The organism is Aquirufa originis (assembly GCF_042714495.1).
GTDB classification, from domain to species: domain Bacteria; phylum Bacteroidota; class Bacteroidia; order Cytophagales; family Spirosomataceae; genus Aquirufa; species Aquirufa originis.
The window spans coordinates 1-230,686 of the sequence record NZ_JBBKXY010000001.1 but is presented as its reverse complement, the minus strand read 5'-3'; the positions used below and the strand labels follow the sequence as shown (position 1 = coordinate 230,686).

Here is a 230,686-nt window from a genome sequence, read left to right as displayed (position 1 = left end):
GTGACAATAACACCCGTCAAGACTTTCTTCGTCCCAAAAGGCACCACCACCCGCAATCCAGGCTGAACAAATTCAGCCCATTCCCGAGGTACCCGGTACGTAAAATACCGAGGAATGGGAAGCGGAAGCAAAGCATCCACAAAAACCGTTCTCTCTTCCCCTATTTCCATCGCAAAGTCTGAATCAGGTGAATCGCATCTTGTTTTAGATACCGAATAACGGGAGCCAATGAATCATTTTTCGTCGCCGTGTTTAAATAGACTGCACCGCGTAAAAAATGCGTCGTACTATCCGTGGCAAAAAACTGAAAAGGAGTAGCCACTTCACCCTCTAACTCGATGACGGTAGCTTTACGCCCATCACGAGTGGTCAAAATCGCATCCTCTATGCGGTTCGCCTTCATCTGGTGTTTAGAGGCCAAAACATAGGAATCTCGGATCATCTTATCCAATCGTTTCCGATCACCTTCCACCGATTTATAAGTTAACTGGATAAATGCATCCCAACGTGGATAATAGATATACATCCAATGGGGTTCGGACAAAGCAAACGTATCTTTTTTCACTACAGCTTGTTTAGATAACTCAAAGCTGAACGGATGGCCTTTTTCTAAAGCTTGGTACTGATGCGGCGGAATATCCATCGCAGGAAATCCTCTAGGGCGCGGCATAGCCGTATTCTCTTCCTCTGAGGCTGATCCACAGGAAAACAAGGTCAAGATAAAACCTAGGAGAAAAAGACGCATATTCGCTTATTTTAAACCGTAATACGCTAAGATAGGATTTTGTATGGATTCAAACACTTTTTCCCGTAAAACAGGTAAATCTTCCATCGTCAACCCCTTCGTATCAAAGGGTGGATGCATCTCCACATGCAAGGTACCCGGACGCATCATTAGGGTATTCTCGTCCATGATTTGATGGTTATTATGAAAGCTCATCGGGATGATAGGCACCTGCTGCTGAATGGCCATAATAAAGGCACCATCCTTCAAGGGATTCGCCATATAGGGGAATTGCTTCGAGATAATTCCTCCTTCCGGAAAGATGATAATACTTCTGCCAGACTGAAGTGCGCGAATCGAACGACTTAATGAACTCGCACGACTATTTTTATCACCTCTATCCACCAGGATATTCAATCGAGCATAGAGGTAGCCAAAAAGCGGAATCTTCTTCATTGCATTCTTACCCACAAAGGAGAAATAATGGCGAATAATCACTACCACCACCGCAATGTCGACATACGAAAAGTGATTCGCACAAAACACATAGGTCTGCTTCGGATCTGGCTTAAAGTGATGCGTCACTTTGATGCGGATTCCAGCAAAAAGAAAAAAGAGTTGCCCCCACAGCCCGACAAGCCGATGAGCAACTCTTTTCCAAGATCGTCTTTGCAAAAAGACAAAGATCAATGGGTATAATAACAAAAAGATCAGTACAAAAACGAATCCCGCCCAGAAAGTGTATAGCCCTTTTAAAACAGATGAAAGCAAAGAACTTTTGTTTTTCATAATCTAAACGAGCGCCCTAAATCTAGGATTTACTCAACTACACCTAATTGAACTGTATTTGTTTTCTTGTCTTGATTCGCTGGAACAGATAATGTCGTCACGAAGATATCTCCTTTCGACAACAAGTTATCTTGCTTCAATTTATCTACCATCGCAGCTACTGTTTTCTCTGCGTTGCCTGTACCTGGATCGTAGAAGAACACGCGTGCTCCCCACAATAGGCCCATCGTAGACATCAATTCTTTATTCGATGTAAACACGAATAAATCTGCCTTAGGACGGTGAGCTGATAAACGGAACGCTGTATAACCTGAATTCGTGATACATAAGATCGCTTTTGCTTTCGAGTCACGCGCTAAACGACACGCACCTGCGATTAAACGATCCTGCAAAGCTACATTTTCAGAGGTAGACGCACTTAACGAGTGATTCTTAAAGTAGATCGCCGCTTCGTTACCTTGTACGATTTCGATTTCATTTTGTTGTTGTTCCACCACTTCGTGAATGTGTGCCATTGTTTCCACTGCTTTCACTGGATAAGCACCTGAAGCAGATTCACCACTTAACATCGTCGCCGAAGCACCTTGCAATACCGCGTTCGCCACGTCAGACGTTTCTGCACGCGTAGGAACTGGATTAGTGATCATCGATTCTAGCATCTGAGTCGCTACGATAACAGGCTTACCTGCCGCCGTACACTTCTCTACCATTACTTTCTGTAAGTAAGGTACTACTGCACCATCCATCTCTACACCTAGATCGCCACGAGCCACCATAATAGCGTCTGTTGCTGCGATAATCTCATCTAAATTATCAATCGCTTCTGGCTTTTCAATCTTCGCTATAACGCGAGTATTCTTTCCATAGGCTTTAATTTTTTCTTTAATATCCCAAATATCGCTCGCCTTACGAACGAAAGATAAGGCTACCCAATCCACTCCGTGATCAAGGCCAAAATACAAATCAGCCTCATCCTTCGGTGTCAAACAAGGTAAAGAAACCTTCGTACCTGGAAGGTTAATCCCTTTTTTAGACTTCAAAATACCACCATAGATTACCTCAGTCACTACCTCTTTCTTCACTTTATCTACTGTAAGTACCTTCACCTCTAAGTTACCATCATCCATCAAGATACGCTCACCTGGATTCACATCTAAATACATCGATGTGTAGGTCGTACCTACTTTTTCTGATGTACCTAACAAGTTTTCATCCATCGCAAAGATCAATTGTTGTCCTGCTACTAAAGGCACACCATTGTTCTCCACTAATTGCGTACGAATTTTAGGACCTTGCAAATCCTGAAGGACCGTTAAATTCAAACCCATTTCCTCTGAGATAGAACGAATCGTTTTTAAACGCTCTAAATGATCCTCATGTGTACCATGGGAAAAGTTTAAGCGGAAAACGTTAACGCCTGCCTGAGCTAATTGGATTAATGCTTCTCTTGATTCTGATGTGGGACCTACTGTGGCTACAATTTTTGTCTTGCGTTGATACGACATAATATGGATTAGATTCTATTAACATTGCAAGTTACATCTATTACACAAAAAAAACCACCAAAAGGTGGTTTAAATTGTATTAAAATAAGATTATGGGGTTTAGTTCTCCCACATTTCAGCCTCTTTATCTTGCAATTGTTGCTCTAATTTTTGCGATTTCTTTAATGCTTCTTTCCCATCTCCAAATTGATCGAAAATATCCTTGTTAGCCGCATTTCCTTTTTTGATAATGCGAGCACTGAAAAAGCGTAAATCAAAAGCATCCGCCATATTGCGATGTTGCATTTCGTTCGTGGAATTAAACCAAATGCAATTCGGATTACTCTTAAAGAACTTATAGACGTCTTTAAAACGGAAAGAAGCAACAATATCCTCTAATCCAGCGTCTGATTGTGAAGCCGGAATTTTCAATGTAATCGCCTGAATATCAAAATACAAACGGGAACGCTTGCGATCAATAATCGCGTCTTCTTTGATTTCTAAAATAGATAATTGCTTCGGAATATAGTATTCGACACCAGCTACAATTGGCCCTTTGTCAAAATCATCTGCTGCCGGCTTCTCCGCTTTATTCGTCTCTGCCTTCTTCGTTCCCCAGCCGTCATCCGCTCCACCCCCAGTGGCAGGTGCTGCTGCTGGTTTCGCATCTCCGCCAAAACCGGCTGCGATTTCTTCAGCTGTCAATCCACCGTTTTCTAACTTACCTTTCAGCTTTAAGCGGTCCAAAAACTGCTCAAGACTTAATTTCGTATTCAAAGAGTCATTCGAATAAGGAATTAACACTCCCGCCTTCACACCATCGATTAAGAATTTGGAGATTTGGTTATTCTCTGCAAAGAAGGGTTGGTTAATCTTTTCATTCAAATCCATTCTACGCCAAATTTGCGCACGGTATTGAATATCTGCCTCATCAATAGGATGTGCCGAATTCGGATTAGGATTAAGCGATGTTTCTTGCGCAAAAGCACCGAATGACATCAGACAAATCCCTACCAATAAAATATGCTTCAACTTCATAAATCAATCCGATTAATTCAATGGAATAACTTTGACGAACGAGAATGGTATCGTCTCCACACTTCCTTTGAAATTCTTACGTTGTACTCCTTTTACTTCAATACGGTAGCGATCACCCGCTTGCGCTTGACCAGCTAGTGAAGAAATGGATCCTCCACCTGGCAAAGTGATAGATGCCACACGCTTCGTTCCACGAGCTAATGCCACTTCAATTTCAGAAACACGGTAATTCGCATCTTCTGGATTCGTTGCCGCAAATGACTCATCAGCTATCGCCTTTGCATTCACAAAACGTAAACCAGCTGAATTTTCACCACTCTTATCATTCAACTCCGCACCGCTACTTCCTACGATCTTAATATCAGGTCTTGGCACACGACGCACTCTAAATGTTTCTTTACCTAATAAAGTACCTGCATTGTTTACATTCAACGTTACGGTAGAAGCCGTAGGTACAATCGTTACTTTACCTTTATTAGAACCAGCAATCGCCTCACCACCCTCAGCCGTAAAACTTGGGTTCCAAAGCGCTCCTAAACCCGCACTCGCCACGCTTAAACGGTTAGCACAGCCTAAATAAAGCGCTGGCAAAGTTCCCGTTTCGATGTTGTAAGTAGGTTTTAAAACAAAGTATTCCTTGGTAATTGATTCCGTCTTAGGACCCGCTGGGCTCATGTAAGATACAGATGCCGTATAAGTCTTCTTCGCTAAACCATTCGCATCGTATCCTCCACCTGAAGTTTTGAATTTGATTTGACCACGACCATCCACTACTTGTAGCGGAGAACCGTTATAGCTCATACGTGGAGTAAAACCACTAGAAGTCGCTGCAATAAACACTTCTGCTTGGTATTCCATGCCGGCTACCACCGTATTCGCATTCGCAGAAACTTGGGCAAACACTTTGTCAAACTTAATCTCCTTCGCTCCTACTTTAGCAGCTAATTGATTGAGTACTTCTGACTCATAGCGGCGAATTTCTGATTGCTTTTGAGATAAGGTTGCCAAAGCAGCAGCCACTGGCGTTTGCGCAAAATTCAACTCTGCAAAATCCTTGTTCGCTTGATTCGCATCCTTACTTGCGATGGGATCATCTTTCGCAGATAAAGCTAAAGACGGGAATTTTGTCCCTGGGTCAGCCGCAACGGCAAGGTCTTTTAGGTACTTGTCAAACATCGGAACAAGCTTGTAAGCTTCTCCTTGTTTCGTTCCACCTACCATTATTTCGTAAATCTTCTCTTCTTCTTTCGGATTTTTGATATTACCTGTTTCTGGATCAATACCACCAGCCGCTTCTAATACCTGGCCTTTCACATTCTCAATGTGACCAACCAACGCATCCGTAATACGACGCACTTCATTGGCTTTTTTCAATACATCAGCATAGGCTGCCGGATTCGGAAGGTCTTTAATTCGCTCCTCGATTCCTTGCACCATACCTTTACTTTTGTTCAAGGATGATTGATTTGCCATTTCCAAACTACTATTCAAAAGGGCAAATTTCTGTAATAAGGCATCACTAACCTGCAACGCGAGCAAGGCCGTTAATACCAAATACATCATCCCGATCATTTTCTGCCGGGGGGTCTCTTTTAAACTTGCCATAATTAGCCTTTCATAGCTGTTAACATACTACCATATACCTGGTTCAAGGATTGAATGTTTGCGTTTAATTTCGCTAATTCTGCCTTGAATAATTCTGCATCTTTTTGAGTCGCAGCAATGTGCTCAACACTTGAATTTACGTTTCCGTAGAATCCATTAATCGCTTTCATGTGCTTGCTTGCCTCTTGGATTTCCGCTTCGTACACTGCGTTTAATTTTTCCAAAGATTCTCCAGCCTTCGCATAATTTTGTGTATACTTAGCTGCTTCTGATGAAGAAGCTGAAATAGTCGCTAACGATTGAGAAGCCTCAGAAACCGACTTGTTCAAGCCACCTAATGATTCTGCAGAAGAGTTCAATGATTTAACAAAATCTTGCGTCGCACCTGTCGCTTTAGAAATCTCAGACAAGCTGTTCGCTGTGTCCGTTAAAGATTTCAAGCTCTTCGTTAAATGAGCCACCGCCTCTGCATCTAAGCCAGGAACATCACCCGTGTGACGTGCCGCAGCGGGACGAGGAGCTTCACCCATCAATTCAGGATATACTTTTTCCCAGTCGTAATGCTTTTCCTCTTTTGATTTCAAATAAAGAACACCAAACAAAATAAAGATAGCGGCCTCCGTAAACATACCCACCATCAACATCTCATTCGCACCAGTCCAGTGCAAAATTTTAAAAAGTGCTCCTACAATAACGATAGCGGCACCAAAACTGGCAATTACATTAATCGACTTTTCCATTTTGTTAATTCTTAATAGTAGATTTCGGTTTAATTATCTGGATGCAGGGCGTCCTAAGTAACGCATTACACATCTAAATCCTACGTAGGATCTTTTGTTTTTCTCAAATTCAAAGGTACGTGTACCTGTTTCTAAATAGTAGCCTATATCCTTCCAAGAACCACCGCGAACCACTTTACGTGGATTATTCGCATCTCGGTTAATGGAGTTCAAATCCCAAGTAACTGCTGACGCATTTTCTTCAAATGCATCTTCGCACCACTCCGCCACGTTACCAGCCATATTGTATAAGCCATAATCATTCGGGCTATAGGCATTTGCCGGAGCTGTATATTCATAGCCATCCGCATCGTAATTACCCCGGTGAGGTTTAAAATTAGCCAATAAACAACCTTTAGCATTTGACAAATAAGGATTACCCCAAGGATATTTCGCGGAAGCACGTCCACCACGAGCTGCCCACTCCCACTCTGATTCAGTAGGTAAAGTGAAACGAGGCAAATTAGCCAAACCTTGTGTTTTACGGTAGCTATTCATCAATTTAGAACGCCAATCGCAGAAATACTTCGCTGCAGACCAGTTAACGCCCACCACCGGATACATATCAAAAGCAGGGCTAGAAAAATAGTTCTCCGTCATCGGATCACCGTAGGTGAAATCACGCGTCTGATAACCTGGCATTTTTAAATCTTCTGCCCAACGCGTCGTATCAGGGTAATAATCCGACATAATTTTTGTCTCACCTAATACAGACAAGGAATCACGTAAAATGGACTCCACAAATTGACGGTATTCGTAATTTGTAATCTCTGTATCATCCATAAAGAAGGCCGATACAGTCACACGACGCGGAAAATTGATTGCAGAGCGAGACGGATCCTCATCCCCTTGGCCCATTAAATAACTACCAGAAGGCACTAGAACCATTCCAAAAGGAGTAGGTTGAGACCATCCTTTGCGGTTTACCGCTACAATTTCGCCGTTGAAAACCCCTGGATCCTCTGTCGCTGGCTTAAAAAACAACCCTTTTAAACCCTTCGACTTCGTTGACTTAGAAGAACTTAATGTCTTCCCACCTGTATTGCTTTTAGAACCGCAGCTCGCTAAAATGCTGGTCAAAATAACCAGGGATAATAACCAGACTACTTTCTTATTCAGATTATGAAAATTCATATACCTTTTTAAATTTCTGTTTTTCTAAACGTTATGGCCCATTAAAAATTGCCTATAATCAAAAATAATCCCCTCACAGAATTAACAAATTCCTCAAATTTAAAGGAATATTCTAACATTCGGATAGGTTTCAAAATAATTTTCCATGCGCCTTCTATAAAATCCTAAACCGCGGTGTCCTGATGGGTGCTGGCTTCTGGCGAATCGTTCTTTCAGGAATTCGAAACCTTAAAAATACCTCATGTGACAAAGGCTTCTTATTCAATGAATTAGCCGTTGTAATATCGATAGCATACCCAATATCTAATTTGTTTTGCAGCACAGAAACTCCTACTAAACCCATCGCTGCATCCGCATTACGATAGGCAGCTCCTGCATAAATTAGTTTATTGTAATACACTCTGGCACCTCCTTCTGGGACAATTTGGCCAGAATAATAACGGACCAAAGCATAAGGCAGTAAATCAAAGTAATCGCTAAGCGGAACTTCCGCACTTCCATGTAAGGCAAATACGCGATCTAGCGGCATCGATGCAGTACCACCATTGAAATCAAAAGTAGGTGCTGTCAAATGATCTGCAGTGAAACCAATCTGCCAAGTATCTGTCGAATAAACCGCTCCTAAACCAAAATCAGGCTGTGTTTGGCTAACAGCTGACCCAGAAAGTAGTGTTGCCAATGGATCATTCGGATCTCTAACGCGGAATACGCGGCCATCGAAAGACTTTGTTTGTAATCCAAGCGACAGACCAAAAGACCAAACTCCGTTGCCCTTACTTAGATGATAAGCTCCTTGGAATTGTATTAATTGCTGAGAAACACCGGATGGTGTTTTATCGGAATAAAACTGAACACCTAAACCTCCTTTAGGGCTAATGCCAAAGGAACCAGACAACCAAGTCGTCCCTAAAGTACCCGAACCATCGTTCGATGTCGTATAGCCGGTCCATTGGTCCCTGATTTGAAGAGCAACGTAATTATTCGACTTCCAACCCGAAAATGCCGGATTGACTATATTCGAATTTGCCGAGAAAATACTGAATTGAGGACTTTGTTGAGCGAATGAGGCCGTAGCAATGAATAGGAAGAAGGCCCCTACAGGTAGGGAAAAGCACCACTTCAATAGCCTCGTTTTACGCGTCATTCGTTGGATGAAAAATAGGTAGGCTAAAAATAATAAAAAAGCCTCAACGATGGAGGCTTTTTTATTATTTATTTACTTGCTTGATGTAATGTTCGAGGGCACCGGTCATGGATGGCGCATTCGGCATAGGAGCCTGAATGTCCACGACTAAACCTGCATCCACGACCGCTTGTGCCGTAGTAGGTCCAAAAGCAGCTAATCGTGTGTTATTTTGCTTGAAGTCAGGAAAATTATGGAATAAAGACGTGATCCCAGATGGACTAAAGAAGGCAATCACATCGTAGAAAACTTCCTCTAAATCAGATAAATCCGCTGAAACCGTTTCATACATAACTGCTTCCGTTAATTGGAAGTCGTTTGTGCCCATGTAATCTGGAAGGTCTTTTTGACGCTTATTCGAGCAAGGGAACAAGAATTTCTCCGTCTTGTGTTTCTTGATGATCTCCAAAAGGTCTAAGGCCGTCTTCGTTCCTGTAAATACTTTACGCTTACGAATGACGATGTATTTTTGTAAATAATTCGCTGTTTGCTCCGTAATACAGAAGTATTTCATATCAGTAGGCACTTCGATTTTCGCCTCCTTGCACATACGGAAGAAGTGATCAATCGCGTGACGACTGGTAAAAATGATGGCTGTGTGTTGAAGGATTTCAATTTTTTGCTTTCTAAAATCCTTATAAGCAATACCTTGCACTTCGATGAACGGTCTGAAATCTACCTTCACGTTGTACTTTTTTTCAATCTCAAAGTATGGTGATTTCGCATCTGCAGGGGCAGATTGTGTCACTAGAATACTCTTTACTTTCTTTAAACGACTCGTTTCTTCGGTTGCAGTTTTACTCATAATCATACAATTTGGACCGGAAAAACACCAGTCTTAAAATTCAGAGTGCAAATATACGACATTTTTTGACAGAAGATTATCCTGCACTAAATGTTAACCTGGAAAAATTAATTCCCTGATACCAAACAAGATAATCTGCCCTTCGATGATCACGAGGTAGGTAAATAAGAACAGTTGGTTGTAGGAAAAGCTCCGACGAAAGGATTGGAAAAAATAGAAAAAACGCAGCACGAAATAAGCATCCACTAAATAGCGAATGTACGTAAAGTCCATAGGTGTGGCTGGCCCTACATAGATGGCGTAAAAACTCAAAAAGGTAAACAAGGCGACAAAAAATTGCAGGTTTGTTTGCAATGATTTGAAATAGTGCACGTTTGCTAAACCTTTTAATTTAAATAGATCCGTAAAAAGGTAGTAGACAAAAAAGCGAGATAGGAAAAGTAAGAAGGAAAGACCTAGTTTGGAGAAAATAAACAGCAGACTAGGCCAAAAATGGATAAAATTCTCCGAGTTACTAAAAAATTCTTCTTTGACCACCGACTTCATCCCTGTCAAAAAAGCGAGACAACTGATTAACAAACTGAGCGTAAACAAAACCAATAAATTAGGCAGGGCAAACGGGCGCCGCATCCAAACCTCATCTTTGACCTCCCAACGAATCCAATCTGAATAGCGGAAAAAGGAAGCAAAAATACGTGGATAAGCTGCATAGAGCAAGCCTAAACAAAATAATAGGACTAGAAAACTCAACAGAAAAAAATTCGAATAGACTGAACCGGAGCGCGTTTCTAGCGAGAAAAAATCCGCTTTCCCCTGCGTAGTCACTAATTCATCGCGCTCTAAGACAAATTCGCTTGGCAATCCCTCCAGATTCTCGGAGTACACTGTTAAAATAACCTGGCTCTTCAAACTATCCAGCGGCAATCGAAAGGTCTCCCCTTTCTTGATGGCCTTAAACAAGGTGCCTTGCAGAAAGAGGTGGTAATTTTCTTTGGGGTGGATGGCTAGATAGGCTTTGGGGAAATCCTGTGGATGCAATTCCAAGGACTTCGAATGATACGTATAATGCTTCGAAGAGACATAGGGCAAGAAACTTTTCCAGGCCTCCTGGTACACTAACCAATCACGCTCAAAGGAATAGACCTTCTTCCAAGCGGCCTGACTGGTTCCCGCTAGGAGTAATAAAGCCCATAAAAAAAATCTGCTCATCGTTTTCCGCGAAGGAATCAGATGAGCAGATTTTAAGAAGAAAGGAATCATTCCTTGATTTATTTCGATTTATTTAGATGCCAAAGCTTTGATCATCGTCTCGCCAATATCAGCTGGAGAGTAAACTACGTGGATTCCACACTCTTGCATAATCTTCATCTTCGCTTCTGCTGTATCATCAGCACCACCGATGATCGCACCTGCGTGACCCATACGACGTCCTTTGGGAGCGGTTTGGCCAGCAATAAAACCAACGACTGGCTTGCGGTTACCATCTGCTTTAATCCAACGAGCCGCTTCCGCTTCCATACCGCCACCAATCTCACCGATCATCACGATACCTTCTGTTTCTGGGTCGTTCATTAATAATTCAACTGCCTCTTTCGTTGTTGTCCCGATGATAGGGTCACCACCGATACCGATCGCCGTTGTTTGGCCTAAACCTGCTTTTGTTAATTGATCTACCGCTTCGTACGTTAACGTTCCTGATTTAGAAACGATACCTACACGACCTTTTTGGAAGATAAAGCCTGGCATGATACCTACTTTACATTCGTCAGCCGTCATAACGCCTGGGCAGTTAGGTCCGATTAAACGAGTCTCGAAGTTCGAGATATATTCTTTCGCCACAATCATATCTTTCGTAGGGATACCCTCCGTGATACAAATAATGACTTTAATTCCTGCATCCGCAGCTTCCATGATCGCATCCGCAGCAAATGCTGGTGGAACGAAAATGATTGATGTATCAGCTCCTGTAGAAGCAACTGCATCTGCTACTGTATTAAAAATAGGGCGATCTAAGTGCTTAGCGCCACCTTTTCCGGGTGTAACACCACCTACCACTTGGGTTCCGTAAGCGATCATTTGCTCCGCGTGGAAAGATCCTTCAGTTCCGGTGAAACCTTGAACAATAATTTTTGAATTCTTATTTACTAAAACACTCATTTCGTAGGGGTTATAATAACGTAGGCGAAAAATTTTTCCAAAGGTACAAAATATTGATAAAAATTATCAAAATCCTGATTGATAGACGAAATAAAAATGCGAACAATTTTTTTTGCGTAAATTCGAACTTTGATGCCTTTCCTATGTTGAAGCACCTTCATATCCAAAACTACTCGTTGATCGAACAGCTCGACCTGCATTTGACAGGTGGATTGACGGTGATTACCGGGGAAACGGGTGCCGGAAAATCCATCTTATTAGGTGCCATTTCCTTATTATTAGGCCAAAGAGCGGACAGCAAAAGCCTCTTCGATGCCACCAAAAAATGTATTATTGAAGGCCAATTTTCACTCGTGAATTTTCCGCATTTACAAACCGTTTTTGAGGAAGAAGAAATCGATTTCGAGGAACCTTGCTTGATCCGCCGAGAAATCAACCCACAAGGAAAATCTCGCAGTTTCGTCAATGACACGCCTGTTACACTCGAAACCTTAAAGCGAATCGGAAACGAATTAGTCGATATACATTCCCAGCAAGATACGTGGTGGATGTCCCATCCGGATTTTACGCTGGATATGGTAGACGCTTATGCGCAGAATGAGGGATTAAGAAAATCGTACATTTCTGCCTATTCCACCTGGTCATCTAGTATTTCTGCCTTGCGTGCCTTAGAACAAGAATCCACTAAAGGAACCCAAGAATTAGATTTCATCCAATTTCAATTTGATGAATTGAGTAAGGCACAGCTAAAAGAGGGCGAATACGAAGTATTGGATACGGCCGTACAAAAACTGCAAAACGCGGAACAAATCCAGGAGAAACTGGCCGTTTTAGCGCAGGCACTTAGCGTCTCAGAAGTTTCAGCGCTACATCAGAGTAGAATTGCATTGCAACAAGCTACCGCATTGAGCAAATGGGGTTCCACTTTTGCGGACTGGAAAACACGCATCGAATCCATTTGGATCGAATTAAAAGATTTAGGTGCTGAAGTTGAAGGCGAGGCGGAAGATTTCGTTTACGATCCCATAGAATTAGAACAAAAACAGAAACGATTAGACTTGCTTAATCGTTTATTGCAAAAATACCAAGCGTCCACGATTACCGAATTAATCGAATTAGTTGATTCACTCGATTTGCGATTATCTCAATTTTCATCGATGGACACGTTGATAGCAGACGCACGGGAACGTGTGGACGCCGATTTTATAATAGCCACATCAGCAGCAGCTGCCCTATCCTCTTCTCGCTCTGCCGTTTTAGACGCGATATCCACTTCGCTCGTCGTTTCCTTACAATCCTTAGGTATTCCGAATGCGAATTTGGCCTGGGAGATGATGGCCAAAGAACTAGCCGCGAACGGCTCAGATAAAATTCAGCTACTTTTCTCTGCGAACAAAGGTTTAGCCCCTAAACCATTCAAGCAAATTGCTTCAGGAGGCGAGATGAGTCGCTTAATGCTTTCGATTAAGCATTTGTTGGCGAAGAAAAGAGCCTTGCCTACGTTGATTTTGGACGAAATCGATACCGGTGTTTCCGGAGAAATCGCCATTAAAATGGGACAAATGCTCAGTCAAATGAGTCAAGGACACCAAATCATCGCCATCACCCACCTTCCCCAAATCGCAGCGGCGGGATCCAAACACTGGTTTGTCTACAAAGATCACGCGGGATCGAAAACTGTTTCTAACCTTCGTGAGTTAAGAGAAGAGGAACGTGTAGAAGAAATCGCCAAAATGATCGGTGGTCAACAAGGCTACCGTGATTTACTCGATAATGTTCGAAATTTAATCCAATCACACGAATGAAAAAGTTTATCGCGCTCAGCCTTCTATTGCTAGGCTGTTCACAAGCAGAAGAAAAACTCAGCGAAGAATTACAAGCTAAAGTCCTCGGATTACACGATGTATTAATGCCTAAGACAGAACAAATCGTTTCCCTGAAAACAAAATTAGACAGCCTTTCAACGGGTGCCGATTCCACGCACGTTCGTAAACTAATTAGTTCTTTAGATAAAGCTGATAAATCAATGATGGATTGGATGCACCAGTTCTCCATTGATAGTTTGGGCAAAATGGATGTAAATACCAAGGTGATTTACCTCAAGAACCAATACACGCAATTAACTGAACTTCAACAACTGACAGATTCTACTTTACATGTTGCACAAAAATACCGTCCTTAGTTTATTACTTTCTGTGATCCTCTTCTCTTGTTCCCAAGAGAAGAAATTGCCATTCCTGGGCCCTAAAACAGTGAATGCGAAAGGTGACACGGTATACCACCAAATACCTGCGTTTCATTTCCTAAATCAAGATTCAGTCCTGGTAACCGAAAAAGACGTGGCAGGCAAAGTGTATGTAGCTGATTTCTTTTTCACTACCTGCCCTACCATTTGCCCTAAAATGAAAACCCAAATGCTACGCATTTATGAGCGTTACAAAGAGCGTGACGAGGTTCGCATCATTTCACACAGTATTGACCCTGATTTCGACAACACGTCCGTCCTACAGGATTATGCTGCACGATTACAAGTGAAAGCCCCTAAATGGAACTTTTTAACAGGGAACAAGGCTGCCATTTATACCTTAGGCCAAAAAAGCTATATGGTTTCTGCGCAAGAAGACCCAAACGAGGCTGGTGGATTTGTCCACAGCGGCGCCTTTATATTAGTAGATAAAAATAGACATGTTCGTGGCATTTATGATGGCACCGTGGAAACGGAGGTTAATCATTTGTTGGAGGATATGGAAGTGCTTTTAAAAGAGCAGTAAAATCCCTAAGGGATTTTACTGCTCTTTTAAAATAGATTAGAGAGTATAGAGTAGAGAGTATTTTTTATCTCTGCTCTATACTCTCCTCTCTATAATCTTAAAAAAATATGAAATACTTACTTCTTCTAATCACCCCATTTTTTTTCTCTTGCCAAAGCAAAGAGGAAATCACCCAACAACAATATTCAGTTGAAGGTATGGCCTTATATAAAACCCATTGTGAAAATTGCCACCAGGCAGATGGATCAGGGTTACGGGATTTGTATCCGTCTATTCAACAAACAAAATTAAGCCCAGAGGCTTTGGCCTGCTTGCTAAAAAATGGGAAAAAGGGAAATGGTTTTATGCCTGCTAATGCGAAACTGCAAGCCTTAGATATTGCCGAACTAATGACCTATATGCGGGAAAAATGGGGAGGTAAAAAGCAAATCTATCCGGCAGATAGCGTGAAAATAGCCTTGCTAAATTGCCGTTAATTCGTAGGCATTCCTTCGACGGCTACCACAGAATTTCGGACTTTACGCAAAGAATAGGAAGAGAAATCTTGGGCGGCATCGAGTCCTACCCCATTGACTAATTCGGTTCGCGTTCTCAATTGAACCGCCTTGTCCGTGAAAATACGCTTTTCCACTGGCAACCAATTGAATTCATCCGTTTTTAATGTTTCACCTTTTTCGATATTGTGGATAACCACGTGGCCGATGAGTTTGTAGGTGTTTTTTTGGCGATAAAAATGGGCTGAATCCCCCCGAACTTCAGAAGTAATTTTACCCGTTTTATCATAAAACCAAAGCTTCATTTCTTTCGGGTAAACCCGATCTTCTGAAGACAAGGTTAACTGCTCCTCTGTGACCATCCTGACTACCTTTCTTGCTGAATCAGAATACACCATATCTATGCCAAACAATTCTGACTTAGGTCCTACATAGACAGCCTTCGAATCATCCGCTTTTTCACGACAGGAAAAAATAGTGCTAGTAATGAAGAGCAAAAAGAGTAAGCTCGAATTGCGCATTGGAGAAAATTAGTTGATTTTCTGCTTTTGGAACCAAAGATCACTAAAGGTCAAACCTAAAGTCAAACGGTGGTATTGCTCCTCCATCCCATTTTCCGTGATCAAACCACGACGACCCACTTGGTAAGCGATATTTAAGAAGGATAAATTCCGAAGTGGAAAAGCGATTCCCAGACTCAAATTCTTATCTACAGCATAATTACCATTTCCTAAGAAATCATAGGGAGTCTTCTCATAAGAAGCACCAAAACGATACGTTGTGCGTTTTATGTAACTTGAAACGGATTCCACATCTGGTGTATATTCCCCACCCACAGATACTTTATGGGAAGCAGGCAAGGTAGCCGAGCGGCCCAAATTATTATTCACCTTACTCCAATCTGTGTAGGTGTAATCAACACCTATCATCCATTTTGCAGCTTTCTCAATACTTACGCCAAAACGCTTTGCAACCGGAATTTGCTGAACAAAAGCCGTGGATTTCTCTAAAGTATCCGCATTAATCACCGTTAGACCTGAAAGATCCATAGTGGCAAAACGCTTCACTTGTTTAGCATTTAAAGAGGAGTTCAAATCTAAAGTCGCACCTAGATTCAAGAACATATCTGGCTTTAACTTAGCTCTATAGGCAAAGCCTGCCTTGAATTGAAAATCAGAATAAGAAGTCAAATCCTCTAATTGCACCTTGTAATACTGTCCATCAGACATGTTTTGAGTAGCTACATTCCGGTTCACTTGACCAAACAAGTAGTCCATTTGTAAGCCTACATACAACTCTTTGTAAACTCGAACACCATTCGAAATAGACACTTTACTCACGCCACCGCTACCTTTGTAGCTATAAATCAAACTATCTACGCCTAATAAATTCAAACGACGATACGACCTTGTTTCGTATTCTACCGCAGAGTGTGGGCGAATTCCTACGGACATCGTCCAGCGACTTGTAATCGGTAATGTCAAATTCAAGGATTGGTAATTACCTCCAAAAACCTTCTGTTGCTGACGGTAATCTTGTAAGGTTTTATATTCTGTATTAACGCCCACTTCTAAATTTGTCCAACGATTACGAGCTAATAAGGCTGGATTAACTACATTGGTATAGATCCCATTTGAATTAGAAACACCGATGCCGCCCATCATCATATTCGTCACGTTCTCACTTTTTTGAATCTCCCCCATCCCTAAATAAGAGTAAGGTGAATTCAAAATTGTTTGTGCATATACAGCAGGAGCTGACGATAAAAACAAGACGATTAGTAGAGAACGAAGCGTTTTCAGAAGGGTTGTAGGCTGATTCAAAGAAATAAAATTCATAAAATTAAAATCCTCCCTTTTGGGAATACTAGTGTGTAAAGGTCGTAATTTTATTTCACATTCGACTAAGTTATTAGCTATATTTGAGGTCAATAATAATAAAGCACACGATGGAGGAATTAAAAAACGCGATCTATTTAGACAATTCGGCATGGGATTTACTCCTTTTCGGAGGTATTATTCTGATAGGTTTTATACTAAAACGTTTTTTCTCTAACTCCTTTTCGAAAATCGTATTTCGCTTTATTCCGGACGAATCTATTTCCATTCAGGACTGCGTTCAACTTATTCGCAAACCGTTTGAACTACTCATTTTTTGGATTTTCTTCTATTTTGCTGTCAAAAACCTACATGCTCCCAGCATTTGGAACTTAGAGCCTATTGAAAATTCAGGATTGCTTTATTTTGCCAAAAAGGGCTTCGAATCTGCCGTCATTTTCACTATCACTTGGATCATCGTTCGCTTAATGAAAGTGGTCATTATGGTCGCACAAGAAAAATGGAATGGCGCTGACCAAAAATCCAAACAGCAATTCATTCCATTCCTAAACGACCTTTCCATGGTCTTTATTATTACGGCCTCAGGATTTGTTTTCCTGGGTCGTATTTTTGAAGTAGACGTAGTTGCCCTCATAACAGGACTTGGAATCGGAGGTTTAGCCCTTGCTTTAGCCGCACGCGAAACACTGGAGAATTTATTTGCCTCTTTCACCATCTTCCTTGACCTCCCATTCGTCGTAGGTGACAATATCCAAATAGGATCCATCAGCGGGGATATCGAGAAAATTGGATTTAGAAGTACACGAATCCGCAGCGCAGATGGTAATTTAATTTTAGTACCCAATCGCTTACTTACTTCGCAGTCACTCGAAAACATGAGCGAACGCGATTACAGAAGAGCGAAATATACGATTCTATGCGAGCTTTCTACAAAGCCTGCACAAATTGAGAAGGCCATAGCCGCTATTGAAAGTTTCATTCAAGAAGAACCGCTTTGTAAGAAAAAAATACCAAGAGTAATCCTAGAAGGATTTGGAGCCTATTCCATTGATATTTCGGTGACGTATTTTGTCCAAACCAAGGACTTCGCCAAGTTTCAAGCTACGAAACAATCCATTAATCTGGGGATATTAAAGGTGTTGGAGAAGGAGAAGATCGTGATGGCGAGGTCGTAGCGGCCGCAAGAGAGTGGAGAGAGGAGAGTATAGATTATAGAGTATAGATTAGAGATTTAAGTATAGAGATGGCATTAAAAAAGGGAACCAGGGTTCCCTTTTTTAATTATCGTATCGCTTCGCTCTACTCAGATTAGAGATTATAGAGAGGAGATTGGAAAAAATAAAATTCAAAAATCATTGCGCAGCACGATTTAGAATTTTGTTTTATCCAATCAACTCACGGAGATCCTCATCATGAATCATCTTCCTTTCATCTGCCATCAACAAGAAGCGAGTATAGATCTTGTCTAATTCTGGTTTTTCGAAATCAAACCCTAATAAAGTTAAACGGTGACGCAACGCGGCGCGGCCAGAACGAGAGGTCAATAAAATCGCAGACGAGGAAACACCTACATCTTCCGGATTCATGATCTCATAGTTTTGTGCGTGCTTCAGGAAACCATCTTGGTGGATTCCAGATGAATGCGCGAATGCGTTTGCTCCCACAACTGCCTTATTAGGCTGCACGTGCATGCCCATTAAATTAGACACTAAGGTACTCGTAGGGTATAAATATTTGGGCTTAATTCCCGTTGTAAATCCTAAATCCTTATGCACGTTTAGGATCATCGCAATTTCTTCCAAAGACGTATTTCCAGCCCGCTCCCCTATTCCATTGATCGTTACTTCGACTTGGCGAGCACCTGCCTGAATTCCAGCAATCGTGTTCGCCGTAGCTAAACCTAAATCGTTGTGATTGTGCATCGAAATCGTAGCCAAATGAATGTTATCTACATTTTCGTATAAATATTTGATCCGCTCGTGCATGACGTGCGGCAATAGATAACCCGTCGTATCGGGAAGATTAACGACTGTCGCACCCGCTTTGATTACTTCGCGTGTTAATTGTGCTAAGAAGGCTAAGTCAGCACGACCCGCATCTTCCGCGAAGAACTCGACGTCTTCTACAAAGGATTTGGCATACTTCACAGCCCAAACGCCACGCTCGATAATTTCCTCGCGTGTCGAATTAAATTTATGCTTGATATGTACATCTGAAGAACCAATTCCTGTATGAATACGAGGTTTGCGAGCCGTTTTCAAGGCAGCAACGGCTGCGTCGATATCTTCTTTTTTGGCACGAGTTAGAGCACAAACCGTAGGCTCCTTCACAGCGTCACAAATGGCTTGAACTGAGGCAAAATCACCCGGAGATGAGATGGGAAAACCCGCCTCAATGATATCCACACCTAACAACTCAAGTTGTAAAGCAACTTCTACTTTTTCCTCTCGGTTTAATTGACAGCCGGGAACTTGTTCGCCGTCGCGTAAGGTAGTATCAAAAATCTGAATGCGGTTACTCATCTTGTTTTAGGTGTTTTATTTCGTTGTGAAATTACGGCTAATTACCCTTGTAAACAAGGAAATTAGAGATGACAGAGTATAGAGTATAGATTATTAATCTTAGATGAAATAAATTTCAGACTAAAAAACTATAAATAATCTAATAATGTATCATATTAAAGAACATTAATCTAAAATACAAAACGGCGCCAGAATATAAAATTTTAGATTTTTTTAAGCCGAGGCAAGAGATTTGATCTCTGGAAAGCGTTTTGGATCGAAATTTCCACCAGAGATGACACAAACGACCGTTTTCCCCTTGATTTCCTCCGCCATTTCCTCGAGTCCAGCGACACTTAAAGCGCCAGCTGGTTCTACGATCATACTGCCTAGGGCATAGAGATCTAACATGGTTTGGCATAAATCCTTCTTCGAAACAGTCAACATGCGCGACAAGCCTTTTTGGCAGATAGCAAACGTCTTTGCCCCCACTTGCTTGACTGAGGCACCATCCACAAAACGATCAATTTCCTCCAACACCACTACTTCCGAAGCCGCCAAACTCTGCTGCATGGATGGCGCCCCAGCCGGCTCCACCCCTATGAGGGATGTCGAGGGAGGCAAAACTAACGAAGCCCCTGCAGCCAAGCCACCTCCACCTATCGCCACAAACAGAAAGTCAGGAACCAACGTATCCAAAATCTCCAAGGTCACCGTGGCTTGACCCGCAATGATGTCAAAATCATCAAAAGGGGGAATATAAATCGCGCCATTCGTCTCACAGAATTTACGTGAAGCCGTAAATGCCTCATCATAGGTCTCTCCTACCAAATAAATGCGCACTTTTTCTTTACCGAAAAAACGAACTGCCTCCACTTTTTGAAGCGGCGTCGACTTAGGCATAAAAATGTGCGCTTGAATTCCGAGTAAAGCACAGGCTAAAGCAACTCCTTGCGCATGGTTACCTGCAGAGGCAGCCACCACCCCTTTCGATTTTAACTCCGAGGGAATGTTGGAGATTTTGTGGTAGGCTCCCCTAATTTTATAGGAGCGAACGACCTGCAAATCTTCGCGCTTTAAATAGATATTTGCCCCATAGCGCGCAGAAAGAGAGGCCGAGAATTCTAAAGGTGTCTCTGAGATGACCCCTTTTAGCTGCTCCGCTACTTGTTTTATTTCTATGACGCTAGGAACGTGTTGTAGTTTGTTGAATTCCATGCGCCCCAAAATTAACAAAAAAAGGGTAGACAATCACTTGTCTACCCTTTTTCAAACACTAGAAAAAATTAGTTATTCTCTGGACGTAAGCTACGTACCGCAGCACCAGCTCTCCACATTTCCATATCTGCCATTTCTTTCAATTCAGCATCTAATTTCACGCGGTAATCCGGCTGAGAATTCAACGTAATCGAACGCTCTGCTTCTGCTTGTGTTTTCACTGAGTTGTATAATTGCTCAAATACAGGCTTAGTAGCATCACGGAAAGGCTTCCACCAATCCAATGCACCACGTTGTGCCGTTGTAGAACAGTTAGCATACATCCAGTCCATTCCATTTTCAGCAACTAATGGCATTAACGATTGCGTCAATTCCTCTACTGTTTCGTTGAATGCTTCAGATGGAGAGTGACCGTTCGCGCGTAATACGTCGTATTGTGCAGCGAAGATACCTTGGATAGCTCCCATTAATGTTCCACGCTCACCTGTTAAGTCAGACGTTACTTCTTTGTAGAAATCCGTTTCGAATAAATAGCCTGAACCTACACCAATCGCCATCGCGATACATTTCTCACGCGCTTTTCCTGTTGCATCTTGGTAAACAGCGAACGAAGAGTTCAAACCTTTACCCGCTACGAATAAACGACGTAATGAAGTACCTGAACCTTTAGGTGCAGCTAAGAATACGTCCACATCTGCTGGAGGAACGATTCCTGTTTTCTCTTTGTACGTGATACCAAAACCGTGAGAGAAATAAAGAGACTTTCCAGCCGTCAAATATTTCTTCACTGTAGGCCATAATTCGATTTGAGCGGCATCTGAAAGTAGGTAACAAATGATCGTTCCTTTTTCCAAAGCTTCTTCGATTTCAAATAAAGTCACACCTGGAACCCAACCGTCAGCGACAGCTTTGTCATACGTTTTACCTTTACGTTGACCTACGATTACATTTAGACCATTGTCTTTCATGTTTAACGCTTGTCCTGGACCTTGAACTCCATATCCGATCACAGCGATCGTTTGATCTGCTAATACTTGTCTAGCTTTCTCTAATGGAAACTCTTCTCTTGTTACGATGTCTTCAACAACTCCACCGAAATTAATCTTTGCCATTTTTTTGTTATTTAATTTATATTCTTTGTTCGATTATACGATTTCCCAATTGCCTTCTTCCGGCAAAAACTCTACTAAGCCTTTCTCCGTTTTACCCACGGCAACACGACCAGACTTAACGTACTCTAATATTTCCCATTTTTTCAAATAGGTATAAAACTCCTGAATTTCTTCTTCCGATCCATTCTTTTCTACCACTACATAATCTAGGCCAAAGTGCACAATTTTCGCATTCCAATCTAAATTAATCGTCTTCACATCCACTGGAGTTCCTCCAAGCGGTGTGGCAATCTTAAATAAGCCGATTTCGTTGAACACGATTTCGTCATCTAGGTAACCAAATACCGCTAGAACGTCGGTTACTTTACGGATTTGGCGAACTAATTTTTCTACAAATTCCCTGTTCTCCTGTTTAATCACAATCGTAAAACGAGATACGCCTTTACGCTCTGTCTCAGAAACCGTCAAACTCTCAATATTTACCCGGCGACGCGTAAAAATGATCGTGATTCGATTTAATAAACCGACCGTGTTCATTGTAAAAATGGATATGGTATAATTCGTCAACATAGGATTATTCTAACCTGATACTTGTTACACAGCCACCCGCAGGTACCATGGGGAATACATTTTCCTCTTTTTCACAAACGATTTCTAACAGATACGGCTTATCTGACTTCAATAAAGTATCTAATGAATCACTTAATTCCGCCCGATCTGAAACGGTATGACCCGCAATACCAAAACCCTTGGCAATCGTAATGAAATCTGGATTCTGCAATTCAACGAAAGAATAACGGTTCTCAAAGAACAATTGCTGCCACTGGCGCACCATGCCTAAGAAATTGTTATTCAAGATGATTATTTTCACTGGCAAACCGCTCTGCGCGATGGTACCTAGTTCTTGCAAGGTCATTTGGAAACCACCATCACCGATGACCGCTACTACTTCGCGTTCTGGTACCGCAACCTTCGCACCAAAAGCCGCCGGTAAAGCAAAGCCCATCGTTCCTGCGCCACCAGAAGTAACAATCGAATTACGCTTTTTGAAACGGTAATAGCGATTCGTAATCATTTGGTGTTGCCCTACGTCTGTTACGACTACGGCTTCTCCTTTGGTTTTATCTGACAACAGATTGACGGCCTCACCCATCTTGATCTTATCCCCTTCGTGGAACAAGTCCTTCTTCGTGATTTTTTCGTATTCTTCGTCGTCGTATTTCTTGAATTCAGCTCTCCATTCGCTGTGGTCCGCCTTGTTCACTAAAGGCAATAAGGCCTGAAGTGCCGCCTTCGCATCCCCCACGACTGGAGCATCTGCCTTCACATTTTTATCTACTTCACTCGGGTCGATTTCAATGTGAACCACCTTCGCTTGCTTCGCGTAAGTCGCTAAATCACCTGTGATACGGTCATCAAAACGCATCCCGATTGCGATTAATACATCGCAAGAGTTCGTCAATACGTTCGCACCATAATTTCCGTGCATACCCGGCCAGCCCACAAATAGCGGGTGATCTGCATCCATTGATGACATCCCTAATAGTGTTGTCGCTACCGGAATGCCCGTTTTATCCACGAAATCATTTAATTCTTTCTCTGCTCCAGCGATTAACACACCGTGTCCCGCTAGAATATAAGGTTTCTTAGCACCATTAATCAATTTCGCTGCTGCCTCCACGTGTTCTGCCTTCGGCTCCACGCGCGGTTTGTAAGAAATGATCGAAGTACATGGTTTGTATTCAAAAGGCACGGTCATCAAATCAGTTTGAGCCGTACGCGTAATATCAATTAAAACGGGGCCAGGGCGACCAGTTTCCGCGATGTAGAAAGCTTTCGCCATGATCTCAGGGATCTCATTGGCATCCAGAACTTGGTAATTCCACTTCGTTACCGGCATGGAAATACCGATCAAATCGCATTCTTGGAACGCATCGGTTCCTAACAAATTTCCTTTTACTTGCCCTACGATACACACCAAGGGAGTAGAATCCAACATCGCATCCGCGATAGGCGTGATTAAATTCGTAGCACCAGGACCAGAAGTCACCATGCAAACTCCCGCCTTGTTCAACATACGAGCGTAACCCTGAGCGGCATGTCCTGCTCCCTGCTCGTGGCGAACTAAAATATGTTTTAGGCGATCTTGGTAATCGTAAAGCGCATCATAGGTAGGCATAATGGCCCCACCAGGGTAACCAAAAATCGTATCCACACCCTGCTCTACCAATGATTGCATGATAGCTTGAGCGCCGGACAAAAATTTCTTTTGGCCAGGTTGATTAGCTGCTTCGGTTTGAGTTTGGGTTTGTCCCATGGTTAACTATTATTCAAAAATTCTGTTTCAATGGTTTCGAAAGCTCAATTTAAGCCTTCTGGATAGATAAAAAAATTAATTTCTTATAAATCCGTCACACATCCCTGACTAGCAGAAGATACGCTTTTAATGTATTTGCGTAGAACGCCTTGCTTGAATGGAGACTCGATAGGCTTCCAATTCTTCTTGCGTTCTGCTAATTCTTCATCCGATACGTGCAATACCAAGGTATTGTTCACCGCATCAATCGTAATCTTGTCACCGTCTTTCACTAGGCCTATCGGACCACCTTCTTGCGCTTCCGGCGTCACGTGACCTACCACAAATCCGTGTGTACCTCCAGAGAAACGACCATCCGTGATCATCGCTACCGAGTTTCCTAATCCAGCACCGATAACAGCTGAAGTAGGTTTTAACATTTCTGGCATACCTGGCCCCCCTTTAGGACCTTCATTACGAATCACGATGACGTGACCCGCTTTGATCTCCCCTTTCGAGATATATTCGATGACCTCTTCTTCGCGCTCACATACTTTGGCAATACCCTCAAAACGTTCGCCTTCCTTACCTGTAATCTTCGCCACGGCACCGCCTGGAGCTAAATTACCGTACAAGATCTGCAGGTGACCCGTAGGCTTTAACGGCTGCGTGATCGGATAAATAATTTTTTGTGTGTCAAAATTCAAGTCAGGAGCCTCCGCAAGGTTCTCCGCCATCGTCTTTCCTGTCACCGTCAAACATTCGCCGTGTAACAAGCCCACACTGTGCAAATATTTCAAAATCGCTGGCATTCCACCGATCGCTAAAACGTCTTCCATGTAGTATTTACCACTTGGCTTTAAGTCTGCGATCAAAGGCGTGCGATCTGAAATAGCTTGGATATCTTCTAAGGTAAACGTGATTCCAGCGGCGTGTGCAATCGCTAAATAGTGAAGCACCGCATTCGTAGAACCTCCTAAGGCCATCACCACCGTCATCGCATTCTCGAATGCCTTGCGCGTCATGATGTCACGTGTACAGATGTTTTTCTCTAATAATACTTTCATCGCCGCGCCTATTGCTAAGCACTCCTCTTTCTTACCTTCGTGTGTGGCTGGATACGTCGATGAATTAGGTAGTACTAAGCCCATCGCTTCCATCGAAGAAGCCATCGTGTTCGCTGTGTACATACCGCCGCAGGCTCCTGCTCCCGGGATTGAATTGCGAATGACGCCTTCATAATCCTCGTCAGAGATAGTTCCTGCATATTTTTTTCCCAAAGCTTCGAATGCCGAAACGATGTCTAATTTCTCTCCTTTGTAAGAACCGCTGCGAATCGTTCCGCCGTAAACTAGCATCCCTGGGCGGTTCAAACGTGCCATCGCCATCATGGCGCCAGGCATATTCTTATCACAACCTACGACTGCGATGACGCCGTCGTACCATTGTGCCCCTACCACGTTTTCAATTGAATCTGCGATGATATCACGTGATGGCAACGAATAGCTCATCCCGTCATTTCCATTCGTCATTCCGTCTGAAACCCCGATCGTGTGGAAGATCAAGCCGACCATTCCATTCTCTTGGATCCCTTTTTTCACGTGAACAGACAAGCCATTCAAGTGCATATTGCAGGTGTTGCCTTCGTAACCCGTACTTGCGATACCGATTTGGGCTTTGTTCATATCCTCTGATGTTAAGCCGATACCGTAGAGCATCGCTTTCGCAGCGGGATTAGATACTTCCTGAGTTAATGTCCGTGAATACTTATTTAATGACATAGGGTTTAAGAAATTTTTTCAAACGATAAATATACGCAATTCGATTTGTAGACGAGTAGTTTATGCCAAAGAATCTTTGGCAATTATAGAAAAAGCAAAATTAATTATTTGTTTTCTCCTACCTGCTGTCTCCACATCGCAAAATACAATCCTTTGCTCGCCACTAAATCGTCGTGCGAGCCCTGTTCTACAATCTGTCCTTTCTCTAGCACATAGATCCGCGTTGCGTGCATCACCGTCGATAAACGGTGCGCAATTAAGATCGTAAGGTGCTCCGTATCAACGGATAAAGAACGAATGGTTTCGGAAATTTCTTCTTCTGTCAAAGAATCCAAAGCCGATGTCGCCTCATCAAAAACCAATAAATTAGGATCACGCAGCAAGGCGCGCGCGATACTTAAACGCTGCTTCTCGCCTCCGGACACTTTGACACCACCCTCCCCGATCAAGGAATCTAATCCTTTGTCGGCTCTGGCCAATAAAGTTTGGCAGGCAGCTTTCTCTAACACGGCCATACATTGTGCGTCCGTCGCGTTCGGGTTGACGAACAACAAGTTCTCGCGAATCGAGCCCGAGAACAATTGCGTGTCTTGAGTAACAAAACCGATCTTCTTGCGCAACTCATCGAAATCAATCGCGTCACTTGGTTCGCCGTTGTAATATACTTGTCCTTTTTTGGGACGGTATAAACCTACTAGCAACTTGACTAAAGTCGACTTTCCGGCGCCTGAAGGCCCCACAAAAGCAATCGTCTCGCCGCCTTTTACGGAGAAGGTGATTCCATCCAAAGCTTCCGTTGTAGCGGATTGGTGTTTGAATGAAACGTGATCGAACTTCAATTCCTGAATAGACGAAATCGCCTTGGGGTTTGCTGGTTTCTTCTCCGATGGAATACTTAATACTTGCTCGAAATTTTGGAGCGACACCTCTGCCTCGCGGTAGGTATTCACCACATTACCAATCTCTTGCAATGGATTAAATAAGAAGAATGAATAGATGTTCAACGAATAGAATTGACCGATCGTAATCTTTCCTTCGTAGATCAAGTAAATCAAAACGACCACCATGAGCATACGCAACAAGTTTACGCAGGTTCCTTGAACAAAGGCCATCGAACGCACGTAACGCACTTTCTTCAACTCTAACTTCAGGATTTTCTCTGTCGTCGCATTTAAGTGGGCGATCTCTTGCTCTGCTAATCCTAAAGATTTCACTAGCTCGATATTGCGCAAGGATTCCGTCGTAGATCCGGCTAGACCCGTCGATTCCTTTACGATTTCGATCTGAATCACTTTGATCTTCTTACTTAAAACGGACGATACGTAACCGATTAGCGGACCAGTGATTAGGAAAAGGGGCATGACCATCCAATGCACCGAAAAGGCATAGACCGAGATGAAGATCAAGGCAATGATCGATTGGAATAAAATGTTGATTCCTAGGGTGATCAGTTTTTCAACGTCGGTGCGGACTTTTTGGAGTTTGCCCAGGGTCTCGCCCGATCTTTGGTCCTCAAACGTCTCATAAGGCAGCTCCAAGGAGTGGCGAATACCGTCTGAATAGAGGTTTGCCCCTACTTTTTGGGTTACTGTATTGATGAAATAATCCTGAAAGTTTTTCGCTACCCGGCTCACGAAAGCCACGCCCACAGACGCTAAGGCCAAAGGCCAAATCGCCGCCACGAACTGGTCCATCGTGTGGGTATCCGAGCGGTACACCGCCGCCACATCATCGATGATCTTCCTGAAAATATAAGGATCCATCAAGGAGAATATCTGGTTTGTGGCTGCCAGCGCTAAGGCCCCCACCACGCGCCAGCGGTATACTTGTAAATAATTCAGTAATAATTTCATAATTTTTAGAATCTACTTAAAGCCATTTCCGCCACCGTCTTACCGATAGATAAGGACGAGGTCGCCGCCGGACTAGGCGCATTCAACACATTAATCACTTTCGCATCTTCCACGATCGAGAAATCATCTAATAATCCCCCATTTCTGTCGCAAGCTTGAGCTCTGACACCCGCGCCGCCTTCGACTAAATCATTGATTTGAATCTCTGGAATTAAGACTTGTAAAGCTTTCGTAAAGGCCTCTTTTGAGAAACTGCGGTACATTTCGCCCAAACCAGTTTCCCAGTATTTCACCGCTACTTTTTGGAATCCAGGCCACGTTAAGGTATCCCAAAGTTCCTTCACATCTATCCCTAATTTCTTGTAACCCTCTTTCTTAAAGGCCAAAACCGCATTCGGTCCCGCCTCCACACCACCGCGCATCATGCGGGTGAAGTGAACGCCCAAGAACGGAAAATTCGGATCTGGCACTGGATAAATCAGGTTCTTCACTAAGTATTCTTTCTCTTTTCTCAGCTTAAAATATTCCCCGCGGAAAGGCACGATGCGTACGTCCAGAGGTTCTTTTTGGGTCATCTGCGCTACTTTATCCGAGTAAAGGCCGGCACAGTTGATCACTAATTTTGCTTCGTAGACTGACTTCGTCGTTTCCACGATCGAGAAGGTCAAGCCTTTCTTGATATCAATCACTTGCTCACCTAAATGCATCTCGCAACCCTTGATTTGGGTTCCTACGGCTAATTTCGCAGCGACTGCTCGGTAATCTACGATACCTGTTTGAGGAACGAACATCCCTTCTACCCCTGTCACATGCGGCTCGTATTCGCGCATTTCTGCTAGGCTCAATTTTTTCAAACCATCCAAGCCATTTTGTTGACCTCTTTGGTACAAAGTCTCTAATTGTCCACGTTGCTCCTCCGTCGAAGCGACCACGATTTTTCCGGTCAATTCAAATGGAATGTTCTCTTTCGTGCAATAATCAATCAATTGATGGTAACCCTCGATGCAATTCTTTGCTTTCAAAGAACCCGGTTTGTAGTACAATCCTGAGTGGATCACGCCGGAATTATTGCCTGTTTGGTGCATAGAAACCATGCTTTCTTTCTCAAACAAAGCGATATGAAGATCAGGTCTCGCCTCTAATAAGCGATGCGCCGTTGCGAGGCCCACGATGCCGCCGCCTACGATGATTACGTCTAATGCCATAAAATGAAATTTGAACAACAAATATACGGCTAAACGGTGGTAAAAAGAATTATTCGTAGCTTTGACCTATGAACCCGCGGATTGAGCAACTATACCAGATTTCCAAAGCCCCTACTCGGACCATTTTAGGTCTGATGTCGGGTACGTCTTTGGATGGTTTGGATTTAGCCTTAGTTCGCTTCACGGGTTTTGGGCTGGATACCTCGTACGAAATTTTGCACTACGACACCCGCCCTTATCCGGCAGAATTTAAGGAATCAATTCGTTCGGTTTTTGCCAAAGAAAACATTCATTTCCCTACCCTTTCCACGCTTAACGCGCAAATTGGACGTTTGCATGCCGCTATAATTTTAGAAGTTTTAGCTAGCTGGGGTGTTTCACCGTCCGAGGTAGACGCAATTGCCTCCCATGGTCAAACCGTCATGCACCGCCCGGACAGAACCGGTAAACTCCCGCATTCGACCTTGCAAATTGGTGACGGCGATCACATCGCCCAGTTAACGGGCATCATTACCCTTTCTGACTTCCGCCAAAAACACGTGGCAGCCGGTGGCGAGGGGGCTCCTTTGGCGATGTTTGGCGATTATTTCTTGTTTTCTAAGAAAGGGGAACATCGGATTTTATTAAACATAGGCGGCATCGGAAACTTCACCTACTTGCCTGCTTCGGGTGACCCAGCTGGCATTTTAGTAACAGACACCGGCCCAGGAAATACCTTGATTGACGCCGCGGTTCGCCGTTATTTCAATCAAGCCTACGACGAAGATGGTGCCATCGCGCTCTCCGGAAAAATCGACGCGGGCATTTTGGCAGAGCTAATGAGCCTCAGCTTTTTCAAGGATTCATTCCCTAAAAGCACCGGCCCGGAATACTTTAATTTAGACCTTGTTCACGCCTCGATTAGCCCAGCTGATTTAGTCGCAACCTTAACGGAATTCACTGCCCAAAGCATCGCCCTCGCCATGAAAACCTACATTCCATCTGGCATTGATGGTACCGTTTACGTCAGTGGTGGTGGCAGCAAAAACCCCGTGATCATGGCCCGTTTAACCGAGCTTCTTCCTTTCCGCGTTTGTGAAAGTGATGAGCTGGGTATGCCATCTGCAGCAAAAGAGGCCGTTTTATTTGCCTTGTTAGCGAATGAAACGTTGGCGGATTCGCCGGGAGCGGAGAGATTGGGGGATTCGCCGTGGGTGAGTATGGGCAAGATTTCCTTATAGCGATTATTAGATTAGAGATTATAGAGTAGAGAGTAGAGATAGTGTCCTTCAGACTAAGCCGCGCAGCGGCGACTCATTGACTAAGTTGCGAAGCAACGACTTTTAAGCTGCGAAGCAGCGCAAAACATGAAATACAAATTTACCGATTCCATCCTTTTCGAGGATGCTGATTTTATTGTGATTAACAAGCCCTCTGGCATTTCTACGCTGGATGAGCGGAAGGATGATTTAGCGCCGGCTATCTTGCGTTTAGCGAAGGAATATTCGTCTGATGCGCAGGTGGGACATCGTTTGGACAAAGAAACATCTGGGGCTTTAGTGATCGCTAAAAATCCAGAGGCCTACCGCCACATCTCCATGCAATTCGAGCACCGCGAAACGGCGAAACGCTACCACGCGGTCGTGGAGGGGATGCAGGATTGGGATGGCTTTTTGGTCAACTTACCCATATTGCCTTTGAAAGATGGAAAAGTGGTGATTGATCGTGCCAAAGGAAAGCACGCCGAAACCTGGTTCCGCACCCTGAAAGTGTTCCGAGGATATACCTTAGTAGAATGTATGCCCATCACAGGACGCATGCACCAAATCCGAATTCACCTGACCTGCCTCAAAGCGCCTATCGTTTCAGACGCGATGTACGGCGGCCCAGAAATATACTTATCCGATCTAAAACGCAATTTCCATTTGAAAAAAGATACGGAAGAATTACCCGTTATGCGCCGCGTAGCGCTTCACGCCCATAGTTTATCCTTCAACTTGATGAATGGCGATCCAATTACAGTCGAGGCACCCTATCCAAAAGATTTCAATGTGCTGGTAAAGACTTTGGAGAAGTATTCGTAATTTTGCAGCCCTGGCTTCGTAGTTCAATGGATAGAATGTAGGTTTCCGGTACCTAAGATGAAGGTTCGATTCCTTCCGAGGCTACAAATCGACCTCTGGTCAACAAAAAAGGACATTTCGTAATGAGATGTCCTTTTGTATTTAAATTAATGCCTTGTGTTACTGCACTACCCCCTAAAAGACTGGTCTAATTTTTAAACTGATACACAATCGTTGTAGAGGTATTAGAACCATCTGAGGTTTTAATTCTCCAGTAATAAATCTTCCCTGCCTCTATAGTTACATCCACGGAAGTCGATGTAATATTTGTCAATGCCGGAGTAGGGGTTTGCTTGCCATCTACTGCATCTAAATATACTGTGTAAGTTAGTTTGTCGTTCTCTGGATCTGATCCTGTCCAGCTTAAAGTAACTTTACCTGCTTTAGGCGTAACCGTTGATCCTGGTGTAGGGGAAACAATCGTAGCCGGGAAAGGAGCAAAATTACTCACTCCTGTACCAGCTAGATAGAAATTCCATGTCTCTGAAGTACCGGTCTGAGTGGATTTAGTAGACTTAGAAGTCAATTTCCAAGAATAAGGAGTCCCTTTGGTTAAATTCACTTTCGTACTAGTACCAGTAATTCCAGCTACCGTCGTTACAGCATTTGTATTTAAATCTGTAATGGCCATATCATAGGAATCCGTGTTAGCTGATGCTGTCCATGAAAATGAAACCTCACGTTGTGTATCCGAAATGACGGCACCAGGCTCGCAGGTTTTATTTTTCTCTGGCGCTGACAAAGTAACAGCCCCTGGTGCATTAACTGTAGGAATAGGTGGCGTAGGAGGCGTAGGCGTGGGTGCTGGATCACCTCCAGAACATCCAGCCAATACTAGAGCTGTTATATAGATTTTCAGATTTCTCACACTTTTATTCTTTAACAACTTTAACGGTTTTTCGTACACTTTCTCCTACTAATTGAACCACATAGGTACCCATTGGCATATTAGATAAATCTATGTCGATTTGTCTAGAAGCTGGAATTTGTACTCTTTGGTCTAACATCGTATTTAATGAAATACTATTCACAGAAACCTGTAATTCTGTATCTCGTCCTGGGATATTTACATGGAAGATGCCTGTAGTCGGATTAGGGTAAGTTACTACCTCTTCTGATAAGAACACTTCTTCCATATACTTGCCTTGGCAAGCTAGATCAGTCGTTACCACAATTCTACTTAGACCTGTATTTAATACTTTGCTAAACGTATTGTTGTAAACCACTTCAGTCACACCATTGATCGATACATTGTATTTCGAAGCACCAAACATATCTAGTTTAATCGAATTTGCTATAGGATCTAACACGCTGTTCGTTTTCAATGCCTCTGGCTCCTTGATAGTCACCTCGAAGCATTGTTCGTAACCCGTTTTACCTGCTATCGTTACACATACCGTGTACGTTCCTTTTGCAAGGCTACCTAGTGTATAAGTATTCGATTTCGATCCGTCTAAATCTTCTGACTTAGTGAATGAATTAGGACCTGCAGTCTTAATGGTATAGACTAGAGACGTATTTAATACCTTCACTGAGAATGATCCAGAGTTATTTCCTACGCAAGTTGCTGACAATGATGAAACACGGTAGTTAGAAACTGGTAAGCTAAACATTGCCACACCCGTTACATCCACCACAGAACCTGGTGCTGATGCAATTTCCTTGTCGACATCATCAAAGATTCCGTCACCATCTGAATCATCACATGTATCACCTTGACCGTCACCGTCTGTATCTTTTTGGCTCGCATTTGCTGTCAATGGACAGTTATCAGCCGTATCTACAACACCATCCCCATCCGTATCAGATTGCGGGGTAGTGACTATGGCAGCCACTTGAGTGACAGGCGCAGGATTTGCTTCTGGTACAAGTAAGGTTTTCTGAGAAGTAACTACAGGCACCTCAACTGCACCATCCGTTGCATTTGAAATCTTAATCTTTACTTCATAGACATTATCCTTGTTTGCATCCGTAGGGTTCTCGAAGTCAGGCGCAACTTTAAAGTTCAATGTTCCTGTGTTAGGATCGATTGTGAATAAAGCCGCATCTGCACCACCAGAAATCTCATAGACAAATCCTGATGCTTTCGTTAACTCCGTTCTCATGAATGAACGGTAGTCTAACTTCGTTTTCGTGTCTTCGTAAACCACGTCGTAAACGTTCACTTTGAACGCTTGTTCAACGCTTGCATTCGGAATGTCTAATACATTGATTACCACGTTTGTCGAATCACTTGCAGAACCATCGCTTGACTTAATCTTAAGTGTGTGCGATTTAGCTGTTTCATAATCCAATGCCGCTTTCAAAGTCAAGACATTACCATTCTTCAATTCGAATAGTCCATCTGCGTTTCCTCCAGCAATCGAGTACGTGACTGTCGTTGCGCCTTCTGGATCCACCGCTTTCAAGGTAACTAATGTAGAAGCAATCGCTAAATCTTCTTTAACGCTGATAGGTGCTACCGCATCAAATTTAGGACCTTCATTCACATCTGTAATATTAACAGTCACATCACCTACTGTGGTAGCGATACCATCGTAAGCAGATACCGAAACCGTGAACTTCTTAGTGGTTTCAAAGTCAAGCTTAGCCGGGTTCTTCACTTTTAAATTACCTGCTAAACTATCTACTTCAAACACATCACCAAAATTGACTACACTATACTTAATCACGTCACCGTCACCATCTGTTGCTGTAATCTTACCAGCGATAGTACCCGTTTTAGCGTTCTCTGCAAGTGTGAATACATTAATGCCAAAGACTGGTACTTTGTTCGGTCTAGTTACCGTAATATCCACCGTACCCGTAATCGATCCACCTGCATTCGAAGCTGTTATCGTATAGGTTGCTTTCGTTGCTATTGCTGTGGGCGTGCCATTAATTATACCTGTAGTTGTATCAATTTTTATACCAGCTGGTAAAGCTGGGCTAATTTTGAATTTAGTAGCAAAGCCATTCACCTCAGGTGCAACATCCGCAATTGGCGAATCCTTACTGAATACTAATGGACTAGGGTATTTCACCGAGATAGGTGCCTTTAATGTTACCGAAATGTCAATAGTACTTGTTATCGAACCACTTGAATTTGAAGCAGTTATTGTGTAAGTTGCTTTCGTTGCTATTGCTGTGGGCGTGCCATTAATTATACCTGTAGTTGTATCAATTTTTATACCAGCTGGTAAAGCTGGGCTAATTTTGAATTTAGTAATTTCGCCTACAACCTCCGGTTTAATATCGCTGATAGATGTATCCTTAAATAAAACAGCAGATGTTGGATATTTCAATGAAGTTGGAGCCTTAAGTGTTACCGAAACGTCAATAGTACTTGTAATCGAACCACTTGAATTTGAAGCAGTTATTGTATAAGTTGCTTTCGTTGCTATTGCTGTGGGCGTGCCATTGATTATACCTGTAGTTGTATCAATTTTTATACCAGCTGGCAAAGCTGGGCTAATTTTGAATTTAGTAATTTCGCCTTTAACCTCCGGTTTAATATCGCTGATAGGTGTATCCTTGAATAAAACAGCAGATGTTGGATATTTCAATGAAGTTGGAGCCTTAAGTGTTACCGAAACGTCAATAGTACTTGTTATCGAACCACTTGAATTTGAAGCAGTTATTGTGTAAGTTGCTTTCGTTGCTATTGCTGTGGGCGTGCCATTAATTATACCTGTAGTTGTATCAATTTTTATACCAGCTGGTAAAGCTGGTATAATTTTGAATTTAGTAATTTCGCCTACAACCTCCGGTTTAATATCGCTGATAGATGTATCCTTAAATAAAACAGCAGATGTTGGATATTTCAATGAAGTTGGAGCCTTAAGTGTTACCGAAACGTCAATAGTACTTGTTATCGAACCACTTGAATTTGAAGCAGTTATTGTGTAAGTTGCTTTCGTTGCTATTGCTGTGGGCGTGCCATTAATTATACCTGTAGTTGTATCAATTTTTATACCAGCTGGTAAAGCTGGGCTAATTTTGAATTTAGTAATTTCGCCTACAACCTCCGGTTTAATATCGCTGATAGATGTATCCTTAAATAAAACAGCAGATGTTGGATATTTCAATGAAGTTGGAGCCTTAAGTGTTACCGAAATTTCAATCGTACTTACTACAGAACCAGCATTATTAGTTGCGGTTATGATATACTTGATAGGCATTTGAACAATTGTCGGGGTTCCAGAGATATAACCAGTGTTGCTGTCAAAGAATAACCCTGTCGGTAGTGATGGGGATATGGAGTATGTGTTTACAGGTCCTGTTATAGTCGGTATTAAAGGAGTTATTAAAGCTCCTTTAATCAGAATTTTAGGGGTTGGATAGCTAAAATTTGAAGGGATGCATGACGAGCATGAAACATCTATACTTGTTGTTCTACCACATACATAAGATCCAGTTGATTTAAATTTTGCAGTCAAAAAGTAAGTTCCAGGTGTTTTAGCTATTAGGTACCCATCATCTGCTTGTTTAATTATAGCATTATTTTTAGTCCATATATAGTCAATGTCAGCCGCAGAATTTGTGACAATTTTAACGGAATCACTGAGATTAGACATAGTATTTTTGCCATAAAATTTTAAATCACCATAAGGCGAGGATGGTATAGAAATGGTTTTTATAATAAATGAATTAGAATAAGATGTACATCCATCAATAGATCTATTTACTCTATATTGACCAGAATCAGTAACTAACAGAGCATTAGTATGCCCACCTTTATTGATGCAAATTCCCTTGTTGCATTCTTTTAGATTTTCATAATATGTTTCATCTTTTTCCCACAAATCAACATTATTAAAATTATCAATTACATATTTTTTATTACTTCCAGAGCATATTGTATCTATGGGGATAACATCTTTTTTATTTGTGAATAAGCCTTCGAAGGATTTTATTAAAGGAGTGGGTGGAGATTTTTTATATAATTTTTTGATATTAATATTTGAAGTAAATAATCCATCTGTTTTCTGTATAATTCTAACTTTAAAGTTTGCCCCAAAATACTTTTTATTTATGTTTAAAACTTTGAATGAAATACCAAAGTTGTGTAATTTGAAAGGCTCCCCATCAATCAAGTCATTTCTCATATCTCTTCGAGGTATTGTGTAAATTGAGTCTACTTTTAATTCAATTTCTGCTGCAGCATTAGAAAAATAACCTAAAGAATCTGAAACTTGTAAGATGTATGTGCTATTTTGTTGATTGTTAAAACCTTTTAAATTAAACTTAATATCTAAGTTTTGTTCTGGATTCAAGCAATTACCACTAGGAAATGTATAATTGTCAATATCAATATATTTATTTTGTGCAGGCAGAAATTTATTTGTGTTTGAATATAAATTTTTTCCAATGTTATAGAATTGAAGTGGAATAATTTTGTTTTTGTAATAGGGTAAATTAAGTGGCAAATTAGATTCAAAATATAAAGGAATCGATGCATTTAAAAAACCAGGATAATATCCAAGTTGGTTTTTAGTAAAATCGAAATCATTGTTCTTATTAGTCCAAATATTATTTATTTCATCATATTCTAATAAGTCAAATGATGCATTTAAGCTAGAGCTAAAAAAGAAATGGATTTTATTGTTAAATGCAAACATTGACGCTTGCAGAAAGTTATTATTATTGGGAAAGCGTACAGGTTCTTTAAATAAGTAGGTATCCGTTAATGGCTCATATTCAATAAAATTAGTACTGTTATCATTTATATAAGTATTACTTAAAATAAAAATTCTATTCTTCAAATTTATTGAAAGTATGTAGGAATCTTGACAATTATTAGCCTTTCCAGCAAATGAAGCTAGTTTAAAAGGAAGATCGTTTTTTCTGGCAAATGTTCCATTTAAAGACTTAAATTCCCAAACCTCTTTTGTGTAGGTTTCACAAGTATTCCACGAGCTATACGTTTCTATAGAGGAGAAAAAATAGGCTTTATCGTTGATAACTTGAACAGTTCCCCCTGGTTTGACTGGAACATCGGTTAGCAAAAGTTCCCACCTATTTGTTTCAGGATAATAACTAAACAAGTTTTTCTCTATGATAACATATCCTATTTTTCCAATTGAAAATGAATATGAAACGCCTTGCGAAGTTGAAGATAGATTTGTCCTAGAAACGAGTGTGTCACTTATTTCATCATATTTATAAAACTTATTAGTTTCACCGAGATATAGTTTTTCATTAATCCCGAAAAATATCTCAGATTTCAAATTAGTTCTTTGTAAATAAGGCATCCATACAACCTGAGATATGCTGGGATGATTAATGAAGAACAAAATGCTGTATAACAATAAAATGAAAACTTTACGGTAAGATTGATTTTTCAAATTAACATCTAGATGTAAAACCTTTATAATTTTAGTAATTAAAGGTTTTTTGTTTTTTTAAAATCTTTTTGGTTTCCTTGATTAAAAGATTACTTTAAATTTTTAGTTACTTTTATTGACAACATCCGCACAATTCTGACTCTAAACCAAAAATGTCAACTATGTGTGATTTAAGGTTTTCAATTGTTTCACTTGGTCCAATCCAAATACCATTCAATCCTGCTTCTGCCTCTGAAAACTTTCCAATACCAAAACAACAATTACCACAAGTATGATGATGAATCATTAAATGCCTGTCGTGCTTATTAGGCTTGTTGTAATAGACATAATATCCTCGCTTTTCAATAAGTAATGAATCCATTTTTGATTTTGAATCTAGTACTTTATCAATTTCAAATATTTCGTCTTTTGTCATATTTATTCAATAGTTTATTCTTCAAATTTCATTGAAGTTCTCAGTCTTGTAATATGGTTTTACGCGAAATACGTAATACACATACTTCAGGCGAAGGTGGGGGGTGTTTGATTCGTAAGTAGAATTGATTTTTTGTTAAATTGAGCACTTACTTAAAAGTCATTATGCGCATCTGTTTAATTGTCGGTTTAATCTTTTCCTTTTCTTTGGCACCATTGAAAGCACAAATGCGTTTTAAGGACCCAGATGGTCCCCTGCATTTCCAAATCAATTTTGAATCAGCTGATTTATGGAAGGAGGAAAAGACAGGCGAATGGAGTAAGGTGACGAACCTTACGTTCGAAAATGTAGAAAGCCGAGATATTCCACTTAATTCACGACTATTTCCATTTTCGAATAGTATGGGTACTTTATTGATTTTGGAGGGAACGGGACAGGTATTTCAACTAGATCAAGTCAGGAGAAGGTTAACTCGAATAGATAAGACGTTTTACAGGGGTTATAACTTTGGAGCGATTCGTTTTATTCGAAAAGATACTTTATATAGTGTTGGCGGAAATGGATTTTGGCATGTAAATAATATTGAAACTTATTTTTCACTAAAGTCAAAGGAATGGGAACTTCAATCTATGCCAGATGGAAATGGGCCTAAACAGATGAGATCAGATTTTGGAGGCTACAATCAATATAGAGATGTGCTTTCTGTACTTGATTTTCCACCACAGTATCAATCCAAGAATAATTCACACCAATATCATTATTTTGAAAAAAAAATTAATGAAGTAAGCTGGAAATGTAAGGGGGAATTGAATATCTCATTGTTAAGGAAATTAGGCGTTAATAAATTTGAATCTACATTTATTCAGGGGGTTTTCTTATTTCGAAATGGTCCTTTTATCGTACTTGGGGATCCTTTTAAAAATGAACTTTATGAAATAAATCAAGTAGTGCCGCTTTTAAGTGAACATTTCGAACTTTCGGAGAAGAATGGTTATATCTATTCTTATCATGAAAGTAAGAATAGCACTAAATTAGAACACTATATAAAAGTCGATTCCATCTCAATTTCACACCTTAAATCATTAGGGAAATACAAAGGAGAATTCTATGTAAAACCAATTTCACCACTTATATTCCAAATAAGTTTTGGCATCATTCTTTTGATTTTAGGATTCTTACTAGGGTTTTGGATTAAAAAAGCACAGAAAAATAATTCACTTGTTACTATTTCGGATTCTGAATTCTCTATTTTAGATGGTTTGCCAGATGGGGCTTACGAATTTCTAAAAGCTAGTTTAGCCTTACCCAAGGGTCATCATTTCAGTTCTCAAGCCTTTACAGAATTAATGGGTTTCTCTTCTTATGCATATGAAACACAGCGACAAGTACGATCAAAACTCATCAAGGCCATCAACGCCTATTTTAGTATTCATTACAAAATGCACGACGTGATCATTCGTAAAACGGCAAATGACGATAAGCGTTTCTCTATTTATTACATCTCAGAAGAGCATTATGAAAGGCTGAAGGAATTGCTAGGGGGAGACTAAATCTCCGACTGATGAATCGCCCACTTCAACAGACTATTGGGTTCATTAGTCAAATTCAATTTTTGGATAATATTATGGCGGTGATTCTTCACCGTTTTCTCGGAGACAAATAACAGGTTCGCGATCTCTTTGCTGGAGTATTGTTTAGCTACGAGTTTTAAAATTTTGTACTCTGACATAGTTAGCAGCTCTTTTACATCGTTATTTTTACTTTCAATGTATTGGAACGCCAGGTGCACAGTGACCTTTATTTGTTCTTCCTTCCAGGGCTTCACAATGTAGTTTAAGGGTTCCGTTTCTTGCGCTTCCTCCACAATGGATTGTTTCGTAATGGCCGTGATGAAAATAATTTCTGCCAAAGGGTAAAACGCATTGACTTCTTTGGCAAAATCAATCCCCGTATGTGAGGCTTTCAAATTAATATCACAAATAATTAATTTCGGCTTAAACTCCTTTACGGCTTTAATGCCAATTTCAAAACTATCGGCAACTTCAGTTATATAGCCTTCACTTTGCAACAGTTCACTTAAATCGAGCGCCTGTAACATTTCGTCTTCTAAAATTAAAATTCTCTTTTCTGCCATTTTGCTACGCTTTAAATTGAATACGATGTTCTACTCCCTTTTCTGAAGACATGGAATAGGATGCCTCTAATTGCACAACCATCATTTGGATAAGCTTTAATCCTAAACTCGTTCGATTGACCGCTTTAGGGTCAAAACCAGGCCCATCATCCCGTATAGTTAAGGTACACGTATCTGCTGCCACTTCCAAGGAAATAAACAATTGATTCCCCTGTTCACTAGTCAAATATTTATAGGCATTTGAAACCGATTCGTTAATAATCAACCCCAGTAAAATGATTTTTTCGAGGGACAATTGAACCGAATCTATGGTATAGGAAAGGGAGATTCGTTGATCTTCTTTTTCGTAAGTAAGTTTAATATGGTCGACTAAATTTTTCACATAGTGTTCAAAATTAACCGAATCGCGGGTATCATCAGAATATAAACTTTCATGAACAACAGCCATGGAGTTTATTCTGTTTTGAATCGAGGTGACAAAATCTTTCGTTTCCTCATCTACAATTCTTCGCTTTTGGATATTCAGCAAGCTGTAGATATTTTGTAGATTATTCTTTACCCTGTGATGCAATTCCTTCACTAATTGCTCATTGTGCTGACTTTTACGCAAATTAATCTCAGCGAAGGCAGCTAGTTCAATATTTTTTTTCTCAATGATATTTTTACTTCTACTCTTTTGACGGTAATTGATTAAGATAAGCGCTGTAGAAATGGCTAATAAAACCAAGCCTACCAGAGATAGAAATAATTGCTTTTTCTGAAGACTCGAATCTTCCTTCGTTTTTATCAGGTCTTTTTGGGTTAACTTTAGTTCCGTCCGCCTTTTATCAATTTCCATTCTTCCTAGTAGTAACAGCGATTGATTTTTCAAAAGTCCTGCTTCATACAATTCCTTTTTCTTATTGTAGGCTTCCAAAAACAAATAGGCAGAATCCATTTCATTTTTGGCCTTAAAATAGTCTGACTTCGCTTTTAGAAATTTAAATTCATTCGGACCGTACATAGTAGGCTGCAAAAGCACTTGTGCATTGTCTAAATACACTTTCCCCTTCTCAATTTCCCCTAGATGAAAATAGCAAATACTTAAAGGGATCAGGCTATTAATGCGTTGATCCGCTGGGCTCATCTTCAAATAATAGTCTAACATCGGCCTCGCTCGCGCATACTGCTCTTTTTCCACTAGGCAATTAGCCATTAATCCGGTGAACCAACCACGCCAATAAGGAAAATTTCCCTCCTCGATTATTTCCTTCCGCTTTATTTTGTCCAAATAAATATCAACCTCTTTTAACCCAATACGGTAGTAGTGAAAGGCACTATCTAATTGTTTAGACTCAAAGTACATATCCCCTAAATGAACGAAATACATCATTCGATTCCTAAAGGGCCGCTCAGGAAGCTTTTCAAATGATTTAAAATCCTGAATCGCTTCATTATACAATCCGGCAGCAAAATACAACTCCCAATACGTTTTGATGAATCCATTCTCAACGCGCTCATTGCGAACCTTTACCGCTTTGGCAATATCTTTATAAAACCGATGTATCTCCTCTTTTTTTATTAAGACAGAACCATATTGTTTTCGGGTCAATTGCTTCTTGTGGGAATATAAAAAGTCAATCAAGGGAGCTGTCTCCTTGATTTTCAATTGCACGTAATACACATGGGCTAAGGCATAGGCTGCTTTCAAACGAATATCCTCCTCTTTGTCTTGGATAGATAGCCGGATTTTTTTTTCAAGTGATTTTTCCCAAAAAGAAATAGGAACTAAATCATAAATCAGATTGTGGTGATTCGTATTTAAACTATCCCAAATGGCTAACATTCTCAAAGAAGCTTCCCTTGTTTGATTGTTTGCTAATGCATTTAATTCTCTCATTTGACCTTGCTTCTGACGCGAGACCACCTGAGCATCAACCACATAGATGGTCAATACGAAAAGCAAACACCCTAAAAAAAGAAATCTTGATCTTACATTCATCCAAAACATAACCTCAAGATAGATTTATTTGTTAAAATTATTCACTACGAGTTTCGACTAAAGCTATCGCTTTCCCATTATTTTTACTTTCATTTGGACTTACAAAGACGTAGCCAACCTATCAAATGAATCAAATCGACGCTAACTGGGTAGCCGCCCACACAAAACACCGTTTAACGAAAGGACACAAGAAAACGTTTGGGCATGTGCTCGTCATTGCGGGTAGTCCAGGGAAAGTAGGGTCAGGTATTCTTTGCGCGCGCGCGGCTTTGCATGCGGGATGTGGTCTAGTTACGGCGATGATTCCTTCGGAAGGCATTGCCGCTTTGCTCGCAGGAAATCCAGAAATTATGTATAGCACGGGTTCTCTACGTGAATTAGACCTCAGCAGTTTTGATGCGATTGCGATTGGACCAGGAATCGGATTTTCGGATGAGGCGGTGGACAATGTGCGTTATTTACTAGAGACCTATCTAGGCCCTTTAGTGATCGATGCGGATGCATTAAGTATTTTGGGATTAAATCCGGACTTATTGAATCTATTAAATGAGCGCCATATTTTAACTCCGCATATTGGGGAGTTTGCTCGAATCCAAAAGTTCTCCGGAAATAGTGAACAGCAGAGTTTTGCCTTTACGCACGCACATTCGACTAATTTGATTTTAAAATCTTCTCCTACCTTGGTTTCCTTACCATCGGGTCAACAGTTTGTAAATTCGACTGGGAACGATGGAATGGCGACGGCAGGTTCTGGCGATGTCTTGACGGGAATTACAGCAGCACTTTGTGCGCAGGGGTATGCAAATGCGGATGCAGCGTGCTTAGCGGTATATGTACATGGTTTGGCGGCGGATATAGCCGTCGAAACACAGTCGAAATCGAGTTTAGTAGCCTCGGATATTATCGCGAATTTAGGCCAAACCCGACTCCTCGACTAAATCGCGCAGCGATGACTTCGCCTCCGGCGAACGACCAAACGACGCAGTCGTGACTAAGTCCGCAGGACGACTTCGCCTCCGGCGAACGACCAAACGACGCAGTCGTGACTAAATCGCGCAGCGATGACTTCGCCTCCGGCGAACGACCAAACGACGCAGTCGTGACTAAGTCCGTAGGACGACTTCGCCTCCGGCGAACGACTACTTGTACACATCTTTGAAGTACACCACCTCCCCTTTCTCATCAAAATCCAGCAACGAATACCAAATCACCAAGATATATTCTTCCTTTGCTTTTAAAGCCAATGGTTTCGGATTCTTGATATGGTGGTTAAACTTTACGGTATCAAGAGCGATGCGATTTTCTCCTAATAGCAACAAGGCGAGTTCCTTAGGTTTTTCTAAACGAATACAGCCGTGGCTGAAGAAGCGTTCAGGCGCCGCAAATAATTTCTTCGAGTCCGTATCGTGCAAATAGAGACTGAATGGGTTGTTGAAATGGAATTTTAAGGCTCCGAGGGCGTTGTTTTCCCCGCTGTTTTGGCGTAAAATATAGGGGAAATTATTTTTATGTAGACTCGACCAATCGATGGAGTGCGCGTCCACCAGACGGTATTTTGCATCTAGCACCCGGATTTGATTGTCCTCTAAGAATTGGTGGTTTTTCTGAATTTTGGGCAATAATTCAAGTGTGGCCATCCGACGGGTAATGAACCAATAAGGATTGATCGTCAGTTGATCCACCTTGCTCAGTAAAGTACGCGTCTGATTCTCCTTTTTGCCCACGATTACCTTCATTTTCAGGACTTCCTCTGCTCCAGAAAAAACGCGCATCCTAGCGGAAGGAATGTTGACTAAAATCACCTTTCGGCCCTTGCGTAAGGCATCTAACCAAGCATAACTGCTAGCAGATTTTTGGAGTATGGCGCGTTTGAGTGGATCCTTTTCCACCGCTAATTGTGCTTGCACTTTGCGCACTTCCCATCCAGCCTCGACAGAATCAAGCGTCAAAGAAATCCCTTTGTAATGGAAATCAGGCTCCTGGGCGAAAGCGGTAAAAGACAGCAGTAGGAAAAGATATCTCACTATAAAAAGGGCTTAGGATGAACTTCTTCGTGGGCCGTGTGATCCTGGTAAAATTGCGCGATACGCAATAAGGTACCTTCATCGTAGAGTTTTCCTACGAAAGAGATTCCGGTGGGCAAGCCACTTTTAGCATCAAGACCCGTGGGAACACAGACTACAGGGTGACCCGTTAAATTCGTGATCGCCGATTGATTTCCGCCTCCGCGGGAAGGACAAATAATCGCATCGTATTGCGAAACGACTTCGTTCACCTTTTGCATTAACAAATAGCGGTGACGTTGCGCGTTAATGTACTCCACTGCGGGTACAAAACGAGCCGTTCTGAATTGGTTGGGCCAGTCGTATTTGGTTTGGCGGGTGAGTTGATCGTCGATATTTTTGCGCGTCATCTCGTCGAATTGTGCGGCGCATTCTGCCCCGATCACGACGTCCATGATGTTAAAAGGATAGGCTTTTTCGTCTGGAAATTCGACTGGAATCAGAGTCACGCCTTGCTTTTTCAGGTCCGCTAATACCTTCCACTCGCTGCGAGTGGTGTCTTTGATTTTATCAAAATAGTTTTTGGCATAGGCAATCTTCATTCCCTTCATCGGGCGATTTGCCTGGTAATTAAAGGGCATATTTACGGCTGCCAAATCCTTTCCATCCGTCCCGTGCAAGTAATGAAACACGATTGCCGCATCGTTTGCAGAACGACAAATAGGACCTACTTTGTCCAAGGAATAACTCAGGGCCATCGCTCCTGAGCGAGAAATACTCCCAAAGGTAGGACGCAAACCCGTCGCACCACACGTAGTCGCGGGCGAAACGATGCTACCCCAGGTCTCCGTACCGATCGCGAAAGGAACTAAACCTGCCACTGTTGCTGAGGCAGATCCAGCGGAGGAGCCAGAAGATCCATAATTTAGATTCCATGGATTTTTCGTTCTACCACCATACCAATAATCCCCCATCGCCAAGGCGCCTAAGGTAAATTTCGCGACTAAAACGGCGCCTGACTCTTTCAATTTCGAATACACATAAGCGTCTTCATCGATCACTTGATCCTTATATGGAGCAGCGCCCCAAGTCGTCTTCGTGCCTTTCACCGCAAACAAATCCTTCAAACCGTAGGGAATTCCGTGCAACAGGCCGCGGTATTCACCCGCTGCGATTTCTTTGTCCGCCTGACGCGCCTGGGCTAAAGCTAAATCCTCTTGCATACTAATCACGCATTGCAACGTAGGACCGTGCGTCTTAATCCGCTCGATGAAAAATTGCGTTAATTCGAGTGAGCTAATTTGTTTCGTCTTGAGCAGATGAGCGAGCTGATCGATGGAATAGAAAGCTAGATCAGATTTTCTCGCCGGTAGCGTCGCTTTCACAGACGGCCAAACCACCGGACGCTGAGTCTGGTCAAATTTCATTCCCGGAAGTTTCGGATTTTGCCAAAGACTCAGTGGCACATTATTATTCAACGAAAGACTGTGCATCGCTTTGTAATTCGCCAGATTATCCACCACATCAGAATAGAGCGTATCTAATTCTTGGGGGGTGAATTGAATGTCAAACAAGTTTGCCGCACCAGAAAGATCAGATTTCGTTTGTGCAAAAAGTGGGCTAGCGAATAGCAGCAAGAAGGCGATTTTTTTCATATTACTGTACAACAAGTTTAGCTTTGCTATTGTTTAATTGAATGAAATATAGACCTTTAGGAATATTTTGAGTAGATAAAATCGTGGCATTAGACCCCTTCGTTTGAGGCAAGGTTTTCTGTAGTACTTCGCGACCCGCAACATCCACCACACGCAAAAGTGTTTCGGAAGTCATTTCAGCTTCCCATTCTAGTTGAACTACATCTTGCGAAGGATTCGGATATACTTTTACGTTTATCGATGCTGACTCCACCCCCATGATATTAAAATCAGGGATCGACCAAGGCACTAGGCCTAAATTCGTTGTATTCCACGCCACATTCGTCAGCAAATGGAATTCCCCTGGCAATAAATTCATCTTCGCTTCCGCCTCTTTCACCTCAAAGGACTTGCCACTAAAATAATCGTACCAAACACCCGTTTTAGGGAAGCTAGCTGAAACGACTTGAGAATTGACATCCGGATTAGCAAAAACTAACAAGTAGTCCGAGCCTTTCGTCAACAGATTCCGCTTCACCGCAGATAGAGAACCCACCGTGAAATCGGTCGTCGTAAAAATAGGCTTAGTCGTTTTCAAAGCCCCTAATTGCTGGTATACTTTCAGCAATTTAGCACGCTCTGAATCCTGCACATAGGTCCATTTTAATGGTTTAGTACCTGTTCTACCATTCTCATTAATCGAAACATCATAGCCTAATTCACCAAATTGCCAGATCATTTTAGGTCCCGGAATCGTGAAGAAAGTAGCCGCAGCCATTTTCATTCGTTCCAGTTTTTCTTGTGCCGTGAAGACTTTTTTGCCTCCATTCGTCACTTCGACCATCAAACGCTCTTCATCGTGAGACTCGATGTAATTCATCACACTCGGGTTAGTAAAACCACGCATTTTATACGAGACGTTACTCAAATCTTGGGTGTAACCCTGTGCCACACGAGCCATATCAAATTTGCTATTCCCCCACAAAAGCATCCCGTAATTACCTAATTCATTCTCCTCATTGTTTGCCGCGAAATGCTCTAAAACCACATAAGCTGACGCATCGTAGGAACGAATTTTATCATAGATTCTTTTCCAAATCTTCACGCGGGACGCATCGTATTGTCCCCACAGATCGACATTTGAACCGGAAGGGGTTTGGGTGAAACCTTTGGACAAATCGAAACGATAGCCATCAATTTTATACTCTTCTAGCCAAAACTTCGTCACCACATCCACCAGCCATTGTGTATGGGTGCTCTCGTGATTAAAGTCAAAGAACACACTGTACGGGTGCGTCGCTGATGGATTAAAAAACGGACTCGTCGCCATAGGTTTTGCCCCATCCCAATACATTTTCACATAAGAATTCTCGTAATCCGCCTGGTTCAACACGATGTCCATAATGACCGCAATCCCATTTTCGTGGCATTTATCAATCAAATATTTCAAGTCGTTCTTCGTGCCATAAGCCTTGTCCGGCGCCGTATAAAAGATTGGATTATAGCCCCAAGAATCATTCCCGGAGAACTCCGCCACCGGCATTAATTCCAGCGCATTAATCCCTAATTTCTTCAAATATCCTAACGAATCCGCAACCGTTTTGTAACGTCGATCCGCTACGAAATCACGCACTAATAACTCATAAACGTGCAAATTCGAAGACGCTGGACGCGTAAACGAAGCCGTCTTCCAAACGTAAGGCGTCGCACCTGATTCAAAAACGGATACAATTCCTTTTGCGCCTGCAGGATAGGTTTTCAGCGAAGGATAGGTTGTCGCCGGAATCGACCCGTCGCTTGAAGGATCCAAAATCTTCTCCGTCAACGGGTCTGCCACCGCTAATTTTCCATCCACCCAAAACTGATAAGCCACTTCTTTCCCCGCTTCCTGAACGCCTAAATCAATCCAATAGCGCAAGCCATCTGCTGTCCTTTTCATCAAGTACGCAGGCAATGCAGACCAGTTAGAAAATTCTCCAATCGCATAGACAAAAGAAGTCGACGGAGCATAAAAACAGAGCACCACTTTGCTACCCACATAATTCACGCCATCCTTAATTCCAGCTGGCAATGCTTCCGTCACCACTAAAGGCTTGGTCAAAATGCGTACCGAATCTTTTATCGTGGAGGTGCCAGCTGTCCCTTCTAAAATTAGCGTATGCAACTTGCCTTTTTCTGTACCTAAAGAATAGGTATAATTAATGGAATCAGAAGATGCCGAACTGGAAAGAACTGTTCCGCCTGATTTCAAACTAATCGATGAAGTCGCAGAAAATTTCGCACGTACATTTACGGAAGTTCCCCCCTCCGCTAAGGTAAAAGGCTCCGTAGGAGAAAGCCATTTCAAGGCATAGGCACCGGCATATAGTTTCAGAATAAAATCCTCCGTCTGCGCTTTTCCATCACCGCTTTTTAATAACAAGCCCAGCTTAACGATGGGATTTCCAGCGGGTACGTTGAAATAGGTGCGCGGGTTTAATTTGATCGACCATTTGTCGTTACCTAAGGAAGTCATCTTTCCTTTGTCGAAGGGAGCGCTGAAGTTGGTTTGGCCAGCGGGCTGGTATTTAAACGCATCTCCGGGATCCGCATCGCCGGCTCCGGACCATAAAAACACGTCACTCGTTTTCCCTAAAAGACCAGAAGCCCGCGAGTCTTTCGCGAGCTTCAAATCAAAAATTAAGGTAATCTCTTTATCTCCCGAGGGAAAAATCTCTTCTGTCGTTACTTGCGCAAAGGCAGAAAAACCGAATAAAAGGAAGAATAAAATTCTCATCGGATTTCAAAAATTTGAGCTGATTTACCTGGAACGCTAAGTGTTTTGCCGAAAACGACATCCGTCGATTCCATCACATTATGGGCTTTCGCTCCTTCCGGCAAAATTTCTTCGTAATGGCTTAAGTCGATAGCACGTGCATCCGAATTCTTGTTCAGAACGACCATGACTTTGGCCTTATCCGTATAACGGAAATACACGTAAACGCCGTTTCCTTCGCCTGAATTTTCTGGACCAAAATGCATCAACTTACCCTTATGAATCGCCTCCGAACCTTTTCTCCAGGCCAAAATCTTCTTGAAGAAATCCTGCATCGCCTTCTCGTCTGTCGTCATATTCGCACCCGTAAATGCATTTTTTGCATCGCCAGCCCAACCACCTGGGAAGTCCCCGCGAATCTCGCCGTGTTCTGAAGATTTCGGATTTGACATCAAAATTTCCGTACCATAGAACACCTGCGGAATACCGCGCGTTGTGAAAATATAGGTCATCGCCATTTTCAACAATGCCTGATCATGCTTCACTTGGGTGTAGATACGAGACATGTCATGGTTATCCCCAAAAACAACCAAATTATCCGGATTCGCATACACTAAATCGTTCGAAATGACGCTGTAGATTTTGTTCAACCCTTTGCCCCAATCCTTATCATTTTCATTCATCGCCTCAGAAATTGCATTCTGTAATGGGAAGTCCATCAAAGCTGGCAACGATGATTTATAGCCATCGCGGTTTACCTTTCCGCGCTGCCAATACGATGTGATGATTGGATTAGAAGACCATTCCTCGCCCACCATATTCAAATTCGGGTATTCATTTAATACCGCATCAGACCACATCGTCGCGAATTCCTTCATTGAATACGGGTAGGTATCGATGCGTAAACCACCTAAATGTGCGTACTCAATCCACCAAATGGTATTTTGAATAATGTATTGCTGCATAAACGGATTCTTCTGATTCAAATCCGGCATCGCTGGTACAAACCAACCTTCCGTCTGTAATTTAGCATCGTATTTCGATACGTGTGGATCCTGAACCGTTTCGCGGCGGTGTGTAGTGGAGGTAAATTTCCCACCAAAATTAATCCAATCCTTGAACGGCTTATCTTCCATCCACCAGTGGCCATTTCCACAGTGATTCAAGATAATATCTTTGATTAAATACATCCCGTTCGCCTGGGTCTTCATCCCCAGTTCACGGTAGTCTTCATTCGTCCCAAAACGGCGATCAATCTTGTAATGATCCGTAATCCCGTAACCGTGGTAGCTTTCTAGGGTTTGGTCGTTTTCCACCTCCGGCATATTCCAGATAGCGGTAAAACCCATATTTTTAATGTAGTCCAAATGGTCCAAAATCCCGCGTAAATCCCCACCATGGCGATCATACAACGCGCCCCTGTTCAAGGACATATCTCGCATTCCAGCGACTTTGTCATTTGCTGGATTACCGTTCGCAAAACGATCTGGCGTGATTAAATAGATGACATCTTTCGTGGAATACGATGGACGATTCGCTGAATTATTCGCACGAGCTTCCAGTGAGTAATTCACCGTATGGATCACTGTGCCATTCTTCTTAATCACTAATGGATACGTTCCAGCTTGGGCTCCCGCCTCCACGATCAAATCTACAAATAGGTAATTAGGACTATCGGCGTTCGTTACTTTTCTCACGCTCAACCCCTTCTTCGATGACGTTACTACGCCTCCGCTCAGGTCTTTCCCTTTAATCAATAATTGTAAATTCGGGTTCTTCATCCCTACCCACCAGTTCAAGGGTTCGATACGTAAATCTTGGGAAATCAGATTAAAGGAGGCACAAAATAATAAGCCTAGAAAAAGGACTTTTTTCATAAATGTAATTGATAGTGAATGATTGAATAGCTTTGTTAGCCGTGTTACGAAAATAGACAAAAATCGTGACTCAAAGGAAGCATCCCGGAAGAATCCTATAAACAAGATTGACCGATAAGTAAAATATGCCCGATTTATTTGGTATTATACCCGTAATTGGAGATATTTGCTAGGTAAATTAGGCCAAAAGCCCCCAAGAGTCGATTATTTAAATAATACAAATATAAATTTTAGCTTTTATGTGTGGAATCGTCGCGTACATCGGAAAACAGCCAGCATTTCCCGTTATTTTAAAGGGTTTAAAGCGATTAGAATACCGTGGATATGATAGTTCAGGTATTGCATTATTCGGTGATATGGTGAACACATTCAAGAAAAAAGGCCGTGTAGCGGAGCTGGAAGCTTGGGACGAGGAAATCATTTCAGAAGCGACAGTCGGTATCGGTCATACGCGTTGGGCAACCCACGGTGAACCATCTGATGCGAATGCGCATCCGCATAGCTCGAACAGTGGTCGTTTGACTTTGGTACATAATGGAATCATCGAAAACTACGCGTCTTTAAAGCAAGAATTAATCCAAAAAGGCTACACTTTCAAAAGTGAGACAGATACAGAGGTTTTGGTAAACTTCATCGAAGACATCCAAATCAACAACAATTCCACATTAGAAGAGGCAATGCGTATTGCGTTAAAACGCGTAGTAGGCGCATATGTGATTATCGTGATGGAAGAAGGCTTCCCTAATCGCTTGATCGCAGCCCGCAAAGGTTCTCCTTTAGTAATCGGAGTAGGTGAAGGCGAGCATTTTTTAGCTTCGGATGCTTCTCCGATCATCGAATACACGAAGAAAGTAATCTACGTAAACGACTACGAATTAGCCATTATTACGCCGGATGAGATCATTCTGAAGAACTTAGGTAACGAAACTATTACACCGTATATACAACAATTAGACATGGAATTAGCCCAAATCGAAAAGGGCGGGTTCGACCATTTCATGTTGAAAGAAATTTTTGACCAACCGGGCAGCTTAACGGATTGTTTACGTGGCCGTTTGGATATGGAGAACTTGACCTTGACTTTGGCAGGCGTCGAAGAGCACATGTCCGTTTTCTCTCAAGCAAAACGCATCATCATTGTGGCTTGCGGAACGAGCTGGCACGCCGGTTTAGTCGCGGAATACATGATCGAAACCCTTTGCCGCATTCCAGTTGAGGTAGAATATGCGTCTGAATTCCGTTACAGAAATCCAGTCGTAGGCGAAGGCGATGTGTTAATTGCCATTTCCCAAAGTGGTGAAACAGCCGATACCCTGGTTGCTATCGAAAAAGCGAAAGAAGCAGGTGCCTTTATTTTTGGGGTTGTCAACGCGGTAGGATCATCCATCGCCCGTTTATCTCACTCAGGTGCTTATACTCACGCTGGACCAGAAATCGGAGTAGCTTCTACAAAAGCCTTTACCGCACAATTAACGGTATTAGCTATGATGGCCATCAAAATTGGTCGTGAGAAGAAGACCGTTACCGAAGCAGAATACAACCGCTATTTGGCAGAATTAGCCTTAATCCCAGAAAAGGTAAAAGCGGTTTTAGAAACCCACGAATCCATCAAAGAAGTAGCGAAGCATTATGCAGACGCACGTGACTTCTTGTTCTTAGGTCGTGGATATAATTTCCCAGTAGCCTTAGAGGGCGCCTTGAAATTAAAAGAGATTTCCTACATCCACGCGGAAGGTTACCCGGCAGCAGAAATGAAGCATGGCCCTATCGCCTTAGTGGATGAAAACTTACCCGTTTTATTCATCGCTACAAAAGATGCCTACTACGAAAAAATCGTTTCAAACATCCAAGAGATCAAAGCCCGCAAGGGAATGGTCATCGCGGTGATTTCTGAAGGGGACACTTTAATTCGCGGAATGGCGGATCACGTGATGGTGGTTCCTGAAGTAGACGAATTATTAGCACCGCTTGTTTCGGTGATTCCTACACAGATTTTATCTTACTACATCGGTGTCTTGAGAGGGTTGGATGTGGATAAGCCGAGGAACCTCGCCAAAAGTGTGACGGTGGAATAGTTTTGATAGGGGGTATTTAAATGAGTTTGAAAACCCTTCATATTTCTTAAAATGTGATGTGGAAGTTACCTCACCCCATCTTTGGGTAATACCTATTTCAGAGGATAGAGAAAACAGATTCGAAATCATCAAAACCATGAGGGAAGATGAGGGAAAACACTTCTATGAAATTTGTGATTTTTTAAACCAAAATGGGTATAAACCACAAAGAACTTCTGTTTTTACACCTCAAAATGTTTTCGGTATATATCGAAAAATGAATATAAGAAAAGTGAGGTTAGAGGGTATTTCTCAACCTATTTTCTCAAATTATAGTATTGAAATTCAAAATAACCCACTCTGATGGGTTATTTTTTTGTCGTTTTCCATCACTCCTTGATACTTATATACGAACTCATTACAAATTCAATCATGAAGGTGTTTGATTCTTTGAGTTAGAGTGGTGTAATAGTATTGAATTGGGTTTTTAACTCCACCTTACCAATTCTTGAAATTATATCTAAAAACCTTTGGTTTCAATCCACCATTGTTTGAAATAACAAAAACGGAGGGGTGGATTCCAATCAGGTAGAACCGAGGTAAGATTGGAATATGGAGGAATAGTGTGAATACTCCCTGGTGTTGAACGAAAAACAACACATCACCCCCACCTTCACTCATTACTTTAATTAGATAGTGAGGAAGGTGGGGTGTATCCCTCTAACAACATATAAAACTATATACTATGGAAAAACCAATACTAACAAAAAAAGAGATAAAATGAATGATGGATAATATGGATGAAGTAGTATCCGAATTAAGAAGGAAATCAGAACTGGTAAAGAACTTCTATCAAGAATTAGAAATTTATAGAGTAAATAAGGATAGAGTTGGGTACGGAAGAATGTTCAGTAAATTAATGAAAAGAGAAGAGGATAAATTAAAGTTAAATGGAAGAAAGAATAAGTAAACAAGAGTTAATGAAGATGTATAAGGTCAATAGAAGTACCATAGAAGAGTGGAGAAGAAGGTTTGGATTACCAATGATAGAAATATCATCTCACAAGAAATACATCCGTAGAGAGGATTTAATGAAGTGGGAGAACCAAATGAAGAATGGGATGTGTGAATTGGAATTGAATAATTCAGGTGTATCATAATTGGAATCTGATATACTCCCAATTGGAATTCAAACAAAGTATGATATTGGTATTATAATAGACCCTTCGTTGTTTGAACGATTGAAAATTATTATTCCATTAAAGTGTTGAACCATTTTTCAAACTTAACTTTTCTATAATTCCCAGTAGGTTGAATTCCAGGTAATCCACCATTGGTAAAATTAATAATATCAAAATTCTTTTCCCCCATCAGTATAACAGAAGTAACCGAACTATTCTCTGAATTACCTTTAACACATATTGTGATTTTTTTAGAATCACTTTTAATCAATTCTTCTTTTAACCTTTTGATTTTTGAATCCTTATCAAATATTTCAATAAATTTATTGAAACCTTCCATATCATATCCAGTATGGTCTACGTAATAATCGTATGTATCATAGTATTCCATAACTTTTTCTTTCACCATCGTTAGTGGAATGGATTTTACATCATTCATTTCTTTAGATGTAGACCAAAGGAATTGTTGACCAAACACATCTGATGATTTCAGGGAACTAAATACAACTACCAAAAGAACAAATAACAACTTTTTCATATGATTAAGATTTTGAACTAACTACAACAAGATTACAATAAGGACCATACTCATTTTTTCAATATTACTGAAATTTAGATTTATGTTCAAACAGATATAGAAAATTTAATAAAGTTTGAAAAAAGAAAAAGGTGGAATCGAGAGAAACCACCTTTTCATTTTACCTAACTATTATTAAAAAAAAATTCGTTAGTATAATAAAGTACACTAATCAATAGTATAAAACATCTTATAAATGATACATTTATCACAACAAATGGGGAAGTCATAAAATATTAAAACAACTAACTAAAATACTCGTGGAAGAAAGAGAGTTCGAAAGACTGTTTAAACTAGGACAAGAAGGGATGTACCTTGAATCAATAGGTAATATAGAGGAATCTATAAAAATATTTGAATACTTGGTAGAACATCACTGGGAAGGAAGTCATGTTTACGAAAGATTATCAATCTATTACAAGAAACAAAAAAGGTATAATGATGTAAAAAGAGTTTGTACTACTTACATTAACTACTATTCCGAATGGTTAAAAAAATATCACAATTATACTAATGAAATGGTAGTTAAAGACAACAAATATCTCAAATTTCAAAACAGATTAGATTCAATTGAAAAGTACCTATGAAGATTGTTTAGAGGTAATTACACTTTCAATTGTATTAACTAAACCATTAAAATCATATCCTTCTCTAACCTCAAATAAAGTACAACTATTCAAACCACACAATTCTCTTTTCTTATTATCTAATCTCTGTTGAATTTCGAATTTCTCAATACCTCCAAAATAATCAATAGGTCGATAATGTTGTTCACCTTGATATTCAACTCCAATATTGAAGTCTGGGAAGAAAACATCTAAACTTTGTTTACCTAACCATTTAGGTCTCCCCTGTGATACTACTTTATAATCAGAAAAGTATTTTTGTAATTTCTGAAATAGAATATTCTCATTTGTGAATGTTCCAACGATTTTATAACCCTTTTCAATTCTAATAATATTCTCAACTTTCCTAATGTTTGATTCAATTAAACCAACTAAATCAAAATCATCTAGATTTCTAAATAATTCTCGTTTCAAAAATCTCTCTTTTTCATTAACATCATAAAAGAATCGGTGTGAAAGGATTGTCTTTAAATATGGAATTTCTTCATTCTCATTATCCCTTAAAACATGATAGTCAAAACACTTCTTATAAAATTCTAAATTATGAAGTTTTTTAATCCTGATATTTTTTAAAAAACTACTCAACTCAAAATTCTCATATAAATCATCCTTCTCTTTAAATCCACTCTTATAATAATTTATAAGTTCCTCTATGGAAAGAAGACCTAATGAAGTTTTTGTGATTTTTAGTTTATTCTTTCTTTTGGAGTGAAATGACCCTAAATATTGTTTATTAAAAATAATATCTAAAAAAACTTCAACATCAAACTCTAACCGACCCAATTCAACATTTATCAGGTATTCGTTTAAAGAAATTGTTTTCGTTTCAATCATCAATTTAATCAAATCATCCAGTGAGATTTTAACATTTTCTTTAATCACCTGATATTGAAAAGATTCTAAATTTATTTTTTTCAAAAAACTCATGTTATTAAAATTCACCATTTTAACAACCAATTTTTCAAATTCACACACATCGTTCAGTCTTTCAAAGACTCTTCTGAAATATTTTGTGTTCAGGATTAACTCAAACTTCGTGTTCGAATAATCTATTTCCAAATGGTCAAGGTATTCGACAGGAATAGTCAAAGTACACCTATAAATTTTATCGTTTTGAAATGGGTCTTCTAAATCGACATAAATAAATCCCCAATCATTTATTAGTAAATGAAACCTGTCAGTTGAAATCAACCTCAAAGGTTGTCCATACAACTTTAAATTACACCTACTAAACTCATCTTGAACTTTCTTTTGAAAAGGAGATAAACAAGACATTACATTTGACCCAAAAATATTGTTAATGTTTTCGATCCCAAACTCTTTTATATCACATTGGGTCCAATTTGTGGAAAAGTATGGTTCAAAATATTGATTATAAACATTTTGTACTTGACTTTCAATTTTATTAAATTCTTCAATATTCTTTTTTAAATCATCCAATTTAGAAAGATTGAATTTATACTCCTTCCTCATTTCTTGGGTTACATCCATACCATACATATAATAACCCCAAAACTCATCGGACAACTTCGTGTCCATTGAATCTTTAATTAAATCAACCGAACTCTTTACTGAATTTGTAATAAAAATCGAATTACCTTTTTTAGAAGATAAAAATCCTACAATCAGTATTAACCCAATAATTATAATAGATAGAAAAAGTGTCATTTAACTTATTTTGAATATTCCGAAGTTATTTAGACTTATTCGATTTTTTACCACCCCATTCGTACCTATCTACTCCATTCTTTGAACACCAATCACACCAGTCTTTAACTGATTTCATATTATGTTTCTCCTTTAAGAATCCTTCCCATTTTTGATGGAAAATCTTGTATCTGGAATATTGGGATACAAGAATCCTTAACTCATCCTTTAAAAACTCGTAAGGGTCAGATGACCAATCTTCATCGTATATTTCTGTTATTACTTTTCTGATTTCTTTTTCATTACCAAAGTAAATCTGTTTTCTATGTTGAGTATTCTCTACCCTACCATAGATCTTATAAACTCTTTCAATATCCTTTTCTCCGTATTGTTTTTTTAGGATCGGGACCTTTTTGAATGTCTTTACCTCTCCATCGATATATCTTTTTGACAATGATGTTCTATCTCTTCTTTCAATGGAACAATTCAACTGAAAGTTCTTATCAATATGGGTAATATTATCATAGAACATCTTAACCTTCATCTCCCAACCCCCATTTTCAAAATCACCTTTAATCTTGAATTGTTCTTCTTTAATAAGATTTGTTAGTTTTTCAATCTCCTTTTGATAGTTTGAAATCTTCACAGAACTATCTCCTATATGTCTTTGGTAGTTTCTATACCCCTGATAATTCACACGTTCTTCATCAGTGAGAGAATCAAAAACAACTTTTGGAAGGAAATCAACAAACCACTTTTGTCCTTCACCAACGTATCGTTTCTTCTTTTTCATTACAAAATTGATAATTCAAAATTAATGGTACAATGTAGTGTTTCGATTGAAACCAAACAAGTCTTTCACACCCATTTATTAAATCTTCTCTAATATCTCTAATGGTAGTGACATTAAAGTGATGTCACTAAACCTACCACAACCGACTTCGTATAATTGTATAAATGATTGAGAGAGATAAAAAGACAGAAGTAAAGGTAGTGAAGTTAAGTTTAACTCTCCACACCTACCACAACCGAATTCCGAACTTCCCTATAGAAATGAGAAACACTGAAAATACATTGATTTTGGTAGTGATTAATAATTTGATAATTCAAACCTACCACAACCGATGTCCGAAATTTAGGTATATGATTGAGAGTAATTAAAAGAGATAGAATTAGGTAGTGATTCCATTTTTTAAAAAAAACACTACCACAACCATAGAATTAAATTTACATATAAGATTGAGAGTTAAAATAAACAATAAAAATATAGAAATATGAAAGTAACAGACCATTTTAAAAATCGATTATTTGAAAGATTTGGGTACGAAATTGAAGAGTTAGTTCCTCAAATCATAAATCCAATTCAAGTATCCAAAAATTCAGAGAATCTTGAAATATTTCCTCAATTCAAAAACATGTTTAAAAAATATCCACGGACAATTGTCATTATTTTGGAAAGATTAAATATGTGTTTAATCACTTCTGATAAATCATTAATCACTTGTTATTCACTTTAAATCTTCAATATTATGTGTCAAATAATTAATGTTAATTTCCCATTTATTCATGGTCAAAAGAACTCAAAAGGTGTGAATCGATTTCAATATGAATCTCGACGAAAAAACCAAGGTGTTTTTAAAATTAGAGTACCTGATAAGAATGAAAAGATTGAATTTTTATTTAAAAATCAAAAAGAATACAAACAACTTCTTAATTACTCAATGTTCATTAAAAACTATCCTGAACATTATTTTAGACTTGTGGGATAATAACTTAAAAAATAATTCAAAATGAAAAATAAAAAAATGTCATATATGACTAAAAGAAATGATGGAACACCTTCTCGAAGAAAATTCTTGGGATTTGATTTCTACATCCAATGTAATGAGAAATTATCCCGAAAGAACAGAAAAACTCTACTCACAAAATCAGAAAATTATCTGGGATCAATTTATCATACTCTTTCTATGAGTTTGGAAGAAAAGATAAATAAAGGGATTTCCAATGAATTAGATTGTAGTTTAACTGATTTGGAATTGTTGGAAGAATGGAATTCAATGTATGAGAGGTATGGTTACTTAATACCTGAATTGAAAGAAAAGTGGGAAAAGAGATATCTAAAAGAGGTTCAACCTTCAAACAAAATTCCAAAACAAGATAAGTTTGAAACTAAAATCAATGAGTTGGAATTTAGGATTAGACAACTAGAAATTCTTTTGAATAGAAGGAGATATGTTGAAAATATGGGTTAATCCTTTGATTTGTATTTCATCATATAATACACATAGTCCCAAGAGGAAACGGAGGGTTGTTTATCAACCTCTGTAAGAATCCTTTCCATCCTTGATTCTAAATACTCCTCTTTCATTTTCTTCTTCTCCTTTTTGGAAAGTTTCGGTGATTGATTTAACATAAGTGATACTTTCTAACTTTAACAATAGTACTTGTGGAAACACCTAATCTACCAGATATATCCCTAACGGATTTACCTTTATCCAATAGGGATATAATCTTCTGGTTAGTTTCCTTTTGAAGGAACTCTTGACGATTTTCAACCGTCCCCACCTTTCTACCTAATTTACCTCCATTGATAACATACATCTTCCTACCCATTTCGGTTCTTTCGAGGATGTTCTCCCTTTCTAACTCATAGAGTGAACTCATTACCGATGTAATCAGATTCCAAATGGGATTCTTTTTACCATCTACGTGAGATTGGAGGTTACCCATTCCCTTAACTACTACATTGATACCACTATCCTCTAACCATTTTAAGGTTGTCAGAGTATCCACGGTATTTCTACCTAAACGTGATAACTCCTCAACTACTAATTCCGTAACCTTTCCTTCTGATACTAACCCAACCAGTACTTTACCATTCTCTCTATCTTTAAATGGAATCTTACCACTCACTCCTTTATCAAACAGAGTTAAATCATAATTGTCCTTATCCATTTTGAATCTCTCACCGTCCTGATTAATGGTTGATGTTCTATTGTATTTGATTTTCATACTCAAAGTGTATCGATTTATATTTCAATACTAAAGTAACACGTTTTTGTGATATTACCAACGTCTTTAACAGATTTGATGTGTTACTTTTTACCACAAATAAAAATGGTACAAGACACTGAATTGTAGGTAGTTACATTTTGATATGTCGTGAGAATTTCCTAGATTAGTTATACTGGAAGTCCGTGTTGAACCATTTAACCCCTAGTTGTTATAACTAAAATCATTAAAATTGTAGTAGATATTACAATAGTATAAAATACAACCTTTTAAAAATGGTAAAGGACTATAAAATCACAATCCGTTCTAAACACGATTTCAAAAGTATTTCTAATAATATAAAGTATATCTGTGAAGTTCTAGGAGATTGTAGAATATTTGAAGATACTTTTACTCACACTACGGTCATAGAAATAAAACAAAATAATCTTGTTTTAGATAGTTGGTTTATGAAAATACACCTCTATGAGACTAAACATAAAAATTATAATACAATATTAGAAATCACATGTAGTCTATGTTTAATTGAAGATGAACAAAAATTATTTGTTGATAGGTTTATATATGAGATGAATAAATTATTGATTTAAAAGGAAACTATTCTACCACAAAATAAATTTCCATACAATTTACTCGTTCATTTTATAATTTAGATTTAAACAATTACACAATGATAGGATTAAATACATTTAATGAAGAAGAATTAGAGATTCTGAATACTAAATTTCAAAATTTTTCAAAAGAACTTAAAAAATTGATTTTAGAATCTAACTTATTTTATGACGAGTCTAGTATTCGTGAAGATGGATTCCGTCACCTTTTTCGTTCAATATCCAAAAGTAAATACACAAATTTAGATATTAAATGGTATGATGATTTTGAATCAATCAACATAAATATAACAACAAAAAAAATTGTTAAAAAAAGTATATGGGGAACCGAATACGAATACGGATTAGATTTCTACTATCCTGTATTTATATACGATTCCAAATATAAATCGTTGAAAGAAAAATCTGATATTGTGAATTTAAACAATAATTTAAACTCTGGACTATATAATTTAAATGAAGTTGAAATAGTTTTACTTAATAATATTAATGAGATGTTCCACTCATTAATATCAGAAGTAAAAAATGATTACAAGGTAAAAACTATCCAACATTTCGAAAATATTAATACTTCGATTTTAGAGGTGGACAAAGACAACAACGGAGAAGTTGACCTAATTGATGGAGAAAGTTTCAATAAACTCTTAAATAAACATCAAAAATTTATTACCGAGATTGATAAGAATTACATACAAAAGTTTGTAAAAATCTCAATGTATCTTAAAACCAAGAAAAAAAACACTCAAAATATTTTTTTATCAATAAGTCAAACCAGAAATGAAAAGGAACTCGATGAATTAATGAGTTTACTGAAAAATCAAATTCATACTTATGAACTTTTAGTATTCCATTCTTTGAGTATGATTACATCACTAGTCGAAAGTGATTTAATTACCTTTTATGAAATATATGAATCATTTGACCAAGTAGGGGTATTCAATTCCAATTGGGAAAATGAAGTTTCAAATAAACTTTCAGATATTGGAGATGGAATTAAAGATTTAATGTATTCGATTAATAGAATGGAAAACAATATTATTCTTTCACTTGATAACCTAACATATTCGACACAGGAATCATTTGGAGTGTTAAATAATTCTATAACATCTCAATTAAAAAGTATTGATTCATCCATCAACTTCAACAATCTACTTACAGGTATCCAAACCTATCAGATGTATAAAATTAATCAAAACACTAAAAGGATAAATTGATTTAAGATTCAGAATTCATTCTTCTTGAATCCTGAATCCACAAAATACTATTTTACCACTTCAACTATGAGTAGATATAACGAAGTCCAAGAAACATATTATTTAAACGAAAATACATTTAATGGTAACTATTATGATATTAAGGAAGGTTTAAATCCATACTTTATTCAAATCGGAGAGAATTTGTCTTGGACACTTGAAGATAACCACAACGACAAAATATACTTCAAAACCCAATTAGGTACACTAACCGGAAGGGAAATTGTTGAGATAAACTACAAAGAAAGAAATATAATAGTCAAATCCGGTTCGATAGAAAAACTTATTTGGAATTCTAAACAATTAAGAAAAAATGAAAAGAATTGTCAAGAATATATCGAAAATTTGACTGATTACATTAAACTCTATCTTGATTCTGATATTGAAAAATCTCGAATAAATAAAGAAATCAAAGACAAACAAGATGAAATTAACAGACTTTCAAATTTAAATTCAAGAGTCAATAATATAGTTTCAGAATTAGATACTGATGGAAATGGTGAAGTTGATTTAGTTGATGGAGAAAGTTTCAACAAACTTCTTAATAAACACCAAAAAACTATTTCAGACATTGACAAAACCTACATTCAAAAATTCGTCAAAATCTCAATCTATTTAAAAACGAAAAGAAAAAATACTCAAACAATATTCGAATCAATTAGTGAGTCAAAAAATGAATCCGAACTTTTTGAACTAATTAGTTTACTTAAAAATCAAATACATTCTTATGATTTATTAGTTTATCATTCTATTAGTATGATTACTTCACTAGTTGAAAGTGATTTAATAACATTCTATGAGATTTATGAATCGTTTGACCAACTAGGAGTATTCAATTCAAATTGGGAAAATGAAGTTTCAAACAAACTCTACAATATAGGAGATGGAATTAAAGACTTGATGTATTCAATCAATAGAATGGAAAACAACATAGTAAATTCTCTCGAAACCTTAACATACTTCACAGAAGATTCATTTATTGAATTGAACAATACAATAACAACTCAATTGAGTAGTATTGATTCCTCAATCAATTTTAATAATCTACTAACTGGTATTCAAACATATCAGATGTACAAAATTAATCAGAACACCAAAAGGATAAATTAGGGTATGAGAAAAGTCGAACTAACTGTTCACAGTGTTGGAAATGGAAAATATAGATTCTACATTCCTTCCCAACCGTCTAGAAAGGTGTTTAAAAAACGAAGACAAGATGTTATCCTAATTATAGACCATGAAGATTTTTCTACCCATACGACTTGTGGACCTCTTGATTGGGACAATATGAAAAAGAATCAGAAAAAGGGTTACGATTTATATAGTTCAAAGATTTCCGAATGGATAATTGATAATAGATTAAACTTGAAATACTCGAATGGGAAATGTCAAAAAGTTGAGTTTGTAATTAGTTATGAGAATGATGTAATTATACTTACCAAAAAATAATACAATGATTGAATTAAAAATTTCAAATGGAAAATATCTGACTCATGAAGATTTAGAAATATATCTCAATGAATTTGAAGATTATTATAATTCATCATTTCAAGAAGGTATGTTAGAATATGAATGGAAAGAATTCATATATAAAAACAATAATGAAATCGAAAAATCAATTTCGGATATACAACAAATTGAACTAATAATTAAGGATATCAAATTATTAGAGAATCATTCCCCCGTTGGAAGAATAGGTGAATATTTAAAAATACAATCAAATTTTATTGGAGATGATATTGTAGAGTCCACACTTTTAAGGGGTAATGAGGAAATTGGGAGTTGGGAACAATGGAAAGATGACAATAATTTGACTATGTACACCACCCAAAAATTAAGTAAATACTACACTTTTGAATTTCAGGAGATTAAAATAAAGGAAACAAATAACCCTCCATATAAGAAGGGTTTAGTTTCGAAACATTCAGTACCAAATGTGTCATTCATAAAATTAACAACCGACAACCCAGTTGGATAAAAAAAAGGTGACAAACTCTTATTTAATTTAAATATTATTAATAGAACAAGATTTAAAACAAAAGAAGAATTCATCCATCTGGAATACATTGAAAAAGTTAACTTATTCCCTCCTGTTAAACAGTCATCAAACTCGAACTGTTTTGTAGTTACTACAACAATGGGAGACAAAAACCATCCTATTGTTGTTGATTTTCGAAAATATAGAGACCAAGTATTGTTACAAAGAGATCTTGGAAGATTATTCATCAAACTATATTACAAAATTGGACCAATTCTATCATATATTATTAAGAATAATAAAATTCTATTTAAATTATCTAAGTGGGTCATCTTGAAACTACACCAAAAGATTAGTTAACTAATAACATATTTGATAATTAAAGAATTATAATTCAATTCCCTTTAATAGTTCACTTACTCAAAAAAGGTAATCTCCTATGTGATTATACCTTTTTAAAATTAAAATCAACAGAAGATACTGAATTGTAGGTAGTTACATTTTGATATGTCGTGAATTTTTCCTAGATTAGTTATACTGGAAGTCCGTGTTGAACCTGACCCCCAGATGGAGTTTCTTGTAACTGACAAGTTTCTTTGTCCCCCACACCCAATCGAACCCATTTTTTTGTCGAGGTCATTTTTTTTCCCTTATACGAGTTGATAGGGTAATTACATTGTCTCCATTTTATTGATACCATAAATCCAAGTTTAACTTTAAACTATTACATTTACATCACTAACACGATAGGGGGTAATAATGGAAAAAGAAATACTACACATATACAGAAGGGTATCAACACTTGAACAATCGACCAAATACTCATTACAAAACCAACTCGATTTTGGTATTTCAAAATCAAAGGAACTTGGGATGGATTATAAGGATTGGAACGAGGAGGGTACAAGTGGAAGTAGTGAAAATATAGAAGACAGAGAGGTCCTTACTGAATTATATACCCAATTACAATTGGGTAATGTTAAACATCTTTATGTTTTTGATTTATCTAGATTATCTAGAAACCCAATCGTCTCCTCATTATTACGTGAAGGACTTGAACAGAATCAAGTTTTACTTTACACTAATGACAGTAACGTTGATTTTAAAAGTGACGAACAAGTATTAATGTATGACTTTTTCTCTTCTATCAATCAGTTCTTTGTAAGAGTTCAAAGAAAGAAGAGTATGATTGGAAAAGTTTCTCACTTTCAAAAAGGTGGATGGAGGGGTGGAACGTATCCTTTTGGATATACTGGTAGTAAAATCGAAGGAGTGAGGAGATTAGTAATTGAACCCGTAGAAAGTGATTGGGTTAGAAAAATTTTTGAATGGTATAATAATGGAATTACGATAAATGAAATTAGAAAAACTTTAGATAAGAATGGAGTAAAACCCCGTAGAGGTAAATTTTGGAATACAGGTACTCTCCTTTTAATGTTAAAGAATGATTTATATCTGGGAACAGATGAAATGATTGATAATATAACCAAACCATTAAACCCCGAAATTCTTCACTCACGAAATGAAAATATTAGAATAATTGATGACGAAATCTACAATAAGGTTCAGATAAAAATTGAAGAATCCTTAAAAAAGAGAAATCAATTAACAAAGGTGATTCATAACGATATTCTACTTCGTGGATTATTATATTGTGGTTCTTGTGGAGACATATATGGTTGTAGAATTAAAAATGAAAAAAATGAGTTTTATTACTATTGTCGAAGTAAAGAGAATAAGTGGAGAAAGGTAAATGATAGTAAAAAGGTAAAATGTAGTGTAAAGAAGTCAATCAATATTAAAAACACAGACGAATTAGTTTGGAACACCCTGATAGATATATTATCAAATTCTCATATAATTAAGGAGAACTTTAAAAAGGAAATGTTAGAACTGAAACTGAATGATAATTTAGAGAAGGATGAGGAATTACTTCTTTTGAAGAAGGAAAAAAATGTAATTCAAAAGAAGTTGAAAAATTTCGAAATAAGAGAGAAGGATAATAGAGAATGGTATTTAACTGGTGATATTGAAAGTACTCAATTCGAGGAAAACAAAAAACTAATCAAAAATTCAAAAGATTCAATATTCAAAGAATTGGAGAGTTTGAATATGAAAATCACTTCTGTTGAAAATACAAATCAATGGATAAATTGGTTAGAGAAACATACTGGATGGATAAATGAGGTAAAGAAAAAATACACCATTAAAGAGAAAATGGAGATTGTACGTACCTATATTGAGAAAATTCACGTAAATTTTGATGGTAAATTGAATCAACACAAGTTGAGAATTCAATTAAAATTACCAATAGTACACGATAAATATGTTTTAAACGAATCCAAATCAAAGGAAAAAAAATACAAAGTTTTAAATGGTACAAACTATATTGAGAAGGATGTTGAAAAATCAAAAGTTGGGAGGAAACGTGTTGATAAACAAGAAATTATTAAGGGAAAAAAGTAATACCCCCTATCAATATCAGTCCGTTACAGTTGAGTAAGATTTACCCTCATAAACAAAAAAAGTCAGGACCTTTCAGCCCTGACTTCTTCATTAATTTAATCCAAGCTATTAATAACCAGGATTTTGCTTTAAGGTAGCAGCCCCATTCTTTTGAGAGTTTAAGATCTCGTCGTTAGGAAGAGGGAAATATTCATTGCGACCCGCTTTGAATGTTTTTCCGACTAAGTAACCACGCTTGTTATACGTACGTCCAGCCGCATCTGTACCATTTACAGACTCTTCTTTCAAGTACTTGTTCAAGTAAGGCTCTGCAATTCCCCAACGAACTAAGTCGAAGAAACGGTGACCTTCCATCGCGAACTCTAAACGGTTCTCCATACGAACAGCATTACGTGCGTAATCTACACCTTTAGCAGCAAATGTGCCTGCAGGATAAGGATTAACAGCATAAGTAACCGAAGCATCTTGTACAGAACCCGTCTTAGCACGGTTACGTATTAAGTTGACATAGGTTTCAGCAGAAGCTAAATTTCCTAATTCCACTTCGCATTCCGCTAACCAAAGAATCACCGAAGACATCTTCAACAAACGGTAGTTATTATTCACCGCACGCTTGTTAGTCGAGTGAGTCGAGCTACCTTCGTCTGCTAAATAATACATCCATTTTTTACCAATGTAAGGGCCTGAGTAGTTTTGGTTACGAATCCAATCGTATCCTGGCATCACACCCCAGTCTAAGAATTTAACTCCACGACGACCTACTGTCCAATCTAAACGTGGATCTACTGGTACATCTTTCTTTAAATCGAAAGCTACGTTCGATTTTAAACCTTGGTCATTCGGAACGTCCACTGTGTTGTACGTATCATCCGTACCGTCTGCTTTCGAACCAATTAATGGTAAACCATCTGCATCCGTTTTGAATGAGTTCACTAGGTTTTGGGACGGAAGATAGAATCCGCAACATCCACGACCTGGAGAGTTCGCAGAATAAGGCCAGTTTAAGTTATCACCTGCATTACCATTATTTCCCGTAGAACCATCATTCACAGAGAATTCTACTTCGAAAATAGATTCTGCGTTATTGTTCGTGATGTTACGGTAGTTGTCGTGGTAATTAGGCATTAATTTCTTGCCCGAGTTAGCATATACATCTACTAAAATAGTCTTAGCCTCAGCCCATTTCTTTTGGTAAATGTACGCCTTCGCTAAGTAGGTTAAAGCTGCCCACTTCGTTGCACGACCTTTTTGAGATTGTACGGCTGGTAAAACCTTCGATGCTTCTAAGAAATCTGCCTCGATGTTAGCCCAGATGTTTTTATCATTTGGAATCTTAGTCGAGTTAGGGTCATCTCTTTTATAGATGGTCTCATCGATATAGGGAACATTGTTCCACATCTTTTTACCTTCAAAATGGTAGTGACCACGCAAGAAACGAGCTTCCGCTACTACTTGAGCTCTTTCCGCATCTGTCATATCCTTCACGTCGGTGCTTTTTGCTAACAAGATTGTCTCATTCGCACGCGCCACTCCATCGTAGGTGTGTTGCCACTTACCTAAGAAATACGTGTTATCGGATAACCAGTTGAATTGCTCGATATACTCTTGCTCTGGCTGGTCACCAATATCCGTTCCTTTTACTGCATCTCCAGAGGTAATCCCTCCAAAAACGTAATTTGAAATCGTAGACTGACGTCCCGTATTTCCTGCCCCTACCCCATCCATTAGGGAGTAAGTTCCAATTAACAAGGCATTCACCCCATTCTTGTTACTTAATGATGTCAAAGACGCCGCACCTTGAGGCTCGATTTCAAAGAAATTATCTGTACAAGAAAAGTTGATACCGACGGTCGCTACTAAAGCGCTGATGATGATTAACTTTTTCATTTTTTTATCTGATTTTGTTCTAATTAAAATCCAACTCTTAGACCTACATTATACGATTTAGCCACAGGGAATGCTCCTTCATCGATACCCATGTGGATATCTTGGTTATCATTACCCGAAGTTCTCAAGTTGATATCTGGATCTAAACCTTTGTATTTAGTGAAGGTGAATAAGTTTTGACCTTGTACATAAATTTGTACACTGCTTAACTTAATCTTGCTCAATAAATTCTTAGGTACTGTGTACGTTAATTGGATATTCTTGATACGCATGTACGATCCATCTTCTACGAAGTAAGACGAGATTTGTTGCGATGTACCATCTTGAGAGTTCAAGCGAGGTAATAAAGCCACATCTCCTTGTTTCTTCCAAGAGTTATATAACATATCTTTCGAACGGTTACCTTGGAACGTATTAAAGTCAGTCCAGTATTTCAAATAGTTAAACAATTCGTTTCCTTGAACACCTTGCGCAAACGCCGTTAACTCCCAGTTTTTGTATCCTAATGTAAGATTTAAACCATAAGAGAAATCAGGGTGAGGATTACCGATAATTGTTTTATCAGCGGCTGTAATCACACCGTCACCATTTACGTCACGGAATTTAAATACACCCGCACGAGTATACGTACCAAATTTAGGGGCTGCAGCAGCCTCCGCATCATCCTTAATCACACCATCTACAATATAACCGTAGAAGCTAGCAAGAGGCAATCCTGCCTTCGTAACGGAGATCGCTGGAAGACGAGTAGAGAATCCAAATACCGTCGCGTTAGGGTCATCATTTAATTTAACCACATTGTTCTTGTATTGAGAATACATCGCTGAAACGCTATAGCGGAAATCACCAATGCGATCACGGTACGTTACGTTCAAGTCAATACCCGTATTATTCACTTCACCGATATTTACATAAGGAATCGTAGCAGAACCTGCCGTCTTAGGGATAGGCACTTGCGTTAACATATCTGATGTAGTACGTGTATACCAGTCAAAAGCAACATCTAATTTGCTGTTTAGGAACGTTCCATCAAAACCGATGTTTGTCGAAGTATTCGTTTCCCAACGACCCGCTGTGTTACCAAATTGTGCAATGTCAAAACCTGCCGAAATGGCGTTACCAGAACCACCAATATCGTACGCGTTGTTATCTGGATTTGGCGTAAATAAGGTATACGCATTGTACACGTTAGGAATTAACTGGTTACCCGTTTTACCCCAACCTCCACGTATTTTCAAATCGTTGATAAACGTCAAGTCTTTCATAAAGGCTAATTCCGTTAAGCGAGCACCTACAGAGAATGCAGGGAAAACTCCATAACGATAAGCAGAAGCGAAACGAGATGAACCGTCACGACGGATCGTAAAGTCAGCTAATAAGAAATCCTTGTAAGAGTAGTTCACTTTACCAAATTGCGAGAATAAGGCTGTGATCGTTGCACCTGAACCCGCATTCGCAAGACCCGCCGCAGAACCATTATTCAAATAACGATACGATGGATCATCAAAAGCGAAGTTAGAACGTGCCGCGTTGAAACCAAATCCATACGTTGAAACAGATTCTGTACCCACTAATACGTTCACCGTGTGATCGCCTAACGTTTTGTTATAGTTCAACGTATTATACCAAGTAATCGCACGATCATAGCTATTGGAAACCGTTAATGAATTAGAAGAACGAGGCTCAGCTGCTTCAATATCACGGTTTAAATACACAGACTGGTTGTAGTTATTGTATTCAAAACCTAAACTAGTACGTGCTTTCAAATCTTTAATGATTTCTACTTCCGCAAATACGTTACCGAAGATATGGGAAGCTTTAACTGGGTTATCTTTCTCTCTCCATTGACGCGCTAATGGATTAGGGGCATTACCTAAGTTAGAACCACGAGAACCTGCAAATCCATTTAGATCCGATGTGTTCGTTCCGCCTAAACCTTTAGGACCACCTGTGATATCGAATACGGGAATGATCGGCTGAATACGAATCGCAAACATGATAGGATTTGATTCGTTGTTGTTTCCAGAAGGAACACCAATTTTCTCGTCATACGAAACGGTAAAGTTCTCACCAAAAGTCAATTTACCTTTCTTGAATTCCGTATTCGCACGTACTGAGTAACGCGTGTAACCTGTATATTTCAAGATACCATCTTGGTTAAAATAGCTACCTGAGATCGCGTATTTTCCATATTTAGATCCACCTGTTGCACTTAATTGGTAGTTAGAAATTTTAGCTGGGCCAAAAATCTCGTGTTGCCAATCCGTTCCCGCCTTATTTGCTTTTGTGATATTGAAAGCCGTTTTACCTAAAGCTGGATCGGCGATATCATTCGTGTAGGTATAGTTTGAAGGAAGGTCACCATACACGTTTGGATAGATATAATCCGCAATTGTTTGAGAACCATCTGCTCCAAAACGGTATTGAGCTGAAGGAGAGGTTCCTGCCGCCTTTCCCGCACCGATCTCCGATTCGTAGTAATATTGACCTAATTCTTTGGTATTCAAAAGATCTAAGGTCTTACCTACATCTTGCATACCTGTGTACATGTCAAAACTAATCTTAGGCTCGCCTTCGCCACCCCGTTTTGTCGTGATGATCACAACCCCATTCGCTGCACGCGCACCGTAGATAGACGCTGCAGACGCATCTTTCAATACCTGCATCGACTCGATGTCACTTGGGTTAATCTGGTTTAGGGTTCCTTGTGTAGGCACACCATCAATCACATAAAGTGGAGAGTTATTGTTAATCGAACCAAAACCACGGATACGCACCATCGTTCCTCCACCAGGAGAGTTATCATTACCTACGGTCACACCGGCCGCACGACCTTGTAACATTTGGGTTAATGAAGCGGATGGAACCGCCGTCAATTCTTTCGCACCTACTACCGTTACCGCTCCCGTAATATCTTTTTTACGTTGAGACGCGTAACCAGTCACGATGACTTCGTTTAATTGACTTACATCGTCATCTAAGGTAATCGCTAGAGAACTTCTGTTTCCTACAGAAACACTTACGGATTTGAAACCCACTGAGGAAACGATTAAATCTGCATTGCCTTTCACATTTAGGCTAAATGCACCATTCACATCCGTAGTGGTACCGGTAGTAGTACCTTTAATCACCACAGAAACTCCAGGAATCCCCCCGCCCTTGGCGTCTGAGACTGTTCCCGCAACTTTTCGGTCTTGACCAAATGATACCCAGGAAATGGTGAGCATCAACGCCAGTAGAAAGACCACTCTGCTTACGTAGAAATTGTTTTTCATAAAAATAAAAGGTTTGAGTGATAAGCCAATAACTGCCAGGCAATCATTAACTTGTAATGCGAAAATTTAGAAATAATTTTCCACACTACTACACAATGCTATATAATTTTTTTATTATTAAATTGTAATATTTATTTTACGGATCAATATGGACATTTTAGACCTCTCACTCATTAATTAAAAAATAAAACCTTTTTCTGTTTTTGGGTGTTTGAAAGATATGCCTGAAAAAATTATAGAGGTCCGCCACCTATCTAAAAAATTTGGTTCCTTCCAAGCCGTCTCAGACGTTAGTTTTTCTGTTTACAAAGGCGATGTTTTTGGCTTTTTAGGACCTAATGGGGCCGGAAAAAGTACCAGCATACGATGCCTGAATTCGTTGATTAAACCAGACAGCGGGACGGTCGAGATTTTTGGCGAATCCATCACCACTCACCGGGAATCCATCTTAGGACGCATCGGGAGTATCATTGAAAAACCAGATTTTTATAAATATTTATCGGCTTACCGAAATTTGGAGATCTTCTCTCGCATCTCCGGAAAGCCTTCCTCTAAGCAAGAAATCTACAAAATGTTAGACTTCGTAGGCTTGGGCGGTCGCGAACGAGACAAATTTGCGGGCTTCTCCCATGGGATGAAACAACGTTTAGGTATTGCCCAAACGCTATTGCACAATCCTGACCTCATCATATTAGATGAACCCACCACGGGTTTAGATCCCCAAGGGATTATCGATATCCGAAACTTGATTCTAAGGTTGAAAAACGAGCAAAACAAAACGGTGCTTTTGTCCTCTCATAATTTGGCCGAAATCGAACTGATCTGCAATCGAATGGTCATCATAAATAAAGGCCGGTCGATCGTGGAAGGAAATGTGAGTGATTTAATGAACGGCGAAAACCTCATTTTACGCCTGGAAGCGAGTCCGATGCCGGGTGCAAAAAATGTCTTGTTAGCCTGGAAACCTACGCTCTTGTGGGATAATGTAGGAGACTCTTCTATTCAATTCCCGATAGAAAAATCGGAAATCCCCTATTTGACGAAACTTCTCGTCGAACAAAACATCGAAATATACAGCCTAGAGGCGAAACGTACGCTGGAGGATTATTTCATTAAAATCGTATCCCAATGATCCTTTTCAACAGCATATACAACGAAATTATCAAGATTGCGCTGAAGCCCCGAAGCTATTTGGGGCTCGCGGCCATCACCGTTTTAGTGGGCGTCATCCAGTTTGCGTTGAAAGCAGATGGAATGTCCATCATCTCTTTTGTGACCGCTTCCTTCGAGCAGACTTTGACCTTTGAAGGCAACGTGCTGAACGGTAACCTGGTCGCTTTCATCATACTGCAGATGTTATTAGTTCAAATTCCTCTGTTAGTCGCCTTAGTAACCGGCGATTTAGTTTCAGGAGAGGCTGCGATGGGCACCATTCGCATGCTAGCAACGAAGCCGATTTCGCGCGTTCAATTACTGTTATCGAAGTTTATTGCGGGAGGCATTTATACCTTGATCGTTATTTTATGGATGGGCGTGATGTCGGTGGTAGTCGGGAAATTACTGTTTGGGACGGGCGATATGATGGTGTTGAATTCAGATGGATTAGTGATTTTGCAGGAAGCGGATGTGAATTGGCGGTATTTGGGCGGGTTTGCGGTGGCCTTCTTAGCGCTATTTACGGTGAGTTCCTTGTCCATTTGTTTGTCTTGTTTTACGGACAATTCCATCGGACCTATCGTAGCGACGATGTCTGTTATCTTATTATTTACCATTATCGGGACCCTAGATGTGCGTGTTTTTGACCCCATCAAACCGTATTTATTCACCACTCACATGGCTTCTTGGCGCTCGTTCTTTGAAGACCCCTTGCCGCTTTCGGCGATTTGGAGATCCATTGCTGTTTTAGTGGCGCATAATGTGGTGTTGATTTCCGTTTCTCTTTACACTTTCCACCGAAAAGATATTCAATCATGATGCGCGTAATATTACTATTTCTTTCTTTTTCACTCTTCGCACAAGATGCGAACAAGACGGTGATGCAGGTTTTAGCCCGCATGAACAAGGTGCGTGACTACAAAGTCGAGTCTCTGATTAAATCCGATATTCCGCTGGTCAGAATTATGCCAGCAAAGGCGACGATTTATTTCAAACAGCCGGAAAAATTCCGAATGATCACAAAAGGAATTGCGATTTTGCCCAAAAAAGGTTTCACCGACTTAACTGCCTTACTAAAGAACAAAGCGGCTTACAATGCTTTATTCACCGGTTTCGAGGTTATTGATGGCGTAAAAACAGAGTCAATTACTTTATTGCCCACGGACGATTCAGGCGAAATAGTTTTAGCGAAAATCTGGGTCGATCCTACCTTAGATTTAATTTTGAAATCCCAAATCACCTCTCGTAGCAACGGAACCGTACTTTCCACTTATGCGTATGGCTCAGAAAAGGCTTTTGGCCTACCATCTGAATTGAATATCACGGTCGACGTAAAAAAATTCAAGATCCCGAAAGGCGTCGTAGTCGATATCAACCGCACCGCGGTCGCACCGGTAAATACGCGCAAAACCGGCCAAATTCGCCTGTCTCTTACGAACTACGTCATTAACCAAGGAATAGAAGACAAAATCTTCAAGGACTAACACTCCTTCCTTGTACTATATTACCGGTAGCTTTCGTTCTTTTTTCGTAATTTAGATGTCTAAATAGAGTCGAAAATGAAAGGAATCATAAGTTGGGCGCTTTTATGTTTGTCATTAACAAGCAACGCACAAAACTGGCAGCTGACCGGATTTACAAAGGCTGACGCTGAAAATCCGATTCTCTCCCCCTCCCTTGAAGCGCGTTTCCTCGATCCCATCACCGGGAAAAAAGTAGGCTGGGAAAACAAAAACGTCTTAAATCCCACGGCCCTTGTTCGCGATGGCCTCGTTCATTTGCTTTATCGCGCACAAGATTCACTTGGAACTTCCCGCATTGGTTTAGCCACCAGCGCAGATGGCATCCATTTCAAAAAAAGCCAAGAACCCATTTTATTTCCGGCTACTGATGCCTTCCGTGGCTTTGAATGGCCAGGCGGCATCGAAGACCCTCGAATCGTGGAAACAGAGGATGGGGCTTATTTCCTAACCTACACTTCTTACGACGGCAAATACGCACGACTTTGTGGGGCGTTTTCAAAAGACTTACAAACCTGGGAGAAAATAGGACCTCTTTTTACGTCTGAAAAATACCTAAACACTTGGTCTAAATCAGGAGCCCTCGTATCTGTTCAAAATGGAGCTAGAATCGTGGCCAAAAAAATCAATGGACTCTATTATATGTATTTCGGCGACACCGACTTATTCTTAGCCACTTCGAAAGATTTACGCCATTGGGACGTGTTGGAAAATGCGGAAACGAATGTTCGTTTATCTGTTTTAAAACCACGCGCAGGCTATTTCGATAGCCGATTAGTAGAGCCAGGGCCTTATGCCCTACTTCGCAAAGAAGGCATTGTGTTAATCTACAACAGCTCGAATGCGGCGAACTTTAACGAGTCGCGCTTCCCCAAATTCACGTATGCCGCCGGCCAAGTATTGTTTGATGCACAGAAACCATATAAAGTTTTGGCGCGAACAAATGAGCCCTTTATTTGGCCTAACCAGCCTTATGAAAAAGTGGGTGAGGTAAACGAAGTTTGTTTCGTAGAGGGTTTAGTACCCTTTAAAGGGAAATGGTTCTTGTATTATGGAACCGCAGACTCTAAAATCGCTGTTTCTATCAAAAAATGAGCTCATTAGGATTACATAGCGTCCACCACATCGCCATCATCTGCTCGGATTATGCGCGTTCTAAGGCCTTTTATACGCAGGATTTAGGACTTGAAATCATCCGAGAAGTGTACCGCGCGGAGCGCGATTCGTATAAATTGGATTTAGCACTGAACGATCACTATGTGATTGAATTGTTCTCTTTCCCTAACCCGCCAGCTCGCCCTTCGAGGCCGGAAAGTTGTGGTTTGCGGCATTTGGCATTTCAAGTAAACAACCTGGACTTGACGGTGCAGGAATTGACCAAAAAAGGCATTACATCGGAGCCCATTCGCATGGATGAGTTCACAGGGAAGCGATTTACCTTTATCGCGGACCCGGATGATTTGCCCCTTGAATTTTATGAAATATGAATAGAATCGATAAAAAACCACTTTCAAAACTAGGATTCGATTTCGTAACGCCCGCTTTTTTAGAAGAGGGCCAAAGCGAATTCGACCACCGCAACTCCAACATCGACTTAGGGGCTTACCGTCCGCTAGCGCCACGTGAAATCAGCATTCTAGAAGCGAACTTGAACGAGGCAGAGAACTGGAAAGATGTGTGGGTGAAAGAGGGTTTCAATCCGTACTTGGTGAAGAATTGCCGCTTTTTTGGCATAAACCGCATCGGTATTTTAGAAAGTTGCTACTTAGAATTCAAAAACCTGCGCATGCCGGTGGGTCTTTATAATAGCACTTTGATTTCCTGTGATTTTGGCGATAACGTAGCCATCGATCGCGTGAATTTATTGTCTCATTACCAAATCGGAAACGAGGTCATGATCCTCCAAGTGAACGAATTAGCTACCACAGCGACAGCGAAATTTGGAAATGGTATCGTAAAGAAAGGCGAAGAAGAACGCATCCGAATTTGGATGGAATTAGGCAATGAAAATGGCGGCCGCAAGGTCATTCCATTCGTGGGAATGAAACCGGCCGATGCATTCTTATGGACCCAAGACCGCGATGACACTTTATTACAAGCGAAGTACAAAGAAATGACCATCCAAGAGTTCTCGTCTAAACGCGGATTCTATGGCCAAATCGGCGATCGCACCGTCATCAAAAACACCGGGATCATCAAGGACGTCAACATGGGTACCGATACCTATATCAAAGGCGCGAATAAATTAAAGAACTTAACCATCATATCGAACGCCGAGGCCTCCACCCAAATAGGCGAAGGCTGCGAAATCGTGAACGGTATTATCCACGAAGGCTGCCGCATTTTCTACGGCGTTAAGGCAGTTCGTTTTATTTTGGCGGCACACTCGCAACTGAAATACGGCGCGCGTTTGATCAACTCCTTTTTAGGAAGTAACTCGACCATCTCTTGTTGCGAAGTTTTAAATGCGCTCATTTTTCCGGCCCACGAACAACACCACAACAACTCGTTCTTGTGCGCAGCCATCGTCAAAGGCCAAAGCAATATGGCCGCTGGCGCGACTCTCGGTTCCAACCACAATTCGCGCGGTGCGGATGGAGAATTGCAGGCCGGTCGTGGATTTTGGCCTGGATTATCCGTGGCCCTAAAACACAACTCGAAGTTCGCGTCTTTTAACTTGATTTCGAAAGGAAATTACCCAGGTGAAATCCACAATCCACTACCCTTCTCTCTCATTGGAAATGATGATTCTGAAGGTGGATTATTAATTATTGCCGGCTATTGGTTCCAATACAACATGTACGCCCTGGCCCGCAATGCCTGGAAATTCGCAGCGAGAGACCAAAGAACAGACAAAGACATGTTACTCGAGTTTGACTTCTTAGCGCCAGACACGGTTTCGGAAATCTTGCAAGGAATCAACTTATTAGAGAAATGGGTTTCTGATTCATTAGGCGGTGGAGATGGCAAAGCTTGGTTAAATGACCCAGCAAACGCTTCGAATCCTTTAGCGGTATATGCAACTGGCATCGAAAACACGAAACGCAGAACGCGCATTGCAAAAGCGCACAAAGCCTACCAGATTTTCCACGATCTATTGTATTATCACGCGGCCAAAGAATGGTTAGCCACGTCCGAGCGCCACCCTACCGCTTCTCCATCGGCGCTTTTACAAGCGACCTTAAAAAATGCTACAGCCATTCAAGTTTGGGAAAATCTAGGTGGACAATTGATCCCATCCGGCGTCATCAACGAGATGAAAGAGGATATCAAATCAGGCCAAATCACTCGCTGGAAACAGGTACACGAATTCTACGAAAAACAAGCGGCGCTGTACCCAGAGCAGAAATTCGAAAACGCCTTAAACGGCTTATTACAGATCAACCCAAATGCGTTCGAAAATATACCAGCCTGGATTGATCGCGCCATCGCCACCGCTGATTTCTTAACGGCAGGTATCGAACGATCTCGTTCAAAAGACTACGAGGATCCGTTCCGCTTAGCGATGTTCGGAAACGCAGCAGAACTCGATGCGGTGATCGGTGATGTGAAAGAGAATGAGTTTATTCAGGAGGCAAAAATGCGCGCAATATCCTTTAGAGAAAAATTAGAGGGATTAAAGAATAAAGCATAGAGCATAAAGAATAAAGATGGATTCCCCTCCGGGGAAACGTTTATGAAACATTTCAAAAAGACATCAAAAAGGGGACCGAGGTCCCCTTTTTGATACTACTAATTATAATTAGTGAGAAAAAGCCATTTTTAGATTCAATGCTCGATTCGAATTGTATGGTGAAATGAAATTCAAGAAATTATTGCGAAGCACAATTTCAGAATTTTATTTCACCATATAATTTACAGAAGCCATTGATCTAACAATTATGGCTTATTCGAGTCTACCACCAACCTCTGCTCTCTATTCGCGATTTCCCAAGCCATGTAGAACACTAGGCGGCCTACTTTTTGGATTTGGTCAAACTCGATTTTATCTACCTCATCACCTGGCATGTGGTAATCGTCGTGAACTCCGTTAAAGAAGAATGCCACTGGAATACCATGTTTAGCGAAGTTGTAGTGATCTGAACGGTAGTAGAAACGGTTCGGATCGTTCGCGTCGTTGTAGCGGTAGTCTAATTCTAAACCTACGTGTTTCTTGTTTTGCTCGATTAACACCTCGCGTAATTGAGACGATAATTTATCAGAACCAATCTCGTAGATGTAATCTGGCTTGCCTTTGTGCTCGTCATCATAACGACCAGTCATATCCGTGTTTAAATCTACAACCGTGTTCTTTAACGGGAATAAAGGGTGATTTGCGTACCACTCAGAACCCAAAAGACCTTTTTCCTCACCCGTCACCGTCATGAATAAAATGCTACGACGTGGACGTTTTCCTTCTGCCGCTGCTTTACCAAAAGCCTCTGCTAATTCCATCACCGTTACGGTTCCAGAACCATCGTCGTTTGCGCCGTTGTTGATTTGGCCATCTGCAGAAACTCCGATGTGATCATAGTGTGCTGTTAAAACAACCAATTCTTCTTTCTTATCTGTTCCTTCTAAATAGCCCACTACATTATAGGTATCCACTGGCTTCTCCGTTCTTTCGATGGTTACTTCGATAGGAGCTGCTTTGAATTTCGAGGCAACTGATTTTTTTGACGTGGCTAACGATGCCTTGTAAGCTAATAACTCTGCTTCTGTAGTGCCTAAGATTTCAGCTGCCACTTCAGAGGAGATTAACAAGACCGGCGCTTCGTTTGCTGCAGAGGCCGCATCAGCGAAGGCCATGCGCTCATTACCAAAACGCTTCATCATCACTTGACGTTGACGTACTTGGTTGCCAAAAGATTTCGTATCGCGATCCGCGATCAAGATCAAACCTTTCGCTCCAGCTGCTTGTGCACGCTTTAATTTTTCTTTCCAGCCGTCGCCTTTTCCGAAAACGGATGGATCTTTTGAACCAGAAAGTACATAAAGTCCAGCTGCATCTTTCGCTTCGCCTTCGAAAGCTAAAACGTATTTACCCTTAGCATTTAATTTGTCAAAATCCGTGTATCCTCCTTGTTGTACCGCGAAACCAGCAAAAACTAAAGGAAACTTTGATTTCGCTGCAACAGGCGCTAAGGCATTCGCCATCATTTCGCCTAGGTATTCGTATTTCTTTCCTTTGGCAGAAATAAAAACGTTCGACCAAGCGCGGTTGACTAAGTCCACTTTTTGGAAATAAGAACCATTCACTGGCGCAATGCCTGATTTCTTAAAAGAGTCTGCAATGTAGTTCGCAGCCACTTTTTGTTCTGGCGAACCTGTATTACGACCTTTCAAGCTATCTGATGCTATAAAAGTCAAGTGTTTTTTCAGATCATCCGCGCGAATTGACAACGCGTAAGGAACTGGATCTCCCTGAGCAATAGCGCTCATCGGAATTAATTTAGCCGCTAAAAATAGCCCTAAAACGTAGATGTTAGTTTTTTTCATTTGTTGAAACAAAATTTAAGAAAGCGAAGTTAAGAATCTAAATATAAATCGCTAAAAAAAGATTAAATTTGTGGCGATTTTATCATCCAAATTCTCAGAATTTATGACCCCAAATTACGCTTATCAGGAAGACTTCTCTTTACGTCACAACAATGCAGAAGCAGCTGATATATCCGCCATGTTAAAAACAATCGGTGTGGATAGCCTAGACACACTTATTCAACAAACTGTTCCTGAAAAAATTCGCTTAGCTCAAGGGCTTCGCTTGCCTGAACCGAAATCAGAATTCGCGTTCTTGCGTGATTTTAAAGAAGTAATGGGCCAAAACCAGATCTTCAAATCACACATCGGTTTAGGTTACTCGGACACGATTGTGCCGACGGTCATTTTGAGAAACATTTTAGAAAATCCTTCTTGGTACACGGCTTACACGCCATACCAGGCGGAAATCGCACAAGGTCGTTTGGAAATGTTATTGAACTACCAAACGATGATCATCGACTTAACCGGCATGGAATTAGCGAACGCGTCCCTTTTAGATGAAGGAACAGCAGCAGCGGAAGCCATGACGATGTTATATGGACAACGCCCAGCAGAACGCAACAGCGCTGAAGCGTATTTCGTGTCTGACTTATGCTTACCACAAACCATCGACTTATTAAAAACGCGTGCAGAACCTATCGGGATCGAAATCGTGGTGGGCGACCACCGCACTTTCGACGTGACGGACGCGCGTTTCTACGGAATGATGTTACAATACCCTGCTTCTAACGGTGAGGTATTTGATTATAGCGCTTTAATCGCAGCAGCGAAGGAAAACGGCTTACAAGTCGTAGTCGCAGCGGATTTATTAGCCTTGACTTTATTAACGCCTCCAGGTGAAATGGGAGCAGATGCGGTCGTGGGTGTTTCCCAACGCTTCGGGGTACCGATGGGTTTTGGTGGTCCACACGCTGGTTTCTTCGCTACGAAAGAGAAATACAAGCGTAATATTCCGGGTCGTATCATCGGTGTTTCGGTGGATGCAGAAGGAAACCGCGCTTTACGTATGGCGCTTCAAACGCGTGAGCAACACATTCGCCGCGAAAAAGCAACCTCTAACATTTGTACGGCACAAGTATTGCTTTCCATCATGGCAGCTTCTTACGCGATCTACCACGGCCCAACAGGCTTGAAGAAAATCGCCGAAAAGGTCTACGGATTAACGGAATTATTGGCGGTTAATTTACGCAAACTAGGATTTACCTTAGAAAACACAAACCACTTCGATACGCTGACGATTCAGACGGGAGCGCAAACGGCGGACTTGCGAGTTTTGGCAGAAAAAGCAGAACGCAACTTACGTTACACGGCGACTACGACGAGCATCTCTTTGGATGAGACGACGCAAGAAGCAGACGTAATCGAAATCATCTCGTTCTTTGAGACTTTAAAAGGAGCGAAAACAGCAGAGAAAAACGTTACTTGGGCGATCCCAGCGGCGTTAACGCGTACCTCGACTTTCTTAACACACAGCGTTTTCAACAAATACCATTCCGAGCACGGAATGTTGCGTTATTTAAAATCATTGGAATCAAAAGATTTATCGATGGTTCATTCGATGATCTCGTTGGGTTCTTGTACGATGAAATTAAATGCGACGACGGAAATGATTCCGGTGACTTGGCCAGAATTAGGCAAGATTCACCCATTCGCGCCGGCTTCTCAAACGAAAGGCTACCAACAATTAGTTGCTGATTTGAATGAGTGGTTATGTGAGATCACTGGTTTCGCGAAGATGTCCATGCAACCGAACTCGGGAGCTCAAGGCGAATACGCTGGTTTGATGACGATTCGTGCGTACCACGCATCTCGCGGTGATCACCACCGTAACATTGCGATCATCCCATCTTCTGCTCACGGAACGAATCCTGCTTCTGCTGTTATGGCGGGAATGAAGGTCATCGTTTCTCCTTGCGATGCGAACGGAAATATTGACGTGGCTGATTTGAAGGCCAAAGCTTTGGAACACAAAGACAACCTCTCTTGCTTAATGGTGACCTACCCAAGTACCCACGGGGTATTCGAGGAGACCATCCAAGAGATTTGTGAAATCATTCACGAAAATGGCGGTCAAGTGTACATGGACGGCGCGAACATGAATGCACAGGTAGGTTTAACCTCCCCTGCGCGCATCGGAGCGGACGTTTGTCACTTAAACTTGCACAAAACTTTCTGTATCCCTCACGGGGGTGGTGGCCCAGGCATGGGACCTATCGGCGTAGCGCCACAGTTAGTTCCATTCCTACCAGGACACGTTCATGACGGAACTTCGGGTGCGGTTTCTGCAGCTCCTGTGGGATCTGCGAGTATTTTAGCGATCTCATACGCGTACATCGCGATGATGGGTGGTAAAGGATTGACTACGGCGACAGAAACGGCAATCTTAAATGCGAACTACATCAAGGCTCGCTTGGAAAAAGAATTCCCTATCCTATATACCGGTTCACAAGGACGTTGCGCTCACGAGATGATCGTAGACTGCCGTCCGTTCAAATTATCCGCTGGTGTAGAGGCAGAGGATATCGCGAAACGTTTAATGGATTACGGTTTCCACGCTCCTACCCTTTCTTTCCCAGTAGCTGGAACATTAATGATCGAGCCGACTGAGTCTGAGAACAAAGACGAGTTAGATCGTTTCTGCGATGCGCTTTTGAGCATTCGTGCAGAGATTCGCGAGATCGAAGAAGGCAAAGCGGACAAAGCAAACAACGTGTTGAAGCACGCGCCTCATACACAATCAGCTGTTTTAGTAGGCGATTGGGATCGTCCTTACTCACGCGAGAAAGCGGTATTCCCGCTGGCTTATGTGAAGGCGAACAAGTTTTGGCCTACGGTTTCTCGCATCGACTCCGCCTATGGAGATCGCAACTTGGTTTGCGCTTGCGAGCCGATGGAGAGTTATATTTAGAATTTACGTTACGCGTTACATGGAAGGCGGTCCCTTGGGATCGCCTTTTTTAATGCAAATAAAATTTAGTATGCTTGCATAACATAATTCCTTTTATTTATATTTACGCATCGAGATTTAAAAACGTAGATATGAATCGTGCCATTAAAAAAGTAGCCATTTTAGGCTCAGGAATTATGGGCTCTAGAATAGCCTGTCATTTCGCAAATATTGGGGTTCAGGTCCTTTTATTGGACATTGCACCCCAGACTTTGAGCCCAGAGGAAGAGGCCAAAGGTCTTCGTTTAGAACACCCTTCGGTACGTAACCGAATCGTCAACGCAGCATTTCAACAAACTATAAAAGCAAAGCCCGCATCGCTCTATGCAGCGGGCTTTGCGAATAACATTAAGCTAGGCAACTTCGATGACAACTTATCTGAAATCAGTTCAGCGGACTGGATCATGGAGGTAGTCGTTGAAAACCTAGCCATCAAACAATCACTCTACGAAAAGGTAGAGAAGTTCCGCACGCCGGGCACCTTAGTTACCTCGAATACATCGGGTATCCCGATTCATTTGATGTCAGAAGGTAGAAGTGATGATTTCCAAAAACATTTTTGCGGAACCCACTTCTTCAACCCTCCCCGTTACCTACGTTTATTCGAAGTGATTCCAGGTCCTAAAACGGATGCTGCGATTATCGAATTCTTATTAGGCTACGGCGAAACTCAACTAGGTAAAACAGCCGTTCTTTGCAAAGACACCCCGGCATTTATCGCGAACCGCATCGGCGTTTATTCGATGATGCAGACGATGAAAGTGGTGGAGGAATTAGGCTTAACGGTAGAGCAAGTTGATAAATTGACCTCCAAAGTCGTAGGTCGTCCTAAATCTGGTACATTCCGCCTTTCGGATGTCGTTGGTTTAGACACGACGGTTCACGTGGCGAACAATTTAAAAGCCGCACTCGTAAACGACGAAAGCAAAGATATTTTTAACCTACCGGTGATGTTACAGCGTTTGATGGAAAACAAATGGCTGGGTGATAAAACGGGTCAAGGATTTTATAAGAAGACCAAAGACGAGAAAGGCAAAACGGTTATCCTGAGCCTAGATCTTCACACGTTTGAATACCGCGCGGCGGAAAGAGTCAACTTTGAAACCTTAGATCGCTCGAAAGCGATCGATAACCTAGCCGATCGTTTCGCGCTTTTATTAGCGGGAAAAGATTTAGCCGGCGAATTCTACCGCAAAACCATATTAGATGGTTTCCGTTATGCGTCAAATCGCATTCCAGAAATCGCAGATGATCTAGTCAAAATTGACCAAGCGATTTGCGCGGGTTTTGGCTGGGAGATGGGAATTTTTGAAACCTGGGATGCCATCGGTGTCGTGAATGGAATCGAATTAATGAAAGCCGAGGGTCTTGCACCCGCAGCTTGGGTAACGGAGATGGTGGCAGCAGGCCATACTTCTTTCTACAAAGTGGAGGGCGGTAAGCGTTTGTTCTACGACATTGCGACTAAGAAATACCAAGCGATTGCAGGAGCGGAGAAGCAAATCAATTTGCAGATCTTAAAGCCTACGAAGACTGTTTCGTCGAACGACGATATGCACATCGTGGATTTAGGCGATGGCATTTTAGGCTTAGAATTCCACTCGAAAATGAACACGATGGGCCAAGGGGTGCTGGAAGGCATTCAAGAGGCGATCGCGACGGCGGAAAAAGATTTCCAAGGTTTAGTAATCGGAAACGAGTCGAACGAGGCATTCTCTGCCGGCGCGAATCTAGGGATGTTGTTCATGTTCGCGATGGAACAGAAATTCGACGACATCAACAATATGATCGCGACGTTCCAAGAGACGATGATGCGTGTGCGCTACTCCGGTATTCCGGTAGTGGTGGCACCACATACCTTAGCCTTGGGTGGCGGTTGCGAAATCAACTTACACGCGGATAAGATTGTCGCTCATGCGGAATTATATATGGGTCTAGTGGAAGTGGGAGTCGGCTTGATTCCTGCGGGTGGTGGAACGAAAGAGATGGCCTTAAGAATGGGCGATGCCCGTCGCGCAGGCGATGTAGAGTTGAACCGTTTGCAAGAGGCCTTTATGAATATCGCAACGGCGCGCGTGAGTACTTCGGCGCACGAAGCGAGAGAGATGAATTATTTACGCGCTCAGGATCGCATCGTGTTGAATCGCAACCAGGTAATATCAGAGGCGAAAAGAGAGGCTTTGGCCTTAGCAGACGCAGGATATGTCCAAAAAGCGAGACGCAACGACGTCTGGGTGGAGGGAAAACAAGGTTTGGCCCTATTCAAAGCAGGAATCCAAGGCATGTTAATGGGACGTTACATCTCAGAACACGACGCCTTAATTGCGAATAAATTAGCCTACGCGATTTGTGGTGGCGATTTAGACGCTCCGCAAGTCGTGAGCGAAACGTATTTACTCGACCTAGAGAGAGAGGCTTTCCTTTCACTATGTGGCGAGAAAAAGACCATGGACAGAATCCAAAGTTTATTAGGTGGCGGTAAACCACTCAGAAATTAAATCGTACGAAGATGAATGCATATATCATAGCAGGTTACCGCACAGCAGTTGCAAAAGCCAAAAGAGGAGGTTTCAGAACGATGCGTCCAGATGATTTAGCGGCGGAAGTCATTAAACATTTGATGAAGCAAGTGCCTAATTTAGATCCGGCACGTGTCGACGATTTGATCGTGGGCAACGCCATTCCCGAAGCCGAGCAAGGGATGCAAATGGCGCGCTACATTTCCCTTTTATCATTACCCAAAAACGTTCCCGGTTTTATCATCAACCGCTATTGCGGTTCTGGTTTAGAGGCGATTGCTTTGGCCTCCGCTAAAGTTGCTTCTGGAATGGCCGATTGTGTCATTGCAGGAGGTACCGAATCGATGACGATGTTACCGATGATGGGCCATAAAACGGTCTTAAACTACGGAATAGCGAACGAACATCCGGATTATTACATCGGAATGGGTCTGACGGCAGAGGAAGTAAGTAAGAAATACAATGTGACGCGCGACGAGCAAGATGCGTTCTCTTTTGCTTCTCACATGAAAGCATTGGAAGCTCAAAAAGCCGGAAAATTCACGTCACAAATCGTTCCCGTGGAAGTAACGGAGAATTATTTCGATGCCAAATCAGGTAAGAAACAAACCCGCAGCTGGACCGTGTCTGAAGACGAGGGTCCACGTGCAGATACAACCATCGAAGCTTTAGGTAAATTAAAACCGGCATTTGCGATGGGCGGAACCGTTACCGCGGGTAATGCGTCCCAAACTTCCGATGGAGCGGCTTTTGTTTTAGTCGTTTCAGAGAAATTAGTCAAAGAACTACATTTAGAGCCTATTGCTCGCATGGTTTCTTACGCGACAGCGGGGGTTGAACCTAGTTTGATGGGAATTGGTCCAGTAGAGGCGATTCCGATTGCCTTGAAAAAGGCCGGATTAACGCTGAAAGATATCCAACAAATTGAATTGAACGAGGCGTTTGCGGCGCAGTCTTTGGCTGTCATGAAAACCCTCGATATCGATCCCACTATTGTGAATGTAAATGGCGGGGCGATTGCTTTAGGACACCCGCTAGGATGTTCTGGCGCTAAATTGTCCATCCAATTATTCAACGAAATGCGTCTACGCAACCAAAAATACGGTATGGTCACGGCCTGCGTAGGTGGCGGTCAAGGGGTAGCAGGAATTTACGAATTGCTATGACCCCACAAGAGTATATTGAGTTAGAATCTGATTTTGGGGCACATAATTACCATCCATTGCCGGTCGTTTTAGAACGCGGTGAGGGGGTGCATGTGTATGATGTAACGGGAAAAAAGTACCTCGATTTTTTATCTGCCTATAGTGCAGTAAATCAAGGACATTGCCACCCGCGGTTAGTGAAAGCCATTTCAGATCAGGCGTCTAAATTAACGCTCAGCTCCCGCGCTTTTCATACGAATCTATTAGGTTCGACGGAGAAGAAATTAGCGGAGAAATTCGGCTACGAAAAAGTTCTCTTAATGAACACGGGCGTGGAGGCCGGCGAATCTGCCATCAAATTAGCCCGAAAATGGGCTTATGAGGTGAAAGGCGTTCCAGCGAATCAAGCGGAAATTATTTTTGCGGAAGGGAATTTTTGGGGTAGAACGATTGCGGCGGTTTCATCATCGAATGATCCGTCGTCCTATCGCAACTTCGGTCCTTTTGTTCCGGGTTTCAGTCGGATTCCCTACAACGATTTAGCCGCTCTAGAAGAGAAATTACAAAACCCTCATGTCGCGGCGTTCATGGTGGAACCCATTCAAGGTGAAGCTGGGGTCGTTATCCCGTCGCCTGGCTATTTGAAAAAAGCAGCTGCTTTATGCAAAAAACACCGCGTGCTTTTCATCGCAGATGAGATCCAAACCGGTTTAGGTCGCACAGGTGCCTGGTTAGCCTGTCACCACGAATTAGTGCATCCGGATATTTTATTACTAGGCAAAGCACTTTCGGGCGGATTTATGCCAGTCTCAGCGGTGCTCTGCAACGACGAGATTATGCTCACCATCAAACCAGGCGAACATGGTTCGACCTATGGTGGAAATCCATTAGCCTGCGCAGTCACGAACGTAGCCATCGATATCATCGAAGACGAGGATCTAGTTGAAAATGCGGCGATTCGAGGTTTGCAGTTGTTGACGTTTTTGGAAAATTTGCGAGATAAAACCGCCTTAATTAAATCAGTCAGAGGAAAAGGGCTTTTATGTGCCATCGAAATTGACACCGACGAAGATAGCCATGTGGCTTGGGAAATCTGTTTAGATTTAATGAAAAAGGGATTGCTAGCGAAACCTACACATGGCAATAAAATAAGACTAGCTCCTCCCCTCACCATTACAGGTGCAGAGATGGATCAAGCTTGCAGCATCATCGACAAAGTTTTTCTGGGCTATTAAGCGATTTCGAAGCAGCGCATCGAGATTCCACCATACACGAGTTCATCGTAAGTAAAGCGCACGGTCTCGTCTTTGCGGGCTAAAGCCAACGCATACAACATCGGAATGTAGTGATCCGGCGTGGGAACAGATTTTAATCCACCTGGGGCATGCGCGTAATCCACTAAACTCGAGATATCCTTATCCAGCAATTTCTGCATCGTCCAGGCATCAAATTCCTGTGCCCAGTCATAGGCGAAATGTTCCTGCCCCATCGAGAGATTCGGTATGCTAGCCTGTAAATTGTGAACAATATTCCCACTTCCCACGATCAAGACGCCTCTTTCCCGTAAGAATTGTAATTCTTGCGCTAGGGTTACGTGGTAAGCCAATGGTTGAGAATAGTCAATGGACATCTCAAAACAGGGAATGTCGTGATTTGGAAATAGATGGCAAAGTACTGACCACGCACCATGATCTAAACCCCATTCGGTGGTTTCTTGGATTTTTTGGGAGCCGGAAGCGAGCATTTTGGCTGTTTCTGGGCTTCCTGGTGCGGGGTATTGAAATTCGTGCAAGGCACGCGGAAATCCTCCAAAATCGTGGATCGTCTCCGGCATCGGCGACGCTTGCACTTGGGTAATACCGCGCGTTAACCAATGAGCGGATACTACTAGAATGGCTTTAGGTGGCGCAATAGAGGCCCCTAGCGTATTCAATGATGCCGTAAATGGATTGTCTGCCAGTGCGTTCATCGGGCTTCCGTGCCCAATGAACCAAACTGGCTGTATGTTTGACATAATACTATCGATTCATGGATACCAAGAACTCTTCGTTGTTTCTCGTCCCTTTCATTTGCTGTTGCAAGAATTCCATCGCTTCAACTGAGTTCATGTCGGACATGTGCTTACGCAAGATCCAAACACGTTGTAGCACCGCTGGATCCATCAATAGATCCTCGCGACGCGTACCTGAAGCCGTCACATCGATCGATGGATAGATTCGACGGTTCGCAAGCTTGCGATCTAATTGTAATTCCATGTTACCCGTTCCTTTGAATTCCTCAAAGATTACTTCGTCCATTTTCGATCCCGTTTCTATCAAGGCAGTTGCGATGATGGTTAAAGATCCGCCATTTTCGACGTTACGAGCTGCTCCGAAGAAACGCTTCGGCTTGTGTAACGCGTTGGCATCCACACCACCCGATAAAATCTTACCAGATGATGGAACCACTGTATTGTAAGCACGTGCAAGACGTGTAATCGAATCTAATAGGATAACGACATCGTGACCGCATTCCACCATTCTTTTGGCCTTCTCTAAAACCAAATTAGCCACTTTCACGTGACGCTCTGCTTGCTCATCGAAAGTAGATGAAATTACCTCTGCACGCACGGAACGCTGCATATCCGTTACCTCCTCCGGACGCTCATCGATCAATAAGATGATCAAATACACTTCTGGGTGGTTGCGGGAAATCGCGTTGGCGATGTCTTTTAATAATACCGTTTTACCCGTTTTAGGCTGGGCAACGATCATACCCCTTTGGCCCTTACCGATAGGCGCAAACAGGTCTAAAATACGCGTGGAATAATTATCCGGCGTCGATGACAAGTTCAACTTTTCCTCTGGGAACAAAGGCGTCAAATATTCAAAATTGATCCGGTCGCGAATCTCATCCGTCGTCTTTCCATTCACTGATTCCACTTTTAATAAAGCGAAATACTTCTCCCCTTCTTTCGGTGGACGAATCTTACCTAAAATTGTGTCTCCCGTCTTCAAACCAAACATTTTAATTTGTGATGGCGACACATAAATATCATCCGGAGATGCCAAGTAATTGTAATCAGACGAACGCATAAATCCGTATCCGCCCTCTTGCATAATCTCTAACACCCCTTCGTTTTCGATCAAACCATCTAATTCTTTAATGACTTGGTTGTAATTCGAACGTGGTTTGTGATGATGCACTGGTGCTGATGCTTCTTCTTTCGGTAATTTATCCACATCGACAGGCGCATCCGTAGGAGAAACCTCATCTTTGGTATTTTCTGTGCTGGTAATGAAGGACGTATCGACTAAGAATTCTTCAGGGGCTGCTACTTCTTTGTATTCGATAGGTGCCTCCGCTTCAGGTGATGCTTCAGTCTGGTTTCCCATCGGTAACAAAGGGGCTTCTTCGTTGCTCTTCTTAATTCGTTGACGCTTAGGTCGTTCGTTTGATGATGAATCTTCTTCTTGTGCTTTTTTTACTCTTTTGATAGGCTTATCTTCCATAAAGGGGGAATGATTAATTAAGATTGACAACAGACAGTTCTGTCAGAATGTGTGTCAAATGAGAAAATTAGGGGACGTTTACTCGTTGAATTGTCAGAATCGACATGCAATACTACGGTATTAGCGGGGAATTGTCAAGGTTTTAGGCCAAAATTTGGGCTTTAAAATCAATTAAATGATAAAATACACGTCCACATCGATTATTTCGTAGTTTTGCAGCACAAGAATCTATGGAAAACATTCAGCAGCAGCTTATTGACCTTTTGGAATCCCGTCGTAAAGAGGGCTTATTCAGGCAATTATCCGTGCTAGATGGCCGAACGGATTTCTGCTCAAACGATTACCTCGGATTAGCAGGTGATCCCGTTCTCGCAGCGTCTATTGCGCGCGATTTCGAGGCTTTACCCGCAGCGGCACGCAAAAATGGAGCCACTGGTTCTCGACTCATATCGGGACACTCAGCTTTAATCGAACAATTCGAAAAAGAATGCGCTGCTTTCCACGGATCAGAAGCCGCTTTACTGTTTAGTTCAGGCTACGATGCAAACATCGGTTTGATTTCTTCCTTACCACAAGAAGGCGACGTCATTTTCTGCGATAAACTATTACATGCGAGTTTAATTGATGGTTTACGTCTTTCCAAAGCCGAACGACGAATCTTCAAGCACAATAACCTGGATGACTTAGTTCATCTTTTAGATCAATACCCCGCCGAAACTCGTAAGTGGATTGTCGTGGAATCGGTTTATTCGATGGATGGCGACGTAGCTCCGCTATCGGAATTAGTTGCATTGAAAAACAAATACCAGGCCGTGCTCATCGTGGATGAGGCGCATTCTGGTGGAGTTTATGGACCTGAAGGACAAGGTTTAGTGTATGAGTTGGGTCTTTGTGAAGACGTTTTTGCTCGGGTAATGACCTTCGGAAAAGCCTGGGGAAATGCGGGAGCGGTAGTCTTGGGGTCTTTGGCCCTCAAAGAATACCTCGTGAACTTCGCTAGACCCTTCATCTATTCCACGGCACCCACACCGGCACACGTTTCAGCGCTATTAAGCACCTTGCATTATTTGCCTTCCCAAAACGACGCCAGACAAAAACTGCAAGAAAACATTGCTTTCTTCCGCGCAAACTGCCATTCTGATGCCTGGGGAGATAGCCAAACCGCCATCCAAACCTTTTTCGTCACCGGAAACGAGGCCGTGCGAGCAAAAGCAGCCTCCGCCAGCGAATTCGCCATCAAACCCATCGTTTTCCCTACGGTAGCGAAAGGCAAAGAGCGCATCAGAATTACGCTCAGCGCAAACCATACATCAGAACAACTACTTTCCCTCATCCAAGCACTCGAATGAAACAATTTATCGTCGCCGGAATCGGTACTGAAATCGGGAAAACCGTTGTTTCCGCCATTTTAACAGCTGGTTTAAAAGCTGATTATTGGAAACCGGTTCAAGCCGGGGATTTAGATACGGGAGACGCCTATTGGATCCGAAATTGGGTTCCATCGGCCACGGTTCATTCGTCCACCTATGCGTTAACCCAACCCATGTCCCCGCATTCAGCGGCGGAGATCGATGGGATAACAATCTCAGTGGAGCGTTTTAAAATTCCCACTGACAAGACTTTAATCGTCGAATTAGCCGGTGGAATTATGGTGCCATTGAATGATCAACAGACGAATCTAGACTTAATCAAACACCTGAATTTGCCGGTCATTTTAGTGAGCAAAAACTATTTAGGCAGCCTGAATCATACCTTATTAAGTTATGAGCTATTAAAACAGCACGGAGTTCAAATGGCCGGAATCGTGTTCAATGGACCCGAAAATCCATCCGGCGAAAAGTTTATTTTGAATCACACCGGTTTGCCGCTTATTTTGCGCGTGAATCAGGAATCAGAAATTAATGAAGCGGTCATCGCTTCGTATGCAAATAAAATCCATGTCTAATTCGAATTTGTCTTCTCGGGATGCGGCGGTTGTTTGGCACCCCTTCACGCAACACCAGATCGAACCTATTTCGATTCCGATTGCGAGTGGAAAAGGTGCGTATTTAGTTGATACAGACGGCAAAAAATACATTGATGCGATTTCGTCTTGGTGGGTGAATATTCACGGACATGGGCATCCGTATTTAGCCCAAAAAGTGTACGAACAAGCTCTCCTGCTCGAACAAGTCATTTTCGCTGGCTTTACTCACGAACCGGCGATTCGACTTTCAGAACGACTATTGAGTCATTTGCCACCTAATTTCGAACGGGTTTTCTTTTCAGATAATGGTTCCACAGCCGTGGAGGTTGCCATCAAAATGGCCTTGCAATTCTTCCACAACCAAGGAAACACGAAGCGTAGAAAAATACTCGCATTCGCGGATGCTTACCATGGGGATACCTTTGGGGCAATGAGTTTAGGGGCTCCGAGCTCCTTCAATGCGCCATTTCAGGATATGCTATTCGAGGTGGAATTTTTGCCAAGCCCCCAAGACACTCAAGCTTGCCTAGCAGCTATGTCTTCTTTAAACGCAGATGACTATGCCGCTTTCATCTTCGAACCCTTAATTCAAGGGGCGGGAGGAATGAAAATGTACGAGGCGTCTACCTTAGATGCGCTTATTCGGATGGCACATGAAAAAGACATGCTCTGTATCGCAGATGAAATTATGACCGGATTCGGTCGTACGGGGAAGTGGTTTGCGATGGATTATTTGGCTGAAAAACCAGACATCGCCTGCTTCTCAAAAGGCCTAACCGGGGGCATGATGGCCATGGGTTTAACGCTTTGCAGCGATAGCCTATTTAAATCATTCTTATCTGAGGATCGCAAAAAAACCCTATTCCATTCCCATTCATTTACGGCGAACCCATTAGCCTGCGCGGCTGCAAATGCGAGTTTGGATTTAATGGAAAAAGAAGAAACGTGGGCGTCTATTGCGCGTGTGGAATCACGTCATCGTGCTTTCGCAGCCACGCTGAAAAATCATTCGATTCTAAAAAATGTACGAATTCAAGGCACGATTATCGCAATGGAGATTGCGGTGGGTGAAGCGAACGGCTACCTACACTCGATTCGAGACAAGGCCTATGCCTATTTTATTGAGCAAGGGATTTTGATGCGCCCCCTTGGCAATACCATCTATATCCTCGCCCCTTATTGTATCGAGGACGAGGATCTAGCGTATATCTACGAGAAAATTACGGCTTTTGCGCAGGAACTAATTTAGTCGACTGCCAAGAAACCATTTGCCAACGCTTATCCGCGTAAACAAACACGTCGGTAAAACGTAGGCGAATCGTAGTCTGAACGCCATCTGCTGCTTGCTGCAAAATGGATAAGATTCCGGTATTAATTCCCGTCTTCCCATAAACACGTTGCTGCATTTCTTCTGGAGTTATCGTTACATAACTCGATTTTCCCGATGCGATGGAAGCGATATACGTATCTTTTGAATCTTGCATTCCACTTGAGTGAAAATACACTAATTCTTTGTGCAACACGGCTTGTAATCCGGGGATATCTTTGGCCACCATCACCTTAAAACGGTTTAATTCCGCTTCTTTTAGGGATTCTTCGTTTTGAGCGAAGCCGATCATGGGCGCCAAAAAACAAAGTAGCATCAATACTTTTTTCATTTTCTTTTTATTTTAAAACGCTTTCGCGCGGGTTATTTACTCAAAATTAAATCCGCCGCCTTTTCTGCAATCATCACCACTGCAGAATTCGTATTCCCCGAAATCACATCGGGCATGATCGACGCATCCGTCACACGCAACCCTTGCAAACCGCGAACGCGCAAAGTCGCAGGGTCACACACTGCCTCCGCATCCGTCCCCATCTTACAGGTTCCCACCGGATGGTACACGCATTCAGTCGCCTGTTCAATATGTTTTTCGATTAGTTCTTCGCTCCAAGGTCCTGTTGGATAATTCAATTCCGATCCTTTTCTTAATCCGTCAAACGCTGTAGACAACACGATATCTCGTGCGATGCGTACTCCGCGCTTCAAGGTTTCGAGGTCTTCTTTCTCCGACAAATAGCGTGGATCGATTACCGGTGCTTCATGATAGTCCGCAGAACGCAGGCTAACCGTTCCCCGACTTTTGGGCTTTAACAAGGTAGGCAGAATGGTAAATCCATCGCTCAACGGCATTTTACTATAATCGTACATATCAGCAGCCCACGCAGAAGAGAAATGGAATTGCAAATCTGGCACATCCGATTGATTCACCGAATCGAAGAAAGCCGCGGCCTCTAAAGGACTCGAAGCCAGTGGTCCTTGTTTCTTAAACGTATAATCCAAGTAGTTTTTAACCCCCAAAGCCACATTATACGACTGCCCCTTCGTACTAGCTTGCGCGTTCATGTTCACAAATAAGTGATCAGATAAATTCTTGCCCACGCCTGGTAGGTCTAGGCGAGAGTCGATTCCATGGGCTTTCAATTCTGCTGCATCGCCTATGCCAGATAGTTGTAAGATTTGCGGACTTTGAAAAGCTCCCGCAGATAAAATAACTTCAGACGCCTCGAATTCGATAGGCTTCTTAGAACCCAATTGATAGCCTTTCAAGCCAGTCACCTTTTCTCCCTGCATGACTAAGGAAGCTACCTGAAAAGAGGTCTGGATGTGTAGGTTTTTACGAGAAAGTGCCGGTTGAATGAAGGCCTTCGCCCCAGAAGCCCTTTCGCCGTCTTGAATATTGAACTGAAATAATCCGGCTCCTACCTGCTTCGCCCCATTGAAATCGGGATTCGCAGGGATCCCCACAGTAGAGCAACCCTCAATAAATGCATCGCCAAAAATCGTCAAATGCCGATTCTTCGCCACCCGGTGCAAGCCGCCACTTCCGTGGTATTCGTTCTGGAAATCTTCGTTGTCTTCTGACTTTTTGAAATAGGGCAGCACATCCTGATAGGACCAACCGTCACAACCCCAAGCCGCCCAAGCGTCATAATCCGCTTTATTCCCCCGAATATACGCCATGCAGTTAATCGCAGAACTTCCGCCCACGGTTTTACCACGAGGCTGGTAGATTCGGCGACCCCCTAAATGCGGTTGTGGTTCCGTGAAAAAATTCCAGTTTAAATAGGTGTGGTTTAACAAGGAATAGGCCGATGGCATCGAAATGCGGGGATCTCGAAAATCCCCTCCTGCTTCAATCAATAATACCTGGTTTAAAGGATTTTCGGATAATCGGTGCGCTAAAACACAGCCCGCCGTACCGGCTCCCACAATGATGTAATCAAATTTCATAGAATAAGTCTACCATTTTCTCTTTGAATATCCCTATTTTTGGTCAATAAACAACGAACCGTGAGCAATTTTTCTGTCTACTTTTCTTTAGGCCTTGGACATATCCTGAATTGGGCTGCCCTAGACCATCTTTTGTTTATCCTCTCGCTGACTTGCGTTTATGTAGTCACGGACTATAAAAAATTACTTTGGCTGGTAACAGCTTTTACGCTGGGACATTCGATTACCTTAGCTTTAGCGACCCTTCACCTAATTCAGGTAAATATTGCTTGGGTAGAATTCTTGATTCCTTGTACGATTTTGGTAGCGGCTATAAGCAATCTAGTTCAGACGGAACAACGCTATAAATATGGCGTGGTTGCCTTCTTTGGACTGATCCATGGCCTGGGCTTCTCGAATTATTTACAAAGTTTGTTAGGCGCAGAAAGCTCGATTTTTACACCGCTCCTGGCCTTTAATGTAGGACTAGAAATAGGCCAAATAGTCGTAGTTACTCTTATACTTGCGACTTCCATCCTGTCGCTTCACGTATTTAAATGGAAGCAAACGGCCTACATCCAAGTCGTTTCAGGCATCACCATCGGCCTTGTTTTGCCCATGATCCTGGAACGCTTGCCATAATCGCTGGCCATAAAAAAAGCCCCGACTTTCATCGAGGCCTTTTCCTGAAATTTCAGAGGACTAAAAGTCTTCATCTAATGAGAATGACATTGAATCCTTGTCAGACATAACGCCTGATTTTTGGTATTCAGCCACACGCTTCTCGAAGAAGTTTGTTTTTCCTTGTAAAGAGATCATCTCCATGAAGTCGAATGGATTTGTCGCATTGTAATGCTTCTTACATCCCAATGAAACCAATAAACGGTCAGCTACGAAATCGATGTATTGACACATCATTTCTGCATTCATACCGATTAGTGAAACGGGTAATGCCACCGTAACGAATTCTTTTTCGATCTCGACCGCGTCTAGAATGATTTCGTAGATACGCTCTTGAGGTAATTGATTCTTGATGTGATCTGAATACAACAAACATGCGAAATCACAGTGTAAACCTTCGTCACGCGAGATCAATTCGTTCGAGAACGATAGACCAGGCATTAAACCGCGTTTCTTTAACCAGAAAATAGAGCAGAATGAACCTGAGAAGAAAATCCCTTCCACCGCTGCAAATGAGATTAAACGCTCAACAAAATTATCTGACTCAATCCATTTCAAAGCCCAATCCGCCTTTTTCTTGACGCAATCGATTGTCTCAATCGCACGTAAAAGGTGATCTTTTTCTTTCGGATCGCTGATATACGAATCAATTAAAAGGGAATACGTTTCTGAGTGAATGTTTTCCATCATGATTTGGAAACCATAGAAACATTTCGCCTCTGCGTACTGCACTTCTTTCAAGAAGTTATTTGCTAAATTTTCATTTACGATACCATCCGATGCAGCGAAGAATGCCAAAACGTGTGAAACGAAGTGACGCTCGCCATCGTTCATCTTTTTCCAGTCCGCTAAATCTTGAGATAAATCGATCTCTTCAGCTGTCCAGAAAGACGCTTCCGCCTTCTTATAAAATTGCCAAATATCATCGTGCTTAATCGGGAAAAGCACAAAACGGTTGGGATCCTCAACCAATAAGGGTTCTACTGCTATCGTTGACATATAAATTAAATTGAACTCGAAATTAAGAAATTCTCACTGATATACAAGACCAATAATAGGCCTAAATTGTTTTAAATTTTAAAAGAAAAATCCGCCAATTTGGACAACTAGCGCTGAGCCATACGGAGAGCGCCCTGCCGTGTAATTTAGGTCATACATGACATTAAAATTCAGCCCGATTTTAGAGCCAATCCCCACTCCTACCAAGACTGGATTAGAATAAGAGATGCCCGTATTATTGGACAAATTCGAATAATTTTCCACCTGTCCGGTCAAATAGGCTTGACCAATGACCTGACTCAGCGCGGGTACATGCTGGCGAATGAAGATTTTCTCGCCAAGTAGATTGCTCGAATACGTACCTAAAGAACCATAATTCGCAGAATAGTATTGATACGTTAGCCCAAAACCCAAGATTGAATTATTCGTCAGCGAATAACCCACCATAGGCGAAACCCCGATACTCGTGGGATTTCCAAAACTCAATCCACTAATTCCTCCACCAAAATGTAAGCGTTGGCGAAAGGGCAAATCACGCACGTCTTTTTCCACATCCAGATCTCCCTCTGCTCCCTCCTCTTTAATGACCACCGGTTCTTGCGCTAAAGCATCCGAAACTCCCACAAAAGTCAGGAGTGAAAAGAATAAAAGTAGTTTTTTCATTTGGCTTAAATTGATTACCAAAATTAAAGGATATTTTTGTAAAATGAACTCCCCAAAGTCAAAGCATAACATTGAAAATTGTGATCCGAAAACGCACATCATTATCAAAGGTGCGCGCGTGCACAATTTGAAAGGAGTGGATGTGGCGATTCCACGAAATGAACTCGTTGTCATCACGGGTTTATCGGGTTCAGGGAAGTCTTCATTGGCCTTTGACACCTTGTTTGCAGAGGGCCAAAGAATGTATGTAGAAAGCCTCAACAGCTACGCCCGTCAATTCCTAGGGCGTATGGAAAAGCCTGCGGTAGATTATATCAAAGGTGTCTCGCCAGCGATCGCCATTGAACAAAAGGTGAATACGAAGAACCCGCGCTCTACGGTGGGGACCACGACGGAGATTTACGATTATTTAAAATTACTTTTTGCCCGCATCGGCCGCACCATTTCTCCGGTTTCCGGACAGGAAGTGCGCAAAGATTCGGTCTCCCATATTGTGGATTTTATTGCCCAAAACGATGGCAAGAAAGTCCTGATTCTAGCTCCGCTCGTTCACCACGAAGACAGAAGCCTAGAAAACGAATGTCAATTACTGATCCAGAAAGGCTATTCTCGTCTAAAATTCCAAGACGAAATCATTGCCTTGGAAGAATTAGTGGAGGATCCGGCTCATTTACAAAAGCTCGCGAAAAAACCGGCGGAGATCGCGATTTTAATCGACCGTTTGGTCTCAAAGAAAGACGATGAAGAAACACAATTCCGCGTGGGTGATTCAGTACAAACAGCTTATTTCGAAGGAGAAGGCGTTTGCTGGATTGAAATCGAAGGCAGGAAACGCGATATATTCTCGAACAAATTCGAATTAGATGGGATGGTTTTTGAGGAGCCGAGTTTAAATCTTTTCTCCTTCAATAATCCCTACGGCGCATGCCGCAATTGTGAGGGTTATGGCAAAGTCCTGGGTTTAGACCCGGACTTAGTTTTTCCAGACCACGATTTATCCATCTACGAGGGTGCGATTGCGCCTTGGCGAAGTGAGCGAATGAGCGAGTGGCTTAGTCCGCTTTTACGAAATGGGGTGCAATTTGACTTCCCTATACACCGCCCCTACAAGGATTTAAGTGCAACGGAAAAGAAAATATTGTGGACTGGAAATAAGTATTTCGCAGGACTGACACAGTTTTTTGATCACCTCGAAAAAGAGACCTATAAAATCCAATACCGGGTGATGCTGTCGCGTTACCGCGGCAAAACGAATTGCCCAGAATGCCACGGTTCACGCTTGCGAATGGATGCGGGTTATGTGAAGATTGCGGGAACGTCGTTAGTCGATTTGGTGCTTTGGCCCCTATCGAAAACGAAGGCCTTCTTTGAAAACCTGGAGCTGAACGAGCACGATCAGCAGGTTTCTAGACGTATTTTAATCGAGATTAACAACCGCTTGGAATATATGGACCGGGTGGGTTTAGGGTATTTAACGTTGAACCGTTTGAGTTCCACACTATCAGGCGGCGAATTTCAACGCATTAAATTAGCGACTTCCTTGGGAAGTGCTTTGGTAGGTTCCATGTATATTTTAGATGAACCGAGCATCGGTTTGCATCCTCGAGATACAGAGCGACTGATTTCGGTTTTAGAGATGTTGAAAAACATGGGAAACACGGTCATTGTGGTGGAACATGAGGAGGAAGTAATGCGTGCAGCAGATCAGATTATCGACATTGGTCCAGAAGCAGGTCGCCATGGAGGGAATTTGATCTTTCAGGGGAATTTAACAGAGGCTTTGGCGGACAAAACTACCGACAGTCATACCTTGCGTTTCTTAAGTGGCCAGGATCGCATCGAAGTGCCTTACTTTAGACGCAAGCCTTTGGCCCACATCGAAATCACGGGTGCTTCAGAAAATAATTTAAAGAATGTGGACGTCGCGATCCCATTAGGCATTATGACCGTTGTGACGGGCGTCAGTGGCTCTGGAAAATCAACGTTGATTCGTAAAATTTTGTACCCTGCGATGCTTCGTTTATTGCAACAAGGCACCGAAGAAACGGGGCGATTCCGCGAAATTAAAGGAAGCACAAATAAAATTGCAAGCATCGAAATGGTCGACCAACAGCCGATCGGCAAATCGTCTCGTTCAAATCCCGTGACCTATATTAAGGCCTATGATGCGATCAGAGCCTTGTATTCGGAATTACCCGTGGCTAAAGCGCGTGGCTACAAACCGGCTCACTTCTCCTTCAACGTAGAAGGCGGACGCTGCGAGGTTTGCCAAGGCGAGGGGGAAATCACGATCGAAATGCAATTCATGGCGGACATTAAGCTGCCATGCGAATCTTGCGGTGGATCCCGCTTTAAGCAGGAAATTTTGGACGTCAAATTCCAGGATAAAAATATCTCAGAAATCCTCGATTTAACCGTCGAAGAAGCCGTGGAATTCTTCCGCGAGAAACAACCACGCATTGCTGATAAAATCGACCCGCTCTTCCAAGTAGGCTTGGGCTATATCAAATTAGGGCAATCTTCGAACTCGCTTTCGGGCGGCGAAGCACAGCGCGTGAAATTAGCCAGCTTCTTAGGCAAAGGGAACCCTAACAAAGGCAAGACCTTATTTATTTTTGACGAACCTACCACGGGTCTTCACTTCCACGATATCAAAAAGCTCCTAAAGGCTATGAACGATTTAGTGGAACAAGGTGATTCAGTGGTAATCATCGAGCACAATATGGAGGTGATTAAATGCGCCGACCACATCATTGATTTAGGTCCGGAGGGAGGCGAAAATGGAGGCTATATTACATTCCAAGGCACGCCAGAGGAGATGAAAGGCCTGAAAAACAACCCAACCGCTCATTATTTAAGCCAAAAACTGTAATTTTAGCTATGTCATCGTTCGCAAACATCACTCAGCTCGCAGAAAGAATCCAGTCCATCACGGCCGGATTACACCTAGCGATCCCTGAATTAATCGTGGCGGGTACGATCCTAATTAGTCTCTTGATTGAATTATTTTTACACGGAAAAACAGAGAAATTTAGCACGTCCTGGCGCTATTTCACCTGCCAAATCCCCCTTTTGTTAGCCTTATCACTCAGCTTTCAACGCTCTGAACTAGGTTCAACCGGCTCCTTTGCCTCCGGCTTATTCGAAGCAAATTTAGGATCGAATGCCATCAATACGCTGATTTTAGGAATTGGATTTTTGCTCATATTGATGAACCAAATCCACAAAAAATCCCTCACCTTCGAAGAACTGACCGGTTTCCTTTCCATTTTATTAGGTGCCTTATTGAGCAGTTTAAGTTCAAATGCCCTCAGTTTATTCTTATCGATTGAATTGATGTCGATGGGGACTTATGTGTTAGTAAGCCTTCGAAAAGAGTCCTCTCGGGCTAGTTTACCTTATGTTTTATTCGGACTTGGGTCCTCTGCCCTATTTATTTACGGCATTTCTTTGCTGTATGGTCTGACAGGGACCTTAGATTTCACGAGCGTAGATTTCTCTCGAGGCATTTCGGTGGCAGACCCTTATTTGCGCGGTTTTGCGTTAGGACTTTTTGCGGTGGGCTTATTGTTCAAGATGTCTTGGGCGCCTTTTCATCCCTGGAATCCTGACGTAATGGAGCAATTGCCGGCCGCCTGGATGACTTGGATTTCGACTGCACCTAAACTAGCAATAGCCTTTGTGGGCGTTCGTTTGCTACCCGGTTTACCCATTTCCTATGCGAATGAATTAGCTGTTTTAGCGATACTGACTTTGTTAGTGGGAAATTTAGGAGCATTGGGCCAAAACAACACCAAACGTCTCCTCGCCTACTCCAGCATCGCGCATGGCGGCTTTCTAGCGATGGCTTGGTTCTTCCAACCGATTCAGGCATTGGATGCGATACTATTTTATGGTTTCTTGTATAGCATCGCCAGCTTGTTGGTTTTTTATCTAATCGACGAGGCGGCAGCGGATAAGATCACGTCTTTTGCTGGGCTAGGTTCTGAGAAACCTTTACCTTCTTTTTTCCTGTTAACTGGAACAGTCGCTTTGGTGGGTTTACCTCCAGCAGGAACCTTTATTGCGAAGATGACCTACTTCAGTTTATTGTGGTCAAACTACGAAACTACTTCGTCTATTGGGCTACTCGTTTTACTCATAGTCGCCATTTTAGTGACCGCTATTTCACTCTTTTATTATTTGAAAATTCCCTTCCAATTGTATTTCAAAAAATCGACTGAAAAAACCCGTCTTTGGGCGGATTTGACTTCCCTCGAAATCTACTCTTACGGATTTTTAACCGCGATTTTGATCGCATCTCTCTTATTCCCAGCAGTCTTAACAAACCTTTGGAAATAGTCGATAAAAAAATAAAAAAATCAGCTTATTGGTCATTTATTTTGGCTAATTTTGGGCTTGATTTACAAAATAGCCCCACGTTTCCATGTCTGATTCTATTAAGCACGAATGCGGAATTGCCCTCATCCGCCTACGAAAGCCTTTTCAGCACTATTTAGACAAATACAAAACACCTACTTACGGACTGAGTAAACTTTATCTGATGATGGAGAAGCAAGTCAACAGAGGACAAGATGGAGCCGGGGTGGCGAATATCAAAATCAACGTAAAACCAGGGCACCGTTACATTTCCAGATACCGTTCGGTAGAGCCGCAAGCAGTGGCAGATATTTTTGGAAAAATCAATAAGAAATTCGCGAAAGCACAAAAGCTAGCTAAATCCGTCAAACGCGAAACCGGCATTGATGCCGTTCACGATGCAGATTGGTGGCAAGAAAATGTCGCTTTCACCGGTGAGGTACTATTAGGCCATTTACGCTACGGAACACACGGTCAAAACGAGATCGAAAACTGCCACCCCATGTTGCGTCAAAACAACTGGAGAAGCCGTAACCTCGTTATGGCGGGTAATTTCAATATGACTAATGTGGACGATTTATTCGATAAATTGGTTTCCCTAGGTCAACACCCGAAAGAAAAAGTGGACACGGTTACCGTGATGGAAAAAATCGGTCACTTTTTAGATGAAGAGAATCAACGCCAATTTGGCAAATACAAAGACCAATACGAGAACCCAGAATTATCGGATATAATTGCCCAAGAGATTGACTTAAAACGCGTTTTAGAGCGTTCTTGCAAAGATTTTGACGGTGGATATGCGATGGTGGGAATGACTGGATATGGTGCTTCTTTTGTGGCGCGTGACCCAGCAGGTATTCGCCCAGCCTTCTATTATGTAGATGAGGAAGTGGCCGTTGTGGCTTCTGAAAAACAAGCCATCAAGACGTCATTTAACTGCGCCTACGATCAAATTAAGGAGATTACTCCAGGCCACGCCCTTATTATCGACATCGAAGGTAATGTAAATGAAGTGCCTTTCATCGACCGTTTAGAGCAAAAATCATGTTCATTCGAACGCATCTATTTCTCTCGCGGTTCCGATCCAGATATCTACCATGAGCGTAAGAAATTAGGCCAGTTATTGATCCCTCAAATTTTAGAGGAGGTACATCACGACCTAAAAAACACGGTATTCTCTTACATTCCGAACACGGCAGAAACGGCATTCCTAGGCATGATTGATGGTCTTGAAGATCATTTGGCCAAAGAACGTAAAAATGCCATCATGGAAGGCATCCTTTTCGAACAAGAACTCGAAGAATTATTAACCTTTCGTCCGCGTGTCGAGAAATTAATCTCCAAAGACGTAAAAGTGCGTACCTTCATCACCTCTGACGCTCAGCGCGACGATATGGTGGCGCATGTTTATGACACCACCTACGAGGTAATCAATAAAGAAGTAGATTCCGTGGTGATCATCGACGATTCCATCGTTCGTGGAACCACTTTAGAGAAAAGTATCCTGAAATTATTGGATAAATTATCCCCTAAGAAAATCGTTATCGTTTCTTCTGCTCCCCAAATTCGCTACCCAGATTGCTATGGTATCGATATGTCGAAAATGAAGGAATTTGTTGCTTTCCGTGCGGCATTAGCCCTTTTAAAAGAACGCGGCTTAGAAAATATCTTAGACGAAGTGAATTTACGTTGCTTGAACGCTTTGGAAAACGGCACAGCGTCAGAAGAGAACTTTGTGAAAGCGATCTATGCACCCTTCACAGACGAAGAAATCTCGAATAAAATCGCAGAAATCGTACGTCCTAAAGGCTTAAAAGCAGAACTTTCGATCGTTTACCAAACCGTAGCGAATTTGAATTTAGCCTGCCCAGATCACCTTGGCGATTGGTATTTCACTGGAAACTTCCCTACACCGGGAGGTAATCAAGTGGTGAATAAATCATTCGTGAACTTTATGAAGGGGATCGAAGTTCGCGCGTATTAATATACGACGACGACTGCTCCGCGTTTTTCTTGCACTCCCTTTTCTGGATAATCGATCGCTTGGTAGCGTATGATGTAGGCGTAGGTTTCTTGCGGAACTTTGGCCCCATTATAGGTTCCATCCCAGCTAAAAACAGGGCCTTTCGTGCGATACAGTTGCTCACCCCAGCGGTTATAAATCTCTAAGGAAATCACCTGCGTTCTCGATTTAGGATAGGTCGCATTCGGTTCATTCCAGTTATAGGACGGCTCAAAAACATCATTTTGCCCATCGCCATTAGGCGTAAACACGGTAGGAGCGATCAATACCGCATCACATTTATCCTCGATCTTCACGCTATCTTGTAACTCGCATCCATCACTATCGCGCAGGGTAAACGGGTAAATTCCGCTGCGATTGATTTGTAGCACTTTCGAATTCCAACCCGAAACAATTCCCGGATTAGCCTGCCAAGAAACCTGTAAATTAGCAGGAGAAGGAACTAAGGTTACTAAATAAGGTGATAGCGGTTTATCATTGCAAATAATTCCATCGGCCTTTTTCACGGCCAAAGGATTCGTTGTAAAATTCACCTGCGTCTCCTTTTTAATGGAGCAACCGGAGGCATCCTCCTTAATTTCTAGGGTATAGTTTCCGCTCGGCTTGGGTACAGTAATAAAACGCGATGACTCTCCCGTACTCCACGTATAAGTGAAAGAAGCGACCGGAGGTATGGCTGTAGGACCTATCAACGCATCTTCCTTGCAAATTAAGGTATACGTAGCAGGTAGTACAAAAGGATCCAATAACTCCACGTGATAGGCGGAAGCATCCAGCATATAATTCGTCAAACACGCATTAGAAATCGCCACGGTTACTACATAATCTCCAGCCTTCTTGAAATCATAGGTCATTTCTGTTCCTGTATACGAATACAACAAGGTTCCAGCCGGATTCAAAGGAACGAGTAGCCCGTCTGCATTGCGCGTCGGATCCAGCGTACTTTGGTAAATCTTCCAGTCCAAACGATCATTTTTAATCGGGTCGCACAGATCTTGGCTTACTTTGAAATGATAGGTCGTTCCGTCGCAACTTTGTTGAATACTGGGTGTGGAATTAGGTTTGGGTGTTAATACAATCGATAGAGGCAGACCTAAACCACTGGTAGTTCCACTGGCTAAACTCAATCCATTGCGTACAAAGGACGCTCTAATCGTCCGTGTTGAATCTTTCAACGAAATATCCGGATTGACAATTTTCCCTAGACTCGAACTTCCCTGAAACGCCGCATAAATAATCGAACCGCTGGAAGGATCTCCCTGAAGTGCCCCTATTTTACCAGGGCCAGACCACAAAAGACTTTGGGATCTTTGCATGGCACTCGAATCTTTCGACGCGATGGAATATTGCCAAATCTGGGCATTAGGCCCCACATTTGTTGAAGCATACACTATTTTACCGTCAGCCGAAAACTCCACTCCGTAGGGACTACTCGCTAAGGGAATTCGATACCGAAAAGTAGTTTTCCCAGTAGCCACATCAAAATCATAGATATCGACTTGATTCGAAGGCGGACTAACGTAGGCGATGGCTAACACTTTGCCATCCCGAGAAAAATGGGAAGATGCCGTTGGTCCCTTTACAAGAGTCTTCGCACTCGATTCGATGGGGGCAGAAATACCCGCTTTAGACACTTTAAAAGTTCTTAAAATCGTAGAATCTGCATCTTGCGTTTGCAACCAATAATAATCTCCACCACTGACAGCGACGCCAAAGCGTTCCGCAGACGGCGCTGGACTCAGGAATTGATTTTTGAGAGCAACTCCGCCCTTGCCTCCATTTAGCTTCCGATCGTAGATACTATAATACACTTGGTTTTCTCCAGATGCATTCTTGCGCAGGGTAAAGATATAATATTCGGCCTGACAGCCTTTGCACGTCGTTTTAGGCAAAATGGCTACTCCTTGAATTTGAGTCGTATCGCCATTGAGTCCTTGCGCAACGAGTGAATTATCCTTCGCAAAGACACGCGAACCATTGGTATAGAAAATGAGATCATTATTCTCATCTGTCATTTTGGCCACCCCTTCCGGCGTTGTCATCGGTCCTCTGCCTGCTGAAGGTGTGGATGATCCACCCGTAAATTTTAAGGAAACGTTAGTGCCAAAATTCCAGCCATCCTCTCCCCCTGCCTTCGGTTGCTCGCCGCAGATCTTCACCTCCATTTTTGCCTCTGCCGCACAGCCAGAGCTTAAATCAGTCACAACTACCGAATAGCACCCTGATTCCGAGACGCGAATAGTGTCCGTCGTCTGACCTTTAGGAAACCAAGAAACACCCACCGGAAAGGCCGGTTTGGAAACAGACCCAAACGCATTCAACACCACCGGATCCCCTTTACAAATCATTAAGGTCGTGTCGTTCGAATCTTTACCCAAAATAAAATCAGGCAAAGCCCCTATTTTAACGTCCTGAGGACCATAAACAGTAGTCACGCCACCAGAGGTTACTTGCAAGGACACTTTTTTGACACCCGGATTACAATATTGATATACTCCTGTTCGCGCAGTAGAGGTCGCACCGGCTTCACCAAAATCCCATAAATAAGTCGCTGACGACGGATAATGATCACGAATTTCAAAAACCGTTCCAGCCGGAGCATCTGAACAATTATTGCACAGATTGATACAATTGTTTCTCACCTCAATCGTTCTGGGAACTTGAGCAAATGCCGACAGGGATAAGAAGAGAAATAATACGGTCCGGTACATGGTGTTTTAATCAACCACAAAATAAGTCAATAAATTGGTTATTGCGTTGCATGAATGTAAATTGCTGAGCTATGTGGACTCGTTTATCCATTTTTTCTTCTTTCCTATTTTTACTGAGCGCCCTTTCGCTCTCAGCGCAAGATCCGCAATTATCTCAAAACCTAGCGAACCCCCTACTCAACTCCCCCGCCTTCGCCGGTTTGCAAGATCAAAACAAGGTCTATTTAACGCATCGAAACCAATGGCCGAATCAATCCGCTAATTATCAGTATTCGGCAGCAGCAGTAGAAGTCAGCTTGGGAAAAATCAACAGTGGCATTGGACTACTTTTCTCTTCAGACAAGCAATTTTCTAGTCTTCAAACGAACTCAATCAGCCTTCAATACGCCTACCACGCAAACCTAAATGAGAATACTTTACTTTCCATGGGCATCCAAGGTTCAGGCGTTTTCCGCAGTTTAGATTATAGCCATTTAACCTACGGAGATCAATTAGGCCAATTTTTAGTCAACGGTACCTTAGGAAATACGTTTGACCCTACTGCCCTTTCCTTTGTGAACCGCGTGAGCTATGTGGACATATCAGCCGGTCTATTACTAAACCATGCTAATTACTGGCTTGGCGCATCCGTGCATCATTTAAACCGACCAAATCAATCTCTGATTCGTTCTAGCGATGATTTAATCGCCCCTAAATACGCCCTTATGGCAGGAATAAGCCTGCCCATTTCTGAGGGCAAAAGCCTCAAGCCAGCACTTTACGTTAAAAACCAAGGCTCCTTTAGCCAATTAGACCTAGGCACTTATCTGCAATTAGATCCAATTGTTATGGGTTTTTGGTACCGCGGATTACCTTTAAATAAAGGCACTTCTGAATCTTCGGCGAGTCGTGAATCTCTCATTGGATTAATTGGCTATCAAAACAATCGGTACTCGTTTGGCTATTCCTATGATTTTACCGTTTCTGGCTTAGGCTCAGGTTCCGGTGGTGCGCACGAATTGAGCTTCTCCTATGTGTTAAACTGGGATTTTGGCCAAAGAAAATCCTATCAGCGCTACCGCCAAAGCTTTGCTTGTCCGAAGTTTTAGTCGCATAGAGTATAGAGTATAGAGTATAGAGTATAGAGTTGGAATCCCCTGCGGGGATACATTCAGAAATGTTATATTACAATTGTTATAAATACAAAAAAGGGAGCAATTGCTCCCTTTTTTGTATTATTTTCAGATAGACAATGAAATGAGATTTCAAATCGTAGAAAATATGCCGAAGGCCATTTTCTGATTTGAAAGCTTATTTCAGCGTTCTTTTCACTTCTTTCATTTCGTAGCACTCTAACATATCGCCTACTTCTAAATCGTTGAAGTTTTTGACAGATAGACCACACTCGTAACCGAATTTAACTTCAGCCACATCGTCTTTGAAACGCTTCAAGGCAGAGATTTCTCCGTCGTGTACCACCACGAAATCACGAATAACACGAATCTTGTGTGCACGTTTCACCGTACCGTCTAATACATAGCAACCAGCTACTGTACCGATTTTGGTAATCTTAAACACATCACGAATTTCGATGTTCGAAGTAATTACCTCTTCGAATGAAGGAGCTAATAGACCTTCCATCGCTGCCTTAATTTCATCGATCGCCTGGTAGATGATCGAGTAGTTACGGATTTCAATTTGTTCCGTGTCAGCTAAACGACGAGCGTTTTGTGATGGACGAACTTGGAACGCGATGATAACTGCATCAGAAGTAGACGCTAAAGCCACATCGGATTCAGAAACCTGACCTACGCCTCTGTGAATGATACGCACTTGAACCTCTTCGGTAGATAACTTCATCAAGGAGTCAGAAAGAGCCTCAACGGAACCATCCACGTCACCTTTTACGATCACGTTCAATTCACGGAAAGTACCGATAGCCTTACGACGACCAATCTCCTCTAATGTGATGTGCTTACGGGTACGTAAGGTTTGTTCCCGTAGAATTTGCTCCCGCTTGTTCGCAATCTCACGTGCCTCACGCTCGTTTTCTAAGCAAAGTAATTTATCTCCCGCTTGTGGCGCTCCGTTTAAGCCTAAAACCTGAACTGGAGTAGATGGACCCGCTTTTTTAATTTTGTTACCGTGGTGGTCAAACATCGCTTTCACACGACCGTAATTATCACCCGCTAACATCATATCACCCACGTTTAATGTACCTGCTTGAACTAACAAGGTAGTTACATAACCACGTCCTTTATCTAATTCTGCTTCAATAACCGAACCTACCGCTTTCTTCTTAGGGTTAGCCGTTAATTCAAGCATCTCCGCTTCTAATAATACTTTTTCTAATAAATCATCGATACCTTGACCAGATTTAGACGAGATTTCTTGGCATTGGTATTTACCACCCCAATCCTCTACAAGCATATTCATGGCTGCTAACTCCTCACGTACTTTGTCTGAGTTTGCACCGTCTTTATCAATCTTCGAGAAAGCAAAAACAATCGGAACACCTGCCACCATGGAGTGATTGATGGCCTCTTTTGTTTGAGGCATCACAGAGTCGTCCGCTGCGATAACGATGATTACGATATCGGTTACTTTCGCACCACGGGCACGCATCGCCGTAAAGGCTTCGTGACCAGGTGTATCTAAGAAAGTAACTTTCTTACCTGATTTCGTTTCTACTGAATAAGCACCAATGTGTTGGGTGATACCACCTGCTTCACCTGCGGCTACTTTGGCCCTACGAATATAATCTAGTAAAGAGGTTTTACCGTGATCGACGTGACCCATAATCGTAACGATAGGCGCACGCGGCACTAAATCCTCTGGAGAATCCTCTACTTCTACCTCAACAACGTCGATTTCCTCTTCTGCTGAAACAAAGCTCACCTCGAATCCAAATTCATCCGCGATCACCGTAATGGCTTCCGCATCCAAACGTTGGTTAATCGAAACGAACATACCTAAGCTCATACAAGCCGAGATCACCTCGTTCACAGAAGTATCCATTAAGGAAGCTAAATCCGATGCAGAAATGAATTCCGTCACCTTCAATACTTTTGCTTCCTCATCTTCCGCCATCATACGTGCCTCTTCTGCCTCTGCGCGACCCTTACGCTTCTCGCGGCGCTTATCAGCCCCGAAACTTTGCTTATTCGTCGCACCTTGCAAGCGAGCCATCGTGGCTTTGATTTGCTCTTGGATGTCTTTATCTGACAATTCTCCTTTCGGTGCTGGTTTAGCACCTGGAGCTGGTTTCTTATTGAAATCCTTTTTATCACCCGGACGTCCGCCTGTTCCAGGAACAGATGGAGCTGGTTTTTTCTCCTCCTTGATGATACGCTTGCGCTTGTGTTTCGCGTTATTTCCGCGATCACCTGCGGCAGGCAATTCAATTTTACCTAGAACGGTTAATCCTTTAAGGGTCTCGCCTTTGGCCTCAATTAATTGAATATCTGCTACCTCAGCAACTGGGGGAGCCACGGGTGCTACAGGCACCACTGGCGCTGGAGCAGGAGTCGGAGCCGGCTTTTCAGCCACTGGCTCTGGGCTAGGCGCTGGAGCCGGAGTGGATGCAGGCGCCGGAGCAGGAGTTGGCTCTGGAGCCTTTTCAGCCTTAGGAGCTACTGGATTACCTTTTTTATCCAATTCGATTTTACCCAAAATCTTCAATCCCATCTGCTTCTCTTCGACTGGAGCCTCGGCTACAGGAGCTGGTGCTTCTGGCGCTTTAGGAGCCTCCACTACAGGAGCTGGCTTTTCCACCACTGGCTCTGGAGCGGGTGCTGGTGTAGGTGCAGCAACAACGACCGGTTCTGGTGCTGGAGCTGGCTTAGGAGCCTCTACAGAGGATTCCAAAATATGGTTTGCACCATATTCCTTCGCTAACAAAGTCAACTGCTCAAAGTTCAGTTTGGCGTTGGGGTTATTGTCAATTTTGTGACCTTTCGCAGAGAGAAACTGTAGGATCGTAGACGTTCCCACGTTTATTTGCTTTGCTACAAGGCTCAACCGCATTGTTTTTTCTTCTGCCATAAAAATTACAAAAAACTAAATTCTTTTTATTTACTATAAATTACTCAAACTCAGAACGCAATACCGCTAAGATCTCATCGATCGTACCTTCTTCTAATTCCGTTCTACGCTCTAACTCTTCTTTAGATAAGGCCAAAACTTGTTTCGCTGTATCTAAACCGATTTTATGAAGCTCATCTAAAATCCAAGCCTCAATCTCGTTAGAGAATTCTGTTAATTCCACATCCTCATCATCTAGCTCATCCTTAGGTACATCACGGAATACATCGATTTCGTAACCGACTAATTTACCTGCTAATTTGATGTTTTGACCTCCACGACCAATCGCCATAGAAACCTGATCTGAATTTAAATAAACGGAAATACGACGACGCTCTTTGTCAATCGCCATCGAATTCAACTTCGCTGGGCTTAACGTACGCGCTACTAATAATTCTAAATTATCCGTGAAGTTAATCACGTCAATATTTTCGTTTTGTAATTCACGAACGATACCGTGAATACGAGAACCTTTCATACCTACGCAAGCTCCTACTGGATCGATACGGTCATCAAATGACTCAACAGCCACTTTCGCACGCTCACCTGGTTCACGAACAATCTTACGAATGGTAATCGTACCATCGTAGATCTCAGGAATTTCTTGTTCGAATAAACGCTCTAAGAATACCGGAGAAACACGAGATAAAATGATACGAGGTGTACCATTTGCCATTTCCACTTTGTGAATGATAGCCTTGATTGTCTCCCCTTTCTTGAAACGATCTTTAGAAATCATCTCTGTCTTAGGCAACACTAATTCATTGTCTTCGCTATCCAATAAGATTAATTCGCGACCTAAGATTTGGTATACCTCTGAAGTCACTAATTCACCTACTAAGTCTTTGTATTTTTCGTACAAACCTTCTTTTTCAATATCCTTGATCTTTTGAATCAATGTTTGACGAGCGGTTTGAACAACACGACGACCGAAATCCTCTAATTTCACTAGCTCAGCTACCTCTTCACCGATTTCGAAATCGGGCTCGATTAACTTCGCTTCGCTCAAAGGTATTTTGTCGAAATCCCAAATATCTTCTGAGTTATCGTCTACGATCTCGCGGCTACGCCACATCTCTAAGTCGCCGCTTTCGGCATTGATAATGACATTAAAATTTTCGTCTGCCCCGAATTTCTTGCGAATCATCGTACGAAAAACCTCTTCCAAAACCGCGATCATCGTCGGTTTGTCAATGTTTTTCTCCCGAGCAAAGTCTGAAAATGACGAAATTAATTCAACACTGTTCATTGCTATCTCTTCTTTGTTTATTGAAATGACACTTGTACTTTTATTTTATCTACCTCTGCTAACGGAAACCAAGTGGCTTCTTTTGCAACGATTTTTCTATGCTTAACGGTCTTCTCAGTTAAGATTTCGACCGCTTCATCTGTATTAGAAACCAACGTTCCCTCTACGTTTTCTGCGTCTTTATTTTTCATCCAAACCTTCACCTTACGGCCTAAGTTCTTCTGAAATTGCCACCCTTGGCTTAATGGAAAGTCCAAACCCGGAGAAGACACTTCTAAATTATACGCTTCTTCAATCAGCACACCCTCTTCAATAAAGTGAGCTAATTTACGACTCATTAAGGCACATTGATCAATGGTTACGCCTTCGAGCGTATCCACGAGAATCGTTACTAAGGTTCTTTTAGCACCCTGAGACACAGAAAAATCCACCAGAAGCAATGGGCCTTCGCCGATATACTCCAATGTCCAATCTTTCAGTTTACTCGTTAAATCCATCTTCCTTCTGGGCTATGAAAACAAAAAGAGGGATTAAAACCCCTCTTCTTTTCCTTAATTCTCCACAAAGATACGCATAAACTTGGTAAAAACAAGCATTTGACGCAGCATAGAAACACGGAGGTAAATGACATTGCGATTTTTTTCGTTATTTGCAGATTCAAATCACCTCGAATGAAATTAGCGTCACTCCTACTTTTTATTACCTTTTATTGCCTAGGCGGTGAACGATTCCCTACTCCACCGGACTCACCTAATCGTCTGTTTTTCATCCAGCGTAGCACAAACGCAAACGTTGTAGTCTATGATGCGAATTTGGTGGGAGGCAAATTGAATGCCAAAGATCCGGTACACACCTATTGGTATCGTTTTGGAGAGAAGGGCCAAAAAGAGGAATTAACAGCCATCCAGCGCACATTGGCCTATGGTTTATATACTAGCGCAGTAACAGGAATACCTAATACCTATGAAGGACATTTTTTGGCCTACAGAAAACGGAAATTTATGGTCAAACAAGATGCAACCGGTGACCCTATCGCGTTATTTCCTATCAACGGAAAGATGCAAATCCTCAAGCGCGTCTTCGTCAGTGTGGACGATTCAAAATTCATGACTACGGTGAATTACATTGAACTTTTTGGGAAGGACCCGGTGACGGGGAGGGATGTGTATGAGAAGTTTAAGCCATAAAGTAGAGTAGAGATAAGAGAGTATAGAGTATAGAGTAGAGATAAAAATCTAACCATCTTATCTATAATCTATGCTCTCTAATCTATGCTCTACAAATTTCCCAGCAGGGAAATCTGTAAATTCCTCGGTTGCCCACTATACCCCGTAATCTCCATTATTTCTTGATTCAGCGCATTTTTTAACAAGGCTGATATCTTCCATTTGGAATTGAGTTGGTAATGAACCGAAATGTCTGTCCACACATAAGCTGACATGGGATTCGGTTGAACGGAATAGGTGGATTCGTCGTAGAAGTAGTCCGTTCTTTGGCCTACCAATTGATTGGATAATCCCACTGACCACTTATTTGTCAACTTAGCCTGCAAATACAGATTCCAGGCATTCGTTGGGCGGCGAATCAAGGACGAATAAGTCGAATCGCGATCCGTCATCTCCCCTTTCAAATACGTATAGTTGAAATCCGCTTGAAATTTCGAAGTTTGATAACTGATCTCGAATTCTATTCCGCGGGTATGCTGCTGGGAGATGTTTTGGTATTTGCCAAAAGGCTCCACATCTATAGACTGAAAAACAATCCCCTGATTCACTTGATTTTCAAAGGCAACTACGCGAAGCTTCCACGATTTCATCTTCTTTTCTGCCCCGAATTCGATCGTTTTACCTTGCTCCGGTTGCAAATCCAAGTTACCATAAGGAGACGCTAATTGATAGATCGAAGGCGTTTTGAAACTCGTATAATAATTCCCAAATAGCTTCGCCGTCTGCGAAATAGCCCAATACGGATTCAGGTTATACGTAAAATAGTTACCAAAAGTCGATTGCGCATTCCATCGCGCTCCCACCTCGTAACCAAATTTACCCCAACTCTGCTGCCAGGTCGCATAAGTTCCCACAATTTGCTGAGTCTTTTGTTTCTCTGCTAAATCAGGTGAAACGTAAGGACCATAGTCACTGATGGAAAAATCGCTTTGCTCTGTTTTTTGGCGTCTATATTCAGAACCAATCAGTAAAGTGGCATTTTCCTTTACTGGAATCTTCACAAAAGCTTCCAATCCTTGATTTAAACCTACATAACTCGAAAGACTAAATTTCGACCACGCATTCGCTGCTACGTCTGTAGAATCGTTGCGAAACTCCCGGTGAATCAAATCCTGGAAGGCACGAACTGTCCAATTATTCACTTGGTATTGCGCTCTAAACGAATGACTTACCGCTTTCGAGGTATAATCTCGATCATCTACAAAGGGCCCATTATCTAAATTCCCTTGGTAAAGTTGTGACGCATAAGAAAAATCTAAATTGCCCAGTTTACCCATATCACGGCCCCATTTTAAACCCCAGCTTTGCTGCTTAAATCCGTCGGCCTCCGCTTTTCCTTGGGCGATTTTGGCCGAAGAAAAACCATCTGTCGCATAATTTTGAGCCTGTATTTGGATCTGGTTATTCCCCTGCGTAGTCGACCAAGTAATTTGTTCTTGATGAGTCCCCAGGCCGCCACCTTGAAGTACGACATTCAATCCTTTCGCATTTTTCTTTGTCACTAAATTAATGACCGCAACCATAGCATCCGAGCCATACAGCGTAGATTGGCCTCCTTTCAGGATTTCAATGCGTTCGATGTTTGCCAAAGAAATCAAGTTCCAATCCATCACCGACGAAATATGGGATGGGTCATTCAGTGGAAATCCGTCCATCAACAACAGAACGTGGCCCGTATTCGCACCCCTCACATAGATTTCTTGATTCGTCCCCGGCGCGCTGCGCGCGCCTACTACTGCGACACCAACACTTTGCTGGAGTAATTCACCTAGACTTTTCCCCTGATTGGCCTGGATCATTTCGGCAGAAATAACCGAAACCACTTTCCCCGAGCGAGCCAGTTTTTCTGGGTACTTGGGCGCGGAGATGGTGACGTCCGCGAGCGTGGAATCTCTTTTTAGAGTAGAGAGAGGAGAGTATAGAGTAGAGATGGTAGATTGTAGAGAGGAGATTTTTTCCTGACTACTGCCCACTGTCCACTGTCCACTGCTAAATGGTGAATGGTAAATGGTGGATGAAACCTCCGGACTCATTCCCTCCGGACTAGCGACTGCTGCAAAGCAGCAACTCGCTAAAAATACTAGCTTTAACATGTTTTTTTGCCCTTTCAGGCCTGTGAAATAAAAAGGTAATCGAACGCTCGACCTCGGATCATCCTCCGTAAAACAAGGTCAAGAATAGTAAAAGGCAGGTCTCCTGACTCATTTCCCTTGCTTTTCGGCCTTCCCAGCGACGCCAGTGACCCTAGATTGAAAAGCTTTTTGAAAATTTACAGTTGCGGGGACAGTTTCGGATTTTCACCAAATTCCCTATTAATCAACGCCGTTCGAAGCGGCGCAGAACCTTTCGCTACCACAAAGGTAGTTCAATTTCTATTTTATCAATTTGTTGGGCCAAAGATTCGAAATATATTCTCCTATTTTGTAAAAAGAAACTCAAATGATGGATAACAAAATACGCTGCCGCTGGTGTGGTTCAGATGAATTATACCAAACCTACCACGACCTCGAATGGGGTAATCCGGAACACCGCGATGAAGCGCTTTTTGAGCTCCTCATCCTAGAAGGCTTCCAAGCCGGCCTCTCGTGGATCACCATTTTGAAGCGACGCGAAGCCTTCAGAGAAGCCTTCGCGCAATTCGACTACCACGTCTTAGCAAACTGGTCGGAAGAACAAACGATGGCCCAAATGCAAAATGAGCTAATCATTAGAAACCGCCTAAAAATCAGCGCCGTTCGAACGAATGCACAGGCTTTTATTAAAATTCAGGAAAAATTTGGTAGCTTTAACCAATATATTTGGGAGTTTGTGGGCCATGAGCCCATCCTAAACCACTTTGCCCAACACGGAGACTTACCCGCTAGCACAGAAATTTCTGTCCTATTGAGCAAATCTCTTAAGAAGAATGGATTCCGATTTGTCGGCCCTACCATTTGTTATGCGTTGATGCAGGCCGCTGGATTAGTGAACGATCATACGATTGACTGCTTTCGCCATCCTAACAATAGCTAAATGAACAGACGGATAGTCATTATCCCCACCTATAACGAGATTGAAAACATCGAAGCCATCCTTTTGAAGGTCTTGAGCTTAAATCCTGTTTTCGATGTCTTAATCGTGGATGATGGTTCTCCTGACGGCACTGCGCAGGAAGTAAAACGACTTCAGCAAGCAAATGAAGGACGCATTCACCTGCTCGAGAGAAAAGGCAAATTAGGATTAGGCACCGCTTATATCGAGGGCTTCAAAATCGCCCTAGCTAAAGGCTATGACTTCATCTTTGAGATGGATGCAGACTTCTCCCATAATCCGGATGATTTAATTCGCTTGTTCAAGGCCTGCGCGACGCCCGCAGAGTTAAAAGAGGAAAACTTGCCAGAGGAAGAGGCCGGAAATGGAGACATGTCCATCGGCTCTCGCTATATCAATGGCGTGAATGTGGTCAACTGGCCCATGAGCCGCGTATTAATGTCCTATTTTGCAGGATTTTATGTTCGCTTTATCACCGGAATGAAGGTACAAGACGCAACTGCAGGATTCGTTTGCTACCGCAGAAATACCTTGGAGACATTACCTTTGGACCAAATCAAATTCATCGGTTACGCCTTCCAAGTGGAGATGAAATTTACGACCTGGAAATATGGCTTCAAACTTGTAGAAGTGCCTATCATCTTTACAGATCGGACCAAAGGAACGAGTAAGATGTCTGCGAATATTTTTAAGGAAGCGATTTTTGGCGTAATCCAAATGAAAGTCAATAGTTTGTTCAAGCGTTACCAAGCCTAACATGAGCTATACGGTTTTAAAATCCATCCACATCATCTTCGTTGTCAGCTGGTTTGCTGGCTTATTCTACCTTCCCCGATTATTAGTCTACCACGCGGAAGCACAAGGCAAGGGAGAACCTGAGAAAGGCATCTTATCGAAGCAGTTCGAGAAGATGGAAAAAATTCTTTTCAATGCGATTATGATTCCGGCGATGTTCTTGACTTGGATCACGGGGTTGTCCTTGATTTACGTAGCTTGGTTGAGCAGCTTTGGATCTCAAGGCTGGTTGCATTTGAAATTAGGATTCGTGGTAGCCATCACGGTTTACCATTTTGTATGTAGATACCTGATTCTTCAATTCAGAAAAGGGAATTTCATCCTTTCGGGAACACAACTAAGACTTTATAACGAAATTGCGACGATTCTCTTAGTCGCGGTCGTTTTCTTAGTGGTAGCTAAAAATACGCTGGACTGGATGTATGGATTGGGAGGATTCGTACTCTTTGCCATTGTGATCATGGCAGCGGTGACTATCGTTAAGAAAATCCGAAATAAGGCTTAATTAGGACAAAGAGCGGTCCATGTCACGCTTCACATCTTTTTCTTTAATGTCATCTCGTTTATCAAAGGTCTTTTTACCCTTCGAAAGTGCGATGTTTAATTTGGCATAGCCTTTGTCAGAAATGAATAGACGGGTAGGAATAATCGTCAAACCCACGTTCTTCAATTCCTTTTGCAGTTTACCTAATTCACGTTTAGATAGCAACAATTTGCGATCACGCAGTGGCTCATGGTTATAATGGGTTCCTTCTTCGTAGGCAGAAATATGCATATTTCGAACAAAGAGTTCATCCTGAAAAAAGACACAATAAGCATCCGTCAAATTGGCCTTCCCTTGGCGAATCGATTTAATCTCCGTACCCATCAATACCAAGCCAGCCGTGAAGGTATCAATGAATGCATATTCAAAGGATGCCCTACGGTTCTTGATCTCAACAGTCTTTTGGATTTTCTCTTTTGCCATTGGAATAAAAAAAGCCACACAGCGAATCACTGCGTGGCTAAATGTAGCTACAAGCTATTATTTATCTTCTTTCTTTTCGCCTTTCGTGTCAGCGTACTCTTTGTTCAAGCCTTCGATGATCTTCTTAGTTACGTCTACTGAAGGATCAGCGAACAAAATTCCGCCACCCACTTTAGAATAACCTAAAACGAATTCATATTTGTTTGCTTTGTTTGTCTTAGAGATATAATCACGAATGTTGTTGTACAACTCTTCGTTTTTCTTCGCTTGCTCTTGTCCTAACTCTGCTTGCTTTTGTTGTGAATATTGTTGCAATTGAGCGCCTTTCTTCTTCAACATCATATCAGCTGCTTGCAACTCCGCTTGCGTCATGGCTGAAGCACGTTGTTGAATCGCTTGTAATTCTGCTTGAAGTGATTGCTCTTTTTGACCTAAATCAACTTGTAAGCGGTAGCCTTTATTCTCAAACTCTTTTTGAGCGTCTTTGTAAAACTGGTAATTCGTTAATAACGAATCGGAATTTACGAATACGATACTTCTTCCATCAGCTGTCGAAGCTCCTAAGCCTGCTGACGCGCTATCTGAATTTTGGTAAAATAAAAAGGCAATTGCGATGGTTAAAACGCCCAACCAAGCGTATGGTAAATTTTTCACGTGTTTAAATTTATTTATTGGATTGTCGGCAAATATACAAGGTCTGTATCGTTTGTCCTAAAAATTTATTATTTCTGTCTTAATCTGGCTCCAGCCCAGGTCCAAATGCCACTAAATAAGCCTCCTAGCACACCAGTAAGTACAAATAAAGCAAACACATTCCCTTTTAAGGGGAAAACTTGAGCCATGCGACTAGGTAGCGTACTAGGGTGCTGTAAATCAAGCCACAAGGCTGAAACCACCCATAACACAAAACCAGCTAGAAATCCAGTCACAAAACTCGATTTCAACGGCATATTCAACACAAAGGCTACTAGCCCAAAAGCCACGCCCATCGCATACCAAGGCAGGTAAATACCCACCAAAGCACCAATAACGACTAAAATGATACTATAGATTAACTTACTCATAGCTTATTTCGATAAAGTGATTTTCTTACGTAAACGATTCGATTTTTGATCCGGTGATTCTAGGTACAAGAGTGGCTTCAGCTCCCCTTTGGCCCAGGTATCAATCAAATCATCGTAATGACTACTTCCAGGATTACCTGACTGCCCCCCTGGATAAACGCCATAGGCCCTTGGTTTGCCCTCTTTCGAAAGCTCCACCACTAAACGCCATGATGGACCCGTCTTCGTTGTCGTTGCATTCACGATGGTTCCTCCCCCACCAATCGGGATATTCAGGCGAGATAAAGCATCCATCCCTGGGATCAAGTGACGAACTCCTGTTTGCTTGTGCTTGTACCAAGCCCACTCTGGCCCCTGAGGTCCGTGTTGTTTCACCAAGGTGTCCACATTCGCTTGCAATGACTTCATGACGATATCAGACATCGACTCCTTAGGCTTTGTCTTAATGTCATCCCACCAGCGCGCACTAGGCTCCGATTTGATTAATTGAATCGTGCGATCCATCGATGGACGATTCATCGGTGCTTTTTCATCTGCTGCGAATTCATCATCCCAAAGACAAGACTGCAAAGTCAAGACCCAGTTTTCAAAAATAGTGGCTCCCACAGACTCTGGGCTATTCACTAAATTCCAGGATTTCAAGGCAGCGATGGCTTTCGATTGAGCCGCGTTCGGTGATTTGACCTGAGCAAAAAGCAAAGGCAATAATTCACGGGCACGGATGTTGAAGTTGTCGTTTTGGAGACCGCGTAAAGAATCCATCGTGATTTTTTCCATCACCGCTAGTCGCTCGTTAATGCGACGACCACGCTCAGATGGCGCATATTGCCAGCCTAAATAATAGGGATACGATGGATCTGTTGAGAATTGATTCGCCGAACTTACGAAACCACGAACCGGGTTCTTTACGTGCGGATTGTGGGCCTGAGGGATAAATCCTTGCCAATCAGCCGCCGCGTTAGTCCCATCTAATAAATACTTTCCTTGCAATTTCGACTTCAACGGAAACTTACCGTTCACCCATAAAGCGATATCGCCTTCGTTACTAGCAAACACGAAATTTTGTGCAGGAGCTGAATAGAAGGTCAAAGCCTTCTTGTAGTCCTCGTAATTTTTCGCGCGGTTCAATTGGTAAAACGTCGTTAATTCTTGAGATTTCTCATGAGCGATCCAACGCAAGGCGTGGCCTACCGGAATATTTGAACGGAATGGTTTTTCGTGTGATAAATACACGACCGGACCATGGTGTGTGAAGAAGATCGTATCGACCATATCCTTCTTTCCTTTGACCTTAAAGGTTTCGATGCGCATGGTCGTTTTCTTCCATTTGCCATCGTGCCAGTATTCCTGTTTCGAGGCGTCTTTGAACTTCACTTGGTACCAGTCCAAAACGTCAGAACCTACGTTCGTTACACCCCAAGCCACATTTTTATTGAATCCAATGATGACGTTTGGTGTTCCGGGCATGGTCGAACCATACACGTTGACGCCTGGAGCGACTAATTGCATTTGGTACCAAATCGATGGCAATGACAAAGTCAAGTGCGGGTCATTGGCTAAAATAGGTAATCCCGAAACGGTTTTATTTCCAGAAACGGCCCAGTTATTAGAACCAATATTCGGATCCTTTTCAGGAGTAGACATCGAACTTCCTAAACCCGTGAAGTCTGCGGGTGCCGCAGGAATCGGTACAGGCTTGAAATCGACTGGTGATCCCACGGGAATGATCGGACTCTCTTGGAAAGGATAATTAGGAAAAAGATCTTCTGCTACCTCACGACCGTATTTGCGCAAAATGTTCGTCATCTTCAAATCGTCCGTTCCAGAGGCTAAGACAAAGGACATATTCTTTAAGAACAAGGCGCTCTTAATTGGAGTCCAGGGTTCAGGTCGGTAGTTTAACAATTTGTATTCCAAAGGTAATTCACGATCTGATAAAGAACCAATGTAGGCATTAACCCCTGCAGAATACGCTTCCAAAGCTGTTTTAGAGGCTACATCCTCCTTCATACCTTCAAAGGATTTCTCCGCACCATAGACCGAACCCATTCTACGTTGGAACTGATCGGATGCGATCCCCTTTTCCCCTACGATCTCAGAAATGCGACCACCTGCGAAGTGTGTTTGAAATTCCATTTGCCACAAACGGTCTTTGGCCGTCAAATAACCTTGCGCTAAAAACAAATCGTGGTCATCCTGTGCAAAAACGTGCGGCACTCCCATTTCATCGTATACGACTTGAACGGGTTGATGCAGTCCAGCGATTTGCAAAGTTTCTTCTGTGGGTTCTCCAGATTCTGGACTTTCGGCATTCATCCAGAAGCCATGGAAAGGACTAAATAATTTACCGAGGGGAGGCAAAGTTCCCCAGCTTTGGTTCATCGCATAGGTTAAAAACAGGGCGATTACCAAAGGAAAAGCAGATTTAATGATTTTCATTGATGAAATAGGGGTAGATAAATGAAATATCCGAAGAATTTTTTCTATTTTAGAAAGACAATTTTACAAAATTGTTGCATTACACCCAAATAAATTATCTTTAAAGCTATATGAAAAGACGTACCTTCCTTCAAACCTCCACCCTGCTGGGCGCAAGCTTAGGTGCCACCGCAAAAGCGGCCAGCTCTGAACCGCTCATCATTGCGACTTGGAAAAACGAAAAAGCGACCATCGCGGGTTGGAATAAATTGATGGAAACGGGCAAAGCGCTCGATGGTGTTGAAGCCGGTGCGCGCATTCCTGAAGCAGATCCGAACGATACATCTGTAGGTTACGGTGGCTATCCAGATCGCGACGGCCATGTGACCTTGGATGCTTGCATCATGGACCATGTAGGAAATGCAGGATCTGTTACCTTTCTTGAGGGCATCATGCACCCCATTTCTGTCGCTAGAGCCGTGATGGAAAAAACACCTCACGTTATGTTATCAGGCGCTGGGGCTTTAAAATTCGCCTTAGACCAAGGATTTAAAGTGGAAAATCTGTTAACAGAAACCTCTAAAAAGGCTTGGGAAGAGTGGAAAAAAGAATCCAAGTACGAACCCGTCATTAATATTGAAAGACACGACACCATCGGTTTATTGGGCATCGGAAAAGCAGGAGAAATTGCTGGCGCTTGTACAACGAGCGGATTAGCTTTCAAAATGCATGGACGTGTAGGCGACTCACCCATCATCGGTGGAGCTGTTTTTTGTGACGATGAGGTAGGAGGTGCGTGTGCGACCGGATTAGGCGAATTTGTAATGAAAACCTTAGGATCCTTCTTGATTGTCGAATTAATGAGACAGGGCATGTCCCCTCAAAAAGCGTGTGAAGAGGCTGTGATGCGGATTGTGAAACGCTATAAATACAAGGAATTCCAAATCGGGTATTTGGCCCTCAATAAAAAAGGAGAATATGGCGCTTATGCCATCCAAAAAGGATTTAATTACACCATCACGAAAAACGGGAAAACGCAGGTAATTGAAAGCGCGTCCTACATGTAATTTTTATGGCAGCAGAGAAGAAAAAATATTTGTTTGAGATTGCGTGGGAAACCTGTAATCAAGTAGGCGGAATTTACACGGTAATTCGGACCAAAGTTCCCTCGATGGTCGAAAAATGGGGCGAAGATTACGCCTTATTAGGACCCTATTTTCCCCAAACTGCCTCCGCGGAATTTGAACCTATTCCCGTTTCCGATGAAACGCCGCTGGGTCGCGCGATAATCAGCTTGCGCCAAAAAGGTTTAGGCATTCATTATGGCTATTGGTTGATCACGGGAAAGCCTAAAATCGTACTTTTTGAACTGGAAACCTTATTGCCTAATGTCAATGAGATCAAAGGACGTATTTGGGATAATCACAAGATCTCGACCTTAGGGGTAGAGGATTTAGTGGACCAAACGATTGTTTTTGGTGAAATGATTCGCCTCCTTTTAACCGAGGTGGCCGAAGAAAATAAAAATAAAACCCAACTAGTGGCGCATTTCCATGAATGGATGGCTTCTACTGGTCTACCGGATTTGAAGAAAGACAAGGTCAAAATTTCGACCGTCTTCACCACGCACGCGACTATGTTAGGCCGCTATTTAGCGGGCAATGTACCTAACTTCTATGATGTCATCGAGAACTTTGATTGGCACAAAGAGGCGAAACACTATGGCATCGAGGCTCAAGCTTGCTTCGAGCGCGCCGCTGCCCAAAAAGCCGATGTACTAACCACCGTCAGCGATATTACGGCGAAAGAATGCCAGTATTTCTTAGGTCGAATCCCGGAATTAATTTTGCCAAACGGCTTAAACATCCAGCGTTTTGCCGCTTTGCACGAGCACCAAAACTTGCACTCGAAATACAAAGAGAGCATCTCAAACTTCGTGATGGGGCATTTCTTCCAAAGCCAACCCTTTGACCTAGATCAAACACTTTACCTGTTTACCTCCGGACGTTTCGAATATTCGAATAAGGGATACGATATTACCTTAGATGCCTTGGCGATTTTGAATCGCAAAATGAAAGAGGCGGGTTCGAAGAAAACGGTAGTCATGTTCTTCGTGACCAAGCAGCCCTACCATTCGATTGATCCAGAGGTCTTGCATTCCCGTGCAGTCTTAGATGAAATCAGAGAGAACTGCCACGCGATTGAGAAAGAGGTAGGCGAACATTTATTTAAGGCCTCCGCATCGTCGAGCGATCTGCAGATGCCGGATTTAAACGCGTTTGTGGATGAATATTGGCGGATGCGTCTACGCAGAACCGTGCAAACTTGGAAGACGAATGCGCGACCTAAAGTGGTCACGCACTTGCTAAAACAAGAAGACGATATTATCCGGAATTTACACCGGACGAATCTATTAAATAACCCAGACGACAAAGTCAAAGTGGTGTACCACCCCGACTTTATCGTTTCTACTAATCCGCTTTTCGGCTTAGATTATGGCCAATTTGTGCGCGGTTGCCACTTAGGTGTGTTCCCTAGCTATTACGAACCTTGGGGCTATACACCGCTGGAATGTATGGCGCGCGGGGTACCTACGGTGACGTCGGATCTTTCGGGTTTTGGCGATTATATGATGCAGATTATGCGCGATTACGAACAATGGGGCGTGAGCGTGGTGAATCGCAAGACTCAATCATACCAAGAAGCGGCGGAGCAATTAGCGAATCTGTTATTCAAATTTGTCCAGCAATCGCAGCGCGATCGCATCACCCAGCGTAACCGCGTGGAAAGTATTGCGGATACGTTCGATTGGTCAAACTTGCGTTCGTACTACGACACGGCGCACGAACTAGCGATCATTAAAAAGAAGAGATAGTTACAAATGCTTCAAGGCCTCGCGTTTACTCAGCGGGGCCAACTCATTGTTCTCGACGAAATCCAACACCCATTCCGCATCCGTTCGCGCATATTGGCGAAGTGCCCATCCGATGGCTTTTTGAATAAAAAATTCCTTGGAAGAGCTCAATGCCTGTATGGTTTTCGCCAGCAAAACGGTATCTGTTTTGTCTTTATAACCTAAAGAGAAAACTAAGCATACCCGTTGCAACCAGAAGTTCCCAGAATCCATCCAGCGCTGAATCCAGAAATCACGCTCCGCTGGAAATTGCAGAAAATAAGGCCCTAGGATCTTAGGCGCTAAATTATCCACCACATCCCACCAAGATTCCTGGCCTATCCATAGTTCACATAAGGCAGGCACGCGGTTGTCCCAGGATTTTTTGGCCTTCATCACATAATCCATCGCCACATACTGAAACTCGCGTTCTGGCATCGCAAAGAGTTGTGTGGAAACTTCAAACCAATCTTCAGAAGATCCGTATTGCTTGTAAAGAGCTTTGAAAACTTCATGGCGTTCTGGTTTTTTCACTCCTAGGAATGGGTATTTTTCGCGCATATAGCTATGCATCCAAAACGCATTGTCTGCATCCGCTAGGTCGTGTAAGGCTTCTGCTATGTCTTTAACGAAGGGCTTCATCGGTTCGTAAAATAGAGCTTACCTTTCATTCCTCCATCCTCAATAGCCCACTTAGAAGCATCAAAAGGCTTGTAGCGGATATCCACAAAATTGATTTCATAAAAGTTCTTCCACACCACTCCTTGCTGATCCATCTTCCGGATTCGATTCGCGGCATTTGAAATAACCTCTATCTCCACTTGATTTTGCTCCTGCAAGATTCCAGCTGGAATGGAGAGCTGGAAAGGAAGAGACCAGATCATCCCGATGTCTTTCCCATTGATTCGCACTTTTGCCATATCGCGCAATTCAGATAAATGAAGCACTTTCGCGTTAGCGATTTGATCGGCTGATAAGGTCAGATCGAAAGTATAGCGGGCTGATGGAGTTGCGGCCAGCGAGGTGTCTAGCGAGGTATAATAGCTAAAATCTGGCAATGCGATCGTTTTAGATTCTATCTGAACGCGCAGATTGGTAGGTTCGATTTCTGTTCTAACTTTAAGAGCCGCTGGAACAATTAAAGAAGGAATTTTAGCCACCGGCTGAATGATCACACTTTGGCCAGGTGCTAAAGATAGCCAGACATCTGAACCTTTTTTTCCATACGATTTCGAATCCGTTAAAGGATCCCAAATCTCCACATTACCCGATAACTTCTTCAATGATATAGCCCCTTCTGCGAATCGAGAGTTCAAATTAGTCACGAAATAGGCGGCGCCCTTCGGAGTCTTCTTTCGAATAAAAGATAATCCCTTCGAAGCCATCGGTTCTACCGAAACGCCCAAACGAGTAAGCTGATCTGCCGGGTCTGAAAGCACGCGCATTAATAAGGCGCTGCGGGCAGCTTCCCAACGTTCTTTGGCCTCTTTCGTTTGATGGAACGTGTTCAAATGAAGGGGTAAATGTTCAAGGAAATAAACCGGATAGCCTTGTTTTACCCATTTGGCCAAGCGCTCTAGTGTCTCCACCGAAACATAATGTGCCGCCGGAATTAGCAAGACTTTATAATTCCCGCCCGAGCGAGTTTTAAATGTTTTCGAAGGTGTCAATTCCAAATCAGCCAATAATTCATCCGAGATATAATCCATCGAGAAACCTTTGTCCTGCAATAATCCCGCCCAATGACCGAAGGACGTATTCTTCAACCATTCCCGACTGTTCGCGTGTAATTCGAGCGTATGCAATTTGCCTGATCCGTTGTTTGCATGCCACACATCCTCCATCGGAAAATACAACAAGGCATCGCTATCCGTCGGATTCGCCTGTAACATCGTCTGCACATTTTCGATGTATTTATTCAGAGCAGGCATCGCCTCCCAAAAGTGACTTTGGGGATTAAAGTTCGTACTCGCATAAAACAACCAACCCGGCCACGCAACTTCTGGCGGAGAATAGGTCGCCCCATGGAAGAACACGTGATTCACTCCACCCACAAAAACCTGATCCAAAACAGGTTTAACCTGTGCGATCGAAACCTTGAAGTGATTCCCTAACCAAGTCGCGGTTTCCGCCGAAACCAATTTCTTTCCGGTCAAATTCGCCGCCGAGCTCGCGAGTTTCAACGCCCGGATATCCGGAATCCCAAACGTGGTGGAATCATATTCCGGATCCACGCGGTATCCTGGAATATCGAAAGGTTTCGAACCAAAAAACTCGGCCTCCGGAATATCCGCCGCCGCATAAATGTCCAGCAAATTACCTGGGGAACCGTGGGCCTGATTTCGAGAGGTAAATCCCATCGAATTAATCCAATGATCAAATGGCAACACAAAGTTGTTTTGCAACAAGGTGGACATCGTCCGGTGGTAATCCGCAAAAATCTGGTTCTCTTCCTCTGATTCCGCCTTTTTATTTGACAGTACATCGAAATGCTTACGCAGGTCATACCCATTTAATCGCTGAAAAGCGGGGAATAAATCCGGTGTATAATTCGACCCATAAGCCTCGTATGAGTCATTATAGATGGCTCGCAATGGCGAATGGGATTTCTTTAAAAGGGGAACAAAGGTGTGACTGTATTTGGCGAAGGCCTTCATGTCGAAGTGGTCGAGGACGAGTCCTTCTCCGCCGGGAGCGGCGCGTTTAACTTTTTGACCCGTTAAACCCGTCGTAAATACGCCATCCACGAATTGGTATTTTTTCGCTGCCTCTTTTTCTGTGATCGTAGGTCCGCCCAAAGGCCAGCCCGTCCCCATCGTCATATCGATTCCAAGGCCTAAACGCTTCGCTTCTTTCAACGTAAAGAAGAATTTCGCTTGCCAGCCCGGACTTAAATACTGTTGAAATAAGGCTTCTGAGCCCTTCGCCCCGTAGATGGGGATGATGTGGAGACCGCCAAAACCAGCTTTGGCAAAATTCTCCAGATTATGTGTGATTCCTTTTTCTGTTACCGCACTCCCCGGCCACCACCAATAAGCCCAGGGTTTAGTGGTAGAAAAAACAGCAGGATCAGATGACCCTGCTGTCGCTATAAATCTAGAGGTAAATAACAGGAGGAGAAAAATAATTCTTTTCATACCTCGAATTACGTATTTTTAAACAAAACGACCTAACAAATTCTCTAAGTATTCTTGCTTGCCAGAGATCTGAGCAGGTTCCCCTACCTCGATCGCGATTTTGTATAAATCTTCTAATTTCAATTTGCCTGCTGCATAATCCGCTCCTTTACCCGAGTTAAAGCTTGCATAACGCTCCGCTTTCAAGCGATCCATTTCGCCATGTTTCGCGATTTTCTCTGCGATCAATAAAGAACGAGCAATCGTATCCATACCACCAATGTGCGCATAGAATAAATCCGCCATATCCGTTGAATTACGACGACGTTTCGCGTCAAAGTTAATTCCACCACCGGCTAATCCACCTTGCTTCAAGATGATGGACATCGCCTCCGCCCATTCGTAAATGTCCGTCGGGAATTGATCCGTATCCCAGCCGTTTTGCGTATCTCCGCGGTTCGCATCGATAGACGCTAACATACCAGCGTCTGAAGCCACTTGGCATTCGTGTGCAAAGGTGTGTCCAGCTAAAGTAGCATGGTTTACTTCTAAGTTTAGGCCAAATTCCGATAATAAATCGAACTCGCGTAAGAAACCAATCACCGTTGCCGCATCGTAATCGTATTGGTGTTTCGTAGGCTCACAAGGCTTAGGTTCGATGAAGAACTTACCTTTGAAACCATTGCGACGCGCGTATTCCACACACGTATGAAGCATACGAGCGAAGTTTTCGCGTTCGCGTTTCATATCGGTATTTAATAAGCTCATATACCCTTCGCGACCTCCCCAGAACACATAGCCTTCGCCACCTAAGGTAATCGTCGCATCGATAGCGCCTTTTAATTGCGCACCTGCGTGAGCAACCACTTCAAAGTTTGGGTTCGTAGAAGCACCGTTCATGTAGCGCTCGTTCGAGAACAAGTTCGCTGTTCCCCACAAAAGCTTCACGCCGCTTTCTGCTTGTTTTTTAGCAAATATATCCGTGATAAATTTCACACGATCGCCAAATTCTTTGGGATCATTATGCCCATCAATCGCATCCACATCATGGAAACAATAGTAGGGTGCACCCATCTTCGTGATGAATTCGAATGCTGCATCGGCTTTATCCGCAGCACGCTGACGCGCATCAGATGCTACATCCCAAGGGTAGTGGTGTGTTCCTGGTCCAAAAGGATCCGCCCCATCACCGCAAAACGAATGCCAATACGCAATCGCAAAACGAAGGTGTTCCTTCATGCTCTTGCCGGCAACGATGCGATTCTCATCGTAGTAACGGAATGCGAAAGGATTGTCTGATTCTGCACCTTCAAATTTGATTTGACCAATGCCTTTGAAATACTCTTTTTGACCAATGATTACACTCATGATATATAATGCTTAATGTTGTTTCTTCTTAAAGTCCCAAAACTACATATTATACCTATTATATACAAATATATTTTAGCACAGATTAGCACAGCTACAAAATCAAATAAAATTTCCTATTTTGCATAAAATAACCTTTTCAACATGCTTAAAAAACTACTCACGCTAGTCGCGCTAACGATCCTCTTGTTACCCGCGAAAGCCCAAACCTCTTTTAACGCAAACAACCGATTCGAGCAATTAGAATCGACTTTGCCTACGCCTAATTCTTACCGGACCGCGAGTGGTTCTCCGGGCAAGGATTATTGGCAACAACGCGCGGATTATGACATCAAAGTAGAACTAGATGATATTAATCGCAAGATCATTGGGTCAGAAACGATCACCTATTACAACAATTCTCCGGATGATTTACCGTATTTATGGATTCAATTAGACCAAAATCTATTTGAAAAAAACTCACCAGGTAAAACGACTAAGACGGGTGAAATCAAGAATGGCATCAGCGCTGGTGCTTTTCAAGAACTGACGGACCCGAAAGATTACGGTTATAAAATCACGGCCGTGAAAGATGCTAAAGGAAACCCATTGCGTCACACGATCAACCAAACAATGATGCGTATTGACTTACCCACTCCGTTGAAATCGGGGGCTTCGGTGAGCTTTGGCATTGATTGGAATTATTTGATTACAGCATACTATGGTCGCTCTGGTTTAGAAATTCTAGGCAAAGACAATATTGCGAACTACTTTATCGCACACTGGTTCCCTCGCTTAGCGGTATACAATGACGTATATGGTTGGCAGCACAAACAGTTCATGGGCCAAGGGGAATTCACGTTAAATTTCGGAAATTATAAAGTAGCCATCACAGCGCCTAATGACATCGTCGTAGGTGCGGGCGGGGAATTATTAAACCCTAATCAAGTGATGACTGCTACGCAATTAAAGCGTTGGGAACAAGCAAAAACAGCGACTCGCCCGGTGGAAATCGTAACACAAGACGAAGCGATCAAAGCGGAGAAAAGTGTTCCAACAGGAAAAAAGACGTGGGTATTCAAAGCAGATAATGTACGTGACTTCGCTTTCACGGCATCGCGTAAATTTATTTGGGATGCGATGCAAGTAGAAGTAGAGGGTAAAAAAGTATGGGCGATGTCGTATTATTCGAAAGAGGGAAATCCACTTTGGGGTAAATATTCAACCATGGTGGTAGCGCACACGCTTCGTTCGTATTCGAAAAGAACGGTCGCTTATCCATATCCAGTAGCGATTTCTTGCCACGCGACAGCGGGTGGTGGAATGGAGTATCCGATGATTTCCTTTAATGGCGGTCGTCCGGAGGCAGATGGAACGTATACGGAGAACGTGAAAAATGGAATGATTGGTGTGATTATCCACGAAGTGGGTCACAACTTCTTCCCGATGATTATTAACTCGGATGAGCGCCAATGGTCTTGGATGGATGAGGGTTTAAATACCTTCTGCCAATACTTAGCGGAGCAAGAATGGGATCGCAACTTCCCTGCGCGTCGTGGCGAGCCACAGACTATCGTTCCGTACATGCGTTTAGATTCGAAGAACCAGGTGCCTATTATGGCGAACTCGGAGAATATCATGGATTTTGGAAATAATGCCTATGCCAAACCAGCTACGGCCTTAAATATCCTGCGTGAAACCGTCATGGGTCGCGAATTATTTGATTATGCCTTCAAAGAATATGCACGTCGTTGGGCGTTCAAACAGCCGTACCCAGCAGACTTCTTCCGCACCTTGGAAGATGCGTCTGGCGTGGATTTGGATTGGTTCTGGAGAGGTTGGTTCTATGGAACGGAGCCCGTGAATCAGTCGATTGAGACGGTGGAATGGTTCGGAATCGACACACAAGATCCAGCGATTAAAAAGGCGGGAGATAAAGCGGTAGCAGAAGCAAAAGCGAAAACGATGTCAGCAATTCGTAACAAAACAGATATCAAACGGACGGTAGTGGAGGAAAATCCTGATTTGACAGACTTCTATAATACCTACGATCGTTTCGCTCCTACGGAAGCAGACAAGAAAAAATACCAAGACTATATGGCGTCTTTGAATGACGACGAAAAGAAATTAGTTTCTGAAGGCAAAAACTTCTATGTGGTTAACTTCAAGAACAAAGGTGGCTTACCGATGCCTGTGATCGTTCGCTTGAACTATGAAGATGGTACAGAAGAGGTATTGCGCTTCCCGGCGGAGGTTTGGCGCTTGAACGATGTGACAGCAAAGAAAATCATCCCGACATCTAAGAAAGTCGTGAAGTGGACACTAGATCCATTCTACGAAATCGCTGATATTGATACGGAAGACAACGCTTTCCCTCGTGAACCCGCTCAACCTACGAAGGTGCAGTTATTCAAGATGCAGGGCAGAACGTATAGCGGAGGACAAAATCCCATGCAAGAAGCACAAAATGCTAAAAAGGCGGGTGCAGTTACTGGATCGAAAAACTAATCAAAAAGCCCCGAGAAATCGGGGCTTTTTTTATTCCTGGTCTATCAGGTTTAATTTCGATAAATCTAATTCCGTCCGCTGGTTCCGACCGAAATACATAGGCAAGAATTTAAAACCGAACTTGAAGTCTTTGATCGCATAAGACACACGGGCCACCACGACGCTAGAATACACTTCATCGAAGCCGGTTAGGTCTGCAGAAATTTCGGGCTGGAGATTGACAATTTCTTTTTGGGATAAATTAAAAAATGGAGAGTCTTCATCGATCGGGTGAACCACTGTCCAGTTCAACACCAAACTGTCCACGTGACTACGCTCTAATTTCAAATTAAAGAACTGATAACCCTCGTTCTTCGTCACAATTCGAGCATTTAGCTTCACTTCTGCATTCGTTAACAAGTGATCATCTTTGTAGCAAACCAGGCGAAACATCAAGGCCTTACCCTGTCGGTAATTTGCATAAACTAAGCTATCTGAAAAACGAATGAAGGACCTCGGACGCGAAAATCGACCGTACAAAAGACCGGCAGCAATCGCAAAAGAAAGAAAGCCGATTAAAGATTCGATGGCCGCAATCCAGTTCGTAATTTCACCCACTGGATTTACTCGACCGTATCCTACCGTCGTAAAGGTCTGCGTAGAAAAGAAGAATAATTCTTTGATTCTTCCCCAAAACTTCACCTTCTCCACTCCTTCCAATCCAGAGGGACCTGCGAGCCAATACAAGACTGTAAAAAAGCAGTTGATCAAGAAATAAAAGATGAAAATAATCGCTAAGAATCGCCAACGCGGCATCGTCAGCATACTTTGGTAACCGCTGGCTCGATCCCTTACGCTAATTCCTATTCGCTTGATATTAAAACTCCCATCCTTGTTGACCATTCGGCCACCCATATCCGAGGTTTTCTCCCCAAAGCCGGTATCTTGATTTACCTTTTCCATTCTATTGCTACTTATACGAACCACAATTTAAGCGATGCAATCACAAGAACCAAAGCCAATATCCATTTCACTTTCGCGTTCGATGCGAAGCCTGCTCCCCAACGAGCCCCTAAGAAACCACCCACTAAAGACGCCGCTAACCAATAGATCATTTGCGATTGATCAATCGGAATCCAGGTTTTCAAACCGGCTAAACCAGAAACGGAATTCACGAAAATAAACAGAGCCGAAACAGCTGCCGCTTCTTTCAAAGAAGCCCAGCGGAAAAGCAATAAGAGTGGACTCAAGATAATTCCTCCGCCAATACCAATCATCCCGGAGAGTAAGCCGATGGCAGCTCCCGTGAAAATGCCTAAGACAGCAGGCAAACTCTTGCGCGCGCCCTCTTTCAACGTGACCACCATTCTTATCACTGCTAAAAATAGGCAAGCTCCTAAAATCTGTTTATAGGTTGAATCCGTCAAAGGAATTCGGGCGCCTAAAAAAGCCGCCGGAATAGATCCGAGGGCGAAAGGCCAGAATAGGCTCCATCTAAAGTAGCCTTGGCGATAAAAAGCAATGAATGACATCAGCGAAACGCCTAGATTTAACAATAGCGCGGTTTGCTTCATCACCGGCGGAGCGATCGCAAAGAGGGCCATAACCGCTAAGTATCCACTCGCGCCACCATGTCCCACGGAGGCATATAGAAAGGCCATTATGGCTAATAAAACGATTAATTCCACGCTATTTACGAAGGGCTAATTGAAAATAAATAAACATCTTTTCCCAGTCTGCCACGCGAATACGCTCCTCTTTGATGCGAGAGGCTGGCAAGGATTTGATCTTTTCAAACAACCGGATATAATACTCATAGGCTAGTAAACAGCCTTTGCGAGCGACAGTTGGTAAGCGATGAATTCCACGCAAACCTGCATCAAAATCCAATTGAATATCCGCTTCGATTTCCTTTTTCTCTGCGTCCGTAAAAGTCATAAAGTCGACTCCCGGAAAATACACGCGTCCACGTTCGTCGAAATCGGAACGCATGTCACGGAGGAAGTTGATTTTTTGGAAGGCCGAACCTAAGGCGCATGCATCTGCTTTCAAGGATTCGTATTCTGCTGGATCTCCTTCGCAGAAAACGCGCAAGCACATTAAGCCCACCACCTCAGCTGATCCGTAAATATATTGCTTGTACTCCTCATGATTATAATCCCGTTTGGTCAAATCCAACTCCATCGAATACAAGAACGCGTCGATTAATTCGCGTTCCATCCCAAACTTATTCACCGCCCACTGAAACGAATGCAAAATGGGATTCAAACTAATTTTCTCTTCAATCGCGCGATAAGTATCCTCGCGAAAACGCTGTAATAAAGCTGCCTTATCTTGATCGTGAAAGGTATCCACAATTTCATCTGCTAAGCGCACGAAACCATAGATCGCATAAATAGGATCATGCACTTTTTCATCCAGTGTTCGAATTCCTAACGAAAAAGACGTCGAATAGGCCTTCGTCAATAGCTTACTTGAGGCAAGGGAAACTTGTAAGTATAAATCCATATTATCCTTTTAATTCTTTATCGACTTCCGTCGCCACCACAATCCCTGAAATCAAGGATGGCGGCACACCCGGACCAGGAACCGTTAATTGACCTGTATAATACAAGTTATCCAGGTGTTTATTTTTCAACGTTGGCTTCAAAATCGCCGTCTGCATCAACGTATTGGCTAAGCCATAGGCATTTCCTTTGTAGGCGTGGTAATCAGATTTGAAATCCCGGTGCGCATACGAACGTTTGTACACGATGGAATCGCGAATGGAAACGCCACAATGGGCCTCCAATCGATCCATTAAGTGTTCAAAATACTTCTCTCTTCCTTCTTCTGTATCTTCCAAATCAGGTGCCACCGGAATCAATAAAAAGACGTTTTCACATCCTTCAGGAGCCACAGATGGATCCGTTACAGAAGGTGCTGAAGCATAGAAAAGCGGATCAGATGGCCAAGCCGGATCCGTATAAATTTCATGCGAATGCACGGTAAAATCTCGGTCAAAAAATAAGTTGTGGTGCTTTAAATTAGGTAAGCGTTTCGAGATCCCTAAGTAAAATAAGAGTGATGAGGGCGCCATCACGCGCTTATCCCAATACGCTTCATCATAATTACGCAATCCATCGCCTAGCAATTCTTCGACATGGTGGTAATCAGCACCTGCCACAAAAGCATCCGCTTGTTGTAATCCGGCAGCCGTTTTAACTCCTGTCACTTTTCCATTGACGATTTCAAATCCTTGCACTTCCGCATTATACGTAATCTTTACCCCTTTTTCCTCTGCAAGCGCCACCATCCCTTTGACGATGTGGTGCATACCTCCCATTGGATACCAAGTCCCTAATTTGATTTCCGCATAATTCATCAGCGAGTACATCGCTGGGGTATTTTCTGAGATCGCGCCTAAGAAAAGGATGGGGAATTCCATCAATTTCAACAAAGTAGGCGAGGTGAAGAACTTGCGAATGTGCTTGTAAAACGAAGAAAATACGTCGATGCGAATCGCGTCGATGAGCAATTTAAGACTTAAAAATTCGGTGATTTTACGAGAGGGTTTCCAAACAAAATCCTGAATCCCCACTTTGTATTTATACGCTGCCTGCTCCATAAACGCATCTAATTGCGCCGCGGCTCCAGGTTCATAAGATTCGAATAAGTTTTTTAGATCGTTGTAATTGGCAGGTAAATCAATCTTTTCCGTCTCCGACAAGATCACAGAATAAGATGGATCCAAGCGAACTAAATCATAATAATCTGCTGGTTTTTTCCCAAAACGGTTAAAATACGTCTCGAAAATATCCGGCATCCAATACCAGGATGGCCCCATATCAAAGGTAAATCCATTTGATTGGAAAACACGCGCGCGACCACCCGCATGATCGTTTTTCTCTAAAATTTGGACTTCATATCCTTTCGAAGCTAATTCAGTTGCTGCTGAAAGGCCCGAAAATCCTGCTCCTATGACGATAACTTTCTTCATAATTCTTCTAATTTAACAAATATACCGATCTTTCTTTTGGCCCAAAGCCTAAAAAGAAAAAGCCAGATAAAATCTGGCTTTTTAACTTCCTTCTGTTAACCAAAAAACTAATCAAAACCTATTTAAACTCTTAGGCGTACATGTGAAGATGGTTCTTCAAATCACGTCTAGCCATAAAAATTCTATTTTTTACCGTCCCTATTGGCAAATCTAACTCTTCCGCGATTTCATGGTATTTGAACCCCTCGAAATACAACATAAAAGGAACGCGGTACATCGAATCAATTTTAGATAAGGCGCTTTGAATATCTTCGTTGATGAAGGAATTAACTGCTTTATTTTCTTGCAGCGATTCCATCGAATTAATGTAATGTAAATTATCAGTCGTATCGATGAAGGTGTTACGGCGAACCATGCGTTGGTATTGCGTAATGAAGGTGTTCTTCATGATCGTAAATAACCACGCTTTCAAGTTTGTTCCGTCTTGGTATTTATCCCTATTCGTAAAAGCCTTCACTAACGTATCTTGGACTAAGTCGTTTGCGTCGTCTCCGTCTTTGGTCAAACGCAAGGCGAAAGGGCGCAAAAACTTCGAAAAAGTGCCTATTTGGTAAGTAAACTCAAGAGCTGTCATATCGATGTCTATTTTGTTCAACAAATTTATAAAAAGATTAAACAAAACAAATAATTTGTTTAAAAAATATTTAAAAAGATTAAACAAAATTTTAATAGCCGGAATTACCTCTTTCATCGACATTGAGAATCCGTTCATCTTTTAGCCTGACGATGATTCGCTTAAAAGCAGGTTTTCCCCTATCTTTAATCCCTATTAACTGTATGAAATATCTTTTCCTCTTTCTCGCACTTTACTCCTTTACGGGCTTCGCACAAACGAATTGCCATTGTACTTTAAAAGGTATCGTGGCATCGAAAGAGAATAAAGAGAAAGTCCCAGGCGCTTACATTTATATCAAAGGAACAAATAAAGCCACTATTTCAGACGCTAAAGGCCAGTTCATAATCAGCGATTTATGTCCTGGAAAATACACCTTGGTATGCCAAATGGCGAGTTTCGACCCCATCGAGACAATCATTAACCTGGCGGATGAAAAAGAAGAAGATTTCCTATTAAGCACGCACGATGAGCACCTGCAGGAGGTTTTTGTCCAAGGAAGAAAGCAAGAAATCACTTCGCAGTTAAAATCTGAATTAAGTGCAGAAGAGCGTTCGCAGAAAGATGGATTATCATTGGGCGAAATGCTGAAAGGGTTAACAGGTGTGCAAAGTCTGCAAACAGGAAGTTCCGTTTCAAAACCGGTGATTCACGGACTACATTCGAGTCGCGTCATTATTTTAAATCAAGGAGTGAGACAAGAAGGCCAAAACTGGGGCAGCGAACATGCTCCCGAAATCGATCCCTTCGTCTCTAAAAACATTCAAGTGATCAAAGGTCCAGGTGGACTTCGGTACGGTGGTGATGCCATTGGAGGAATCGTCATGCTGGAACCGAATGCGTTGCCTGACAGTTCCGCCATCCATGGAGCAATACAAAGTATCTATTTTAGTAATGGGAGACAGGGCGTAATTTCTGGGCTTTTGGAAGGTGGAATCCCTCGACTTAAAGGCTGGGGCTGGCGCGTACAGGGCACTTTGAAAGATGGAGGAAATGTGCAGACGGCTGATTATTATCTAAGTAACACCGGCGTGAAGGAGGAAAATGTGTCTATTGCTTTAGGTTATAAATCGAATAGTTGGGGGAGCGATGTATTTTACAGCAGATTCCACACTGTGATTGGCATTTATGAAGGCTCTCACATAGGCAACATTTCGGATTTAGAGCGATCGATCGCTTTACCTCGTCCTTTGGAAGCCTTCACGCCTGCTGAATTTATCCGTAAAATTGATCGTCCTAATCAGGATGTATGGCATGATTTAGCCAAAATTAAAGCCTTCTACCACCTCCCTAATCAAGCTACTTTACGAGCTACAGTTGCGGCGCAATCAGATGAACGATGGGAATTAGATGTATTAAGGGCGGGAAAAAACATCAACACGCTTCGCTTTAATTTAGACACTTACAGTGGAGAACTGTTGTACGATGAGACAAATACGAACAAACGCTGGAAAGGACAAGCAGGTTTTACTTTCTTAGATCAAGGCAATATAACGTCGGGCCAAAAAGTTCAAAACCCTACGTTGACCACCAGTCTATTGCCTAATTATACCTTGCGAAATACCGGTGTTTTTGCCATCGAAAGGCGAGCCACAGAACGTTGGGAAGTCGAGGCCGGCGTTAGGTACGATGTAAAAGAAATCGAGACACATCGACCAAAGGCTAATTTCTCTACTACCATTTTACGAAATAAGCACGTTTTTGCGGGCCTTTCTGGAAGTGTTGGATTTACCTACCACTGGAATCAGCTAACAGAATCTCAATTCACCGTTTCCCGAGCCTTTAGAGCACCCGGTGCAAATGAATTATTCTCCAATGGCGTCCACCACGGTGCCGGAGCCTATGAAATCGGGGATTCTGATCTGAAAGGAGAAACGGGGACAAATATCAGCTTTTCTACCAATTTCAAACCAGAGCGTTGGGATATAGAAGTTGGATTATATTCGAATCAAATCCACAATTTTATTTATCTGCGCCCTTCGGTCATTAATTTGACAGCAGCTTATGCCACCACGGTCAGAGGGGTCTTTCCTATTTTTAGCTACCAACAAATAGATGCACGTTTTCAAGGGATTGATTTCCAAGCAAGCTACCTGATTAGCCCTCGTCTATCGGTACAACAGAAGACGAGTATTGTGCGGGCCTTTGATACTCAAAACGACCAATATATGGTTAATATTCCAGCAGATCGTTTTGAATACTTACTTCGCTATGCCTTTACGAGTAAACACTATATCAGCGGAGGAATCACCCAAGTATCTAGACAGACACGCGTGGAACTAGGGTCTGATTATGCAGAACCGCCAGCGGGGTACTTTTTAGTAAACCTAAATTGGGGTGTAAAAATGCGTCGTTTTGATGTAAACCTTCGCATTTCAAATGCATTGAACGCAGCATACCGCGATTACTTGAATCGTTTCCGCTATTACGCAGATGATCAAGGTCGTAATATCAGTTTGAAAGTTTCGTATTCGATCTAGCGACGAAGCCAGGATTCTGGATTTTGGCGTACCGTATTCTTCCAAACTTGAAAATTAATCTCTGCCGTTCCATCTTCATCTGATGCGACCGAACCGATGCGTTGGCCTGTTCTCACCCGCGTTCCTACACTCACAGATACATTTGCCAGCTTACTGTATACGGTGAAATAGTCCCCGTGCTGAATGGCTACTACCATATTGATACCTGGAATATTCACCACGGATTGCACTACACCATCGTATACGGAATGTACAGGTGAACCTGGAGACGTTTGAATATCAATCCCATTATTATTGATCATCACCCCTTTCAATAACGGATGTTTATGAACGCCAAAATGATCCGAAATAAATCCAGATGGCACCGGGAACGGCATGCGACCGCGCAAGGCAGCAAATGAACTCGCTAATTTCGCCTCATCAGCGTTCATATAATAGGTATTGCTTTCAATCTTCTTCTCTTCGACCGCTGGTGCTGGAGCAGGTTCTGCTTTCGACTTCTTCGCTTCAGCAACCGCTACTTTCTTCTCTTCTTTAGGAGAATCTTTTTTCTCTGGTTGTTTTTCAGCCAAAATCTTCGTCGTTTCTCCTTTCTTCAATTCTGGCAAAGCTGGCTTCACAACCTCCACCTTTTTTACTTGGCGTGCTTGACGAAGTCTTCGCTCCCGTTCAATACTTTTTTGAATCTCGCGCTGAACGATTCCTGCAATCAAATTATCCAATTTACGGACAGATAACTTTTTCTTCTCTAACTCAATTTTTAATTTCTTTTCTTGTTGAGTCAAGACAGTCACGACCTGGTCTTCCTTCGTTTTCAACACCTCTAACTTCTTTTTCTCCCCTTCCTTCTCTACAATCACTTTTTTCTCTTCCTGCTTCTTAAAGACTACTTTCTGTTCTTTAGTCATCAAATCTTGACGGGTCTTAAAGATCAAATCTGCTTGCTTTTTGCGGTTTGTAGAATAGTGGCGTAAGTAATCAAAGCGGCGCACGAATTCTCCTATATCATTCGACAATAACAAGAAACTCATCTTATTATAAACGGAAGATGTTTTTTGTGCCTCATATATCATCAAAGCATATTGCTTCTTAAGTCGCTCTAATTTTGCCTTCAGCACATCGCCTTCATTCCGTAATTTTTGAGCTTCTTCTGCTAAGATTTGTTGATTTTGTTCTAAAACTGTAATCTGCTTTTTCTGCACCCCGATTTGCTCCTTCAAAACACTCAGCTTTCCTAAGGAAGCCTTTTTCTTTTTAGATGTTCGAGAGATGATCGAATTAAGTTCCTTGATTTTGGACAAATTATCTTTCTTCTGCTGCTCTAAAGCAGCTTTCTTATCTGTCTGTGCGAAAGATGAACTTGTTAAAAGGAACGCGAATAGGAGGAAAAGGTATTTCAATGCTTTAATAGTTTGGCAGGTACTTTAAAAGGAAATTCCAAAGGCGTATCTAACAACTCTACTTTAGAATATTTAATGGTAATCAAAGTCTGATTCACTTGATTCTCTTTGTTTTTCACATCCAATGTGATGGAACTCGAAAATGGGAAAATCGCCGAATTTAAATTCGCAAAATCCTCGTAATCCAAGGTCATTTTATTCGATGAAGGAAGATCATTCACCGATAATTTCTTCAACTTCCGATTAGGGCCCACCCAATTATTGACCTCCACGTGCCCCTCCTGCTGCTTCACTAGAAAATTTTCATTCTCTCGAACTACCCGACGCGTGTTGTTTTTCTTATAAGGCTGGTCTCCTACAATCATATTTTGAATCAAATCGTAGCTCACTTTGAAACCCAAACTCGTACTCAAACTATCATAAGTCAAATTTGTGTATTCGTTATTTATCTTGTGGTAGAATTGAACGCGTTCTTTAGTGAACAAAACAGCTGCCCCAGAAATCATCGACACAGAGATATTCGCCCAAATAATGCTATCCTTTTTCATCCGGATATCTACGATGTAATTATCCGTGTTCGTACGCGTTTTCCACATCACCTTCGATTTTGCCTTTAAATAGGTGAAATTCAAATCATCGGAAGTAGGAAGTTGATCCACTGCTTCTACCGGTGCGGCCACCGCCACCACAGGAACAGAATCTGCCTGAATGGTGTCTACCTTCACCGGAATAGTCGTCGCCACCGTCGCCTTAGGTGCGCAGGCACCCAGCAGAGAAAGAAAAACAAGACTGAAAAGAATCCGCATAAGGAGGAATTTTGGTAACAAAAATAGCTCAATTTTCGGGAATTTGACGCATTCGAATCTTTTTATCTACTGATTCGCGAGACGGATCTAAGCGAAGTGCTTCTTTCCAAGCGTCTAGCGCTTTTTCCACTAATTTCAATCGAAAAAGCACATCGCCATAATGTTCCCACAAAGTCGCAGAGGCATTTTCCTTGTCTTTCAGAGCGGCTTCCATCGCTATGCGCGCCTCTGGATAGCGTTTCAGTTCGAATAACACCCAAGCGCGAGTATCTAAATAGGTGCCATTTTTCGGATGATCCGCCACTAAGCGGGCAGAAAGGGTATCTGCTAGGGCTAATTTTTCTTTACGGATCGACAAGAAATAACTGTAATTGTTCAGCACATGGTCATCCTTCGGATTAGCAGCTAAGGCTTTATCAAAGGCTGCATCCGACGCAGAATTATTGCCTAAAGCCTGGTAGGCATCTCCTAAAATAGGGTACACCCAGGGCGCCATGCGAGGGTAATTATCCAGCGCCTCCAGTGCATGTTCCACCACGGCTTCTTTTCGATTTAATTCCCAATCTAATTGAATGATGCGTACCCAAAGTTCTTCTTGAACAGGCCCCAGATTTGCTGCTTGCAGATAATACGCATTTTTATCAGCCGTTTCTTTCGCCTCATCACCTTTCGATAAAAAGACAAATTGCTTCACCCGAATCATATCCGGCTCATTGTCGAAACGGTGATCGTCGTAGGCTAAGAGATTCTCGAAACAGGCCAAAGCCTTTTTGTATTCCTTGTTCGCTAAGAGGAGGTCTCCATATAAAAGACCATAATCGAAGGAATAGGGCGATAATAGGTGTGCTTTCTCCGCGTTTGTTCTCGCTGAGGTGAGTTGTTTGTCTGCGAGGTAGCTTTTGGCCAAATAATAAAAGACCGCCGGCTCCTGCGTCTGAACTTTAGCGAGTTTCTCGAAAACCAAGATCGCCTCGCCAAAATCCTCTTTCATGTAGGCGCGCATGCCGTCCACCATCAGCGCTTCTGGAAGCACTTCTGATTGCGCAGAAACACGCAAAAACCCACACAGCAAGAATAGTAAGCAGGTGAGTTTTCTCATATTTTAAGCTACCGTGACATTCACGAACAGATTAGATTCCTCAAAAGTAAGTTCAGTCGAAGCAGAATCCACCCATTCCAAACTCAAGGCTTGCACCTCCTGCGAGATATAGGCTTTGAATTCATTCAAGCTGGCTGTCCATTCTTCGTCCGAACGCTGCACCTGGATATGTATTTTGTCCGTCACATCAAAACCAGAATCTTTACGTAAGTTTTGGATACGGTTCACGAATTCGCGTGCGTTCCCCTCGCGAACTAATTCCGGCGTTAATGTATTGTCTAACGCGATTGTCAATCCACCCTCGCTTGCCGTCAAATAACCCGGCATGTCTTCTGTCAAGATTTCAATGTCCGCTAATGCAATCTCAAATCCTTGAATCTTCGCAGATCCCGCTGACTCGATTGCCGCTAAATCCTCGGAAGACATACCTGTGATGGCCTCCGCGACCACTTTCATATCTTTCCCGAACTTAGGGCCTAAAGCCTTGAAATTAGGCTTCACTTTCTTGTTCAATACCCCAGACGCGTCATTCAAATAATTAACCTCCTTCACGTTTACCTCTGATTTAATCAGATCCTCTACGCGACGAATTTGGTCTCTCACGGACTCTTGTAGTACGGGCACTAAAACTTGCGCTAACGGCTGACGCACTTTCAAACGGTGCACCTTGCGAATCGAGTGAACCAGCGAACAAATACCTTGCGCTAATTCCATCGACGTTTCTAAGGCTGGGTTTTGTAGGCTCGGATTTACTTTCGAGAAATGCGTTAAGTGAACCGATTCTTTGCCCGTCAAATTCTTGTACAACCATTCTCCGTAGAACGGCGCTATCGGCGACATTAATTGCGCCACCGTCTCTAAACAATGGTATAAAGTCTCATAAGCCGCTTGCTTGTCCGCGTTGATCGCCTGGTTAGCCGTCTCCGGATTCCAGAAGCGTCGGCGTGACAAACGAACATACCAGTTAGACAAGTGATCACAGACGAAATCTTGGATCGCGCGACCTGCCTTCGTAGGCTCGTAGGTCTCGAAAGCCTCATCGACCTCCGCGATCAAATTCATTAATTTAGATAGAATCCAACGATCTAATTCCGTTAAATCCTCCTCTTTTATGCCTGCAGGAACGAATCCATCCAGGTTCGCATACATCGCGAAGAAATTATAGGTATTTGTCAGTGTGCCAAAGAACTTGTTGCGCACCTCCGTAATCCCAGCTAAATCAAATTTCAAGTTATCCCAAGGCTGCGCATTCGTGATCATGTACCAACGCGTCGGATCCGCTCCGTAGGCTTTCAAAGTCTCGAATGGATCGATGGCGTTGCCTAGGCGTTTGGACATCTTGTTTCCATTTTTGTCCAACACTAATCCCGTCGAAACGACATTCTTGAACGCCACAGAATCTTCCACCATGCACGAAATCGCGTGCAATGTAAAGAACCAACCACGCGTTTGATCCACCCCTTCCGAGATGAAATCCGCCGGATAACTCTGCTTGAATATGTCTTGATTTTCGAATGGGTAATGCCACTGCGCAAACGGCATCGCACCTGAATCGAACCAAACGTCGATCAAATCCAATTCCCTTGTTAACACATTTCCTGTCGCTGAAAGCAAGAATACCTCATCCACAAATGGACGGTGTAAATCTGCTTCTCCCGCTGCTAAAGCCTTTAAAAAAGCTGCGTTACCTGCTGATTGCGTCGAGGTTAAATTCCCAGAAGCCTGCGCCTTCTCAATCTCCGTTTTCAATTGCTCTAAAGAGCCGATACAGATTTCCTCAGCACCATCTTCCGTCCGCCAAATAGGCAAAGGCGTTCCCCAATAGCGAGAACGGGATAAATTCCAATCCACTAAATTCTCTAACCAGTTCCCAAAACGACCCGTTCCAGTCGACTCCGGCTTCCACTGAATCGTCTTATTTAAGGCGATTAATTTATCTTTTACCGCCGTCGTCTTGATGAACCAGGAATCCAATGGATAATACAAGACCGGCTTGTCCGTTCTCCAGCAATGGGGATACGGGTGATCAAATTTCTGTACGTTAAATGCTTTATTTTCCGTCTTTAATTGAATCGCAATACGCTCATCCACAGACAAATACTTGTCGCGGCCTTGCTTCACGCGCTCCGCTTCTTTCTCTTCGTCCGTTAAATAAGCTTCTTTTACAGGTTCCAAAGCGTAGTCTGTCACCTGCGCCACAAAACGGCCTTGGCGATTCACTAATGGTACTTCTTTGCCGTTTTCGTCGGTAATTAATAGCGCTGGAATGTTGTTTTGGGCAGCTACTCTAAAGTCATCTGCTCCAAAAGTCGGTGCGGTATGCACCATACCGGTTCCATCTTCGGTCGTCACAAAGTCCCCTAAAATCACGCGGAACGCTGGCGCCGATGGCTGTACATACGGCATCAATTGCTCGTATTCTACTCCTTCTAAATCCGATCCTTTGCAAGTCGCAACGATCTCATATGGAATTGCCTGTGGCTTTTTCTCGGCTGCTTCGTACGCCGCAAAGTCGCCGTTTTCGGCGGCTGCTTGGAAGTAGTTTTTGACTAAGTCTTTGGCCAACACCACATAAACCGGCACGTAGGTGTACGGATTAAAGGTCTTCACTAATACATACGTAATATTCTTTCCAGCCGTCAGAGCGGTGTTCGATGGCAAAGTCCAAGGCGTGGTCGTCCAAGCCAATAAATAGACCGGCGCATCGCTTGAAGCCTTGAATAAAAATTCCGATTTCGCGTTCTTGATCGCCTTAAATTGCGCCGTTAAAGACGTATCCTTCACATCGCGGTAGCAACCCGGTTGATTCAATTCGTGGGACGAAAGACCCGTTCCCGCCGCTGGCGAATACGGTTGAATCGTGTAGCCTTTGTACAATAAACCTTGATCGTATAAACGCTTCAATAAGTTCCAAACACTCTCAATATAGTTCGCTTGGTAAGTCACGTAAGGGTTTTCAAGATCCACCCAGTAACCCATTTTCTCCGTTAAATTATTCCACTGATCAGTGAATTTCATCACCGTCTCGCGGCATTTCTTGTTGTATTCTTCGACCGAAATCGTCTTGCCAATATCCTCTTTCGTAATGCCTAATTCTTTCTCTACCTGCAATTCCACCGGTAAACCGTGTGTATCCCAGCCCCCTTTACGCTTTACCTGCTTCCCTTTTAGGGTTTGGTACCGGCAAAAAATATCCTTAATCGCCCGCGCCATCACGTGGTGAATACCCGGCGTTCCGTTTGCAGAAGGAGGTCCTTCAAAAAACGTAAACGTAGGCTGTCCCTCTCTGGTGGAGATGGATTTTTCAAAGATGTTATTCGCGTTCCAGAAATCTAGAATTTCATCTGCCAAAGCGGCGTAATCTAAATTTTTGTATTCCTTAAAGCTCACAGACGTGTGGGGTTAAAATGAAAAAATTGGCAAAATTGAGGCAAAAATACAAAATTATACGGAACATCTCACGTGAAGATTTGTATTCCGAACGCAATTAACTAGGTTTGAATATGAAGAAGGCCGAGATTCGAAAAATAGTGTTGGCGCAGCGCACAGAACTACCGGAAAAAGAATTCCGTGAGCGCTCCCAGCGGGTCATCGAATTCTTGACCCCTTTCTTAACACCCGGCAAAACTATCGCCAGCTTCAAAGCCATCCCCCATCGGAATGAAATTAGTTTAGATTCACTCGAAGGCGACTTTGCTTTTCCGCGCGTGATTTCAGCTGCGGAAGGCACGATGGAAATGGTATTAGCGTCAGAATTCACTAGCTCTGAATGGGGCATTCCCGAACCTGTAGGAGGCACTGTGGTAAAACCGACCGATTTCGATATTGTGTTAATCCCACTTTTAGCGTTCGACAAAAACGGGCAACGCGTAGGGTATGGCAAAGGCTTTTATGATCGTTACCTAGCTTTATGTAGGCCAGATTGCCTGAAAATAGGCATCAGTCTTTTCGATCCAGTTGACTTGATCGAGCAGGTCGAAAGCCATGATATACCCTTGGACATCGCCATTTGCCCGACGATATTGTACGATTTTCGCTAATTTTCCTTTCGTTTCCCCATTTTAAGCCCTAATTTTGTGGGCTAAATTCCAAGCTTTACTTTGAAAATCAGGACTTTAATTTTCTTTTTACTTCTTGCCGCTGGCAGCGCTATGGCACAGGAAAAGAAATTGCTTCCCATTGAAGAAGTACAAGGGGTTTGGACGAGGAGATTTATGTATGACAGGCAGTTAGTTGACCATCCTTTGGCATTACAAATACCTTTAATGGAGGCCAGAGACCCAGAAGTCAATGTCGAATTCTTGAAATTCAAACGTCAACGTAAACTTTCTGGCTGGTTAGCCGGTTTCTCTACTGTGTTCGCTTTTTCTACCTATTTGAGTAAAGGAAGCATATCAGAGGGCTTTTACTGGTCAGCAGTGGGAGGCGTAGCGTTAGCAAACGTCTACATCGGAGCCGTAAGTAACAGACACTTCAACAAAGCGTTAAAACGATATAATGAATTAAGTAAGGCTCAAATGGGCTTAAAATTAAGCTCCTCGGGGCAAACAGGAGTATCAGTAGGAATCACATATCCATTATAAAATAATAAATAGAATGAAAGTTGCAGTTGTAGGCGCCACTGGACTAGTAGGCGGAGAAATTTTGAAAGTATTAGCGGAAAGAAATTTTCCTGTTACGGAGTTAATCCCGGTAGCATCCGAGCGTTCGATCGGTAAAAAGGTGAATTTTAAGGGCCAAGACTTCACGGTGGTGGGTTACGAAAAAGCGATTTCGATGAAACCAAACGTGGCAATTTTCTCTGCAGGAGGAAGCAGTTCATTAGAGATGGCTCCTAAATTTGCGGCGGCCGGCATCACCGTAGTAGACAACTCTTCCGCTTGGCGTATGGACCCTACTAAGAAATTAGTCGTTCCAGAAATCAATGCGAGCACCTTAACTCCAGCAGATAAAATCATTGCAAACCCGAATTGCTCGACCATCCAAATGGTAGTCGTGTTAAATCCCTTGCACAAAAAATACAAAATCAAGCGTGTGGTCGTTTCTACTTACCAATCCGTAACAGGAACGGGTAAAGCAGCGGTCGATCAATTATTTGATGAGCGCGCTGGAAAGACGGATTATGCAAAAGTATATCCGTACAAAATCGACTTAAACGTTCTCCCTCAAATCGACGTGTTCTTAGAAAACGGCTACACGAAAGAGGAGATGAAGATGATTTTAGAGACGAACAAAATCATGATGGACGACTCCATCAAGGTGACAGCCACAACGGTTCGTATTCCTACCATCGGAGGACACTCCGAAGCGGTGAACATCGAGTTCGAGAACGATTTCGATTTAGCTGAAGTTCGTGCGATCTTAGAAAAAGAAGAAGGAATCATTGTTCAAGACGATCCAAAGAACTTAGTGTATCCGATGCCAATCACGGCACACGGAAAAGATGAGGTTTTTGTAGGACGTATCCGCCGCGATGAATCTCAAAAGAACTCCTTGAATCTTTGGATTGTTGCCGATAACTTGCGTAAAGGAGCGGCTACCAATGCGGTTCAAATCGCAGAATACTTAGCGGCACATAAATTGATCTAATGACTAGACTCAGCGTCAATATTAATAAAATTGCCACCTTGCGTAACTCGCGAGGTGGTAATAACCCGGATCTAATCCAGGTGGCGTTGGATTGCGAACGTTTTGGCGCACAGGGCATTACGGTACACCCGCGTCCAGATGAACGCCATATTCGCTACGCGGATGTGTATGCCTTGAAAAAAGCGGTGAAGACGGAGTTTAATATCGAAGGAAATCCATTAGAAGCCTCTTTTGTAGAATTGGTCTTAGCCGTTAAACCGGAGCAAGTGACCTTAGTCCCTGATGCTTTAGGCCAAATCACTTCCAACCACGGCTGGGACACCATTCAACACCAAGAGTTATTGAAGCGACTGATTGCTCCCTTTAAGGAAGCCGGCATTCGCACTTCCATTTTCGTGGACCCTGTCTTAGAAATGGTCGAGGCCGCTGCCACTACAGGCACTGATCGCATCGAATTATATACGGAACCTTATGCGAACGATTTCCCTACCAATCCGACGCAAGCGGTTGCCGCATACCGAAAAGCAGCTTTTAGAGCCCATCAATTAGGTTTAGGCATTAATGCTGGCCACGATTTAAGTCTAGAAAACTTAGCCTTTTTCCAGGCAAACGTCAATCCTTTGAACGAAGTATCCATCGGACACGCACTCATATGTGACGCCTTGTATTATGGCTTAGAGAATACGATTCAACTCTACCGCAGACAATTGAAATAAAAAAAGGGCTTCGTTAGATAACGAAGCCCTTTTTTATGAATGAAGAATAAATTACTCTACATCACCAGTTAATACCACAGCACCACCAGCTACAGATAATTTGATCGTTTTTACTTTTCCAGCCGCACGGCCAAAAGTAATTTCTGCCTCATAGCCTTGCAAGGTTGTAGCAAACGTATCTGGAGTAGATGCCGCTGTTAAAACCGCTCCTTCAGATGGATTTGCATCAGATGAGATCATCAATTTACCGTCTTTAGAAACGACAATCATTTTCTTCACGTATTCGTTATCAGCCATCTTATAAGAAGCTGCGTATTCAGATCCACCTGCTGATGCAGCTGCACCTGCTTTCACGCCTTCTAAGGTTTGACCTTGCGCTTCAATCTTTAATTTAGTTACTGCACCACCTTCACGTGTAAAGACGATATCTCCACCCATTCCGCCTAATACAAACGCATCCGCTTTAGCTCCAGCGGTTAATTCCGTATCTGGAAAACCTTCTGCAGACATGATTAACTTACCTTCTTTGTCCGCTAATTTCAAGACTTTCACGTAAGGATTATCGCTCATCGTGTATTCACCTGCGTAATCAGCGGCTTTTTGAGCATTAGAAACGAAGGCCAAACAAGTCAGGGCCAAAGCTGACACAATAGAACGTAGATTTTTCATTTTTTCTTTAAAGTTTAGGAGTCCAAAATTAAGGATTTAAATGAGCTTCCAAATTTTGTCACTCAATTTTATTCAAAATCGATTAAAATTTAGGATGTAAAAAAGATTTCTATCATATTGCGTCACAATCAATTCGCCCATTTAGACCCTATTGCATGAGATAAACCTCTACATTAACCATTTTACTTTTTTATGAGCAAAATACCCGTTAATGATGCAGCGTTAATTTCTGCCTACATACAAGGTGATTCTAAGGCATTCGAAACACTACTAAATCGTAGTAAATCAAAAGTATACACGACTATTTATTTAATTGTAAAAGACCGCTACATCGCGGAAGACCTTTTGCAGGAGACCTATATCAAAGCTTTGGACGTCATCAACCAAGGCAAGTATAACGAAGAAGGCAAATTCCTTCCTTGGATTGTCCGCATCGCACACAATATGGCGATCGATCACTTCCGTAAAGAGAAGCGCTATCCCAAAATTGTGTTAGACGATGGCTCGCCGCTGTGGAACAGTTTTCAATTTGCAGAAGAAAGTTCGGAGGACAAACAATTAAAAGAAGATATAATCGTTAATATCAAGGACTTGATAAAAAAACTTCCTATTGAGCAACGCGAGGTCCTCGTGATGCGCCATTACGAAGAATTAAGCTTCCAAGAAATCGCCGAATTAACCCAAGTTAGTATCAATACCGCATTAGGGCGTATGCGTTACGCTTTAATTAACCTTCGTAAAATGTTAGACAAACAAGAGTTAGCCTATGACAAAAAGCTTTACCCCGAATGACCTGATTAAACACCTTTATGAACCTGAAACAGGGTTCCAGCAAACATTAAATGAAGACGAGAAGCAAGAACTTACTCGTTTAAAACAGGTCCAAAACTTGCTGAATTCGGCTTATACAGAGCCCTCCGAAAGGAGTCTCGAGAAAATCCTCGAGCACGCACGCACTACTAAAAAGCCCCTAGCACACTAGGGGCTTTTTTATTCGAAAAATCTCGCTAATTTTAAAAAAAATCAAATCCTATGGACGCAGCTAAAGTTGACTTATTCATCATGACTCATGCGAAGAGTTTCGAAACGCATCAATTATCTTATATCCGAGAGAAACTGCTTGCTCTAGATGATTCACAATGGATTATCCTCCAAAGTTTAAACATTAAAGATCCCATGTTAAGTCTCATTGTTTCGATTGTGGGTGGCCATTTTGGTATAGACCGATTCTTAATTGGCGACATAGGTTTGGGTATCGGCAAGCTGATAACGTGCGGTGGATTAGGAGTTTGGACAGTCATTGATTGGTTCCTAATTATGGATGCTACACGATCTAAGAATTTCGGAAAACTACAACCTTACCTCTTTTAATGAGCCGCAACAAGCTCTACATGACGATTATGCTCGCTTGTAGTGTGGGCTATTTATACTTGTGGACAGGATTTGCCTTTACCTGTTTTTTTAAAACCCTCACCGGCATTCCTTGTCCCGCTTGCGGAACGACGCGCTTTATTTTAGGCGATTTAACTCATGGAAACCCGCTTGGAATTATCGTAGGGGCAACCATGTTATTACCCATTCTTGTCATTTTTGACCTGTTCACACGTAGCGATCGGGTATTTCGGATGTATCTTTGGCTAGAGGAAAAATTTCGACAGCCAGTGGTGGCAGTTATTTTGATTGTATTGCTTGTATTAAATTGGGTTTGGTCGATATCTAAGGGATTATAATGTTAAAAAAAGAGCGATTTCAGGCGTTTGTGGAGCATTTTTCCACTCGTTTTCCAGAAGCGGAAACCGAGTTGCATTATTCGAACCCATTCGAACTACTAGTCGCGGTGGTATTGTCCGCGCAATGCACGGATAAACGTATCAACCAAGTCACTCCTGCCCTATTCAAGCGTTTCCCTGATGCTAAATCCCTTGCAGATTCGAGCGTAGAAGAGATTTTCTCCTACATTCGCTCCGTTTCTTATCCGAATAATAAGGCAAAACATCTGTTAGGTTTAGGCCAAAAAATTACCGACCAATTCGCCGGCGAAGTTCCTGAAACGATGGAAGACTTGCAAAGTTTACCCGGCGTGGGCAGAAAAACGGCGAACGTTATTGCTTCCGTCATCTATAATCAGCCCGCCATGGCGGTGGACACGCACGTTTTTAGGGTATCTCAGCGACTGGGCTTAGTCCCCAAAACAGCCAATACACCGCTAAAAGTAGAGATGGCCTTAATTAAAAATTTACCTGACGAAGTCATCGCAACGGCCCACCACTGGTTGATTTTACATGGACGCTATGTCTGTTTAGCTAGGACACCTCAGTGCGCGAAATGCGATATCACGCATTTCTGTGCCTTTTACCAGAAAAACCACAAGGAATGAGTCCGATTGAGATCTTAGCAATCATAGCTTCTTTAGCTGGCGTCCTTCTCAGCATGGCAAAAAAAAGCCTTGCTTGGGTTTGCAACATCATTTCCTCAGGTCTTTACGGGTACATTTTTTATCAAAATGGTCTGTATTCCGATATGGAATTACAGGGCTTCTTTATCCTAATGGCGGCTTATGGCTGGTGGAATTGGTCTAAATCTGAACTAGATTGGGTGCCTGAAAAATCGAGCTTACAAGCCTTATTCATAGGATTAGCCGTAGCCTTACTTTTCGGTGCAGGATCCGGTTTTTTACATCAGCAGTATTTCCTCTCGGTCAGTTTTCCGTTTCTAGATGCTACCCTAACTGGCTTGAGTATTTATGGCACTTGGCTGGCAACGCGACGTAAAATAGAAAACTGGATTGTCTGGATCGGAGTGGACATCGTCTACGTGGGTATGTATGTAAACAAAGGGTTATGGGGCACGGCGGCACTTTACCTTGTCTTTATTGCTTTGGCCTTAAAAGGCTACATCGACTGGCTTAAGCCCCTGAAAAACAGGGACTAAAAAATTTGTCAGAGATTTTATCGGATTCATTACCTTATTAAGCTCAGCCTTTTTATATTTGTGTTTAGGTAAAAGACTACAATTTAGATAGATTTATGGCCAACGAAGAAAAACAAAGATATTCTGCCGAAGAATTAAAAGAGTTTGAAGAAATTATCCGTGCTAAATTAGATGATACGAATGCTGAATTAAAGTATTTACGCGAGTCATTGAATAAAAAGAATGATACGGGTACAGACGCTACCTCCGGAAACTCGAAAGTGATGGAAGATGGGGCTGACACCGCAGAGAAAGAAAACTTAAATCAATTAGCTGTTCGTCAGCAAAAGTTCGCGAAGAACCTGGAAAATGCCTTAATGCGCATTAAGAATGGGACTTACGGTGTTTGTATTGATTCAGGTAAATTAATTTCCAAAGAACGTTTGCGTTTAGTACCGCACACACAACACTCGATTGAAGCGAAGTTAAAGCAAAAATAAACCATGGGTTTTTTCGAAAATAACCGCCTAGTAGAATTAATAACTAATTATCTCAAGACACAATTTGAGCTTATCAAGTTAGATATTCAGGAAAAACTAGAAGAAATCTTTATCCGGATTTTCAAACTTTTCCTGGTGGCGACAGGTTTCGGAATTACCCTATTTTTCCTTCTTTTGGGGGGATCAGAATGGATCAACCAAGTCTTAGAGAGCCGTTTCATTGGTTATTTTATCGTGGCCCTAGTTATCGGATTAGCCAGCCTATTTCTTTTCTTATCCCTAAAGCCTACAAATAATGAGTCAGAATAAAGAAAAGAGAGCTGAATTAGAAAGCCAAGCGGCTGAAATTCAAGAGCAATTAACAGAGACCGTTACTGAATACAAAAAGGTAGGCAACCAGCTGTTAATCGCAGGCGGCATCGTAGCAGGTGGCTATTTACTTTATTCCATGTTCTCGGGCTCGAAGAAGAAAGGCTCCTTCGTGAGCGATGCGATTAAATCATACGCACTAGCCGTCGCTCTTTCGTATGCAAAGGATTTACTAGTAGATTACCTGGCGTCATTGGAAGCAGAAACCGAAGCCACGGTAGTAGAAGAATCATCAGACAAAGCCTAACGACTCCCGACTAGTGACTAGCGACTAGTGACTATCGACTCCCGACTATCGACTTAATTCTCCATCAAATACGCCTTAATAAACTCATTAATCTCCCCGTCTAACACCGCATCGGTATTCGATGTTTGGTAATTCGTGCGGTGATCTTTCACGCGACGATCGTCTAATACATAGGAACGGATCTGCGAACCCCACTCAATTTTCTTCTTGCCTGCTTCCACTTCGGCGCGCGCAGCGTTACGTTTATCGATTTCGATTTGGTATAATTTGGACTTCAAAAGGCGCAATGCCACTTCTTTGTTCATTAATTGCGAGCGTTCTTGCTGGCAAGCGATGATGATTCCTGACGGTTTGTGGGTTAAACGAACAGCGGTTTCAACTTTGTTGACGTTTTGGCCACCTGCCCCACCGGAACGGAAGGTATCCCAATCGATGTCTGCTGGATTAATCTCAATTTCGATCGTATCATCCGCCAAAGGACAGATGTATACCGACGCAAATGACGTGTGACGTCGCGCATTCGAGTCAAAAGGGGAAATACGTACTAGACGGTGCACCCCATTTTCAGATTTTAAATTACCGTAGGCAAATTCACCGTCTACTTCGATAGTGACAGATTTGATTCCCGCTACGTCCCCTGGATTTTCATCCACTAAACGCACCTTGAAGCCGTTCTTTTCTGCCCACATGTGGTACATACGCAATAACATGGCTGCCCAGTCTTGGGATTCGGTTCCACCAGCACCTGCGTTGATTTCTAACACGGCGCTCATATTGTCGCCTTCGTCAGACATCATTTTGCGGAATTCCAAAGCCTCCAGGTTTGCCTCCAGCTTTTCGCCTTCTACATCCACTTCCGCCTCGGTGGCTTCACCCATTTCGTAAAATTCCCAGATGGTTTCTAAATCACCTTGTGCGTTCGCGAGTTTATCGAATCCATCCGTCCAAAACTTCAACCCGCGCATCTCGCGCATCGTGCCTTCCGCTTTGTCAGGATTGTTCCAAAATTCGGGATCCAAGGTGACCGTCTCTAGTTCAGAGATTAAATATTTCTTGTGATCGTAGTCAAAGATACCTCCTTAAAGCCTCTATTCTGGCTTTCAGGTCATTGAACCTGTCTCTAGTCATGTGTTTTTCTACTTAATAAAGTGCAAATATACCCGATTTTGTGCTAAATTGCGGCCTCATTCATTTAAATCAAGCAATAAAATGGCGCAACAATACGATTTGATCGTGGTAGGCTCAGGCCCAGGGGGTTATGTAGCAGCTATCCGAGCTTCTCAATTAGGTTTAAAATGTGCAATTGTAGAGAAAGAATCCTTAGGTGGTATTTGCCTAAACTGGGGATGTATTCCTACGAAAGCCCTTTTGAAATCTGCCCAAGTTTTCGAATACATCAAGCACGCGGCTGATTACGGAATTACCGTAAAAGGCGCTGAAGCTGATTTCTCTGCCGTTATTTCCCGTTCTCGTGGCGTGGCGGATAGCATGAGCAAAGGAGTTCAGTTTTTGATGAAGAAAAATAAGATTGACGTGATTATGGGTTTTGGAAAAATCCAACCCGGTAAGAAAGTCGAAGTAACTGACGCAGACGGAAAGAAAACCGTTTACGAAGGAAAAAATATCATGATTGCAACGGGTGCTCGCGCTCGTGCCTTGCCTAATGTGCCTATCGATGGCGAAAAGGTAATCGAATACCGCAAGGCAATGAGCTTAGAGAAACGTCCAGATTCGATGGTCGTGATCGGCTCAGGTGCGATCGGAGTTGAATTTGCGTACGTATATGCGGCGATGGGAACGAAAGTAACGATCGTAGAATTCATGCCAAACATCGTTCCCGTTGAGGATGAAGATGTTTCGAAAGAATTAGCGAAGCAATACAAGAAAATGGGTATCGACATCTTGACTTCATCTAGCGTGGAGTCAGTGGATACGAAAGGAAAAGGTTGCAAAGTGAGCATCAAAACGCCAACGGGTAACCAAGAAATCCAATGCGATATTGTTCTTTCTGCGGCGGGTGTGATCTGTAACTTAGAAAACATCGGTTTAGAAGAGGTTGGTATTATCGTAGACAAAGGCCGTATTCCAGTAAACGCTTGGTACGAAACGAATATCCCTGGTTATTTCGCGATTGGCGATGTGACTCCGGGTCCGGCTTTGGCACACGTTGCCTCAGCAGAAGCGATTATTTGTGCAGAGAAAATGGCTGGTCACAAGACAGAAGCTTTGGACTACACAAACATCCCAGGCTGTACGTATTGCAACCCGGAAATTTCTTCAGTCGGTATGACAGAGAAGAAGGCCAAAGAAGCAGGTTACGATATCAAAGTGGGTAAATTCCCCTTCGTGGCTTCTGGAAAAGCTACGGCTGCCGGTGCTCGTGATGGTTTCGTAAAAGTAATTTATGATGCCAAATACGGTGAATTATTAGGCGCTCACATGATCGGTTACAATGTAACGGAATTGATCGCTGAGGCTGTAGTAGTTCGCAAGTTAGAAAGCACGGCTTACGAGATTATGAAAACGGTTCACCCTCACCCGACGATGTCAGAGGCCTTCAAAGGCGCGACAGAAGCGGCGTATGGAGAGGCAGTGGATTTGTAATCTACAGCATTATATAAATAGAAAGAGGAGCTCAAAAGGCTCCTCTTTTTTTTAGTTCAATTTTACTTGAACACTTTTATAAGCAATCCTGCTCTTAGGGTCGTGTGCCTGAATGGCGATGGTTCCGGGTTGGATTCTTTTCTTGTCTGACGGCTCATCATATTCCACTACGGTTCTTCCATTGATCTTCGTGGTGATGTGTTTCCCTTCCACTTTTACGTATAATTCGAACCATTCTTCGTCGTGCACTAATTTTTCTGCCGTGTCTATTATGCCATAGAGACTCGCCGTTCTACGCCAATCAGTGTGGGAATTGTTGACTTGTATTTCATGGCCTTGTGATGGCCAGTCGCTCGGTTGGAATGCTGTGCAAACATATAGACCAGAGTTCGCACCTGAATACGTTTTAATGAGGGCTTTTACTTCGAAGTTTTTAAAGGAATGATCTCCTATCGGTCCATCATAGAACAGGTGTCCGCGAGGGCCTTCTATGCGTAATTCGCCGTCCTTTACTTGAAACGAGTTTGGATTTTCACTGGCTATCCAGCCTGTTAAGTCGCGGCCATTGAATAGTTCGACCCATTGGGCATGGGCGGAGAAGTTTAGTAAGAGGAGAAGGATGAAGAGGTTTTTCATGTTTATGCAGGTTTAGGACTTAAATGTAGGAGAAAATTAACTTATTGCAAATTCAATCAAAGGTTTGATATTCCCTTTCGATGCGAGAACAATTGCTTTTAAATATTCGTCCCTCACATCCTCTTTTAAACTTTGTCCCCATGAGAATCTAGGTAGATTAAACTGATACTGCATTAAAAGATCCGCCATTAGCCGCGCATGCCTTCCATTTCCGTTGGGAAAACAATGAATACTTACAAGTCGAAATTTAAATCGAATAGCAATTTCGACAGGTGGATATGTACTATTAAGAATCCAATAATTCACATCAGACAATAGAGCATTCAATTCTATTGGAATTAAGTACCATTTTACGCCAATATTTGTATCCGTTTTCCTATAATCTCCAGCCCACTTCCAGACATGGCCAAACATTCTTTTATGCAAACGGCGAATAAAAGTTTCTGTAAGCAAATTAGAAATGGAGCGTTTAGTTAACAACCAGCACAGAGCTTCGTTAATGTTTGCTTGTTCTAATGAATTTATCTGTGCCAAACTACTAACCATAGGTATTCGTAAACCTGAAATCTGTTCCGGGTCTACAGGGGTTTGGCCAAAATCAAATTCATCTAATCCCACAAGCTGCTTAGTTTCTGATTTCGAATTTCCGTAATTAATCGATCATATTCACGAGACTTATTTTTATTATCGGCTTCTTGATTTTCTAAAATCATAGCATGATTAGAACGTTCCATTAATTCTTTTGCTTTCAACTCAGCACGGATTTGCAATAAATCATCCAGCGAGTCTTGTTTCGGTTTAAAATAATAGACCAAATCCATTTCCATCGCATTCGCAATTTTACGCAAACTTGCTAGGGTAATTGCCTCATCTACTTCTCTCATCTCAAAGTTTTTCGCGGCAGGCACACTGAAGCCCAAGCGTTTAGCTAACTGCTTCAATGTCATACCAATGGCTGTTCTAGAAGAACGAATCCAACCTTGAGGAATGCGATCAAATCGCTGACCATTTACATATTGACGAATTTGATCATCCAATTGATGTACGGATAGATGTTTCATAATTTAACTTTTAGGTTAATTAAATTTATGTAAAAATAAACTTAAAAGTTAAATAATATTGAGATTTAAAAGAATAAAATCTCCAATTTGAAAAAATAAAAGGTCTTTTTTTAAATCAAATCGAAATTCCATCTTTAGGCCAGATTCCCAAATTCAATCCGATTAAGACAATTTCTCACTTCTTGAATCCCTACAATTGAGTCCAAAAGACTTTCAGGCGTATTCTTGTCTAATGAATCATTAGGCTTGTTCATCCAACGATGAAATTTATCCTCTTCTTTATTGAAAACTTCGATTCCATAATCAACTAACTCTGCAACGAGTATTTCTAATTCGCAGTGACTGTCTTTCAGCAGAGACTTATCTTTCCTCTTTTTATTATACCCAATTTGAGCTTTCATCGTTTGAAGAATATATAGTATAAATGAATAAAAGTACTTTTAAAACAAATATGGTTATACTTTTGTCAAAAAGATGACGAGAATATTACTTAGAATATTTACTGACAATATACTTTTTATATTCCTCTTTGGGATCAAAATCTTCTGGTAGATTAACAACTCCAGATAAACTTTTGACAACATTCGGTATGTCTAGACTGAACGTCAATTGTCCACCAAGTCCTACCCTGATCATTCTCATCAAGGTTGAGAGGCGAATATCGCCGGCATTATTCTCAATACGAGAAATAGAAGTCTTCGAGGTCCCACATTTTTGAGCAAGTTGTTTTTGTGTTAAGCCTTGTTCTAATCGAAGTTCTCGAAGTATAGCACCTAGTTTAAAGGCCTCAAAACCTTCTTCGTACTCCTCCCGGGTAGGAGTACCGCGTTTGCCATAATATTCATCCAGGTGAGATTGAAAAGTGGTTAGATTATTATTCATTTTTTTTAAATTCAATTAGTGGTTTTTTGTTCCTGAAAGTATGGATTAATAATAAGTAGTCCTAGGGCAAGATCCGAGACAATGGAGAATATCAGTTACTTGATATTTGCAACAGGGAGTGACAGCTCCACTCCGTTCCGCTGTCAGCCCGCAGGGCATCTGGCACAAAGCCTGTCACCATTCGCTTCGCGAATAGTGACACTTTTTTAATGGGCGTCCGTTCAATCTCGCTAGCGGAATTCACTTCCGCCCATTAAAAAAGCCCCTCAGCTAACGCTGAGAGGCTTCGTAGAGGGGAAGGGATTCGAACCCTCGGTAAGCTTGAGACCTACACACGCTTTCCAAGCGTGCTCCTTAAACCACTCGGACACCCCTCTAGTTGAGTCCGTGGGGTTGCAAAAATAGCAAATTATTTCGACGAATCGAAAAAGGAATCGATATCCTTCTTGAATTGGATCAAGGATGGTTTGTGGATATAATACATATGTCCAGATTCGTAGTATTTAATGTCTACACGGGAGCGTTGTTCGGGACGCAAGAACATATGCTCGATGTCGTAGACTGCCGTGAAGTACGGGGTCGCGAAATCGTAGTAGCCGCAACCGAGGTAGACTTTGAGGTTCGGGTTTTTGGCCATCGCATCGCGAAGACTTTCTGCAACATTCAAGTATTTGTTTTGGACGTTTTTGTAGGACCAAGGGTATACTTCGCCGAAGACGTTGTAGCCTTTCTCCTCCGTGAACTTCAATTCTTTGGATAAATAGTCGTTAATCGTGGCGGTAAATGGTCCGTCGATGTTTGTGAATGATGGATCGAAATCGACGTATTCGCCAGCGTCGTCTAAGTTGCGGCCGGTGAAACGAGCGTCTAAACGTCCGATCGAAAGTCCGTCAGCGCGGCGTAGGGCTTTGTAGAAACGGTTTTCGTCCAGGCGAAGGTTTGCTTGCAGGCAAAGCTCTTTGGAAAGACCTGTGTAATAAGCCATCTTCTCCGCAATGGCCGATTTTTCTGCGTCAGACATCCAGCCGCCTTTGATTAATGCGGTAGCATAGGGTCCGATCGCCCATTGCTCGGATTCCTTTAACACGTCTGCGATGGGTCTCGCCTGTAAGGCTGGCGCTAATTTTTTGTGGTACCAGGCAGCGGCTGTGTAAGACGGAATGTATAAAGCACGAGGTAGATCGTTTCCAATGTTGTAATCGTTTGTGCCAAAGTTTAATACCGCCGAGATTAAGATGACACCATTGATATAGATGCGGTGTTCGTCTTGCAAGAATTTCGATAATCCGGCGGCACGCGTAGTTCCGTAGCTTTCGCCGGCTAAGAATTTAGGTGAGGCCCAGCGGTCGTAGCGGCTTAGGAAGTTGCGCACGAAATCTCCTACGGAATTGATGTCTTCTACATATCCGTGGTATTTGCTGGCAGGTTCGCCCACGGCGCGGGAATAGCCGGTCGAAACGGGGTCAATAAAGACTAAATCCGTTTTGTCTAACCAAGAAAATTCGTTAGGAACGTAGGAATATGGGGCTGCGGTGGCGGTGCCGTCGTCTTTCAAGACTACGCGCTTAGGGCCTACGCCGCCCATGTGTAACCATAAAGAGGCAGATCCTGGGCCGCCGTTGAAGGTGAAAGTGACAGGGCGCTTGGCGCCGTCTTCGTCGTCTTTGGAGTAGTAGGTAAAGAAGATTTTGGCCAAAACCTTACCCGTATCTGCCTTCATATGCATATAACCGGCAGTCGCCGTGTAATTAATCACCTTGCCGGCAATTGTAATCGAGTGCTTCGTCTTCACAACCTGTACGCCAGCCGGGTCTTTCCCGATTTGCGCATTTGTTTGCGCGTTCATGCTAAGCGTAAGTGCACAAAAAAGAATCGTCAATAGTTTTTTCATCGTTTGAAGATTTATGAAAACGAATATAAAAATTCTTTGGCAATAAAAGGTTATTTCGTAGATTTGCACCTACTCTATATATTATATAGACTTTATAAATTTACTAAGAAAAAATTATGCAAAGTTTCCGCTCTGAGATAGAAAACCCCGTTGTTGAAAAAGACATCCTGGATTTAGCGAAAAAAATCGCTCAATTCAAGGCTGGCGAGATTCACGAGGAGAAATTCAGAAGTCTTCGTCTAGCGCGTGGTGTCTACGGACAACGCCAACAGGGGGTGCAAATGATCCGCATTAAATTGCCCTATGGCAAGATTCAATTCCACCAATGGAAGCGAATTTCAGACATTTCAGACGAATATTCGACGGGAAATTTGCATTTAACAACACGTCAAGATATCCAAATTCACTACGTGTCGCTGGACCGTACGCCAGAACTTTGGGCAAAATTAGAGCAGGACGATATCACCTTGCGTGAGGCGTGTGGAAACACCGTGCGTAACATCACAGCCTCCCCTACTTCTGGGATTGATCCGAAAGAACTTTTTGATGTAAGCCCGCACGCCGATGCGGCATTCCGTTACTTTTTGCGAAACCCGATCTGCCAAGAAATGGGTCGTAAAATCAAGATGTCGTTCTCGAATACGGATGAAGATACGTCTTTGGCCTATTTACATGATGTGGGTTTTATTCCCAAAATCGTGGACGGCAAACGCGGTTTCAAAGTAGTCGTGGGTGGTGGCTTAGGTGCACAACCGATGCTGGCTCATGTGGCACACGAATTCCTAGCAGAAAACGAAGTGATCCCGTTCATCGAAGCCATTTTACGTGTTTTCGATCGCCACGGCGAACGTAATTCACGCCACAAGGCACGCATGAAATTCTTAATCCAAAAAATCGGCTTCGAGGCCTTTATGGACTTAGTAAAAGCGGAATCAAAAGCGTTAAAAAATCACTCTTTCGAAATTCCATCGGCAACAGCTTGGGAGGTTACGCCGCCTACATTAGTAGCTTCGACGGAAACTCCTAACTCAGAGGCTTACGCCACTTGGTTAGCGACCAATACCTTTGAACAAAAGCAAAAAGGATTCCACGCGGTTTATGTTCGGATCCTGAACGGCAATATTTCAAGTACTACTTCTCGTTCTTTAATCGAGGCATTTACTGGCTATATTGGCGATGATATTCGCATCACGATTAACCAAGGTTTGATGCTAAAATATGTGCCTACCGCGAATTTGGCCTACGTTTACTCCGTATTAGACGCACACGGATTAGCGGCTCCGGGCGCTAATTCCATCGCAAATATCACGGCTTGCCCGGGAACGGACACGTGTAATTTAGCGATCTCGGATTCGACGAATATCACCTCAAAATTAGAGGCGGTCATCAGCGAAGAATTCCCCTCCTTGATACACGACAGTGCGATGAAGATCAAAATTTCCGGCTGCATGAACGCCTGTGGACAACACAGCATGGCGTCAATCGGTTTCCACGGATCTTCCTTGAAAGCAGCAGACAAACGCGTTTTACCCGCGCTACAAGTCTTATTAGGCGGCGCGACTTTGGGAAATGGCGAAGGAAAAATCGCAGACAAAGTGATCAAAGTTCCTTCCAAAAGAGGTCCTCAAGTTTTACGTACTTTGTTGAATAACTTCGAAGAGAACAGCAACACTGACGAATATTTCCACAGCTATTACGATCGCCAAGGCGAGAAATATTTCTACGATTTATTGAAGCCTATTGCAGATTTAAGCACTTTAGTAAACGATGACTTCATCGACTGGGGTGCCACTGACAACTTCGCTACCGAAATCGGTGTGGGAGAATGCGCGGGCGTCGTGATTGACTTAGTGGCGACCTTATTATTTGAATCAGACGAAAAATACGAATGGACCGCGGCGGCACTAGATGACAAACGCTATGCAGATGCGATTTACCATGCGTACAGCGTGTTTATTTCAGCAGCAAAAGCCCTTTTATTAGACAAATCGATTTCGGTTCCTACTCAAACTTCGGTCATTAACAAGTTCGATGAAAACTTTGTAGCTACTGGCGAATTTGCCGTAGATGCTCCTAGCTTCGCTGAATTAGTATTACAGATCAACCAAAACGAACCTTCAGCGGAATTTGCTACTCGCTACACTGCTCAAGCCCAAGCCTTTTTACAATCTGCCAAAATAGCCCGCTCTTAATCCTATGAAGAACTTAAGCCATTTCAGAACATTAGAACCCCATCCGAAATTATCGGTAGTGGGTGCAGGCCCCGGTGATCCTGAGTTGATTACTTTGAAAGCCATCAAAGCAATCGCATCAGCGCAGGCCGTTTTATACGATGCTTTGGTCGATAAAAGTTTACTTGATCACTGCTCCCCCACCTGCGAGCAGATTTATGTGGGTAAGCGTGCGGGCGAAAGCCATTCCCAAGAGGCCATTAACCAATTGATCGTGGAGAAAGCTTATGCTTTAGGACACGTCGTTCGCTTGAAAGGCGGAGATCCATTTGTCTTTGGACGTGGTCAAGAAGAAATCGAATACGCCCGCGAATTCGGTTTATTGACGGATTATATCCCAGGCATTTCCTCCTCTTATGCGGCGGCGGGTTCAGCTGAGATTCCCTTGACGATTCGTGGGGTGAACGAGAGCTTTTGGGTGATGACGGGGACGAAATCGGATGGCTCTTTGACAGCTGACCTAGCTTTAGGCTTGCAATCTTCTGCCACTTTAGTCATTCTCATGGGGATGAATAAGCTAAAAGAGATTTCAGATTTATGCCAAAAATACGGCAAAGGTGACATCTCCGCCGCCATTATCCAAAACGGAACGATGAAAAATCAACGAATTGGCGTAACTTCAGCTGCAGAATTAGCTTCCATGGCTTCTAAAGAAGGCTTGAGCAATCCGGCTGTCATCGTCATAGGCGAGGTTGTGCGTCATGCAAAGCCGGAATTATGGCAACAAATCACTAAAATTAGTAAAGAAAATGAGCAATAGAATTAACATCTCCAGTGGTTCACCCTTCGAAGATACTTTCGGCTACTGCCGCGCGGTAAAGACAGGAAACTTGTTAGAAATCTCCGGCACAGTAGCCCTAGTCGATGGTGAAAAAATAACGGCTGAGGATTTATATGCCCAAACCTATAACATCATCGAACGAATCGCGGTGGTTTTAGAAGAGGCTGGTTCTTCCTTAAAGGATGTGGTCCGTACCCGTATTTTCACGACGGATATTTCCAAGAATTTAGACATTGCTCGTGCACATGCTCATTTCTTTGGAGATATCAAGCCAACTACGGGTATTTATGAAATCTCGGCTTTGATCGCTCCGCAATATAAAGTGGAGATTGAGTTTACGGCTTGGGTGGGATAAAAAATCTGAATGCATAAAAAAGCCCCGAATTTTCGTTCGGGGCTTTTTTTATATTTTTGCGGCCTCCCGCTTCAGCAGTTCCACATCTATCGGAACAACCCCCAACGATTCGCAGACTAAGCCTCCGCCTAAGTTAGCAAGCTCAGCAATTTGTGCAGCAGATCCACCAGCGGCCAGAGCGCAAGCGGCGATGGAAATCACGGTATCTCCTGCACCTGAAACATCGGCAATTTGGCGAATGTGGGCGGGAATTTGAATTTGATCAGTTGCGAAATCCATGTAAACTCCGCGTTCAGACATCGTCACGAATAGACCCGTGAAGGCTTGCGCAGCTTTGAAATCAGCCACTGTTTTTGCGATGGCATCAGGTGCAATGGCAGCAGCCTCTAAACCTAATCCATCCCGCAATTCGTTCAAATTTGGCTTAAATAAAGTGGCTCCGCTGTAGGCGAAGAAGTTCTTTTTCTTCGGATCAACGACGGTTGGAATTTGGCGTGCTTTCGCCAGCGTAATAATTTCTTGAATCAATTCAGCACTCAAAACCCCTTTGTCGTAATCCTCAAAAAGGATCACATCGACCTCTGGCAACCAAGTTTTCACTTGCTCCAATAAGGCTTTAGACGAAGCAGCTGAAATAGGTGCCTCCGTTTCCGAATCCACGCGAATCAATTGTTGAGATCCGGCGATGACACGTTCTTTAACCGTCGTGGGACGACCTTTTTCGGTAATGATACCAGAAGTAGAAAGACCAGCGCCTTGTAGAATTCCTTGTAAGGTTTCGCCTGTGGCATCGTCTCCGATGACAGAACAAACGTAAGGTTTTGCGCCAAGGCTCGCGATGTTCAACACCACGTTTCCGGCTCCGCCTAAGCGAGATTCGCGCTTAATGACGTTCACCACGGGAACGGGAGCTTCCGGCGAAATGCGATTCACCTTTCCCCAGGTATAGGCATCCACCATTAAATCGCCAATCACGAGAACGCGAAGGCTAGAAAATTTCTCAATCAGGCTTGATAATGGATTCATAAAAATGCTACTGTTTAACCTCCTATGGTCGTCATCGATTCGGTGATGACTCCTTTTCGTTTATTTTCTGCTTCAAATCCATCCAACGGACGCGATTTAAATAATGTCAAAAATTGTGCTTTCACCTCCTCATCGCTCACTTCGCTACGAAGATACGGCTTCATATCAAAAACGCCATCATCATAGAGGCAAGTCTTGACTTGCCCTTTGGCTGTTAGTCGAATGCGATTGCAGCTTCCGCAAAAAGTCCGGGTGAAGGCTGCGATAATACCCACATTGCCTTTAAATCCAGGGATGTCATAGGTATTTGCTGTTTCCCCGAACAAAAAGGGTCTCGCTTTTAGGTCCGGAAATTGCGAACGGATACGTTCTAAAATACGGGCGTGATCCCAAAATAGCTTTTCTTCTACCAGTCCAGAACCATTAAACGGCATTTCTTCGATGAATCTCACCGATACCGGATGTTCACGCGCAAACTCCGTCAAAGCAATAATATCGTCCTCGTTTTTACCCTGCATCACGACTGCATTGATCTTGACTTGGAAACCAGCTTCGATCAAGAGAAGGAGGTTTGCATAGACTTTGGCAAAATCATCTCTCCTGGTGATCTGATGAAAGCGATCCCGATCGAGCGAATCTAGACTTAAATTGATGTGACGAACACCTAGCTTTTTCAGCGCCTCTATGTACTCACCAATGAACACGCCATTCGTCGTCAAACAGATTTCTAGGTCTTTTAAGCCCGCTAAATTCGTTAAGAAATCCAGCAAACCATTCCGAACAAAGGGCTCTCCTCCCGTAATACGAACCTTTTTGATCCCCATTTCGTGTAAAATGTGGGTCAAGCGAAACATCTCCTCCCAGCTCAACAACTCGCGCTCCGGCATATAGTTAATCCCCTCTGCCGGCATACAATAGGTGCAGCGCAGATTGCAACGATCCGTCACCGCAAGACGTAAATACGTCAATTCGCGGCCGTGATTATCTAAAAGCTGAGGATTATCCAATATATTTGTTCAATAGTTTTCAAAGGTACAAAAAACGATGTCAACCTACCACATCTTGCTGTTCGGTATTTGCCGGGATTTATTAAAATCGTCTACGATTTCGATCGAAAAAGAGGGCTCAGTGACCGTGGGGGAAATGTTGCAAATCTTGCGTTCAAAGCATCCTGCTTTGGAAAATCTACCTTCGCTACGACTTGCAGCGGAACATCGCTTCCCAGAACCTGATTTTATCCTCTCTGAAACGATGGAAATTGCCTTAATTCCTCCCGTGAGTGGCGGATAATCCGTATATTTGTTTTTAAATCTATACAAAGTATATGGGATTAAATCTCCTGTTTCTTGGAGTGCTTTTGTTGCCTTGGGCGTCCGCGCTGTTGGTGGCTCTTTTTCCCAAACCTCTTTTTTCGATTTCCCTTTCGGCTGTATTTAGCGTTGCTGCATTGTATTTTTGCACCACTGCACCTGTTGATTTCAAAATCGCTTATCCTTGGTTTAATCTAGGAGGGCAGTCGCTGAATGCGAGTTTTTGGGCGAATGCCTCGGCGCAATTGGTCCTGGGCTTAGTGGCTCTGGTTTCTTTTTGTGTTCAGCTTTTCTCCAAATCGTATCTAAAAGACGACCCCTCCATCGGCCGATATTACCTGTATTTACACCTATTTGTGGGCTCGATGACGCTTTTACTGCTGACCGATTCCATCCTGATTTTCTACGGGGCTTGGGAATTAGTGGGGGCGTGTTCGTATTTGTTGATTAGTTTTTGGCACCAAAAAACGGCCGCCATACAAGCCGCCAAAAAAGCCTTTTTAATTAATCGCTTAGGGGATATTGCCTTATTATTCGGTTTAATTGCCATCGGTTTGCACTTCAATACCTGGCAATTTTCAGCGATGCATGGCATCGCTCCTACCCTGATTGGAATCGCCATTATTGCAGGCGGAATAGCTAAATCAGCTCAATTCCCTCTCATGTCTTGGCTACCGGATGCGATGGAAGGCCCTACGCCAGCCTCAGCTCTAATCCATGCCGCTACGATGGTGGCCGCAGGTGTATTTGTGGGCGTTCGCGTTTTCGATATCACGGGACCGGAGACTCATCTTTTTATGGGAATCATTGGTGCAATATCCTTTTTAGCAGGAGCAGTATTCGCCATTTTACAAAACGACATCAAAAAAACGCTCGCCTATTCCACCATTTCCCAGCTAGGTTTAATGTGGATGGGAATGGGTTCTGACGCTTCATTGTTTCATTTATTGACCCATGGAATTTTCAAAGCAGGCCTCTTTTTAGCGGCTGGAGCCGTCATTCATACAGTCCATTCCCAAAGCCTAAACGACATGGGTGGCCTTCGCAAAAAAGCGCCAATAGCGGCTTTGGCCTACCTTATTTTCGGTGCAGGGTTAATGGGATTACCTCTTACGGGCGGTTTTTACAGCAAGGAAAATATCGCGGGATATTTATATACATCCGGTCAGGTAGAATTGCTCGTTGTTTTAGCACTAGGAATGGTCTTGACCAGTTTCTATATCAGTCGCCAGTTTTATTTGATCTTTATGGGACCTGTGAAAGAAGGTTCTTCGACGACAGAATTCGCGCTGCCAATCAGTATACTGATCATAGCAAGTCTCTTCATTTGGATTTCGGTAAATCCATTGGAAATGCACGAAAATACGTTAATAAGCATATACCATATCCCATCCTTCTGGTTGTATATCACAGCTGCCACCTGGGTGCTGGGAATTGCGGGAGCTTATTTAACAAGAAACTGGATTCCCGCGGGGAATTATCAGTTTTTGCCTCGTTTTTGGCCTTCCTTATTCCTCCTTATTCGCTGGAAAAGCAGATCTGCACAGGTTTTCGAAACACAATTTATTGACCGCTTCGTGAATGGAATTGCCGCTTTGCAAGTGATTATTGCCCATCTATCTGCTTGGTTTGACAGACACATCGTCGATGGCATTTTAGTGGGTGGAAGTGCAAGCTTAAGTGCAGGCACTGGAAAAATTTTAAGTCGCTGGCAATCAGCTAAAGTCCAAAGTTATTGGGCTATGATTATTGTGACATTTGCCTTATTTTTACTTTACGCGCTATTTATTAAATGACGAATTTACCTCTATTATCGCTTTTGATTGGATTGCCCCTACTCGGTGCATTAGCGCTTGGTTTGGGTCCATTGAAAGAACAAGCGAGAAGCATTGCCATCGGTCTTTCGACACTCCAATTAGCACTTTTGGGCTATATCTACAGCGCTTTCGATAAAACATCCGGCTTATTTCAATTCAACGAAACGCACAATTGGTTCTCGATTTCACTCGGATCGATGGGACAATTTATGTCTAAATACACGCTAGGAATCGATGGTTTGAGCATTTCCCTGATTCTGTTAACAGGATTAATTACCTGGATAGCGCTTTGGAATTCGACAGACATTAAAGAAAAAATAGGTGGCTATTACGCTTTGGTCTTACTCTTGAACGCCTCGATTATGGGCTGTTTTATGGCCAAAGACCTCTTCCTCTTCTACGTCTTCTTCGAGTTCATGTTACTGCCCATGTATTTCCTGATTGGAATTTGGGGTGGACCACGTAGAAACTACGCGTCCTTAAAGTTCTTTATTTACACCTTAGTGGGATCCCTTTTGATCCTCATCGTGATGCTCGGAATGGGCGTTGCTTATGTGGACCCTTATGAAACCGCTTTATTAAATGGCTTGATTCGCCCAGAACAAGGCTTCAACCTAGAGGCCTTGAAAACAGTACAGCAACTAATACAGTCACAAGAATTAGCTACGTCTTCTTTAGTGCATAGCTTTGATATGCAGGCTTTAGCAGACTATAATAATTGCCAAATCACCAGCATTCTACATATCAGCTCAGGCTGGCAATTAGCGGGAATGAGCGCGCGTGAATGGGGCTTTTGGTTATTATTCATCGGATTCGCCATCAAATTACCAATGGTTCCTTTGCACACTTGGTTACCCGATGCGCACGTGGAAGCTCCCACACCGATCTCTGTTTTATTAGCGGGGGTCTTGTTGAAAATCGGAGCATACGGTTGGTTGCGAATCACCATTCCATTCTTCCAAGCAGAGGCCATTGAAGCGGCGAATATTTTGGCAGGCTTAGGAGCTTTATCTATCGTTTACGGCGCCTACAATGCGCTGGCGATGACAGATTTAAAGAAATTAGTGGCCTATTCATCTGTTTCTCACATGGGTTTCGTGCTGATTGGAATCGCAGCCTTTACGGCTGAGGGATGGCAAGGAGCCATCTTCCAAACCATCTCCCACGGAGTTTTATCCGCGCTTTTATTCTTGATGGTGGGCGTGTTATACTCCCGTACCGGCAACCGCGAAATCGATTCGTATTCCGGCTTAGTAACACTGATGCCACGCTTCACGGTCATTTCTGGCATCGCCATTTTCGCTTCTTTAGGCCTTCCCGGATTCTCTGGATTTATCGGAGAATTCTTCAGCCTGATGGGCGCATTCACGAGTCCGTTTGTGCATCCTGGGATTGCCATTTTTGGCGCTTTGGGCTTGTTATTAGGCGCTGGATACCTGTTATGGACTTTCCAAAAAATCTATTTGGGAAAACCCTACCTAAAAAAGGCCGACTGGTCTTTACCTGATTTGACTAAATTAGAATTACTTAGCCTTTTTGGTTTAGGAATTATCAGTATATTGCTAGGCGTTTACCCGGGCTTGCTTTTTGAGCTCAGTGAAAAATTCGTCACCGGATTACTAAAATAAACCTATTAAAATATAAACCTATGGAAAACAAATTCAGCCGCAGAGACATCCTAAAAAGCTCTGCTGGATTCGCTGGCCTTGGAATGATGGGCCATCGTTTTCAAGAAGCCGACATCCAAGCGGGCCTAGACCTAAAAGGAAAAGTGCATCACTCGGCTTGTCGCTGGTGTTACCAAGATATTCCGTTTGAGGAATTAGTCGTTAATGCCAAAAAAATCGGCTTACAATCTATCGAGTTAACAGGTCCCGACGAGTGGGAAATCCTGAAAAAACACGATATGACGGCGGCCATCGGCTGGGGAAAATACCCGGACGGCATGAACATCCCGAACTTCTTTAACCGGACAAAAAACCACGACGCTTTAGTCGGTTTCTACGAAGATATCATCCCTAAAGCAGCGAAAGCCGGCGTCAAAAACATCATCACTTTCTCCGGAAATAGAGACGGCATGAGCGATGAAGACGGCCTAATCAACTGTAAAAAGGGCTTACAACGCATCATGAAAACCGCAGAACGTTACGATGTAACGATCTCGATGGAGCTATTGAATTCCAAAGTAAACCACAAAGACTACCAAGCTGACACGACGGAATGGGGCGCTGCACTTTGTGAGATGGTAGGTTCCGATAAATTCAAATTGCTATACGATATCTACCACATGCAAATCATGGAAGGGGACGTAATCGCTACCATCAAAAAATACCACCAATACATCTCTCACTACCACACAGGTGGTGTTCCAGGTCGTAATGAGATCGATGAGACGCAAGAATTAAATTATGCGGCGATCATTCGTGCCATCTACGATACAGGATACAAAGGCTTTATCGGACAGGAATTTATTCCGGCTCGCAAAGACAAAATGGCGTCCTTAGAACAAGCGGTAAAAATCTGCGACATCTAAGAAAACCAACACCTTGATTAAAACGCAAACAGCTCGCATCGAGTAGTTTGCGTTTTTTATTTATCGGGTTCCTGATATAGATTTTCTCCGGCTTGTTTCGCCTTCGTTTTCTGCCCTAATTCGAGTCATGAAAACGCTCTTTTTTCTCTTCTATAGTTTCGCTGCGTTCGCACAATGCGCAACAATCAATACCCAGCCTCTTCCCCAAATCACCTGCGAGGGGGATTCCATTCGACTCATCGTGGTCAGTTCAAACGGCACTTTTCAATGGGAAAAGCGTAGACCCTCAGACGCAAAATTCACTAGTATCACAAACGCACGCGCAGCGCGCTACCACTTCCTTTCTGGCGGAGCCACTCATCCCACGGGATCTTATTATCGATTGAAAGTTACACTGGGGAAATGCATTATCTATTCAGACTCCGTCTTAGTGACTTTACGCAAAGCACCCGTTATATCAAATTTTACAATATGTGAGAAAACGCTTATTTCTTTTCCTTATTCCTGGACACTCAACGGGCAAGCTGTGGATTCAATTATTGCGACTCCTACACTTAATGGGGCTAAAATAAAGGCTTTTGCACGCTATTCCACTCTCCCTTTGGGTTCCTGTATACTAGCTTCAAATGAGGTGTCACTCAGCGTCACCTCGCTTCCAGCTGCTCCCTCCCATTCCGTAAAACTCGTCAAAGCCTGCGTGGGCCTCCCCTTTTCACTCAATGCCACGGGCTGTTCTCCATCCTTAACTTATTGGTATAATTCAGATGGCCTTAAAATAGGCGAAGGAAGTCGATTGCCGCTCATCGCCTCCGACAGCGCCATTTTTCGGGCAACTTGTGTTAAATCTGGTTGCGAAGGACCTTTATCATCAGGGGTAAAAACGGCTATTTACCCTATTCCAGCGCCGCCGCAGAATACCTCCTCCAATTACTTTTGCTCAGATGTCGCCTTTTCTTTACAAGCCAGCGGAGGGCTAAACAACATCTGGTATGAATCCGAGTCCGCTAAGTCTAGCCTAAGTACGGCAACGGCTTTAGCTATAAAAGCCATTTCAAACACCGGTATAAATGATTCGCTCCTAGTCCGATTTGCCTCCGTCAAAATCAACGATTGCGAAAGCACTCGAATTCCCGTAACGATTCGCATCAAGCCACGACTCGTTATACGCGCATTAAATCCAATTTCACTTACAGGTGAAAGAACAATAAGTGTACCTGAAACGCTTCCCTTGAATGGAACTCCTCCCTATCGAATTACCTACAGCTCTTCTGCAAAAAGCCCACTCGGACCCTTTACTTCTAATGGATTCCTGTTCAGAACCGCAACGGATTCATTGGGCTGCAGCGTGAAAGACACGACCGAAGTAAATTACGTGCGAAACGGCCCTATTATCCATCGATTAACGGCTCTCTTTGAAACGAATTGCCTAACAAACAATTACCGCATTCGAATCAATGGCTGTCCCATGAAAACATCTGCGTTAAGTGTTTCCAAACGCTATGAATCCGCCATGGCAGATTTTATCCTAACAGGCGGAAATTACACATTCCTCTGCAACGATGGTGAAACAGACACGCTAACGCTGAATTTGCCTGTTTTAAAGCAGCCAAGTTCCCTTCAGCGCAAATCCTTCACTAGTCCCATTTGTGACGCTGACAGCGCAAGCCTCAGCCTCACAATAGACTCTAGCGTTCATTTCATAGGCTGGGAATTGAATGGCCATCTTTTCGCTACTGACAAAATCGTAAGGGGCCTACTTCCCTCCGGAGAATACCAATCTGTATTTGAAGAAAATGGTTGTTTCTACCGCTCAGAAAAAATCAACCTAGATAGAAAAGCTAATCCCCCGGCTCCTCGTTTAGAAAAAATGGGGGCTTATTTTGTGAAAACTTGGTCACTCGGCATCCCTGAATGGCTCATCGATCAAACCAAATCCTATGATACTTCAGCCATTCGCAAAATAACAGAAGGGCGCGAATTCTATGTTCGAGCCAAGTGGATGTATAAAAGTCTTTCCTGTTTTTCTCCCTATTCCAATGTGTATTACGTAGATAATCCCGCGACCTACGAATTCGCTGTATACCCTAATCCAAACCAAGGTAAACTGTCCATCGAAATCGCGTATGAAATTTCAGACGCAGAAGTCCACTTGTTCGATTTGAAGGGCAAATTACTTGACTCTATGAAAATAAAAAATTCCAGCAGGAGAATCGACTGGGATATTTCCCGTTTCCCTGCTGGAACCTATGTACTTAGATTGATCTCCGATGGAGTCAGTCAAGAAAAAACTATTCGTAAATCCCTTTAGCGACTTTCTCTGAAATCGCTTTAGGGGCTACCCAAGCCAAGAAAGCTCCTAGTTTATTGATCAGACCCGTTATCACTTCTTGCTTTTTAGCAAACATACCATCCACTGCTAGCTTTGCTACAACAGCGGGAGTCATCGTTACTTTCTCTGCCGCCTTACTAGCCTTAGCAGGCAAGTTTGCGCGATCATTGAAGTTCGTGGTGGTAGCACCAGGGCTTACTGCTGTTACGGAAATACCTTTCGCTTTCCACTCGTGGAATAACCCACGGGAGAAATTCAAGACAAATACTTTAGAGGCAGCATACACACTCATTAATGGAATCGCTTGGTATGCCGTGGAACTCGCAATATTTAAAACGTAAGCTTGGCCTTTCCCTGATAGCATTGGATAGAAACGGTAACACGATTCCACCAAAGCATTCATATTAACTTGCATCATTTTTTGGGTTTCCTCGAAAGAATATTTTTCAAATTCTCCCACTAAACCATAACCCGCATTGTTTACTAAAATTCGAAGATCAATCTGCTTTGCCAGCACCCACTCATATAGGGTGTTTACAGCCGAAGGATCCGCTAAATCCGCAACAAGGTAATCAACGTCCAGCGAATACTTTTTCTGAATCTCTTCTTTTACCTGCTGAAGCTCGTACGAATTACGAGCCACCAATATCAGGTTATACCCTCTCTCAGCTAATTGCAAGGCAATTTCTTTGCCTATTCCTTTACTTCCTCCGGTAATGATTGCGTATGACATATGCTTTATGTAAATGAAAAAAGCCGCCCGATGAGCAGCTTTTTTCGATGATTTAATTTTATTTATTTCTTAGGAGCCGCGGCTGGTGCTGGATTCAAATAGTCATTGACTTCTTTATCATCCGCTTTGATCTCTTGGGCCTTCGTGAAATAGTCTCTCACTTTCGCATCATCTTTCGTTACCGTTAAATGATATCCTCCTAGAAATTTATACGCCTCAAATAATTGATTCTTATCTTCTTTAAACGTAGTCGATTTTTCTTCTTTCAACTTAGCGATAGTTTCTAAGAATTTCTCATAATGCGGAACACCTAACCACTTCGTTCCAGTATAGTCAATTAAGTTATTAGCTCTTGCGCGATTCAGGTAGAATGGAGGCCATTTGTCATTCACTGAAATAGCTTTAGCAAATAAAGTGTCCGCTTTCATCGCATTCAATGGTCGATTAATCGTATCCGTTCTGATCGTGTAAGCTGCTACAAAATAATAATCCATCGCTGCCTTGAAGTAATCTCCTGAACCAATCGCTTGATTTTTCTTTTGCTTCCACTCAATTCCTTTCAACGCTGCATTTGCCGCATCATTATAACGCTTTTGCTTGTAACGAATATCGTGAATGATATTATAAACGTTATTGTTTGTGTCTAAAGGTGCAGCGCGCTCCAAGTAAGTCAAAGCCACTGAATCTTTACCTAAACCTTGGTAACCTTTTCCGAAATATAAATCATCCATGAAATAAGGCTTTACTCCTGAACGAACCATACCCTCTAAGTTATCAATGCCTTGTTGGTAGTTCTTCATCTCGACATTAGAATATCCACGCATACGGAAGATATCATTGTCTTTTACGCCTTTCTTATCTGCCTCATCCGTGTACTTCATCGCACCTTCGTAATCTTGAGACAAGAATAATAATTTTGCCGTTTCCAAAGTCACCTCTGGAGTAGCCTCTGCTTTCTCTAAATACTTTCTAAAATAACGAGAGGCATTTTTATATTGGCTACCTACGATCAAATACTCTCCATAACGCTTGTGCGCTGGAGCATAGTTTGAATCCAAGTCAATCGCCTCTTTGTAACGAGATTGTGTCTCGCGGTAATTTTTACCACGCAAGAAAACCGTTCCAATTTTCACTTTCGCTTTTACATTCTTAGGATCTTGCATTAATGCTTGCTCGTAAGAAGAAACTGCGTTACCACCATCATTCTTGATCAAGAAGGCATCGCCACGAACGATCATTTGCTCTGCGTTAGGGCCTTTCTTCGTTTTCTCTAACATTAAATCGATCAAACGAATCGCCTCTGCAGGATCATTGTTGTTCGCATTGAATTCTGGATCGCGTCCTAATTTATAGAACATCTCGTACGCTTCAGCGATTCGGTGAATGACATCACCATTTTTGTATTTCGTTTCTGACAAAATGCGGTCAAAATCTACTTTCGCATCATTCACCTTGTTTTGGCCTACTTTGATCGTCGCTAAACCTACTTGATTCAAATAGTTCTTAGGATCTGCGGCTAAGCCTTTTTTGAAAGCATCTTCTGCTGCGGCCCAATCTCTGCGAGATAAATGATAATACCCTAAATAATAGTAATTTTCACCGGTAGGAGAAGCTGTCACTAAGCCTTCAAAAACTTGCTTTGCTTTGCTTGGTTGATCGCGATCGATTAAGTGTAATCCGTCTGCGATAGTTTGTCCCATTGCCATATTGGTGATCAATAAACTGACTGCCAATATCCACGATTTCATTTTCTTCATTTTGTTTTTTTAATTAATAGCTTTCAATATTTTTCCTAGGCCTCGAACACCGAAATGTCCAATTTTATACACTTAACTTATAATTCGTAAGAACAACAAAAATAAAAACAATCTTCTATTTTCCCTACTTTAAACCGAATAAAAATGCACTATTGACTGATTTGATACGTGCGAATCGTGATAGGTCGGGTCAATGGAATCAAGCCAGCCTTCAAAACGATCAATTGGCCTAAATCTCCAGACACATAATTCAAGAATCCGGTCCCTAATCCTTGGTGGGCTTCTTTGATAATATACTTGATTTCCCGGCGCAGAGGGTACTTTTTAAGGGCCAAATTATAGCCAAACGGCTGCGTGTATGGCATCCCCTTCGCTTCCGACACCGACATCACATTCACCGAACGAATAAAACCAAGTGAGGTGGGATTATCCCCATCGCTAATCCAGTTTGAACCAACAATACCAATGGCATGAGGATCATTTTTCACTTGTTGAATAACCTGTGGGTTGGAACCAGCAGCCACTACGTGCAGTTTCTCGGCACTTGAAATCTTTAATTTGTCTAATAAAAATTTCAAATTACTTGAGTTCGCTTTGTCTACAACAAGCGTATATTTCGATGAATTACCTACAATCAAATCCTTCAGATAAGCTAAAGTCATTAATGTATCAGAATTGGATTTATGCGCTAACAAGGCAATGCCATCTGCCGCAATATTATAACTGCGATAAGTAACCGCTTTGCGCGTAAAAATTTCTTTTTCTTTGGCCGTCAAATCCCGCGTCACGACTACCCCCCGAATCTTGTCATTCAACATATCAGCAATGACTTCATTTTCTGGGCTAAACTTGTACTTGATTTTAGCGTATTTATATTGCTCTTCAAAAGCCGTCTTCTCAGCCTTCATCAACGGCTCAAAAGACTCATCTACCCCTAAGGTAATTTCACCTACCGTCGCAGAGTCTGTAGGGCCATCCTTTTTCTCCGTAGAGCATTGAAAAAAACAAAGTCCTAAAAGGACTAAACTAATATTTTTGATATTCATCTTCTTCCTCTTCTGTTGTGTTAAAATAGGCATAAGCTCTCCAAATCCGGAATAAACCATACGCCATAAACAGTAATCCAAAAAGTACAGTAGTAGGTATCCCAAAATTCATACCTAAATCAAACTCCGAATAAAAAGCCACATACAAGCCTAATAAAAAATAGGCAAAGGCAACCATTAATCGAAATCCGATATTAATCCAAATAGCAACAGGTCTTTTCATATTCTTTTAAAAAAACAGACCTGCTAAAAATACATTCAGCAGGTCTGTCTATTGTTTTACGCTTTGATCTTATTCAGATAAAACGAATGTAATCGGTTGAGTAAAACGAGATCTAACCGCGCGTCCAGATTGTTTACCAGGATTCCATCTTGGCATAGATTTGATCACACGAATAGCTTCCTCATCACATCCGAAACCAACACCCTTCAAAACTTGTACGTCTTGAACAGTACCGTCCGTATTAACAACGAATGAGACGAATACTCTACCACCTACGTTTGCACGTTGAGCAGCAGATGGGTATTTCAACGTTTTCTGTAAGAAACGACCCCATGCACCCGGACCTCCAGGAAATTCTGCTTGTTGCTCTACCGCCGTAAAGATTTCATCTTCAGCTGGCTTAGGAGGTTCAACAGGCTCTGATCCTTTAGCGTCTGGATCTACAGGTGGCTCATACGTATCTGTCTCACCCTTCACAGATTCAGCTGCTGTGTTTCCAATAACCGTCTCTGGTGGTGGTTCAGATTTTGTTACCTGCTCATCAGGCTTAATTTCTGGAGGTAAGAACTTCGTCGTTGTCACCTTAGGAATTTCCTTGGGTGGTGGCGGTGGCGGCGGAGGAGGCAGCTCTATCTTTTTGGTAGGAGCTGGCTTGTCCAATTTCATTACTTCAGCAGTCACCTCAGTCTTATCTTCCGCTACGGCAGTTAACTGTTTCCAGAAAGCTGCAATCAAAAGAGCACCGACAAAGAGTGCAGAGCCTAGTAATACGGACCGCTTCATTACTTTAGGATATGTCTTGCGCAGAACGAAGGCACCGAATTCACGGTTCTTGTCTTTGAAGATAATATCGTCCAAAGTAGCATCTTGGCTTATTACTTGTGACATAATATTCGTTTAATTTAAAATTAATTTATACCCTTATTTTCCTGATCGTTTAATCAGTGCCTCCGTATCCGGATCGATTTCTAATAATGCATAGCGCTTATTATTAGTAATCGCACATTCATCAAGCATATCAATCATATTGCGATATTTCGCTTTTTTGGTTGGCTTGATCACGATAGTAAAATTATTACCCACTTTCGCCTTCATATCCGCGATAACCTTGCGAATTCCTGTTTCCGAATAGTTAGTAACTTGCATTACTGTACCTGCATCAGTTGGGATACCTTGGTAATAATACACCTTATTTTCATCTGGGCACACGGTAAGTGATTCCGATAACTTAACAGGTGATGTTTCCTTCGTATCCGTTTTATCAGGCATGTTTAATTGCATGGTAACGGGCTTTGCTAACGTCGTTGTTAACATAAAGAAAGTAATCAAAAGGAAGCCTAAGTCCACCATGGGTGTCATGTCGATTTTGGTCGACATTTTCTTACTACGCTTCTTTCCGCCTTTCTTCCCGCCACCGGAGCTATCTATTTCTGCCATTTCTTTTCGTAATTAAAAATGAAAACTTATTTCGGTTTATTTTCCGGTCCAGTTACTAATTGGAAGATATTGATGTTCTGAGCCTGCAAAGTACCGATGATATCAGCAAACACTTTGTAGTTAGATTCTTTATCTCCTTTGATAGCAACTTTCAACTCTGGATTAGACAATTTCGCATAACCCACCCAATACGATAATTCGTTGTTGGCTGAATCAATTGGAATTCCCTTGCTTAGCGCTTTCGCTTCTGAAGGTTTCATATTTAACACCTGACGCATTGCTCCAAGAGGATAGCCTACGATTTCAGAAGACATAAAGTTCTTCTTCATCTCAGCTGTTACAGCGATACCATAGCGATTAGCCATACGCTCTAACATAAACTCACGAGCCATTTGATCATCAGTTGCCAAATAAACGCCACCTTCTGGTGAAACACTAACCATCAGCATACCATCTTTCGTATTCAAAGGTTTCTCTGAGATAGAAGATGGAGGAGTGATCGTAACTGCCTCTTCTGGACGGAACTTCGCGGTTAACATGAAGAACGTCAAAAGAAGGAAAGCCACGTCACACATCGCTGTCATGTCGAGTGAGACACTATGTCGTTTAGCTTTAACTTTTGGCATAACAATTATTTTTTTGAACGGTGAATAAAATTGAATGAAAGGGCAGATGCCCCTAAATCAGTTCAAATATTAATTGTGATGCGTAGCGTAGTTTTGGTTAACACTTAAGCCGATTTCGTCGATGCTGTAAGTTAACTCATCAATTTTCGCTGTAAACACGTTGTATGCAATGATACAGATCGCTGAAGTACCGATACCTAATGCAGTGTTGATTAAGGCTTCAGAGATACCATTTGCTAAAGCTGATGAATCAGTTGATCCACCTGAGTTACCTAATGACGCGAAGGCCTTGATCATACCTACTACCGTTCCTAATAGACCGATCAAAGTTGATACCGATGCTAAAGTTGCGATGATAGTTAAGTTTTTCTCTAACATTGGCAATTCTAATGAAGTAGCTTCTTCCACTTCTTTGCTCAATGCAGCTAATTTTTGCTCTTTATCTAAAGATTTCTCTGTAGTTAACGCTTTGTATTTTTTGATCGCAGCTAACGTAACGTTACCTACAGATCCTTTTTGCTTATCACAAGCTTTCAATGCACCTTCTACATCATCTTTATCTAAAGATGCTTGTACAGAACGTACGAATGCATTTACATCACCAGTACCTTTTGCTTTACCGATTGTGAATAAACGCTCAATTGAGAATGTTAATGCAGTTAAGAAACAAGTCATCAAAACTGGCACGATAACACCACCTTTGTAAACTACACCAAAGTAGTCGCCTGGAAGTGGGTGTCCTTCATTTGTTCCGCCTTCAAAGTGAGAACCATCTCCCATCACAAAATTGTAGATTGCTAGGGCAATTGCAAAAAGGACAATTAGAATTAAACCTGCAGAAATACCGCCAGATTTTTTTTCGGTTGCAGCTGGCTTAGCAGCTGGCTTTGGTTGTTGTGTACTCATTAGTTTGGTAATTTGGGGTTAAAGAATTATTTTTTTGTTAATAAAACTTGTCGAAAATGCGGCGATCGTAGTTTTCATAGTTTTGACTTTCGCTTTCCTTTTCAGTAAAGGCAAAAGTAATAGAATTCTAATATAATTTTCATCCTTTAAATAATCATTGCAGGGTTACTAGCCAGTCATAGAAAGAGGACTATTGTACTAATCTGATATTTTCTTCGATTTATCGAAAGAATCAGGGTACTATTTTGGGATTATCAAATTTTAAAAAAATGAAAAAAAAATTCCCCTGATGCAAAAAAAACTCTCAAATACCCCAATAATTGAATAAATTTGATTTCAAATAGGAACAATGATAGACTCTCCATTCAACCCGAAAGGCCCCCGAGCTTCTACGCGAAGCAAGGACAATATGAGCTTGAAAGAGGCGATTGAATCGCTTTTACGGGTCTATCAATTGCAGAATAAGTTCGACGAAACCTATATTGTAGCCCATTGGGAAGAGATTATGGGCAAACCCATCGCTGCTCGAACAACGAAAGTCTTTATAAAGGACAAAAAACTCTTTTTAGGACTAGATTCCGCTCCCTTGAAGAAGGAACTGCTGATGGCAAAGCAAAAAATGATTGAGCTGTTGAATAAAACCGCTCAACAGGACATTATTACTGAGGTTGTTTTTCTGTAAACAAGTCCCAGGCCAACCACAGCCACACTCCGAATAGAGGCAGTATCATTAAGGCTAAAGGATTGATGATTTCATTCCTTATATAGGCCGGAAATAAATCCGTAGGAGAAAAGCTCGAAATCAATAAGGTAAAGATCAACATCGCCCAGCGTTCCTTGGTTTTTTCTCCTAACACAAACCAGATTCCGACGGCTGGAAAGGCCATCACTAAAGTAGGAGATTCCGTACCGGTACTAGCGAGCATAATATAGAGCAGCACAAAAGCTAAAATGCGCAGCCTAAAATCAGGGTTAGACCATTTCTTGGTTTGGAAGAACAAATACACGTTTAAAATCATCGAAGGAATAAGGAACCATAGATTCGACACATTCGGATCTCCTGTCCAGCGGCGAATCATTCCCATCACACAAACATCTGTTCGGATGTTTTTAATGTTTTCGTTCAACTCATTTTTGTGCGCTAGAATGCCCATCCATTCACGGTAGGTTTGGATACCATAATCAAATCCACCTAAGGCCAAAGGAACAAAGCCGATCACTAGCAACCAGAAAATAAAGTAGGCAGCGAAACGGAGACGATCTTTGGCAAAAAAGAAAAACGCTAATCCCACCACCCCATATAACTTAATATAGATCCCTAAAACAATCCAAAGCGTCGCCCAGAAGTAGTTTTTCTTCTCCACGCAGATGTAGGACCAAATAATCAAGGCCAAACAAAGCGCATGAAACTGCGTATTTAATAAGGCCGTGATGGACGAATTCAACACAATCCACGTGATGGCCACCCGTTTGTTTTCAACGATGGGCAGATGCCAGAGCGTCACAAACAACACCACCGAATTCAACACATTCCACAATATGACACTTGGGCCGTCCGAAAGCATCGAAAATGGGGCCATCAAAATGGCAAAAATGGGCCCATATAGATAGAGATCAAAATATTCTTTGGGATACTCTAAATAAAGTGGCATTCGGTGGATAAAATGACCAAAACTTGCCTTGAAAATCTGGAAATTATTAATGTGTGAATGAACTGCGCTCAAAGAAAATTGTTTCCAGCCGGTCACTAAACCTGCCAGCGCCCAAATAATCAGTAAGGTGGATTTCTTATTCATTATTCTCTAGCATTTTAGCCATCGTGGTAAATTCTCCCTCCCCTTTCATCTGCTGCAAAAAAGAACGCAATTTATCCCGCAAAGGCCCATTATGCCCCCTTTTTACGTGAGCCGGAAGTGGGTATTTGCTTAAATCAGCGAATTCCCAGGGATGAAAATAGATATTCAAGAACCCCTGCTTACGCAAAGTTCGCTTCGCTAAAAAAGTATAGATCCACAGCGGAAAGTTCTTAAATGCCAGCCAAAACAGCGGAATCCGCAACCAAGGGCTCACCGACGCGGGCACATTCCACAATCCTTTCTCAAAAAAAGGCTTCATCGGTTTGTCCCGGTGATCATAACGACCCGGAATCCAGGTAGGATTTAAAGATGAATGGTAGGAATAACCCGCATTTAAAATCTCGGCCTCCTCCACATATTGCATTCTTGCCATTCGGAAACCTGTGACGGGTTTCCCACTTAATTTCTCTAATAAATCCTTTGAACTTTTAAGGTCCTTAGACGCGTCAAAATGCCCGTGGAAATAACCATGAGAGGCTAATTCGTGCATCGGATTCAGCGACTTAATCCAATCAGGATTATTTTCTGCGTAAACGCCAGTACAGAATATCGTGACAGGCACACCTGCCTCCTCTGCAATTTGCATAAAATGCATCAACCCTTCTTTGGAAATGGCCAACTGCTCCTCTAAAGGAATCGTGTAACCATATTCCAAGGGAATATCGCATTCTTCCACATCAATCGTGATGAGAATCGGATTCATTGTTTGCGTTATCATCTGTCGCCTTTTCATCGGTCGCCGCTAAATAAAATGGAGGCAAAATTCGCTAACTCAGTTAATATCGTTTTAGCTCGCATCGTCGAAAACACAATTCCCTCACGCGCCTGAACATAGATCCACTGAATGCGAATGTCAGATCTTTTGGAGGCCAAAACCAAAAACTCCATATCAAATAGGAACGCTGGAATCCGGGTCTTTAAGAAGACTTCCTTTCCTTTTTGGTTGAACCCTTTGAGTCCAGACTGTGTGTCTTTGACCTTCAACTGAGGAAAAAACAAATAGTTCATCACCTTCAACGAAAGGGAAAATATTTTACGCCCCAAGGGCAATTGATCGTAATATTGTTCGTCACGAACTCCCACGACCACATCCGCGGCATCCGTGGAAAGCAAGTGAAACATCTGCACTGCATTAGCCATAATGTAAGGATAATCGGCATCGGTGTAGATGACCCATTTACCCGTGGTTTGGCGGACCGCATCCCGTAAAGCGCCGCCTTTCCCCTGATTAACGGGAGAGTCGATGTAGGTAAAACCAGTAATTTTTTCGGACAACAAGTGTATATCCTCCTGACGAATCCCTGATTTACTCCCATCATTCACTAAATACATATGAATGGTCGTTTCTGCCGGAATTGCCTCTTTAAATAAGGTATAATAGTGCAGCAATTCCTCCGCCCAACCCGGGTGCGGGTTGTAAATGGGATGTACAAGATTTAAATCTGCAGGAGCGATAGAAATAGAATTTTTACAATATTACGAAATTTAGCCCTTGAGGATCCTAAAAAAAAGCAGATATTTACGCCATGACTCGGATCATTCCCCCGTATTTGCAGCCTGGCGACGAAATCGCGATTTTATCCCCTGCCTCTTTTCCTCCCACGGAAAACTGGAAACAAGGGGTAGAGGTACTAGAAAGTTGGGGACTTCGCGTGCGAAATGCGCCTAATTATTTGTCTCGTCATTTTGGTTTAGGCGGCACAGATGCGGAACGTTTATCCGATTTACAGCAAATGCTGGATGACCCCTCAATCAAGGCCATTTTTCCCATTCGGGGTGGATATGGCTCGTCCCGTTTATTAGATTCCTTGGATTTTTCGGGCTTTATTTCCAGTCCCAAATGGATCGTTGGCTTCTCTGACATTACCGCCCTTTTGTGCGAAGTAGACCGATTAGGTTTTGCCAGTATTCACGGACCAATGCCGCATAATTTTTGCCAAAAAGGGGGTGAATCAGCCTTGCAAAACTTATATACCACGCTCTTCGAGGGTGTGGTTTCTGTATCAGCTCCGGTGCACCCATTGAACCGATTGGGCGAGGCCACCGCGGAGATTATTGGCGGAAATTTATCACTATTATGTCATCTGATAGGCTCACCTACTTTTGCCTCGACCGACGGCAAAATATTATTCCTTGAAGAAATAGGCGAACGCTTGTACCACGTGGATCGTATGCTTTTGCAATTAAAAAGAGCTGGATTATTCCAAAACCTTGCTGGCCTAATCGTGGGCGGATTTACGGATTGCAATGAAGCGAGTTTGACTATCGGAAAAACGGCTTTTGAATTAGTGGCCGAACATACTTCAGGAACTTCGTTTCCAATTGCGTATGATTTCCCATCAGGACATATTCCAAACAACCAGCCATTGGTTTTTGGTGTAAAAACCAAATTGTTGGTAAATGCGGAAGGAGTCCAACTAACTGATATTTAATACCATTCTTTCGTCCTAACATTGTGTCTTAAACGACCACTATGTTAGCGAAAACTTTTGGCAGTGCCCTCGTAGGCATACACGCCTCCATAATCACCATTGAAACCCACGTTGGACAAGGATCCAAATGTTACCTAGTGGGTCTACCCGACTCCACCATTAAGGAATCCATTCAACGCGTTGAATCCGCCATCAAGCAAATTGGCTATTTCTTTCCACGCAGAAAAGTCGTCATCAATCTGGCCCCTGCAGACATTCGCAAAGAAGGTTCCGGCTATGACCTCCCCATTGCATTGGGATTACTACAAGCGTCTGAACAGACAAAGATGATTGGACTTTCTGACTATCTAATTATGGGAGAACTCTCGCTAACAGGAGAAATTCGCCCCATTAAAGGTGCCTTGTCAATGGCGATTGAGGCCAAAAAACAAGGCTTTAAATCCCTCATTCTCCCGCGAGAAAATGCCATAGAGGCCGCCCTGATTGATGGACTAGCGATTTATGGGATGGCGAATTTGCGCGACACCATTCGCTTTTTGCATGGCAGAACCCAAGCCCCAGTGAAAGCGCCTCACATTTCGCAGGAGGCCTTGCTCTACGAAGACGATTTCTCCCAAATAAAAGGCCAAGAAAAAGCGAAACGAGCCATCGAAATTGCCGTGGCAGGAGGACACAATTTACTTCTAGTAGGCCCTCCTGGGGCGGGAAAAACAATGATGGCGAAGCGCATTCCATCCATTATGCCTCCTATGAGCCTCCACGAAATTATCGAAACCACTCAAATCCACTCTATCGTGGGAAAGCTGAGTTCTGAAAACCCTTTGATTACTGAACGACCTTTTCGGGCCTTGCACCACAGCATCACAGCACCTGCTTTGATCGGAGGGAGAACCAATCCACAACCAGGCGAAATCTCACTCGCACATCAAGGGGTATTGTTTTTAGATGAACTCCCGGAATTTCAACGACACGTCTTAGAACTTTTAAGACAGCCTTTGGAAGAAAGAAAAGTACCTATATCTCGTGCTCACGGTACTGTGGAATTCCCCGCAAATTTCCTGTTAATCTCCGCGATGAACCCCTGCCCTTGTGGCTATTTCCATCATCCAGATAAACCCTGTACCTGCAAACCCTACCAAGTTGACAGGTATTTACACCGCATCTCAGGCCCGCTATTAGATCGCATCGATATGCACCTGGAAGTTTTTCCTTTAAAATATCCGGAGATGTTTCATTCGAAAGCCAGTGAGTCAAGTGCAGCTATTCGAGAACGTGTCATCGAAGCCCGAGAAAAACAGCTGCAACGATTTCAAAATTCTCCTAAAATTCAAACGAACGCCGAAATGAATTCAGAGCAAGTAATACAAGTTTGTGTGCTAGATATCGTTTCATCAACCCTCTTAGAAAACGCCATTGAAAAACTACAATTATCCGCCAGGGCGCACGATCGGATTTTAAAAATGGCGAGAACTATTGCTGACCTTGCCCAATCCTCTTCCATCCAGGCGAAACATCTAGCTGAGGCCATCACCTATCGAAATTTAGATCGGGAAAATTGGTCGGGCTAATTGTGTTTTTCGGCGAAAAAGCCTACATTTAATGTGATAATTTAAAATCACGTATGAGAAAATTAACCCTTGGAATTTTAGCACTGTCGGTGACTCTTTTCACCAGTTCATTCGCTCCTGTGGAAGGAGAAGAAGAATGGAAGGACGTTTTCAAAAAAATCAAAGAGGAAGTAGAATTGCACTCCAAAGCATACAGCACCTTAGGAGATGCATGTAAGACCATAGGACATAGATTAACCGGTAGCGAAAAAGGAAAAAAGGCGGAAGAATATGCCTTTCGCTTACTAAAAGAATACGGATTTAAGGATACGAAGTTTCAAGGATTTCAGGTAGAGGCTTGGGCGCGTGATACGGTTACTTTATCTATTGCTCCTCCTAAGTCAGATGATTTCAGAGAAGTGCCGGTAGTTTCTTTGGCGATGACTCCAGTAGATGCAAATATCCAAGGCACGATTGTTGACTTAGGTAATGGTCTTGATGCTGATTACACGGGCAAAGAGGTGAAAGGCAAAGTGGTATTAGCGAACATCGGTCTATTAGAGGCTGCAGCAGGAACTAAAAACTTACACCGCTCTGAAAAGACGGCGTTAGCGATTCAACATGGAGCCATCGGAGTCATTTTTGTTAACACGGTAAAAGGGCAAGTGTTATTAACAGGCACGGCCTCGGTAACCGGTAATTTGATTTCAATTCCAGCGGTTTGTATTTCTTTAGAAAACGGAACAGAAATCAGAAGCTGGATGAAAGACCAACCTGGTTTATTAAGCTTGATTGAAATGCACAATGTAAGCAAACCAATCAAGGCGCGTAATGTCGTAGCGACCCTGAAAGGAACGAGCTCGAAATTAAGAAACGAAAAAATCATCATCGGCGGACACTTGGATTCATGGGATTTAGCTACTGGTGCGATTGATAACGGAATTGGATCTTTCTCGGTGTTAGATGTTGCTAGAACTTTCAAAGCACTTGGATTAAGTAGCAAACGTACGATCGAATTCGTTGCCTTTATGGGAGAGGAAGAAGGCTTATTAGGTTCAAAAGCCTATGTGGAACGCGCAAAAAAACTAGGTGAACTAGATGAAGTGGTCTATATGATCAATCTGGACATGACTAATAACGTCAATGGTTTCAACGGAGGTGGCCGAGAAGAAATGATGCCTATATTGAAATCGATAGGTGATCAAATCAAAGCGATTGATGGAGAGTTTGGCAATCAACTTGCTAACTCCCCAGGATTGCATTCGGATAACCAAACGTTCCTAATGGAAGGAATTCCAGCAGCAGATCCTTTGGGAAAATTAACTCGGAGCGTTTTAGATTGCTATCATGCGAATTGCGATGATTTCAGCTTAGTGAATAAAAAAGAAATGGAGAATACGGTGAAATACACCACGATGTTGCTGTATGCCTTGGGTAATGCAGAACAAATCCCCGCTAAGAAATTAGATTTTTATTCAACAAAAGAATTCTTCATCAAACACAACCTGCGCCACGAATTAGAATTAGGCAATGAATGGCGTTGGGGGAACTAAAAAATTAGCAGAATTCTATTATTTTTACGTTTTAGAAAATTTACCTTGACTTATGAGTAGCCAAAATCCTTCCTTTTTTAACCATCAAATCGAAGTTGTTCCTGAAACCTCTTTCAAATCCATCATTAAAGTGATCGGAATTGGGGGTGGCGGATCCAATGCGGTGAAGCATATGGACAACCTAAAGATTAAAGGGGCTGACTTGATTATTTGCAATACCGATTCGCAGGCTTTGGCCTCTAATACGGTTCGTACGAAGATCAAATTAGGTGAGCAAGGTTTAGGTGCTGGTACAGATCCTGAAGTTGGGAAACAAGCCGCTCAGGAGAGTCAAGAGAAGATCAAAGCAGTACTTTCAAACGAAACGAAGATGGTTTTCATCACCGCTGGTATGGGTGGTGGAACCGGAACGGGGGCTGCTCCGGTCGTTGCGGAGATCGCCAGAGACCGCGATTTATTAACGGTAGCGGTTGTTTCATTCCCGTATAATTGGGAAGGGAAAGAGAAAATTCAGTATGCAAGAGACGGAATTGAAGAACTAAAGGCGTATTGCGATACGGTTTTGGTGATCATGAACGATAAAATATCAGAACATTACAAGGATTTAGCCGTAAAGCACGCCTTTGCGAAAGCCGATGACGTATTAGCGAAAGCGGTGAAATCAGTGGTAGATGTCATTGCCAAACCAGGTGATATCAATACGGACTTCATGGACGTAAAAAAGGTATTAACGAATGCCGGTCAGGCAATGATGAGTTCTGCATTAGGCAAAGGCGAAGAAAGAGCGAAGGCGGCGATCGTCGAAGCGTTGAATTCTCCCCTATTAAACTCACAAGAAATCAAAGGCGCTAAGCGCATCTTGGTGACCGTATCTACGAGTAGCGAGAAGGATTTATTGATTTGGGAAAAAGATGCGATCATCGAATACCTAAATGAGCGAATCGATGCGCAAGCGGATATGGTGAAATTTGGATTCTCTACGGATGAAGAATTAGGCGACGACTTATACTTAACGGTCATCGCAGCTGGTTTCGAACAAGATTCGAGCGGAATGGATGGCGGAATGCGTAAAGTGGTAAAGAAAGCGGCTCCTGTATTCTTAAATCCAGGCGATAGCGTTGAGCTTGATGGTGAACTAGAAACAGCGGCTCCAGCAGCTGCAGATTCAGAGGAAGCGCGTTTTGCTTTGATGATCGAGAAATTCAAAAACGGAAACGTTTCTGATGCAGAATTCAAAGTACCTACCTATAAGCGTACCGAAGTAGGTTTATATGACATTACGACTATGCCAGAGAAGGCATGGCAAACGACAGATTTATTCGCTGAATAAGTCTTGAATTTTAGCGATAGCCGCTCGAATGATTTCCTCACTCGAGTAGGCTACCTCGAATTCCGAAATCTCCGTTACCCCTCCCATCGAAATTCCCGGACGTCTATATTCCATCTCCGAATTACGGGTAGTTCGAGCACTCAGGTGAACAGCATTCACCCCGATTTGAACAAAGTCTAAACAATTCATTGGATTCACCCCACTTCCTGCCATAATTTGGATACGACCTTTAGAGGCTGCTACTAATTCCGCCAAATTTTCTATTCCATCCAAGGCTTTATTTTTCCCTCCAGAGGAGAGAATGCGATTAAATCCTATACCAATTAATTCCTCCATCACTTGAATCGGATCACGTGATACATCGATCGCCCGATGGCAAGTCAATTCCCGATCTCCAGCTATTTTCCGAAACTCCTGCATGAATTCCACATCTAAATCTCCATTCGGCTTTAGCGCTCCCACTACTATCCCGTGTACCCCTAGTGCAATTAACGAACGAGCCTCCGCCAGCATCGTCCGTTTTTCAGATGCATCGTATACAAAATCCCCTCCTCGAGGACGAACCATCGCATGAATCTCTAAAGAAGTTTCTTGTAGCGCCTGTTCTACCAGCCCTGCGCTGGGTGTCGTCCCGCCTTCCCAAGGGGAGGCGCAAAGTTCTACTCGTTGTGCACCCGCTCGATCTGCCGCAAGACAAGAAAACAAAGAATAAGCACAGACTTCGACTGAAACGGGAGTAGATGAACGCATAAATGTTGGTTTAAATCAAGGTTTTGATAATTAATGAAAATTTAAAAAATAAATCTTTCATAAATACATTTTTATTTTACTTTTGCACTTAGGAAGGGATTTAGATCAACGAAAACCTCCGTGTATTTTAGAAATAAAAATTAGCTATAAATTATGTATTGGACACTAGAACTTGCCTCCTATTTAGAAGACGCGCCATGGCCAGCGTCAAAAGATGAATTAATTGACTTCGCAATCCGTACGGGTTCACCTTTAGAAGTAGTGGAAAACCTACAAGAATTAGAGGACGATGGTCAACCATTCGAGAGTATTGAAGAAATTTGGCCGGATTATCCGACTAAAGACGACTTCTTCTTTAACGAGGACGAATATTAAAATTAAGAGGCGAAAGCCTCTTTTTTTGTGGACTGAAGTTTAACTGCCAGGGACTCATCTCTCAATGAAACACCCCAGCGACGCGCTAACACATCATCCCAAGTTTCCGCCATTTCCTGCTCTTTCATATACGCTAATTCACCGAGAAGATAAGGTTCGTTAGGTAGTAATCGCTCAGCTCCATAGGCATACACTTCACCTGCCGCGGGACCATATAGTTCTACTAAATGAGCTTGAACATCCTCTGGAACACCTACAGGTAAGTCCACAGATGAGGAAGGTGCAAGCGAATGATCTTTGGTCAAGCAAGGGCTAAGGGGAACGCGAAGTACTTCTTTTTCTAAGACATCCAGCGTATCAGAAGCCATAACACGGTAAGTCGTCCACTTGCCGCCCATAATACTCACTAGTTTAGAACGCCCATCGACCTCTACCTCGTGATCGCGCACTAAGGATTTTGTGTCTGTGTTCATCGCTGAATCGAGCTGGACTTGTAAGAGAGGTCTTTGGCCTACAAACGTGGCGCTGATATCCTCAATACTTGCTTTTTTAGCTGAATAGCGATTAAAATAAGCAATGAGGTATTCCTTTTCCGCTTCAAGTATAACCGGATTCTCCGATAAAGTATCTGGATCATCGGTCGTGCCCACCAGGACAGAACCACGCCAAGGAATCACGAAAATAACCCGACCATCATCCGTTTTGGGAATCAATAAGGCAGTATCTCCTTGCCAAAACTCAGCAGACAACACGATATGGGCACCGCGACTCACTTTCATTCGAGGTTTCAATCGTGGATTTGCGAGCGCGCGCACCGCATCCGTAAAAGGGCCGGTCGCATTGACTACCGCTTTCACCGGAATCGTGTAGGAGGCTTCTAAGCGAAGATCTGTGAAAAGCACTTTCTTTATTTTTAAACTCTTAGGGCCTAGTTCAAACGAATCCAAACGAGCGTAATTCAAAATGCAGGCGCCTAAACGCTCCGCTTCTTTCAAAATCGCTAAAGCATAGCGTGCATCATTCAATTGGCCATCATAATACAAAACGCCACCTCTCAAATGGTGAGACTCAATAGAGGGAAACTCCGCCTGGATTTCTTTTTTACTTAGACCGCGACTTGATTTTAGATTCGTGCTTCCCGAGATTTTATCGTACAACCACATCCCGATTCGGTAATACCAGCGTTCCCAACGCGTATAGCAAGGGGTTAATAAACCGAGTGGATGGGCTAAATGAGGGGCATTTTGAAGCATGGTCTTGCGCTCGTGCAAGGCCTTGTAGACCATTTTGAATTGATGCCAATCCAAATTCCGAACCGCCTGTTCCAGATAACGTACACCACCGTGAACTAATTTCGTGGATTTAGAGGAAGTTTGGCTGGCAAAATCGCCTTTTTCAATCAAGAGCACTTTGTAGCCTCGTAAGGTTGCATCCAAAGCTACACCCGCCCCCGTTGCACCGCCCCCAATGATACAAATATCAAAGGACTCATTGAGTTTACGGAGTTGGTCAGGGCGATTAAAGGACATATAGGTTTATTTACCCCTAAATTGAAAAATAAAATGCAAAAGATTCCATTTATATGGATAAAAATGAAAGAGATTTTATAATTTTGCAGTCCTTTGGCACCTATAACAATCTGCCAACCGAATTAATGACCTTATGGCAAAGAAAGAAAAAGTAGAATCAATTGAAATTATTGAGAGCCCAGAAGCGCTTCAACAAGAAGTTTCTAAAGTTACAGAACTAGTAGACAAGAATAAATCGAGCGTAGCAACGGTATTAGGCGTTATCGTCCTAGCGGTGGCCGCTTATTTTGGGTACCAATGGTATTCAACTACACAGGATGCTGAAGGCGAAAAGAAATTATTCAAAGCGGTTTATGCATTTGAATCAGATTCTTTAGCGACTGCTGAGAAAGATTTAGCGAAAGTATCAGATGAGTTTGGTGGAAATACACAAAACTTAGCGGATCTATATTTAGGTATTACCTTGTTAAAGCAAGGTAAATTCGATCAATCGATTGAGAAATTGAAAAACTTCTCTAGCTCGGATTTATTAGTTCAAGCACGCGCTTACTCGTTAATCGGGGATGCGTATGCTGAAAAGAAATCTTTCGCTGATGCGATCGATTACTATAAGAAAGCAGCAGAGCACAAGCCTAACAAATTCTTCACTCCTACCTATTTGTTAAAATTAGCGAACGCTTACGAAGCAAATAAACAAGTGAAAGAGGCGGTAGATACGTATTCCATCATCGTAGAGAAATACGGTCAATCGGCTGAATCGATCCCTGCGAAGAAATACAAAGCGATCCTAGAAAGCTCTATCTCTGAATAATTTTTAGAACAGATTATGTGATGAGGGATAAGAGCTTGCGCTTTTATCCCTTGTTTTTTTAACCCCCTTTTATGTCCTCAGCGTTAAAAAACTTAAGCGATTTTACGACCGATAATCTACCGGATGTTTCGGGTAAAACCTTTGCCATCGTCGTATCTGAATGGAATACCGACGTGACACACGCCCTTTATACAGGTGCCTACGATACGCTATTGAAATATGGGGCAAAAGAAGAAAATATTATTAGTGCCAAAGTACCCGGTAGCTTCGAATTAAGTCTAGGTGCTCAGAAGATGGCGCAGCAGGCGAATATCGATGCGGTCATTTGCCTAGGCTGCGTCATTCAAGGAGAAACGAGACACTTTGATTTCATCTGCCAAGCGGTAGCGGATGGGATCACGAATGTGAGTTTGAAGTTTGACAAGCCGGTGATTTTTGGGGTTTTAACACCCAATACGCAAGAACAAGCAATGGATCGCGCAGGCGGCAAACACGGAAATAAAGGCGATGAGGCGGCCATTACAGCCATCAAAATGTTAGGAATATAATACGAGAACATATGCAAGTTTGGAAATTTGGAGGTACCTCCGTAGGAAAACCCGAGAGAATGAAGTCTATCCGTCAACTAATTACGGAAGATGGCCAACCCAAAATCGTGGTACTTTCTGCTCTTTCTGGCAGTACGAATACCCTGCTATCGATTTCAGAATCGCTCAACGCGGGTAATCCGTCAGAAGCAAAGGCGAAAGCAAGCGAATTGCGCGCACATTACGATCAATTCTTAACCGAATTATACAGCACTCCTGCGGGACTTGGTCAAGGCCAGGCAATCGTTGCTAAGGAGTTTGCATTTATTGATAGCCTAATCGCTACTTCGCCTTATACAGTGAAGCAGGAAAAGGAAATGGTGGCCTTAGGCGAATTGCTTTCGACCCAAATTTTCGAAGCATTCTTGCAGGAAGAAGGCATCAGCTCCGCTTTATTGCCAGCCTTGGATTTCATGGTGATCGACGAAGACAACGAGCCCATTTTAAAGGTTATCGAACAAAAACTAGCGGCAGTTTTAGCTCCCGTAAAGGATAAGCAAATCTTCGTTACACAAGGATTTATCTGTCGCAACCCAGCTGGGGAGGTTGATAACTTGAAGCGTGGTGGATCAGATTATACGGCTTCTTTGATTGGTGGTGCGATTCAGGCGGAGGAAGTACAGATTTGGACGGATATCGATGGAATGCATAATAACGATCCACGTATCGTCAAGAATACCTTCCCTATCCGAGAGCTATCGTTCGCTGAGGCGGCGGAATTAGCGTATTTTGGCGCTAAAATTCTTCACCCTAGCACGATTACACCGGCTAAGTTGAAAGGTGTTCCGGTTCGTTTGAAAAATACCATGGAGCCGAGCGCTTTTGGGACCTTGATTTCTGAAAAATCGACTGATGTAGAGATTAAAGCGATTGCCGCAAAGGATAATATCACCGCGATTTACATTCACTCGACGCGTATGTTAAATGCCTATGGCTTCTTGAAACGCGTATTTGAGGTGTTTGAAAAATACAAGACACCGGTGGATATGATCACCACTTCAGAGGTTTCTGTCAGTGTGACCATCGACCAAACGACGCATTTAGATGCCATTATGAGTGAATTGCGTGAATTCGCAGAATTGGAAGATCCAGATATGAACCAAGTGATTATCTGCATCGTGGGTAATTTCTGGGCAGATAAAGAAGGCATTGCCATCAAGGTATTAGAAGCGATCAAGAAGATTCCGATTCGAATGATTTCGTATGGCGCTTCGGAGCACAATATCTCTTTATTAGTGGATGCTTCCCACAAGAATGACGCATTAAACGCATTAAACGAAGGACTTTTCTAAAAACCGAGCTATGTTAACTTTACCCTTTATTCGCGCGAATCAAGAAACCACGATTGCTGGTTTACAGAAGAAGCATTTTGCGAATGCTGCAGAAATCGTAGCTAAATTGATTGCGCAAGATGATCAACGCAAAGCTCTTTTGCAACAAGCTGAATCAGCATTAGAGAAATCAAATGCGGCGGCGAAAGAAATCGGAGCTTTAATGCAATCCGGCCAAAAAGAATTAGCCGAAGGCAAGCGTGCTGAAACTTCTGCTTTAAAAGCATCGATTAAAGAGATGGAAGAGGCTGCCAAAGCCGCAGAGAAAGAGTTAACTGATTTATTAGTCACTCTGCCTAACCTTCCGCACAGCTCTGTGCCACAAGGAAAAACAGCAGATGACAATGAAGTCGTTTTGACCTGGGGTTCAGTACCTGAGCTACCGGCTGACGCACAGCCTCACTGGGATTTGATCAAGAAATACGATATCATCGATTTCGATTTAGGCAACAAGATCACGGGTGCTGGCTTCCCTGTTTACAAGGGAAAAGGGGCTCGTTTGCAACGCGCATTGATTAATTTTTTCTTAGATGAAGCGATTAAAGCGGGTTATTATGAGATACAACCTCCGATTTTGATTAATGAAGATTCGGGTTTCGGGACAGGACAATTGCCGGATAAAGAAGGCCAAATGTATGTCACAAAAGAAGAGGGCTTATTCTTAATTCCGACGGCTGAGGTGCCTATCACGAACTTATACCGGGATGTCATCGTCAATGAGAAAGAATTACCGATTAAAAATGTGGGCCATACACCTTGTTTCCGTCGCGAAGCAGGATCTTGGGGAGCACACGTACGCGGCTTGAACCGCTTGCATCAATTTGACAAGATTGAGATCGTTCAAATCCACAAACCAGAAAACTCGTATGCGGCACTGGAGGAAATGTCGCTACACGTTCAGGGATTACTTCAAAAGCTAGGATTGCACTACCGCGTCTTGCGTTTATGCGGTGGAGATATGGGATTTGCTTCGGCATTAACCTATGATATGGAAGCCTGGTCAGGCGCCCAAAACCGGTGGTTAGAAGTAAGTTCTGTCAGTAACTTCGAAACCTTCCAAGCGAATCGCTTGAAGTTAAGAACGAAAATCGATGGAAAATCGATCTTGTGCCATACGTTGAATGGATCGGCTTTGGCCCTACCTCGTATCGTGGCGTCTATCTTAGAAAACAACCAAGGCCCGGATGGAATCAAGATTCCTGAAGCATTAGTGCCTTACACGGGCTTTACACACATTAACTAAAGCCCTTCTACACTCAATCGAAAACCCTCGCCGTGCAGATTCAATAGCTGGACGCGAGGGTCTTCTTTTAGCATCTTGCGCAGTTTGGTCATATACACATCCATGCTTCTGGCATTAAAATAGGTATCATCTCCCCAAATCAGCTTTAAGGCGTAACTTCTGCTCACTGGGCGACCTAGATTCTCGCACAAAAGCTTCATTAATTCGTTCTCTTTAGGCGTAAACTTCAACTCCGTTTCTCCGATTGTTAAGCGCATTTTACCCGGAATATAGGTGTAATTTCCGAGAGCAATCTCGTCTGCTAAACTAGGCACAGACTTGTCAGAATGGCTTCTGCGCAGGATGGCTTCCATACGTGCGACCAACACCTCCATGGAGAATGGTTTCGTTAAATAATCATCCGCCCCTACTTTAAAACCTTGCAAGGTGTCCTCTTCCATCGACTTTGCAGTTAGGAAAATGATGGGCACTTGCTGGTGATTAGCCCGGATGTCTTTGCCCAAAGAGAAGCCGTCTTTCTTAGGCATCATCACGTCTAATAGGCATAAATCGAATTTCCCCTTGACGAAAAGATCAAGTGCTTCGTCCCCATTTTGGGCCCACGAAACGGCATAACCTTTCTTTTTCAAGAATTCCGTTAACAATAATCCCAAATTTGGATCATCCTCAGCGACTAAAATTTCAGGCGTTTTTGACATAAGGCAAATAGATTTCAAAGGTACTTCCGTCTCCTAATTTACTTTTCACGTGCACTTTTCCCCCGTGGGCTTCTACGATTTTCTTCACGTAGCTGAGACCTAAACCAAAGCCTTTTACATTGTGCACATTTCCCGTAGGCACGCGGTAAAAGGCATCAAAAATGTCACTAAGTGCTTCTTTAGGCATCCCTATACCCTGATCTTTCACAGCAATTAAAACACCTTGCTCTTGCTGTTGCGCACTAATTTCAACCTTCGGATTTGCGGGGCTATACTTCACCGCATTATCGATCAGATTATTCAACACATTAGAGATATGTACCTCATCTATTTCCATGGTAGCTGGCAGCTCATTCAACTGTAGCTTAATGGACCCATTCACTGACTCAACTAAAGGACCATTTATCTCGGCAACTTGTTGAATCAAGGCAGCTATATCTACTTTTTTTCGTTTCAAGGTAATTTCCTCTTTCTCCATCTGAGCAGTCTGCAAAACACGCTCCACTTGCTGACCTAATCGGGTATTCTCATCTTTAATAATGCCTAAATATCTGAGAATCGAGTCATTTTTGCCCGGTTTCAACTCCTCTTGCAATAACTGAGTTGCTAGTGAAATCGACGTAATGGGCGTTTTAAACTCGTGGGTCATGTTATTAATGAAGTCATTCTTCACTAAGGCTAATTTCTTTTGACGAAGGATTGTCAACACGGCGAAGTAAAAACAACCAATCATCACTAATAATAACAGGCCGGAACCCGCTAAACTGAGGCCCATCGTTTGCCAAATGAAGGCCGCACTATCCGGAAAATAGATTTTCAAAACGTTTTTAGAGGGGTGCAAATCATTGGGGAATAGGGCTGCCTCAAAAACGGCTTTTTGTTGCTTTATTTCCGGCGAGGAGGTATAGGTCCAGGCCTTAGGTGAACTCTGAATGCCAAAAGAATAATCCAGGTTAACCCCCTTATCGGTTAATTCTTTCCGAATCAAACTATCCAAATAGCCCGGTTGAATACGTTGAAGAATGGGTCTTTCTTTGAATAAGAAATCAGAAAACACCTCTTTAGCTAACTGAGTTTTCTGTAATACTTTCTCCAAATCTTGACGCTCTGATTTCTCCTGCACTAATTTCGCTTGTATCTGAGCTTGGCGATCTCCTAGGTTTTGAATGACGCGATTCGAACGACGGCGCATCTTTTTTAAGACTTTTTGCTGCTCTCGTTTGAGCATTCGATTCATCGCTTTTTCCACTTGCATACGTTGGCGCGCTTCCTCCGGATCTTCATCCACCGTATATTCTTCCGTCACCTCCGCTAATTGACCGTCGGGCAACATAAAGGATTTACGCACGAAAATGACGTCTTGGCGCGTTTGCGTCAGGATGGGATGTTCTTCTGGGGTGGGTGGTGGCGATGAAATGAACGCGGGTGCAGGCTTGGGTTTTACCGGTTTAGCGGCTACACTCTCGAATTTTTTTTGGCGCTCTGCTAAGACCAAAATCTCCTGCTTCTCCAATTTTCTAACCACAAGATCGAGGCTATTGCGGACGTCTTTGGCGAAATTCTCTCGCTTCGTTTCTAACATAAAACGTAACCAATAGGCCTGAAACCCAATTAATCCTAACAGGGCAAATGACATCAAGGCAATCAGTAAGCGTATTTTACGTTTCGACATAGGGGTAATAATTCGCTACAAATGTAAGAGATTAATGGCAGCCACTCATCACATTAACAGTCTTTAACATTTACTAGCAAGAAGCTTTTCGTAAGTTTGCACCGGATCAAAAACCAAAATTCATGAAATACCTATTCATCACTGCCTTAGCTGCTTGTATTTCTACTAGCGCTTTCGCACAAGAGAAAAAAGAAGCGACCATAAAAATCGTTATCAACGAAAACGGCAAAGAACGCATCATCGAGAAAAAATTCAGTGACTTAGATCAAGCAGATGCCGAGCTTAAAAAATTAAGCGATTCGCTAGAAATCAACGTAACCACTTCTGGTGGAAAGAAAAAAATTGTTCGCGTAGACGTAAACAAGTCTCACTCGCGTATGTCAGACCAGCCAGGTACCATCACTGAAGAAAGAATCATAGGTGGCGCTGAAGGGGGTGCAGACAAACGTGTAATCATTCGCCGCGGCGGACCGGGTATGGCTATGGCCCCAGGAACTCCAGGTGCTCACGGAGGAGATGCTAATGTGATGATATTTCGCGGAGAAGGTGGTCCTGAGGGGGTAGAAAAAGAATTCAACATTCAATTAGATGGACCAATGGGTGGTCCAGGAATGAAATTGAAAGGCTTGAAAAAATTAAAAGAGCTTGGACAAGATAAAGGCTCTAAAACTATCCAAGGTCTTTCTGGCAAGCAGAATCAACCATTTAATGGTAAGATCAATGTCCGTTTCACAGCACCTACGAAAGGAAATATATCGATCGCCGTTTCAGATGTGAACGGAAAAGAGATCGCAACCGAAACAGTGAAAGATTTCCAAGGCGATTACTTAGGTCAAATTGACTTAAAGAAAGCCGCTGCAGGCGTCTATTTCTTGCGCGTAACGCAGGGAAATGACGGCGCTGTTAGAAGAGTAGAAGTAAAATAATCCGCTTGAGGTTTGAGAATGAAAAAGCCTGGAGATTTATTTCCAGGCTTTTTTTATTTATTTACCCATGTTAAAGAGAACAAAGGCATAAGAGTCAGCCGTCAGTTCAATCAACTTCGCGGTGTTCGAAGAACCGTGTCCACTATTGGTATCAATCCGAATAATCATTGGTTTAGCCGCCGTATTCTTCTCCTGCAGCGTGGCTGCATATTTAAAGGAGTGAGCCGGAACTACTCGGTCATCGTGATCCGATGTAAAGACCATCGTCGCTGGATAATTCATTGCTTTAATGTTGTGTAAAGGCGAATAAGCATACAAGGCTTTGAATTCCTCCGCATTATCGCTGCTGCCGTAATCTGCGACCCAGTTCCATCCGATGGTGAATTTTTGGAAACGTAACATGTCCATTACACCCACACCCGGCAAAGCCGCGGCGAACAAATCTGGACGCTGGTTAATCGCAGCCCCTACTAACAAACCGCCATTTGAACGACCAGAGGCCGCTAGATAAGCTGGCGAAGTGTATTTCTCCCGAATCAAATATTCTGCTCCGGCAATGAAATCATCGAACACATTCTGCTTTTTCAATTTCATTCCTGCTTCGTGCCATTTCTCCCCATACTCACTACCGCCACGCAAATTCGCCACCACATAAATGCCTCCTTTTTCTAACCAAGGAATAAGGCTAGCCGAAAAAGCGGGAGTAGAACTGATGTTAAATCCGCCGTAACCGTACAAGATAGTTGGATTTTTACCGTTCATTCCAATGCCCTTTTTGCTCACAATGAACATGGGAACTTGGGTGCCGTCTTTCGATGGATAGAACTTTTGAACGACGGTATAATCAGTTGGATCAAAGGCCAAGGTTGGTTTTTGGAAAACGGTCGACGTATTCGTCGCTAAATCATAGCGGTAAATCGTAGGCGGAAAATTGAAAGAAGAATAGGTATAGAAAGTGAATTTATCTTCTTTCTCACCGCCAAATCCACCCGCATTTCCTAGGCCTGGTAAACGAACAGATCCCAATTCCTTTCCGTTGTAATCGTAGCTAACGATACGGGATGTCACATCTTTTGAATAATTCAAGAACAAACGTTTCCCCACCGTATTGACTCCTTGTAAGGGCTCCGGCTTTTCAGCTACGATGGTTTTCCAATTCGCTTTTTCAGGATGCGCCGGATCCACCCGAACAATTTTCTTATTCGGTGCTCCCTCGTTCGTTTCTAAGATCAAGATGTCTCCATCGTTATCCACTATACTGAAATCGTATTTACCCGGCTCAGCTACGACTGGCTTGAATTTCGTTTCCTTTTTAGCCGCATCCATGATCCACAAGGCATTTCCATCTAGGCCTTTCCCGCGATCCGAAATCGTCAAAAAGGCAAAACGCTCATCATCCGAAGTGCTGACCGTGTGGAATCGTTGAGGATTTTTAGGGTCCTCGTAGATCAATTGATCCTGCGATTGCGGAGTTCCTACCGTGTGAAACCACACCTGGTGATTCTCGTTTTTCGTACTTAATTCTTTGCCTTTTCCTGGTTCTGGATAACGGGAATAGTAGAAGCCGTTGCCTTTCCAAGCTACGCCGCTCACCTTAACCCAGCTCAGTTCATCTGCCAAGTTTTTACCCGTTTCCATATCCCGAACGTAGTAGGTTTGCCAGTCGCTTCCGCTTAAGCTTAATCCTACGCAAGCGTATTTTCCTTTTTTATCTAAAGAAAATACGGTCAAACGAGTGGTTCCTTCCTTGGATAAGGTGTTCGGGTCGATGACTAACTCAGGTTTTCCTTTCAGACCTTTTTGGCGATATAATACCGATTGGTTCTGTAAACCGGAGTTCTTGTAGAAATAATACCATTCTCCTTTGCGAGAAGGGGCAGATATTTTCTCGTAATTACTAAGTGCCTCGATGCGCTTTTTGAATTCTTCGCGAAGCGGAATTTGGTTTAAATAACCGAAACTAACTTCGTTTTGCGCCTTCACCCAAGCCTTCGTTTCTTCACTATTATCATCTTCTAACCAGCGATAAGGATCCGCGACCTGCGTTCCGTTGTAGTTATCGACGTGATCGATTTTCTTCGTTTGTGGGTATTTCATTTGGGCCAAAGCACTAGCAGAAACAAACATCATTCCTGCGATTAACATTTTTCTTGTTGACATAGGTATAGATTAAAATAGCGATCCTGTTTCAGCTCTAGGCGCAATCCCCACGTGGCGATACGCTTTCTCCGTTGCTTCACGTCCTCTAGAGGTACGCTTCAAGAATCCCTCTTGTATTAAAAAAGGTTCGTAAACTTCTTCTATGGTTTCTGCCTCCTCGCCGCAGGCAGTGGCAATCGTAGTTAGGCCCACCGGACCTCCCTTGAACTTCTCGATGATGGTCAAGAGGATACGGTTATCCATTTCGTCTAGGCCATTTTGGTCTACATCCAAGGCATTCAAGGCAATCTCAGCGATCTTCACGTCGATTGAACCGTTGCCTTTCATTTGGGCGAAGTCACGTGTGCGGCGTAGTAAATTATTCGCAATACGCGGTGTACCACGGCTACGTCTCGCAATTTCGTAGGCCCCTGATTCGTCGATAGGCATATCTAAAATGGAGGCAGAACGCTTTACGATTTTGGTCAATAAAGCGGCGTCATAATATTCTAATCGGGCATTAATTCCAAAACGCGCACGTAATGGCGAGGTCAATAAGCCAGCTCGCGTTGTCGCTCCAATTAAAGTAAAAGGATTCAAACCAATCTGAATGCTACGTGCATTAGGGCCCGAATCCAACATAATATCGATCTTGTAATCCTCCATTGCGGAATACAGATATTCCTCCACGATGGGATTTAAGCGGTGAATTTCATCAATAAATAAAACGTCGTAAGGTTGCAAATTCGTTAGCAAACCGGCTAAATCAGAGGGTTTGTCCAAAACTGGACCAGACGAAATCTTCAAACTGGAGCCTAACTCATTCGCGATAATGTGCGACAAGGTGGTCTTTCCTAAACCCGGAGGCCCGTGCAATAAAACGTGATCCAATGCTTCCTCCCGCGCTTTCGCAGCTCCCACAAAGATTTGTAGGTTATCAACAATCTTCCCTTGGCCTGAAAAATCCTCAAAACTTAAGGGGCGTAGGGCTTTGTCAAACTCCTTTTCTTGTGGGTTCAGCGACTCCGCATCCCCGGTTAAATAATCTTCACGCATCGTTGAATTGTCAAATTGAAATCAAAGATAATTTTTTTATTGAGAAGATTTTATAGTTTTGGAAAACCAAAAGAACAACCTCAACCTATGACCTCGATTTTCATCGGCGAACTCGCCGGAACAGCTACCCTATTATACCTCGGAAATGGCGTTGTCGCCAATATGTTATTAAAAGATACGAAAGGAAATGGCACCGGCTTGTTAGCAATCGCGGCAGCTTGGGCCTTCGCGGTAACGGTTGCGATCTATGTTTCTACCTATTTTGGTAGCTCAGGAGCTCACTTAAATCCCATCGTAACGATTGCAGGTTGTGTGAAATCAGGGGATTGGAGTTTATTCCCCACGTTTATTGGGGCACAGCTTTTAGGAGCGATGTTAGGTCAACTATTGGTTTGGTTGCATTACAAGCCTCATTACGATGTAACAGAAGATAAAGGTGCGATTCGCGCTTCGTTTTGCACGGATCCAGCGATTAAAAATACCCCTTTCAATTTTATTTCAGAAGCCTTTGCCTCTGCCCTCGCCGTAGTCGCTTTAGGGACTTTTTCTACGATTGAAACAGGTTTAGGGCCCTTTATGGTGGGAATTTTAGTATGGGCGATCGGCCTTGGTTTAGGTGGAACGACCGGTTATGCAATTAATCCAGCACGTGATTTAGGCCCGCGTATTATGCACGCTATTTTGCCGATCCCAAACAAAGGTGATTCTGGCTGGGACTACGCTTGGATTCCTGTTTTGGGACCTGCAGCTGGTGCCGTTTTAGGTGCCTTTATTTTGACCCTCAACTAATACATTATGTACGTAGGATCGATCGATCAGGGAACCACGAGTTCTCGTTTCATCATATTTAATAAGGCTGGAGAAATCATTTCAGTAGGCCAAAAAGAGCACCAACAAATCTACCCCCAAGCGGGCTGGGTGGAGCACGATTCTCACGAGATTTGGAAAAATACCCAAGAAGTGATCGGTTTAGCGCTCGGAAAAGCGAATCTTTCTGCGAAGGATTTAGCGGCGGTAGGTATCACGAACCAACGGGAAACAACAGTCGTTTGGAATAAAAAAACGGGCAAGGCTTATTATAATGCCATTGTTTGGCAAGATACGCGGGTAGGTTCTGAGCTAGCGGAATTAGCCAAGGACGGCGGAATGGATCGTTTTAGAGCTAAAACGGGTCTTCCCTTAGCTACCTATTTCAGTGGTTTAAAACTGCGCTGGTTATTAAATAATATCGATGGTTTACGGGCGGATGCAGAGAAAGGTGATGCACTTTTCGGCACCATGGATACGTTCATCGCTTGGCATTTAACGGGCGGAGTTGATGGCGGAATTCACATCACGGATGTGACGAATGCGAGCCGCACCCAGTTAATGGACTTGCAAACCTGTGCTTGGGATGAAGAGATTCTGAATGTATTAAGCATCCCTAAAGCGATGCTTCCGGAAATTAAATCCAGTTCATTAGTGTATGCGAAAGCCAAAGGAGTGCTTGGTGGCGTTCCGTTAGCGGGAATTTTAGGCGATCAACAAGCGGCTTTAGTAGGCCAAACTTGCTTCAATCCCGGCCAAGGAAAAAACACCTACGGAACCGGCTGTTTCTTATTAATGAATACGGGAACGAAAGCGATTCCATCCCAATTTGGCCTCTTAACTACGGTTGCCTACCAATTAGGCAATGATCCTGTGCATTATGCACTGGAAGGTTCTGTGGCCATTACGGGCGCACTTGTTCAATGGTTACGCGATAATCTGGGCATCATTAAACACAGTCCAGACATCGAAAAATTAGCGAAACTGGTAGACGATAATGGGGGATGTTATTTCGTACCTGCTTTCTCTGGATTGTATGCACCCTATTGGAAACAAGATGCGCGTGGTGCTTTAGTAGGCCTAACACGATTCATCAACAAATCACATATTGCCCGCGCAGCCCTAGAGGCAACGGCTTTCCAAACTTGGGAAGTGCTGGAAGCAATGGAAAAAGATGCGGGCATACCTATCGCCTCTCTTCGAGTAGATGGCGGGATGGTCGTGAATCAATTATTGATGCAGTTTCAATCTGATATAATCGGAGAAGAAGTAATTTGTCCAAAAATTATCGAGACGACAGCATTAGGCGCAGCCTATGCGGCAGGGCTTGCAGTTGGATATTGGGCAAACTTAGATGATCTGCGAAAGAATTGGGGCATTGCGCATACCTGGAAACCAGCGATGGATTCCGATAAGCGAGCGCATTACCGCAAGCAATGGAAGAAAGCAGTAACTAAAACCTTTGACTGGGAAGGTTAGTATACGCGCGGGTCATTCCATAGGCTGGGCAAGCGGCTTGTCTCGAACAAGAGATCATTGCGCAGGCTAAAGCCAGAATCAAGATTCCTTTTTTCATCTTAGACCGAAGCTAACTTCGCTTTTGCAGGTGTTTCCTTTTTTGCAGCCACTGGCTCCGAATGCTGGTATCCTAAAATATCTAACATAGGCGCACTCGTTTGTTCCTCAGAGAATAAGCGAGTTGTTATCGTACCATCTTCTAACCGGTCGATAATCACGTGCTTAGGGGCAGGAATCAAGCAATGTTGAATTCCGCCATAACCCCCTAAAGATTCTTGATAGGCTCCCGTGTGGAAGAAACCTACGTATTGACGTTCTGATTCCTCTTCAAAAATAGGCAAGTATAAATCGGAGCTATGCGCTTCGGTGTTATAGAAATCCATCGAATCGCAGGTTAAACCACCTAGGTTGACCTTTTGGTAAGGTAAACCCCAGTTATTCACCGGCAGCATAATGTATTTCTGGTTCATACCCCACGAGTCAGGCAATTGTGTAATGAACGATCCGTCGATCATGTACCAAAGCTCCTTGTCATTCTGCAGTTTTTGGTCAATAATCTCATACAAAACAGCGCCGCTTTCACCTACGGTGTAGGATCCAAACTCCGTAAAGATGTTAGGGACTGGAACGTTGTTTTTGTTGCAAATCCAAGAGATCGACTCGACGATTTCGTCGACCATCGCTTGGTAATCATAATTGAATTGCAAAGAGGTCTGGATAGGTAAGCCACCGCCTAAATCGATCGAATCCAATTCCGGACAGATCTTCTTCATTTCGCAATACTTATAAACGAAACGGCTTAATTCCGACCAATAATAAGCTGAATCCTTAATCCCCGTGTTAATGAAGAAGTGCAACATCTTCAAGTTAAAGCGAGGATTAGGCTTAATTTTTTCGTTATAAAGGGTGTTTACATCCGAATAACGTAATCCTAAACGAGAGGTATAAAAAGCGAAATCAGGTTCTTCATCTGTCGCAATACGAATAGCGATGTTCACTTTTTCAGCAGTCACCGATTTCTCATAGAAATCAATCTCTTTCAGGTTATCTAAAACAGGTATACAGTTGAATCCGTCATTAATTAACTCCGAAATGTATTGGGTATATAATGGCTGTTTGTAGCCATTGCAAAGAATGTAAGTCGATTTAGAGATTTTCCCTTGGTTGTACATATCGCGAATGATGGGAATATCAAAGGCGCTTGAGGTTTCTAGGTGTACATTTTGCTTCAGAACTTCCTCTAAAATGAAGGAGAAATGAGACGATTTCGTACAATAGCAATAGGTATAGTTTCCTTTGTAATTGTACTTTTTAATCGCGTTTCTAAAGAGAAGCTTCGCATTCTCGATGTGTTCTGAAATTTTAGGCAAATACGAAACCTTTAAAGGCGTACCGTACTGCTTAATGATTTCCATTAAAGGCACATTGTTAAACAATAATTCATTGTTCTCATTGATATTGAACTCACGAGTAGGAAACTCAATGGTTTGGTCAATTAGATCGATGTAATTTTTCATCCTTCTGTTTAAATGTACCCGAGTTCACCTCGAGTTTGTGGAAAAACGTGCAAAACTGCAATAAAAGTATGTACTTTGCAAGACAAATACACATTAAGTTATTATGTCCAAAATTCATTTTATCGCCATCGGTGGTGCAGCGATGCACAACTTAGCCTTAGCTCTTTTATCTCAAGGACACGAAATAACGGGCTCAGACGATGAAATCTACGAACCATCCAAAAGTCTTTTGGAGAAACACGGCATCTTACCCGCCGAGTTTGGTTGGTTCCCTGAGAAAATAAACTCGGACATAGACACCATTGTTTTAGGAATGCACGCACGCGCTGACAATCCGGAACTCTTAAAGGCACAGGAATTAGGATTAAAAATTGAATCCTATCCTTCTTTCATCTACGAACAAAGCAAAAACAAACAGCGCATCGTCATCGCCGGTAGCCACGGAAAAACGAGTATCACCTCGATGATTTTGCACGTTTTAAAGACCCTACATAAGAAATTCGACTACTTAGTGGGAGCGCGCATCGAGGGCTTTGACTTAATGGCATCCATCACAGATGCCCCTATTATGATCATCGAGGGCGACGAATACCTAGCCTCGCCTATCGATCGGAGAGCTAAATTCCTCTTGTATCAACCGCACATTGCGTTGATTTCCGGCATCGCTTGGGATCATATCAATGTCTACCCGACTTTCGAATCGTATACACAAGCCTTCGAAAATTTAGTAAAAGAAATGCCAAAAGCGGGGCATTTATTCTTTGACAAAACGGACAAAACACTAGAGGCCATCGCCGAGGCTTGCCCGGAGCATTGCCATTCTGAGGGATACAAGGCACACAATTCCATCATTAGAAACGGCCAAACTTTCTTAAAAGGAAACGATGGAAAGGAATATGGCTTACAGGTTTTTGGAGAACATACCTTGAAAAATTTGCAAGGGGCTTTGCTTATCTGTTCGCAATTAGGCGTGAATGAAACGGAATTCTACACGGCTATTCAATCATTCAAAGGGGCCGCTAAGCGTTTAGAATGGGTAGGAGAATCCGATACGCAATTGCTATACAAAGATTTCGCACATGCTCCTTCGAAAGTGAAAGCGACCACGCAGGCTCTAAAAGCGCAATTCCCACAACGGAAATTAGTGGCTGCGCTAGAATTACATACGTTTAGTAGCTTGAATCCCGCCTTTCTTCCGGAATACAAAGGGACGTTAGCGGATGCGGATTTGGCGATTATTTACCTAAGCGAACACGCGCGTGCTATCAAGCAAATGGATAGAATTGAGGCTGAAACTGTTCAGTCTTATTTTAATCACCCAAACTTGGTCGTAGTACGTGAACAAGAAGACCTAAAGCAAATCCTGTTAAAACAAAATCAGGAAAACCAAAACCTGTTGATGATGTCTTCTGGCACCTTCGATGGTCTCGATTTTCCTGGATTCGCAACTGAACTCGGTTTACGAATTCAATAATTGATCTAATTCTTCTTTAAAGCCCGTTAGTAAAATCTCCTTCATGGAGATTTTGCGTTTCTGGGTATTGATTTTACTCAAGGTAATTTTATCCTCCATCATGCGAGTTGCCTCCGATTCTGCCATAAAAGATTCGAGTTCACCTTTCTCTTTCTTCGCCATGTAATCCATTTGGTTGATCATGATCTTCAACTGCTCGATCCGTGGCTTCTCATTTAAGTTCGCATGACGATAGGAGATCACCCGCAATAAATAATTCATCTCGAAGATCTTATCGCAAATCGTGCGGAAACGCTCTGCGAGCGAGCGATCCATATTTTTGATTTGGGACGAAATCTCTTTCCACTTCACTAAATAGGCTTTCGCTAAATCCGCGGTCGCAACAATATTTACTTGATCTCTTAATTTCAATTCCAATTCCCCCGTCATCGTCGTTAATTCTAACACACGTGGATCAATCCGAGGTTTGTAATCAATTCCTTTAATGCGGTTGTATTTCTCGAAGAACATATCGTTCGCCTTCTTAAAATTCTTCCAAAGCATTGATTGCTTCTTAGGCGGCAATCCGATTACATTCTTCCATTCCTTCTGAATCTCTTTCACCTTCACGACAGAATCATCGATATCCTCTGCCTTGCGCAATTGGTGTACGTTATCAATATAGCCTTGAAGAATTAAAATCTTCTCGTCTATCTGACGGTTCTTATCTTCAAAATAGGCACGGCGTTTCAAGAAAAAGGCATCCAATACTTCTTGAAATTCAGCAGTCAGTTGATCTTGAAATTGTTTGTCGACCGGACCGGTCTTCACCCACTTCATTTTCACCTCCATCAACTTATCCGTTGCCTCTACTACGTCTTCTTCCTCCGAGATTTCTTTCGCATCTTGAATTAAGGCACGTTTAATTTCTAGGTTTTTGACCTGATTCGCCTGAATTAATTCTTTCAAATACGCCTCGTGCTTCTCTAATTCTGCTAACAAAGGTTTGAAATCACCTAGTCCATCGAATTCGATGAGGTAGGTTTGCATCTGCAAAACTTTGGTCAGAAATGATCCTTTATTTTGTGCTGCTTCAATTTCAGCAGACAAACCTTTCACCTTGCTTACGGCGAGGTCAAAACGTTTCACAAAATAGGCTAGGGCTTCTTCCTCTGAGTTGCGCACGAAACCGATTTCGCGCTCAGGAAAGCTTAAATAAGCGTTGATGAAAACTTTGCCGTCGCGGCAAAATCCAAACTCGTTTGATGTAGGCTGGTTCATATGTTTTGAAGAAAGAGCTTCAAGCAGGGGCTTTGGCTCAAATGTTAATCGTAAATCTTAATACACCTCTAATTTATTTAAAAAATTGCGATATTTGTGGGTTGTATAAAAATAAAATTTAATGAGTAACGAAACAATCATCTTTTCGATGGAGCGTGTGTCGAAAGTCATCCCTCCTCAAAAGACCATCATAAAAAATATTTATTTGTCCTTTTTCTATGGGGCAAAAATCGGCGTCTTGGGCCTAAATGGATCAGGGAAGTCCACTTTACTACGCATCATCGCCGGAATTGACAAATCCTACACGGGAGATGTCGTGTTTTCGCCAGGCTATACCGTCGGTTTATTAGAGCAAGAACCACAATTAGACCCGAACAAAACGGTGATCGAAGTCGTGGAAGAGGCAGTCGTAGAAATCAAGAACTTGTTAAAGGAATTCGATGAGATTAATGAGGCTTTTGGAGAACCAGACGCTGATTTTGATAAATTATTAGCACGTCAGGGCGAGGTCCAAGAGAAACTGGATCACTTCAATGCCTGGGAATTAGATACGCGTTTAGAAAAGGCGATGGATGCTTTACGCTGTCCTCCGTCTGACGCCTTAGTAAGCACCCTTTCAGGGGGTGAAAAACGCCGTGTGGCACTTTGTCGCTTATTATTACAAGAGCCGGATGTCCTTTTATTAGATGAGCCGACTAACCACTTGGATGCGGAATCCGTAGACTGGTTAGAGCAGCATTTACGTCAATACAAAGGTACTGTGATCGCCGTAACCCACGATCGATACTTCTTGGATAACGTGGCCGGCTGGATTTTAGAATTAGATCGCGGCGAAGGGATTCCATGGAAAGGCAACTATTCTTCTTGGTTAGAGCAAAAGCAAAACCGCTTAGCTCAAGAGGAAAAGACAGAATCCCGTCGCCAGAAGACCTTGCAGCGTGAGTTAGAATGGGTGCGTATGGCGCCAAAAGCTCGTCAGGCTAAGTCCAAGGCGCGTATTGGAGCGTACGAAAAACTCCTTTCAGAAGAGAATAGACAGAAAGAAGACAAGTTGGAATTATTCATTCCAGCGGGTCCACGTTTAGGAAATAAGGTGATTGAGGTACAAGGTGTATCGAAATCATTTGGAGATAAATTATTGTATGAAAACCTGAGTTTCTCATTACCTCCAGCAGGTATCGTCGGAATTATCGGGCCAAACGGTGCGGGTAAAACGACCTTATTTAATCTGATTACCGATAAATTACAGCCTGATTCCGGCACTTTTGAAGTGGGTGAAACGGTGAAATTAGCTTATGTCGATCAAGAGCACAACCAATTAATCGCGGAGAAATCGGTGTTTGAAACCATTTCTGACGGCAATGATTGGGTGATGTTAGGCGGAAAACAGGCGAATGCGCGTGCTTATGTCAGCAAATTCAACTTTAACGGTGCAGATCAAGAGAAAAAAATCAGCATGTTATCCGGTGGTGAGCGTAACCGCGTTCACTTAGCGATGATGTTGAAGGAAGGTGCTAACGTGTTATTGCTCGATGAGCCGACCAATGATTTGGACGTCAATACGCTTCGTGCTTTAGAAGAAGGTTTAGAAAACTTCGCGGGTTGTGCGGTAGTTATCTCCCACGACCGTTGGTTCTTAGACCGTATTGCGACGCATATTTTAGCCTTTGAAGGAGATTCACAGGTGACTTGGTTTGAAGGAAATTATTCAGAATACGAAGAATCACGTAAGAAACGCTTAGGGGATACAACGCCTAAACGTATTCGCTACAAGAAATTGCAGTAATATGAACTCGAGAGAAAAAATTCAGGCCGTCATTGACGAAATGGGCAAAGTGGTCATTGGCCAGGAACGCCTGATTAATCGCTTATTAGTGGGTCTTTTTACAGGCGGTCACGTCCTGTTAGAAGGGGTGCCTGGCTTAGCTAAGACGTTAACGATTAACACCTTAGCTAAAATTCTCGACTTACATTTCCACCGTATCCAATTTACTCCGGATTTGTTACCCGCGGATTTAGTGGGGACAATGATTTACAATCCGAAGAAATCCGAATTTGAAGTAAAGAAAGGACCCATTTTCGCCCAAATCATACTTGCAGATGAGATTAACCGTGCTCCTGCGAAAGTGCAATCAGCTTTATTAGAAGCGATGGCAGAAAAGCAGGTAACGATTGGGGATACGACCTATCCTTTGGACAAACCGTTCTTAGTATTAGCCACACAAAATCCAGTCGAGCAAGAGGGTACTTTCCCGCTTCCGGAGGCACAGGTGGATCGTTTTATGCTCAAGGTATTCTTGAATTACCTAGACAAAGACCAGGAATTAGCGGTGATGCGCCAGAAGTCCAATATGGACTTCAATTACGAGCCTAAAACCGTGTTAAATGCGGAAGATATCGCTAAAATTAGTAAGGAAATTAACGAAATCACCATCTCTGAGACTCTAGAGAAATACATTATTGAACTTGTTTTCGCGACAAGAAACCCAGCCGAATATGGCTTAACACAAGAAGCGGGATACATCCAATTCGGGGCATCTCCACGTGCGAGCATTCAGCTGAATTTAGCGGCAAAAGTGATGGCCTATCTGGAGGGTCGTGATTATGTATTGCCGGAGGACATCAAAGAAATGGCCCCAGATATCCTGAATCACCGCATCATCTTGAACTATGTGGCAGAAGCGGATAACATCACAACCCTTCAAATTATCCAATCTATCTTAAGTAGCGTCGCAATTAATCGATAATTTTTGGGTAAAAATGGGCTCTTTTGTGCTTTAATAGCAAATTAGATCCTATGAAATACCTGGTTATCCTTTGCCTCTTCTTCTTTAGTTTCACCGCTTCGGAGCCGATTCATGTATTCCTCATTGGGGATTCGACGATGGCGGATAAAGTGTCTGCTGATTTTCCAGAAACGGGTTGGGGAATGCCATTTGCTTCGTTTTTTAATGAGGCCGTAGAGGTCCAAAACCACGCCTACAATGGCAGAAGCACGAAAAGCTTCCGTCGCGAAGGCCGTTGGGCGAAGGTATTTAACCAGATCAAAAAAGGGGATTATGTGTTGATTCAGTTTGGCCATAATGATGCAAAAGTTTCAGACACCAGCCGTTACGCCCCAGCACAAACCGATTTTCGCGAAAACCTCATTCGCTATGTGCGCGAAACGCGTTCGAAAGGCGGGATCCCTGTCTTATTAACTCCCACTCAACGAAGAAAATTTGATTCTATAGGTGTTTTCGTAGACCAACACGCGGATTATCCAGCCGTGGTTCGCGAGGTGGCTAAAGCAGAAAAAGTACTTTTAATCGATATCGAGAAGGAAAGTAAGAAATACATTGCAGCAGAAGGACCTGAGGGAGCAAAGAAGATGTTTCTTCATTACCCAGCGGGAATTTTTAAGAAATTCAGCAAAGGGGTGGCGGATGATACGCACTTCTCTCCTTTTGGAGCTAAGAAAATTGCTTCCCTGGTTGCTGAAGGCATTTTAGCTTCGAACGAGCACTTGAGAAGCTTCTTACAGAAATCAGCATTCTCACAGAAATATGTTTTTGAATTACCGAACGTAGCGACGACGGCATTTAAAAAAGATACGTTTAATATTGTTTCATACGGTGCCGTTTCATCGGCGAGCAAGTTGAATACATCTGCCATACAACAGACCATCGACATCGCCGCGAAGCAAGGCGGTGGTGTGGTACGCGTTCCGGCGGGTTTCTTCGTGACGGGTGCCATTACGTTACGCTCCCATATCAACTTCCATTTAGACGCTGGCGCAGTATTGCAGTTCAGCGCGGATGCAGCCCAATATCCATTGGTGAGAACAAACTGGGAAGGCGTGGATGCCATCAGAGCGCAATCCCCGATTACGGCGATAGGCGAACGAAACATAGCTATAACGGGTTCTGGCATCATCGACGGAAACGGCGAGGCTTGGAGACCCGTCAAGAAAGGAAAATTGACACCAGGGGAATGGGATAAACTGGTTCGTTCAGGTGGCGTATTAGATGACAAAAAAGACACGTGGTATCCGACTGAGCGCGCCTTAAAGGGATCTAAAATGGATCAGCCAGGCGTGATTGCCGCTGGTTTCAATGAGGCCAAAGCCGAAGAAATCAAAGAATTCCTTCGCCCTAATATGATTTCTCTGCGTGAATGCGAGCAGATTTTATTAGAAGGAGTTACCTTCCAAAACTCCCCAGCCTGGAACGTCCATCCCCTACTTTGCAAACACCTTACGGTTGAAAATATCACCGTTAAAAATCCTTGGTTCGCCCAAAACGGCGATGGGATCGACATCGAATCGTGTGAATATGTTTCGGTGCGCAATTCAAGATTTGACGTAGGTGACGACGGCATCTGTTTGAAATCGGGTAAAGATGCAGAGGGCAGAAAAAGAGGTCGTCCTAGCGCCCATATCACCATCGAAAATTGTGTGGTGTTCCACGGTCACGGCGGTGTCGTAGTAGGCAGTGAAATGTCTGGAGGCGTACATGATTTATTTGTTTCCAACTGTCAATTCCTAGGAACTGATGTGGGATTGCGTTTCAAAACAGCCCGCGGACGTGGTGGCGTAGTGGAGAATATCTACATACAAGACATCAGCATGAAAAACATCTCAGGCGAGGCCATCTTGTTCGATATGTACTACCAAGGAAAAGATCCGGTGGCCACTTTTGGAAATGGGGGCGAAACACCTAAAATCGAAAGCAAACCAGTCGATGCCGGTACTCCTCAATTCAAAAACATCTTCGTAGACCGCGTCGTAGCAAAAGGAGCAGAAACGGGATTACTCGTGCGTGGATTACCGGAAATGCCGATTCACCACATTTATCTTTCGAACTTAGACATCGAGGCGAAACAAACTTATCGTGTTATTGAAGCCTCGGATATTCAATTAACTAACGCTAATTTTACCCAAACTGGAGACAAGAAACCGGAGTTAATTAACGTGAAACACTGGAAACTTAACGCTCAATAAGTATACTCGGATCGACCACATAGCGGCCAGATTGATCCCCATACAGGGATAACCCGCCTTCTGTCGATTCGAATCGCAAGATCAATTTCCCCGTTTTGGCAGCCTGTTGCCATGCCGCTGCTGGGATCACACCTTTCACTAAGTAGCCGTAGGTTCCAGCTTCGTCTAGCTTGTTATTACGCGCCTGGTAATGCCAAGACAAGATTCCTTGATGATCCGCAGGATCATCCGCTAAAATAGTTTCAGAGGCAATAATTCCGTTTGCACTCACTTTCAATTTTGAAGGACTAGCGTATCGATCGGTCTGCGGATAGGCATTCGGATTTACGCCGGGATCAAAAGTTCCTTTGCCTAGCATGTAGTCACCATCCATTTTTCCTGCATCATCTCGGTCTTTGCCTAAAATGGGCTTAGAAGAGGCCTCAACTAAGAAACGAACCTGTTTAATATCAGCTATCCCTGATGTAGGGAATGGAATTTCGTATTCGAAATAACCCGCTCCTGCCCCATTTAATTTATGTCCTAAAACGCCCGCCCATTGTTTTTTCGGCCAGCTAGATGAGCTATAACGCTCCACTGGCACCGAAATCAATTGACCTTTCGCTGGTTGCATAGCACCTTCTTCCACAATCAAATGCACGAAATTACGGTGCACGACTTTTCCCGCAGCATCGCTTAATTCAAACGCTAAGGTATTGATGGATTTATCTGCTGGTAAGGTAATGGACAGTGAATCCAAGGCCTTCACATCCCAAGGCTTATACGTTAGAGCACTCGTTTTCGACCAGCGATTCACTTTTTCGCCTGCCGCATTTGTACCCGATAGCGTCATTTTTAAATTTAATGAACCAGCATCGTTGGTCATGGAAGATAAATGCAAAGGAATTTTAACCTGTTGGCCGGCTTTCCCAGCCCACGTGATTTCTTGTCCTGTAGACAGGTAAAAAGGTCCGTGAAAATCTTTCAGTGACATCCCCGGGACGATGGCGTTTAAACCTGTCTCTTTCTCCGTTCTGTCAAATTTATAGTAGCCGTTCCACTCGTTAATCACGTCATGGTGTTCAGTATATAACCAGCCGGCCATTTGTGGATGATTTCTAAACGAGTTCAAGGCTTTGTGATAATCGAAGGTATAATCGACATCGCCGGTACTTCCTTGGTAACCCCATACGTTCCCAAATTCCGAATTAATCATCGGTTGCGTCCCTTGCTGGTATCCTTTCTCAAAATTCCAGGTACTTCCAGGGTAGGTCTTTGCGGCAAAATCGCCTACTAATTTATCCCATTCATAGCCTGCTTGGTAGGCGTGCCAGGAATTAATGTCTGTTTCCGTATGTCCTCTTCCGCAGCAAACGGAATTGTCTTCGACGAGGCGAGTGGGGTCTAAGGTTTTGGCCAAATGATACACCGACGCCACCCATTGCTGGGTTTCCGGTGTATAAATCGACTTATTGTCCTTGTGCGTGAACAAACCCCAGGTCTCGTTAAACGTAATCCAAGAGAAGATTGCCGGGTGATTGTAATCGCGTTTGATCATCTCGTGCAAAGTATATTCCGACTCCTTTTGCATGGCTGCATCCGGATCTCCCCACGAATTGGGTAAATCAGACATCACCAAAAGTCCTAATTTATCCGCCCAATACAGCTTACGCGGCACGTCCACTTTAATGTGCGTCCGGATCCCATTCAACCCAATTCGCTTGCTGCGCACAATCTCATCCTTCATAAATTGATCCGACGGAAAGGTATAAAATCCAGTAGGATGATAACTTTGGTCTAAAGCTAATTGCACATAAACAGGTTTGTTATTCAATCCGATATACGGAATCTTCGAACCAGGTAAATGAACCACAGAAATCTTCCGCATCCCGAAATAACCGTTCACGACATCATTTCCCGACTGTATTTTTAGCCCGTATAAATACGGATCTTCTAAAGACCATAGGTGCATCGCTTTTACAGCTATGTCTGCGGCGCCCTCCTGTTTTCCTGCTGGTATCAAAATCGAGGCCATTTGGCCATTCGATAAGGTAATTTTAACTTCCTGATTTTTCGAAGCAGGTGCTCCTAGATAAACTTTAACCTGTGCCTTTTTCGAGTCAATGTCCGGATTCACCGCATAGTGATCGATAAAATTTCCGCCTCTCGCCTCTACATACACCGTCTGCCAAATCCCCCGCGCATTCCCATACCCTTGCTTTCCATACAAGGTGAACATCCGACGCTTATCATCCACACGAACCGCAAGCTGATGCACGGAACCGGGTTTCACCCCCACTAGTTCAGCATCAAAAGGCGTGTAACCGCCTTGGTGTTTCGCAATTTGAACTCCATCTAAAAAGAGGATAGACTCCCAATCCGACGCTCCTATGTTAATGAAAATACGTTTACCGGTCCAAGTCGTTGGTATCCTAATTTCCTTATGGTACCAGGCCACATCTGACTCATCTTTCACCTCAGAAAGGGGCGATCCCCATGGAAAGGGCACAAGAATTTTCTTTGCGTAGCGACTAGGAGCCGTATGTGACGAATCAAAAGTAAAGTCCCAATAGCCATTCAGATTCAGCCATTGATCCCGTTGTAGGTCAGGGCGTGGATGTTCAGGAAGCGGTTGATTTTTTTGTGAAAGCGCACAGAAAGATAATCCTGTGAGCAGGAAAAGGATGATTTTTTTCATAGGTTTAGATTGAGTCACCAGGCGGGTGAATGTACAAATTTGGCAAAAAATCCGGGATATTTATCAAATAAGCGTAATTTTACAAAATGAGTGAATTAGCGGAATTAAAGAAAAAAATCCCTACCCAGGTAGCTGTGTTAGGCGGAGGTAGCTGGGCCACGGCTTTGGTGAAAATCCTTTCTGAAAACAATGTGAAAATAAAGTGGTGGATCCGCCGTAAATCGGACGTTGAATTCATCCGCAAATACAATCATAATCCGAGCTATTTGACTGACGTGGCCATCAATCCACGTAAAGTGAAGACCTACAGCAAAATGGTTGATGCCTTAGCAGGCGCCGAATACATCATTTTAGCGGTTCCGGCGGCTTTTATACCGAGTACGTTAAAGGACCTCAATAAAAAACATTTCGAAGGGAAAAAAGTGGTTTCTGCCATCAAGGGAATGATTCCAGACGAAAACCTATTGGTGACTGACTGGATGGAACGCGCCTTTAATTTGCCTTTAGGCCAAACCTGCGTCATCGCCGGCCCATGCCACGCGGAGGAAGTCGCGCTAGAGAAACAATCCTACCTAACGATTGCGTCCCCGGATTTGAACTTGGCTCAATCCTTTGCCAACCTATTAAACAGTCGTTTTTTACAAGCGCACGCGATCCAGGATTTATATGGAGTCGAATACTGTGCGGTTATTAAGAACATTGTGGCGATGGCCTGCGGAATTACGCGCGGGTTGGGTTTTGGGGATAACTTCCAGGCCGTACTCGTGAGTAATGCGATGCAAGAAATCAAGATCTTCTTAGATGTCGTTTATCCGGAGAAAAACCGCGATTTGAATAGCTCAGGCTATTTAGGGGATTTACTGGTGACGGCTTATTCGCAGTTCTCACGTAACCGGACCTTTGGAAATATGATCGGTCGCGGCTATTCTGTGAAGTCAGCGCAAATCGAAATGAATATGATTGCGGAGGGCTATTATGCCGTTCGCAGTATCTACAGCATCTCTCGACAACACAACATTAAATTGCCTATTATCGAGGCAGTGTATAATATCGTGTACGAGAAAGCGAATCCGATGCTTGAGATGAATAAGCTGAAAGGCTTCTTAAAGTAAGAACGAGCGAATTAATTCGGCTGTTTTTGCCAAAGATTCAGCCGACGGCTTCATCTTCTCTTGCGAGAAATTAATATCTAACATACGATTCATCGGCACCAAATGCACGTGTGCGTGTGGCACCTCTAAACCGATGACCGCTACCCCTACTCGCTTGCAAGGAATCGCTTTCTTGATAGCTGGCGCAATTGTTTGAGCGAACTTCATTAAATCCCCGAGTAATTCCGGCTCTAGATCGAAGATATAGTCTACCTCTTGTTTGGGAATCACGAGCACGTGGCCTTCCACTAAGGGCATCACATCCAAGAACGCTAGAAAGCGATCATCTTCCTTGATTAAATGGCAAGGAATTTCTTTGTTGACTATTTTGGTAAATATCGTGCTCATCTTATTCAATACGTCTCAAGTTGCATTTAGTAATAGGCTTGATAATTAATGGCACCTTTTCCAGTTTAACCGCATCTGAATCCAAGCCAAAGTATTTGTCCTCCGAATGCGTAAACTGCTTCACGAAGAAATAGGCCTTCATCACCATTCGGTCTAATAAAGGTAAATCGTTATCGAATGAGAGGAATTTTTCCAACACCACAAAACGGAAGTCACCAATCACATTTTGTTCATTCAATGACTTGTAACGAGACGTGATATCCACTTCCCCACGGGCCACCATTTCCTCTACTACCTTGCGGAAATACAGGTTAATACGTTGCTCTACCTTGAAGCCTAACTTAAAGTTTACTTTAATGATGTCATCTGGTTCAATCACGGTCACCTTGTAATCCATCGCATACGGATCATCCAAGGTATCTACGTGGACGAACCAATAGATATCTGCACGCTTCGGACGTCTTTGGAAAATTGAATAAATAATCTTCGATTCGATATCCGTCACTCGCCCGGCATTTGACATAAAGACTAAGTGCGTCGCGTATTTAGGAATTGTTTCGTCTTGACTCAAGTCCTTCAAAGGCTCGATATAATCCGATAACTTCTCGTATTCGGTTAATTTTTTCTTAATGCGCGTCGCTCTAAACCACACCCACATAATGATGATTATAACGCCGGCAATGAACAAGGAAACATACCCTCCGTGCCAGAATTTTTGCAAGTTTGCTACTAGGAAAGATCCTTCTAAGGACACATAAACGGCTAAGAACAAGACTATCCACCACATATCCACTTTCTTGATGTGCAAGTAGTAAGCCATCAATGAAGTTGTCATTAACATCGTCATGGTAATAGCAAGACCATACGCCGCCTCCATGTTAGCTGATTCTTTGAACCACAACACGACTCCCACACAACCTAACCACAACATGATGTTAATAGAAGGAACATAAATTTGCCCTTTTTGGTCAGATGGATAGACCAAACGTACGCGCGGCCAAAAATTCAAGCGAATCGCCTCGGAAATCAAGGTAAATGAACCCGAAATCAAGGCTTGCGAAGCGATCACCGCTGCCGCTGTCGCCACCATAATACCCGTGAATAAGAATTCACGCGGCAATAATTCAAAAATCGGTTTGCGAACACCCAGCAAATCTCCTTCGTGGGCTAATAACCAGGCCCCTTGCCCGAAATACTGTAGAATCAAGGCAATCTTGACAAAAACCCAGCTAATGCGAATATTCTCTTTTCCGCAGTGGCCTAAATCTGAATACAAGGCCTCAGCTCCAGTCGTACATAAAAATACGGCTCCTAAGGTCCAAAAACCAGCCGTACCCGATTGATGCGTTGTTAATAACTCCCAAGCATATACAGGAGATAGGGCTCTAAAAATCGACCAATCCTGGCCGATCCAAATCAAACCTGTCAGCCCTAACATCGAGAACCACAATAACATGATGGGCCCAAAAAGCTTTCCTACTACCTTGGTTCCAAAGATTTGAAAAATAAATAAACCAGATAAAATCACAATTACGAGAGGCACAGTATCCGTCACGAAGGGAGTCCCATCTTTATGATGCAACATTTTTAATCCTTCAATCGCGGAGGAAACCGAGATAGGCGGAGTAATAATACCATCCGCTAACAAGGTGGCTCCACCGATAATGGCTGGCAAGGTTAACCACTTTGCGTGGCGTCTTACTAACGCAAAAAGGGCAAAGATTCCGCCTTCACCCTTGTTATCTGCCCGTAAAATTAAAATCACATACTTTAAAGTTGTCTGTAAGGTCAACGTCCAAAAAATACAAGACAATCCGCCTAAAACGGTTAGTGAATTAATCGGATTATCTCCGATGATTGATTGCATTACATACAAAGGAGAAGTTCCAATGTCCCCGTAAATAATCCCCATCGCTACCAATAGACCAGCTGCGGTGGCTTTACTTTTGTGTTTGTGTTCCATTTTTAATCTCTAGGGAGTAACAGTCTTATCAAGCGGCTTTGTTTAGTCTAAAAAATAAATACAATTAATGCACAAAATTGTACTATTTGCATCTGTTTTCTTGAAATATTTCAAGAAACGGATGCAAATATAGATTTAATTTCCTGATAATGAATGTCCTGTGAAATTAATTTAAGCGGTAGGTGTCAAACGATTCCCCGGGCTCGATTTTCAGCACCCTTGCCAGCACTAACAGGACTAACTTTCTGGCGGCTAGCCAGGTAGGGATTTGGGCTTCTTGGGCTAATTCAGCCAATGTTATTTGGCCGTTCTGACGGACAAAATCTAATAGAAATCGTTCGATGTCTCCGTAGGCGAAGCTGATGCCGTCATCGTTTTGGCGACGTAAAATTTGCTTCATTTCTTTGCTCGCCTGAATGGTACGGTCCTTTACTCGTACATAGCAGATGGGATGTGGATCTGTATCTAATTGAACAAAATGGGGTTTGTCCACGCTTTCATAGACTTGATAGACCAAAACTTCCCGGCCATTATCCAAGCGGATACGGTAAGCTCGGTAAGTAAAGACGGGAAAACAGTACTTCTCAATGGCGCGCTCTAGCAAGAATTGCTCTTCCTCCGCGAACTTCACTCCTTCAATCACCCCCGCATCGCTGACACCTACGAATAAATGACCTCCTTCAGTGTTAGCGAAGGCTACCAGTTCCTTGATAATCTTTTCTGGGAACTTGACTTTCATTTTGAACTCCAAGCGCAAACCTTCCCCATGGCGCACGAGATTTCGCAGATTTCGAAGATCTAATACATTTTCCTCCTCCTCGTGATAAGGACTATCCAATAAAATCTCTGATCCTATGCGCATAAAACCCAATTTAGGAATTATTTTTTTTATTTATTAGTATAGTTATTCAATAGACAATATGTACCTTTGTAAAAAATAGGACAAAATGCATCTCAAAACGCTCGAAAAGGAATTACTATCCAGATCATTGCCAGAACGAATTCAGTTCATTGCCTCCTATTTTGCAGGTGAACGCCTTGTTTTCTCTACCTCTTTTGGTCAAGAAGATCAGGCAATTACCCAGGCCATTGCTAGCACAAAATCGGCCATCGAGATTTTCACGCTGGATACCGGACGTCAGTTCCAAGAATCCTACGAGTTAATGGATTTGACGATTAAAAAATACGGCATTTCGCTCCAAACCTTTTTCCCTAACACCTCCGCGGTGGAAACCTTAGTGGCAGAAAAAGGATTTAACTCCTTCTATACCTCTGTAGAGAACCGAAAAGAATGCTGTTTTGTTCGAAAAATGGAGCCATTAAATCGTGCCTTGCAAGGAGCGAAAGTGTGGATTACCGGTTTAAGGGCCGAACAATCAGATAATAGAGCTGATATGCCCATCATAGAATGGGATGAAAACCGTCAATTGTGGAAGATTAACCCCTTAATTGATTGGAGTTTCAGCCAACTTGAAAATTACTTACAAGAACATAAAATTCCCCAAAACCCCTTGCACAAGAAAGGGTTCATCTCCATCGGCTGCGCTCCGTGTACGCGAGCCATTTCGGAGGGAGAACATCCCCGTGCGGGCCGTTGGTGGTGGGAGAATTCCCAAAAAGAATGTGGTTTACACGCCTAAGTTATGCAGACAATACAAGACAAAATCGGTCATTTCCCTCGCCAACTAGAGGATGAATCCATCTACATCCTACGGGAAGTGGCAGCGCAATTTGAGCGCCCTGCTTTACTTTTCTCGGGTGGAAAGGATTCCATTACCTTGGTTCGTTTAGCCCAAAAGGCTTTCTTCCCAGGTAAAATTCCCTTCCCTTTGGTTCATATCGATACAGGACACAACTTCCCTGAGACGATTGAATTCCGCGATTGGTTAGCCAAAGAAACGGGAGCCGAATTAATTGTCCGTTATGTACAAGATTCCATCAACCAAGGAAAAGCGACGGAAGAGTCAGGAAAATATGCCTCACGCAACGTACTTCAAACGGTAACGCTTTTAGATACGATTGAAGAATTCAAATTCGATGCATGTATTGGTGGAGCAAGACGAGATGAGGAAAAAGCGAGAGCGAAAGAACGTATTTTTTCGGTGCGCGATGATTTTGGGCAATGGGATGCAAAACGCCAAAGACCCGAATTATTCGATATGCTCAACGGCCGCATCGCAGTGGGAGAAAATGTGCGCGTGTTTCCTATTTCGAACTGGACGGAATTAGATGTTTGGAACTACATTAAAGAAGAGAAGATGGAGATCCCAAGTATCTACTATTCACATCAACGCCAGGTCATTGAGCGAGATGGAATGCTTTGGGCAGATTCTGAGTACTTGAACAAAGAAGCAGATGAGATCCCATTCGAGGCGACTGTTCGTTTCAGAACGGTGGGCGATATGACCTGCACCGCAGCTGTGGCTTCTGATGCAACGGATATCGATGTGATCATTGAAGAGATTCTTTCTGCCGAAATTTCGGAACGAGGCGCGCGCATTGACGACAAACGTTCGGAGGCGGCGATGGAAAAGAGAAAACAACAAGGGTATTTTTAATTCAATCAGAGACAAGAACACATGGATATTTTACGCATAGCTACCGCAGGTTCCGTTGATGATGGAAAAAGTACCTTAATCGGTCGCCTGTTATACGAGACAAATTCGATTACCAAAGATAAAATAGAAGCCTTAGAAAGCGCATCTAAACGCAAGGGACTCGACTTTCTAGATCTTTCCTTATTAACCGACGGCCTCATCGCAGAACGCGAGCAAGGAATCACCATCGATGTGGCGAATATTTATTTCTCCACGCCTACCCGCAAATACATCATCGCGGACACGCCAGGTCACGTGGAATATACCCGCAACATGGTGACAGGGGCTTCGAACGCGAAGGTTTCCCTCATCTTAGTGGATGCCCGCCAAGGAGTCGTGGAACAAACAGCGCGTCACTTATCGATCGCCGCGATGTTGCGTATCCCCAAAGTGATCATTTGTGTGAACAAGATGGACTTAGTCCAATACCAAGAATCCACGTTCAATGCGATAAAAGACAGCTTGGCGGAATTAGTCGCACAGACCACTTTCGTGGGACAAGAAATCAGCTTCTTGCCTATTTCCTCTTTGTACGGCCAAAACATCACGCAAAAAGCAAGTGAAATGCCCTGGTTTAGCGGCAATACATTGTTAGGCGAATTAGAAGCCTTCGAATATGCCTCTACTTTAGCACACGCTCCGGCTCGTTTCCCCGTTCAATTTGTCGTGAGACCGATGACCGAGGCCTACCACGACTTCCGTGGCTATGCCGGAAAAATCAGCTCTGGTACGTTCAAAGTGGGTGATGCCATTCGCGTTTTGCCTACGGGACAAGAAAGTACGATTGCGACGATTGAAAAGTTTGATACTAAATTATCGCAGGCTATCGCAGGGGATTCTGTGACGATTACGTTAACGACAGATGTGGATATATCGCGCGGAAACACGCTTGTATTAGCATCGGAGGAAAATGCTCCGGCATTGAAAGATTTTTCAGCACAAGTATGCTGGTTAGATCACACAGCATTAAGCCCAGGTAAGACCTACTTATTACAACACGGAATCAATATTACGAAGGCCAAAATCTCTCAAATTACTGAACGTCTAGATGTAGCGACTCAAACGTCTACCCAAGGCGTGGATACCTTGAAATTAAATGAAATTGGGACAATTGCGTTGCGCACGGCACAACCGATTAGCGCAGATCAATATGCGGCCAATCCAGCGAATGGAGCCTTTATCCTGATCGATGAATTCTCGAATTCAACCGTCGGTGTAGGATTCGTAAAATAAGTTTATTGGTATTTTTTAGGGGCGTAGAGGAAGCCAAAAGCCTCTGCGCCTTTTTTTGTGTGCACTTCGTGGTGCACATAATGTGCTTTCATAATGCGCTTCATATACGCAGAACCGGCTTTGTACTTGATTTTGATGCGGCGGTGCACGATGATATCGTGAAAGATGAAATAGAAGATGCCATAGGTTGCAATCCCTAATCCGATGTAAAATAGCGGCCAGTAGGCAGGAATTTCAGCACCTACGATAATCGTCAACGTGGAGGAAATCCCGAAAACAACTGAAAAGAGATCGTTTTTCTCCAATTTATCTTTGTGGTGCACGTGGTGCGATTCATGCCAGTTCCACATAATGCCGTGCATAATGTATTTGTGCGTAAGCCATGCTACTCCTTCCATTCCCAGAAAGGTTCCCAACCAAAGTAAAATTCCTACTAACATCATAACGTTATTTCAACCAAAATTACGGCGAATTGTTTTAAAATCCACCCTCGACCTTTGGCCTAAATCAATTATCTTTGTAGGCTTAGAGAACACATATGATAGATAAGAATTACGCCCCGCAGGAAATTGAACAAAAATGGTATGCCTACTGGTTAGAAAACAAGCTTTTTGCTTCGAAACCTAATCCGAACAAAGAGGCGTACACCATCGTCATTCCTCCTCCTAACGTCACTGGGGTACTTCATATGGGCCATATGTTGAACAATACGATTCAAGATGTCTTGATTCGTAAGGCACGTATGGAAGGCAAAGAGGCGTGTTGGGTACCGGGAACGGACCACGCATCGATTGCAACAGAGGCGAAAGTAGTAGCCATGTTGAAGGAAAAAGGCATCTCTAAGGCCGACATTACTCGCGAGGAATTCTTGAAATATGCTTTCGAATGGAAGGACAAATACGGCGGAATCATCCTCGATCAATTGAAAAAATTAGGGGCTTCCTGTGATTGGGATCGTACCCGTTTCACGATGGAACCCTCTTTATACCAAGCGGTTATTGACACGTTTGTGCGTTTATACAACAAAGGTTTGATCTACCGTGGCGTGCGTATGGTCAACTGGGATCCACAAGGAAAAACCGCTTTATCAGACGAAGAAGTTATCTACAAGGACGTTCAGGCCAAATTGCATTACATCAATTATCCACTTAGCGATGGATCTGGATTTGTCACCATTGCAACGACTCGCCCTGAAACGATCATGGCGGATGCAGCCATTTGCGTGAATCCGACAGATGAGCGCTACCTGCATTTGCAAGGCAAAAAGGTTCGTATCCCCTTGATTGATCGCGAAATTCCGATTATTGCTGACGAATACGTTACTGCGGAGTTTGGAACGGGTTGTTTAAAAGTGACCCCTGCTCACGATTTGAACGACTACGAGTTAGGTTTAAAACACAAGTTGCCTGTCATCGATCTATTAAACGACGATGGAACCTTGAATGAAAAAGCCGTCCTATTCGTGGGAGTTGACCGTTTCGAGGCGCGTAAACGCATTGTGAAACAGTTAACGGAGGAAGGTTATTTGACCAAAACAGAAGAATACAAATCCACCGTGGGAACATCGGAGAGAACGGGAGCAGTAATCGAGCCCAAACTATCCTTGCAATGGTTCATGAAGATGGAGGAGATGGCGAAGCCAGCTTTGGACAACGTCATGAATGACACTATTCAATTACACCCGGCGAAGTTTAAGAATACGTACCGTTCTTGGATGGAAAATGTACGCGATTGGTGTATTTCCCGTCAATTGTGGTGGGGTCAGCAAATCCCTGCCTTCTATTTAGAAGACGGCACGGTGATCGTAGCGAAAGATAAAAAAGAGGCCTTGCGCATCGCAAGAGATACATACCAATTGTATGCCTTAGTAGAAGATGATTTGACACAGGATCCGGATGTTTTGGATACTTGGTTCTCGTCTTGGCTATGGCCTATCTCGGTTTTTGATGGTATCGAAAACCCAGATAATGAGGAAATTAACTACTATTATCCTACGAATGACTTAGTGACTGGACCAGATATTTTATTCTTCTGGGTAGCGCGCATGATCATGGCGGGTTACGAATGGAGAGATGAATTGCCGTTCAAGAATGTCTATTTAACGGGTATTGTGCGCGATAAGCAAGGTCGTAAGATGTCCAAATCATTAGGAAACTCACCTGATCCGTTGGAACTGATCGAACGTTTCGGCGCGGATGGCGTACGCTCTGGCTTATTGTTCTCCGCTCCGGCTGGGAATGACTTATTGTTTGATGACAAATTGTGTGAACAAGGGCGTAACTTCTCGAACAAGATTTGGAATGCGTTCCGACTTTTACGCGGTCTAGAAGTTGTTCCAGGTACCTCTTTACCAGAACACGTATTAGCAACGGCTTGGTTTGAATCAAAATTAAACCAAACCATTATTGACGTTCAAGATCACTTCAGCAAATTCCGTATTTCGGATGCTCTTTTAAGCATATATGAGTTAGTTTGGGATGATTTCTGCGGTAAATATTTAGAGATCATTAAACCGGCCTACCAAAGCCCAATACAGGCAGACACGCTACAAGCGGCGCTAGGTTTATTCGATTCTTTGATGCGCTTAATGCATCCGTATATGCCGTTTATTACAGAAGAAATTTGGCAGGTGATCGATGAACGTAAGGCGGGAGAGTCCATCTGCAAAGCGGAATTCCCATTAGCAGGTCCAGTTAATGCGGCATTAATCGCTCAATTCGATGTAGTTTTCGAAGTGGTTACGAAAGTTCGCGAGATCCGTAATTCGAAGCAATTGTCACCTAAATTGGCTTTGGCTTTACATATTAAAGCAGAAAATAAAGCCGCCTATGCTCCGCTAGAGGCGATTATGATCAAATTAGCAAATTTAGAATCCATCACGTTTGTGGCTGATGCTGTAGCAGATGCGCAAACCTTTGTCGTGAAAGCGGATCAGTTCTTCGTTCCTCTAGCGAACGATGAAGATCCAGCAGTCGTGAAGGCAGAATCAGAGAAGGAATTAGTTTATTTGTTAGGTTTCAAAAAATCCGTAGAAGCTAAATTAGCCAACGAGAAATTCGTAGCGAATGCAAAAGCGGATTTAGTAGAGCGTGAAAGACAAAAATTAGCGGATGCCGAAACAAAGATTCAGTCCCTACAAGAACTGCTAGCTCGTTTAGGATAATGAAGTTTATTTACGCAGTTTTCTTCGGTTTGCTAGTATGGTCATGTTCTTCAGAAAAAGAAGCGCCGGCCATTCAGTGGGATTTTCAGCGAGTGGAACGCGAAATGTCCTCAGTGAAATCGGATGCGGAGATGAGCGCGGTGTTAACTAAATACCCGGAGATCACAGTGGGGTATTTTGGCGCTACAACCGAAAATGCACCCTTTCTTGCTCAAGATCTCTATCGATTATATGCTAATCCCGCGTTGCGTAAATTCTATGACCAAAGTCAAGAGGCTAGCTTTTTTGGTGGCGATTCACTAGAAATAGAACTCAAAACAGCGTTTACCAAAATTCAACAGGAATTCCCTGGCGTTAAAACACCGAAAATCAGAACGGTATTTTCCGGTTTCGGAGGTGTGGGAGGCGGCGAATATACTGCACAGAACCTAGTCGTTTCAGACTCCTTGATCATCATTGGTCTTGACTTCTTTATGGGATCACGTGGTCTCTATAAAGCACCCAATGTCTATGAATACCAAATGCGTCGTTTGGAACCCAAAGCCTTAGTGGCACAAGTGATCCTCCAATATTCTGCCTTTTTGATCAAACAAACAGAGAATGATGCGAGTTTATTAAGCGATATGATTTGGTATGGCAAAGGCTACGTTTTTACAAAAACGATTTTACCTTCCGTCCCTGATAGTCTATTATTCGGCTACACAAACCAAGAAATAGCGGAGACAAATGCCTTCCAAAAAGAAGTTTGGGAACATTTTATCGATCGCAAATTGTTATTCAGTAGCGATAAAAACGTCAAGGCAAAATACCTAGATGATCGTCCCAAAACAACCGAAGTCGGTCCCGCCTGCCCAGGCAGTATCGGACGCTGGTTAGGTTGGCGCATCGTAGATTCCTATTGGAAACAAAAGCCCAAAACAACATTAGCAAAGATATTGACTGACCCAGAAGCGAATCGATTATTCCTCGATTCAGGCTACCGCGGCGAAGCAGATAAAAAATAAGATGGCAAAAAAACAACACGGTGATATAGGCGGAGGAGTAGATCCAAAAGATGCCGTTAAAGTCAGCAAACAAGGTCTTTCTAAGGCCATCAAAATTTTTCAATTCGTCATTCCCTACAAATGGACCTTCATCGTGGGGATGGCTTTCCTATTGCTCTCTAATCTAACGACCCTTAGTTTCCCCCTTTTAATTGGGGAAATGACCAAAGTAATCGAAGGCAAATCAACTTATAAGATCAACGATGTAACCCTGTTTTTCTTTGCAGTCCTAATTGTTCAAGCCATCCTTTCCTTCTTCCGCATATACACGTTTGCGCAAGTCTCAGAGAAAGCGATGCGCGATGTTCGTCAGACATTATACGCTAAAATTATCACCCTGCCCATATTTCACTTTGAGAAAAGACGCGTTGGGGAATTGATGAGCCGCATCACCTCGGATATCACGCAACTACAGGATGTGTTATCGATTACCTTGGCAGAATTCTTCCGTCAGGTTTTCACCCTCGTGGGTGGCGTTGCGCTCATTACCTATATCTCCTGGAAGCTGACCCTATTTATGCTAGCGACATTCCCGGTATTGGTTATTTCAGCAATCGTTTTCGGTAAATTCATTCGGAAGATCTCCAAAAAGGCACAAGACGAGCTCGCCAACACGAACATCATCGTAGAGGAAACGTTAACGTCCATTCAAGCTGTTAAAGCATTTACAAATGAGAAATACGAAGTCGATCGTTATACTACATCTTTGAATAAGGTGTTAGGCGAAGCTTTGAAAGCAGCCACCTTACGTGGGGGATTTGTCAGTTTTGTCATCTTCGCTTTATTTGGTGGAATCGTGGGAGTTGTTTGGTACGGTGCTGCTTTAGTGGCCCAAGGCGATTTAATTCTTGCTGATTTATTAACCTTCATCTTCTACACAGCCTTTATCGGAGGTTCCGTGGGAGGTTTAGGAGATATCTACGCCCAATTACAAAAGACCATTGGTGCCTCAGATCGTATCCTAGAAATTTTGGGCGATCCATCGGAGATTGATTTAACGCATGACTCCTCCACTTCTGCGGTCTCATTCGGGCAAATCAAGGTACAAGACCTAGAGTTCTCGTACCCTTCTCGTCCATCCGTTCAGATCATCAAAGGCATTAATTTTACTATTGAACCCGGTCAAAAGGTAGCCATCGTAGGAACTTCTGGAACGGGTAAATCAACTCTAGCGCAATTATTTATGCGTTTTTATGAGCCTAACGCAGGCACTATCTCCCTAGGAGATCGCTCCATCGCAGATATTGACATTACGGAATGGCGTAAAATGGTGGCTCTTGTCCCACAAGAAGTATTACTTTTCGGAGGAACCATCCGGGAGAATATCGCCTATGGAAAACCAGGGGCAACGCAAGCAGAAATTGAATCCGCTGCCGAATTAGCCTATGCCAAAGAATTCGTCGAATCATTCCCAGAGAAATGGGATACCATGGTAGGTGAACGCGGCGTTAAATTATCAGGTGGCCAAAGACAGCGCATAGCCATCGCCCGCGCCATCCTAAAAAATCCTAAGTTCTTATTACTCGATGAGGCCACCAGTGCCCTCGATTCAGAATCTGAAAAATGGGTACAATCCGCTCTCGAGGAACTCATGAAAAATCGGACGAGCTTGATTATCGCCCACCGTTTATCGACCATTCGTTCGGCAGATTTAATCATCGTTATGGAAGAGGGTAAGATCGTTGAATCAGGTTCACACGAAGAATTAATGAAAAAAAAATCAGGGATTTACCAAAATATGGTCAAATTGCAAACCGAACATTTAGGCTAAATGAGTTCATCCTATTCACTTTCTGATTTTGACCTTCGATCAACCCCTTGCAGAGTTGATGTACTAGCTACCTTTCAAGCGGTAGATTTTGCGTTAAGCCAAGGCGACATCGAACAAAAATTAAGCGATCAATACGATCGCGTAACTGTATACCGCACCTTAAAGACCTTTTTAACACAAGGCCTACTTCACAAAGTTTTAGATGACAATGGTGGCGTAAAATACGCTATATGCAAAGAACTCTGCCACCAAGGAGATCATACTCACCAACACGACCACGTACATTTCAAGTGCAATCAATGTGGCCAAACCACCTGTTTAGAAACAGTTCATATTCCTAGTATTCAATTGCCTGCTGGCTTCACGAAGCAAGAGAGTAATTTGTTGATTCAGGGGGTGTGTAACAGTTGCCAGTAGACAGTGGGCAGTGGGCAGTCGATAGTCCGAAGGGAGGGAGTCCGGAGGCGATAGTCGTTAGTCTGGAGGGAGGGAGTCCGGAGGCGATAGTCGTTAGTCTGGAGGGAATTAGTCCGGAGGTCAATATTACATGAATGAATAAAAAACGAGGCGGCAGCCTCTTTTTTATGCCGTATCTCTACTCTTTGCTCTATACTCTCTACTCTATTCCTTATTTCCTTCGGACTCATTCCCATCGGACTCATTTTTGGGCATAAAAAAAGACCCACACTTACGTGCAGGTCTTCTGTAATAACTTGGAGCTTACTTACTTTCCCGGGTTTGATCCCAGTATCATCAGCGGTGCGGGGCTTAACTTCTCTGTTCGAGATGGGAAGAGGTGAACACCCGTCCTATCGGCTCCATACTTTTTGCAAGGTTTTAGCCTTTAGCCATATTGTGAGATAAAATAAACAGCAGTGTGTAAATTAATAAAAGGTAAGCTTTCGGGTAATTAGTACTACTCGACTTTGACATTACTGTCTTTACATCTGTAGCCTATCGACCGTGTCGTCTACACGGACCCTTCATGGAATACTCATCTTCAGGTCAGTTTCGCACTTAGATGCTTTCAGCGCTTATCTGGTCCCGACGTGGCTACTCAGCTATGCCCTTGGCAGAACAACTGATATACCAGCGGTCAGTCCAACTCGGTCCTCTCGTACTAAAGTCAGAACCTGTCAATATTCCTACGCCCACAACAGATAGGGACCGAACTGTCTCACGACGTTCTGAACCCAGCTCGCGTGCCACTTTAATCGGCGAACAGCCGAACCCTTGGGACCTTCTCCAGCCCCAGGATGTGACGAGCCGACATCGAGGTGCCAAACCTCCCCGTCGATGTGAGCTCTTGGGGGAGATCAGCCTGTTATCCCCAGAGTACCTTTTATCCTTTGAGCGATGGCTGTTCCATACTAAACCACCGGATCACTATATCCTACTTTCGTACCTGATCGACTTGTCGGTCTCACAGTCAAGCTCCCTTTTGCTATTGCACTCTACGCACGGTTACCAAGCGTGCTGAGGGAACCTTTGAAAGCCTCCGTTACTCTTTTGGAGGCGACCACCCCAGTCAAACTACCCACCAAGCAATGTCTCCCCTTTGGGGATTAGAATTCCAGTACAAGAAGGGTGGTATTTCAACGTTGGCTCCCCGATGCCTAGCGACACCGGCTCACAGCCTCCCACCTATCCTACACATCCAGTACCAAAACTCAATGCTAAGCTATAGTAAAGGTTCATGGGGTCTTTCCGTCCCGTTGCGGGTAAACGGCATCTTCACCGTTACTACAATTTCACCGAGCTCACGGCTGAGACAGTGCCCAGATCGTTACACCATTCGTGCAGGTCGGAACTTACCCGACAAGGAATTTCGCTACCTTAGGACCGTTATAGTTACGGCCGCCGTTTACTGGGGCTTCAGTTCAATGCTTCGTGTTGCCACTAACATCCCCCCTTAACCTTCCAGCACCGGGCAGGTGTCAGGCCTTATACGTCATCTTTCGATTTAGCAAAGCCATGTGTTTTTGTTAAACAGTCGCCTGGGCCATTTCTCTGCGGCCACGATTGCTCGTGGCTCCCTTTATCCCGAAGTTACAGGGTTAATTTGCCGAGTTCCTTAGCCGTGATTCACTCGAGCGCCTTAGAATATTCTTCTCGACCACCTGTGTCGGTTTACGGTACGGGTTACTTATTAGTTATACACGCCTAGACTTTTCTTGGAAGTTTACTCACTACACTCGTTTTGGCATTGCTGCCGCCTCTCAAAGACACTATTCCGTCAGTATCTGGTAACCTGTAATCTCCGTCATCTATTTGCCCAATAAGTAAGTACAGGAATATTAACCTGTTGTGCATTAGGTTGTCGCCTTCGCTAGACCCTTAGCCCCCGACTAACCCTCAGTTGATTAGCATAGCTGAGGAAACCTTAGTCTTTCGGCGTGAGGGTTTCTCGCCCTCATTATCGTTACTCATGCCTACATTTGCTTTTCTGAACGCTCCAGCAAAGCTCGTCGCTTCACCTTCACCGCAGATCAGAATGCTCCCCTACCAGTATATAAATATAATCCAAAGCTTCGGTACTTTACTTGATGCCCGTTTATTATCGATGCCCGCCTCGCTCGACCAGTGAGCTGTTACGCACTCTTTAAATGAATAGCTGCTTCCAAGCTAACATCCTGGCTGTCACTGCAATCAGACTTCCTTAGTTCAACTTAGTAAAGATTTTGGGACCTTAGCTGTTGGTCTGGGTTCTTTCCCTCTCGGATTGGGACCTTAGCACCCCAACCCTCACTCCCGGGTATATTTTAAGCCATTCAGAGTTCGTCAGGATTTGGTAGGATTTGACTCCCCCTAGTCCTATCGGTAGCTTTACCTGCTTAAAACTTAACCCCGAGGCTGTTCCTAAAAACATTTCGGGGAGTACGAGCTATTTCTCAGTTTGATTGGCCTTTCACCCCTACCCACAAGTCATCCAAATACTTTTCAACGTAAACTGGTTCGGTCCTCCACTCCGTGTTATCGGAGCTTCAACCTGCTCATGGGTAGATCACAAAGTTTCGCGTCTACTCCCACTGACTAAGCGCCCTATTCAGACTCGCTTTCGCTCCGGCTGCTCACGTCAACGTGATTAACCTCGCCAGTGAAAGTAACTCGTAGGCTCATTATGCAAAAGGCACGCCGTCACCCCACGAAAGGGCTCCGACCGCTTGTAAGCGTATGGTTTCAGGGTCTTTTCACCCCCTTACTCAGGGTACTTTTCACCTTTCCTTCACAGTACTCGTTCACTATCGGTCTCTTGGTAGTATTTAGCCTTACCGGATGGTGCCGGCAGATTCAAAGGGGATTTCTCCAGTCCCCCCCTACTCAGGATACCACTACAATTATATAAGCTTACCGATACAGGGCTCTCACCTTCTATGGCCTGCCTTCCCAGACAGCTCTCATTCATTTATATAATCGATCACGTGGTCCTACAACCCCAGTCTTGCCGCAACAACACTGGTTTGGGCTAATCCGCGTTCGCTCGCCACTACTTACGGAATCACTTTTGTTTTCTCTTCCTCTGCTTACTTAGATGTTTCAGTTCAGCAGGTTCGCCT

At 42.7% G+C, this 230,686-nt stretch carries 191 protein-coding genes, 2 tRNA genes, 2 rRNA genes and 1 riboswitch (1 of these 196 cut by a window edge); of the genes, 93 read left to right on the top strand and 102 right to left on the bottom strand.

Annotation, left to right across the window (positions count from 1 at the left end):
• The 12 genes from priA to sucD all read right to left on the bottom strand — a co-directional run.
• Nucleotides 1-170 carry the beginning of a replication restart helicase PriA gene (priA, locus tag SKC35_RS00975; protein ID WP_377977643.1) on the bottom strand. The gene continues 2,314 nt to the left of window position 1, outside the view, so the window shows 170 of its 2,484 coding nt (coding positions 1-170); it begins with the start codon at nt 168-170; its stop codon lies beyond the left edge, outside the window.
• On the bottom strand, nt 161-745 hold the full coding sequence (gene gldD, locus SKC35_RS00970) for a gliding motility lipoprotein GldD (protein ID WP_377977642.1): 585 nt from the start codon (nt 743-745) through the stop codon (nt 161-163). Before gldD ends, priA begins: the two co-directional genes overlap by 10 nt.
• A 6-nt stretch (nt 746-751) precedes the next feature.
• A complete protein-coding gene (locus tag SKC35_RS00965; RefSeq protein WP_377977641.1) occupies nt 752-1,513 on the bottom strand; it encodes a lysophospholipid acyltransferase family protein in 762 nt (253 codons plus the stop codon).
• A gap of 29 nt (nt 1,514-1,542) precedes the next feature.
• Nucleotides 1,543-3,018, bottom strand: coding sequence for a pyruvate kinase (gene pyk / locus SKC35_RS00960; RefSeq protein ID WP_377977640.1), 1,476 nt, complete (start codon nt 3,016-3,018; stop codon nt 1,543-1,545).
• A gap of 99 nt (nt 3,019-3,117) precedes the next feature.
• The gene (locus SKC35_RS00955) at nt 3,118-4,035 is read right to left on the bottom strand and encodes a gliding motility protein GldN (RefSeq protein ID WP_377977639.1); all 918 of its coding nucleotides are present in this window, start codon (nt 4,033-4,035) and stop codon (nt 3,118-3,120) included.
• Nucleotides 4,036-4,047: 12 nt separating this feature from the next.
• A complete protein-coding gene (gene porM, locus SKC35_RS00950; protein ID WP_377977638.1) occupies nt 4,048-5,640 on the bottom strand; it encodes a type IX secretion system motor protein PorM/GldM in 1,593 nt (530 codons plus the stop codon).
• 2 nt (nt 5,641-5,642) lie between these two features.
• Nucleotides 5,643-6,380, bottom strand: a complete 738-nt coding sequence (porL, locus tag SKC35_RS00945) for a type IX secretion system motor protein PorL/GldL (protein ID WP_377977637.1) — start codon at nt 6,378-6,380, stop codon at nt 5,643-5,645.
• A 33-nt stretch (nt 6,381-6,413) separates the two neighbouring features.
• Nucleotides 6,414-7,553: a T9SS ring complex lipoprotein PorK/GldK gene (gene porK / locus SKC35_RS00940; RefSeq protein WP_377977636.1), complete on the bottom strand. Its 1,140-nt coding sequence runs from the start codon at nt 7,551-7,553 to the stop codon at nt 6,414-6,416.
• Nucleotides 7,554-7,707: 154 nt separating this feature from the next.
• Nucleotides 7,708-8,676: a PorP/SprF family type IX secretion system membrane protein gene (locus SKC35_RS00935; protein WP_377977635.1), complete on the bottom strand. Its 969-nt coding sequence runs from the start codon at nt 8,674-8,676 to the stop codon at nt 7,708-7,710.
• 85 nt (nt 8,677-8,761) lie between these two features.
• Complete coding sequence (locus SKC35_RS00930; RefSeq protein WP_130896043.1) at nt 8,762-9,541, bottom strand: uroporphyrinogen-III synthase; 780 nt, start codon at nt 9,539-9,541, stop codon at nt 8,762-8,764.
• A gap of 93 nt (nt 9,542-9,634) precedes the next feature.
• Nucleotides 9,635-10,750, bottom strand: coding sequence for a hypothetical protein (locus SKC35_RS00925; protein ID WP_377977634.1), 1,116 nt, complete (start codon nt 10,748-10,750; stop codon nt 9,635-9,637).
• 69 nt (nt 10,751-10,819) lie between these two features.
• Nucleotides 10,820-11,698 carry a succinate--CoA ligase subunit alpha gene (sucD, locus tag SKC35_RS00920; protein ID WP_130896041.1) on the bottom strand — a complete coding sequence of 293 codons (879 nt, stop codon included), beginning with the start codon at nt 11,696-11,698 and terminating at the stop codon, nt 10,820-10,822.
• Nucleotides 11,699-11,841: 143 nt separating this feature from the next.
• On the opposite strand from sucD, the gene recN reads away from it, so the two are divergent.
• The 4 genes from recN (at nt 11,842) to SKC35_RS00900 (ending at nt 14,945) form a co-directional block, all read left to right on the top strand.
• A complete protein-coding gene (recN, locus tag SKC35_RS00915) occupies nt 11,842-13,503 on the top strand; it encodes a DNA repair protein RecN (RefSeq protein WP_377977633.1) in 1,662 nt (553 codons plus the stop codon).
• A complete protein-coding gene (locus SKC35_RS00910; RefSeq protein WP_377977632.1) occupies nt 13,500-13,880 on the top strand; it encodes a hypothetical protein in 381 nt (126 codons plus the stop codon). Before recN ends, SKC35_RS00910 begins: the two co-directional genes overlap by 4 nt.
• Entirely contained in the window at nt 13,855-14,469 is a 615-nt protein-coding gene (locus SKC35_RS00905; protein WP_377977631.1) for an SCO family protein, read from the top strand. The genes SKC35_RS00910 and SKC35_RS00905 overlap by 26 nt, the downstream gene beginning before the upstream one ends.
• Nucleotides 14,470-14,576: 107 nt before the next feature.
• Nucleotides 14,577-14,945 (top strand): c-type cytochrome, encoded by a 369-nt coding sequence (locus SKC35_RS00900; RefSeq protein WP_377977630.1) that lies wholly within the window; start codon nt 14,577-14,579, stop codon nt 14,943-14,945.
• Here the strand turns inward: SKC35_RS00900 and lptC are convergent.
• Nucleotides 14,942-15,484 carry an LPS export ABC transporter periplasmic protein LptC gene (lptC, locus tag SKC35_RS00895; protein WP_377977629.1) on the bottom strand — a complete coding sequence of 181 codons (543 nt, stop codon included), beginning with the start codon at nt 15,482-15,484 and terminating at the stop codon, nt 14,942-14,944. The genes SKC35_RS00900 and lptC overlap by 4 nt on opposite strands.
• 9 nt (nt 15,485-15,493) lie before the next feature.
• The gene (locus SKC35_RS00890) at nt 15,494-16,801 is read right to left on the bottom strand and encodes a hypothetical protein (RefSeq protein WP_377977628.1); all 1,308 of its coding nucleotides are present in this window, start codon (nt 16,799-16,801) and stop codon (nt 15,494-15,496) included.
• Between the two features lie 110 nt (nt 16,802-16,911).
• Here SKC35_RS00890 and SKC35_RS00885 point away from each other — a divergent pair, with 110 nt between their 5' ends.
• Nucleotides 16,912-17,976, top strand: coding sequence for a mechanosensitive ion channel family protein (locus SKC35_RS00885; protein WP_377977627.1), 1,065 nt, complete (start codon nt 16,912-16,914; stop codon nt 17,974-17,976).
• 207 nt (nt 17,977-18,183) lie between these two features.
• Here the strand turns inward: SKC35_RS00885 and SKC35_RS00880 are convergent, their stop codons facing one another.
• The 8 genes from SKC35_RS00880 to lhgO form a co-directional block, all read right to left on the bottom strand.
• Nucleotides 18,184-19,323 carry a 2-isopropylmalate synthase gene (locus SKC35_RS00880; protein ID WP_377977626.1) on the bottom strand — a complete coding sequence of 380 codons (1,140 nt, stop codon included), beginning with the start codon at nt 19,321-19,323 and terminating at the stop codon, nt 18,184-18,186.
• A 213-nt stretch (nt 19,324-19,536) separates the two neighbouring features.
• Nucleotides 19,537-20,520 carry a pyridoxal-phosphate dependent enzyme gene (locus SKC35_RS00875; protein ID WP_377977625.1) on the bottom strand — a complete coding sequence of 328 codons (984 nt, stop codon included), beginning with the start codon at nt 20,518-20,520 and terminating at the stop codon, nt 19,537-19,539.
• Nucleotides 20,521-20,588: 68 nt separating this feature from the next.
• Entirely contained in the window at nt 20,589-21,632 is a 1,044-nt protein-coding gene (ilvC, locus tag SKC35_RS00870; protein WP_130896031.1) for a ketol-acid reductoisomerase, read from the bottom strand.
• A gap of 33 nt (nt 21,633-21,665) precedes the next feature.
• Nucleotides 21,666-22,199, bottom strand: coding sequence for an acetolactate synthase small subunit (ilvN, locus tag SKC35_RS00865; RefSeq protein ID WP_377978396.1), 534 nt, complete (start codon nt 22,197-22,199; stop codon nt 21,666-21,668).
• A gap of 7 nt (nt 22,200-22,206) precedes the next feature.
• On the bottom strand, nt 22,207-23,949 hold the full coding sequence (gene ilvB, locus SKC35_RS00860; RefSeq protein WP_377977624.1) for a biosynthetic-type acetolactate synthase large subunit: 1,743 nt from the start codon (nt 23,947-23,949) through the stop codon (nt 22,207-22,209).
• 83 nt (nt 23,950-24,032) lie between these two features.
• A complete protein-coding gene (gene ilvD, locus SKC35_RS00855) occupies nt 24,033-25,709 on the bottom strand; it encodes a dihydroxy-acid dehydratase (protein WP_377977623.1) in 1,677 nt (558 codons plus the stop codon).
• A gap of 104 nt (nt 25,710-25,813) precedes the next feature.
• On the bottom strand, nt 25,814-27,562 hold the full coding sequence (locus SKC35_RS00850; RefSeq protein WP_377977622.1) for an ABC transporter ATP-binding protein: 1,749 nt from the start codon (nt 27,560-27,562) through the stop codon (nt 25,814-25,816).
• A 5-nt stretch (nt 27,563-27,567) separates the two neighbouring features.
• Nucleotides 27,568-28,767 (bottom strand): L-2-hydroxyglutarate oxidase, encoded by a 1,200-nt coding sequence (gene lhgO / locus SKC35_RS00845; RefSeq protein WP_377977621.1) that lies wholly within the window; start codon nt 28,765-28,767, stop codon nt 27,568-27,570.
• Between the two features lie 68 nt (nt 28,768-28,835).
• On the opposite strand from lhgO, the gene SKC35_RS00840 reads away from it, so the two are divergent.
• From SKC35_RS00840 to SKC35_RS00830, 3 genes are all read left to right on the top strand, one after another.
• On the top strand, nt 28,836-29,987 hold the full coding sequence (locus SKC35_RS00840; RefSeq protein WP_377977620.1) for an anhydro-N-acetylmuramic acid kinase: 1,152 nt from the start codon (nt 28,836-28,838) through the stop codon (nt 29,985-29,987).
• A gap of 126 nt (nt 29,988-30,113) precedes the next feature.
• A complete protein-coding gene (locus SKC35_RS00835) occupies nt 30,114-30,830 on the top strand; it encodes an RluA family pseudouridine synthase (protein WP_377977619.1) in 717 nt (238 codons plus the stop codon).
• 12 nt (nt 30,831-30,842) lie between these two features.
• Nucleotides 30,843-30,914 (top strand) — tRNA-Arg (locus tag SKC35_RS00830).
• 103 nt (nt 30,915-31,017) lie between these two features.
• On the opposite strand, the gene SKC35_RS00825 is transcribed toward SKC35_RS00830, so the two are convergent.
• The 3 genes from SKC35_RS00825 to SKC35_RS00815 form a co-directional block, all read right to left on the bottom strand.
• Entirely contained in the window at nt 31,018-31,737 is a 720-nt protein-coding gene (locus SKC35_RS00825) for a hypothetical protein (protein WP_377977618.1), read from the bottom strand.
• A 4-nt stretch (nt 31,738-31,741) separates the two neighbouring features.
• Nucleotides 31,742-37,195 (bottom strand): putative Ig domain-containing protein, encoded by a 5,454-nt coding sequence (locus SKC35_RS00820; RefSeq protein WP_377977617.1) that lies wholly within the window; start codon nt 37,193-37,195, stop codon nt 31,742-31,744.
• Between the two features lie 112 nt (nt 37,196-37,307).
• Complete coding sequence (locus SKC35_RS00815) at nt 37,308-37,610, bottom strand: hypothetical protein (protein ID WP_377977616.1); 303 nt, start codon at nt 37,608-37,610, stop codon at nt 37,308-37,310.
• A gap of 164 nt (nt 37,611-37,774) precedes the next feature.
• On the opposite strand from SKC35_RS00815, the gene SKC35_RS00810 reads away from it, so the two are divergent.
• Nucleotides 37,775-39,160, top strand: a complete 1,386-nt coding sequence (locus SKC35_RS00810) for a hypothetical protein (RefSeq protein WP_377977615.1) — start codon at nt 37,775-37,777, stop codon at nt 39,158-39,160.
• Here SKC35_RS00810 and SKC35_RS00805 read toward each other — a convergent pair.
• Nucleotides 39,157-39,744, bottom strand: coding sequence for a response regulator (locus SKC35_RS00805; RefSeq protein WP_377977614.1), 588 nt, complete (start codon nt 39,742-39,744; stop codon nt 39,157-39,159). The two genes, SKC35_RS00810 and SKC35_RS00805, sit on opposite strands and share 4 nt — an antisense overlap.
• A 4-nt stretch (nt 39,745-39,748) precedes the next feature.
• Nucleotides 39,749-41,623, bottom strand: a complete 1,875-nt coding sequence (locus SKC35_RS00800) for a histidine kinase dimerization/phosphoacceptor domain -containing protein (RefSeq protein WP_377977613.1) — start codon at nt 41,621-41,623, stop codon at nt 39,749-39,751.
• Nucleotides 41,624-41,850: 227 nt separating this feature from the next.
• Between SKC35_RS00800 and SKC35_RS00795 the strand changes: the two genes are divergently transcribed.
• Nucleotides 41,851-42,663 carry an NAD(P)H-hydrate dehydratase gene (locus SKC35_RS00795; RefSeq protein ID WP_377977612.1) on the top strand — a complete coding sequence of 271 codons (813 nt, stop codon included), beginning with the start codon at nt 41,851-41,853 and terminating at the stop codon, nt 42,661-42,663.
• Between the two features lie 201 nt (nt 42,664-42,864).
• On the opposite strand, the gene SKC35_RS00790 is transcribed toward SKC35_RS00795, so the two are convergent.
• The 4 genes from SKC35_RS00790 to SKC35_RS00775 are packed head-to-tail and all read right to left on the bottom strand — an operon-like array spanning nt 42,865 to nt 49,994.
• The gene (locus SKC35_RS00790; RefSeq protein WP_377977611.1) at nt 42,865-43,749 is read right to left on the bottom strand and encodes a L,D-transpeptidase family protein; all 885 of its coding nucleotides are present in this window, start codon (nt 43,747-43,749) and stop codon (nt 42,865-42,867) included.
• A complete protein-coding gene (locus tag SKC35_RS00785) occupies nt 43,749-45,383 on the bottom strand; it encodes an amidase (RefSeq protein ID WP_377977610.1) in 1,635 nt (544 codons plus the stop codon). The genes SKC35_RS00790 and SKC35_RS00785 overlap by 1 nt, the downstream gene beginning before the upstream one ends.
• 1 nt (nt 45,384) lies before the next feature.
• Nucleotides 45,385-48,138 (bottom strand): alpha-amylase family glycosyl hydrolase, encoded by a 2,754-nt coding sequence (locus tag SKC35_RS00780; protein ID WP_377977609.1) that lies wholly within the window; start codon nt 48,136-48,138, stop codon nt 45,385-45,387.
• Nucleotides 48,135-49,994, bottom strand: coding sequence for a glycoside hydrolase family 13 protein (locus tag SKC35_RS00775; RefSeq protein WP_377977608.1), 1,860 nt, complete (start codon nt 49,992-49,994; stop codon nt 48,135-48,137). Before SKC35_RS00775 ends, SKC35_RS00780 begins: the two co-directional genes overlap by 4 nt.
• A gap of 239 nt (nt 49,995-50,233) precedes the next feature.
• On the opposite strand from SKC35_RS00775, the gene glmS reads away from it, so the two are divergent.
• From glmS to SKC35_RS00755, 4 genes are all read left to right on the top strand, one after another.
• A complete protein-coding gene (gene glmS / locus SKC35_RS00770; RefSeq protein WP_377977607.1) occupies nt 50,234-52,069 on the top strand; it encodes a glutamine--fructose-6-phosphate transaminase (isomerizing) in 1,836 nt (611 codons plus the stop codon).
• Nucleotides 52,070-52,127: 58 nt separating this feature from the next.
• On the top strand, nt 52,128-52,412 hold the full coding sequence (locus tag SKC35_RS00765) for a hypothetical protein (RefSeq protein WP_377977606.1): 285 nt from the start codon (nt 52,128-52,130) through the stop codon (nt 52,410-52,412).
• A 420-nt stretch (nt 52,413-52,832) separates the two neighbouring features.
• Nucleotides 52,833-53,018, top strand: a complete 186-nt coding sequence (locus SKC35_RS00760) for a hypothetical protein (RefSeq protein ID WP_377977605.1) — start codon at nt 52,833-52,835, stop codon at nt 53,016-53,018.
• A gap of 10 nt (nt 53,019-53,028) precedes the next feature.
• On the top strand, nt 53,029-53,208 hold the full coding sequence (locus tag SKC35_RS00755; protein WP_377977604.1) for a hypothetical protein: 180 nt from the start codon (nt 53,029-53,031) through the stop codon (nt 53,206-53,208).
• A gap of 91 nt (nt 53,209-53,299) precedes the next feature.
• Here SKC35_RS00755 and SKC35_RS00750 read toward each other — a convergent pair whose 3' ends face one another.
• From SKC35_RS00750 to SKC35_RS00740, 3 genes are all read right to left on the bottom strand, one after another.
• Complete coding sequence (locus tag SKC35_RS00750) at nt 53,300-53,767, bottom strand: hypothetical protein (RefSeq protein ID WP_377977603.1); 468 nt, start codon at nt 53,765-53,767, stop codon at nt 53,300-53,302.
• Nucleotides 53,768-54,387: 620 nt separating this feature from the next.
• Nucleotides 54,388-56,100: a hypothetical protein gene (locus tag SKC35_RS00745; RefSeq protein ID WP_377977602.1), complete on the bottom strand. Its 1,713-nt coding sequence runs from the start codon at nt 56,098-56,100 to the stop codon at nt 54,388-54,390.
• Between the two features lie 25 nt (nt 56,101-56,125).
• Nucleotides 56,126-56,872: a hypothetical protein gene (locus tag SKC35_RS00740; RefSeq protein ID WP_377977601.1), complete on the bottom strand. Its 747-nt coding sequence runs from the start codon at nt 56,870-56,872 to the stop codon at nt 56,126-56,128.
• Nucleotides 56,873-57,353: 481 nt separating this feature from the next.
• Between SKC35_RS00740 and SKC35_RS00735 the strand changes: the two genes are divergently transcribed.
• Together SKC35_RS00735 and SKC35_RS00730 are read left to right on the top strand one after the other, a co-directional pair.
• Nucleotides 57,354-57,596: a hypothetical protein gene (locus SKC35_RS00735; RefSeq protein WP_377977600.1), complete on the top strand. Its 243-nt coding sequence runs from the start codon at nt 57,354-57,356 to the stop codon at nt 57,594-57,596.
• Between the two features lie 273 nt (nt 57,597-57,869).
• Entirely contained in the window at nt 57,870-58,331 is a 462-nt protein-coding gene (locus SKC35_RS00730; protein WP_377977599.1) for a hypothetical protein, read from the top strand.
• Nucleotides 58,332-58,485: 154 nt separating this feature from the next.
• Here SKC35_RS00730 and SKC35_RS00725 read toward each other — a convergent pair whose 3' ends face one another.
• Nucleotides 58,486-59,091, bottom strand: coding sequence for a recombinase family protein (locus tag SKC35_RS00725; protein WP_377977598.1), 606 nt, complete (start codon nt 59,089-59,091; stop codon nt 58,486-58,488).
• 670 nt (nt 59,092-59,761) lie between these two features.
• Here SKC35_RS00725 and SKC35_RS00720 point away from each other — a divergent pair.
• From SKC35_RS00720 to SKC35_RS00700, 5 genes are all read left to right on the top strand, one after another.
• A complete protein-coding gene (locus tag SKC35_RS00720) occupies nt 59,762-60,916 on the top strand; it encodes a hypothetical protein (protein ID WP_377977597.1) in 1,155 nt (384 codons plus the stop codon).
• Between the two features lie 66 nt (nt 60,917-60,982).
• A complete protein-coding gene (locus SKC35_RS00715; RefSeq protein WP_377977596.1) occupies nt 60,983-62,065 on the top strand; it encodes a hypothetical protein in 1,083 nt (360 codons plus the stop codon).
• Nucleotides 62,066-62,408: 343 nt separating this feature from the next.
• Entirely contained in the window at nt 62,409-62,933 is a 525-nt protein-coding gene (locus tag SKC35_RS00710) for a hypothetical protein (RefSeq protein WP_377977595.1), read from the top strand.
• Nucleotides 62,934-62,966: 33 nt separating this feature from the next.
• Nucleotides 62,967-63,293 carry a CFI-box-CTERM domain-containing protein gene (locus SKC35_RS00705; RefSeq protein WP_377978395.1) on the top strand — a complete coding sequence of 109 codons (327 nt, stop codon included), beginning with the start codon at nt 62,967-62,969 and terminating at the stop codon, nt 63,291-63,293.
• A 399-nt stretch (nt 63,294-63,692) separates the two neighbouring features.
• Complete coding sequence (locus SKC35_RS00700; RefSeq protein WP_377977594.1) at nt 63,693-65,399, top strand: recombinase family protein; 1,707 nt, start codon at nt 63,693-63,695, stop codon at nt 65,397-65,399.
• A gap of 108 nt (nt 65,400-65,507) precedes the next feature.
• Here SKC35_RS00700 and SKC35_RS00695 read toward each other — a convergent pair whose 3' ends face one another.
• Both SKC35_RS00695 and SKC35_RS00690 read right to left on the bottom strand, forming a co-directional pair.
• Nucleotides 65,508-67,286: a RagB/SusD family nutrient uptake outer membrane protein gene (locus tag SKC35_RS00695; protein WP_377977593.1), complete on the bottom strand. Its 1,779-nt coding sequence runs from the start codon at nt 67,284-67,286 to the stop codon at nt 65,508-65,510.
• 23 nt (nt 67,287-67,309) lie between these two features.
• A complete protein-coding gene (locus SKC35_RS00690) occupies nt 67,310-70,561 on the bottom strand; it encodes a SusC/RagA family TonB-linked outer membrane protein (RefSeq protein ID WP_377977592.1) in 3,252 nt (1,083 codons plus the stop codon).
• A 220-nt stretch (nt 70,562-70,781) separates the two neighbouring features.
• Here SKC35_RS00690 and SKC35_RS00685 point away from each other — a divergent pair, with 220 nt between their 5' ends.
• From SKC35_RS00685 to SKC35_RS00660, 6 genes are all read left to right on the top strand, one after another.
• Nucleotides 70,782-71,693 (top strand): ABC transporter ATP-binding protein, encoded by a 912-nt coding sequence (locus SKC35_RS00685; protein WP_377977591.1) that lies wholly within the window; start codon nt 70,782-70,784, stop codon nt 71,691-71,693.
• A complete protein-coding gene (locus SKC35_RS00680) occupies nt 71,690-72,535 on the top strand; it encodes an ABC transporter permease (protein ID WP_377977590.1) in 846 nt (281 codons plus the stop codon). The genes SKC35_RS00685 and SKC35_RS00680 overlap by 4 nt, the downstream gene beginning before the upstream one ends.
• Complete coding sequence (locus SKC35_RS00675) at nt 72,532-73,200, top strand: LolA family protein (RefSeq protein ID WP_377977589.1); 669 nt, start codon at nt 72,532-72,534, stop codon at nt 73,198-73,200. Before SKC35_RS00680 ends, SKC35_RS00675 begins: the two co-directional genes overlap by 4 nt.
• 75 nt (nt 73,201-73,275) lie before the next feature.
• Nucleotides 73,276-74,331 (top strand): glycoside hydrolase family 130 protein, encoded by a 1,056-nt coding sequence (locus tag SKC35_RS00670; protein WP_377977588.1) that lies wholly within the window; start codon nt 73,276-73,278, stop codon nt 74,329-74,331.
• On the top strand, nt 74,328-74,723 hold the full coding sequence (gene gloA2 / locus SKC35_RS00665) for an SMU1112c/YaeR family gloxylase I-like metalloprotein (RefSeq protein WP_377977587.1): 396 nt from the start codon (nt 74,328-74,330) through the stop codon (nt 74,721-74,723). The genes SKC35_RS00670 and gloA2 overlap by 4 nt, the downstream gene beginning before the upstream one ends.
• Nucleotides 74,720-76,870, top strand: a complete 2,151-nt coding sequence (locus SKC35_RS00660) for a DUF4954 family protein (RefSeq protein WP_269008961.1) — start codon at nt 74,720-74,722, stop codon at nt 76,868-76,870. Before gloA2 ends, SKC35_RS00660 begins: the two co-directional genes overlap by 4 nt.
• Before the next feature lie 245 nt (nt 76,871-77,115).
• Here the strand turns inward: SKC35_RS00660 and SKC35_RS00655 are convergent, their stop codons facing one another.
• Entirely contained in the window at nt 77,116-78,714 is a 1,599-nt protein-coding gene (locus SKC35_RS00655) for a M28 family peptidase (RefSeq protein ID WP_377977586.1), read from the bottom strand.
• 103 nt (nt 78,715-78,817) lie between these two features.
• Between SKC35_RS00655 and gcvP the strand changes: the two genes are divergently transcribed.
• The 4 genes from gcvP to rocD all read left to right on the top strand — a co-directional run bounded on the left by gcvP (nt 78,818) and on the right by rocD (nt 86,602).
• Nucleotides 78,818-81,664: an aminomethyl-transferring glycine dehydrogenase gene (gene gcvP, locus SKC35_RS00650; RefSeq protein ID WP_377977585.1), complete on the top strand. Its 2,847-nt coding sequence runs from the start codon at nt 78,818-78,820 to the stop codon at nt 81,662-81,664.
• Nucleotides 81,665-81,795: 131 nt separating this feature from the next.
• Nucleotides 81,796-84,201: a 3-hydroxyacyl-CoA dehydrogenase/enoyl-CoA hydratase family protein gene (locus SKC35_RS00645; protein WP_377977584.1), complete on the top strand. Its 2,406-nt coding sequence runs from the start codon at nt 81,796-81,798 to the stop codon at nt 84,199-84,201.
• 11 nt (nt 84,202-84,212) lie between these two features.
• The gene (locus SKC35_RS00640; RefSeq protein ID WP_377977583.1) at nt 84,213-85,388 is read left to right on the top strand and encodes an acetyl-CoA C-acyltransferase; all 1,176 of its coding nucleotides are present in this window, start codon (nt 84,213-84,215) and stop codon (nt 85,386-85,388) included.
• Nucleotides 85,385-86,602 (top strand): ornithine--oxo-acid transaminase, encoded by a 1,218-nt coding sequence (gene rocD / locus SKC35_RS00635; RefSeq protein ID WP_377977582.1) that lies wholly within the window; start codon nt 85,385-85,387, stop codon nt 86,600-86,602. The genes SKC35_RS00640 and rocD overlap by 4 nt, the downstream gene beginning before the upstream one ends.
• Here rocD and ygiD read toward each other — a convergent pair.
• Entirely contained in the window at nt 86,599-87,381 is a 783-nt protein-coding gene (gene ygiD, locus SKC35_RS00630; protein ID WP_377977581.1) for a 4,5-DOPA-extradiol-dioxygenase, read from the bottom strand. The two genes, rocD and ygiD, sit on opposite strands and share 4 nt — an antisense overlap.
• Nucleotides 87,382-87,385: 4 nt before the next feature.
• Nucleotides 87,386-88,858: a transcription termination factor Rho gene (gene rho / locus SKC35_RS00625; protein WP_377977580.1), complete on the bottom strand. Its 1,473-nt coding sequence runs from the start codon at nt 88,856-88,858 to the stop codon at nt 87,386-87,388.
• A 230-nt stretch (nt 88,859-89,088) separates the two neighbouring features.
• Between rho and SKC35_RS00620 the strand changes: the two genes are divergently transcribed.
• The 3 genes from SKC35_RS00620 to bioA are packed head-to-tail and all read left to right on the top strand — an operon-like array spanning nt 89,089 to nt 92,073.
• The gene (locus tag SKC35_RS00620) at nt 89,089-90,207 is read left to right on the top strand and encodes an aminotransferase class I/II-fold pyridoxal phosphate-dependent enzyme (protein ID WP_377977579.1); all 1,119 of its coding nucleotides are present in this window, start codon (nt 89,089-89,091) and stop codon (nt 90,205-90,207) included.
• Nucleotides 90,204-90,803: a dethiobiotin synthase gene (gene bioD, locus SKC35_RS00615; RefSeq protein WP_377977578.1), complete on the top strand. Its 600-nt coding sequence runs from the start codon at nt 90,204-90,206 to the stop codon at nt 90,801-90,803. Before SKC35_RS00620 ends, bioD begins: the two co-directional genes overlap by 4 nt.
• Nucleotides 90,796-92,073 (top strand): adenosylmethionine--8-amino-7-oxononanoate transaminase, encoded by a 1,278-nt coding sequence (gene bioA / locus SKC35_RS00610; RefSeq protein ID WP_377977577.1) that lies wholly within the window; start codon nt 90,796-90,798, stop codon nt 92,071-92,073. The genes bioD and bioA overlap by 8 nt, the downstream gene beginning before the upstream one ends.
• Here the strand turns inward: bioA and SKC35_RS00605 are convergent.
• On the bottom strand, nt 92,045-92,482 hold the full coding sequence (locus tag SKC35_RS00605; RefSeq protein ID WP_377977576.1) for a nuclear transport factor 2 family protein: 438 nt from the start codon (nt 92,480-92,482) through the stop codon (nt 92,045-92,047). The two genes, bioA and SKC35_RS00605, sit on opposite strands and share 29 nt — an antisense overlap.
• Before the next feature lie 32 nt (nt 92,483-92,514).
• Entirely contained in the window at nt 92,515-94,101 is a 1,587-nt protein-coding gene (locus SKC35_RS00600) for a GMC family oxidoreductase (RefSeq protein ID WP_377977575.1), read from the bottom strand.
• A 60-nt stretch (nt 94,102-94,161) separates the two neighbouring features.
• Between SKC35_RS00600 and SKC35_RS00595 the strand changes: the two genes are divergently transcribed.
• The gene (locus SKC35_RS00595; RefSeq protein ID WP_377977574.1) at nt 94,162-94,722 is read left to right on the top strand and encodes a HupE/UreJ family protein; all 561 of its coding nucleotides are present in this window, start codon (nt 94,162-94,164) and stop codon (nt 94,720-94,722) included.
• 60 nt (nt 94,723-94,782) lie between these two features.
• Here SKC35_RS00595 and SKC35_RS00590 read toward each other — a convergent pair whose 3' ends face one another.
• Together SKC35_RS00590 and SKC35_RS00585 are read right to left on the bottom strand one after the other, a co-directional pair.
• Entirely contained in the window at nt 94,783-95,760 is a 978-nt protein-coding gene (locus tag SKC35_RS00590) for a ribonucleoside-diphosphate reductase small subunit (RefSeq protein WP_377977573.1), read from the bottom strand.
• Nucleotides 95,761-95,838: 78 nt separating this feature from the next.
• Nucleotides 95,839-96,423, bottom strand: coding sequence for a hypothetical protein (locus tag SKC35_RS00585; RefSeq protein ID WP_377977572.1), 585 nt, complete (start codon nt 96,421-96,423; stop codon nt 95,839-95,841).
• Nucleotides 96,424-96,466: 43 nt separating this feature from the next.
• Between SKC35_RS00585 and uvrA the strand changes: the two genes are divergently transcribed.
• The 3 genes from uvrA (at nt 96,467) to SKC35_RS00570 (ending at nt 102,766) form a co-directional block, all read left to right on the top strand.
• Nucleotides 96,467-99,295, top strand: coding sequence for an excinuclease ABC subunit UvrA (uvrA, locus tag SKC35_RS00580; protein ID WP_377977571.1), 2,829 nt, complete (start codon nt 96,467-96,469; stop codon nt 99,293-99,295).
• 8 nt (nt 99,296-99,303) lie between these two features.
• Nucleotides 99,304-100,764 carry an NADH-quinone oxidoreductase subunit N gene (locus SKC35_RS00575; protein WP_377977570.1) on the top strand — a complete coding sequence of 487 codons (1,461 nt, stop codon included), beginning with the start codon at nt 99,304-99,306 and terminating at the stop codon, nt 100,762-100,764.
• Nucleotides 100,765-100,849: 85 nt separating this feature from the next.
• The gene (locus SKC35_RS00570; protein ID WP_377977569.1) at nt 100,850-102,766 is read left to right on the top strand and encodes an amidophosphoribosyltransferase; all 1,917 of its coding nucleotides are present in this window, start codon (nt 100,850-100,852) and stop codon (nt 102,764-102,766) included.
• Here the strand turns inward: SKC35_RS00570 and SKC35_RS00565 are convergent.
• On the bottom strand, nt 102,763-105,516 hold the full coding sequence (locus SKC35_RS00565; protein WP_377977568.1) for a T9SS type B sorting domain-containing protein: 2,754 nt from the start codon (nt 105,514-105,516) through the stop codon (nt 102,763-102,765). The genes SKC35_RS00570 and SKC35_RS00565 overlap by 4 nt on opposite strands.
• Nucleotides 105,517-105,587: 71 nt before the next feature.
• Between SKC35_RS00565 and SKC35_RS00560 the strand changes: the two genes are divergently transcribed.
• Nucleotides 105,588-106,604: a PorP/SprF family type IX secretion system membrane protein gene (locus SKC35_RS00560; protein ID WP_377977567.1), complete on the top strand. Its 1,017-nt coding sequence runs from the start codon at nt 105,588-105,590 to the stop codon at nt 106,602-106,604.
• Nucleotides 106,605-106,806: 202 nt separating this feature from the next.
• On the opposite strand, the gene infB is transcribed toward SKC35_RS00560, so the two are convergent.
• Genes infB through SKC35_RS00545 form a run of 3 tightly spaced genes read right to left on the bottom strand, consistent with a single transcriptional unit; the run spans nt 106,807 to nt 111,324 of the window.
• Nucleotides 106,807-109,521 (bottom strand): translation initiation factor IF-2, encoded by a 2,715-nt coding sequence (gene infB, locus SKC35_RS00555; protein WP_377977566.1) that lies wholly within the window; start codon nt 109,519-109,521, stop codon nt 106,807-106,809.
• Nucleotides 109,522-109,579: 58 nt separating this feature from the next.
• Nucleotides 109,580-110,827, bottom strand: a complete 1,248-nt coding sequence (gene nusA, locus SKC35_RS00550) for a transcription termination factor NusA (protein WP_377977565.1) — start codon at nt 110,825-110,827, stop codon at nt 109,580-109,582.
• 17 nt (nt 110,828-110,844) lie between these two features.
• On the bottom strand, nt 110,845-111,324 hold the full coding sequence (locus SKC35_RS00545; protein WP_377977564.1) for a ribosome maturation factor RimP: 480 nt from the start codon (nt 111,322-111,324) through the stop codon (nt 110,845-110,847).
• Between the two features lie 174 nt (nt 111,325-111,498).
• Between SKC35_RS00545 and SKC35_RS00540 the strand changes: the two genes are divergently transcribed.
• Complete coding sequence (locus tag SKC35_RS00540) at nt 111,499-112,014, top strand: DUF4833 domain-containing protein (RefSeq protein ID WP_377977563.1); 516 nt, start codon at nt 111,499-111,501, stop codon at nt 112,012-112,014.
• An 89-nt stretch (nt 112,015-112,103) separates the two neighbouring features.
• On the opposite strand, the gene SKC35_RS00535 is transcribed toward SKC35_RS00540, so the two are convergent.
• Nucleotides 112,104-114,146, bottom strand: a complete 2,043-nt coding sequence (locus tag SKC35_RS00535) for a TonB-dependent receptor plug domain-containing protein (protein ID WP_377977562.1) — start codon at nt 114,144-114,146, stop codon at nt 112,104-112,106.
• Nucleotides 114,147-114,222: 76 nt separating this feature from the next.
• A riboswitch (cobalamin riboswitch) is annotated at nt 114,223-114,415 on the bottom strand.
• 77 nt (nt 114,416-114,492) lie between these two features.
• Here SKC35_RS00535 and SKC35_RS00530 point away from each other — a divergent pair.
• Genes SKC35_RS00530 through SKC35_RS00520 form a run of 3 tightly spaced genes read left to right on the top strand, consistent with a single transcriptional unit; the run spans nt 114,493 to nt 116,383 of the window.
• Nucleotides 114,493-115,065, top strand: coding sequence for a DNA-3-methyladenine glycosylase I (locus tag SKC35_RS00530; protein WP_377977561.1), 573 nt, complete (start codon nt 114,493-114,495; stop codon nt 115,063-115,065).
• On the top strand, nt 115,066-115,839 hold the full coding sequence (locus SKC35_RS00525; RefSeq protein ID WP_377977560.1) for a polyprenol monophosphomannose synthase: 774 nt from the start codon (nt 115,066-115,068) through the stop codon (nt 115,837-115,839).
• A 1-nt stretch (nt 115,840) separates the two neighbouring features.
• Entirely contained in the window at nt 115,841-116,383 is a 543-nt protein-coding gene (locus tag SKC35_RS00520) for a CopD family protein (protein ID WP_377977559.1), read from the top strand.
• Here SKC35_RS00520 and smpB read toward each other — a convergent pair whose 3' ends face one another.
• The 4 genes from smpB to SKC35_RS00500 form a co-directional block, all read right to left on the bottom strand.
• Nucleotides 116,384-116,845: an SsrA-binding protein SmpB gene (gene smpB, locus SKC35_RS00515; protein ID WP_377977558.1), complete on the bottom strand. Its 462-nt coding sequence runs from the start codon at nt 116,843-116,845 to the stop codon at nt 116,384-116,386.
• Between the two features lie 57 nt (nt 116,846-116,902).
• Nucleotides 116,903-117,499, bottom strand: a complete 597-nt coding sequence (locus SKC35_RS00510; RefSeq protein WP_377977557.1) for an OmpH/Skp family outer membrane protein — start codon at nt 117,497-117,499, stop codon at nt 116,903-116,905.
• Nucleotides 117,500-117,567: 68 nt separating this feature from the next.
• The gene (locus SKC35_RS00505; protein ID WP_377977556.1) at nt 117,568-117,909 is read right to left on the bottom strand and encodes a hypothetical protein; all 342 of its coding nucleotides are present in this window, start codon (nt 117,907-117,909) and stop codon (nt 117,568-117,570) included.
• Between the two features lie 3 nt (nt 117,910-117,912).
• Nucleotides 117,913-120,348, bottom strand: a complete 2,436-nt coding sequence (locus SKC35_RS00500) for a penicillin acylase family protein (protein ID WP_377977555.1) — start codon at nt 120,346-120,348, stop codon at nt 117,913-117,915.
• Between the two features lie 110 nt (nt 120,349-120,458).
• Between SKC35_RS00500 and SKC35_RS00495 the strand changes: the two genes are divergently transcribed.
• Complete coding sequence (locus SKC35_RS00495) at nt 120,459-121,394, top strand: N(4)-(beta-N-acetylglucosaminyl)-L-asparaginase (protein WP_269008944.1); 936 nt, start codon at nt 120,459-120,461, stop codon at nt 121,392-121,394.
• A 5-nt stretch (nt 121,395-121,399) separates the two neighbouring features.
• Nucleotides 121,400-123,202, top strand: a complete 1,803-nt coding sequence (locus SKC35_RS00490) for a glycosyltransferase (protein WP_377977554.1) — start codon at nt 121,400-121,402, stop codon at nt 123,200-123,202.
• On the opposite strand, the gene SKC35_RS00485 is transcribed toward SKC35_RS00490, so the two are convergent.
• The 3 genes from SKC35_RS00485 to xylA are packed head-to-tail and all read right to left on the bottom strand — an operon-like array spanning nt 123,203 to nt 127,704.
• Nucleotides 123,203-123,862, bottom strand: a complete 660-nt coding sequence (locus SKC35_RS00485) for a DNA alkylation repair protein (RefSeq protein ID WP_377977553.1) — start codon at nt 123,860-123,862, stop codon at nt 123,203-123,205.
• Nucleotides 123,859-126,357, bottom strand: coding sequence for a glycosyl hydrolase (locus SKC35_RS00480; RefSeq protein WP_377977552.1), 2,499 nt, complete (start codon nt 126,355-126,357; stop codon nt 123,859-123,861). The genes SKC35_RS00485 and SKC35_RS00480 overlap by 4 nt, the downstream gene beginning before the upstream one ends.
• 18 nt (nt 126,358-126,375) lie before the next feature.
• Nucleotides 126,376-127,704 (bottom strand): xylose isomerase, encoded by a 1,329-nt coding sequence (gene xylA / locus SKC35_RS00475; protein ID WP_130895971.1) that lies wholly within the window; start codon nt 127,702-127,704, stop codon nt 126,376-126,378.
• A gap of 144 nt (nt 127,705-127,848) precedes the next feature.
• On the opposite strand from xylA, the gene SKC35_RS00470 reads away from it, so the two are divergent.
• Nucleotides 127,849-130,191 (top strand): M1 family metallopeptidase, encoded by a 2,343-nt coding sequence (locus SKC35_RS00470; protein ID WP_377977551.1) that lies wholly within the window; start codon nt 127,849-127,851, stop codon nt 130,189-130,191.
• A 30-nt stretch (nt 130,192-130,221) separates the two neighbouring features.
• Here SKC35_RS00470 and SKC35_RS00465 read toward each other — a convergent pair whose 3' ends face one another.
• The 5 genes from SKC35_RS00465 to SKC35_RS00445 all read right to left on the bottom strand — a co-directional run bounded on the left by SKC35_RS00465 (nt 130,222) and on the right by SKC35_RS00445 (nt 134,783).
• Complete coding sequence (locus SKC35_RS00465) at nt 130,222-131,133, bottom strand: ion channel (protein WP_377977550.1); 912 nt, start codon at nt 131,131-131,133, stop codon at nt 130,222-130,224.
• An 11-nt stretch (nt 131,134-131,144) separates the two neighbouring features.
• Nucleotides 131,145-131,858 carry a sulfite exporter TauE/SafE family protein gene (locus SKC35_RS00460; RefSeq protein WP_377977549.1) on the bottom strand — a complete coding sequence of 238 codons (714 nt, stop codon included), beginning with the start codon at nt 131,856-131,858 and terminating at the stop codon, nt 131,145-131,147.
• A gap of 1 nt (nt 131,859) precedes the next feature.
• Entirely contained in the window at nt 131,860-132,678 is an 819-nt protein-coding gene (locus SKC35_RS00455) for a phytoene/squalene synthase family protein (RefSeq protein WP_377977548.1), read from the bottom strand.
• Between the two features lies 1 nt (nt 132,679).
• Nucleotides 132,680-134,149: a phytoene desaturase family protein gene (locus SKC35_RS00450; protein WP_377977547.1), complete on the bottom strand. Its 1,470-nt coding sequence runs from the start codon at nt 134,147-134,149 to the stop codon at nt 132,680-132,682.
• 130 nt (nt 134,150-134,279) lie between these two features.
• A complete protein-coding gene (locus tag SKC35_RS00445; protein WP_377978394.1) occupies nt 134,280-134,783 on the bottom strand; it encodes an RNA polymerase sigma factor in 504 nt (167 codons plus the stop codon).
• A gap of 203 nt (nt 134,784-134,986) precedes the next feature.
• On the opposite strand from SKC35_RS00445, the gene SKC35_RS00440 reads away from it, so the two are divergent.
• A complete protein-coding gene (locus SKC35_RS00440; protein ID WP_377977546.1) occupies nt 134,987-137,302 on the top strand; it encodes a TonB-dependent receptor in 2,316 nt (771 codons plus the stop codon).
• Here SKC35_RS00440 and SKC35_RS00435 read toward each other — a convergent pair.
• The 4 genes from SKC35_RS00435 to ileS are packed head-to-tail and all read right to left on the bottom strand — an operon-like array spanning nt 137,299 to nt 143,997.
• Nucleotides 137,299-138,702 carry a murein hydrolase activator EnvC family protein gene (locus tag SKC35_RS00435; protein ID WP_377977545.1) on the bottom strand — a complete coding sequence of 468 codons (1,404 nt, stop codon included), beginning with the start codon at nt 138,700-138,702 and terminating at the stop codon, nt 137,299-137,301. The two genes, SKC35_RS00440 and SKC35_RS00435, sit on opposite strands and share 4 nt — an antisense overlap.
• On the bottom strand, nt 138,699-139,508 hold the full coding sequence (gene lolB1 / locus SKC35_RS00430; RefSeq protein ID WP_377977544.1) for a lipoprotein insertase outer membrane protein LolB1: 810 nt from the start codon (nt 139,506-139,508) through the stop codon (nt 138,699-138,701). The genes SKC35_RS00435 and lolB1 overlap by 4 nt, the downstream gene beginning before the upstream one ends.
• Before the next feature lie 28 nt (nt 139,509-139,536).
• Complete coding sequence (locus tag SKC35_RS00425) at nt 139,537-140,607, bottom strand: tetratricopeptide repeat protein (RefSeq protein WP_377977543.1); 1,071 nt, start codon at nt 140,605-140,607, stop codon at nt 139,537-139,539.
• Nucleotides 140,608-140,610: 3 nt separating this feature from the next.
• Nucleotides 140,611-143,997 (bottom strand): isoleucine--tRNA ligase, encoded by a 3,387-nt coding sequence (gene ileS, locus SKC35_RS00420; RefSeq protein WP_377977542.1) that lies wholly within the window; start codon nt 143,995-143,997, stop codon nt 140,611-140,613.
• 113 nt (nt 143,998-144,110) lie between these two features.
• Between ileS and SKC35_RS00415 the strand changes: the two genes are divergently transcribed.
• The 4 genes from SKC35_RS00415 to SKC35_RS00400 all read left to right on the top strand — a co-directional run bounded on the left by SKC35_RS00415 (nt 144,111) and on the right by SKC35_RS00400 (nt 146,912).
• Complete coding sequence (locus tag SKC35_RS00415) at nt 144,111-144,647, top strand: 5-formyltetrahydrofolate cyclo-ligase (protein WP_377977541.1); 537 nt, start codon at nt 144,111-144,113, stop codon at nt 144,645-144,647.
• Nucleotides 144,648-144,758: 111 nt separating this feature from the next.
• Nucleotides 144,759-145,190, top strand: a complete 432-nt coding sequence (locus tag SKC35_RS00410) for a hypothetical protein (protein ID WP_377977540.1) — start codon at nt 144,759-144,761, stop codon at nt 145,188-145,190.
• A 13-nt stretch (nt 145,191-145,203) separates the two neighbouring features.
• The gene (locus SKC35_RS00405; protein WP_377977539.1) at nt 145,204-146,196 is read left to right on the top strand and encodes an aspartate-semialdehyde dehydrogenase; all 993 of its coding nucleotides are present in this window, start codon (nt 145,204-145,206) and stop codon (nt 146,194-146,196) included.
• Nucleotides 146,196-146,912: a pyridoxine 5'-phosphate synthase gene (locus SKC35_RS00400; RefSeq protein WP_377977538.1), complete on the top strand. Its 717-nt coding sequence runs from the start codon at nt 146,196-146,198 to the stop codon at nt 146,910-146,912. Before SKC35_RS00405 ends, SKC35_RS00400 begins: the two co-directional genes overlap by 1 nt.
• A 51-nt stretch (nt 146,913-146,963) precedes the next feature.
• On the opposite strand, the gene SKC35_RS00395 is transcribed toward SKC35_RS00400, so the two are convergent.
• Nucleotides 146,964-147,581, bottom strand: coding sequence for a hypothetical protein (locus SKC35_RS00395; protein ID WP_377977537.1), 618 nt, complete (start codon nt 147,579-147,581; stop codon nt 146,964-146,966).
• A gap of 192 nt (nt 147,582-147,773) precedes the next feature.
• Between SKC35_RS00395 and SKC35_RS00390 the strand changes: the two genes are divergently transcribed.
• The 8 genes from SKC35_RS00390 (at nt 147,774) to SKC35_RS00355 (ending at nt 151,607) form a co-directional block, all read left to right on the top strand.
• Nucleotides 147,774-148,373, top strand: a complete 600-nt coding sequence (locus SKC35_RS00390; RefSeq protein ID WP_377977536.1) for an RNA polymerase sigma factor — start codon at nt 147,774-147,776, stop codon at nt 148,371-148,373.
• Nucleotides 148,374-148,613: 240 nt separating this feature from the next.
• Nucleotides 148,614-148,952, top strand: coding sequence for a TM2 domain-containing protein (locus SKC35_RS00385; RefSeq protein ID WP_377977535.1), 339 nt, complete (start codon nt 148,614-148,616; stop codon nt 148,950-148,952).
• Nucleotides 148,952-149,311: a DUF2752 domain-containing protein gene (locus tag SKC35_RS00380; protein WP_377977534.1), complete on the top strand. Its 360-nt coding sequence runs from the start codon at nt 148,952-148,954 to the stop codon at nt 149,309-149,311. The genes SKC35_RS00385 and SKC35_RS00380 overlap by 1 nt, the downstream gene beginning before the upstream one ends.
• A complete protein-coding gene (nth, locus tag SKC35_RS00375) occupies nt 149,311-149,958 on the top strand; it encodes an endonuclease III (protein WP_377977533.1) in 648 nt (215 codons plus the stop codon). The genes SKC35_RS00380 and nth overlap by 1 nt, the downstream gene beginning before the upstream one ends.
• The gene (pnuC, locus tag SKC35_RS00370; RefSeq protein WP_377977532.1) at nt 149,955-150,512 is read left to right on the top strand and encodes a nicotinamide riboside transporter PnuC; all 558 of its coding nucleotides are present in this window, start codon (nt 149,955-149,957) and stop codon (nt 150,510-150,512) included. The genes nth and pnuC overlap by 4 nt, the downstream gene beginning before the upstream one ends.
• A gap of 95 nt (nt 150,513-150,607) precedes the next feature.
• Nucleotides 150,608-150,991, top strand: coding sequence for a TraR/DksA family transcriptional regulator (locus SKC35_RS00365; RefSeq protein ID WP_377977531.1), 384 nt, complete (start codon nt 150,608-150,610; stop codon nt 150,989-150,991).
• A gap of 3 nt (nt 150,992-150,994) precedes the next feature.
• The gene (locus SKC35_RS00360; protein ID WP_377977530.1) at nt 150,995-151,300 is read left to right on the top strand and encodes a phage holin family protein; all 306 of its coding nucleotides are present in this window, start codon (nt 150,995-150,997) and stop codon (nt 151,298-151,300) included.
• Nucleotides 151,287-151,607: a hypothetical protein gene (locus SKC35_RS00355; protein ID WP_377977529.1), complete on the top strand. Its 321-nt coding sequence runs from the start codon at nt 151,287-151,289 to the stop codon at nt 151,605-151,607. Before SKC35_RS00360 ends, SKC35_RS00355 begins: the two co-directional genes overlap by 14 nt.
• A 53-nt stretch (nt 151,608-151,660) precedes the next feature.
• Here SKC35_RS00355 and prfB read toward each other — a convergent pair.
• Nucleotides 151,661-152,735 (bottom strand): peptide chain release factor 2 gene (gene prfB, locus SKC35_RS00350; protein WP_377977528.1). Its coding sequence is split into 2 segments (ribosomal slippage): nt 151,661-152,683 and nt 152,685-152,735, totalling 1,074 coding nucleotides; the frame shifts between segments, so codons are not numbered across the junction.
• 81 nt (nt 152,736-152,816) lie between these two features.
• On the opposite strand from prfB, the gene lpdA reads away from it, so the two are divergent.
• Nucleotides 152,817-154,211 carry a dihydrolipoyl dehydrogenase gene (lpdA, locus tag SKC35_RS00345; RefSeq protein WP_130923742.1) on the top strand — a complete coding sequence of 465 codons (1,395 nt, stop codon included), beginning with the start codon at nt 152,817-152,819 and terminating at the stop codon, nt 154,209-154,211.
• A 51-nt stretch (nt 154,212-154,262) separates the two neighbouring features.
• Here the strand turns inward: lpdA and SKC35_RS00340 are convergent, their stop codons facing one another.
• From SKC35_RS00340 to SKC35_RS00310, 7 genes are all read right to left on the bottom strand, one after another.
• The gene (locus SKC35_RS00340) at nt 154,263-154,847 is read right to left on the bottom strand and encodes a 3-keto-disaccharide hydrolase (RefSeq protein WP_377977527.1); all 585 of its coding nucleotides are present in this window, start codon (nt 154,845-154,847) and stop codon (nt 154,263-154,265) included.
• A 36-nt stretch (nt 154,848-154,883) separates the two neighbouring features.
• Nucleotides 154,884-155,465, bottom strand: a complete 582-nt coding sequence (locus tag SKC35_RS00335) for a mobile mystery protein B (RefSeq protein ID WP_377977526.1) — start codon at nt 155,463-155,465, stop codon at nt 154,884-154,886.
• Nucleotides 155,456-155,908 carry a helix-turn-helix domain-containing protein gene (locus SKC35_RS00330; RefSeq protein ID WP_377977525.1) on the bottom strand — a complete coding sequence of 151 codons (453 nt, stop codon included), beginning with the start codon at nt 155,906-155,908 and terminating at the stop codon, nt 155,456-155,458. Before SKC35_RS00330 ends, SKC35_RS00335 begins: the two co-directional genes overlap by 10 nt.
• A gap of 134 nt (nt 155,909-156,042) precedes the next feature.
• Nucleotides 156,043-156,309 carry an antitoxin Xre/MbcA/ParS toxin-binding domain-containing protein gene (locus tag SKC35_RS00325; protein ID WP_377977524.1) on the bottom strand — a complete coding sequence of 89 codons (267 nt, stop codon included), beginning with the start codon at nt 156,307-156,309 and terminating at the stop codon, nt 156,043-156,045.
• An 85-nt stretch (nt 156,310-156,394) separates the two neighbouring features.
• A complete protein-coding gene (locus tag SKC35_RS00320; protein ID WP_377977523.1) occupies nt 156,395-156,790 on the bottom strand; it encodes a helix-turn-helix domain-containing protein in 396 nt (131 codons plus the stop codon).
• A gap of 289 nt (nt 156,791-157,079) precedes the next feature.
• A tRNA-Ser gene (locus SKC35_RS00315) sits at nt 157,080-157,167 on the bottom strand.
• Between the two features lie 32 nt (nt 157,168-157,199).
• A complete protein-coding gene (locus tag SKC35_RS00310) occupies nt 157,200-158,681 on the bottom strand; it encodes a S10 family peptidase (protein WP_377977522.1) in 1,482 nt (493 codons plus the stop codon).
• Between the two features lie 116 nt (nt 158,682-158,797).
• Between SKC35_RS00310 and SKC35_RS00305 the strand changes: the two genes are divergently transcribed.
• Genes SKC35_RS00305 through SKC35_RS00295 form a run of 3 tightly spaced genes read left to right on the top strand, consistent with a single transcriptional unit; the run spans nt 158,798 to nt 162,048 of the window.
• On the top strand, nt 158,798-160,873 hold the full coding sequence (locus tag SKC35_RS00305) for a nitrite reductase (protein ID WP_377977521.1): 2,076 nt from the start codon (nt 158,798-158,800) through the stop codon (nt 160,871-160,873).
• Between the two features lie 4 nt (nt 160,874-160,877).
• Complete coding sequence (gene cobA / locus SKC35_RS00300; protein ID WP_377977520.1) at nt 160,878-161,672, top strand: uroporphyrinogen-III C-methyltransferase; 795 nt, start codon at nt 160,878-160,880, stop codon at nt 161,670-161,672.
• Complete coding sequence (locus SKC35_RS00295) at nt 161,662-162,048, top strand: RidA family protein (RefSeq protein ID WP_377977519.1); 387 nt, start codon at nt 161,662-161,664, stop codon at nt 162,046-162,048. Before cobA ends, SKC35_RS00295 begins: the two co-directional genes overlap by 11 nt.
• 48 nt (nt 162,049-162,096) lie before the next feature.
• Here SKC35_RS00295 and SKC35_RS00290 read toward each other — a convergent pair whose 3' ends face one another.
• Nucleotides 162,097-163,074, bottom strand: coding sequence for a bifunctional heptose 7-phosphate kinase/heptose 1-phosphate adenyltransferase (locus SKC35_RS00290; RefSeq protein WP_377977518.1), 978 nt, complete (start codon nt 163,072-163,074; stop codon nt 162,097-162,099).
• 14 nt (nt 163,075-163,088) lie between these two features.
• A complete protein-coding gene (gene moaA / locus SKC35_RS00285; protein ID WP_377977517.1) occupies nt 163,089-164,081 on the bottom strand; it encodes a GTP 3',8-cyclase MoaA in 993 nt (330 codons plus the stop codon).
• A 37-nt stretch (nt 164,082-164,118) separates the two neighbouring features.
• On the opposite strand from moaA, the gene SKC35_RS00280 reads away from it, so the two are divergent.
• The 5 genes from SKC35_RS00280 (at nt 164,119) to SKC35_RS00260 (ending at nt 171,042) form a co-directional block, all read left to right on the top strand.
• Nucleotides 164,119-164,364, top strand: coding sequence for a MoaD/ThiS family protein (locus SKC35_RS00280; protein ID WP_377977516.1), 246 nt, complete (start codon nt 164,119-164,121; stop codon nt 164,362-164,364).
• A gap of 34 nt (nt 164,365-164,398) precedes the next feature.
• Nucleotides 164,399-166,180: an NADH-quinone oxidoreductase subunit 5 family protein gene (locus tag SKC35_RS00275; protein WP_377977515.1), complete on the top strand. Its 1,782-nt coding sequence runs from the start codon at nt 164,399-164,401 to the stop codon at nt 166,178-166,180.
• A complete protein-coding gene (locus SKC35_RS00270; protein WP_377977514.1) occupies nt 166,177-167,829 on the top strand; it encodes a complex I subunit 4 family protein in 1,653 nt (550 codons plus the stop codon). Before SKC35_RS00275 ends, SKC35_RS00270 begins: the two co-directional genes overlap by 4 nt.
• Nucleotides 167,830-167,849: 20 nt before the next feature.
• A complete protein-coding gene (locus SKC35_RS00265; protein ID WP_377977513.1) occupies nt 167,850-168,734 on the top strand; it encodes a hydroxypyruvate isomerase family protein in 885 nt (294 codons plus the stop codon).
• Between the two features lie 127 nt (nt 168,735-168,861).
• A complete protein-coding gene (locus SKC35_RS00260; protein WP_377977512.1) occupies nt 168,862-171,042 on the top strand; it encodes a T9SS type A sorting domain-containing protein in 2,181 nt (726 codons plus the stop codon).
• On the opposite strand, the gene SKC35_RS00255 is transcribed toward SKC35_RS00260, so the two are convergent.
• The 8 genes from SKC35_RS00255 to SKC35_RS00220 form a co-directional block, all read right to left on the bottom strand.
• Entirely contained in the window at nt 171,023-171,796 is a 774-nt protein-coding gene (locus tag SKC35_RS00255; RefSeq protein WP_377977511.1) for an SDR family NAD(P)-dependent oxidoreductase, read from the bottom strand. The two genes, SKC35_RS00260 and SKC35_RS00255, sit on opposite strands and share 20 nt — an antisense overlap.
• 62 nt (nt 171,797-171,858) lie before the next feature.
• Nucleotides 171,859-173,544 carry a tetratricopeptide repeat protein gene (locus SKC35_RS00250; RefSeq protein ID WP_377977510.1) on the bottom strand — a complete coding sequence of 562 codons (1,686 nt, stop codon included), beginning with the start codon at nt 173,542-173,544 and terminating at the stop codon, nt 171,859-171,861.
• 158 nt (nt 173,545-173,702) lie between these two features.
• Nucleotides 173,703-174,599 (bottom strand): PstS family phosphate ABC transporter substrate-binding protein, encoded by an 897-nt coding sequence (locus SKC35_RS00245; RefSeq protein WP_377977509.1) that lies wholly within the window; start codon nt 174,597-174,599, stop codon nt 173,703-173,705.
• Nucleotides 174,580-174,822 (bottom strand): hypothetical protein, encoded by a 243-nt coding sequence (locus SKC35_RS00240; RefSeq protein ID WP_377977508.1) that lies wholly within the window; start codon nt 174,820-174,822, stop codon nt 174,580-174,582. Before SKC35_RS00240 ends, SKC35_RS00245 begins: the two co-directional genes overlap by 20 nt.
• A 69-nt stretch (nt 174,823-174,891) precedes the next feature.
• Entirely contained in the window at nt 174,892-175,710 is an 819-nt protein-coding gene (locus SKC35_RS00235) for an energy transducer TonB (protein ID WP_377977507.1), read from the bottom strand.
• A 33-nt stretch (nt 175,711-175,743) separates the two neighbouring features.
• A complete protein-coding gene (locus tag SKC35_RS00230) occupies nt 175,744-176,259 on the bottom strand; it encodes an ExbD/TolR family protein (protein WP_377977506.1) in 516 nt (171 codons plus the stop codon).
• Between the two features lie 26 nt (nt 176,260-176,285).
• Complete coding sequence (locus SKC35_RS00225) at nt 176,286-176,885, bottom strand: ExbD/TolR family protein (RefSeq protein ID WP_377977505.1); 600 nt, start codon at nt 176,883-176,885, stop codon at nt 176,286-176,288.
• Between the two features lie 69 nt (nt 176,886-176,954).
• Complete coding sequence (locus SKC35_RS00220) at nt 176,955-177,791, bottom strand: MotA/TolQ/ExbB proton channel family protein (protein WP_377977504.1); 837 nt, start codon at nt 177,789-177,791, stop codon at nt 176,955-176,957.
• A 349-nt stretch (nt 177,792-178,140) separates the two neighbouring features.
• On the opposite strand from SKC35_RS00220, the gene SKC35_RS00215 reads away from it, so the two are divergent.
• Nucleotides 178,141-178,473: a DciA family protein gene (locus tag SKC35_RS00215; RefSeq protein ID WP_269006677.1), complete on the top strand. Its 333-nt coding sequence runs from the start codon at nt 178,141-178,143 to the stop codon at nt 178,471-178,473.
• Here the strand turns inward: SKC35_RS00215 and SKC35_RS00210 are convergent.
• From SKC35_RS00210 to SKC35_RS00200, 3 genes are read right to left on the bottom strand one after another with little or no spacing between them, the layout of a single operon-like run.
• Nucleotides 178,451-179,587: a glycosyltransferase family 87 protein gene (locus tag SKC35_RS00210; RefSeq protein ID WP_377977503.1), complete on the bottom strand. Its 1,137-nt coding sequence runs from the start codon at nt 179,585-179,587 to the stop codon at nt 178,451-178,453. The two genes, SKC35_RS00215 and SKC35_RS00210, sit on opposite strands and share 23 nt — an antisense overlap.
• Nucleotides 179,580-180,350: a polysaccharide deacetylase family protein gene (locus SKC35_RS00205; RefSeq protein WP_377977502.1), complete on the bottom strand. Its 771-nt coding sequence runs from the start codon at nt 180,348-180,350 to the stop codon at nt 179,580-179,582. Before SKC35_RS00205 ends, SKC35_RS00210 begins: the two co-directional genes overlap by 8 nt.
• A gap of 26 nt (nt 180,351-180,376) precedes the next feature.
• Nucleotides 180,377-181,036, bottom strand: a complete 660-nt coding sequence (locus SKC35_RS00200; RefSeq protein WP_377977501.1) for a glycosyltransferase — start codon at nt 181,034-181,036, stop codon at nt 180,377-180,379.
• A gap of 137 nt (nt 181,037-181,173) precedes the next feature.
• On the opposite strand from SKC35_RS00200, the gene SKC35_RS00195 reads away from it, so the two are divergent.
• From SKC35_RS00195 to ftsZ, 4 genes are read left to right on the top strand one after another with little or no spacing between them, the layout of a single operon-like run.
• A complete protein-coding gene (locus SKC35_RS00195) occupies nt 181,174-182,079 on the top strand; it encodes a S66 peptidase family protein (protein WP_377977500.1) in 906 nt (301 codons plus the stop codon).
• Nucleotides 182,080-182,120: 41 nt separating this feature from the next.
• Entirely contained in the window at nt 182,121-183,647 is a 1,527-nt protein-coding gene (locus SKC35_RS00190; protein WP_377977499.1) for a YifB family Mg chelatase-like AAA ATPase, read from the top strand.
• Between the two features lie 53 nt (nt 183,648-183,700).
• On the top strand, nt 183,701-185,179 hold the full coding sequence (locus tag SKC35_RS00185; RefSeq protein ID WP_377977498.1) for a M20/M25/M40 family metallo-hydrolase: 1,479 nt from the start codon (nt 183,701-183,703) through the stop codon (nt 185,177-185,179).
• Nucleotides 185,180-185,231: 52 nt separating this feature from the next.
• A complete protein-coding gene (gene ftsZ, locus SKC35_RS00180) occupies nt 185,232-186,509 on the top strand; it encodes a cell division protein FtsZ (protein ID WP_252622086.1) in 1,278 nt (425 codons plus the stop codon).
• Here ftsZ and SKC35_RS00175 read toward each other — a convergent pair.
• Nucleotides 186,495-187,259 (bottom strand): copper homeostasis protein CutC, encoded by a 765-nt coding sequence (locus SKC35_RS00175; protein WP_377977497.1) that lies wholly within the window; start codon nt 187,257-187,259, stop codon nt 186,495-186,497. The genes ftsZ and SKC35_RS00175 overlap by 15 nt on opposite strands.
• A gap of 153 nt (nt 187,260-187,412) precedes the next feature.
• Between SKC35_RS00175 and SKC35_RS00170 the strand changes: the two genes are divergently transcribed.
• Nucleotides 187,413-187,634, top strand: a complete 222-nt coding sequence (locus SKC35_RS00170; protein ID WP_130895915.1) for a DUF2795 domain-containing protein — start codon at nt 187,413-187,415, stop codon at nt 187,632-187,634.
• A gap of 2 nt (nt 187,635-187,636) precedes the next feature.
• Here the strand turns inward: SKC35_RS00170 and SKC35_RS00165 are convergent, their stop codons facing one another.
• Entirely contained in the window at nt 187,637-189,163 is a 1,527-nt protein-coding gene (locus SKC35_RS00165; RefSeq protein WP_377977496.1) for a glycerol-3-phosphate dehydrogenase/oxidase, read from the bottom strand.
• A gap of 133 nt (nt 189,164-189,296) precedes the next feature.
• On the opposite strand from SKC35_RS00165, the gene SKC35_RS00160 reads away from it, so the two are divergent.
• From SKC35_RS00160 to serS, 4 genes are all read left to right on the top strand, one after another.
• Nucleotides 189,297-189,974 (top strand): tetratricopeptide repeat protein, encoded by a 678-nt coding sequence (locus SKC35_RS00160; protein ID WP_377977495.1) that lies wholly within the window; start codon nt 189,297-189,299, stop codon nt 189,972-189,974.
• Between the two features lie 71 nt (nt 189,975-190,045).
• Complete coding sequence (gene ribH / locus SKC35_RS00155; RefSeq protein WP_377977494.1) at nt 190,046-190,522, top strand: 6,7-dimethyl-8-ribityllumazine synthase; 477 nt, start codon at nt 190,046-190,048, stop codon at nt 190,520-190,522.
• 11 nt (nt 190,523-190,533) lie between these two features.
• Nucleotides 190,534-191,853, top strand: coding sequence for an aspartate kinase (locus tag SKC35_RS00150; RefSeq protein WP_377977493.1), 1,320 nt, complete (start codon nt 190,534-190,536; stop codon nt 191,851-191,853).
• A gap of 10 nt (nt 191,854-191,863) precedes the next feature.
• A complete protein-coding gene (serS, locus tag SKC35_RS00145; RefSeq protein WP_377977492.1) occupies nt 191,864-193,135 on the top strand; it encodes a serine--tRNA ligase in 1,272 nt (423 codons plus the stop codon).
• Here the strand turns inward: serS and SKC35_RS00140 are convergent.
• Together SKC35_RS00140 and SKC35_RS00135 are read right to left on the bottom strand one after the other, a co-directional pair.
• Entirely contained in the window at nt 193,132-193,833 is a 702-nt protein-coding gene (locus SKC35_RS00140; RefSeq protein WP_377977491.1) for a response regulator transcription factor, read from the bottom strand. The two genes, serS and SKC35_RS00140, sit on opposite strands and share 4 nt — an antisense overlap.
• A complete protein-coding gene (locus tag SKC35_RS00135) occupies nt 193,817-195,505 on the bottom strand; it encodes a sensor histidine kinase (RefSeq protein WP_377977490.1) in 1,689 nt (562 codons plus the stop codon). Before SKC35_RS00135 ends, SKC35_RS00140 begins: the two co-directional genes overlap by 17 nt.
• Nucleotides 195,506-195,627: 122 nt before the next feature.
• On the opposite strand from SKC35_RS00135, the gene SKC35_RS00130 reads away from it, so the two are divergent.
• Complete coding sequence (locus tag SKC35_RS00130) at nt 195,628-196,431, top strand: T9SS type A sorting domain-containing protein (protein ID WP_377977489.1); 804 nt, start codon at nt 195,628-195,630, stop codon at nt 196,429-196,431.
• A gap of 57 nt (nt 196,432-196,488) precedes the next feature.
• Here the strand turns inward: SKC35_RS00130 and SKC35_RS00125 are convergent, their stop codons facing one another.
• Together SKC35_RS00125 and ruvB are read right to left on the bottom strand one after the other, a co-directional pair.
• Nucleotides 196,489-198,591 carry a prolyl oligopeptidase family serine peptidase gene (locus tag SKC35_RS00125; protein WP_377977488.1) on the bottom strand — a complete coding sequence of 701 codons (2,103 nt, stop codon included), beginning with the start codon at nt 198,589-198,591 and terminating at the stop codon, nt 196,489-196,491.
• Nucleotides 198,592-198,600: 9 nt separating this feature from the next.
• A complete protein-coding gene (ruvB, locus tag SKC35_RS00120) occupies nt 198,601-199,626 on the bottom strand; it encodes a Holliday junction branch migration DNA helicase RuvB (protein ID WP_377977487.1) in 1,026 nt (341 codons plus the stop codon).
• Between the two features lie 87 nt (nt 199,627-199,713).
• Between ruvB and SKC35_RS00115 the strand changes: the two genes are divergently transcribed.
• Both SKC35_RS00115 and glpK read left to right on the top strand, forming a co-directional pair.
• Nucleotides 199,714-200,415, top strand: coding sequence for an MIP/aquaporin family protein (locus SKC35_RS00115; protein WP_377977486.1), 702 nt, complete (start codon nt 199,714-199,716; stop codon nt 200,413-200,415).
• A gap of 6 nt (nt 200,416-200,421) precedes the next feature.
• The gene (gene glpK, locus SKC35_RS00110) at nt 200,422-201,912 is read left to right on the top strand and encodes a glycerol kinase GlpK (RefSeq protein ID WP_377977485.1); all 1,491 of its coding nucleotides are present in this window, start codon (nt 200,422-200,424) and stop codon (nt 201,910-201,912) included.
• Between the two features lie 98 nt (nt 201,913-202,010).
• On the opposite strand, the gene SKC35_RS00105 is transcribed toward glpK, so the two are convergent.
• Nucleotides 202,011-203,468 (bottom strand): type III PLP-dependent enzyme domain-containing protein, encoded by a 1,458-nt coding sequence (locus SKC35_RS00105; RefSeq protein WP_377977484.1) that lies wholly within the window; start codon nt 203,466-203,468, stop codon nt 202,011-202,013.
• A gap of 103 nt (nt 203,469-203,571) precedes the next feature.
• Here SKC35_RS00105 and SKC35_RS00100 point away from each other — a divergent pair, with 103 nt between their 5' ends.
• A complete protein-coding gene (locus SKC35_RS00100) occupies nt 203,572-204,942 on the top strand; it encodes a UDP-N-acetylmuramate--L-alanine ligase (protein WP_377977483.1) in 1,371 nt (456 codons plus the stop codon).
• On the opposite strand, the gene SKC35_RS00095 is transcribed toward SKC35_RS00100, so the two are convergent.
• Nucleotides 204,928-206,202 (bottom strand): DUF349 domain-containing protein, encoded by a 1,275-nt coding sequence (locus tag SKC35_RS00095; protein WP_377977482.1) that lies wholly within the window; start codon nt 206,200-206,202, stop codon nt 204,928-204,930. The genes SKC35_RS00100 and SKC35_RS00095 overlap by 15 nt on opposite strands.
• Nucleotides 206,203-206,323: 121 nt before the next feature.
• On the opposite strand from SKC35_RS00095, the gene ettA reads away from it, so the two are divergent.
• From ettA to SKC35_RS00080, 3 genes are read left to right on the top strand one after another with little or no spacing between them, the layout of a single operon-like run.
• Entirely contained in the window at nt 206,324-207,988 is a 1,665-nt protein-coding gene (gene ettA, locus SKC35_RS00090; RefSeq protein ID WP_377977481.1) for an energy-dependent translational throttle protein EttA, read from the top strand.
• Nucleotide 207,989: 1 nt separating this feature from the next.
• Complete coding sequence (locus SKC35_RS00085; RefSeq protein ID WP_377977480.1) at nt 207,990-208,949, top strand: AAA family ATPase; 960 nt, start codon at nt 207,990-207,992, stop codon at nt 208,947-208,949.
• Between the two features lie 50 nt (nt 208,950-208,999).
• Nucleotides 209,000-211,183: a glycosyl hydrolase family 28 protein gene (locus SKC35_RS00080; RefSeq protein ID WP_377977479.1), complete on the top strand. Its 2,184-nt coding sequence runs from the start codon at nt 209,000-209,002 to the stop codon at nt 211,181-211,183.
• Here the strand turns inward: SKC35_RS00080 and SKC35_RS00075 are convergent.
• Nucleotides 211,170-213,860, bottom strand: a complete 2,691-nt coding sequence (locus tag SKC35_RS00075; protein WP_377977478.1) for a glycoside hydrolase family 2 protein — start codon at nt 213,858-213,860, stop codon at nt 211,170-211,172. The genes SKC35_RS00080 and SKC35_RS00075 overlap by 14 nt on opposite strands.
• Before the next feature lie 86 nt (nt 213,861-213,946).
• Between SKC35_RS00075 and SKC35_RS00070 the strand changes: the two genes are divergently transcribed.
• Nucleotides 213,947-214,972 (top strand): NAD(P)H-dependent glycerol-3-phosphate dehydrogenase, encoded by a 1,026-nt coding sequence (locus tag SKC35_RS00070; RefSeq protein ID WP_377977477.1) that lies wholly within the window; start codon nt 213,947-213,949, stop codon nt 214,970-214,972.
• Here the strand turns inward: SKC35_RS00070 and SKC35_RS00065 are convergent.
• From SKC35_RS00065 to SKC35_RS00055, 3 genes are all read right to left on the bottom strand, one after another.
• Nucleotides 214,964-215,359: an HIT family protein gene (locus SKC35_RS00065; RefSeq protein WP_377977476.1), complete on the bottom strand. Its 396-nt coding sequence runs from the start codon at nt 215,357-215,359 to the stop codon at nt 214,964-214,966. The two genes, SKC35_RS00070 and SKC35_RS00065, sit on opposite strands and share 9 nt — an antisense overlap.
• Before the next feature lies 1 nt (nt 215,360).
• Nucleotides 215,361-217,322, bottom strand: coding sequence for a KUP/HAK/KT family potassium transporter (locus SKC35_RS00060; protein ID WP_377977475.1), 1,962 nt, complete (start codon nt 217,320-217,322; stop codon nt 215,361-215,363).
• 166 nt (nt 217,323-217,488) lie between these two features.
• A complete protein-coding gene (locus SKC35_RS00055) occupies nt 217,489-218,184 on the bottom strand; it encodes an AlbA family DNA-binding domain-containing protein (RefSeq protein WP_377977474.1) in 696 nt (231 codons plus the stop codon).
• An 85-nt stretch (nt 218,185-218,269) separates the two neighbouring features.
• Here SKC35_RS00055 and SKC35_RS00050 point away from each other — a divergent pair, with 85 nt between their 5' ends.
• From SKC35_RS00050 to SKC35_RS00040, 3 genes are read left to right on the top strand one after another with little or no spacing between them, the layout of a single operon-like run.
• Nucleotides 218,270-218,962: a phosphoadenylyl-sulfate reductase gene (locus tag SKC35_RS00050; protein WP_377977473.1), complete on the top strand. Its 693-nt coding sequence runs from the start codon at nt 218,270-218,272 to the stop codon at nt 218,960-218,962.
• A gap of 3 nt (nt 218,963-218,965) precedes the next feature.
• On the top strand, nt 218,966-219,880 hold the full coding sequence (gene cysD / locus SKC35_RS00045; protein WP_130895891.1) for a sulfate adenylyltransferase subunit CysD: 915 nt from the start codon (nt 218,966-218,968) through the stop codon (nt 219,878-219,880).
• Nucleotides 219,881-219,901: 21 nt separating this feature from the next.
• On the top strand, nt 219,902-221,152 hold the full coding sequence (locus SKC35_RS00040) for a sulfate adenylyltransferase subunit 1 (protein WP_377977472.1): 1,251 nt from the start codon (nt 219,902-219,904) through the stop codon (nt 221,150-221,152).
• Between the two features lie 2 nt (nt 221,153-221,154).
• On the opposite strand, the gene SKC35_RS00035 is transcribed toward SKC35_RS00040, so the two are convergent.
• Nucleotides 221,155-221,592, bottom strand: coding sequence for a sterol desaturase family protein (locus SKC35_RS00035; RefSeq protein ID WP_377978393.1), 438 nt, complete (start codon nt 221,590-221,592; stop codon nt 221,155-221,157).
• 98 nt (nt 221,593-221,690) lie between these two features.
• On the opposite strand from SKC35_RS00035, the gene SKC35_RS00030 reads away from it, so the two are divergent.
• From SKC35_RS00030 to SKC35_RS00015, 4 genes are read left to right on the top strand one after another with little or no spacing between them, the layout of a single operon-like run.
• The gene (locus SKC35_RS00030) at nt 221,691-224,315 is read left to right on the top strand and encodes a valine--tRNA ligase (protein ID WP_377977471.1); all 2,625 of its coding nucleotides are present in this window, start codon (nt 221,691-221,693) and stop codon (nt 224,313-224,315) included.
• Nucleotides 224,315-225,319 carry a gliding motility protein GldB-related protein gene (locus SKC35_RS00025; RefSeq protein WP_377977470.1) on the top strand — a complete coding sequence of 335 codons (1,005 nt, stop codon included), beginning with the start codon at nt 224,315-224,317 and terminating at the stop codon, nt 225,317-225,319. Before SKC35_RS00030 ends, SKC35_RS00025 begins: the two co-directional genes overlap by 1 nt.
• A 1-nt stretch (nt 225,320) precedes the next feature.
• A complete protein-coding gene (locus SKC35_RS00020) occupies nt 225,321-227,129 on the top strand; it encodes an ABC transporter ATP-binding protein (RefSeq protein ID WP_377977469.1) in 1,809 nt (602 codons plus the stop codon).
• Complete coding sequence (locus SKC35_RS00015; RefSeq protein ID WP_377977468.1) at nt 227,130-227,546, top strand: Fur family transcriptional regulator; 417 nt, start codon at nt 227,130-227,132, stop codon at nt 227,544-227,546.
• Between the two features lie 294 nt (nt 227,547-227,840).
• Here SKC35_RS00015 and rrf read toward each other — a convergent pair.
• Together rrf and SKC35_RS00005 are read right to left on the bottom strand one after the other, a co-directional pair.
• Nucleotides 227,841-227,952 (bottom strand): 5S ribosomal RNA (gene rrf, locus SKC35_RS00010).
• A gap of 67 nt (nt 227,953-228,019) precedes the next feature.
• Nucleotides 228,020-230,686 (bottom strand): 23S ribosomal RNA (locus tag SKC35_RS00005); the annotation flags it as partial.

Coding starts and splice junctions, on each gene's coding strand:
- gldD (WP_377977642.1), bottom strand. CDS start 745: ATGCGTCTTTTTCTCCTAGGTTTTATCTTGACCTTGTTTTCCTGTGGA.
- SKC35_RS00965 (WP_377977641.1), bottom strand. CDS start 1,513: ATGAAAAACAAAAGTTCTTTGCTTTCATCTGTTTTAAAAGGGCTATAC.
- pyk (WP_377977640.1), bottom strand. CDS start 3,018: ATGTCGTATCAACGCAAGACAAAAATTGTAGCCACAGTAGGTCCCACA.
- SKC35_RS00955 (WP_377977639.1), bottom strand. CDS start 4,035: ATGAAGTTGAAGCATATTTTATTGGTAGGGATTTGTCTGATGTCATTC.
- porM (WP_377977638.1), bottom strand. CDS start 5,640: ATGGCAAGTTTAAAAGAGACCCCCCGGCAGAAAATGATCGGGATGATG.
- porL (WP_377977637.1), bottom strand. CDS start 6,380: ATGGAAAAGTCGATTAATGTAATTGCCAGTTTTGGTGCCGCTATCGTT.
- porK (WP_377977636.1), bottom strand. CDS start 7,553: ATGAATTTTCATAATCTGAATAAGAAAGTAGTCTGGTTATTATCCCTG.
- SKC35_RS00930 (WP_130896043.1), bottom strand. CDS start 9,541: ATGAGTAAAACTGCAACCGAAGAAACGAGTCGTTTAAAGAAAGTAAAG.
- SKC35_RS00925 (WP_377977634.1), bottom strand. CDS start 10,750: ATGAGCAGATTTTTTTTATGGGCTTTATTACTCCTAGCGGGAACCAGT.
- sucD (WP_130896041.1), bottom strand. CDS start 11,698: ATGAGTGTTTTAGTAAATAAGAATTCAAAAATTATTGTTCAAGGTTTC.
- recN (WP_377977633.1), top strand. CDS start 11,842: ATGTTGAAGCACCTTCATATCCAAAACTACTCGTTGATCGAACAGCTC.
- SKC35_RS00910 (WP_377977632.1), top strand. CDS start 13,500: ATGAAAAAGTTTATCGCGCTCAGCCTTCTATTGCTAGGCTGTTCACAA.
- SKC35_RS00905 (WP_377977631.1), top strand. CDS start 13,855: ATGTTGCACAAAAATACCGTCCTTAGTTTATTACTTTCTGTGATCCTC.
- SKC35_RS00900 (WP_377977630.1), top strand. CDS start 14,577: ATGAAATACTTACTTCTTCTAATCACCCCATTTTTTTTCTCTTGCCAA.
- lptC (WP_377977629.1), bottom strand. CDS start 15,484: ATGCGCAATTCGAGCTTACTCTTTTTGCTCTTCATTACTAGCACTATT.
- SKC35_RS00890 (WP_377977628.1), bottom strand. CDS start 16,801: ATGAATTTTATTTCTTTGAATCAGCCTACAACCCTTCTGAAAACGCTT.
- SKC35_RS00885 (WP_377977627.1), top strand. CDS start 16,912: ATGGAGGAATTAAAAAACGCGATCTATTTAGACAATTCGGCATGGGAT.
- SKC35_RS00880 (WP_377977626.1), bottom strand. CDS start 19,323: ATGAGTAACCGCATTCAGATTTTTGATACTACCTTACGCGACGGCGAA.
- SKC35_RS00875 (WP_377977625.1), bottom strand. CDS start 20,520: ATGGAATTCAACAAACTACAACACGTTCCTAGCGTCATAGAAATAAAA.
- ilvC (WP_130896031.1), bottom strand. CDS start 21,632: ATGGCAAAGATTAATTTCGGTGGAGTTGTTGAAGACATCGTAACAAGA.
- ilvB (WP_377977624.1), bottom strand. CDS start 23,949: ATGGGACAAACCCAAACTCAAACCGAAGCAGCTAATCAACCTGGCCAA.
- ilvD (WP_377977623.1), bottom strand. CDS start 25,709: ATGTCATTAAATAAGTATTCACGGACATTAACTCAGGAAGTATCTAAT.
- SKC35_RS00850 (WP_377977622.1), bottom strand. CDS start 27,562: ATGAAATTATTACTGAATTATTTACAAGTATACCGCTGGCGCGTGGTG.
- lhgO (WP_377977621.1), bottom strand. CDS start 28,767: ATGGCATTAGACGTAATCATCGTAGGCGGCGGCATCGTGGGCCTCGCA.
- SKC35_RS00840 (WP_377977620.1), top strand. CDS start 28,836: ATGAACCCGCGGATTGAGCAACTATACCAGATTTCCAAAGCCCCTACT.
- SKC35_RS00835 (WP_377977619.1), top strand. CDS start 30,114: ATGAAATACAAATTTACCGATTCCATCCTTTTCGAGGATGCTGATTTT.
- SKC35_RS00815 (WP_377977616.1), bottom strand. CDS start 37,610: ATGACAAAAGACGAAATATTTGAAATTGATAAAGTACTAGATTCAAAA.
- SKC35_RS00810 (WP_377977615.1), top strand. CDS start 37,775: ATGCGCATCTGTTTAATTGTCGGTTTAATCTTTTCCTTTTCTTTGGCA.
- SKC35_RS00805 (WP_377977614.1), bottom strand. CDS start 39,744: ATGGCAGAAAAGAGAATTTTAATTTTAGAAGACGAAATGTTACAGGCG.
- SKC35_RS00800 (WP_377977613.1), bottom strand. CDS start 41,623: ATGAGAGAATTAAATGCATTAGCAAACAATCAAACAAGGGAAGCTTCT.
- SKC35_RS00795 (WP_377977612.1), top strand. CDS start 41,851: ATGAATCAAATCGACGCTAACTGGGTAGCCGCCCACACAAAACACCGT.
- SKC35_RS00785 (WP_377977610.1), bottom strand. CDS start 45,383: ATGAAAAAAATCGCCTTCTTGCTGCTATTCGCTAGCCCACTTTTTGCA.
- SKC35_RS00780 (WP_377977609.1), bottom strand. CDS start 48,138: ATGAGAATTTTATTCTTCCTTTTATTCGGTTTTTCTGCCTTTGCGCAA.
- SKC35_RS00775 (WP_377977608.1), bottom strand. CDS start 49,994: ATGAAAAAAGTCCTTTTTCTAGGCTTATTATTTTGTGCCTCCTTTAAT.
- glmS (WP_377977607.1), top strand. CDS start 50,234: ATGTGTGGAATCGTCGCGTACATCGGAAAACAGCCAGCATTTCCCGTT.
- SKC35_RS00760 (WP_377977605.1), top strand. CDS start 52,833: ATGATGGATAATATGGATGAAGTAGTATCCGAATTAAGAAGGAAATCA.
- SKC35_RS00755 (WP_377977604.1), top strand. CDS start 53,029: ATGAAGATGTATAAGGTCAATAGAAGTACCATAGAAGAGTGGAGAAGA.
- SKC35_RS00750 (WP_377977603.1), bottom strand. CDS start 53,767: ATGAAAAAGTTGTTATTTGTTCTTTTGGTAGTTGTATTTAGTTCCCTG.
- SKC35_RS00745 (WP_377977602.1), bottom strand. CDS start 56,100: ATGACACTTTTTCTATCTATTATAATTATTGGGTTAATACTGATTGTA.
- SKC35_RS00740 (WP_377977601.1), bottom strand. CDS start 56,872: ATGAAAAAGAAGAAACGATACGTTGGTGAAGGACAAAAGTGGTTTGTT.
- SKC35_RS00735 (WP_377977600.1), top strand. CDS start 57,354: ATGAAAGTAACAGACCATTTTAAAAATCGATTATTTGAAAGATTTGGG.
- SKC35_RS00730 (WP_377977599.1), top strand. CDS start 57,870: ATGAAAAATAAAAAAATGTCATATATGACTAAAAGAAATGATGGAACA.
- SKC35_RS00725 (WP_377977598.1), bottom strand. CDS start 59,091: ATGAAAATCAAATACAATAGAACATCAACCATTAATCAGGACGGTGAG.
- SKC35_RS00720 (WP_377977597.1), top strand. CDS start 59,762: ATGATAGGATTAAATACATTTAATGAAGAAGAATTAGAGATTCTGAAT.
- SKC35_RS00715 (WP_377977596.1), top strand. CDS start 60,983: ATGAGTAGATATAACGAAGTCCAAGAAACATATTATTTAAACGAAAAT.
- SKC35_RS00710 (WP_377977595.1), top strand. CDS start 62,409: ATGATTGAATTAAAAATTTCAAATGGAAAATATCTGACTCATGAAGAT.
- SKC35_RS00700 (WP_377977594.1), top strand. CDS start 63,693: ATGGAAAAAGAAATACTACACATATACAGAAGGGTATCAACACTTGAA.
- SKC35_RS00695 (WP_377977593.1), bottom strand. CDS start 67,286: ATGAAAAAGTTAATCATCATCAGCGCTTTAGTAGCGACCGTCGGTATC.
- SKC35_RS00690 (WP_377977592.1), bottom strand. CDS start 70,561: ATGAAAAACAATTTCTACGTAAGCAGAGTGGTCTTTCTACTGGCGTTG.
- SKC35_RS00685 (WP_377977591.1), top strand. CDS start 70,782: ATGCCTGAAAAAATTATAGAGGTCCGCCACCTATCTAAAAAATTTGGT.
- SKC35_RS00680 (WP_377977590.1), top strand. CDS start 71,690: ATGATCCTTTTCAACAGCATATACAACGAAATTATCAAGATTGCGCTG.
- SKC35_RS00675 (WP_377977589.1), top strand. CDS start 72,532: ATGATGCGCGTAATATTACTATTTCTTTCTTTTTCACTCTTCGCACAA.
- SKC35_RS00670 (WP_377977588.1), top strand. CDS start 73,276: ATGAAAGGAATCATAAGTTGGGCGCTTTTATGTTTGTCATTAACAAGC.
- gloA2 (WP_377977587.1), top strand. CDS start 74,328: ATGAGCTCATTAGGATTACATAGCGTCCACCACATCGCCATCATCTGC.
- SKC35_RS00660 (WP_269008961.1), top strand. CDS start 74,720: ATGAATAGAATCGATAAAAAACCACTTTCAAAACTAGGATTCGATTTC.
- SKC35_RS00655 (WP_377977586.1), bottom strand. CDS start 78,714: ATGAAAAAAACTAACATCTACGTTTTAGGGCTATTTTTAGCGGCTAAA.
- gcvP (WP_377977585.1), top strand. CDS start 78,818: ATGACCCCAAATTACGCTTATCAGGAAGACTTCTCTTTACGTCACAAC.
- SKC35_RS00645 (WP_377977584.1), top strand. CDS start 81,796: ATGAATCGTGCCATTAAAAAAGTAGCCATTTTAGGCTCAGGAATTATG.
- SKC35_RS00640 (WP_377977583.1), top strand. CDS start 84,213: ATGAATGCATATATCATAGCAGGTTACCGCACAGCAGTTGCAAAAGCC.
- rocD (WP_377977582.1), top strand. CDS start 85,385: ATGACCCCACAAGAGTATATTGAGTTAGAATCTGATTTTGGGGCACAT.
- ygiD (WP_377977581.1), bottom strand. CDS start 87,381: ATGTCAAACATACAGCCAGTTTGGTTCATTGGGCACGGAAGCCCGATG.
- rho (WP_377977580.1), bottom strand. CDS start 88,858: ATGGAAGATAAGCCTATCAAAAGAGTAAAAAAAGCACAAGAAGAAGAT.
- SKC35_RS00620 (WP_377977579.1), top strand. CDS start 89,089: ATGGAAAACATTCAGCAGCAGCTTATTGACCTTTTGGAATCCCGTCGT.
- bioD (WP_377977578.1), top strand. CDS start 90,204: ATGAAACAATTTATCGTCGCCGGAATCGGTACTGAAATCGGGAAAACC.
- bioA (WP_377977577.1), top strand. CDS start 90,796: ATGTCTAATTCGAATTTGTCTTCTCGGGATGCGGCGGTTGTTTGGCAC.
- SKC35_RS00605 (WP_377977576.1), bottom strand. CDS start 92,482: ATGAAAAAAGTATTGATGCTACTTTGTTTTTTGGCGCCCATGATCGGC.
- SKC35_RS00600 (WP_377977575.1), bottom strand. CDS start 94,101: ATGAAATTTGATTACATCATTGTGGGAGCCGGTACGGCGGGCTGTGTT.
- SKC35_RS00590 (WP_377977573.1), bottom strand. CDS start 95,760: ATGTCAACGATAGCAGTAGAACCCTTATTGGTTGAGGATCCCAACCGT.
- SKC35_RS00585 (WP_377977572.1), bottom strand. CDS start 96,423: ATGAAAAAACTACTTTTATTCTTTTCACTCCTGACTTTTGTGGGAGTT.
- uvrA (WP_377977571.1), top strand. CDS start 96,467: ATGAACTCCCCAAAGTCAAAGCATAACATTGAAAATTGTGATCCGAAA.
- SKC35_RS00575 (WP_377977570.1), top strand. CDS start 99,304: ATGTCATCGTTCGCAAACATCACTCAGCTCGCAGAAAGAATCCAGTCC.
- SKC35_RS00570 (WP_377977569.1), top strand. CDS start 100,850: ATGTCTGATTCTATTAAGCACGAATGCGGAATTGCCCTCATCCGCCTA.
- SKC35_RS00565 (WP_377977568.1), bottom strand. CDS start 105,516: ATGTACCGGACCGTATTATTTCTCTTCTTATCCCTGTCGGCATTTGCT.
- SKC35_RS00560 (WP_377977567.1), top strand. CDS start 105,588: ATGTGGACTCGTTTATCCATTTTTTCTTCTTTCCTATTTTTACTGAGC.
- infB (WP_377977566.1), bottom strand. CDS start 109,521: ATGCGGTTGAGCCTTGTAGCAAAGCAAATAAACGTGGGAACGTCTACG.
- nusA (WP_377977565.1), bottom strand. CDS start 110,827: ATGAACAGTGTTGAATTAATTTCGTCATTTTCAGACTTTGCTCGGGAG.
- SKC35_RS00545 (WP_377977564.1), bottom strand. CDS start 111,324: ATGGATTTAACGAGTAAACTGAAAGATTGGACATTGGAGTATATCGGC.
- SKC35_RS00540 (WP_377977563.1), top strand. CDS start 111,499: ATGAAATTAGCGTCACTCCTACTTTTTATTACCTTTTATTGCCTAGGC.
- SKC35_RS00535 (WP_377977562.1), bottom strand. CDS start 114,146: ATGTTAAAGCTAGTATTTTTAGCGAGTTGCTGCTTTGCAGCAGTCGCT.
- SKC35_RS00530 (WP_377977561.1), top strand. CDS start 114,493: ATGATGGATAACAAAATACGCTGCCGCTGGTGTGGTTCAGATGAATTA.
- SKC35_RS00525 (WP_377977560.1), top strand. CDS start 115,066: ATGAACAGACGGATAGTCATTATCCCCACCTATAACGAGATTGAAAAC.
- SKC35_RS00520 (WP_377977559.1), top strand. CDS start 115,841: ATGAGCTATACGGTTTTAAAATCCATCCACATCATCTTCGTTGTCAGC.
- smpB (WP_377977558.1), bottom strand. CDS start 116,845: ATGGCAAAAGAGAAAATCCAAAAGACTGTTGAGATCAAGAACCGTAGG.
- SKC35_RS00505 (WP_377977556.1), bottom strand. CDS start 117,909: ATGAGTAAGTTAATCTATAGTATCATTTTAGTCGTTATTGGTGCTTTG.
- SKC35_RS00500 (WP_377977555.1), bottom strand. CDS start 120,348: ATGAAAATCATTAAATCTGCTTTTCCTTTGGTAATCGCCCTGTTTTTA.
- SKC35_RS00495 (WP_269008944.1), top strand. CDS start 120,459: ATGAAAAGACGTACCTTCCTTCAAACCTCCACCCTGCTGGGCGCAAGC.
- SKC35_RS00490 (WP_377977554.1), top strand. CDS start 121,400: ATGGCAGCAGAGAAGAAAAAATATTTGTTTGAGATTGCGTGGGAAACC.
- SKC35_RS00485 (WP_377977553.1), bottom strand. CDS start 123,862: ATGAAGCCCTTCGTTAAAGACATAGCAGAAGCCTTACACGACCTAGCG.
- SKC35_RS00480 (WP_377977552.1), bottom strand. CDS start 126,357: ATGAAAAGAATTATTTTTCTCCTCCTGTTATTTACCTCTAGATTTATA.
- xylA (WP_130895971.1), bottom strand. CDS start 127,704: ATGAGTGTAATCATTGGTCAAAAAGAGTATTTCAAAGGCATTGGTCAA.
- SKC35_RS00470 (WP_377977551.1), top strand. CDS start 127,849: ATGCTTAAAAAACTACTCACGCTAGTCGCGCTAACGATCCTCTTGTTA.
- SKC35_RS00465 (WP_377977550.1), bottom strand. CDS start 131,133: ATGGAAAAGGTAAATCAAGATACCGGCTTTGGGGAGAAAACCTCGGAT.
- SKC35_RS00455 (WP_377977548.1), bottom strand. CDS start 132,678: ATGGATTTATACTTACAAGTTTCCCTTGCCTCAAGTAAGCTATTGACG.
- SKC35_RS00450 (WP_377977547.1), bottom strand. CDS start 134,149: ATGAAGAAAGTTATCGTCATAGGAGCAGGATTTTCGGGCCTTTCAGCA.
- SKC35_RS00445 (WP_377978394.1), bottom strand. CDS start 134,783: ATGACAGCTCTTGAGTTTACTTACCAAATAGGCACTTTTTCGAAGTTT.
- SKC35_RS00440 (WP_377977546.1), top strand. CDS start 134,987: ATGAAATATCTTTTCCTCTTTCTCGCACTTTACTCCTTTACGGGCTTC.
- lolB1 (WP_377977544.1), bottom strand. CDS start 139,508: ATGCGGATTCTTTTCAGTCTTGTTTTTCTTTCTCTGCTGGGTGCCTGC.
- SKC35_RS00425 (WP_377977543.1), bottom strand. CDS start 140,607: ATGAGAAAACTCACCTGCTTACTATTCTTGCTGTGTGGGTTTTTGCGT.
- SKC35_RS00415 (WP_377977541.1), top strand. CDS start 144,111: ATGAAGAAGGCCGAGATTCGAAAAATAGTGTTGGCGCAGCGCACAGAA.
- SKC35_RS00410 (WP_377977540.1), top strand. CDS start 144,759: ATGGCACAGGAAAAGAAATTGCTTCCCATTGAAGAAGTACAAGGGGTT.
- SKC35_RS00405 (WP_377977539.1), top strand. CDS start 145,204: ATGAAAGTTGCAGTTGTAGGCGCCACTGGACTAGTAGGCGGAGAAATT.
- SKC35_RS00400 (WP_377977538.1), top strand. CDS start 146,196: ATGACTAGACTCAGCGTCAATATTAATAAAATTGCCACCTTGCGTAAC.
- SKC35_RS00395 (WP_377977537.1), bottom strand. CDS start 147,581: ATGAAAAATCTACGTTCTATTGTGTCAGCTTTGGCCCTGACTTGTTTG.
- SKC35_RS00390 (WP_377977536.1), top strand. CDS start 147,774: ATGAGCAAAATACCCGTTAATGATGCAGCGTTAATTTCTGCCTACATA.
- SKC35_RS00385 (WP_377977535.1), top strand. CDS start 148,614: ATGGACGCAGCTAAAGTTGACTTATTCATCATGACTCATGCGAAGAGT.
- SKC35_RS00380 (WP_377977534.1), top strand. CDS start 148,952: ATGAGCCGCAACAAGCTCTACATGACGATTATGCTCGCTTGTAGTGTG.
- nth (WP_377977533.1), top strand. CDS start 149,311: ATGTTAAAAAAAGAGCGATTTCAGGCGTTTGTGGAGCATTTTTCCACT.
- pnuC (WP_377977532.1), top strand. CDS start 149,955: ATGAGTCCGATTGAGATCTTAGCAATCATAGCTTCTTTAGCTGGCGTC.
- SKC35_RS00365 (WP_377977531.1), top strand. CDS start 150,608: ATGGCCAACGAAGAAAAACAAAGATATTCTGCCGAAGAATTAAAAGAG.
- SKC35_RS00360 (WP_377977530.1), top strand. CDS start 150,995: ATGGGTTTTTTCGAAAATAACCGCCTAGTAGAATTAATAACTAATTAT.
- SKC35_RS00355 (WP_377977529.1), top strand. CDS start 151,287: ATGAGTCAGAATAAAGAAAAGAGAGCTGAATTAGAAAGCCAAGCGGCT.
- lpdA (WP_130923742.1), top strand. CDS start 152,817: ATGGCGCAACAATACGATTTGATCGTGGTAGGCTCAGGCCCAGGGGGT.
- SKC35_RS00340 (WP_377977527.1), bottom strand. CDS start 154,847: ATGAAAAACCTCTTCATCCTTCTCCTCTTACTAAACTTCTCCGCCCAT.
- SKC35_RS00330 (WP_377977525.1), bottom strand. CDS start 155,908: ATGAAACATCTATCCGTACATCAATTGGATGATCAAATTCGTCAATAT.
- SKC35_RS00325 (WP_377977524.1), bottom strand. CDS start 156,309: ATGAAAGCTCAAATTGGGTATAATAAAAAGAGGAAAGATAAGTCTCTG.
- SKC35_RS00320 (WP_377977523.1), bottom strand. CDS start 156,790: ATGAATAATAATCTAACCACTTTTCAATCTCACCTGGATGAATATTAT.
- SKC35_RS00310 (WP_377977522.1), bottom strand. CDS start 158,681: ATGAAAAAACTATTGACGATTCTTTTTTGTGCACTTACGCTTAGCATG.
- SKC35_RS00305 (WP_377977521.1), top strand. CDS start 158,798: ATGCAAAGTTTCCGCTCTGAGATAGAAAACCCCGTTGTTGAAAAAGAC.
- cobA (WP_377977520.1), top strand. CDS start 160,878: ATGAAGAACTTAAGCCATTTCAGAACATTAGAACCCCATCCGAAATTA.
- SKC35_RS00295 (WP_377977519.1), top strand. CDS start 161,662: ATGAGCAATAGAATTAACATCTCCAGTGGTTCACCCTTCGAAGATACT.
- SKC35_RS00290 (WP_377977518.1), bottom strand. CDS start 163,074: ATGAATCCATTATCAAGCCTGATTGAGAAATTTTCTAGCCTTCGCGTT.
- SKC35_RS00280 (WP_377977516.1), top strand. CDS start 164,119: ATGTCAACCTACCACATCTTGCTGTTCGGTATTTGCCGGGATTTATTA.
- SKC35_RS00275 (WP_377977515.1), top strand. CDS start 164,399: ATGGGATTAAATCTCCTGTTTCTTGGAGTGCTTTTGTTGCCTTGGGCG.
- SKC35_RS00270 (WP_377977514.1), top strand. CDS start 166,177: ATGACGAATTTACCTCTATTATCGCTTTTGATTGGATTGCCCCTACTC.
- SKC35_RS00265 (WP_377977513.1), top strand. CDS start 167,850: ATGGAAAACAAATTCAGCCGCAGAGACATCCTAAAAAGCTCTGCTGGA.
- SKC35_RS00260 (WP_377977512.1), top strand. CDS start 168,862: ATGAAAACGCTCTTTTTTCTCTTCTATAGTTTCGCTGCGTTCGCACAA.
- SKC35_RS00255 (WP_377977511.1), bottom strand. CDS start 171,796: ATGTCATACGCAATCATTACCGGAGGAAGTAAAGGAATAGGCAAAGAA.
- SKC35_RS00250 (WP_377977510.1), bottom strand. CDS start 173,544: ATGAAATCGTGGATATTGGCAGTCAGTTTATTGATCACCAATATGGCA.
- SKC35_RS00245 (WP_377977509.1), bottom strand. CDS start 174,599: ATGAATATCAAAAATATTAGTTTAGTCCTTTTAGGACTTTGTTTTTTT.
- SKC35_RS00240 (WP_377977508.1), bottom strand. CDS start 174,822: ATGAAAAGACCTGTTGCTATTTGGATTAATATCGGATTTCGATTAATG.
- SKC35_RS00235 (WP_377977507.1), bottom strand. CDS start 175,710: ATGTCACAAGTAATAAGCCAAGATGCTACTTTGGACGATATTATCTTC.
- SKC35_RS00230 (WP_377977506.1), bottom strand. CDS start 176,259: ATGGCAGAAATAGATAGCTCCGGTGGCGGGAAGAAAGGCGGAAAGAAG.
- SKC35_RS00225 (WP_377977505.1), bottom strand. CDS start 176,885: ATGCCAAAAGTTAAAGCTAAACGACATAGTGTCTCACTCGACATGACA.
- SKC35_RS00220 (WP_377977504.1), bottom strand. CDS start 177,791: ATGAGTACACAACAACCAAAGCCAGCTGCTAAGCCAGCTGCAACCGAA.
- SKC35_RS00215 (WP_269006677.1), top strand. CDS start 178,141: ATGATAGACTCTCCATTCAACCCGAAAGGCCCCCGAGCTTCTACGCGA.
- SKC35_RS00210 (WP_377977503.1), bottom strand. CDS start 179,587: ATGAATAAGAAATCCACCTTACTGATTATTTGGGCGCTGGCAGGTTTA.
- SKC35_RS00205 (WP_377977502.1), bottom strand. CDS start 180,350: ATGAATCCGATTCTCATCACGATTGATGTGGAAGAATGCGATATTCCC.
- SKC35_RS00195 (WP_377977500.1), top strand. CDS start 181,174: ATGACTCGGATCATTCCCCCGTATTTGCAGCCTGGCGACGAAATCGCG.
- SKC35_RS00190 (WP_377977499.1), top strand. CDS start 182,121: ATGTTAGCGAAAACTTTTGGCAGTGCCCTCGTAGGCATACACGCCTCC.
- SKC35_RS00185 (WP_377977498.1), top strand. CDS start 183,701: ATGAGAAAATTAACCCTTGGAATTTTAGCACTGTCGGTGACTCTTTTC.
- ftsZ (WP_252622086.1), top strand. CDS start 185,232: ATGAGTAGCCAAAATCCTTCCTTTTTTAACCATCAAATCGAAGTTGTT.
- SKC35_RS00175 (WP_377977497.1), bottom strand. CDS start 187,259: ATGCGTTCATCTACTCCCGTTTCAGTCGAAGTCTGTGCTTATTCTTTG.
- SKC35_RS00170 (WP_130895915.1), top strand. CDS start 187,413: ATGTATTGGACACTAGAACTTGCCTCCTATTTAGAAGACGCGCCATGG.
- SKC35_RS00165 (WP_377977496.1), bottom strand. CDS start 189,163: ATGTCCTTTAATCGCCCTGACCAACTCCGTAAACTCAATGAGTCCTTT.
- SKC35_RS00160 (WP_377977495.1), top strand. CDS start 189,297: ATGGCAAAGAAAGAAAAAGTAGAATCAATTGAAATTATTGAGAGCCCA.
- ribH (WP_377977494.1), top strand. CDS start 190,046: ATGTCCTCAGCGTTAAAAAACTTAAGCGATTTTACGACCGATAATCTA.
- SKC35_RS00150 (WP_377977493.1), top strand. CDS start 190,534: ATGCAAGTTTGGAAATTTGGAGGTACCTCCGTAGGAAAACCCGAGAGA.
- serS (WP_377977492.1), top strand. CDS start 191,864: ATGTTAACTTTACCCTTTATTCGCGCGAATCAAGAAACCACGATTGCT.
- SKC35_RS00140 (WP_377977491.1), bottom strand. CDS start 193,833: ATGTCAAAAACGCCTGAAATTTTAGTCGCTGAGGATGATCCAAATTTG.
- SKC35_RS00135 (WP_377977490.1), bottom strand. CDS start 195,505: ATGTCGAAACGTAAAATACGCTTACTGATTGCCTTGATGTCATTTGCC.
- SKC35_RS00130 (WP_377977489.1), top strand. CDS start 195,628: ATGAAATACCTATTCATCACTGCCTTAGCTGCTTGTATTTCTACTAGC.
- SKC35_RS00125 (WP_377977488.1), bottom strand. CDS start 198,591: ATGTCAACAAGAAAAATGTTAATCGCAGGAATGATGTTTGTTTCTGCT.
- ruvB (WP_377977487.1), bottom strand. CDS start 199,626: ATGCGTGAAGATTATTTAACCGGGGATGCGGAGTCGCTGAACCCACAA.
- SKC35_RS00115 (WP_377977486.1), top strand. CDS start 199,714: ATGACCTCGATTTTCATCGGCGAACTCGCCGGAACAGCTACCCTATTA.
- glpK (WP_377977485.1), top strand. CDS start 200,422: ATGTACGTAGGATCGATCGATCAGGGAACCACGAGTTCTCGTTTCATC.
- SKC35_RS00105 (WP_377977484.1), bottom strand. CDS start 203,468: ATGAAAAATTACATCGATCTAATTGACCAAACCATTGAGTTTCCTACT.
- SKC35_RS00100 (WP_377977483.1), top strand. CDS start 203,572: ATGTCCAAAATTCATTTTATCGCCATCGGTGGTGCAGCGATGCACAAC.
- SKC35_RS00095 (WP_377977482.1), bottom strand. CDS start 206,202: ATGAACCAGCCTACATCAAACGAGTTTGGATTTTGCCGCGACGGCAAA.
- ettA (WP_377977481.1), top strand. CDS start 206,324: ATGAGTAACGAAACAATCATCTTTTCGATGGAGCGTGTGTCGAAAGTC.
- SKC35_RS00085 (WP_377977480.1), top strand. CDS start 207,990: ATGAACTCGAGAGAAAAAATTCAGGCCGTCATTGACGAAATGGGCAAA.
- SKC35_RS00080 (WP_377977479.1), top strand. CDS start 209,000: ATGAAATACCTGGTTATCCTTTGCCTCTTCTTCTTTAGTTTCACCGCT.
- SKC35_RS00075 (WP_377977478.1), bottom strand. CDS start 213,860: ATGAAAAAAATCATCCTTTTCCTGCTCACAGGATTATCTTTCTGTGCG.
- SKC35_RS00070 (WP_377977477.1), top strand. CDS start 213,947: ATGAGTGAATTAGCGGAATTAAAGAAAAAAATCCCTACCCAGGTAGCT.
- SKC35_RS00065 (WP_377977476.1), bottom strand. CDS start 215,359: ATGAGCACGATATTTACCAAAATAGTCAACAAAGAAATTCCTTGCCAT.
- SKC35_RS00060 (WP_377977475.1), bottom strand. CDS start 217,322: ATGGAACACAAACACAAAAGTAAAGCCACCGCAGCTGGTCTATTGGTA.
- SKC35_RS00055 (WP_377977474.1), bottom strand. CDS start 218,184: ATGCGCATAGGATCAGAGATTTTATTGGATAGTCCTTATCACGAGGAG.
- SKC35_RS00050 (WP_377977473.1), top strand. CDS start 218,270: ATGCATCTCAAAACGCTCGAAAAGGAATTACTATCCAGATCATTGCCA.
- cysD (WP_130895891.1), top strand. CDS start 218,966: ATGCAGACAATACAAGACAAAATCGGTCATTTCCCTCGCCAACTAGAG.
- SKC35_RS00040 (WP_377977472.1), top strand. CDS start 219,902: ATGGATATTTTACGCATAGCTACCGCAGGTTCCGTTGATGATGGAAAA.
- SKC35_RS00035 (WP_377978393.1), bottom strand. CDS start 221,592: ATGTTAGTAGGAATTTTACTTTGGTTGGGAACCTTTCTGGGAATGGAA.
- SKC35_RS00030 (WP_377977471.1), top strand. CDS start 221,691: ATGATAGATAAGAATTACGCCCCGCAGGAAATTGAACAAAAATGGTAT.
- SKC35_RS00025 (WP_377977470.1), top strand. CDS start 224,315: ATGAAGTTTATTTACGCAGTTTTCTTCGGTTTGCTAGTATGGTCATGT.
- SKC35_RS00020 (WP_377977469.1), top strand. CDS start 225,321: ATGGCAAAAAAACAACACGGTGATATAGGCGGAGGAGTAGATCCAAAA.
- SKC35_RS00015 (WP_377977468.1), top strand. CDS start 227,130: ATGAGTTCATCCTATTCACTTTCTGATTTTGACCTTCGATCAACCCCT.